Consider the following 222,345-nt stretch of genomic DNA (forward strand, 5'->3'; position numbering starts at 1 on the left):
ACCCGGCACCGGCTGGGCAACGCGACGCTGGCCGACCTCGTCGACGCGCTGGCCGAGGCGGCGCCCGCCGACCGCGACGTGCGGGCCTGGGCGCAGGCGTGGCTGCGCACCACCGGGGCCGACGAGATCGTCGTCCACCGGGGCGACGACGTGCCCGTGCTCCGCCGCCGCGGAACGCGACCCCACCGGCTGACCGTCGTCGGCTACGACGAGGGGCTGCGCGAGGTCGGCCGCCGGGTGGTCGACCTCGCCGACGACCCCGTGGCCCTGGTCGACCTGCGCGGACGCGTGGTGGTGGTCGACGCGCTCGGCGAGACCTACGCGCGGGTCGTGCCCGACGACGTCTCGGCCTCGCACCTGCGGGCCGGGCTGACCCGCCTCGAGGACCCGCTCGTCCGCGCTGTCCTGTGGCGTGAGGGCCTGCTCGGCGCGCCCGACGACGTGCTCACGCTGGTCCGCGACCACCTGCCGCACGAGACCGACCCCACCATCGCCGCGGCGGTCGTGGGCCGGGTGCTGCGGCGCACCCTCCCCGGCCTGCCGGCCGGTCGGGTCGAGGACGCGCTGACCGTCGTCGCCGCCGCCTGCGGCGACGTGCTGGCCGCCACCGAGGACGTCGCGCTCGCGGCGGCCGTGCTGCCCGGCTGGACCGCCGGCTCCCGGGCCGTCGGGGCGCTCGAGCGCGCGCTGGAGACCGGTCGCGTCGGCGTCGCCGACCTCGGGCCGACCGACCGCTGGGACGTGCTGGCCCGCCTCGCCGCGCTGGGCGAGCGGACGCCCGAGCACCTCGAGGCCGAGCGCCGCCGCTCCCCCGGCCTGGACGCCGACCTCGGCGCCCTGCGGGCCCGCGCCGCCGTGCCGACGGCGCAGGCGAAGGCCGAGGCCTGGGCCCTGGCGTCCGCCCCGGACGTCGACAACCGCCGCTTCGGCGCCCTGCTCGCGGGGCTGTGGTCGAGCGACCGCACCGGCTCGGCCGCGCCGTACGTGCGCCGCTACCTCGACGAGGCGCCCGGCTGGACCGAGCGCGGCGGCGCCTTCGCGCAGACGGTGGGCCGCAGCGGGCCGACCTTCCGGCCCGCGTCCGACGACGTCGAGCGGCTGCGCGCGCGACTGAACGCGGCGCAGCCGCCCCTGGCCACGGTGCTGCGTCGCGCCTGGTCGGACTGGCTGGACGACCTCGACCACCGCCACGCCTGACGGCCGGCGTCGGGCGTCAGGCGTCAGGCGTCCGGGACGACGCGAGCCGGGCCGCGTGCGCGGCCCGGCTCGTCGACGTCGGGTGTGGCGGCTCCGGTCAGGCGTGGCCGTCGAACATCGAGGTGACCGAGCCGTCCTCGAACACCTCGCGGATCGCGCGCGAGACCAGCGGGGCGATCGAGAGCACCGTGAGCTTGTCGAACTCGCGCTCCGGCGGGATCGGCAGGGTGTTGGTGACGATGACCTCGGTGGCCGGGGAGTTCTTCAGCCGGTCGACGGCGGGGTCGGAGAGGATCGCGTGGGTGGCGGCGATGATCACGCCGGCCGCCCCGTCGTTCATCAGCGCCTCGGCGGCCTTCACGATCGTGCCGCCGGTGTCGATCATGTCGTCGGTGAGGACGCAGATCTTGCCCTTCACCTCGCCGACCACGCGGTTGGCGACGACCTCGTTGGCGACGTCGGTGCGGCGGGTCTTGTGGATGAACGCCAGCGGCGCCCCGCCGAGCTTCGCCGACCAGCGCTCGGCGACCTTGATCCGGCCGGCGTCGGGCGAGACGACGCACAGCTGCTGGTGGCCGTAGCGCTCCATCACGTAGTCGGTGAGGATCGGCAGCGCCATCAGGTGGTCGACCGGCCCGTCGAAGTAGCCCTGGATCTGGTCGGCGTGCAGGTCGACGCAGATCAGCCGGTCGGCCCCGGCGGTCTTGAACAGGTCGGCCATCAGCCGGGCCGAGATCGGCTCGCGTCCGCGGTGCTTCTTGTCCTGGCGCGCGTAGCCGTAGAACGGCATGACGACGGTGATGCGCTTGGCCGAGGCCCGCTTCAGCGCGTCGACCATGATCAGGTGCTCCATGATCCACTCGTTGATCGGAGCGGTGTGGCTCTGGATGACGAACGCGTCGCAGCCGCGCACCGACTCCTCGTAGCGCACGTAGATCTCGGAGTTGGCGAACTCGTAGGCCGAGGTGGGCACCAGGTCGGTGCCGAGCAGATCGGCGACCTGGGCGGCCAGCTCGGGGTGGGCCCGACCGCTGAAGACCATCAGGTTCTTCTCGGTGGCCTTCTTCATTCCGGTCACGATGCGCTGCCTTCGGTCGCGGGGCGGGTCACGCCCGGCAGTCTCTCACGCGTCCGATCGCGCCCCGAGCCGGTGCTCGCGGGCGACGTGGGCGACGTCACGGCGCGGAGTCGCGGCGGAGTCGGGCCGGAGCGGGCCGAGGGGCCTCAGGCGCCCTCGCCGTCGACCGCCTCCAGGGCGGCCCGGGCGGCGTCGGCCTGGGCGGTGCCGTCGCGACGCTCGAGCGCCCAGCGATCGATCACCCGCATCGGGCCGGCGCTGACCGCCAGCGCACCGGGCGGCACCGTGCCCCGGACGACCGTGCCGCCACCGGTGGCGGCGCCGTCGCCGATCGTCACCGGGGCCACGAACGTGTTGTTGGAGCCCGTGCGGGCGTGGCGGCCGACGACGGTGCGGTGCTTGGCGACGCCGTCGTAGTTGGCCACGATCGTGCCGGCGCCGATGTTGGTGCCCTCGCCGATCTCGGCGTCGCCGACGTAGGAGAGGTGCGGCACCTTGGCGCCGTCGCCGATCTCGGCGTTCTTGGTCTCGACGAACGTGCCGATCTTGCCGTCGGCGCCCAGCCGGGTGCCCGGACGCAGGTAGGCGAACGGGCCGACCGTGGCGCCCGCGCCGATCACCGCCAGCTGGCCGTGGGCGCGCACGACCCGCGCGCCCGCTCCGATCTCGCAGTCGGCCAGCGTGGTGTCGGGGCCGACCACGGCGTCCTCGCCGACGGTGGTGGTGCCGAGCAGCTGGGTGCCGGGCAGCACCGTGACGTCGCGGGCCAGCTCGACGTCGGCGTCGATCCAGGTGGTGGCGGGGTCGACGACCGTGACGCCCTCGCGCATCCACCGCTCGAGGATGCGCCGGTTGAGCTCGGCGCCGAGCGCCGCGAGCTGGACGCGGTCGTTCGCGCCCTCGGTCTGGCGGACGTCGTCGAGCCGGAACGCGCCGACGTGCAGTCCGGCGTCGCGGGCCAGGCCGACCAGGTCGGTGAGGTAGTACTCGCCGCCGGCGTTGTCGTTGGAGAGCCGGTGGATGGCCTCGGAGAGGAAGGCGGCGTCGAGCGCCAGGATGCCGGAGTTGATCTCGCGGATCTCGCGCTGCTCGGGGCTGGCGTCCTTCTGCTCGACGATCGCGACGACCTCGCCCTCGGCGTCACGCACCACCCGGCCGTAGCCGGTGGGGTCGGGCACCAGGCCGGAGAGGATGCTGACGGCCCGCTGCGCGGCCTCGTGGTCGGCGGCGAAGGCCGCCAGCGACTCCCCGCGCAGCAGGGGGGTGTCGCCGTAGGCGACCAGCACGGTGCCCTCGACGCGGTCGACGGCCTCGAGCGCGATCCGCACGGCGTGGCCGGTGCCGTGCTGCTGCTGCTGCACCGCGAGCACGGCCTCGGGCATGAGCTCGGCGATGTGCGGGCCGACCTGCTCGCGCTGGTGACCGACGACCGCGATCACGCGCTGCGGCGAGGTCTCGCGCACGGCGGCCAGGACGTGCCCGATCATGCTGCGCCCGCCGATCGGGTGGAGCACCTTCATGGTCTTCGAGCGCATCCGGGTGCCTCCGCCTGCGGCGAGGACGACGACGGTCAGCGGGACGGCCACGGGCGAGCTCCTCGTCGGGCGACGGACAGGTCGGCCCACTGTAGTGACGGCGCGATCCGCGGGCGAGTCGCGGTCGGGTGGGGTGCCCGCGCACACCGGAGCGGATCGACCTCACCGGGCGAGCCGTGACGATCCGCGGCGACCCGCGGCGACCCGCGGCGACTGGGCCTCAGCGCAGGTAGACCCGACCCTTCGTGATCGTGAAGGCCACCTTCGCCAGCGGCGTCGACGCCGGTCCGGCCACCGGCGCGCCGGTGGCGATCGCGAAGGCGCTGCCGTGGCAGGGGCACTCGATCCGCCGGTCGACGACCTGGCCGACCTGGCAGCCGGCGTGGGTGCACCGCGCGGAGAAGACGCGGAAGGAGCCCTTGCGGGGCTGCGTCACCACGACCCCCCGGTCGCCGACGACCACGCCGCCGCCGACCGGCACCTTCGACGTCGCGATGACGGCCTTCCCCGCGGCCTTCCCCGCGGCCTTCCCCGCGGCCTGAACCGGCGCGCCGCCGAGCACCGCGCCCGCCAGCCCCGCGGTGGCGCCGGCGCCGGCCAGCAGGCAGCGGCGCGAGCAGCCCGGCGTCCCGTCGACGGCGCTCACGCCCGACCGCCCTGAGGACCACCGTGTGGACCGCCCTGGGGTCCGAGCAGTGAGATCTCCGCGAGCGCGGACAGCCACCGCGCCAGCCGACGTCCGACTCCCATAGGACTCCCCTCCCCGACGCGCTGGGGCGCGTCCCTCGCAGGATCCTGCGGCGCACGGCGGGGTGACAAGGGTCGGAGGTCGGTGGTCTGAACCGGTGACGAGCTCCCCGGGTAGGAGTCGAACCTACGTCGCTGATCCTGATTCAAAGTCAGGCGGGCCCTGCCGGCAGACCAACCGGGGAACGCCCCTGCGGGCAGGCACACCCTAGTCACCGCACCCGGCACGTGCGGCGTGCCGGGTGCGGTGACGGACAGGTGTGGGGGCGGTGGCTCAGTAGACCGCGTAGGCGAGCAGCGACGCCTTCTGCCGGTCGTCCTTGGCCTTGCCCTGGCAGGAGAACGGGCCGTTGACGAAGCAGGTGAAGCGTCCGCTGGCGTTGACCAGCGAGACCTCGACGTAGGCGAGGCCGCCCAGCTTGATCTCCTTCGCGTAGTCGCCGCGGCTGCTCAGCGTCGGCTGGCTGACCTTGGCGACGCCCTGGCGGTCGACGCTGGTGATCACCAGACGCGAGCCGCGGGCGACGTCGGCCATGTCGACCTCCAGGCCGAGGGTGGCGCGGGCGGGCAGGCCCTGGGGCGTGAACCGGTAGGTCTTGGCCGCCAGGTGGTCGATGGTCGTGGAGACGGCCTGGTCGCGGTCGTCGCGCACGGTGAACGACTTCGCGGGGGCCGCGACCGGGTACTTCAGCGCCGCTCCCTCCGCGTAGGTGCTGCGGGCGCGACGGTTCGCGGCGACGAAGGCGGCGAACTCCTTCGCGGCACTGCTGCCCCGGGCCCGGAGCACCGCGTCGACGCCCTTCCAGGAGTAGTCGTCCGGCCCGCCCTTGGCGGCGTCGACGCGGCGCCAGACGTCCCGCACGATGGTCGGCAGGCCGCCCTGCGCGGCGGGGTACTTCTCGCTGAGGAAGCGGAAGAAGATCCACACGCCGTAGTGCCAGTTGGCCTTGGAGCCCGCGTCGACGAACTGGTCCATCGAGAAGGACGGGGCCGTGAGCGGGCTGGCCGCGAGGTACTGCAGGTTGTCGTTGACGTCGGGGTAGACCTCGTCCTCGATCCACGCCGCGGTGGCCTCCATCAGCCAGGCGTCCTCGTAGTAGTCGTACGCGAACTGGACGGCGTGGAAGTACTCGTGGGCGGCGGTGACCCGCAGCGAGTTGATCGGGGTGTTGTCGAACTCGGCGAAGTCGTTGTCGAGCGCGCAGTACGACCACACGTCGTAGACCTCGGCGCTGCTGCCCGGGTCGGCGTTCGGGTCGTCGGAGGTGCAGTACCCGTAGACCCCCTTGCCGCCGAGGTCGGAGAGGTAGACGTCGAAGCGGGAGTCGCCGCCGCGGGTGCCGTCGGACTTGGGCGCGCGGTAGCCGGCGTCGAGATACTGCGAGCGGATCGCGGTCATCTCGCGCAGGGTGGCGTCGACGAAGTCCGGGATGCCGTTCTCGCCGGACCTGCCCTCGGCGTCCTCGACGTCGGTGAGCGACGGCGCGTCCCGCGTGCTGGTGACGTAGTGCACGCAGATGTCGTCGTTGCACGCCGGCCTCGCCTCGGGCACCGAGTACGAGAGGTCGCCGCGGCCGCCGACACGAGCGGCGGCCTCGGTCGGGCGGGCGAGGTAGGCGTCGGCCGTGGCGCGGTCGGCCGGCGACATCTCGCCCCGGCTCACGGCGAGCTCGCGCAGCGCCAGGGTGAGGTCGGTGCCGCGCGTCGTGCCGGCGGCGCTGCGCTCGACGACGTCGAGCGCGGCCGCGGCGCGCGCGGAGGTGTGCGGCGTCGGAAGCGCCGCGTCGGCCGTGACGGGCACGAGGGTCAGCGGGACGGCAAGCGCCGCGAGGGCGCCGACGATCCGCGGGAGGGTCTCGATCACCGGCCGAGCGTAGGGAGCCCTGCTCACCGTGCGCAGCGGTCCGGGCGCAGACCGCCCCGCCGGTCCAGACCAGCCGGGCGGTCCCGCGGGACGCGTCCGGCTGGCACGATCGGCCCGTGGACCTCCCCGTGATGCCCCCCGTGCAGCCGATGCTCGCGAAGTCGGTGGCCGGCGTGCCCGACCCCGCGAAGCACGGCGGGCTGTCCTTCGAGCCCAAGTGGGACGGCTTCCGCTGCCTGGTCTTCAAGGACGGCGACGAGGTCGAGCTGACCAGCCGCAACACCAAGCCGCTCACCCGCTACTTCCCCGAGCTGGTCGCGGCCGCCCGCGCACAGCTGCCCGACCGGTGCGTCCTGGACGGCGAGGTGTTCGTCGCCTCCGGCGGCCGGCTGCGGTTCGAGGTGCTCCAGGAGCGCATCCACCCCGCGGCCTCGCGGGTGACGCTGCTGAGCGAGACGACCCCCGCCTCGTACGTCGCCTTCGACCTGCTGGCCCTCGGCGACGACGCGGTCCTGGAGCGGCCGTTCGCCGAGCGGCGCGCGCTGCTCGTCGAGGCGCTGGCGACGCTGCCGGCCGGCGGGCCCTTCCACCTCACCCGCACGACCACCGACCCCGACGAGGCCCGGCGCTGGTTCGAGCGGTTCGAGGGCGCCGGCCTCGACGGCGTCGTCGCCAAGCCCCTCGGCGCCGCCTACACCCCGAACGGGCGGACGATGCTGAAGATCAAGCACGCGCGCACCGCCGACGTCGTCGTGGCCGGCTACCGCGAGCACAAGGACTCCACCCCCGAGCGTCCGCTGCTCGGCAGCCTGCTGCTCGGCCTGTGGGACGACGGCCGGCTGCAGCACCTCGGCGTCGCCGCCTCCTTCACCGCGGCCCGCCGTGCCGAGCTGATCGAGGAGCTCGCGCCGCTGGTCTGCCCGATCGACGAGCATCCGTGGGGCGCGTGGGCCGACTGGGCGATCGCGAACCCCGACCGCGTGCCCGGCACGCAGAGCCGCTGGAGCGCCGGCAAGGACCTGTCGTTCACGCCTCTGCGTCCCGAGCGGGTGCTCGAGGTCGGCTACGACCACCTCGAGGGCCGCCGGTTCCGGCACACGGCGCAGTTCAAGCGGTGGCGCCCCGACCGCGACCCCGACTCCTGCGGCTACGCCCAGCTGGAGGAGGTCGCCTCCTACGACCTCGCCGACGTGCTCGGCGAGTAGCGTCGCCCCCATGGCCTACGACGTCGTCCTGCTCGTGGAGCAGGCCCTGGACCCCGCCGACGCGGCGCGCATCCGCTCCCTCCACGAGGGCCTGGACGAGCCGGTCGCCTACCACGTGATCCTGCCGGTGGAGGACGCCGCCGCCCGCGTCGAGGCGTCCCTGACGACGCTCGCCGGCGGGGAGCTCGCCGCCCCGGCGCTCGCCCTGAGCGGCGAGGAGCTCGACGCGATCGACGACGCCGCCCGCAACCGCGCCCAGCAGGAGCTCGACGCCTCGGTGGCCGCGCTGACCGCCGCCGGCGCGCAGGCGGAGGGCGTGCTGGTGCGGGAGTCGCCGGTCGACGCGCTCGTGCGTGTGGTCGGCGAGGTCGACGGCCGGGAGGTCATCGTCCTGACCCGGCCCCACGTCGTCGCCGAGCTGTTCCGCCTCGACTGGACCTCCCAGGCCCAGCGGCGGCTGAAGGTGCCCACGCTCCACCTGATCGAGCACGAGTCCTTCGACGAGCAGGCCGGCGGCGGCGAGGGCGTCACCGGGCTCTGACGCCTCCCCGACGGACTGTTACCGAACTGTGGACGGCCAGTGGTCGCTGTTGTGTCCGTCACCTCTCTAGTGTTCTGGGTGTCGGAGGGAGTTCCGGGGGGGACGAAGACCGACAGGACCCGCTACGCGGAGCTGTGAATCTGGGGGGAGGAGCAGTTCACCGCAGGGTCTGACGAACCGGTGTCGTCGGGGGGCGACGCCGGATCGGATCACAGGAGCCCGCTCGCTGCAGAGGGCCTCGTCCCAGGGACTTGAGGCCGCAGCGGGCGGGCCCTGTCCGTTCTCCGGCCCTCTCCGCTCTCACTCGACGCGGTTGCCCTCGTCGTCCCAGTGCGCGGCGACCTTCTTGCTCGGCTGCACCCGGGGCGGCTCGCCGGGCATCTTGGGATAGTCGGGCGGGAAGCTCAGCTCGCCGCCGGGCAGGGTCTCCCACAGGTCGAGCAGCGGCTCCAGCGAGCCCGGCCGGTCGTCCATGCCGGCCCACGGGTCGCCCTCGGCCAGCCGATCCCGGACGGTGGCCAGGCTCAGCGACGACGGATCGTCGAGGCCGGCGAGGTCCTCCCAGGTCAGCGGCGTGCTCACCGGCGCCCCCGGACGCGGGCGCAGGCTCCACGCGCCGGCGATCGTCCGGTCGCGGTTGTTCTGGTTGTAGTCGAGGAAGATCCGGGCGCCGCGCTCCTCCTTCCACCACGCCGTCGTGACGCCGGCGTCGCGCCGCTCGAGCTCGCGGCCGAAGCCGATCGCCGCGTGGCGCAGCTCCTCGAAGGTCCAGCGCGGCTCGATCCGCACGTACACGTGGACGCCGCGGTTGCCGCTGGTCTTCGGCCAGCCGGTCAGCCCGAGCTCCTCGAGCACGTCGCGGGCCAGCAGCGCCACGCGCCGGGCGTCGGCGAAGGTCGTGCCCGGCTGCGGGTCGAGATCGAGGCGCAGCTCGTCGGGATGGTCGACGTCAGGGCGCCGCACCGGCCAGGGGTGGAAGGTCAGCGTGCCCATCTGGGCGGCCCAGACCAGCGCCGCCGGCTCGGTGGGGCACAGCTCGTCGGCGGTGCGGCCGCTCGGGAAGCGCACCTGCACGGTCTCGACGAAGTCGGGCGCGCCCCGCGGCAGCCGCTTCTGGTAGAAGCCGTCGCCGTCCTTGTCGGTGGGACCGGTGGCCAGGCGCATGCCCTCGCGCCAGCCGTCGGGCCAGCGCTCCATCGCGGTGGGCCGCTCCCCCAGCGCGCGCATCATCGCCTCGCCGACGTCGGCGACGTAGCGGCACACGTCGAGCTTGGTGAACGCGGGCGTGCGGTCGGTGGCCTCGTAGACCACGCGATCGGGGCTGGAGACCCGCACCTCGCGACCGGCCACGTCGAGCACCACGGGCTGCGCCTTCGCCATGCGCCGACCCTAGTGGTCGCCACCGGCGGCGACCGGCCGTCCGGGCCGTCCGGGCCGTCCGGGCCGTCCGGGCCGACCGTGCCGTCGCAAGGATGCTTCAAGGTGTGGCGCCCACACTGGGCGCATGCGCACCTCCCCCCTCCTCGCCCGACGACCCGCGCGCCGCACCTACCGGGTGTCCCGGGTGCCCGGCGCAGCCGCCCTGGTCGGCCTCGCCCTCCTGGGCGGACTGCTGGCGCCCCTCTCCCCCGCCGAGGCGGGGTCCCAGGGCACCTGGACGACGGTGCTCGGCCCGTCCGCCGCGGGCACGCTCGACGCCTCGGCACGACCCTCGATGGTGCGCACCGGCGACGACGTGCTGCACGTGGTGACCCGCGTCCGCACCCAGGACGGCCGCTACGCGCTCGTCCACGTCGCCCTCGCCGAGGACGGCACGCCGCAGTCGACCTCGACGATCACCTCCGGCTGGCGCTCCCTCGCGCCGGACCCGCGGCTCCTGCTGGACGGCACGCGGCTGGAGGTGGTCTTCAGCGGCGTGCGCGGCGACGGCGAGCCCGACGACGGGCGGGTGCGCCTCGCCTTCTCCGACGAGACCGGCGCCGCATGGACCACCAGCGGCACCCCGCTCACCCGGACGGCGCCCGGATCCGCCCGCGGCCTGTCCGCGGTGCCCGTGGGCGACGGCTCGCTGATCACCGCCTTCACGCGCGGGGACCGCAGCGTCGGGTACCGCGTGGGCGCGGCCGCCGACCTCGGCCGGGACGACAGACGCAGCGACCCGCTCGACCGGTGCTGCGCCGTGGCCCCGGCCGTCGGCCGGCTCTTCGGCACGAACCTCGCCTACCTCGCCTGGGCGGGCACCGGCACGACGGCCGCCAGCGCCGGCGTCTTCGTCCAGCAGATCAGTCCGCAGATCGACGACGTCCGCGTCGCCCCCCGCTCCTCGACGATCGTCGACGGCACGCCGCGGAGCCGACGCTTCGCCTCCGGCACCCCGATCGTCTCGACCGGCAGCGGCGTCTTCATCGCCTATCCGGTCGGCTATCCGAAGGTCACCGGCATCGCCGTGCTCGACGTCACCCGGTCGAGGGCGACCCCCGCGATCGTCCCGACCCCCGAGGGCGCGGACGACGCCGACCTGACGGTCGGGTTCGGGCCGCGGCTGTGGCTCGCCTGGCGCTCCGGCGGGACCGTGCGGGTGGCCCGCAGCGACACCTCGACGACCCGCTTCGGCCCGGCCGTGTCGCTCGGCGCGCCCACCGAGGGCGGACGGCCCCGCGCGCACGGCCTGCAGATCGACGCGCAGGGCACGCGCGGGCAGGGCACGGTCGTCGTCGCCACCGGGACCCGCCTGGTGCACACCTCGGTGCGTCCGGCGCTGAGCCTGGGCGCCTCGCCGACGAGCTGGTCCGGGGCGCGGCGTCAGCGCGTCGTCCTGCGGGTCACCGACGTCGGCGAGCCGGTGACGAACGCCCGGGTGCGCCTCGCCGGTCGCACGTGCACCACGGGAGCGGACGGCCGCTGCACGATCGTGGTCGAGCCGCGCCGCGCGGGCACGCTCACCGCCCGGGCCGACTCCCTCGCCTACTCGCCCGGCAGCCGCACCCTGCGCGTGCGCTGAGCGCGCGCCGGCTTGCGTGCCCGCCTAGGGTCGTAGACGTGGGTTACCAGGTCGAGAAGTCCGACGCCGAGTGGCGTGAGCAGCTCTCGAAGGCCGAGTACGACGTGCTGCGCAAGGCGGGCACCGAGCGGGCCTTCGTGGGGAAGCTGACCGACACCGAGACCGTCGGCGTGTACCGCTGCAAGGCATGCTCCACGGAGCTGTTCCGCTCGGAGACGAAGTTCCACTCCGGGTGCGGGTGGCCGTCGTTCTACCAGCCGATCACCGACACCATCGAGTACGTCGAGGACACCAGCTTCGGCATGAAGCGGGTCGAGGTCCGGTGCGCCGCCTGCGGCTCCCACTTGGGCCACGTCTTCCCCGACGGCTACGGCACCCCGACGGGCGACCGCTACTGCATCAACTCCCTCAGCCTTACCCTCGAGCCGGCCGACGGCTCGGGGCCGGTGGCCGGCTGAGCCGCACCGTCCCCGCGACATGACGAGGGGCCCCAGGCGAACGCCTGGGGCCCCTCGTCGTGTGCGTCAGGGAAGCCGGTCGACCAGGTCGCGGACGCCGGTGAGCGCACCGGTGTAGAAGGGGATCTCCTCGCGCACGTGCCGACGCGCGCCGGAGGCCCGCAGGTGCCGCATGAGGTCGACGATCCGGTCGAGCTCGTCGGCCTCGAAGGCGAGGATCCACTCGTAGTCGCCGAGGGCGAAGGACGCGACCGTGTTGGCGCGCACGTCCTTGTAGTCGCGGGCCATCTGACCGTGCTCGGCCAGCAGCGCGCGGCGCTCCTCGTCGGGCAGGAGGTACCACTCGTAGGAGCGGACGAACGGGTAGACGCACACGTGCGCCTTGGCCTCCTCGTCGTCGAGGAAGGCCGGCACGTGGCTGCGGTTGAACTCCGCGGGCCGGTGCAGCGCCATCTGCGACCACACCGGCGCGAAGCGGGCGCCGAAGGCGGTGCGGCGGAAGCGGTGGTAGGCCGACTGCAGCTCCTCGCTGGTGGCCGCGTGCGTCCAGAGCATGACGTCGGCGTCGGCGCGCAGGCCGGCGACGTCGTACAGCCCGCGGACGACGACGTCCTGCTCGGCCAGCTCGGCGAAGAGCTTCTCGACCTCGGCGCCCTCGGCGTCGCGGTCGGCGTCGCCCAGCACGTCGTCGAGTCGGAAGACCGACCACATCGTGTAGCGGATGGACTCGTTGATCTCGCGGAGGCGGGCGGCGTTCGTCTTGTGCTCGGCCATGGCTCCATTGTGCCTCGCCGGTGGAGCGGATCGGAGGGCCCCCGGACCCCGGACGCCGCGGCCGGAGGACCCGACGGCCCCGACGACCTCAGGCCGAGGCCGGCGAGGTCCGCAGATCGGAGGCGACCTCGGCGGCCGCGCGGTGGGCCGAGGCCACGACCGCCGGGATGCCGACGCCGTCGTAGGCCGCGCCGCAGACCGCCAGCCGGGCCACGCCGTGCAGGCCCTCGCGGATCCGCTCGACGCGCGCCAGGTGGCCCACGGCGTACTGGGGCAGGCCCCTGGGCCACCGCTGGACGTGGACGTCGACCGGCCGCGCCCGCACCCCGGTCGCCGCCTCGAGGTCGAGGAGCGAGACCGCTACCAGCTCGGCGTCGGAGGCCTGCTCGGCGACGTCCTCGCGGTGGCGGCCGAGCGAGGTGCGCAGCACCAGCAGGTCGCCGCCCGGGCCGTCGGCGTCGCGTCCGGCCTCGCGCACCCACGACCACTTGGCGAAGGAGAAGGTGCTCGCCTTGATCCGGCGGCCCTCGATCGGGGGCACGAGGAACCCCGAGGAGTCGGTGGTCGCCAGCGCCGGGGCGTCGGCGGCACGGAGCACGAGCGTCACGACGACGACGGACGCCGCCTCCAGCGCCGCGATCTCGCGCGCCGTGGCGGGGGCGACGTCGGCGAGCAGTCGCGCGGTCGGCGCGGACGGCGTCGCGAGGACGATCCCGGCGAACCGCTCGCGGCGTCGGTCGTGCGGCGGGCCGCTGACCAGGTCGTGCCCGTCGAGGGCCGGGTGCAGGGCGTGCACGGGCGTGCCGGTGCGCACCTCGACGCCGCGGGCGCGCAGGTCGGCGGTGAGCGCCTCGGCGAGCCGGCCCATCCCGCCCTCGATGCCCGCGAAGACCGGCGCCTGGTAGGTCGCTGCACTGGCCGCGGCGACCGGCGCCTGGGCGAGCACCGAGCCGGCGCCGGCCATCGCCACCAGCTGCGGGACGGCGGCGCGCGCCGAGATCTCGCGGGCGTGGCCCGCGTAGACCCCGCCGAGCAGGGGCTCGACGAGGAGGTCGGTGACCTCGCTGCCGAAGCGTCGGTCGACCAGCTCGCCCACCGAGACGTCCCGCTCGACGTCGCTGGCCGGCAGGTCGCGCTCGCGGCGGACGTGCGCCAACCCCTCTGCGCTGAGCACGTCGGCGTCGGCGAGGTCGTCGACGTCGAGCGGGACGCCCATCAGCGTGCGCGGCAGGCGACGCAGGCCGCGGTGGGTCCAGATGCGCGAGGACGCGATCGCGGGATGCACGACGTCGAGCCCCGCCCCGGCTGCGAGCTCGACCCCCTCGGGACGCCGGTTGAGCATCGCCTCCGCGCCGACGTCGACCAGCAGGCCGCCGACCTCGCGACGCCGGATCTTCCCGCCGGTGCGCGCGGACTCCTCCAGCAGCACGACCGCGTGCCCGGCGTCGACGAGGTCGCGAGCAGCGGTCAGGCCGGCGATGCCGCCGCCCACCACGGCGACCCTGTGCTGCGTCATGGCTCCAGCCTGTCACTCCCCCGGGCGTCCCGCCCGACGACGCCGCCCCGCGCCGACGTCCGACCCGGGTGATCGGGACCGACGTCCCGACGGCGGTCGGGGCGGCGTTCCCCTCAGCCCCGTGCGTCACTCAGGACGGGCGAGACTGATCGATGACAGGCGAAGCTTCGCCCGTCATCGATCGGTTTCCCCGGTCGACCGGGGAAACCGAAGCCGAGGGAGACCGACGCGGAGGCGCCTCAGCCCACCAGCCGCCCGAACCCGCTCCGGTGGAACACCAGCGGGCTGGCGTCGCCGTGGTCGACGCCGTGCAGGCGGAGCAGCACCAGCGTGTGGTCGCCGGCCTCGACCTCGCGGTAGAGCGTGCAGTCGAAGCGGGCGACGGCGTCGTCGAGGGTCACGGCGCCGTCGTCGGAGACGGTGACGGCGACGTCGTCGAAGCGGTGCTCGACCGGCCCGGCCAGGCGCCGGCAGACCGCTCCGTGGTGGTCGGCGAGCACGCTCAGGCCGAGGTGGCGCGCCCGGCGCAGGTCGGGCCAGGTCTTGGAGGTGTTGGCCACGGAGAACGACACCAGCGGCGGGTCGAGGCTGACCGAGGTGAACGACGAGGCGGCCAGGCCGGTCAGCGCGCCGTCGACCTCCGCGGCCACGGCGACGACGCCGCTCGGGAACGTCCCGAACGCCTGACGCAGCCGCGCGGGGTCGAGGTCCTGGTTGGTGACGAGGGGGCTGACGGTCATGAGCGGGCTCCTGCGGTGGCGGCGGTGAGGGCGGCGGTGATCCGCGGACGGGCGACGGCCAGCCAGTCGGCGTAGGCCATGGGGTCGTCGTGGCGGGTGTCGAGCACCGACAGCCCGCGCACCGGGACGCTGGCGCCGAACTCGGTGAGCACCGGGCGCAGCAGCAGCTCGGCGGCGTGCGCGTGGGCCGGCGAGGCGCACAGCATGAACGGCACGGCGACGCCGCGGATTCCCGTGCCGCCGGGCACGTGGTCGAGGAAGAGCTTGAGCAGCCCGGTGTAGGTGCCCTTGTAGGTGGGGGAGGCGACGACGACCAGATCGGCCTCCCCCACCGTGGCCACGGCCTGCGCCACCGCGGCGTCGTCCCACGCGAGGAGCGACGGCCCGAGCGGGGCGAGGTCGAGGATCAGGCGGTCGTCGGCGCCCGGCGCCAGCTGGTCGGCCAGCCACGTCGCGGCGGCGAGCGTGCGGGAGCCCGGGCTCGGGTTGCCCACGACGACGGCGACCGAGGTCACGACGCGGCGCCCCGGGCGGGGTCGCGGCCGGCGTCCGGGGCGGCGGACTCGCGGCCGGCGTACTGGAACGGCGTCGCGCTGCGCACGACCGGCGGCGCGGGGTGCTGCCACACGCCGCGCTGCGCGAGGATCGGCAGGACGCCCTCGCCGAACTGGTAGGCGCCCTCGAGGTGCGGGTAGGCCGAGAGCACGAACTCGTCGATGCCGAGGTCGGCGTACTCCTGGATCCGGTCGGCGACCTCCTCGTGGCTGCCCACGAACGCGGTGCCGGCCCCGCCGCGCACCAGGCCGACGCCGGCCCAGACGTTCGGGTGGATCACCAGATCGTCCTTCGAGCCCTTGTTCAGCGCCAGCATGCGCTGCTGGCCGACCGACTCCGAGCGCTTGAGGCCGTCCTGCACCTGCTTGATCGTCGCGGGGTCGATGTGGGCGAGCAGCCGGTCGGCCTCGGCCCACGCCTCGGCGCTGGAGTCGCGGTTGATCACGTGCATGCGGATGCCGAAGCGCACCGTTCGACCCTCCTCCTCCGCGAGGCGCCGGATCCAGGCGATCTTCTCCGCCACGGCCGCGGGCGGCTCGCCCCAGGTGAGGTACACGTCGGCATTCCGCGCGGCCACCCGCCCGGCCGCCGGGGAGGACCCGCCGAAGTACACGTCCGGCACCGGGTCGGGGATCTGCGCCAGCCGCGCCGCCTCGACCTGCAGGTGCTCGCCGACGAAGTCGACCGTCTCGCCGCCCCACAGGCCCCGGACGATGGAGAGGAACTCGTCGCAGCGGGCGTAGCGACCGTCCTTGTCGAGGAAGTCGCCGAACATCCGCTGCTCCGCGCTCTCGCCCCCGGTGACGACGTTGAGCAGCAGGCGTCCGCCCGAGAGGTTCTGGAACGTGCCGGCCATCTGCGCGGCCAGGTACGGCGAGACGACGCCGGGCCGGAAGGCGACCAGGAACTTCAGCCGCTCGGAGACCTGGCTGAGCATCGCGGTCGTCAGCCAGGCGTCCTCGCACCAGGCGCCGGTGGGCGTCAGCGCCCCGACGAAGCCCATCTGCTCGGCCGCCCGCGCGACCTGGCCCAGGTAGGGCACGTCCGCCGGACGCCCCGAGGGCCCGGCGCTGACGCCGTGGCCTCCGCCCACGATGTGCCGGCCGTCGCCGCCGTTGGTGGGCAGGAACCAGTGGAACGTCAGGCTGCTCATGTCTCTTCTCTCTCCGGTGGTGCGCTCAGAGCTGTCCGTGGCGCGGCGGCAGGGTGCCGTCGATCGCGTGCCGCCCCAGGTGGTGCACCTTCCAGGCGGCGGGGTCGTGCAGGGTGTGCGTGCGGGCGTTGCGCCAGTGCCGATCCAAGCCGAGGGACCCCAACGCCGAGCGCGTGCCGGCCACCTCGAAGAGCCGGGACGAGGCCTCCAGCGACGCGGCGGTCGTGGCGGCGCGGGCCGCGGCGACGGCCAGGCTGGCCGCACCGGCGCTCGCCTCGGTCAGGTGCTCCTCGGCCCGCTCCACGGCCCGGGCCGCCACCGCGACCAGGGCCTCCGCCGCGCGCACCTGCAGCTCGACCTCGCCGAAGGCCTGGACGACCAGCGGGTCGCCCGACGCGCCCGCCACGTCGTACAGCGCGAGGGCGTCGGGGTAGGGCCGGCTGCGGGTGGTGACGAACGCGGCGGCCTCGCGCACCGCGGCGCGGGCGATGCCCGCGTCGATCGCGGCATGCAGCAGCTGGGCGAAGGCGCCGTAGGTCTGCGGCCGCTCGAAGGTCAGGTGGTAGGGCATCACCCGCGCGTCGGGCACCCGGACGGCGCGCAGCCGCACCGTGCCGCTGGCGGTCGTGCGCTGACCCAGGCCGTCCCAGTCGTCGACGACCTCCACGCCGGCAGCGTGGCGCTCGACCCAGGCCACGTGCAGCGGCCCGTCGAGGTCGAGGTGCGCGAGCACGGGGATCCAGTCCGCGAACAGCGCGCCGGTGGCGTAGCCCTTCTCGCCGTCGAGGAGCCAGTCGCCGGGCCGGTCGGGGTCCGGATGGAGCGTCGTGGCGTGGTCGCGCACGTGCCGGCTGCGGATCTCGCTCTGCGCGTTGCCGAACCGCGCACCGCGCAGGACGTCGCCGAGCAGCTCGTGCTGCTGCGCGTCGGTGCCCTGCTCGAGCAGCGCGTTGACGTAGACGAAGTGGCTGTGCGGGATCTGCGCGACGTTGGGGTCGCCGATCGCGAGCCGGCGGACGACCTCGGCGACCACGACGGCTCCGTGCCCCGCTCCCCCGAGTCGGGCGGGGACCGTCACCGCCAGCAGGCCCGAGGCCGCGAGCGCGTCGAGCTCGGCGACGGGGAGGATCCGCTCCCGGTCGCGCTCCACGGCGCCGACGGCCAGCCGCTCGGCGAGGACGGTCGCGGTGGCGAGCGCGGCCTCGGCGTCGAGCACCGGCACGGGCGCGCGTCCGGGCGCGTCGTGCCGTCGGGCCTGCTGGTCGGTGGTCATCTCAGACGCGCTCCAGCTCGGCGGCCTCGAGCTCGCGCACCAGCGGCAGGATCTCGCGGCCGAAGTACTCGACGTCCTCGAGGTAGTGCAGGAAGCCGAGCAGCAGCAGGTTCACGCCCCGACGCTTGTACTCCAGGATCCGGTGGGCGATCTGCTCGGGCGTCCCGATCAGCCCGGTGCGGAAGCCGTCGTTGTACTGCACCAGGTCGGCGAACTCGGAGTCCTGCCACATGCCCTTCTTGTCGCCGGTGGCCTGGCCGGCCTGCTTGACCGCCGAGCCGAAGCCCTCGACGGCCTCGCGGTCGGCCTTGTCGACGATCTCGCGGAGCACGTCGCGGGCCTCGGCCTCGGTGTCGCGCCCGATCAGGAAGCCGTTGACGCCGAACCGCACCGCGCCGGCGCGGCCGTGCACGGCGGCCACGTCGTTGACGTCGCGGATCTGCTCGGCGATGCCCTCGGGCGTGTTGCCGTTGGCGAAGTACCAGTCGGAGACCCGGCCGGCCATGCCGCGGGCGTCGGTGGAGTTGCCGCCCTGGAAGATCTCGGGGTGGGGCCGCTCGTCGGTGACGACCGGCTTCGGCTTGAGGTCGAAGTCGTGCAGGCGGTAGAAGTCGCCGTTCAGCTCGGCGTGGTCGGAGGTCCAGATCTCGCGCAGGTAGCGGATGAACTCCTCCGAGCGACGGTAGCGCTCGCCGTGCTCGAGCCAGGGCTCGCCGAGCTTGGTGAACTCGTCCTTGAACCAGCCGCTGACGACGTTGACCGCCGCGCGGCCGCCGGTGATCTGGTCGGCGGTGGCGATCCACTTCGCCAGCACGCCGGGCTGCCAGAGCCCCGGGTGCACCGCGGCGATCACCTTGAGCCGCTCGGTGGCCAGCAGCAGCGCGAGGCTGAAGGACGTCGACTCGTGCTGGTAGGCCGCGCCGTAGGAGGCGATGTAGCGCACCTGCGAGAGGGCGTACTCGAAGCCGTTCTGCTCGGCCAGGCGGGCCAGGCGGACGTTGTAGTCGTAGCTCCAGTCGGTGCGCTGCTCGATCTTGCTGACGACCAGGCCGCCGCTGACGTTCGGCACCCAGTAGGCGAAGCGCAGCGGCTCGTGGAAGCGCGGCGGGAGTGGCGGGAGGGACGTGCTCATGGGATCCCCTTCGGATTTCTGCTCTTAGTCGATGACCTTGCTCCACAAATGGGAGCGGGACAAGCCGAGGAGCCGTCCGGACGGCGATCCGCCCGGACGGCTTCCTCGACGGGGCGAGAGGCGGCGCCTCTCACCGGTGGTGCTGTCGGCCGATCACCGGCCGATCACCGGCCGGACGGCCTCACTGGCCGCGGCGGGTGGCGCCGATCGCCCAGGCGTAGGGCGGCGGCGTCCCGTTGACCTCGTACCCGCCGACCACCCGGGCCTTGAGGATGCGCGGGTTGTGCGACGAGACCGTCCGGGCGTTGCGCCAGTGCCGGTCCAGCCCACGGGCGCGGGCGGTGCCCGAGGCGCCCAGGGTGTCGAAGAGGTCGCTGGTGGCCCGCAGGACCAGGTCGGTGACGACGACCTGCGCCTGGGACGACTCGATCTCGGCCGCCTCGTTCAGCCGGGCCACCGTGTCGGGGTCGGCGGTCGCCGCCTCGGCCACGGCCTGCACGGCCCGCGCCACCTCGAGGGCGATCGCCCGGGCCGCGTAGACGGCCGAGGAGATCTCGCCGACCCGGGCCAGCACCTGCGCGTCGTCGCGCACGCGCGCCGCGTTGGCGTGGGAGTAGTTGCGCTCGCGTCCGCGCACCGCCTCGACGGTGTCGCGCAGCGCGGCCTCGCCGATGCCGGCGAGGGTGGCCAGCAGGTTCAGCTGGTAGACCGCGGTCTGGTACGGGAACCGATCGGCGAACGGCAGCACGTGCGCGGCCGGCACCGGCACGTCGTCGAAGGCCGTGGTGCCGCTGCCGGTGCCGCGCTGGCCGAAGCCGTCCCAGTCGTCGACGACCGTGACGCCGGGCTCGCGGGCGTCGACGATCGCGATGACGAAGTCGTCCTCGGGGCGACCGTCGGCAGGGTCGGCCAGGCGGCGCGCGTACACGTCGGCCCACTCGGCGAAGAGCGTGCCGGTCGTGTAGAACTTCTCGCCGTCGAGCCGGTACGAGCCGTCCTCGACCCGCCGCAGCGTCGTGCGCTGGCTCTCGATCGGCGTCGCGCCGGCCTCCGACCACGCGTTGCCCGCGATCTCGCCGGCGACGAACCGCGCGAACCACGTCGCCTGGTCGGCGCCCCGGCGGTGCTGCCAGAGCCGGTCCTCGACCAGCGCCGCGTGGCCGCGCAGGGCCTGCGGCAGGTTCGCGTCGGCCGCGGCGAGGTCGATCCACAGGGCGACCAGGCCCGGCCAGTCGAGCCCGGCGCCGCCGTGCTCGACGGGCACCTGCAGGGCGCCGAGGCCGGCGTCCTTGAGCCAGCGCACCTGCTCGTCCGGCAGGACGCCGTCGAGCTCGCGCTGCAGTGCGCCCTCGGCGATGCGGGGCAGCAGCTGCTCGACCCGCTCGACCAGGTGGGGGGCGCCGGCCCCCGGACGCGGGACCGCGGCCGGCACGGCGTCCCGCTGCTCGGTGATGCTCATTCCCCGTCTCCTCACGTGTACCAGGTCGGCTCGGGGATCTCCCCGAGCAGGTAGAACCGCCCGACCTCGGCGCGCTTGTGGGCCACGGGGTCGTGCAGGGAGTGGGTGCGCAGGTTGCGCCAGTACAGGTCGAGTCCGACGGCGTTCGCGGTGGCGCGGGCGCCGGTGACCTCGAAGACCCTCGTGCCCACGTCGAGGCCGACGTCGATGGCGACCTGCTTGGCCGCGGCGATCAGCACGGCGGCCTCGCCGCGCTCCTCGGCCGTCACCTCGTCGGCCCGGGCGTTGATCGCCTCGATGGCCACCGCCGCCCGCTCGGCGAGCGCCTCGGCGGCCCACAGGCGCGAGCGCAGGTCGCCGTAGGTCTCGAGCACGTGGAACTCCTCGGCGCCGCGCTCCTTGACGTCCGGCGTGTAGGGCCACGGCCGGGTGCGGTCGCGGGTGTAGCCGGCGGCCGTCGCCAGCGCGCCGTCCGCGATGCCGACGTAGAGGTTGGCGAAGACGAGCTGGATCAGTGGCACGTTGAGGGTGTTGTAGACGCGCGGGACGAAGCGCCAGCCGAGCTCGGCGGACTCGTCGCGGACGTAGCCGGCCGCGGCCTCCCACGGCACGCGCACGCCGTCGACCTCGACGCTGCCGCTCTCGGTGAGCCGCTGGCCGAGGTTGTCCCAGTCGCCCGCGAACCGCAGGGCGGGCTGGTCGGTCGGGACGATCGCGAAGACGTGCTGGCCGGCGCCCTCGATGACGCCCTCGAGCACGGTGACGTCGGAGACCCTGCCCCCGGTGGAGAAGGACTTGCGGCCGGAGAAGACGAGCTCCTCCCCCTCGACCCGGACGACGAGGTCGGCGTCGCGCGGGTTGACTGCGCCGCCGAAGAGCCACGTGCCCTCGGCCGCGGCCCGCTCGACGGCCGCGATCTGCTCGGGGGTGCCGACCAGCCGCGCGGCCCAGGCCCAGACGTAGTGGTAGCCGAGCAGCTGGCCGATCGAGCCGTCGCCGGCGGAGACCGCCCGGACGACGCGCAGCGCGGTGGTCCAGTCCTGGCCGGCGCCGCCGTGCTCACGGGGGGCGAGCAGGGTGACGAGCCCCGCTGCCTTGAGCAGGGCGACCTCGGCGTGGGGCGTGGCGTTGGCGCGGTCGCGCTCGACCGCGTCGAGGGCGAGCTGGGTGGCGACCTGACGGGCGCGCTCGACCCAGCCGTCCGGGGTCGTGGGCGCGGGGCCGAAGGCGGTGGAGGCGGGCGTCGCGGGGGCGGCGCCGGCCTCGGGGGCGGGTGACGTCTGCTCGTGCTGCTGGGTCATGGCGGAACCTCGTGGAGTGGCGGAGTACTATTTGTCACGTAACTTAGTAGTCTTTGCGACGAGGGCCAGGGATCGCCCGCTCGGAACCGCCGAGCACCCCGGCAGGCGTCGCCGAGATCCGGGGACCGCCATGCGCATCGAGCAGCTCGAGTACCTCCTCGCCGTCACCGAGCACGGCTCGCTGCGCCGCGCGAGCGAGCGCCTCCACCTCTCCCAGCCGGCCCTGAGCGAGGCGCTGACCAAGCTCGAGCGCGAGCTCGGCGTCACCCTGCTCGACCGCCACCGCTCGGGCTCGCGGATCAGCCGCGAGGGCCGCGCCCTGCACCGCCACATGGTCGAGGTGCTCGACGCCGTCGGCCGGCTGCGCGCCGCCGCGGGCGACGACAGCCGGCACCGACCCGTGCGGCTCGGCACCGTCAACGCCGCCACCTCGACGCTGCTGGTGCCCGCCGTCGCCGCCTTCCAGCGCGAGCACCCCGAGCTGACCGTCGAGGTGCAGACGATCCAGCAGCGGGCGATCCACGAGGGGCTCGCCGACGGCACGCTCGACCTCGGGCTGGTCAACGAGCTGCTCGACGACGATCCCGACTCCGCACTCGGCCTCACCGGCACGGTGCTCCTGCGGGGGCGTCCGGTGGCGGTGCTGCCCGCCGGGCACCGCCTCGCCTCGCATCCGGAGGTGTCCGTCGACGACCTGCGCGAGGAGCGGTTCGTGGGCATGCGCGCCGGCTACCTGATGCACCGGGTGGCCGAGCACCTCTTCGAGGGGACGCCGCCGCGCACCGTCCACAGCACCGACGGCGCCGAGATGGGCAAGGTGATGGTGGCCGAGGGGCTCGGCGTCACGCTGCTGCCCGACTACAGCGTCGAGGGCGATCCCATGCACCGGGCCGGGCTGATCGTGCACCGGCCGATCGCGGGCGAGGCGCCCGGCGTCCGGCTGGTGCTGCGGCACCGGCGCCTCGACGGCGGGCAGCGGCCGCCGGCGCACGTCGTCGAGCTGGTCGGGCACCTGCGCCGGACGGCCGCGGCGCTCTGAGGAGCCCCCGGTGTCCCGGCCGCCCGGACGCGCAGGGGGGTCAGGCCAGCGGGTAGGACTGCACGAAGTCGGTGAGCCGGGCCAGCTGGTCAGGGTCGGTGGACGGGATGACGCCGTGGCCGAGGTTGAAGACGTGGCCCCGGGCGGCGCGGCCGGCCTCGATCACCTCGGCGGCCCGGGCCGTCATGACCTCGGTGGGCGCGAAGACCAGCGTCGGGTCGAGGTTGCCCTGCACGCCGCGGTCGCCGACCCGACCGATGGCGTCGGCCAGCGGGGTGCGCCAGTCGACGCCGACGACGTCCGCGCCGGCCTCGCCCATGAGCGGCAGCAGGTTGGAGGTGCCGACGCCGAAGTGGATGCGCGGCACGCCCAGCTCGCCGGCCGCCGCGAGCACCCGGGCGGAGTGCGGCATGACGTGCTGCGCGTAGTCCTGCGGCGTCAGCGCCCCGGCCCAGGAGTCGAAGAGCTGCACCGCGGACGCGCCGTGGCGCACCTGCACCTCGAGGTAGGCCGCCGCGATGCCGCCGATCTTGCGCATCAGCGCGTCCCACACCTCGGGCGCGCCGAACATCATCGCCTTGGTCTTCGCGTGCTCCTTCGAGGGCCCGCCCTCGACGAGGTAGGACGCGACGGTGAACGGGGCGCCCGCGAAGCCGATCAGCGGCGTGCCGGCGAGCTCGCCGACGAGGCCCTCGACGGCCTGCGCGATGAAGGGGACGTGCTCGGGCGTCAGGTCGGGGATCGCCTCGACGTCGGCCAGCGTGCGCACCGGCGAGGCGACGACCGGGCCGATGCCCGGCTTGATGTCGAGGTCGACGCCGACGGCCTTGAGCGGGAGGACGATGTCGGAGAAGAAGATCGCGGCGTCGACGCCGTAGCGGCGCACGGGCTGCAGGGTGATCTCGACGACGAGGTCGGGGTCCATGCACGACTCGAGCATCCCGACGCCCTCGCGGACCCGCAGGTACTCCGGCAGCGAGCGGCCGGCCTGGCGCATGAACCACACCGGCGTGTGCGGCACGGGCTCGCCCCGGGCGGCCTTGAGGAACGCGCTGTCGGCGAGGCCGGGGTGGGCGGCGGGAGAGGCGGCGGCGGCCGCGACGGCGTCGGTCACGCCGCAACTGTCTCACGGCGTGTTCGAACCTCGGTTCGACGGCGTCTCACCTACTGTGACCCCATGGTCGTGGGTCCACAGACGCGCCCCGAGGGCGCCGCCGAGCCGTCGGCGTTCCGCGAGGCGGTCGCCTCGCTGGCTGCGGCCCGCCTGCGGCCCGAGGTGCTCTGCGAGGAGATGCCCGCGCCCACCCGCATCGCGCCCCACGCCGCCGCCCTGTCGGCCGACGTGACGGTCGACGGCGTCGACGTCGGCACCGGGCGCCTGGTGGTGCTGCACGACCCCGCCGGCAACGACGCATGGGACGGCACCTTCCGCTGCGTCGCCTACGTGCGCGCCGACACCGAGCCCGAGACCGAGTCCGACGAGGCCCAGCTGTTCTGCGCCGCCGCGTGGTCGTGGCTCACCGACGCGCTCGAGGACGCCGGCGCGAGCCACGTGGCGATCTCGGGCACCGTCACCCGGGTCGTCACCGAGAGCTTCGGGGCGATGACCGGCGAGCCGCCGACGGCGCAGGTCGAGCTGCGGGCGTCGTGGACCCCCGCGGTCGACGACGACGCGCCGGTCGACCTGCGTGCGCACGTCGAGGCCTGGGGCGAGGTGCTGTGCGCCGCGGCCGGGCTGCCGCCGGTGCCCGAGGGCGTCGCCGTGCTCCCGAGCCGGCGCGGGCAGCGCGGCCTGTGACCTCCGACGCGGCACCGGGGCCGCAGCCCGACGACCTCGACGCCGCGGAGCCCGAGCAGGCCCCCGAGGCGCCGCCCGCTCCCCTGCTGACCCTGCGCGACGGCCTGCCGGGCGTCGTCGACACGCCCGACGCGCTGGCCGCGTGCTGCGCGGCGATCGCCGGGGGCACCGGGCCGGTCGCGATCGACGCCGAGCGCGCGTCGGGCTACCGGTACTCCAGCCGCGCGTACCTGATCCAGCTGCGGCGCGCCGGCACCACGACCTTCCTCGTCGACCCCATCGCCTTCGACGATCTCGCGCCGCTGCAGGAGGCGATCGGCGAGGCCGAGTGGATCCTCCACGCCGCCACCCAGGACCTGCCCTGCCTGGGCGAGGTCGGGCTGCACCCCCACGCGCTCTTCGACACCGAGCTCGCCGGACGCCTGCTCGGCTACCCCCGGGTCGGCCTGGCCACGCTCGTCGAGACGCTGCTCGGCTGGCGGATGAAGAAGGAGCACTCGGCGGTCGACTGGTCGACCCGCCCGCTCCCGGAGCCCTGGCTGGAGTACGCCGCGCTCGACGTCGAGGTGCTCGTCGAGCTGCGCGACCTGCTGGCCGCCGAGCTCGAGGCCGCCGGCAAGGCCGAGTGGGCCCGCCAGGAGTTCGACCACCTGCGCTCCTTCGAGCCGACCGTGCGCACCGAGGCGTGGCGGCGCACGTCCGGCCTGCACCGCGTGCGCGGGCGGCGCAACCTCGGCGCCGTCCGGGCCCTGTGGGGGCTGCGCGACGAGATCGCCCGGCAGCGCGACGTCACCCCGGGCCGGATCCTGCCCGACTCCGCGATCGTCGCGGCCGCCACCGCCCTGCCGCTCGAGCGCTCGCAGCTGCTCACCGTCCGCGGGTTCCACGGCCGCGGCGCCGAGCGCTACTCCACCCGGTGGGTCGCCGCCCTGCGCGAGGTCGCCGAGCTGCCGGAGTCCGAGCTGCCGCAGCGTGCGCCGCGCACGGACGGTCCGCCGCTGCCGCGCGCGTGGGCGGAGAAGGACCCCGTCGCCGCCCGTCGGCTGACGATCGCCCGCGACGCCGTGGTCGCGCTGGGCGAGCGGGTCTCGACGCCGGTCGAGAACCTCCTGACCCCCGACCTGCTGCGCCGTCTGCTGTGGACCCCCCCGGCCGTGCGCGAGCCGCAGGCCCTGGCCGCCGCGGTGGCCGCCCAGCTCGCCGACCTCGGCGCCCGGCCCTGGCAGGTCGAGCTGACGACGCCGCTGCTGGTCGAGGCGATCGTGCAGGGCGACGTCGAGCCGGAGCCGGCCGACGGGACCGACCCGGACGCCGGCGCCGCCGGCGCCCCCGGTAACCCCGACGCGGGAGCCGCGGACTAGCGGAAGCGCGCGGCGGCCGCGACCACCGCGTCGAACGTCGCACGGTCGAGCGCCGCCCCCTCGCGACGCACCGCGTCGGGGTCGAGGCGGAGCAGCCGGTCGAGGCGCACCTCGCTCGGCCGACGCTGCGCGTCCCAGCCGCCGGTGCCGACGTCCATCCAGTGCCGGCCGTGCCGCGCCTCCTGGGCGGCGTCGCGGTCGTGGTCCTTGCTGGTGAGCATCAGCCCGAGCAGATGCTCGCCCTCGACCCCGATGAGCAGCACGGGCCGGTCCTTGCCGCGGCTGGCGTCCTCCTCGTAGGGCACCCAGGCCCAGACGACCTCGCCGGGGTCGGGACGGCCGTCCGCGCGCGGTGCGTACCGGATCGTCGGCGCACCGCTCGGGGCCGGCCCCCGGGGCGCAGGACGCGTGCGCACCGTGCCGGAGGGACGGGACGGCTGGGCCGCGGCGCGGAGCACCGAGCGCAGGACGCGGGACCACCTCATGGCGCCGAGGCTAGCCCGCGACCAAGCCGGAGATGAGGTGCGCCGGACCGGGAGCGCCTCACGGCGCGTGGCCGCTCGTAGCGGCTGATGTTGGGACCCGGGGCTGCCACGGCCCGGCGCACACGGACGACACTACGCCTCCGGTCCAGACCACGCACGGAGAACGCGTGCGGCGATCCTCACGGCGTCCGGCGGGAATGCGGTCCGGGCTCAGGCCAGACGTCCGGCGAGCTCGGCGTGGCCGGCCGCCTCGAGCTGCTCGGCCAGGGTCAGCAGCCGGGCCACCGGGTCGAGGACGCCCGGCTCGGGGTCGTGCGGCTCGCCGGCGCGGCCGGCGGCCACCACCCGGGCGAACGCGCTGGCCCGGAACAGGACGTCGGCGAAGTCGCCGGTGGCGATGCCGGCGAGCACCTCGTCGACCATCGCCCGCAGTTGGTCGGGGCCGGGCGGGTCGGCGACGCCGGCGACGACCCGGGCCACCTGGGCGCGGGCGCGTCCGGCCTCGAACTCCCGGGCCACGCCGTGCGGGTCGGCGTGCACCCACTGCCGCAGCGCGTAGAGCCGCCACAGGCAGCCGGCCAGCGAGTCGGCCGGCGCGTGCGACCACACCTGCGCCACCGCCTCGAGGCCCTCGGTGTCGGCGAGGTGGATGATCCGCTGCGCCAGCCGCGGGTCGTCCGCGCCGCGCACCAGCACCTGGGCGGCGAGGTCGCCGGCCTCGGTCAGACCCGCGGGATCCTCGCCCCCGACGTAGGCGTCGAAGAACTCGGTGGTCTTCGGGGCGGGCCGGTGGTGGCGGTGGGGCTGGTCGGGCACCGGGCCAACCTACGCGGCAGGTCGGCCGCGACGGTCCTGGAGCGTCACACCGTCCATGTCGTGACGTCCTTCCGCGCGAACGGCGTCGGGTCGAGCGTGCCTGCCGGCGGTGGTGGCGGCGGGGCGACCGGACCGAGCCGGTCCAGCACCGCGGCACAGGCCTCGGCCTCGTCGACCAGGCCGTCCTGGACGGGATCGGGCCGCCCACGCTCGTAGTACGACAGCAGCCACCCCGACGCCGAGCGCGAGAGCAGGTACTGGTTGTCGGTCAACGGCACCTCGTGGACCCTCTCGATCCAGACCTTGGAGCCCATGCCGCGCGAGCGCAGGATCTCGATGAGGTCGTCGAAGCTCATGCGGGACGGGCCTCGTTCGCGACGGCCTGCAGGTCGACGAGGTCACCGTGGGAGACCACCGCCTCGAACGCCCCTGGCTCGACAGACCGGGCTCCGAGCCGGGCAGCCGCCTCGGGATCGTCGTCGAGGAGCAGCACCGCCGCCTGCCGACCGTCGGACTGCAGCAGCCGCACCGGGATGCCCTGGACCGTCGCGGTGACGACCAGCTCGAAGAGCTCGCACTCCGACCTCAGGACGCGTCGGATCCACACGCCCGGGCGGGCCTCGTCCCAGCCGGGCTCGTGCTGACCGCCACGCACCAGCTCGATCTCCTCGCCGAACGGGTCTGCGACCAGCTCCCGTCCCTGCCATCGCGCCTGCGGACCGACCAGCTGCGAGGGCGGTGACCAGCCCGTCGCGCCGCGCCAGCCCCGGGCCACCCCGTCGTAGACCGACACCAGCTGCTGGCGACCGTCGGCCTCGATCCGCCACATCTCGGCACCGATCGTGAACCGCGTGCGCGCCAACGACCAGGTCGGCACCAAGGAGGCCCCGTGCAGGAAGCCCGCCGGGTACGTCGGCCACGGCCGCTCGTGCTCGTCGCGATGCACCGACAGCACCGCCAGGGACGGAGCCTCGAAGCGGATGACGTCGACCGCGGACGGCCCGGCCTCGTAGCCGTAGGCAGCCAGGACCTCCGCGGCCGTCCGCAGCGATGCCGCATCACCGGCCGCCACCACCAGCCCTCCGACCTGGTGGACGTTCTGCGCGCCGATCGCGGATCCCCACGCCCCCGACACCAGCTTCTGCAGCACGGCCGGCGCCCCTGCCCGGTCACTCATGACCACTCTCCCGTCCTCGAGGTTCCTGGGGGGCACATGCTGGCCGGTCCTCCCCGACGTGCGGACGACCGGTCCGCCCTGCGCCCCTCACCACAGCCACGGGCTGCGTTCGATCTCGAGGTCCTCGATCTCGTCGGCTCTGACGCCCTTCGTCCAGCCCTGGAACTGGTCGCCGTCGAAGCGCAGGCGGGCAGCGACCTCCGGGGAGTCACGCAGCTCGACCAGGGCACGGCCCGCGGACACCGACGAGACGATCACCCGCGCGCCCCTCCACCGACCGACCAGCATCTGCACCCGACGATCGGTCGTCCGCTCGAGCGGCAGCCTCGCCACCCGACGACCCTGACCGTCGAGCCGATGCAGCAGCTCTCCGGGGATCGGCAGGTCCGCCTCGACCTCGACCCACGATCCGTCGCCACCCACGATGCGGCGATCGACGCCGTCGACGCAGCACCACGAGCCCTGCTGCTCCCAGGGACTCACGCCGCCACCCCGACCCACTGGCCGCCGTCGCCGAGCACGGCCACGAGCCGCTGGGTCCCGGTGGAGGTGACCTCCCACATCTCCGCGCCGTCCCGCATGCCGACCCCCCTCGCGTAGAGCTCGGGGATCACGTCGTCGGTGGCCTTGGTGAAGCCGTTGCCCGTGAACGGATCCGTCCAGCCGTCGAAGTCGGAGGAGCCGCCGAAGTGCGAGTTGCTGGGCACCACGACCTCGCCGGCCGATGCCGGATCGCGCTGGAAGCGGATCAGGTGCACCGAGTCGTCGCCACGGGTGAACGGCGTGCCGGAGTAGTCGAGCCTCAGCCCGTCGTGGATCGCGGCCGGGGTGCCCAGGTGCGCGGTGTCATCGGCCAGCGAGATGCTGCCCCGGATCTGCGTGACGTCGAAGTCGGGGGCGAGGCCGCCGCCGTAGCTCTCGGCACCACCCGGACGCAGCCGCCCGCTCGCATCGAACGACGGCTGGGACAGCACCTTCTGGAACACCGTGTCACCGTCGAACGCGGGCATCTCGGCGCGCACGGTGCTGATCAGCTCCCGCTGCGCCGCGGTGAGGTCCTTCGCCGGCGTGCCGACGAGGTCGGCGAAGCCCGCTCTGGTGAGGCCGCGGGACGCGAGCACTCCGTCGACGGCCTCGCGGGTGCTGGAGAGCTGCTCGACCGCGAACCGCGTCGTGTGCAGGTCGCTGCCGCCGATCGCCGAGAACAGGCGGTACTCACGCGCGCCGGAGAGCTCCCGCACGGTGGTCCGCAGGCCCGGCACCAGGGATCGGAGCCCCGCCGCCATGCCGCTCACCGCGGCGCGCGCTGAGCCGCCGAGATGAGCGAGGGCGCCGAGCGTGCCCCCGGCGCGGAAGGCGCCGCGCAGCGCGGCCAGGCTGGTCAGGCCGCGCGTGCCGGGGATGCAGCCGAGCACGGCCAGGCCGACGTCGAGCAGGCTGCCCTCGCCGTTCGCGTACTTCATCAGGGCGTCCGCGAGCAGCACCAGGCCGGCGGCGAACACCACCCACGCGAGCGGTCCGCCGATGATCAGCACGACGATGCCGAGCACCGCGACCACGACCGTGGCGACCTTCACCAGCACGTCCCAGGCCGCCTTCGCGCCGTCCTTGATCTTCTGCCAGCGCGAGCGCTCGGGGATGCCGGCGTCGGCGGCGTCGTCGATGCGGCGGGCCGTGGTGCGGGCGTCGCCCTCGCGCAGCTCGCGGGCGTCGTCGGCGAGCCGGCGGGCGAGGTCGAGACGGCGCCGGGCGTCCTCGACTAGGCCCTGCGCGGCCCGGTGGGCCTGCTGGGCCGCGCGCAGGCGGTCCTGCGCCGCCTGCACCTGCCCCGGCGTGGGGGCGAGCGTGTCGAGCGCGGCGCTCCGGTTCGCTGCGGCGAGGTCGCCGGACGCACCGGTGAGCCGCTGCTGGGCGTGGTCGAGGTCGGCCTTGGCCGCGCGTCCCTGCACCAGCGCGCGGTCGGCGTCGGTCTGGTGGCCGTCGAGCCGCTCGGACCACCACAGCAGCGCCTGGGAGGCCTGACGGTAGGAGTCGGCCACCTTGGCCAGCTGGCCGGGCAGCTCGCTGGAGCGGGTGCGGAACTGGTCGCCCGCCTCGCCGATCCAGGTGAGCGCGGCGTCGTCGCCCAGAAGCCCGCGCAGGCGCCGCTCGGAGGCCTCCGCCTCCCCGGCCAGCGTGCCCCAGCGGCGCGCGACCTCGCGGACGACGAACGGGTCGCCGGGGGTGGGGTCGCCGAAGCCGAAGACCTCCGGCCAGTCGGTGGGACGGCTCATGCGGGCACCTCCGAGGCGGACGGACCGGCGGCGTCGGCCGGCAGGTCGTCGAGGCGGACGACGCGGAAGGTCTCGGCGACGGCGGCGAAGAGGTCGTGCAGCTCGTCGACGAGCGGCAGCACCGGAGAGCTGAACGCCAGCAGGAAGAGCCGCCCGTCGGGACGCACGGGGACGGCGTCCAGCGCGAAGACGTGCCGCACCAGCCCGCCGCCGGGCAGGGGCGCGTCCTCGACGCCCTGGCTGCGGACCATGGTCAGGCCGTCGACCTCGATGACCGAGGTGTGGGCCCACGGCTCGGTGGGGTCGTCGCCGCGGGTGCGGGTGGCGAACCGGTCGTCGGGCGAGGCGGGCTCCGCGGCCGTGGCGAAGGGATCGTCGAGCAGCGAGATGGTCAGCGAGCCGGTGACCGGGCCGTCGTCGGTGGGCAGCGCGAAGCCGGCGGCGTAGCGGGCGCCGGAGGCCCAGGCGTCCTCGGCGTGCCGGGTGAGGAGCCGCTGGATCGCGCGCCGCTGCTCCCACAGCTCCGGGACGCCGTGGGCGCGCTGCTCGACCAGCCGGCGGATCGCGTCGTCGCGCAGCGCCGGGCGCAGCTCGAGCTCGTACCAGCTCTGCGGCAGGGTGATCGAGTAGCCGAGGCTGCGCTCGGGCGCCGCGCCGCGGCCGTCGGCGGAGGTCACGAGCCCTCCCGCAGGCCGGAGGCGAGGTCGTCGTCGGCCTTCCGGTAGGCCCGCGCGGCCTCCTGGAGGCCCCCGACGATGCCCTCGATGTTGGCGCTGACCCGGCCGCGACCGTCGTCCCAGTGGTCCTCGAACCGGTCGAGGGCGCGGGCGACGTCGGCCGAGCCCATGTCGGCGGCCGTGCCGTCGACGACACGGCGGGTGTGGTCGAGGCCGTCCTTGATGGCGGCCAAAGAGGACACGAGACGTTCGAGTCCCTCGACGTCCACCTCGAGATCGGGCATGGGGGTCCTTCGTGGGAGCGGGGGCCGACGCCCCGGTGCGTCGGTCCTACCCGCTCAGCACCTTCCCACACTCCCGACCCGCGTGCGACGTCGGCGCGACCGACCGCGACGCGGGGCGAGAACGAGCCGCAGTCCCAGGTCGGAGACCACCGTCCAGCGGCGGGGCCGCTCGGGCGCATCGGCCTCGGGCAGATCCCGGTGGAGGACGAGGCCGGGCGGCAGCGCGAGGTCGGCGGCGACTCGGGCCAGGGCGGTACCGGGATCCGCGCAGCGCAGCAGCACGTCGACCCGGTCGGGGCGCTCGACGCCGCCGCGTCGGGACCGGGCGCCGACGGCCCGGAGCGCGTCGAGCAGGGGGCCGCTCCAGGCGGTGAGGTCCACGGGCTCGGCGGGCAGCGCGACGGCGTCGGGACGCTCCGGGCGCGCCCCGGCCACCAGCCCGGCCCACACCTCGTCGGCGTCGCGCTCCTCGTCGTTCCGCCGCACGAGTCGCCCGTCGAGGACCTCGCGGCGCGGCGGGCTCCCGTGCACGACCGCACGCGTGGCACCGAGGAGCGGCGTCACCTCGGCGGTGCCGGTGAGCCGCCAGCCGACGTCCGGACCGGCCCAGGCCTGCCCGCCGTCGGCGACGAGGTCGCCGGCCATCAGCACGGCCCGCGCGGGCGGACGCGCGTCGAGCAGGTGCTGGCCGTCGTCGACCAGCGAGACCCGTGCCGGGCCGGTGACGCGCACCAGCCCGCCGGAGCCGACCACGATCCGTCCGCCCTGGACCTCGACGAGGCCGCCGTCGCCGACGTGCAGCGTCTCGCCGTCGCGCACCGGCGCGGCGCGCCACGTGGTCAGGACCGAGCCGCTCATCCGTCGGCCGCCAGGGCCTTGCGGATGCGCTGGTCGCTGACCGGGGCCGCGGTGCCGAGCTGCTGGGCCCACAGCGAGATGCGGTACTCCTCGAGCAGCCAGCGCACCGTGCGCAGGGCCGCGCCGGGCGGTCGGCCCTCGGGCAGCGCCTCGACCCGGTGGAGCCAGGTGTCCTGGAGGTCGGCGATCTGGTCGGCCAGCTGCCGGTCGCGGACGACGGCCGGCGAGCCGCCGTCCAGCCGCTCGCGACGCACCCGCGCGGCCGCGAGGTAGGTCGGCAGCCGGCGCAGCTGCTGGGCCCCGGCGTCGGCGACGAAGCCCGCCGCCATCAGCCGTCCGACCTGCGCCCGGAGGTCGGTGAGCGCCGGCAGCAGCGGCAGCTCGGCGCGTCCGGTGAGCAGGCGGTCGAGCTCGCGCCACTCCCCCAGCACGCGCTGCACGTCGCCCAGCGTCGCGCGCATCCGCGGCTCCAGGTCGCGGGCCACCTCGGCCCGCAGCGCCTCGTAGGCGGCGGCGTCGCGGACCGGCGGACGCGCGTCGACGGCGTCGCCGAGCACCGCCAGCCGGCAGTCCTCGAGCAGCTCGGCGACGCTCGGGTACGGCGAGCCGGCCAGTCCGAGCCGCTCGAGGTTGCTGAGCGAGCCGAGCACGGCCGCGGACGGGTCGGGCAGCTCCAGCGCCAGCAGCCGGCGGACGCCGAGCCGGTGCCGGGCGTCGCGCTCGTCGACGGTGCCGAAGACCTGCAGGCCCACCGCGTCGCCCTCGTCGACCAGGCCCGGGAAGACGGTGACCTCGTGGCCCGCACGGCGTTCGGTGTGGGTGGGCGGGATCTCCCCGAACGTCCAGGACGTCTGCCCGCTGGCCGCGAGGCCGGAGGTGTCGGCGACCTCGGCGATGGCCTGTTCGAACTCGCCGGCCAGGGGCGCCTTGAGCGCGTCGAGGTCCTTGCCGCGCGCCTGCTCCGAGCCGGCGTCGTCGACGACCCGGTACGTGGGCCGCAGGTGCTCGGGCACCTTGCTCCAGTCCCACGCCTCGCGCGGCACGACGACGCCGGTGGTGGCGCGGCACCAGCGCTCGAGCGCGTCGAGCAGCGGCTCCTCCCCGGCCGGCACTCCGGCCAGGAACTCCCGGGCCTTGTCGGGCGCGGGGACGAACGAGACCCGCAGGCTCTTGGGCAGGCTGCGGATCAGGGCCGTCACGAGCTCCTCGCGCAGGCCTGGCACCAGCCAGGAGAAGTCGTCGGCGTCGACCCGGTTCAGCGTGGCCACCGGCACCTCGATCGTCAGGCCGTCGTCGGCGGCGCCCGGCTCGAAGTGGTAGCTGATCGGGAACGTGAGCCCCTCGCCCTCCCACGCCTGCGGGTAGTCGGCCTCGGTGACCTCCTCCGCGGTGTCGCGGGTGAGCATCGCGGGGTCGAAGGTGAGCAGCTCGGGACGGCGTCGGCGCTCGCGCTTCCACCACTGGTCGAAGTGCGCCCCGCTGACGACCTCCGCGCCGACGCGGGCGTCGTAGAAGTCGAAGAGCGTCTCGTCGTCGACGACGATGTCGCGGCGCCGGGCGCGGTGCTCGAGCTCGGCCGCCTCCTCGAGCAGGCGCCGGTTCGTGGCCAGGAACGGGTGGCGGGTGCGCCACTCCCCCTGCACCAGCGCATGCCGGATGAACAGCTCGCGCGCGACCTCGGCGTCCACCCGGCCGTACGGGATCAGCCGGTCGGCCACCAGCGGGACGCCGTACAGCGTCGCCCGCTCGTAGGCCATGACGGCCGCCCGCTTCGTCGACCAGTGCGGCTCGGAGTAGGTGCGCTTCACCAGGTCGCCGCCGAGCCGCTCGGCCCACTCGGGCTTGATCGCGGCCACCTGCCGCGCCCAGAGCCGGCTGGTCTCGACCAGCTCGCCGGCCATGACGAAGGACGGCGGCCGCTTGGCCAGCGGGCTGCCGGGGAAGATCGCGAACCGGGCGCCGCGGGCGCCGAGGTACTCCCGCATCGGACGCCGCCCGCGGCCAGGGCCGCCGGCGCCGCGCTCGACCTTCTCCCGCTCGTCCAGCAGGCCGATCTGGGACAGCAGCCCCGAGAGCAGGGCCTGGTGGATGCCGTCGGCGTCGGGCACGTCGGCGGGATGGCCGACCTGCACGTCCATCTCCTTGCACACCTGGCGCAGCTGGGACTCGAAGTCCTGCCACTCCCGCACCCGCAGGTAGTTGAGCAGCTCGGCGCGGCACAGCCGGCGGAACGCGTTGCCGGAGAGCTCGCGCTGCTGCTCGCGCAGGTAGCGCCAGAGCTCCAGCCAGGCGAGGAAGTCGGAGCCCTCGACCCGGAAGCGGGCGTGCAGCTGGTCGGCCTGCGCCTGCTGCTCCGCGGGCCGCTCGCGCGGGTCCTGCAGGCTCAGCGCCGCGGCGATCACGAGCACCTCGCGCACGCAGCCCAGCCGCTCGGCCTCCAGCACCATCCGCCCCAGGCGCGGGTCGATCGGCAGCCGCGCGAGCCGGCGTCCGAGCGGGGTGAGGGCCGGCCCGCCCCGCCGGTCGCCGGTCGCCGGCCGCAGCGCCTGCAGCTCCTCGAGCAGCTGGACGCCGGAGGCGACGTTGCGCCGGTCCGGGGGCTCGACGAACGGGAAGGCGCCGAGGTCGCCGAGCCCGAGCGAGGCCATCTGGAGGATGACGCTGGCCAGGTTGGTGCGCAGGATCTCGGGATCGGTGAACTCCGGGCGGCCCTCGAAGTCCTCCTCGGAGTACAGCCGGATCGCGATGCCCGGCGCGACGCGTCCGCAGCGGCCCGAGCGCTGGTTCGCCGAGGCCTGGCTGATCGGCTCGATCGGCAGCCGCTGCACCTTGGTGCGCACCGAGTAGCGCGAGATGCGCGCCAGGCCGGTGTCGACGACGTACCGGATGCCCGGCACGGTCAGCGAGGTCTCCGCGACGTTGGTCGCGAGCACGATCCGGCGGCCCACCGAGGAGGCGTGCGGCGCGAAGACCCGCTGCTGCTCGGCCGCCGAGAGCCGCGAGTACAGCGGGACGACCTCGAGCGTGCCGCTGCGGGCCGACGCCGTCAGCTCGCCCAGCGCCTCGGCGGTGTCGCGGATCTCCCGCTCGCCGGGCAGGAAGACCAGGATGTCGCCGGGGCCCTCGGCCATCAGCTCGCGCACCGCCTCGAGGATCGCCTCGGTCTGGTCGCGCTGCACCGGCTCGCCGTCCTCGTCGTCCTCGGCGAGGTCGAGCAGCGGCCGGTAGCGCACCTCGACGGGGTACGTGCGGCCCGACACCTCGATGATCGGCGCGGGCGTGCCGTCGGCGGCGGCGAAGTGCGCGGCGAACCGGTCGGGGTCGATGGTGGCGGAGGTGACGATCAGCTTGAGGTCGGGCCGCTTCGGCAGCAGCTGCTTGAGGTAGCCGAGCAGGAAGTCGATGTTCAGCGAGCGCTCGTGGGCCTCGTCGATGATGATCGTGTCGTAGCGCCACAGCATGCGGTCGCGCTGCAGCTCGGCCAGCAGGATGCCGTCGGTCATCAGCTTGACCCGGGTGTCGCGGCTGGTGCGGTCGGTGAACCGCACCTGGTAGCCGACCGGGGAGTCCTCGCCCAGGCCGACGCCGAGCTCGTCGGCGATGCGCTGCGCCACCGAGCGGGCGGCGATCCGGCGCGGCTGGGTGTGGCCGATCAGCCCGCCGCGGCGTCGCGTGCGGCCGTCGCGGCCCCGGTGCTCGGTGGAGCGCCCGCGGCCGAGCTCCAGGCAGATCTTGGGCAGCTGGGTGGTCTTGCCCGACCCGGTCTCGCCGGCCACGATCACGACCTGGTGGTCGCGGATCGCCGCGGCGATGTCGTCACGCCGCTGGCTGACCGGCAGGTCGGCCGGATAGCGGATGCGCAGCGTCCCCGGCGGGTCCGGCGCCTCGACGGCGGGGTCGGGGGTGCGCTCGTCCATGTCCGCGCCATCGTGCCAGGCTCCCCGGCACCGGACCCAGCCCGGTGGGGCGGGTCAGCGCGTCCAGGGCACGACCAGCGTCGTCCGGCGTCCGGCGGCGGGCAGGGCCGCGGACGGCACCGTCGCCGCGTCGCCGGGCCGGTCGGCGGACGACTGCCGGCCGGGCTGCTGGCCCGGACCTCGCAGGCCGCCCGGTCCGCGCATCCCCCCGGGACCCGGGCCGCGGCCGGAGTCGTCCGGGCTCGCCGCGGCGAGCGCCGCGGCGCCGCCTCCGCCCAGCGCGACGCCGGCGACCGAGACCAGGGCTGCGCTGCGCCAGCCCCAGGGACGCGGCGTGGTCGATCGGGGACTGCGGGTCTCGGCGCTCGTCATGAGCCCAGCCTCGGCACGGCGGCTGTCACCGGCCTGTGGCCGGCCGTGGACCGGGCTGAGCGACGTCAGCGCGCGGCGAGGATCCTCCGGATCTCGGCGGCCTCGCGAGGCAGATCGCGCTCGAGGGCGTTCCAGAGGATCCCGTGATCGACCGCGCCGTACTCGTGGGCGACGAGGTTCCGCATCCCGCGCATCGGACGCCAGCGCACCCGCGGGTGTCGCTCGACGACCTCGTCCCCGAGCCTCGACACCGCCTCGCCGATGCGCACGACGATCGCCTCGGCGGCGAGACGCAGCATCTCGTCGCCGTCGTAGGCCTCCCGGCCACGGGCGACCAGCCGGTCGGCCATGGACGCGAACCCGAGGAAGTCCTCCAGCACGCGCCGGGCGCCCTCGTCGACGGCGGCGTCCTGCGGTCCGCTCACAGCGGACGCGCCTCCGCCCTGATCCGCTCGTGCCCCGGGCGCAGCCCGGCGACGCTCACCACGTCGACCCGGACGCCCAGGAGGTCCTCCAGCGACTCGACGAGGGCTGCCTGGTCGAACAGCGAGGCGTCGGGAGCGAACGTGACCAGCAGGTCCAGGTCGCTGCCCGGGCGATCCTCGCCTCGGGCCACCGAGCCGAAGACCTGCACGTCGAGTGCTCGGTGCAGGGCCGCGATCCTCCGGACGTCACCTCGATGCCGGTCGAGCACGCGCGAGGGTCGCGGCCGGGCGGCCTCGTCGAGCCGGGCGAGCATCCTCGGCGACGGCCGGCGTCTGCCGGTCTCGTACGCGGCGATGTTCGGCTGGGACACCCCGGACAGCTCGGCGAGCTGGCGCTGGGTCAGACCCGCGCGGCGTCGGAGCTGCTGCACCGTCAGACCGTCATCCATGGGTCCCCCTTCCGACGTCGATGATATCGGCGATCTCGCGGATGCCGGCGGCGCCGATGACGCGTCCCGGCGCCCGACATCGCCGACCCCACCGCACGCACCGAGCGCCGTCACAGCGGACTCACAGACTCCTGCGGGAGGGTGCGGCCATGGACCTCACCCGCCCCGACGGCTCCCCGCTGCGCGTCCTGGTCGTCGACGACGAGCTCAACATCGCCGAGCTGATCGGCATGGCGCTGCGCTACGAGGGCTGGCAGGTCGAGCTCGCGCACACCGGCTCGAAGGCGGTGCAGGCCGCGAAGGACTTCCGTCCCGACGCGGTGGTGCTCGACATGATGCTCCCCGACTTCGACGGGCTGGAGGTGCTGCGCCGCATGCGCGGCAGCGACCCCGACCTGCCGGTCGTCTTCCTCACCGCGAAGGACGCCGTGGAGGACCGCATCGCCGGCCTCACCGCGGGCGGCGACGACTACGTGACCAAGCCGTTCTCCCTGGAGGAGGTCGTCGCCCGTCTGCGGGGCCTCATGCGGCGCGCCGGCGCCCAGCAGCAGGCCGCCTCGAGCGTGCTCGCCGTCGGCGACCTGACCCTGGACGAGGACAGCCACGAGGTCTTCCGCGCAGGCGAGGAGATCAGCCTGACGGCCACCGAGTTCGAGCTGCTGCGCTACCTCATGCGCAACCCGCGACGCGTGCTGAGCAAGGCGCAGATCCTCGACCGCGTGTGGAACTACGACTTCGGCGGGCAGGCCAACGTCGTCGAGCTCTACATCTCCTACCTGCGCAAGAAGGTCGACGCCGGCCGCGAGCCGATGATCCACACCATGCGCGGCGCCGGGTACGTCCTGAAGCCGGCCGGCTGAGCCGCCCGATGCGTCCGGTGCGTCCCCCCACGACCCTCACGGCGCGCCTGGTGCTGACCACGGCGCTGCTGGCCGTCCTCGCGACCACGCTGGTGGGGGTGCTGACGACCCTCGCGGTGCGCCAGTACCTCACCGACCAGCTCGACCGCGACGTCGCGACGTCGCTGGAGCGGGTGCGCCGCATCCCGCCCGCGGCCGTGCTCGACCCCGGCGGCCCCGGCTCCCCGGCGTCGCCGTCGCCGCAGGACGCCGACGGCGACGGGCGGCGCGGCGACCGGATCGGCCCCGGCGACGCCGTCGGGAGCCTCACGGCGCTGCGCGTGCCGGGCGTCGGCTGGCAGGGCTTCGCCACCCTCCAGGGGTCGGACGGCACCGCGGTGCGCCGCAGCCTGGACGCCGCGGCGCTCGCGCTCCTGGCGGACGTGCCCGCCGACGGCCGCGCGCACCGGGTCCGGCTGCCCGGCCTGGGCGGCTACGTCGTGGCCGTCACCCGCGACGGCGCCGCGGCCGCCGGGCTGCCGACGGCCGACGTCGACGACGTCGTCGCCGGCGTCGTGCGTGCGGTGGTCGTCCTCGGCCTGGTGGCCGCGCTGGCCTCGGCGGCGGCCGCCGCGACGCTCGTGCGCCGGCAGCTGCGGCCCCTGCGCGAGGTCGCCCGCACCGCGCACGCGGTGGCGGCGCTGCCCCTGGCCGACGGCGAGATCGCGCTCGACGAGCGGGTGCCCGCGCGGCTGGCCGACGAGCGCTCCGAGGTGGGGCAGGTGGGCGCGGCCCTCAACACCCTGCTCGACCACGTCGCGGGCTCGCTCGAGGCCCGGCACCGCAGCGAGCAGCAGGTGCGGCAGTTCGTCGCCGACGCCTCCCACGAGCTGCGCACCCCGCTGGCGACCATCGCCGGGTACACCGAGCTCGCGCGACGGCGTCCCGACGACGCGGCGATGGCCGGCGTCGCGCTCGGCAAGGTCGAGGAGGAGGCGGGCCGGATGACCGCGCTCGTCGAGGACCTCCTGCTGCTGGCCCGGCTCGACGCGGGCCGGCCGCTCGAGCGCGAGGCCGTCGACCTGACCCGGCTGTGCGTGGAGGCGGTCGCCGACGCGCGGGTGCTGGCCCCCGGGCACCGGTGGCGGCTGGACCTGCCCGGCGCCGCGGACGGCTCCCCCGACGGCCACGAGCCGGTGACGGTCGTCGGCGACCCGCTGCGCCTGCACCAGGTGCTCACCAACCTGCTCACCAACGCGCGCAAGTACACGCCGGAGGGATCGACGATCACGGTGCGGGTGCGTCCGGGCGGCCTCACGGTGCACGACGACGGTCCGGGGTTCCCGCCGGACCTCGTCGAGCACGCCTTCGAGCGGTTCGCGCGCGGGGACGCCGCACGCACGCGCCAGGGCGGCGTGGGGCTCGGCCTGGCGCTGGTGCAGGCGATCGTCGCCTCCCACGGGGGCACCGTGTCCCTGCGCTCGGCGCCCGGCGACACCGCGATCGAGGTCCGCCTGCCGCAGGCCTGACGCGGCCGCCGGCCGCCTGTTACCGTGGCATCAGATTGTCCGACAATCTGGCAATCGGACGAACGGAGGCCGCCATGACCGTCATCGACGAGCGCACCCGCATCGACAGCTCCGGCCGCACCGCCGGCGAGCTCGCCCGGGCCGAGGCGCGCACCGCGCACAACTACCACCCGCTGCCGGTGGTGATCGAGCACGCGTCGGGCGCCTGGGTCACCGACGTCGACGGTCGACGTCACCTCGACCTGCTGGCCGGCTACAGCGCGCTGAACTTCGGCCACGCCCACCCCGGCCTGCTGCGCGTGGCCCACGAGCAGCTCGATCGCCTGACCCTGACCAGCCGCGCGTTCGTGCACGACCGCTTCGCCGACTTCACCACCGCGCTGGCCGACCTGTGCGGCAAGGACCTCGTGCTGCCGATGAACACCGGCGCGGAGGCCGTCGAGACGGCGATCAAGGTGGCCCGCAAGTGGGGCTACGAGGTCAAGGGCGCCGCCCCCGACCGGGCCCGCATCGTGGTGGCCGGCGGCAACTTCCACGGACGCACCACCACCATCGTCGGGTTCTCCGACGACCCCGACGCCCGCGACGGCTTCGGCCCCTTCGCCCCGGGCTTCGCGATGGTGCCCTACGGCGACCTCGACGCCGTGCGCGCCGCGATCGAGGCCGACCCGACGAACACCGTCGCCGTGCTCGTCGAGCCGATCCAGGGCGAGGGCGGCGTCGTCATCCCGCCGACCGGCTACCTGCGCGGTCTGCGGGAGCTCTGCACGGCGGCCGACGTGCTGCTGATCGCCGACGAGATCCAGGCCGGGCTCGGGCGCACCGGCCGCACCTTCGCCTGCGACCACGAGGACGTCGTGCCCGACGTCTACGTGCTCGGCAAGGCGCTCGGCGCCGGGGTGGTGCCGGTCTCGGCGGTCGTGGCCGATCGCGACGTCCTCGGGGTCCTGAGGCCCGGCCAGCACGGCTCGACGTTCGGCGGCAACCCGCTGGCCTGCGCCGTCGGCCTGGAGGTCGTCCGGATGCTCGCGACCGGCGAGCACCAGGCGCGGGCCGCCGAGCTGGGCGTGCTGCTGGCCGACCGGCTCGACGCGCTCGTCGGCCACGGCCTGGTCGGGTTCCGCAGCCGCGGCCTGTGGGCCGGGCTCGACGTCGACCCCGCCGTCGGCACCGGCCGCGAGGTGTGCGAGCGCCTGCTGGCCCGCGGCGTGCTGGCCAAGGACACCCACGGCTCGACGCTGCGCCTCGCCCCGCCGCTGGTGATCTCCGCCGACGACCTCGCCTGGGGCCTCGACCAGGTGGCCGCGGTGGTCGCGGGCTGAGGTCCGCCCTGCCGGCGTCGGCTGCGAGCGACCCGGGACGGCCGGGGACGGCTCACAGCCGCCCGACAGCCGACGTCGACCGGGGGCCCAGCGGGCCGGTCGAGGGTGCTCGTCATGACCACCGTCGAGTCCCCGCCCGCTCGCTCGGGCCCCGCTGACCGTCCCGGCTCCGCGCCGGGCCCCTCCCCTGACGCGCCTCGCCGTCGATCCCGCTCCCTCGGGGTCGACGGCGAGCACCTCGGCCTCGTCGCCCTGCTGCTGGCCACCGCCGCGCTCTACCTGGTCGGGCTCGGCGCGTCCGGGTGGGGCAACGCCTTCTACGCCGCGGCCGCGCAGGCCGGCTCAGAGTCGTGGAAGGCCTTCTTCTTCGGCGCCTCGGACGCCGCCGGCTCCATCACGGTCGACAAGACGCCGCTCGCGCTGTGGCCGATGGGCCTGTCCGTGCGGCTGTTCGGGCTCAGCTCGTGGAGCATCCTGGTGCCGCAGGCGCTCGAGGGCGTCGCCGCCGTGGCGACGCTCCACGCCTGCGTGCGTCGCGCCACCGGCGCCGCCTGGCCCGCGCTCCTCGCCGGCGCCGTGCTGGCGACGACGCCCGTCGCGGTGCTGATGTTCCGCTTCGACAACCCCGACGCGATGCTCGTGCTGCTGCTGATCGGCTCCGCGTACGCCGTGCAGCGCGCCGTCGAGGCCAGCCGATCCGAGCTCGACGCCGCCGGACGTCCGGCCCGGTGGATCGCGCTGGCCGGCGCCCTGGTCGGCCTGGCGTTCCTGGCCAAGATGCTCCAGGCCTTCCTGGTGCTGCCCGCGCTCGGCCTGGCCTACCTGCTGCTCGCCGGCGTGCCGGTGCTGCGCCGGATCGGCCACCTGCTGCTCGGCCTGGCCGCCATGGTGGCGGCGGGCGGCTGGTGGGTGGCGGTCGTCGAGCTCTGGCCGGCGGCGTCACGGCCGTACATCGGCGGGTCGCAGCACGACTCGATCCTCGAGCTCACGCTCGGCTACAACGGCCTCGGCCGGCTCAACGGCGAGGAGACCGGCTCTGTCGGCGGCGGGGGCGGCACGGGCGGGCGCTGGGGCCAGACCGGCCTCCTGCGGCTGGTGAACGACGAGATCGGCGGACAGGTGGCCTGGCTGCTGCCGGCCGCGCTCGTCCTCGGAGCGGCCGCGCTGCTCCTGACGCGACGGCACGCCGCCCGTCCGCGGGTGCAGGCGGCCCTGGTCGTCTGGCTGGGGTGGCTGCTGGTGACCGGGCTGACGTTCAGCCTGATGGCCGGCATCTTCCACGCGTACTACACGGTGGCGCTGGCCCCCGCGATCGGCGCTCTCGTCGGCGTCGGCGCCTGGGCGGCCTGGGAGCACCGTCGCTCGACCCTCGGCGCGCTGACCCTCGGCACCGCGGCCGCCTTCACGGCCGCGTGGGCGTTCGTGCTGCTCGGCCGCGTCGACGCCTACGGCTGGCTGCGCTGGCCCGTGCTCCTGCTCGGGCTCGCCCTAGCCGGCGCGATCGCCCTGGCCGGGCTGCTGCCGCGACGCGCCGCGCTCGCCGTCGGCGTCGCGACGATCCTGGTCGGCCTCGCCGCGCCCACCGCCTACGCGATCTCGACGGCCGCCACCCCGCACACCGGGTCGATCCCGACCGCCGGCCCCGTCTCCGCCGACCGCGCCGGCGGTCCGAGGGGCGGGCCCGGAGGAATGGGCGGACCCGGGATGGGTGGGCCCGGGGGGACGCCGCCCGGCGGCCCGCCTCCCGCCGGCCAGCTCCCGGGTCAGGCGCAGGGCCAGGCGCAGGGTCAGACGCAGGGTCAGACGCAGGGCGGCGGGATGGGCGGGCTGCTCGACGCCGCCACGCCCAGCGCGGAGCTCACCGACCTGCTCACCGAGGACGCCGACTCCTACACGTGGGTGGCCGCCGCCGTCGGCTCGCAGTCGGCCGCCGGCTACCAGTTGGCGACGGAGCGGTCGGTGATGCCGATCGGCGGCTTCAACGGCAGCGACCCGAGCCCGACGCTCGCGCAGTTCCAGGCGCTGGTGGCCGCGGGCCGGGCGCACTGGTTCATCGCCGGCGGCGGCCCCGGCGGCGGGCCCGGCGGCGGGCAGGACGGCGCGAGCACGTCATCCCAGATCACGTCGTGGGTGGAGTCGACGTTCGCCGCCACCACCGTCGACGGGGTGACGCTGTACGACCTGACGGCACCGACCACGACGTCCTGAGTCCGTTCCACGGCGACTCCGTGACGCGTACGGCACCTCGCGGCCCCGAGGGAGGTGCCGTGCGCGTCACGGAGTGCAGGTTTCCCCGGATATCCGGGGAAACCTGCGCTGAGCGACCCTCAGACCCCGCCCTCGACCAGCCCGGCCACCGAGCCGGCGGGGAACGGCAGCTCGACGACGGTGGCGATGAGCGCCGGCAGCGCGTCGGAGATCAGGACGACGACCTGGTCGCGGCTCAGCGCGCTCGCGGGATCGGCCTTCCACAGCAGCGCCACCTCCTCGGCGAGCGCGGCCCAGCCGTTGACCAGCACCCGGGTCGCCGGGGTGTCGGGCACGAGCACGCCCTCGGCGTCGGTGCGGAAGACCCGGTCGGTGAGGGCGGCGCGCACCTCGTCGTAGATCTCGCGCAGGTGCTCGTCGCCGCCGGCCGCGCCCTTGACCAGCGAGAGGTAGCCCTCGTAGTTGGCGTCGACGTAGTCGACGTACGCGGCGATCGAGACGGCCAGGCGACGCAGCGGGTCGCCGTCGACGGGCGGGCTGGTCTGGGCGATGAGGTCGTCGGCGGCATGCCGCACGACGGCTCGGTGGAAGTCGTGCTTGTTGCCGAAGTAGTGGTAGAGCAGCCCGCGGGAGATGCCGGCCTCCTCGGCGAGCACGTCGATGCTCAGCTCCTCGAGGGAGCGGGTGGCCAGCAGGCGCACGCCGAGGTCGAGCAGCTGCGCTCGGCGCTGCTCGGGGGTGAGGCGGGTGCGGGTCGGGAGCGTCACGCCCCGATCCTATTGACGGATTTTCAATAGCGCCACTACCGTCGAGTGCGGTCGCCCGTCCTCGGATCCGCCCGCCCCACCGCCTCGACTCTCCCAGGAGCCCCTCGCATGAAGAACCTCGCCGACAAGGTCGTCGTCATCACCGGCGCCGGCTCCGGCATCGGCCGCGCGCTCGCCCTCAACCTCGCGGCGAAGGGCTCGATCCTCGCGCTCTCGGACGTGAACGAGGCCGGCCTGGCCGAGACCGTCGACCTCGCCAAGGCCGCCGGCGCCAAGGAGGTGCGCTCGGACCGCCTCGACGTCGCCGACCGCGAGGCCATGACCGCCTACGCCGACGCCGTGGCCGAGCAGTTCGGCCGGGTCAACGTCGTGGTCAACAACGCCGGCGTCGCCCTGGCCGGCGACTTCACCGACCTGGCCTACGAGGACATCGACTGGATCATCGGCATCAACTTCTGGGGCGTCGTCCACGGCACCAAGGCGTTCCTGCCGCACCTGATCGCCTCCGGCGAGGGCCACCTGGTCAACCTCTCCTCCCTCTTCGGGCTGCTCTCCATCCCCGGCCAGTCGATGTACAACGCCTCGAAGTACGCCGTGCGCGGCATGACCGAGGCCATCCGCGAGGAGATGCTCATCGCCGGCCACCCCGTGGGCGTCACCTCGGTGCACCCGGGCGGCATCAAGACCGCGATCGCCCGCAACGCCCGCGTGTCGGCCAAGGAGAACAAGGAGGCCACCGCGCGCCTGTTCGACAAGAAGCTCGCCCGCATGACCCCCGAGCGGGCCGCCGAGATCATCGTGCGCGGCATCGAGAAGAACCAGCCGCGCGTGCTCGTCGGCCTCGACGCCCACGCCCTGCACACCTTCGCCAAGCTCACCGGCGCCCGCTACCAGGACGTCGTCGCCAAGGTCTCCAAGCGGACCCTCCCGGCCAAGATCGTCTGAGTCGCCGCGACGACGCAGCGCGTCCGGCACCTGCGCCGGCCTCCCCGCACCGCACCCTAGGGTCGTGGGCATGGGGAGGCCGGCGTTCGTGCGCATGACCAAGTGGGGCGACCTGCCGCACTGGAGCTTCGACGGGATCGTGCTCGGCGAGGACGCCCACGGCACCTGGCTGGGCTTCCCCGCGGGAGCCCACCACGAGCGGCCCGGGCTCGCCTACGACGCCGAGGTCGACGCGGTCACGCTGGTCCCACGCGACGGCTGGTGGCTGGCGACCTTCCACGCCCCGGGCCTCTGGGTCGACACCTACGTCGACGTCGCGACGCCGGCCGTCTGGGACCCCGACGGCTCGACGCTGCGGTCGGTCGACCTCGACCTCGACGTCATCAGGCGCAGCGACGGCACGGTGCTGCTCGACGACGAGGACGAGTTCGCCGAGCACCGCGTCGCGCTCGGCTATCCCGCGGAGGTGGTGGCGGCGGCCGAGGAGGCCGCGGCCTGGCTGCTCGGCGCCGTCCGCGCCGGCAGCGCGCCCTTCGACGGCACCGCCTCAGCCTGGCTCGGACGCCTCGCGGACCTCCCCCGCTGACGAGCCCGGGAGGTCGGGACGACCGGTGCGGCGCGGGCGGCGCCGCGGCCCGCGCAGCGGACCCACCAGCCGCGGGCCGGCCAGCCGCGACTCCAGACGTCGGGCCTCCCGCTTGAGCGGCTGCGCGATGTATTCGCCGAGGATCACGCCGGAGGCCAAGGCGATCGCGATGGACGCGGCGGTGACCATCTCGAGCAGGCCCTCGGAGGGGATCGCGGCGTCGTCGGAGAGCAGCGCGAGCCCGCGGTAGATCGACAGTCCGGGCAGCAGCGGGACGACGGCCGGGACGACGATCACCAGCGGCGGGACGCGCAGTCGTCCGGACACCGACCAGCTGACCATGCCGACGACGAGCGCGGCGAGCGCGACCGACCACGGTCCGCCGACGCGCTGGGCGGCGATCGACTGGGAGATGACCATCGCGGTGGCCGCCACGAGCCCGATCGGCGCCAGCGCGCGATGGGGCGCGTAGGTGGCGAACCCGAAGGCGGCCGCGCAGACCGCGCCGCCGAAGGCCATCAGGCCCAACGACTTCAGCCCGACCGCCGCCGGGTCGAACCGTCCGACGTCGACCCCCACCACCCGCGCCACCGACAGCCCGCCCGAGATGCCCGCGATGATGCCGGCGGTGGCGAGGAGCGCCTCGGTGATGCGGGCCCCCGCGGTGACGTAGAAGCCCGTCAGCGCGTCCTGGATGGCGCCCATGAACCCGACCCCGGCCAGCAGCATGACGATGTTGGCGGTGACGACCAGGGACGTGTCGACCGGCAGGTGCGCCGCGGCCGCCGCGACCGCGATGACGGTGGCGATCGCCCCACCGGCCACCTGCCGGTAGAACGCCGGCAGGCGACGTCGGGCCATGAGCTGCTGGAGCCGGTCGATCGCGATCGCCGCCACGAAGGCCAGCAGGACGACGAGGGGCGCCCCGCCCAGCTGCGTGGCGACGCCGGCGCTCATCACCCCCCAGGCGATCGTGACCTGCCAGCGCGGCGTCCGGTGCCCGGAGGAGACCAGGCGCGCCAGCCGGGCCCGGGCCTCCCGGAGGTCGACCCGGTCGGCGAGCAGGTCGCGCACCAGGTGGTCGACGGCGGTGAGGTCGGCGTAGTCGATCTCCCGGCGGGTGATCAGCCGGGAGTGGGTGACCGGCTGGTCCTCGGGGCTGGCCTGCCAGCTCATCGAGAGGTGGGTGAAGGTGACGTCGAGGTCGGGGTTGCGCAGGCCCAGATGCCGGGCGACGACCTGCATGCTCGCGGTGACGTCCGCCGCGCCGGCGCCCGAGGAGAGCAGCACCTCCCCGATGCGCAGGCACAGATCGATGGTGAGGTTGACCTCCTTCGGCTCCAGCACGGCGCCAGGGTGGCACGAAGACCACCCGACCCCCTCCCCCGATGTGGTTCTCTACCCGCGTGCGCATCGAGTTCCGGGGCTCCCCCCGCCCCACCCTGGGCGTCGAGTGGGAGCTCGCGCTCGTCGACCGCCGCACGCGCGACCTGCGCAACGAGGCGGCCCACCTGTTCATGCGCGCGAAGGCCCGCATGCCCGACCCCGGCCGGCTGCACAAGGAGCTGCTGCGCAACACCGTCGAGCTGGTCACCGGCGTGTGCGACGACGTGCCGAGCGCGATGGACGACCTGCGCGGCACCCTGGAGGCGGTGCTCCCGGCCGCCGACGAGCTCGGGCTGGACCTGTTCGGCGGCGGGACGCATCCCTTCGCGTCCTGGACGACCCAGCAGCTCAGCGACGGCGTCCGCTACGAGGAGCTGATCAACCGCACGCAGTGGTGGGGACGCCAGATGCTGATCTGGGGCGTCCACGTGCACGTCGGAGTGCCCGAGCGCGAGCGGGTGATGCCCCTGCTCTCGGCCCTGCTCACCTACCATCCGCACCTCCAGGCCCTCTCGGCCTCCTCCCCGATGTGGTCGGGGGTCGACACCGGCTACGCGTCCAACCGCGCGCTGATGTTCCAGCAGCTGCCGACCGCGGGTCTGCCCTTCCAGTTCGGGTCGTGGGCCGAGTACGAGCACTTCGCCGGCGACCAGCTCACCACCGGCGTGATCGACGAGCTCAACGAGATCCGGTGGGACATCCGGCCCGCCGCCCACCTCGGCACCCTCGAGAACCGTGTGTGCGACGGCGTCTCGCGGCTCGACGACCTCGCCGCCCTCGTCGCGCTCGTGCACTGCCTCGTGGTGCACCTCGACGAGGAGCTCGCCGCCGGACGCACCCCGACGGTGCTGCCGCCCTGGCACGTGCAGGAGAACAAGTGGCGCGCCGCGCGCTACGGCCTCGACGCGATCGTGGTGCAGGATGCCCACAACGCCGAGCGGCTGGTCACCGACGACCTCGCCGAGCTGCTCGTGCGCCTCGAGCCGGTCGCGGCACGGCTCGGCTGCGCCGCCGAGCTGGCCTCGGTGGAGCAGCTGGTCGCCCGCGGCGCCTCCTACCAGCGGCAGCGGGCGGTCGCGGCGGCCACCGATGGCGATCTCGTGGCGGTCGTGGACGCCGTCGTCCGCGAGCTGCGCGCCAGCCTCTGACCCGCCCCGTGGCGCTCAGCGCGGCGGGGGCGGCAGCGCGTCGGTGGACTCCAGCTGGCCCATGCCGGTGAGCACGAGTAGGTCGACGACCACCGAGCGCAGCTGGGCGAGCACCACCTCGGCGGTCATCTCCTCCGAGCGCTCCACCTGGCCGGTGGCCGCGCCCACCCGCAGCAGCGCCTCGCGGGCCGCCACAGGCATCCGGTCGGCCTCGAGCTCCTCCACCACGCCGTCGACCGCGTCGGCCAGCTCGCGCAGCAGGACGACGTAGGACGACGGCACGGGCCGCCGGTGGTAGGCCGCCACCGCCACCTGACGCACCAGCACCCGGGTGCTGCGCAGGGCGCGGTCGAGGGGCCCGACCAGGTCGGCCATGCGGCGGATCGTCGGGCGGTGGCGCACCCGGAACGGCGAGGACGACACCACGGCCATGCCCTCGTCGGCCGCGGCCTGCAGCCGCCGGATCAGCACGTCGGTGGAGCGGGCCCGGGCGAGCAGGTCCAGGCCCCGCTCGATGTCGCCGTCGTCGAGGACGTCCGCCGCTCCGCGCAGGAGCCGGGCCACGGTGCGCACGACGACCGCCGCCTGCTCACGGGGCCGGCGCAGCGGCGCCGCCGGGACGACGGTGGCGGCGACCAGGGCGATCGCACCGCCGACCAGGGCGTCGGTCCAGCGGGTGAACGCCCCGCTGGCCCCCGGCACGAGCGCGACCACGAAGATCGACTGCACCGCGGCCTGGTTGACGAACAGCGTGCCGGCGTCCATCAGCAGGGCCACCGCCATGGCGAGCCCGACGATCAGCCCGAGCTGCCACGCACCGGCCCCGAGCCAGGAGACCAGGAGGTCGCCGACCAGCACGCCGAGCGCCACCCCCGCGGTGACCTCCGCGACCCGACGCAGCCGCTGGCCGTAGGACGTGCCCAGGCTGACGACGGCCGCGATCGGCGCGAAGAACGGCAGCGGATGGCCCAGCAGGTGACGCGCCACGAACCAGGCCGTGCCGGCCGCGACCGCGCACTGCACTACCGCCCAGCGCAGCGAGACCAGCCGCGCGATCCGGGCACGCAGGGACGAGCGGGAGCGGGCCCAGGCGGCCTCGAGGCGCCGCTCGAGCTCGAGCGGACCAGGGACCTCGGGCACGCCTGGACCCTAGCCCGCCGCCACCGGCGCGGACGCGGATCGGCCGCCGAGGCGGGTCAGGAGCCCAGGCGACGGGCCCAGTAGAGCGCCTTCTTCATCTCGCCGAGGTCGCGATACCAGGTGAGCACCTGCGCCTTGCACTTCACCCGGCCGGGATACGTGTCGTACTCCAGGCACTCGGCGACCGCCTCGGAGGTGGTGGGCGGGTAGGTGACCGTGCCGTCGTAGTAGTGGATGTCGAAGCCGTTCTCGGCGTCGCCGCCGACGCGCTCGATCGTCGAGCCGGCGGGGCCGACGACCCGGGCGGTCGGCGCGATCGTCTGGACGGCCTGCCCGGTGCGGGCCGCGGCGTCGCCCGGCAGGCCCGCGACCAGGGCGCCGGTGAGGCAGGTGCCCGCGAGCAGGCCGCCCGCGGCGACCAGCCGCAGGCGCCGCCGCGGAGGGAGGGCGACCGGCCGGGCCGGCGCGGCGGGCTCGGCCGGGACGGCCGGGACGGGGGCGGAGGGGACGTGCTGCATGGGTGACTCCCGAGAGACGGGGACGCGAGGCGTCCGATCTGGTCCCGGCACCTCGCCGGGACGCCTCCGACGCTAGGGAGGCCCGACCGCGGACGGAGCCCGTCGATCCTCATCTGGGGAACGGGCCGTCCGCGGGGTCGCTGTGCACGATGATCGGCCCGCGCCGCCACCCGGACCGACGACGGCGACCGTTGCCGCGCGTGCTCCAATGTGTCGGCCGTCACTCCCTCACGAGAGGCTCCCCGTGCTCCCGACGATCGACCCCACCGCCTCGGCCTTCCTCCTGGCTGAGAACCGCAGCATGCCGATGCACGTGGGCGGTCTGCAGCTCTTCGAGCGGCCTGAGGGCGCGGGGCCCGACTACATCCGCGAGATGTACCTGGCGATGCTGGGCAACAGCGACGTCGCGCCGCTGTTCCTCAAGCACCCGCACCGCTCGGTGCGCACCGGCGGCCGCCTGATGTGGCAGCCGGACGAGCAGTTCGACGTCGAGCACCACGTACGCCACTCCGCGCTGCCCGCGCCGGGCCGCTACCGCGAGCTCTTCGACCTCTGCTCGCGGCTGCACTCCACCCGGATGGCGTGGGACCGGCCGCTGTGGGAGGCGCACGTGATCGAGGGTCTCGCCGACGGCAAGGTGGCCCTCTACACCAAGGTGCACCACTCGCTGGTCGACGGCGTCAGCGCGATGCGGCTGCTGCAGAGCGTGCTGTCCACCGACCCCGAGCGGCGCGGGATGCCGGCGCCGTGGGCCTACCGTCCGCCGCGGCGCTCGCCGCTGCCGGCCTCCGACGACGGCCGCAGCATCGCCGGCCTGCCCGTGGAGGCGTTCCGCACCGCACTGAGCCTGAGCGCCGACGCCGCCGGCCTGCCGTCCGCGCTCGTGCGCACCCTGCGGCGGGCGGCGCGCAACGAGACGTCCGCGGTCTCGCTGCGCGCACCCCGCACCCTGTTCAACCAGCGCATCACCGGCGCCCGCCGGTTCGCGGCCGACGACTGGCCGATCGAGCGCCTGCGCGCCATCGGCAAGGCCACCGGCACGACGATCAACGACGTCGTCCTGGCCATGTGCAGCGGCGCGGTGCGCGCCTACCTCGAGGAGCTCGACGCGCTGCCGCAGGAGTCGATGGTGGCGATGGTGCCGGTGGGCCTCAACGCCAAGCAGTCGCAGGTGGCCTCGGCCGAGGGCGGCAACGCGGTCGGCGCGGTGATGGTGCAGATGGCCACCGAGCGCCGCGACGCGGCCGAGCGGCTGAGCGCCATCCACACCTCGATGGCCGACGGCAAGGAGGCGCTCTCGACGATGACGCCGGTGCAGATCCTGGCGATGAGCGCGCTCGGTCAGGCGCCCGCGATCATCACCCCGGCGCTGCGGATGCAGGGCGTCGTCCGACCGCCCTACAACCTGATCATCAGCAACGTGCCGGGCCCGCGCACCACCCACTACTGGAACGGCGCACGGCTCGTGGGCACCTACCCGCTGTCGATCCCGATCCACGGCATGGCGCTGAACATCACCTGCACCAGCTACGACGGCCAGCTGAGCTTCGGGCTCACCGGGTGCCGGCGCACCGTCCCGCGGCTGCAGCGGCTGCTGGGCCACCTCGACGCCGAGGTCGTCGCCCTGGAGCGCGCCGCCGGCCTCGCCTGACGCGCGGCGTCAGGTGAACAGCCGCCCGATGACCGCGTCGAAGGCGCGGTCGGGCATCAGCCGGCGCGAGGCCGGCATGACCAGCCCGCCGCGTCCGGCCGCGTAGCGGGTGCGGGGACGACGCGCCGTGGCGGCCCTCTCGATGACCGACGCGACCGCCTCCGGCCCGCTGGAGAAGGCCGGCCGGTCAAAGAACGCCAACGTGCGGGCGGCCTTGCGGGCCGAGCGGTCGTAGGGGCCGCCGCTGCTGGTCTCTACCAGGCTCGTCCGGGCGATCTCGTTCCACTCGGTGCGGATCGTGCCCGGCCGCACCAGCACGACGTCGACGCCGAAGCGCCGCAGCTCGACGCGCAGGCTGTCGGAGAAGCCGTCGACGGCGAACTTCGTCGCGTGGTACCAGGCGCCGAACGGCTCGTAGATGACCGCGCCGATCGACGACACGTTGATCACCCGGCCGCTGCCCTGGGCGCGCATCGTCGGCAGCACGAGCTGGGTCAGCCGCGCGAGGCCGAAGAGGTTGACCTCGAACTGGCGCCGGGCCTCCTCGATCGGCACCTCCTCGACCGCGCCGTACGCGCCGTAGCCGGCGTTGTTCACCAGGACGTCCAGCCGTCCCTGCTCGCGCAGGATGCGCTCGACGCCGGCGCTCATCGACTCCTCGTCGGTGAGGTCCATGCCGAAGACGTGCACGCCGCGCTCGGCCAGCGGCGTCATCCGCTCGACCCGGCGGGCGACGCCGTAGACCTCGAAGCCGGCGGCCTTGAGCCGCAGGGCGGTGTGCTCGCCGATGCCGGACGAGGCGCCGGTGACCAGGGCGACAGGAGCAGTCATGGGGCCAGGATGGCAGGCTCGGGACGTGCCCGAGCAGCCGTCCCGCCGAACCCCCGAGCGAGCCCGTCCGCGATCCTCGGCCCGCACGTTCACCCGCGCCGAGCTCGAGGCGTACCGCGACGCCGTCGTGCCCGACCTGGTGCCCGGCCCGGACGACCCGCCGCTGCGCCTCCTGTTCGTCGGCATCAACCCGGGCCTGTGGACCGCCGCCACCGGCACCCACTTCGCCCACCCGGGCAACCGCTTCTACCCGGCGCTGCTGCGCGGCGGCGTGATCGAGCGCCCGATCTCCCCCACCGGCATGGACGACGACGACCGCGCCCATCTGCGCGGTCGGGGCATCGGCATCAGCAACCTGGTGCCGCGGGCCACCGCGAGGGCGTCGGAGCTGACGGTCGCCGAGCAGCGCGACGGCGGCCGCGCGCTCGAGGAGCGGGTGGCACGCCTGCGCCCGCGCGTGGTGGCGATGGCGGGCATCACCGCCTACCGCATCGCGTTCGAGCGTCCGAAGGCGGTGATGGGGCGGCAGGACGAGACCCTCGGCGGCGCCGAGCTCTGGGTCGTGCCGAACCCCAGCGGGCTCAACGCGCACGAGACCGTCGACACCCTCGCGGCCGCCTACGCCGAGGTCGCGCGGGCCGCCGGGGTCATCCCGGCACCGTGAGCACGGCGTCCACCCGGACCCGCTGGACGCCGCGCTGCCACAGATGCGCCGCGGATCGCCGGTAGCCGACGTCGACGCCCGTCACGTGCACCTGGCCCGGACGGCTCGCCGTCAGGGTCAGGACGAGGAGGTCGTCGGGGCCGCGGACGAAGCGCATGGGGAGGTGGACCGGCTCGAGATCGCGGCAGTGCTCGGCAGCATCACGTGCCGCGCCGGGCGGGTCCTCGTCCGGCAGCCGGTGGCAGATCGCGAAGGCGACGCCGACACCGGGCGCCTCGGGCTCGTCGAGCACGGGTCGCAGGCTCTCGAGGACCAGCGTCTCGCGGTCGCCGGTCGGGTACACCATCGTCGTCGCCAGTGAGCCGCCGGACGCCGTGGGCGCCGACAGCGCGACGGTCCCGGCCAGATCCGGCAGCAGGCGCGGGTGGCTCCAGACCCAGCCACCCCAGCCGGCGACCGCCAGCAGGACGGCCAGCGCCGCGCCGACCAGCCGACGACGCGCGCCCGGCGGCGTCGTGACGGTGGCCGGCACGGGCTCGCCCAGCGTCGTCGTCTGCACGGGCCCACCGTCGCCCCGGCGGGGGCCCGTGTCGAGGCCGGTCTGGACCTGCGGACGCGCGGACATGGTGGTCGAGCCTGCCGAGGCCCTGGTGCCGCCGCCCGACGTCAGGCCGGGAGGCGCTGGTCCTTGCCGAGCACCGTGAGGCCGTCCTGGACGACGAGGCCGCGCGCGAGGTCCTCCTCGACGTCGACGCCGATCCGCGCGCCGGGCGGCACGACGACGTTCTTGTCGAGGATCGCGTTGCGCACGATCGCGCCCTCGCCGACCCGCACGCCGTTGAGCAGGATCGAGTCGCTCACCTGCGCGCCGGTCTCGACCCACACCGCCGGGCTGAGCACCGAGCGGCTCACCGAGCCGCCGGTGATGACCGTGCCGGGCGAGAGCAGGGCGTCCTCGGTGCGCGCCGGGGAGCCGTCCGCGCCCTGCACGACCTTCGAGGGCGGCTGCGGGCCGTAGCTGGTGTAGATCGGCCAGTCGAAGTTGTAGAGGTTGAAGACCGGCAGCGGCGAGACGACGTCCATGTGCGCGTCGTAGTAGGAGCGCATGGTGCCGACGTCGCGCCAGTAGCCCTGGTCGCGCGCGGTCGCGCCGGGCACGACGTTGTCCTGGTAGTCGTAGACCGCGGCCTGCGAGCGGCGCACGAACGACGGGACGATGTCGCCGCCCATGTCGTGCGCGGAGCCGGTGGTGTCGGCGTCACGGGTGACCGCCTCGACCAGGGCGTCGGCGTCGAAGACGTAGTTGCCCATCGAGGCCAGCACCTCGCCGGGGCTGTGCGGCAGCCCGACGGGGTCGGTCGGCTTCTCCAGGAACTCGCGGATGCGCGAGGGCTCGTCGGGGACGACGTCGATGACGCCGAACTGGCTCGCCAGCGCGATCGGCTGCCGGATCGCGGCCACCGTGCACGCCGCGCCGCTCTCGACGTGCTGGGCGATCATCTGGGAGAAGTCCATGCGGTAGACGTGGTCGGCGCCGACCACGACGACGATGTCGGGCTGCTCGTCGCGGATCAGGTTGAGCGACTGGTAGATCGCGTCGGCGCTGCCGAGGTACCAGTGCTTGCCGACCCGCTGCTGCGCCGGCACCGGGGTCACGTAGTTGCCCAGCATCGAGGACATCCGCCACGTCTGGGTGACGTGCCGGTCGAGGCTGTGCGACTTGTACTGCGTCAGCACGACGACCTGCAGGCAGCCGGAGTTGACGACGTTGGAGAGCGCGAAGTCGATCAGGCGGTACGCCCCGGCGAACGGGACGGCGGGCTTGGCGCGGTCGGCGGTGAGCGGCATCAGCCGCTTGCCCTCGCCTCCGGCCAGCACGATGGCGAGGACCTTCTTGCGGGCGACCATGCTCGTCATGGCCTCAACGTAGTGCCCCAGGTCACGTCGGCGCCGCGAGCCGGTAGCGTCGCGGCGTGCGCGTCGACGTCCTCACCAAGGAGTACCCGCCCGAGATCTACGGCGGGGCGGGGGTGCACGTGGCCGAGCTGGTCCGGGCGTTGCGCCGCATCGGCTCGGACGGCTCGGGGGGCGACGCCGACCTCGAGACCCGCGTCCACGCCTTCGGCGCCCCGCGCGACGAGCCGGGCACCGCCTCCTACGCCGAGCCCGCAGGCGCCGACCCGCTGGCCGGCGCCAACCCCGCGCTGCGGACGATGGCCGTCGACCTCGCGATCGCCGAGGCCTGCGCCGGGGCCGACGTCGTGCACTCCCACACCTGGTACGCCAACCACGCGGGCCACCTCGCGGGGCTGCTGCACGACGCACCGCACGTGGTCACCGCCCACTCGCTCGAGCCGCTGCGGCCCTGGAAGGCCGAGCAGCTGGGCGGCGGCTACCGGCTCTCCTCCTGGGTCGAGCGCACGGCCTACGAGGGCGCCGCGGCGGTGATCGCGGTGTCGGCCGCCATGCGCGAGGACGTCCTGCGCAGCTACCCGGCCGTCGACCCCGAGCGCGTGCACACCGTGCACAACGGCATCGACACCGGCCTGTGGACGCCCACCGCCGCCCCCGACCGGGTGCGCGCCCTCGGCGTCGATCCCGACCGTCCCTCGGTGGTCTTCGTCGGCCGGATCACCCGGCAGAAGGGCCTGCCGCTGTTCCTGCGGGCCTGCGCGGCCCTGCCGCCCGACGTGCAGATCGTGCTGTGCGCCGGCGCCCCCGACACCGCCGAGATCGCCGCGGAGGTCGAGGGCCTGGTCGCCGACCTGCGCGCGACCCGTCCGGGCGGCGAGGGCGTCGTGTGGATCGGCGAGATGCTGCCGCGGGCCGACGTCGTCGCGCTGCTCACCCAGGCCACGGTCTTCGCCTGCCCCTCGATCTACGAGCCGCTGGGCATCGTGAACCTCGAGGCGATGGCCTGCGAGACCGCCGTCGTGGCCACCGCGACCGGCGGCATCCCCGAGGTCGTCGTGCCGGACGAGACCGGCCTGCTGGTGCCGATCGAGCAGGCCGACGACGGCACCGGCACCCCGCTGGACCCCGACCGCTACGTCGCCGACTTCGCCGCCGCGCTCACGGAGCTTCTCGCCGATCCCGAGCGGGCCGCCACGATGGGCCGGGCCGGACGCGCCCGCGCGGTCGAGGCGTTCGGCTGGGACGCCATCGCCGCCCGCACCGTCGAGGTCTACCGCTCGGTGCTCTGAGACCGCCCGCACGAGGCTCCGCCCACCTGACGAACGCCCCGCCCGGGACGTGACGCCGGTCACTACCGTCCGGCCATGACCACCTGGCTCCCCGCGGGCACGCCGAAGACCGTCCACCTGCTGCGCGGCGCGGACGCCGAGGCCCTGCTGGCCGACGACCTGCGGTCCGCGCTGGCCGCGCTCGGGGTGCGACGGCTGCAGCTGAACCTCGACGACGAGCCGGTCGCCGCGGGCCTGCGGCTGGCGGCCGGCGATCATCCGGCCGGGCCGATCACCGGCGTCGCGTCGCTGTGGGCAGCGACCGACCACGCGGCGGCCCACGCGCTGCTCGCCGAGCGCGTCCGGGCAGCGACCGGCTGGCACGTCGACGAGCGCCGGCGGCTCGACCCGCCCGAGACCTACGCCGGCGAGCGGGCCGACGCGCTGGCCAACGTCGCGGTGCTGCGGCGTCCGGCCGAGCTGGACGAGGCCACGTGGCGGCACCGCTGGCTCGTCGAGCACACGCCGATCGCGATCCGCACCCAGGCGACCTCGGGCTACGTGCAGAACATCGTGCTCGGCCCGGTGGCCGAGGCCGCCGCCGGAGGCGCCGACGAGCGGCCCGACGCGATCGTCGAGGAGCTCTTCCCGACCGCCGGGCTCACCGACCCGCACGCCTTCCACGGCAGCGGCGGCGACGACGCCGAGCTGACCCGGCGGATCACCGAGCTGATGACCAGCGTCGCGCGCATCGGCGCCGACCACGACCTCGACCTCGTCCCGTCCGGCCGGCGGCTCTGGGACCTCTGACCCGGGATCCTGGCGGCGAGACGCCGACGGCGCCCGGACCGTGGAGGTCCGGGCGCCGTCGCGCGCGAGGTGGAGCGGAGGGCTCAGCCCTGCACGCCCACCGAGCGCCAGTACTCGTTGAGCGCGCCGTTGGTCTTGACGAACCACACGATCGGGCCGATGAAGAACAGGAAGATGCCCGGGAAGTACCACAGGCCGGTGGCGCCGGAGACGCGCTTCTCGCGGCCGGCGCGCTCGTAGAGGCCGCCGACCTCGGAGGAGGTCAGGTAGGGCATCACGATGCCCACGAAGAACGCCAGGATCAGCGCGATGCCGCCGCCGACGCCCTGGCCGGTGTGGCGCTTCATCTCGTCGTGCACCTGGTAGTACCAGACGATCGGGTAGATGCCGAGGGTCACGACGGTCAGCAGGATGCAGATCCCGGTGGAGCGGATCTTGCCGGGCTGGCCGTGGCCCGGGACGGGCGCGGCGTAGGACGGGGCGTACTCGGTCACGGGGTCTCCTCGGGAGGGCGGAGCGCGTCCGGGGCGGACGGCCAGCGAGCACGGTAGTGACCGGAGCCACCCCGCGCACGCGGAACGCCGTCATCCGATCGGCGGACGGCGGCATGGCCCGAACGGGCCGGTCACGGGTCCGACCGGTCACCATCGCGGCCACGGCGGCACCGGCGTCCCCCGGCCGCTCAGGTACCCCCGTCGGCGTGCCGAGTGCTCCGTCGAGCCACCAACCCCAGGCCTCCCCCGGCCGGTGACTCGCCCCCCGACGTGCCCCCATCCCCCCGGACGGTGCCCTGTGTCCCGCTACGCCCCGGCTCGCTACCCCGCGACCCCGATCCTCTCGACGAGCGCCCGCGTGCTCGTCAGCCGCTTCTCCTTCGGCCTGACCCCCACGCTCGCCTCCGAGGTGTTGCGCGCCGGCGGCGCCCGCGCCTGGTGGGAGAAGCAGATCGCGACCGCCTACGACGACCCCGACGGCCTGGCCGCCGAGGCCGACTGGTGGCCCAACCAGCACTACGACGCCGCCACCATCTGGCAGCGGCAGCAGGCGGGCACCGAGGGCAGCTGGGCGGTCATGGCGAACTACGGCCGCCGCCTGCTGGCCCGCCGCATCGTCACCCGCCGGCAGGTGCTCGAGGTGATGACGGAGTTCTGGGAGAGCCACTTCCACGTGCCGCTCGGCGCCGACAACGTCGCCTTCTGGCGGGTGCCCTACGGCGAGGAGATCCGCCAGCGGGCCCTGGGGACGTTCGAGGACCTGCTCCAGGCCGCCGTCCTGCACCCGGCGATGCTGCTGTTCCTGGGCAACGCGATCTCCACCAAGGCGCACCCGAACGAGAACCTCGGCCGCGAGCTGCTCGAGCTGCACACCGTCGGCATCGGCACCTACGGCGAGGACGACGTCAAGGCCGCCGCCCGCATCCTCACCGGCTGGCGCGTCGACCAGTGGAAGACCTGGAACGCCTACTACTCCCCGCGCGACCACTGGACCGGCCCCGTGCAGGTGATGGGCTTCGCCGACGCGAACGCCGCCACCGACGGCCAGGACCTCACGCGTCGGCTGCTCTCCTACCTGGCCCACCACCCGGCGACCGCCGAGCGGATCGCCCGCAAGCTGGCCCAGCACTTCGTCAGCGACACCCCGTCCGAGGCGCTGGTGGCGCGGCTCGCGGCGGTCTACCTGGCCAACGACACCGCCATCGTCCCCGTGCTGCGGGCGCTGATCTCCTCGCCGGAGTTCCTCGGCTCGGCGGGCCGCAAGCTGCGCGAGCCCAGCGCGGACGTCGTGGCGACCTACCGCGCGCTCGGCGCGACCATCAAGCCCCCGCGGATCGACAGCAGCGCCGCCAACCAGATGCTGTGGCAGGCCAAGAACGTCGGCCTCGGCCCGATGGAGTGGCCGCGGCCCGACGGCCGCCCGACCGACGCGCAGTCGTGGGCGACGCCGCTGCGCGCGCTGGCGTCCATGGAGTTCCACTGGCAGGTCGCCGGCGGCTGGTGGCCCGGCGAGGACATCGTCTGGCGCACCCCGCAGCAGTGGCTGCCCCGGCCGCGGGTGAGCCTGCGGGTGCTGGTCGACCACCTCTCCCGGACGATCCACGGCCGCCCGTCGACCGAGGGCCTGCTGCGCAGCTGCTGCGTGGCCACGAACCTCGCCCCCGAGACCGTCATCACGAAGGACCACCCGCTGGTGCAGTGGGGCTTCCCCCGCCTGCTCGGCGCCCTCCTCGACCACCCGAACCACTACGAGCGGTGACCGCCATGACCTCCTCCACCCCCATCCCCGGCTCCCCCGTCGACCCCGTCGAGCTCGCCGCCTCCGCCGCCCCCGAGGCGGCCTGCGACTGCCCGACCGGCGGGCTCTCGCGCCGGCGCGTCCTGCAGGGCCTCGGCGCGGCCGGCGTCTCCTTCACCGTCGGCTCGGCGGTCGTCGGCATCGCCTCGCCCTCGGCGGCCGCGGTCGGCGGCGGCGACAACGTCGTCGTCGTGCTGTCGCTGCGCGGCGGGGCCGACGGCCTCGCCCTCGTCGTGCCGCACGGCGACGCGACGTACTACACCGCCCGGCCGACGCTGGCGATCCCCAAGGCCAGCCTCCTGGCGCCGGACGAGATGTTCGGCCTGCACCCGGCGCTCGCCCCGCTGCTGCCGATGTGGCAGGCCGGTCAGGTCGCCGCCGTCCACGCCACCGGCCTGCCGGTGGCCAACCGCAGCCACTTCGCCGCGATGGAGGAGATCGAGGACGCCTCCCCGGGCACCAGCAGCCGCACGGGCTGGCTCAACCGGGTGCTCGGCACCGACGTCGACCCGCTGCGGGCGATCGCGATCGGCGACCTGCCGAGCGCGCTCTACGGTCCCGCGCCGAGCATGTCGTTCAACCGGCTCGACGACGCCGTCATCGCCGGCGACGACAAGTGGGACCCCACCCACCAGCGACGTCGGGCGATGGCGATGCAGTGGCGCTCGAAGGGCGGCCCGATGGGCACGGCCGTGCGCTCGGCGATGACCGCGGTGTCCGAGCTGGGCCCCGCCCGCGCCGCGGCCGACCGGCGCGACGACTTCCCGGCCACCGACCTGGGCCGCGCGATGGCCGAGGTCTCGCGCACCATCCGCGGGAACGTCGGCGCGCAGGTGATCACGATCGACCAGGGCGACTGGGACATGCACGTCAGCGCCGGCGGCGTCGCCTCCGGCGCGATGGTCGACAACACCGCGGAGCTGGCCGGCGCCATCGCGGCCTTCTTCGCCGACCTCGGACCGGACGCCGCGCGCGTGACCCTGGTCACGATCAGCGAGTTCGGGCGTCGCGTCGTCGAGAACGGCTCTGGCGGCACCGACCACGGGTGGGGCAATGTGATGTTCCTCGCCGGCGCCGGAGTGAAGGGAGGGCGCTACTACGGGCGGTGGCCCGGCCTCGCCGGCAACCTCGACTCCGACCTGCCCGTCACCACCGACTACCGATCCGTCCTCGCCGAGGTCGTCGCCACCCGCACGACCGCCTCGACCGCCACCGTGTTCCCCGGCTTCGCTCCCCAGGCCGTGGGCGTCATGACCGGTCTGTGAGATCTGCCCCCCGGATCTCACAGACCTCCCTCCCCTCCTCGCCGCACCCGCGGCACCGCACCACCCCCCGTCCGACGTCGTCTGCGTGACGTCGGGCACCCCCATCCGAGGAGCACCATGAGCCCCCGAGCGACCGCTCAGCCGACCCTGCGTCGGATCCCCCGCCGCAGCACGGCAGCCCGTCTGACCGTCGACTACACGCCCGGCTCGTACCCGACGACCCCGATCGGCTCCGGGCCGGTCGTGCACCTGCTGAACCGCTTCGCGTACGGCGCGACCCCCGCCTCGGTGGCCGCCGTGGCCGCCGCCGGCGGCCCCGCGCCCTGGCTGGACGCCCAGCTCGCCGCGCCCTACGACGCCGCCGCGGCGGCCGTGGGCGACTGGTGGCCCGACCTGCGCCGCTCCCCCGCCGACGTCTGGAACCGCGCCCAGACCGGCACCCGCCGCGCGATCGACGTGATGGGCGACTACGTCAACCGCACCCTGGCCCGGCGCATCACCTCGCCGCGTCCCGTGCTCGAGGCCGTCACCGACGTGCTCGAGAACCACCTGCACGTGCCGGTGACCGCCGAGTTCTCCTTCCCCTTCCGCGCCGGCTACGGCGACCTGATCCGCTCGAAGGCGCTCGGCCGCTTCGACGACCTGCTCGTGGCCTCGACCGTCCACCCGGCGATGCTGATGTACCTCAACGCCAACGGGTCGCGGAAGGACCACCCCAACGAGAACCTCGCCCGCGAGCTGCTCGAGCTGCACACCGTCGGCGTCGGGGCCTTCGGCGAGGACGACGTCAAGGCCGTCGCGCGGCTCCTCACCGGCTTCCTCGTCGACCCGACGGGCCAGCTGCAGTACGTCACCGACGCCCACGACACCCAGCCGGTGACGGTGCTCGGCTTCTCCGACGCCAACGCCTCCGCCGACGGCCGCCCCGCGCTGACCCGGCTGCTGCGCTACCTCGCCTCGCACCCCGCGACCGCGCGGCGCATCGCCACCCGCCTCGCGGTGCGCTTCGTCGCCGACCAGCCGCCGGCGGCGCTCGTCGACCGGCTGGCCGCCGTGTACCTCGCCAGCGGCACCGACCTGCGTCCGGTGGTGAAGACGCTGGTCACGAGCGCCGAGTTCAGCGCCTCGGCCGGGCAGAAGGTGCGCGACCCGCACGAGGAGCTCGTGGCGCTGATGCGGATGCTGCGCGGACGCGTCACCGCCCCGCTCACCCCCTTCGACCTGTCCAACCTGCTGTGGCAGGGCGCGAAGATGATGGGCCACACGCCGTTCAGCTGGCCCTCGCCCGACGGCCAGCCGCAGGTGGCCGGCGCCTGGGCGACGGCCTCGCGCGCCACGGCGTCGCTGCAGATGCACGCCCGGTTGGCGACGCTCGGCTACCCGTCCGGCTTCTACCCGACGGTCTGGGAGTTCCTCCCGACCCGCAACGTCGCGTTCCGCGACCTCGTCGACCATCTGCACCGGCTGCTGCACCAGCGGCCCTCGACGTCGGTCGCGCTCCAGGCCTGCTGCCAGGCCACCGGCGTCGACCCGTCCGCCCTCATCACCGCCGCCCACCCGGTGATCGGCCCCGGATGGCCGCTGCTGCTCGGCGCCGTCCTCGACCTGCCCGTCACCTTCCAGCGCTGAGGAGCGTCCCGATGTCCCCCCTGCTCTCCCGCACCCGCACCCCCGCGCACGCCACGTCCGCCGTCACGTGCTGCCCCGAGGGCGCGGCCCTGGCCTCGAGCCGTCGCGGCTTCCTCCAGGGCGCCGCGCTGGTCGGCACGACGATCGCGGTCGGCTCGAGCGTCGTGACCTTCGCCGGCTCCGCGGCCGCGGCCACCGCCGGCTCCCCCGTCGTGGTCGTGCTCTCGCTGCGCGGCGCCGCCGACGGCCTCTCGCTCGTCGTGCCGCATGCCGACCCCGCCTACTACGCGGCGCGCCCGACCCTGGCCGTCCCGAAGGCGAGCCTGCTGGCGCAGGACGCGATGTTCGGCCTGCACCCCGCGCTGGCCCCGCTGCTGCCGCTGTGGAACGCCGGCCGCCTCGCCGCCGTGCACGCGACCGGGCTGCCGGTGGCCAACCGCAGCCACTTCGCCGCGATGGAGGCGCTCGAGGACGCCGACCCGGGCAGCTCCGAGCGCGTCGGCTGGCTCAACCGGATGATCGGCGTCGCCGGGGGCACCGACCCGATGCTCGGGCTCGCGATCGGCTCGCTGACGCCGACCTCGCTGGCCGGTCCGGCCGCCGGGCTGACGCTCACCTCCCTCGAGGAGTCGCTGGCCGCCGACCCCTCGTACCGCAGCGGCCCCCGCCGCACCTCGCTCGACACGATGTGGGCCGGCCAGTCCGGCCCGATGGCCCAGGGCATGCGCTCGGCCCTCGCGACGACCACCCCGCTGGCCACGGCCCTCGCCCAGCCCGACACCAGCGCGTCGTACGGCACCGGCCCGCAGGGGCTCGGCCGGGCGCTCGCCACGGTGGCCCGGACGATCAAGTCCGGCGTCGGGCTCTCGGCGGTGACCGTCGACCACGGGGACTGGGACATGCACGCCGACCTCGGCACGCCCGCCGCCGGACGGCTGCGCACCAATGCCACCGAGCTCGCCACCGCGCTCGCGGCGTTCTTCGCCGACCTCGGCCCGGCGGCCGACCGGGTGACCCTGGTGACGATCAGCGAGTTCGGCCGACGCGTGGCCGAGAACGCCAACGCCGGCGCCGACCACGGCTGGGGCAACGTCATGCTGCTGGCCGGCGCGGGCGTGAAGGGCGGCCGGTACTACGGCCGGTGGCCCGGCCTGACGAACAGCCTGGACGCCGACCTGCCGGTCACCACCGACTACCGGTCGGTGCTCGCGGAGGTCGTCGCGACCCGCACCACCGCATCGACCGCCACCGTGTTCCCCGGCTTCGCCCCCGAGACGATCGGCGTGATGAGCCGGGTCTGAGCGGACGCCGGGCCGGGGTCGAGCCAGCCCGCGTCACGTCGTCCGGCGTCACATCCGCCCCAGGCGTCACGACTGGTCAGGGGAAACTGGACGTTGTCAGGGGAAACTTCACCTGACAACGTCCGGATTCCCCGGATATCCGGGGAATCCTGCGCTCCGCGCGACGTCAGCCCTCTCCGGGCTCGGCAGGCCCAGCAGACCCAGCAGGCTCCCCGGGCTCCGCAGGCCGGGCGACCAGCTCGGAGGGGACGGCGCGGCCGGCGTCGGTGAGCGCCCAGACGCCGGGGCGCGGGGCGAGGAGCAGGCCGTCGTCGGCGAGGTCCTTGCGGGCCCAGCGCAGCGCGGTGCGCCACCGCGGCTCGCCCTGCGGCCCGAGCTCGCGGTCGCCGGGCAGCAGGACGGCGGCCATCCGCTCCTCGACGCGGTCGATCACCGCGGCGGCGTCGTCCTCGCCGTCGGCGTCCTGCAGCACGCCGAGGATCCACGGCTTGAAGTCGTCCTGATGGGTCCGCAGCCGGGGCCGGGCGGGCGCCGGCGGGGCGCCCGGGGTGCGGGCCGCGGCCCGGGTGGTGGTGCGCGAGCGCGTGACCGGGCTGGCCTTGGCCCGCGGGGTCCGGGCCCGGGCGGCCGCCGGGGCGACCTCCTCCGGCGGGGGCTTCGGCATGCCGTGCACGCAGGTGCTCAGGGGCAGGTCGCACAGGTCGCAGTAGTCGCCGCCGCTCACGGACCCGAGGCTAGCCCGGCCGCTGACCGGCGCCCACCGGCGGGGTCGGCTCCAGCAGGACGAGCACCTCCGCATGGGCGGTCTGGGGGAACAGGTCGACCACCTGCGCCCGCACCGGCCGGTACCCCCGAGGCCCCCCGGCCCCGGCGGAGGGTCCGCCCAGCGCGGTCAGGTCGCGGGCCAGCGAGGCCGGCGAGCAGCTGGAGTAGAGGATCGCGCCGGGCCGCTCGGCCCGCAGCCGCGCGCAGAGCCCCTCGCCGAGCCCGCGTCGCGGCGGGTTGACGACGACGAGGTCCCAGGGGCCGGGCCCGTCGGGACCCTGGCGCTCGTCACCCACACCGCCGCCCCAGGGCTCGGCCACGGCGTCGCCGACGGCGAAGGTGGCCGCCAGCCCCGCCTCGGCGGCGCTGCGCCGCGCCGCCCGCACGGCGTCGGCGGAGATCTCCAGGCCGTGCACGCGTCGGCCCGGTGCGGCCAGGTGCAGGGCGAACCCGCCGACCCCGCAGTAGAGGTCGAGGACGGAGCGGGGCGCGAGGTGGTCGGTCCAGGCGCGCGCCGTGGCGTAGAGCCGGGCGGCCATCGCCGTGTTCGTCTGGAAGAAGCCCTGCGGCCGCAGGTGCAGGGTGAGGGCGCCGAGTCGCATCGGCAGGGTCTCCTGGGCGGTCAGCACGATCTCCTCCGGCCCCTCGAGCACCGCCTTGTGCTCGGGCTGGAGGTTCACCGACAGCACCGCCACCGGCAGCCGCCCGGTGAGCCAGTCGAGCTGCTTGCGCACCCGCGGCAGCCCCTCGGTGGAGCGCAGCACGAGCCGCACCATCAGCGCGCCGTCGGGGCTGACGGTGACGATCAGGTGCTTGAGCTCGCCCCGGCGGGCGGCGACGTCGTAGGGCGTGAGCCGGGCGCGGGTGACGAGCTCGGCGAGGACCGGCAGCGCGGCCCGCAGCGCCGGCTCGTGCAGGCCGCAGTCGCGCAGGTCGACGCCGCGCAGCCCGGCGTCCAGGATGCCGAGCGTGGGCTGCTCGAGCGTGCCGCCCACGACCATCTTGGCCTTGTTGCGGAACCCCGACGAGGGCCCGCTCGCCGCCGGCTCCCAGCGCACGTCTCCGGCGCCCGGCACCCCGTCGAGCGTCGCGCGGACGGCGGCCTCGAGGTCGTCGAGCTGGCGCGGGTAGGGCGTGCCCAGCCAGGTGCACGAGCGGCAGCGGTCGGCGTCGAGATGCCGGCACCGCAGCGCGTCCGGCGTGCCGGGCAGCGGGGCGAGCGACGTGGCGGGCTCGGCCAGGGCTCAGCCCACCGGGGCGACGGCCAGCAGCTCGCGCACCCGCGGGGCGACCTCGCGTCCGTACAGCTCGATCGCGCGGCACAGCCGCTCGTGCGGCATCGGGCCGTTGGAGTACTTCAGGTCGAAGCGGGAGAGCCCGAGGGTGCGGACGGTCTCGGCGATGCGCCGCGCGACGGTCTCCGGGGAGCCGACGAACACCGCGCCGTGCTCGGCCTCGGCCTCGAACTGCTCGCGGGTCGTGGGGCCCCAGCCGCGCTCGCGGCCGATGCGGTCACGGTTGGCCTTGAAGTGCGGGAAGAGCAGCTCGCGGGCCTCCTCGTCGGTGTCGGCGACGAAGCCCGGCGCGTGCACGCCGACCGGCAGCGTCGGCGCGCCGAACTCGCGCAGCGCGCGGTGGTAGAGGTCGACGTACGGCACGAACCGCGCCGGGTCGCCGCCGATGACGGCCAGCTTGAGCGCGAACCGGTAGTGGGCCGCGCGCACCACCGACTCGGGGGACCCGCCGACGCCGACCCAGGCGGTGACGGTGCCGCGCTGGGTCTTCGGGTGCACCTCGGCGTCGACCAGCGGCCGCCGGACGCTGCCCTCCCAGCTGACCGGGCCCTCGCCGCGCAGGCGGGCGAAGAGGTCGAGCTTCTCGGAGAAGAGCACCTCGTAGTCGTCGAGGTCGAAGCCGAAGAGCGGGAAGGACTCGGTGAACGAGCCGCGGCCCAGCGTCACCTCGGCGCGGCCGCCGGAGACGGCGTCCAGCGTCGCCGCCTTCTCGTAGACCCGCACGGGGTCGTCGGAGCTGAGCACGGTGACGGCCGTGCCCAGCAGGATCCGCTCGGTGCGCGCCGCGATGGCCGCCAGGACGATCTCGGGCGAGGAGACCGCGTAGTCGTCGCGGTGGTGCTCGCCGACGTTGAAGGCGTCGACCCCGCAGGCGTCGGCCAGCACGCCCTGCTCGACCACCTCGCGGATGACCTCCGCGGGGTGACGGGGCGTGCCGGCGGCGTCGAGGGTGACGTCGCCGAAGGTGTCGAGCCCGAGCTCGGGACGATCGGGGGTGCCGCTCATGCCTCCAGGCTGCCAGAGGCGGCCGACGCACGCCCGTCCGCGGGGGCCCGAGGCCGTCCCGCGCATGAGAGGGTGGCGGCTCCAACCCCGTCTCGGAGGAGCTGATCCATGCGCACCCTGCGCCGTCCCGCCCGCCTCGCGACCGGTCTCGCCGCCGTCGCCGCCCTGGCCGTGCCCGCCGTCCTCGCCGGCTCGGCGCAGGCCGCCACCCGCACCGTCGTCACCGTCACCGACGCGAAGAGCGACGTCCAGAACGAGAAGCCGATGACGACCGCGCAGAAGCGCTCCATCGACCTCACCAGCCTCAAGGCCACCCAGCGAGGCGCCGGCACCCGTCTCGACGTCTCGGTGCGCACGGTCACGGGCGCCGCGTCGAGCAAGGCGTTCTACTCGATCGGCTTCACCCTCGACACCCCCGGCAGCCACACGGTGCAGCTCGTGCTGCCGTACAAGCGCGTCGTCGTGATCTCCGGCGGCAAGACCCGTTCGTGCTCCGGCGCGACCGCGACGCGCTCGGCCAACGTCTACTCCTTCTCCGTGCCGTCGTCCTGCCTGGTGGGCAGCACCGCGCGCGACGTGCGGGTCGCCGGCATCTCCGGCTACCTCAGCTCGGCGGGCGAGGTGCGCGGCGTCGACTTCACCTCGCCGACCACCGACGCGGTGCGGCTGCGCCGCTGACGGTCGGCCACGAACGACGACGGCCCGGTCCCCGCGAGGGGGCCGGGCCGTCGTGTTGTGCTGTGTCGAACGGGGTCGAGCGGGAGCGCGCAGGCTCAGGCGCCCGGCCCGGCGGGCGCGGACGGGCCGGACGGCGCGGCGGCCGGCCGGTAGAGCTCGATCTCGCGCACCGAGCCGTCACGGGCGATCTTCACCTCGGCCACGAGCGTGCCGGGCAGGAGGTCGGCGGTGGTGCCGTCGGACTCGTCGCGCCCGTCGTGGCCCTCCCCGGCGCCGTGGTCGTCGCCCTCGTCGCCGGCGTCGCCCCCGTCGTCGCCGCCGCGACCGGTCGGCGCGGACGCGACCCGCCGGTCGTCACGACCGCCGTGGCGACCGTGCTCGCGGGCCTCGTCGCCGGCGCCCTCGAAGCCGATCTCGGTGGCGGCGGTGACGACGTAGGTCAGCTGGCCGCCCTCGCCGTCGAGCACCAGCGTGCCGGTGGCGGCGTCGAACGAGGCGATCGTGCCGAGGTAGTCGCCGTGGTCCTCGTCGTCCTCGCCGTCGCCGTCGCGGTCGACGACGCAGCGGTCGCTCGGGCTGTCGTCGAGGTCCTCGTTGGCCACCCGGTGTCCACGGCTGATCTCCTCCCCGTCGGGCACGCCGTCGCGGTCGGAGTCGGCGTTGCCGGCCCGCGTGCCCAGGTCGTTCTCGTCCTCGTCGTCGACGTGGTCGCCGTCGCGGTCGTCGTCGTCGGCGACGCAGGTCTCGAGCGCGTCGTCCTCGTCCTCGTTGTCGACGCCGTCGCGGTCGGCGTCCTCGTCGCCGTCCTTGACGCCGTCGCGGTCGGTGTCGGCGCGCCGCGGGTCGGTGGTGCGGCTGCGGTCCTTGACCTCGTCGCCGTCGTCCATGCCGTCGTTATCGGTGTCCTCGTCGCGCGGGTCGAGCCGGTGGGCACGCTCGTAGCGGTCGGTGAGGCCGTCGTGGTCGGTGTCGCGGGCGGCGCGGTGCGCCACCCCGGTCCCGGTGCTGCTGCCCTGGGGCGACGCCTGCGCGGGCAGGCTCGTGGTGAGGGCGCCGACGACGGCGGCCGTGGCGAGCACGGCCAGCCGGCGGCGTCCGCGCGAGCGGCCGGCGCGCGTGGTCCGGTGGTTCATGGGGGTCTCCCTCGCTGGTGCTGCGCCGACCGGAGTGGCCGGCGTCACGAGCATCGGCGCCGTGCGGCCGCGCCGGAGCCTGGATGAAGGCACTCTCACGCTCGCCGCCGACTGGTCTGGACCACCGCCCGTGCCACACTCGCCCCGTGAGCCCGACCGCCCGCGACCGTCGGCGTCGCGCCCTGGAGCGCGTCGGGCCGATCGTCGTCACGCTCGTGGCGGTCCTCGGACTCGTCGCCTTCGCGCCGGGCGCGGAGTTCGACGCCGCCCGCCGGCTCGTCGGCCTCGGTCCCGGCCGGCTGGGCGCGGCGCCCGACGTGCCGGACGCCGGGCGCTACGCGTTCCTGACCGAGGTGAACGGCCAGCCCGTCGGCTACGACCCGTGCCGTCCGATCCGCTACGAGGTCAACCCCGCCGGCGCCCCCGACGGCTGGCCCGACCTCGTGGCCCGCAGCATCGCCACGATCGAGCAGGCCACGGGCCTGCGGTTCGAGGACGACGGCACCACCACCGACCGCGACTTCTTCCAGCGACGCACGGCCGCGCTGGGTCGGCCCCTGCCGGTGCTGATCGGCTGGGCCGACGCGAGCGAGAACCGCGATCTCGACGGCGACGTCGCCGGGCTCGGCGGCAGCTCCCCGGGCGAGCCCAGCCCGCTGGGGCGCGTCCATTACGTCACCGGCAGCGTCCTGCTCGACCAGGACGCCTACGCGCGCCTGGCCGCGCGCCCGGACGGCGCGGTCGAGATGCAGGGCATCCTCACCCACGAGCTCGGGCACCTGGTCGGCCTCGACCACGTCGAGGACCCCCGCGAGCTGATGAACCCCTCCTACGTCGGCCAGCGCGGTCTCGGCCCCGGCGACCGCGCCGGTCTGGCCCGCCTCGGCGCGCTGCCCTGCGGCTAGGCCGCCGACGGACTGCCCCGACCGCCACCCGCGCGGGTGGCACGCTCGCGGCGTCCGCGCGGTTGGCTGGCGACCATGAGCCAGTCCCCGTCCAGCACGCCCCGCGCCACCATCGGCCTCACCGGCCTCGCCGTCATGGGTCGCAACCTCGCCCGCAACATCGCCGGGCACGGCTTCCCGATCGCGGTGCACAACCGCACGACCGCCAAGACGACCTCGCTGGTCGAGGAGCACGGCGAGGACGCGAAGGCCGCCGGCGGCGAGCTGATCGCCTGCGAGACCCTCGAGGACCTCGTCGCCGCGATCGCGACGCCGCGCACGATCATCGTCATGGTCAAGGCAGGCGAGGGCACCGACGCCGTGATCGACCAGCTGGCGCCGCTGCTGGACGAGGGCGACGTCGTGGTCGACGCCGGCAACGCCCACATGGCCGACACCATCCGTCGCGAGCAGGCGCTCTCCGAGCGCGGCCTGCACTTCGTCGGCATGGGCGTCTCGGGCGGCGAGGAGGGCGCGCTCAAGGGCCCCTCGATCATGGTCGGCGGATCGGAGCACGCCTACGAGAACCTCGGGCCGATCGTCGAGGCGATCGCCGCGCAGGTCGACGGCACCCCGTGCGCCACGCACGTCGGTCCCGACGGCGCCGGCCACTTCGTGAAGATGGTCCACAACGGCATCGAGTACGCCGACATGCAGCTGATCGCGGAGTCCTACGACCTCCTGCGCACGGTCGGCGGGCTGGAGCCGGCGGCGATCGCCGAGGTGTTCCGGGGCTGGAACGACGGCGAGCTGGAGTCGTTCCTCATCGAGATGACGGCCGACGTGCTCAGCCACGTCGACGCCGCCACCGACCGGCCGTTCGTCGACGTCGTCGCCGACGCCGCCGAGCAGAAGGGCACCGGGCGCTGGACGGTGCAGATCGCCCTCGACCTCGGCGTCCCCGTCACCGGCATCGCCGAGGCCACGTTCGCGCGGTCGCTCTCGGGCCACACCGGCCAGCGCGCGAAGGCCCGCGAGGTCTTCGGCAGCGACCTCGCCCCGGTCGAGGCCCCGGCGTCGTTCGTCGAGGACGTCGCGGCCGCGCTGTTCGCCTCCAAGGTCGTCGCCTACGCCCAGGGGTTCGACCAGGTGCGGGCCGGCTCCGAGGAGCACGGCTGGGACATCGACCCGGGCTCCCTGGCCACCATCTGGCGCGGCGGGTGCATCATCCGCGCCCAGTTCCTCGACCGCATCAAGGAGGCCTACGAGGCCGACGCCGACCTCGCCTCGCTGCTGGTCGCGCCCTACTTCGCCGACGCCGTGCGCGACGGCCTGGACGCCTGGCGCCGGATCGTCGTCCTGGCCGCGCAGGCCGGCGTCCCGACGCCGGCGTTCTCCTCCTCGCTCGCCTACTTCGACGGGCTGCGCCGCGACCGGCTGCCGGCCGCGCTGATCCAGGCGCTGCGCGACGACTTCGGCGCGCACACCTACCAGCGCGTCGACCGCGAGGGCACCTTCCACACCGACTGGGCCGGCGACCGCGCCGAGCACGAGGCCTGAGACGCCCGGTCGGCCGGTGCGGTGGACGCCGCGCCGGCCGACCGTGGGAGGGTGGGGCCATGACGACGTGGCGCGACGCCGTGCCCCAGCCCGTGCAGGACGACCTCGACGAGCTGCTCGACGCCGTGCTCACCGCGGCCAAGGAGCAGCTGCGGGTCGAGGGCGCGCTCGGGCCGATCGCCCTGGTGCTCGACGACGACGACCGCACGACGCGGCGCACCGTGGAGATCGGCGACGCCGAGGACGGCGAGCAGGTGCTGGCCGCCTTCTGCGCCGAGGTGCGCGCGATCGCCGCGCTGCGGGCCGTCGCGATCGCCTTCGACGCCGATCTCGACGGCCGCGACGCCATCCAGGTGCTGCTCGAGCACCGCAATCCGAGCGCGCCGGCGCTCGTGCTCGCCCTGCCGTACCGCCCGCGCGGCGGCGGCCGCTCCTACGGCACGCTGCGCGCCGCGCCCGGGCCGCGGCGCATCTGGACCTGACGCCCGTGGGCGCCCCCACCCTGCGGCGCGACTGCCCGTGCGGCGCGGGGCGTCCCTACGACGCCTGCTGCGGGCGGCTGCACCGCGGCGCGGCGCAGGCCGTCACCGCCGAGGAGCTGATGCGCTCGCGGTACGCCGCGTTCGCGCTGGGCGACGTCGAGCACCTGCTGCGCACGTGGCATCCCCGCACCCGGCCCGACTCCCTCGAGCTCGACGCCGGCCTCGCCTGGACCGGCCTGAGCGTCGACGACGTCGTGGCCGGCGGCGCCGACGACGCGGAGGGCGAGGTCGCCTTCACCGCGTCGTGGCGCGACGCGGCCGGACGATCGGGCGCGCTGGTCGAGCGCAGCCGGTTCGCCCGGCGCGCCGGTCGCTGGCTGTACCTCGACGGCGTCCACGACTGAGCCGGGCCGGTCGGCGCGCTCAGCCGAGCGCGAGCCTCGCGGCGATGCCGACCATCGTCACCGCGATCAGCACCTCGAGCACCTGCCAGGAGCGCGGCCGCGCCAGCACCGGGCCGAGCAGGCGCGCGCCGTACCCCAGCCCGGTGAACCACAGGGCGCTGGCCAGCACCGCGCCGACCGCGAACCAGGCCTGGCCCGGCAGTCCGGGCGTGGCATCGCCGCGGTGGCTGGCGGCGATCGAGCCGAGCAGCAGCACGGTGTCGAGGTAGACGTGCGGGTTGAGCCAGGTGAGCGCCATGGCACGGCCGACGACCGACCGCGCCGTCCCCTCCCCCGCCTGCGCGGCCTCGAGCGCCTCCGGACGCAGCGCGCGGCGCAGCGACGAGGCCGCGTACCAGAGCAGGAAGGCGACGCCGAGCCACGTGACGACGTCGATCAGCCAGCCCGCCCGGCTCACGATCGCGCCGATGCCGGCGACGCCCGCGACGATCAGCACCGCGTCCGAGAGCAGGCAGACGGCCACGACCGCGCCCACGTGCTGGCGCAGCACGCCCTGTCGCAGCACGTAGGCGTTCTGGGCGCCGATGGCCACGATCAGGGAGCCACCGGTGAGCAGGCCGGCGAGCACGGTGGCGAGGACGGTGGGCACACGGAGCACGCTAGGGCGCTCGCCATGATGCAGGCCAGCGACACTTCCTGATGCTGCTGAAGCGTTGCTTCAGGCGGCGGTCGGTGCTGCACTGGCGCCGTGCGGTTCGACCCCGATCACCTCGAGACGCTGGTGGCGATCCTCGACGAGGGCTCCTTCGACGCCGCCGCGCGGCGTCTGCACCTGACGCCGAGCGCGGTCAGCCAGCGCATCCGCGCCCTCGAGGACGCCGCCGGACGCGTGCTCGTGCGCCGCGGCTCCCCCGCCACGGCCACCGAGGCCGGCACCGCGCTGGTGCGCCTGGGCCGCGAGCTGCGGCTGCTCGACGCCGAGGCCGCCGCGGTGCTCGCCGCCGACGCGCACCCGACCGCGCTCGACCTGCCCGTCGCCGTGAACGCCGACTCGCTGGCCACCTGGTTCCGTCCGGTGCTGGGCGCGATCGCGGCGCGGCCCGGCATCGCCCTGCGCCTGCAGGTGGCCGACGAGACCGCCTCCGCGCAGCTGCTGCGCCGCGGCGAGGTGCTGGCCGCGGTGACGACGCAGTCCCGGGCCGTGCAGGGGTGCGCGGTGCGTCCGCTCGGCGTGCAGCGGTACCGCGCGGTCGCCGCCCCAGACCTGCTCGCACGGCACCGCCGCGGCCGCGGGGTCGACTGGGCGCGGCTGCCCATGGTCGTCTTCGACGAGCTCGACGGCCTGCAGGACCGACTGCTGGCGCGACGCGGGCTCGCGCGTCCGCCCGTCGTGCACCGCATCCCGAGCACCGCCGACTTCCTCGAGGCGATCTGCGCGGGCCTGGGCTGGGGCATGGTGCCGCTGGCCCACGTCGAGTCCGCCGGTGCGCGGCTGCACGTCCTGCCCGGTGCCTCGACCCTGGACGTGGCGCTGCACTGGCAGCGGTGGCGGCTGCGCACGCCCGCTCTCGACGCCCTCGACGACGCCGTGCTCGCGGCCGCCACCACCGGGCTGCGGCGTCCGCGACGATCCCCGTCCGAGGAGGATCAGGAGCCGGCGAGAGCCTGACGCACCAGGCCGCCGAGCAGGAGGTCGAGGCCGGCGACGAACTGCTCGTTGTCGTCGTGGCCGGTGAAGACGTCGACGATCGTGCGGATCCACGGCAGGTCGTCCGCGCTGCCCGGCTCGGCGGCCAGCCAGCCCTCGACGACCTCGGCGAGCTGCTCCTCCTGGGGCCGCGTGGGGTCGGCGTGCGCGTCCTGGGCGAGCATCTCGGCGGCCACGCCGGTGACGTAGCCGATGATCGCGGTGCTGCCGTCGAACTGCTGGCGCGGCGTGAGGCCCATCGCGGCCAGCTGCGCGCCGAGCCGGTCCCAGAACCGCAGCGCCGACGGGCCGCCGGCGCCCATGACGTGCATCTCGTGGGCCAGCCACGGATGCGGGCGGGTCTGCTCGAACAGGGCGAGCGCCTGGCCCCGGATCCGCGCGAGCGGGACCAGCACCCGGGCGTCGTCGGTGCCCGCGAGCGCACGCACGACCGCCGACGGCGGCTCGTCGGCGCCCGCCTCGGCGCGGGCGAGCGCCTCGGCGATCATCGCGTCGCAGACCAGCGCGAGGAGCTCCTCCTTGCCCGCGACGTGCCAGTAGACGCTGCCGAGGCCGCCGCCGAGCTCGGCCGCGAGCCCGCGCAGCGTGAGCCCCCGGGATCCCTCGCGGTCGAGGATCGCGACCGCGGTGCGGACGATCTCGTCGCGGGAGAGCGAGGCGCGGGGCGGTCTGACCGTGCGGGCGGGGCGTGACACGCGCTCACCCTACTCGCGCACTTGACATCCTCGAACGCTGTTCTATTCTCGAACAGCGTTCGACTCGAACAGCGTTCGGGTCCTGATCCGAGGAGTCGCCATGTCCGTCCCCACCGCCGCCCCCGTCGCGGCGCCGCCCCGTCCTCACACCCTCTGGGCCGCCGCCCCGGCCCTGCTCGCCCTGAGCCTGACGATGCTCGTCGAGATGATCGACAACTCGGTGCTCAACGTCGCCCTGCCGACGATCGGGGCCGACCTCGGGCTCGGCGCCACCGGCCTCCAGTGGGTCGTCGGCGCCTACTCGCTGACCTTCGGCGGGCTGCTGCTGATCGGCGGCACCCTCGGCGACGTGCTCGGACGGCGCCGGGTGCTGCTGGCCGGGCTGGTCGGCTTCGGCGCGAGCTCGCTGCTGGTGCTGCTGGCGAGCGAGGCGTGGGAGCTGATCGCGGTCCGCGCGCTGTGCGGGGCCTTCGCGGCGCTGATCGCCCCGGGCACGATGTCACTGCTCTTCCGGCTCTTCGACGACGCCGCGCTGCGCGGACGCGCGATCGGCCTGATCGTCACCGTCTCGATGGCCGGGTTCGCGCTCGGCCCGGTGCTGGGCGGCCTGGCCGTCGAGCACCTGCCCTGGCAGGCGCTCCTGCTGGTCAACGCGCCCGTCGCGGCGATCGCCTGGTGGGGCGTGCGGCGCGGCATCGCCCCCGACGACGCCGCCGACCTGCGTCCCGGCTCCCCCGACCTGCCCGGCGCCGCCCTCTCCGTCGTCGCCCTCGCCTCGGGCCTGCTGACGCTCACCGTCGCGGTCGAGGCCGGCTGGACGTCGCCGTGGACCCCGCTCGTCGCCCTGCTCTCGATCGGCGCCGGCCTGGCGTTCGTCCGCCGCGAGCGCCGCGCCGGCGCGCCGCTGGTCGACCTCGACCTGCTCGCCCGACCGGCCGTCCGGGGCAGCGCGCTGCTCCAGGCCGCGGTGATGACGGCGATGGTGGGCGTGCTCTTCGCCAGCACCCAGCTCTTCCAGCTGGTGTGGCACTGGTCGCCGGTGCGCGCCGGACTCGGCGTGCTGCCGCTGGTGCTCGGCATGCTGCTCGCCGGCCCTCTCTCGGACGCCCTCACGGCGCGAGCCGGCCACCGGCGCACCGCGGCCGCGGGCGTCACCGCGACCCTGGTCTCCCTCGGCCTGCTCGCGGCGTCGATGCACGCCTTCGCCGGCTACGCGCCCGGCCTCGCGCTGCTGGCGGCCGGCATGCGGCTGGTCATGACGACCAGCGCCGTCGCCCTGATCGAGGCGCTCCCCGCGGACCACACGTCCTTCGGCTCCGCGCTCAACGACACCGCCCAGGAGCTCGGCAACGCGGTCGGCGTCGCCGTGCTCGGCACCGTGACGGCGGCGATCGTCGGCACCGGCCGGCTCGCGGACGGCTGGTCGGACGCGGTCGCCGACGAGCTCGTCCGCAGTCAGCGCGTCGGCTTCGCCGTGCTCGCCGGCCTGGTGGCGCTGATCGCCGCGATCGGCCTGCGGACCCTGACCGACTCCACCAGCACCGAGGAGGGCTGACCGTCGCGCTCGCGTCGGGTCGACGTCAGGCGGCGGTCTCGACCTCGGACCCGAGCTCGGCCAGCAGCCACCGGTTGAGGTCGAAGGCGACGCGCACCTCGGCCACCATCCGCTCCCGCTCGGCGAGCGTCACCGGCAGGGCGTCGAGCCGGGCGCGGTAGGCGTCCTTGTACGGCTTGACCCGCTCGATCTGCGGGAACGCGTAGAACGCGACGCCCCCGCCGCTGGCGCGGTCGAGCCCGTGGTGCCCCTGCATCAGCCGACCGATGCCCTGCCCGCCGGAGAGGTCTCCCAGGTAGCGGGTGTAGTGGTGGGCGACGTACAGCCCACCCCAGAGGCGGGTCTCCTCGAGCCGGGCCACGTAGGCGTCCGTCGCGGGCGACCCACCTGCCGGCGCCGCCCCGGCCCGCTGCGACCAGAAGGCCAGGTCGGCGTCGAGCCGCGCGAGTCGGGCCAGCGCGACGTCGTGCACCGCGGCGACGAACCGGTCGTCGGCCTGCTCCGCGCCGAGCCGCTCGAGCGTCGCGTAGACCGGGCGCAGCCGCGCCAGGTACGTGGCGTAGCCGGCGGCGCCGAGGCTGCCGTCGACGAGGGCGGCCATGAAGGCCGAGCCCTCGGCCGCCGCGTGGGCGTCGGCCGAGCCCTCCCGCAACGCGCGGGAGAGCGGGACGGACGACTCGCAGGGCGTCGGCGCAGGACGCGCGGTGGGCGCGGTGGTCATGGTGCTCCCGAGGTGGCGGGTGGAGCGGCTGGGACCCACGATGCTCGCACGCGCCGCCTCGCTCACTCCAGGCGGGTGTAGACCAGCCGCACGGTGAAGCGCTTCAGGTCGTAGGAACCGGTCTCGGCGACGACGCGCCACCGGACCCGACCCGTCCGGGTGACGTAGGTCGCGGCTCGCTCTGTAGACCCCGGGTGAGGGCCCAGCGCCGGTTCGAGCACGATGCCCGGGCCGAAGCCGCCGTACCGCCGGCCGTAGTTGAGGACGGCACTGCTGTTCAGGGCACCCCTGCCGGCGCCGCCGTCGAGCGAGATCATCAGCAGGTCGTACCGGACCGCCCGCGGGGCGGTGAGGGCGTGTTCGGTCGTCACCAGTCTCCGCTTGCGGTTGCCGGTGCACCGGCTGGCCGGTCGAAGCCCGACCCCGTTGCGCCAGACCCGCACCGCACCGACCACCACACTCGAGCAGGAGCCTGCACGTGCCCGGGTCATCGAGCCGAGGGCGCTGACCGTACGGGCGTAGGAGCGCTGTCGTAGACGCTGGTGCGACACGAAGATGGAACGAGGCCGGGGACGGGTCACGTTGCCGTGGTCGTCGTAGACCGCGGTGTGCAGCGAGTAGCGACCGGCCGGCAGCGCCTCGAAGTTCAGGCGGCGACCGTTCCACTCGGTGGGGCCGGGGGCACCGGGGTACAGCGTCACCAGGACGCCTCCCCGGCTCACGATCTGATGGACCACCGTCGCGCCGGCACGATCGGCGGGATCGACGTGAGTGGTGATCGTCATCGAGTCTCGGTAGCCGTCCTGATACGGGAACACGCTGGTGCTGCTGAGCACGACCTCGACGTCCTGCGGGGGAACCGCATCGACGTGGAAGGTCACCGGAGTCAGGGAGCCATGCAGCGTCCCGAGATCGGCGTCCTCGAAGGTCGTCCTGCCGCTGAGGACGTAGGTGCCGCTCTCGCTGATCCGGCTCAGGTCCACGCGTACCCGCGCGGGCCCGCGGATCGGGCGCTGGCGCAGACCCGTGAAGACTCCGCCGGCGCCCGGGACGACCGATCCCTCGGCGTCGCGCAGGACCAGCTCAGCGTCGAAGGTCCCTTCCAGAGGCGGCAGCTGGAGCGCGACGTCGATCGGCAGCGCCCCGACATCGCGCCTCGGCAGATCGATCGAGCCGTCGATCGTGCGGCGTACCAGCACGTCGTGCCTGTCATCGTCGAAGGCCCTGCAGAATCGACGCTCGGCGTCGCACCGCAGAAGACGCAGCGTAAGACGCCCTTCGGGCAGGACTATCGCGGAGGCGCCGTGGCGAGCGACGGGGATGGGGTGGAACGTCGCGGGGTCCTTCGGCAACCAGGCGTCGACGGCGAGCGTTCCCCCACCGCCGGGGTCGTCGACCGACACCTCGTACGGCCCATCGCCGTCGCGCACGATGCTCACGTCGGACCACCTGATCGTCGGCTGCACGTCCGACGGCGACACGGCTGCCCGCCGGATCGGGCCGTCGCAATCATCCACCGCTGCGCAGGCCTGCACGACGAGGTCGCCGTACGACGACGCGCCCCACGTCTCCAGATCGAGCGTGACGGCTCCGCCGCTGACCGGCACCGGCCCGAAGTCGAGCGGGAGAGGATTGACGGGGTCGCTGTAGATCCAGGCATGGACAGCGGGCGCATCGGTCGTCACCTGGGCGGTCAGGCGTCCCGGGCCCGGGACGGCGATCTCGCCGAGGGAGATCCGATACGACGTGTCCGCAGAGCCGGGAGGTGCCAACGGACCCACGAGCAGGAGGCACCCCAGCAGGAGGGCGAGTGGCCTGACGAGTGGCATCTGCATCGGGGGGCTCCGTGACGACGAGCGAGAGGACGGGCGGGGTCTGGCGACGTGCAGCCGACGCCGAGGGCGGCGGACCGGTCGCGCCGTCGGACGAGGCGCCGGTCCGGACCGGTCACTCCAGCCGGGTGTAGCCGATGCGGACCGTGAAGCCCTTGACGTCGTAGTGCGAGCCGGCGGCCGTGTAGACGCTCCAGCCGACGTAGCCGTCGTCGTAGACGTGGGTCGCCCCTCGCACGGAGTCACCGGGGTGGCTGCGGAGCTCGGGCGTGAGGAGGGTGTCGCCGTCGTAGCCACCGAGACGTCTGAGGTACGAGACGTAGGCCTGGCTGCGCGGCTCGTCGCTCGAGGCGCCGCCGACGACCGTGACGCTCACAGAGTCGTACCTGAAGGCGACCGGAGCGGTCAGGCCATGACCGGTGCTGACGAAGGTGTCGCTGATCGACCCCTGGCAGCGGGTGGCGGTGCGCAGGCTCATGCCGCCCCGCCAGCCGCGCACGAAGCCGACCTTCAGCGTCGAGCAGCGTCCGACGTTCCGGCCCGTCAGGGAGCCGGCGGCGGTGACGGTGCGGGTGTAGACGTGCTGCCGCAGCCGCTTGCCGGAGACGTTGATCGTGAGCGACCGGCCGCGCGTCGTGTTGCCGACCTCGTCGATCGCGGTCGTGCGGAGCGTGTAGCGACCCGAGCTCAGCGCGCGTCCGGTCGAGGAGCGACCCGAGAACCGGACGCCGGAGGGGGAGCCGTCGAAGGAGGCGACGACGTGTCCGCGCCGGTCGAGCACCTGGTGCCGGATGCCCACGCCGCTGACGCCGCCCGCGACCCGCGTGGTGACGATGAGGTCGTCGCGGTAGCCGTCGACGGCCGGGTAGACGCTGGCGCGGCTCAGCCGCACCGAGACCCGCCCCGGCGGAGTCGCGTCGACCAGGAGCCGGTAGGGCTCCAGGGGTCCGGTGAGGGTGCCGACGTCGGGGTCCTGGTAGGTCAGCGTGCCACCGAGGTCGTAGGCCCCGGTGCGCAGCGAGCGCACGTCGAGGGTGGCCCGGACGACGCCGTCGCTGGTGCGCAGGCCGGTGAGCGGGCCGCCGACGCCGGACACGAGGCGGCCCTGGGCGTCACGGACGGTGAGATCGGCGTCGAACGGCCCGGCCGCGTCGACGGCGAGGGTGATCGGCAGCCGCCGGGGAGCCGTCGTCCGGGTCTGGGCGTAGACGTACCCCCCGAAGGTGCGCCGCACGACCAGGTCGCGCGAGAGCCCGGCCAGCGGCGTGCACACCCAGCGGAGCGCGTCGCAGCGACGCACCTGCGCGGTGTGGCGGCCGTCGGGCAGGTCGAGCGTCGTCGCGCCGTCGCGGGCGATCTCCTGGCCGCCGACGAAGCCCCCGCCGGTGACGAACGCGACGTCGAGCCGGCCACCGCCGCCCGGGTCGGCGACCGTGACGTCGAACGGCGGGTCGTCCTGCCCGACCGCGGTGTCGGTGGGCCAGGTGACCGACGGCGTCACGTCGCTGACCGGCACGCTCGCGGTGGCGCGCTGGGCCGTGGCGCAGTCGACGTCGCTGTTGCTGGCGCACGGCGCGACCACCAGCGAGGCCGGGTTCGGCAGGCCCCAGGTGGCGAGGTCCAGCGTGACGACGCCACCTGACGGCACGGCGACCACCTGCGGTGCCAGCTGGGCCTCGCTGCCCTCGAACGGCGCGAGCGTCGCGCGGACGTACGGCGCATCGGTCGTGACCTGCACGCTCAGGCGCCCGGGCGCGGGATCGCTCGCGGCGCCGATGCTCACCGAGAAGCCGGTGGCGGCGGATCCGGGCGGCGCGAGCACACCGAGGGCCATCAGGCCGCCGATCGCGGCGGCGACGAGGCGTGGACGGGGTCGCGGGACGTGGGTGCGCAGGCGCATGGGGAGCTCCGAGAGTGGGGTCTGCGTGACGGGAGGGTCCGTCGCGCGTTTGCGACCCTAGGGCCGGGCACCGACATCCGTCACCGGAACCGGGCACCCGGTCTGGTCCGGGGGTCACTCCAGCCGCGTGTAGACCAGCCGCACGGTGAACCGGCGCAGGTCATACCGCGCGCCCGCCGCGGTGAAGACCTCCCAGCCGACCGTCCGGTCGCCGAACACCAGGGCCTCGGCCGCCACGCCGGGGCCCGCGTGCGGGCCGACGGTCGAGGCCAGACGGGTCGGGTCGGTGGTGGAGCCGTCGGTGCGGGCGTAGTCGAGGTAGGCGAGGCTGCGCGGCGCGCCACGGGCGGCGCCGCCCTCGACCGTCACCTTGAGCGAGTCGTAGCGGAGCGCGTCGGGCACGCGGACGGCGTGGACGGTGCTGACCAGCGTCTGCCGCACGGTGCCGCGGCAGCGGGTCGCGGTCTCGAGCCCGAGCGAGCCCGACCACCCGTGAGACGACGGCTGCCGCAGCCGCGAGCAGCGACCGACGTAGCGGTCGACCAGGGAGCCCGCGGCCGAGACCGTGCGGGTCAGGACGTGCTGGCGCAGCCGCTGCCCGGACGCGGTGATCGTCACGCTCGGCCCCCGGGTGGCGTTGCCGACGCCGTCGGTGGCCACGGTGACCACCGTGTACCGCCCGGCCGGCACCACGGCACCGGACGCGTCGCGTCCGTCCCAGGTGAGCGCGCCCGGGAAGTCGGACTCCAGCGTGCGCACCAGCCGTCCCACGCGATCGCGGATCTCGTGCCGCACGGCGACGTCGTAGGCGTCGTCGGGCGCGACGTCGGTGATCAGCCGCACGGAGTCGCGGTAGCCGTCGCGCGCGGGGTAGAAGGTCGACGGCGAGGCGCGCACGGTGACGTCGCGGGGCGCGTCGGCGTCCAGCACGACCGTCACTGCGCCCAGCTCCCCGGCGTAGGGGCCGACGGTGGCCACGTCGAAGGATCCGCCGACCTCGACCCGGTACGCCCCCGACGGCAGGCCGGCGAGGTCGAGCGGCAGCAGCGCGGTGCCCCCGGTGCCCCCGGAGCCGTCCGCGTCGACCGGGACGGCGGCGACCCGCCCGCCGCGTCCGGGCAGCACGGCTCCGGTGTCAGCATCGCGCACGACGACGTCGGCGTCGAGCGTGGCGGGCCGGGGCGTGACCGTGACCTGCAGCGTCGAGCGCGGCCCGACGACGGCGTCGGCGTGGTCCAGCACCTCTACCGTGCCACGCAGGTCGCGCTGCACCCGCACCCGGCGGCTCTTGCCGGCGAGGTCATGACAGACGGTGCCGGTGTGGTCGCAGCGCCGCACCTGGAGGGTCAGGTCGCCGTCGGGCAGCCGGAGCACGCTGCTCTCGCCGCTGGCGCTGCGCGCGAGCCCGGTGCCGCCGTCGACCCCGCGATCGCTGGTCCAGCGCACGCGCAGGGTGCCTCCACCATCGGGGTCGGAGGTCGTGACGACGTAGTCGGGGTCGCCAGGCTCCACCACGGTCGCGTCGGGCCAGGTGACCTCGGGGACGGCGTCGAGCGGGGCGACGGCCACGGAGGTGGCCGGCTGGCAGCTGCCGGCGTCCCCGTTGGCGCAGGCGTCGACGGTCAGCATCGCGCTCGCCGGCAGGCCCCAGGTGGCGAGATCGAGGTCGAGGCCGGCGTCGCCGACCCGCTGGAGCAGGCCCACCAGCTCGCCGCCGTCGGGCGCCGCGAGGCGCGCCCGCACGTAGGGCGCCGTCGTGGTGACGTGGGCGGTGAGCCGGCCGGCGGCGGGCGTCGCGACCTCGCTGACCTGGACGTCGGGGGGCGGCTGGTCGGCGGCGCTCGCGGCCGGTGCGGCGAGCACGCCGAGCGCGAGCAGGGCAACGACGGTCGGCACGGTGGGACGGACGGGGAGGGGCAGGCGCATGCGAGTGCTTCCGAGACGGGGCCGGGCGGGGGTGCCCGGCCGCGGAGGCAGCCTAGGGGCGGGCGCCGACAGTCGTCCCGCGATCGAGCACTACGGCTGGTGCTCGCCCTTGATCACGAAGAAGGTGCCGCGGATCTCGCCGGCCAGCTTCGAGCGCTGCCGCGCGAACCTGAACCGGTCAACCAGCTCCTCGGGCACCTCCATGCCCTGCGCGAGCTTGAACCCGACGGCCCGCTTGCCGCCCTCGGCGAGCGTGTAGAGCACGTTGACCGCCAGTCCGGACTCGTGGAACACGTGACTCCAGCGGATGCCGTCGACCTCGCACTCGGCCGCCTCGAGCACCGGCGAGGCGATCACGAGGTCGCGCTCCTCGCGCAGCACCCGCGCCACGTACGCGGCGATCTCCGCACCGCGCCCCTCCCCCGCCGGATGCGTGGTGAACACGTGGTCGTACTTGGTCGAGAAGTAGCGGGCCTCGTGGGCCCGCAGGCCGGCGAGCGCGTCGGCGACCGGCGAGCTCTCCAGGCCGACGGTGGAGACATCCTGGAAGTCGACGACGTAGGCCATGGCGGGCTCCTGCGGGGACTCGGATCGGGCGTGATCACGCTACTCGACCCAGATGCCCCTCGCGACGAGCGTCACGTCCGACCCCTCGGGCACCATCGAGCCGGGCGCCGGATCGGTCGTGTAGGCCGGGCTGGAGCAGTAGCAGACGACCATGCGGTCGGCGCTGAGGCCGGCCTCGCCGAGGACACGACGGTAGGCGGCCGCCTCCGCCTCCTCGGGCCGGCGGTCGAGCACCGCTCCGGGTCCCGGCACCCCGACCAGGCCCGGCAGGTAGGTGACGGTGTCGAGCAGGGCGTCGACGCGGGCGCAGGCGTCGGCCTCGTCGGAGACCACCGTGAAGTCGACGCCGCCCGTCCGCGTCGTGGCCTCGCATCGCGTCCGGCCGCGATCGTCGACCGACGCCACGGCGTCGAAGCGCTCGGCCTCGACGCCCGGGGCGAGGTCGGCGATGCGGCGTGCCGTGCCCGGGTCGACCACGTCTCCGAGGGGATGGCGATCTCTCGTGAAGACGTCGACCTGGGTAGTCGGGTCGACCGACTCGGCCTCGCACGCCCTGGCCACCGTGGGCGGATCGACGATCGCTGTGTCGACGGCAACGCCCGGACACGGGAGCGCGTTCACCGGGAAGTCCTCCGGCACCGCGATCGCGACGTGCCCCGATCCCACCCACCGCGTGCCCGGCGGCGGAGCCGGGGCGTCGCTCGCGGCAGGCGAGGGCGAGCCGCTCGCCGCCGGGTCGGTGGCGACCGGCGCGGGCGCCGGACGTCCGGTGGCGGTCAGCACGACGGCTCCGAGCACCGACGCGGCGGCGAGCCCGGCGACGGCGACCGTCCCGGTGCGCACGCGCCGACGCCGGGCGGCGCCGCGACGCACCGCGTCCAGCGGCGGCGGGCCGACGGCGATCCGCTCGGCCAGCACGTCGAGGGCTCCCGTCAGCCGGTCGCCGTCGAACGATCCGGTGGCCTCGGTGGGCTCGGTGGGCCCGGTGGATCCGGTGGGCTCGTGGGTCACAGCGTCTCCCGCAGCTCGATGAGGCCGGGATCCTGGGCCAGGACCCGGAGGGCGCGTGAGAGCCGGCTCTTCACCGTGCCGGGCGGCACGCCGAGCGCCTGCGCGGTCTGCTGCTCGCTCAGGTGCGCGTAGTACCGCAGGACGACGACCTGCCGCTGGTCCGCGCCGAGCCCGGCCAGGGCCCGACTGACCGCGTCGGCGTCGTCGAGGCGGTCGGCGCCGTCGTCGACCGCCGTCTCGGGCAGGTGCTCGGTGGGACGCTCGCCCCACCAGCGCCGCCGCCGCGAGCCGGCCAGCGTCGTCACCAGCACGCGGTGCACGTACGCGTCGCGGTCGTCGGCCTCGCAGATCCGCGACCACCGCGGCAGGCACCGCTCCAGCGCCGACTGGACGACGTCCTCGGCCTCCGCCCCGCGGCAGCCCATCAGCACGGCGGCCCGCACGAGGCGGGGCCAGCGCGCGGTGACGTACGCGGCGAAGTCGGCGTCGAGCGCCGCCCGGTCTGCTCTCACACCCACCTGACGCGCCAGGCCGCCGGATCGGTTCCGCCGGCCGCCGTCGGGCTCAGCGGCTCCGCTCCTCCGTGTGCTCGCGCAGCGCGAGCAGCGCGCCGACCCACACCGCCCAAATCGTGAGCGCGATCGAGCCGACGCCACCGACGAGCAGGCCCGCGAGCCCGACGACCGTCGCCAGCCCGCCCCCGGAGCCGTCCACGCCGTCCGAGCCGTCCGGGCCGGCCTGGGAGGCGCCCCAGATGAGCACCGCGGCGAGCAGGAGCAGCGCGACGGCGAAGACCAGCAGGCCGGTGCGGGTGACCTTCTCGCCGCCGCCGAGGGTGGTCTGGCTCATGACGTCTCCTTGTCCATAGGGGTCTCGCACTCTGCCAGACCGCAGCGCGGCTCGACGGCGGTTCGGCGGCGGTTCGAGGCGACGAGCACGGCGCCTGAGGGGGATCGACAGACCCTCCCACGCTCGCGACGCGGCGGCGAGGCTGGGAGCACCCCGGAGCCGAAGCACCGGGGACGCCGATCCCGAGGAGCCACCATGCGCCACACCATCGACCCCGACCTCTCCCGCCTCGCCGGACGGCGCGTCGTCCTCACCGGCGGCAGCGACGGCATCGGCCGACGCATCGCCGAGCGGCTCGTCGCGGCCGGAGCCGACGTCGTCCTCCCGGTGCGGGACGAGGCCAAGGGCGCCGGCGTCGTCACCGCGCTGCGCGGCCTGCGCCCCGACGCCCGGGTGGGGGCCGAGCGCCTCGACCTCGCCAGCCTCGCGTCGGTGACGGCGTTCGCCGCGCGGATGGTCGCGGACGGCCGGCCCGTGCACGCCCTGATCGACAACGCGGGGCTGATGACGCCGCCGCAGCGACGGGTCACCGCCGACGGCTTCGAGCTGCAGCTGGGCGTGAACCACCTCGGCCACGTCGCGCTGATCGCCGGGCTGATGCCGGTGCTGAGCGCCGGTCGGGCCCGGATCGTCTCCCAGATCAGCGTGGCCGCGGCGTCGGGCGGCGTCCACTGGGACGACCTGCAGTGGGCCGAGCGCTACGACGCCACCGCGGCCTACCGGCAGTCGAAGATCGCGCAGGGCCTCTTCGGCCTCGAGCTCGCCCGCCGCAGCGCCGCGGAGGGCTGGGGGGTCACCAGCGTCCTCGCCCATCCCGGGGTGGCGCCGACGAACCTCCTGGCGGCGCAGCCGGGCTACGGCCGCGACGAGGCCCTCGGAGCGCGGCGGGTCATCGGGGCGCTGTCGTCGCTCGGCCTGCTGCTGGGCACGGCCGAGTCGGCCGCGCTGCCGGCCCTGGCGGCCGCGACCGCGCCGGACACCTCCGACGTCCAGCTCTACGGCCCCCGCGGCCTCGGCCGGCTCGGCGGCGCCCCGGCGCCGCAGCGCCTCTACCGCCCGTTGCGCGACGTCGCGGAGGCTCGCCGAGTGTGGGAGTGGTCGATCGAGGTCGTCGCGGCGCGGTTCCCGCGTGCGACGATGCCCCGGGTCTGATCCGTCCGCGATCCGGAGGAGCCCAGCGTGACCGACCGAGCCGGCCTGGCGCAGTTCCTGCGACTGCGCCGCGAGGCCCTGCAGCCCGAGGACGTCGGCCTGCCCCGCGGGCAGCGGCGGCGCACGACGGGTCTGCGCCGCGAGGAGATCGCGGCGCTGTGCCACATGTCGACCGACTACTACACGCGCCTCGAGCAGGAGCGCGGCCCGCAGCCCTCCGAGCAGATGATCTCCGCGATCGCCCAGGGCCTGCACCTGTCGCTCGACGAGCGCGACCACCTCTTCCGGCTGGCCGGCCACCGCCCGCCGCCGCGGGGCGCCGAGAGCCGTCACGTCGGCCCGGGGCTCCAGCGCATCCTCGACCGCCTGGTCGACACCCCGGCCGAGATCACCACCGAGCTCGGCGTCACCCTGCGCCAGACGCCGCTGAGCGTCACGCTGGTGGGCGATCGCACGCGGCACGCCGGGCCCGAGCGCAGCCTCGGCTTCCGATGGTTCACCAACCCGGCGTCCCGCCTGCCGCACCACCCCGACGACCACGAGCACCTCTCGCGGCTCTACGCGTCGGGACTGCGGGAGGTGGCCGCGCGCCGCGGCCCGGGATCCGAGGCGGCCCGGCTGGCCGAGCTGCTGCTGACGCGCAGCGCCGAGTTCCGGTCGCTGTGGGAGCGTCACGAGGTCGGCGTCCGGCCGCACGACACCAAGCGCTTCGTGCATCCCGAGGTCGGGACGCTGGAGCTGCAGTGCCAGACCCTCCTCGATCCCGAGCAGTCCCAGCGGCTGCTGGTCTACACCGCCCCGCCGGGCTCGGAGGCCTACGAGCGGCTCGCGCTGCTGGCCGTCCTCGGACCGGTTCCGCCCGCCGCCTCCAGCAGCACCGCCTCCCAGCGCGGCAGCACCTCCGCGTAGGAGAAGTCGGTGGCCCGCTCGTGGGCCGCGGCCCCGAGCCGCGTCCGCAGGGCCGGGTCGTCGGCGAGCCGGACGATCGTCGCCGCGAGCATGCCGACGTCGCCGGGCGGGACGCGCAGCCCGTCGCGTCCGTCGGTGACGATCTCGGCGGCTCCCCCGGCGTCGGTGACGACGACCGGGCGTCCCTGCGCCATCGCCTCCACGATCACCTGCCCGAACGGCTCGGGCCGGACGCTGGTGTGCAGCACGGCGTCGTGCTGCGCGAGGCGGGCGACGACGTCGTCGACGTGCCCGTGCAGGTGCACCCGCTCGGCCAGGCCCTCGGCGGCGATCAGGCCGTGCAGGCGCTCGACGTGGTCGGCGTCGGACTCGAACAGGCTCGCGCCGTACAGGTGCAGGCTCAGACACAGGTCGGGCCGCGTGCGACGCAGCGCCGCGAGCGCCCGCAGCGCCACGTCCTGGCCCTTCCACGCCGTGAGCCGGCCGACGAGGGCCAGCGAGAGCTCGCCGGGCCGGGTCGCCGGGAGCGCGGGGGCGACGGGCGGCACGTCGGTCGGGCACGGCAGGGCGACGGCGCGTCCGCGGGCCCGAGACGGCAGGCCGTCGCGGGTCCAGGCGGAGTTGGCGATCAGCCGCGTGGCCGTCAGCGACGCCGTGCGCAGCAGCGTCCGGTTGGCGGCGGAGTAGGTGGCGGCGTCGAGCCGCTCGTGCACGTGCATGACGGCGGGCAGGCCGAGGCTGCGGGCCACCGGCAGCCCGAGCACGTGCGCCTTCGCGCTGTTGGTGTAGACGACGTCGGCCTGCGCGGCCTGCAGTCGCGCGCGCAGCCGGGCGACCGTCGGCGCGAGCCCGCCCACCGACCGCGCGAGCCGCGCGAGGGACGCGTGCCCGCCCACGCCGGCCGCGTCCTCGTCGAGGCGGACGACGTCGATCTCGACGCCCGTGGACTCCAGTCTGCGCACCAGCGGCCCGTCCTCGGTGAGCACGACCAGCGGGTCGATCGCCTCGGTGCGCGCGAGCATGCCGGCCAGGTAGAGCTCGGCGCCCGAGAGGGCGGCGCTGTGGCCGAGGAAGACCACGCGGGGCATGCGCGGAGGGGAGGTCATGGGGTTCCTCGTGGGAGCGGGAGGGGGCCGCGGGGAGGCTCGCGCCACTCTAGGCGGCCGCGCGGTCGGCGTGCGTGCATCCTCCGCGTCGTGGCGCCCACGACCTAGGTCGACGGCGGGTCGCCGGGCCGGCCGGACTAGACCGACGCCCAGCCCGCGAGCCGCTCGACGGCGACGTCGCGGTGACGCGCGATCCGTGTCAGAGCGTCCTCGAGCGCCGGGGTGCGGTCCGCTTCGGGCACGCGTCCGGGGTTGATCGCGACGCCCGACGCCCACGCGCGGATGTCCGTCTCGGCGCCCCAGGCCGCCGCCGAGCGCAGGCCGCGCGCGTTCATGTCGGCCCAGTCCTCGAGCCGGTCGCCGAACGGGACGGGGTGGCACAGCGCGTTCCTCGTCGCGTCGTCGTCGCGGGTGGCCTCGACGTAGCCGACCAGCGCCGCGCCGAAGCACGGGAACCCGGCGCGCACCGGCTGGAGGGTGATCCGCTCGGGTGACCACACCGGCAGCAGGGGCGGGTTGCGCAGCCCGTCGGCGGCGCAGTGGACGACCAGCGCGTCCGGACCGATCTCGACCGTGCCGTCGTCGCAGAGCAGCCGGCCGTCCTCGACCCGCCGCACGTGGCCGAGCCGGACGACGTCGGTGATGCTGCGCAGCAGCTCCAGCTCCCAGCGGCCGAGCGTCGGCGCCTTGGCCATGGTGGGCCGACGGGTCGGGTCGAGGCGCAGCATGACGCCGGCGTCCTCGAGGTGCCGCAGCAGGTCGTCGAGGGTCGCCGCCGACGCCGCGCCCTCGACGATCTCGGCGAACATGCCCTGGTAGACCTCCGGCACAGGCTGGATGCGGGCGCGGTCGAGCATCCACGGCTCGCGCGGCCGCACCCAGGTGATCGCGTCGGGGTCGACGCCGTGCCGCAGCAGCCACACGCAGGCGTCCGTGGCGGTCTTGCCGGATCCGACCACCACGTGACGCCGGGCCGGCCCGGCGTCGGGGAGGTCGTTGACGGCCACCAGGCGCGCGCCCGCCCCCACCTCAAACGGCGGCGGCACCTGGCTCGGGATCCGCGGCGCGACGTACCGCGCGTCGACGACCCGCGCGCCGGGCGCCACGCGCAGCTCGGCGTCGTCCTCGAGCCGCCGCACCCGGAGGTCGCCCCCCTCTCCCGCGGCGCCGCCGATCACCTCGTGCCCGCCGAGGAACCGCACCCGGCCGGTGCCCTCGAGCCGGCGCAGCACCCGGGCGTAGTAGTCGGTGATGTCGGCGGCGGTCGAGCGCACCTGCAGCCCCGCCTCCGGACCCTCGGTCTGGAGCTCCCCGCCGCCGAGCACCTCGGAGGCGACGCCGTAGAAGCACGCCGCCTGGTGCAGCTGGACGAACGGGTACGCCTGCAGCCAGTGCCCGCCCGGCGCGTCCTGTCGATCGACGAGCACCACGGTGGCCCCGCGGTGGTCGACCAGCGTGTCGACGAACGCCATCGCCGACGCGCCCGCGCCCACGACCAGGTAGTCGGCCTCGATCACGTCATGCGGGGTCATGCCCCGATCGAACCACCCGGGCGATGCACACGGTCAGGCGATCGCGCCCAGGTCGTCGGGAGCCGCGACCCACAGCGCGGTGTCGTGGGCCAGGTGCACCGGCCAGGCGGACGCGCGCGCGAGCGTGCGCGCCCAGGCCAGGTCGCCGTCCCGACGGCCTCCGCCGGGCCGGGCGTAGAGGAAGGCGACGTCGCGACCGTCGCCGAGATCGGCGAGATCGGCCAGGACGTCGGCCATGATCGCCAGGTCGGCCGGCGTCGGGTCGGCCGGGAGATCCTCGAGCTTGGTGGCGTGACGGCACTGACCCCTCTCGAGAACCAGCAGCCACACCTGCGGCGCGGCGAAGCCGAGCGGCTCCATCAGGCGGCGCCAGAGGCGCTCGAGGTCGGCGGCGGTGCGCACCACGGGAAGGTCATCGGGGGTCTGGGTCTCGTTCATGCGGTCCAGCCTGGGCCGGGCGGGCCCCTCCGCGCCGCGCTCCTCCACAGGCGGCTCGACGCACCGCGTCGGGGACCGGAACGGGACCGGGCCGGCCTCCCCGAGGGGAGACCGGCCCGGTCGTGGCTCAGCCGAGGATCAGCTGCAGCCGGAGGTGCTGCCGCAGCCCTCGCACACGTGGCACGAGCCGGCGGGACGCATCTTGGTGCCGCAGGTGAAGCACAGCGGGCTGTCGACCGCGGTGCCGGTGATCTGCTCGAGCAGCTCGGCGGAGGTGTGGGCCTCGCCGGCGTCGGCCTGCGGGACTTCGAGCACCTCGACCCGCGGAGCCGGGGCGGGCTCCGGCTGGACCGAGGCGGACTCGATCAGCTCGGCGGCCGAGCCGGTCTCTCCGGCCGGCTCGTAGGAGCCGGTGTCGAGGTAGCGCTGACGCTCGTCGGCCGAGAAGATGCCCAGGGCCTGACGCTCCGCGAAGGGCAGGTAGTCGAGCGCGAGGCGACGGAACACGTAGTCCATCAGCGACTGCGACATCCGGACGTCGGGGTCGTCGGTGAGACCGGCCGGCTCGAAGCGCAGGTTGGTGAACTTCGAGACGTAGGTCTCCAGCGGGACGCCGTACTGCAGGCCGATCGACACCGCGATCGAGAACGCGTCCATGACGCCGGCCAGGGTCGAGCCCTGCTTGCCGAGCTTCAGGAAGATCTCGCCGAGGGTGCCGTCGTCGTGGGCGCCTGAGGTCAGGTAGCCCTCGGCACCGCCGACGGTGAACGACGTCGTGCGCGAGGCGCGCGACTTCGGCAGGCGCTTGCGGGTGGGCGCGTAGACGACCTTCTCGACGACGGTCGGCTCCGCGGCCGCCTCGACGGCGACCTCGTCGTCCTTCTTCTCCGCCTTGCCGTCCGACAGCGGCTGGCCGACCTTGCAGTTGTCGCGGTAGATCGCGGTGGCCTTGAGGCCGAGCTTCCACGACTGGAGGTAGACCTCCTCGATCTCCTCGACCGTGGCCGTCTCCGGCAGGTTGACGGTCTTGGAGATCGCGCCGGAGAGGAACGGCTGGCAGGCCGCCATCATCCGCACGTGGCCCATCGGCTTGAGCGCGCGCTGGCCCATGGCGGTGTCGAAGACCTCGTAGTGCTCCCGGCGCAGGCCGGGGGCGTCGACGACGTGGCCGTTCTCGGCGATGTAGGACACGATCGCCTCGACCTGCTCCGGCTGGTAGCCGAGCTTCTTCAGCGCCCGCGGGATCGTCTGGTTGACGATCTGCATCGAGCCGCCGCCGACCAGCTTCTTGAACTTGACCAGCGAGAAGTCCGGCTCGATGCCGGTGGTGTCGCAGTCCATCATGAAGCCGATGGTGCCGGTGGGCGCGAGCACCGAGGCCTGCGCGTTGCGGAAGCCGTTGGCCTTGCCCAGCTCGACGACCTTGGCCCACTCGGCCGTGGCCAGCTTGTGGGTCTGGGCGTCGGCGATCGAGATGGGACGCACCGCGTCGTTGGCCACCTGGTGCTTGCGCATGACGCGCTGGTGGGCGTCGGCGTTGCGGGCGTAGCCGGCGTAGGGGCCGACGATCGCCGCGAGCTCGGCGGAGCGACGGTACGAGGTGCCGGTCATCAGCGAGGTGATGGTCGCGGCCATGGTGCGGCCGCCCTCGGAGTCGTAGCCCAGGCCCATCGCCATCAGCAGCGCGCCGAGGTTGGCGTAGCCGATGCCGAGCTGGCGGTAGTCGCGGGTGGTCTGGCCGATCGGCTCGGTCGGGAAGTCGGCGAAGCAGATCGAGATGTCCATCGCGGTGATGATGAACTCGACCGCCTTGCTGAACAGCTCGGCGTCGAACGTGTCGTCGTCCTTGAGGAACTTCAGCAGGTTCAGCGACGCCAGGTTGCACGAGGAGTTGTCGAGCGACATGTACTCCGAGCACGGGTTGGACGCGGTGATGCGCCCGGTCTCGGGGTTGGTGTGCCAGTCGTTGATCGTGTCGTCGTACTGCAGACCCGGGTCGGCGCACTCCCACGCAGCGGTGGCGATCTTGCGGAACAGGTCGCGGGCGTCGACGCGCTCGATGACCTCGCCGGTCTTGCGGGCGCGCAGGCCGAAGTCGGTGCCCTCCTCGACGGCGCGCATGAACTCGTCGCTGACGCGCACGGAGTTGTTGGCGTTCTGGTACTGCACCGAGGTGATGTCGGCGCCGCCGAGGTCCATGTCGAACCCGGCGTCGCGCAGCGCGCGGATCTTGTCCTCCTCGCGCGCCTTGGTCATCACGAACTCCTCGATGTCGGGGTGGTCGACGTCGAGGACGACCATCTTCGCCGCGCGACGCGTGGCGCCGCCCGACTTGATGGTGCCGGCGGAGGCGTCGGCGCCCCGCATGAACGAGACCGGGCCCGAGGCGGTGCCACCGGAGGAGAGGAGCTCCTTGGAGGAGCGGATGCGCGAGAGGTTCAGGCCGGCGCCGGAGCCGCCCTTGAAGATGAAGCCCTCCTCCTTGTACCAGTTCAGGATCGAGTCCATCGAGTCGTCGACGGAGAGGATGAAGCAGGCCGAGACCTGCTGCGGGCTGGGCGTGCCCACGTTGAACCAGACCGGGGAGTTGAACGAGAAGTACTGGTGCACCAGCAGCCAGGTGAGCTCGTGCTCGAAGATCTCGACGTCGGCCTCGGTGGCGAAGTAGCCGTGCTCGCGGCCGGCCTTCGTGTAGGTCTTCACGACCCGGTCGATGATCTGGCGCAGGCTCCACTCGCGGGCGTCGGTGCCGACCGCGCCGCGGAAGTACTTGGTGGTGACGATCGTGGAGGCGTTGACCGACCAGAAGTCGGGGTACTCCACGCCGCGCTGCTCGAAGACGGTCTCGCCGGTCTTCCAGTTGGTCTGGACGACGTCGCGCCGCTCCCAGGTGATCTCGTCGTAGGGGTGGACGCCCTCGGTGCTGAAGACCCGCTTCAGGGTCAGGCCGCCGGCGCGCTCGCTCGCGCTGGGCTGCCCGCCGTTCACCGTCTCGGTCATGCGCTGCTCTCCTTGGTCCCGGGTGGTCGGTGGTGCTCTGGGGTCGTGCGGGGGTCGTGCGGGGTGTCGTGCTCGGTGGTGCTGCGTGCTGCGGGGTGGGATCCGGATGCTGCCGGACGCCGCCGACATTCCTGATCGGGCGGCCCGCTCCGGTGTCCCGACGGGGCCGGGCGCACCGGCGCGCCCAGGGAAGCGGGAGTGGTGCGCCCGGCAGGCCGCTTCCCCACGGCCTGCCGGGCGGTCGGTGTCAGCCGGTGGCGGCTGAGGCGGGGACGGACGAGGCGTCGGAGACGCGCTCGGCGCGCATCGCGGCGATCTCGTCCTCGAAGTCGGCGGCGGACCCGAAGGCCCGGTAGACGCTGGCGAACCGGAGGTAGGCGACCTCGTCGAGCTCGCGCAGCGGCTTGAGGATGGCCAGCCCGACCTCGTGGGCCGCGACCTCCGCGGCGCCGCTGAGCCGGAGGGCGTCCTCGACCTCCTGGCCCAGGCGCGCGAGCTGGTCCTCGGTGACCGGTCGGCCCTTGCAGGCCTTGCGGACGCCGGCGACGGCCTTCTCGCGGACGAACGGCTCCGTGGCGCCCGAGCGCTTCACGATCGTGAGCTGCATCAGCTCGACGGTGGTGAACCGCTTCGCGCAGGACGAGCAGGTGCGACGACGCCGGATCGAGCCGCCGTCCTCGGCCACGCGCGAGTCGACGACGCGGGTGTCGGTGCCACGGCAGTACGGACAGTGCACGGGACCCCTCCTCCGGACCTCGCCTGTGGGCCATGGGCCCCTCGCCTGTGAATAACCAGCAGTCGTCTGTGGGTCATCCCGCATCCGGATGTGAACTAGATGTGGATAACTACATGCTTGTAACTACTAGATGTTGTGGCAACCGTAGCCGCGGGTCGCCCTCGGCGCAACACCGTCGGGCCATCGGATCGTGACCGGGCTCACGTCGCCGCGAACCCGCAGGTCAGGACCGTCGCCGCGGCGCGAGGACGACCTCGGGCGACCACCCGATCGGCGTGGCGCAGGCCCGCGCGTCCCGGTCACGGGACCTTCCGCGAGGGCCCACAATGGGCCCATGAGCGGTGGTGGACGACGGGCGGCGCCCCGCCGGTCGCGCCCTCGCGCGCCGCTCGCGGCACGCCTCCCCCAGCTCGGCCTCTCCGCCGGCGTCACGGTGCTGCTCGTCGCCTGGGGCTACCTGGTCTTCCTCGCCATCGACCTCGGCGACCGCGCCCGCCGCGGCACCGAGGACGCCGCGCTCGCCTGGCTCCTGCTCGCGCTGGCCACCGTCGGGGCGGTGGCCTGCCTCTTCCTCGTGCTGCTCCTCGGCACCCGGCTGTGGCGCTCGCTCACAGCCCCGCCGGGCCGTCCGGACGCCCCGCGCGACGACCGTCCGGACGAGCCACGGCCCCCGGGCGGCCGCCGCGCCGCGCGCTGACGCCGGCCCCGGCCCGACCATCTGACAGACGCTCCTGTCAGTCCTTGGTGCGCCGTGGTGAGATCAGAGGTGGGAGCCGTCACTCCGCGCTCCCGCCGAGCCCCGACCGACCCGGCCCACCCGACCGTCCCCCAGGAGGACGCATGCGCCTGCAGTTGTCCGACGAGGACCGCGAGCTCCGCGACGAGCTGCGCGACTTCTTCACCACCAAGGTCCCCCAGGAGATCCGCGACGACGTGCGCGCCGGCCGCGAGCTCACCCGCGACCAGATCGTCGAGAGCATGCGCGTGCTCAACTCCGCGGGCCTGGCGGTGCCCCACTGGCCGGTCGAGTGGGGCGGCAAGGACTGGACCGAGCTGCAGCGCCACATCTGGCACGAGGAGCTCCAGGCCGCGTGCGTCCCGGTGCCGCTGGCGTTCAACGCCACGATGATCGGCCCGGTGATCGCCCACTTCGGCTCCCAGGAGCTGAAGGAGCGCTTCCTCCCCGCTACCGCGAACCTCGACATCTGGTGGAGCCAGGGCTTCTCCGAGCCCGACGCCGGCTCCGACCTCGCCTCGCTGCGCACCACGGCGGTGCGCGACGGCGACCACTTCGTCGTCAACGGCCAGAAGACCTGGACGACGCTCGGCCAGTACGGCGACTGGCTGTTCACGCTCGTGCGCACCGACCCGGACGTGAAGAAGCAGGCCGGCATCTCGATGCTGCTCATCGACATGACCACCCCGGGCCTGGAGGTCCGCCCGATCCAGCTGATCGACGGCGGCCACGAGGTCAACGAGGTCTGGTTCACCGACGTGCGCGTGCCCGCGGAGAACCTCGTCGGCGAGCTCAACAGCGGCTGGACCCAGGCGAAGTTCCTGCTCGGCAACGAGCGCGTCGGCGTGGCCCCCGTCGGCGCGACCAAGCGCAACCTCGCGCGGGCCAAGGAGCTCGCCGGACGGCAGCTCGACGACCCGCTGGTCGCCGCGCGCTTCGCCGAGCTCGAGAACGAGCTGCTGGCCCTCGAGCTCACCGCGCTGCGCGTCGTGGCCGACTCCACCGACGGCGCCCCGCACCCGGCGTCCTCGGTGCTCAAGCTCAAGGGCACCGAGCTCCAGCAGGCGGTCTCCGAGCTGACGATGGACATGGCCGGCCCCGCGGGCCTGGCCTCGGGCGCCGGCGACGACAGCGCCCTGCCCGAGTGGACCCACCTGGCGACGCCCACCTACCTCAACCTGCGCAAGGCGTCGATCTACGGCGGCTCCAACGAGGTGCAGCGCCAGATCATCGCCAAGACCATCCTCGGGCTCTGACCCGCCGACGACGCAGAAGACCCAGGAGACGACCATGGACTTCACCTACGACGACGAGCAGGACGCGCTGCGCGAGGCCGTGCGCGGCCTGGTCGGCAAGGCCTACTCCGACTTCGAGCACCGCCGGCAGACCGTGCTGGCCGAGCCCGGCTACTCCGAGGACCTCTGGCGCCAGCTCGCCGAGATGGGCATCCTCGGCCTGCCCTTCGCCGAGGCCGACGGCGGCTCCGGCGCCGGACCGGTCGAGGTCGCGATCGTGGCCCAGGAGCTCGGCCGCGTGATCGCCCCCGAGCCGTTCCTGGCCAGCATCGTCCTGGCCGGCGGCCTGGTCTCGGCCGTCGGCACCGCCGAGCAGCGCGCGGACGTCCTCGGCGCGCTGTCCTCCGGCGAGCGCTTGGTCGTGCTCGCCCACGCCGAGCCCGGCTCCGGCCGCGCGAACGCCGCCTGCGAGGTCACCGCCACGCAGGACGGCGACTCCTGGACGCTCACCGGCATCAAGGAGCCCGTGCCGCACGGCGCCCGCGCCGACCAGCTGGTCGTCAGCGCGGCCCTGCCCGGCGGCGGCACCGGCCTGTTCCTCGTCGACCCGTCCGCGGACGGCGTGGAGCGCACCGGCTACGCCGCGTTCGACGGCACCCGCGCCGCCAAGGTCGCGCTCGCGTCGGCGCCCGCGACGCCGCTGGGGGAGCCCGGCGCCGACGTCGAGGGCAGCATCGCGACGGTGCACGACATCGCCCGGATCATCGCCGGCAACCAGGCCGTCGGCGCCCTCGAGACCGCCCTGCGCACCACCACGGGCTACCTCACCAGCCGCAAGCAGTTCGGCGTCACGCTCAACACCTTCCAGGCGCTGACCTTCCGCGCGTCCGACATGTACGTCTCCCTCGAGCTCACCACCTCGCTGGTGCTGTGGGCGACGATGGTGCTCGCCGAGGGCGACCCGCAGGCCGTGCACGCCGCGGCGGCCCGGGCGGGCCTCCAGGTGGCGCGCGCGAGCCGGCACATCGGTCAGGAGGCCATCCAGCTGCACGGCGGCATCGGCGTCACCGCGGAGTACTCGATCGGCTCCTACACCGCGCACCTGCAGGCTCTCGAGCAGCTGCTCGGCGACGCCACCTTCCACCTGCGCACGCTGGCGGGCACGGTGGCCGAGCACGGCACCCTCGAGCCGGTCTGAGCCGACTCCCCGCTCCGTCCGACGGGCCCGATCACCGCACGGTGGTCGGGCCCGTCCTCGTCGCGAGGTCGACGCGGTCAGCCCCTGCGCACCTCGAGCACGCGGAAGCCCTTGGCGCTGGCGATCCGCGCGGCCGGCAGGCCCTGCTCCCCCAGCCAGCGCTGCAGCGAGTCCGCGCCCAGGTTCTTGCCGACCACGAGCACCGCACGCCCCTCGGGCGTCAGCCGCGGCAGCCAGCGCAGCAGCAGCGCGTGCAGCGCCTCCTTGCCGATGCGGATCGGCGGGTTCGACCAGATCTCGTCGAACTCGCCGTCGGGCACCTCGTCGGGCAGCGCCGCGGTGACCCGCTCGGCCAGGCCGAGCCGCTCGGCGTTCTCGCGGGTCAGCGCGAGGGCGCGCTCGTTGACGTCGACGCAGGTGACGTGCGCGGCGGGGTCGCTGGCGGCGATCGCCAGGCCGATGACGCCGTAGCCGCACCCGAGGTCGAGCACGCGGTCGGCCCGCGGCGGCTCGGTCTCCCGGAAGAGCACCGCGGTGCCGACGTCGAGGCGGCCCTGCGCGAAGACGCCGGAGCCGCTCACCAGCGCGAGGTCGCGACCCCAGACCGAGGCGGTCAGCGGCGCGCGCTGGAACGGCACCGACGGGTCGGCGGTGAAGTAGTGCTCGTCGCTCATCGGACGACCTCCTCGGCGCTGCGGCGGGCCCGGGTGCGCGTCGCCCGGTCGGCCAGCTCCGCGTCGTCGGGGTAGGCGACCTCCTCCAGCGTCAGCCCGTGGGCGTGCACGACGCCGATGGACGACGACCGCTCGCCGACCGTGAGCATCTCCCCCGCCCAGGCGACCGGACGCCGACCCTCGCCGATCGCGAGCAGGCAGCCGACCAGCGAGCGCACCATCGAGTGGCAGAACGCGTCGGCCCGCACGTGCCCGACGAGCACCCCGGACGGCTCGCGCTCCCAGGTCAGCACCTCCAGGGTGCGGATCGTGGTGGCCCCCTCGCGACGCTTGCAGAACGCGGCGAAGTCGTGCCGGCCGACCAGCAGCGCGGAGGCCTCCTCCATCGCGGCGACGTCGAGCGGACGCGGCCAGGCGAGCACGTGCCCGCGCCGCAGCGGGTCGAGGGCCTCGGGCCGGTCGGCGACCCGGTACGCGTAGCGCCGCCAGAGCGCCCCGAACCTGGCGTCGAAGCCGTCCGGGGCGACGCGCAGCCCGCGCAGCACGACGTCGTCGGGGAGGATGCCGTTGAGCCGGCGCAGCAGCCGCTCGGCGCCGCCGTCGGCCTCGCAGTCGGCCCAGGTCGCGGCCTCGAGGTCGACGTGCACCACCTGGCCCCGGGCGTGCACCCCGGCGTCGGTGCGGCCCGCGCACACGGTGGCCGGCGCGGCGTCGAGCCGCAGCGCCGTGGCCAGCGCCGCCTCGAGGGTGCCCTGCACGGTGCGCAGGCCGGGCTGGGAGGCCCAGCCACGGAAGTCGGAGCCGTCGTAGGCGAGGTCGATCCGGAGCCGCACCGCACCATCCTCCCGTACGGTGGCGAGGTGACCGAGGCCCCCACCCCCGTCAGCGCGTCCCGACCGCCCGCGCTCGTCCTCGTCTCCGGCGATCACCTCGACGAGCTGGTGGCCGCGTTCGGACGCTACGCCGCGGAGTACGCGGTCCACACCGCGCGCGACTGCGTGGAGGCCTGCGAGGTCACCCGGGCGCTGCGGGCCGAGGGCGTCCACGTGGCGCTGTTCGTCACGACCTCGACGCTGCCCGACGCGCACGTGCTCGAGGCGATCGGACGCTGGCGGGCGCTGGTGCCCACGGCACGCCGCGTCATCGCCGCGCACTGGGACCGCTTCCTCGCCGACGCGTCCGCGCTGCGCCCCGGCATGGCGTCCGGCAAGTACGACGCCTACCTGCTGCTGCCCCGCGGCACCCGCGACGAGGAGTTCCACCACGCCGTCACCGACCTGCTGAGCGACTGGGGCTCCACGGTGCCCGACCCCGAGGTCGTGGCGGTCAAGATCGTCAGCCCGCACCGCGACGGCGCGGTGCTCGCGATCCGCGACTACCTCGACCGCATGGGCATGCCGCACCGCGTCTACGACCCCGACTCCGACGCCGGCGTCGCCGTGCGCGCGCACTTCCCCGACGACGCGCCCTACCCGCTGGTGTGGTCGGCGACCCGGGCGGCCATCGCCGGGGCGACCGTGCGCGCCGTCGCCACCTCCATCTACGGCGTGCCCGGCGAGATCCGCGTCGACGGCGTCGTCGACGTCTGCGTGGTCGGCGCCGGCCCCGCGGGGCTCGGCGCGGCCGTCTACGCGGCGTCCGAGGGGCTCGGCTGCGTGGTGCTGGAGTCGGAGGCGATCGGCGGCCAGGCGGGCACCAGCTCGATGATCCGCAACTACCTCGGCTTCCCCCGCGGCATCTCCGGCATGCGGCTGGCCATGCGGGCGCGCAACCAGGCGCTGCGCTTCGGCACCGAGTTCAACACCGGCTGGCCCGTGGCCGCGCTGCAGCGCGAGGCCGACGGCACGCTGCGGCTGCGCACCGACGGCGGCGACGTGCGCGCCCACACCGTGGTGATCGCCAGCGGGGCGGCGTACCGGGCGCTCGGCGTCCCGGCGATCGAGGACCTCGTCGGCGCCGGCGTCCACTACGGGGCCGCGCTCACCGCGGCCCGCGAGATGGAGGGCCGCGACGTCTACGTCGTGGGCGGCGGCAACTCCGCCGGCCAGGCGGCCGTGCACCTGGCGCGGTTCGCCCGCTCGGTGACGATCGTCGTCCGCCGCGCGGGCCTCGAGGCCACCATGTCGAGCTACCTGATCAACGAGATCGCCCAGAACCCGATCATCCACGTGCGGCCGCGCACCGTCGTCGCCGACGGCGGCAGCGAGGAGGGTCGCCTCGCCTGGCTCGACCTCGCCGACCACGAGGCCGGCACCACCGAGCGCGTCGCGGCCGACGGGCTCTTCCTGCTGCTGGGCGCCGACCCGTGCACCGACTGGCTCTCGGACGAGGTCGCGCGCGACGACCGCGGCTTCGTGCTCACCGGACGCGACGTGCCCCGCGACCTCTGGGTCGACGGCCTGCCGCCGGAGAGCCTCGCCACCAGCGTCCCGGGCGTCTTCGCGGTCGGCGACGTGCGGGCCGGGTCGATGAAGCGGGTCGCCGCCGCGGCCGGCGAGGGCGCGTCGGTGGTCTCGCTCATCCACGCCCACCTCGCCGGCGAGGACTGACGCTCGCGCCTCACAGCTCCCGGCGGTGGGGCGGGTCGGCTCCGGGACGCGAGACGGTCACGGCCGCGGCCCGTGCGGCGTGGGCCAGCAGCGCCTCGATCCGCGCGTCGTCCAGCTCCGGCGTCGTGGCCCAGGGCGCGCCGAGCAGCCCGGCGTCCCACAGCCCGTCGAGGAGGGCGGCGCCGAAGGTGTCGCCGGCCCCGATCGTGTCGGCCACCGTCACCGGACGCGAGCGCACGTCGACCCGGCCCTCGGCACGGAACCAGGTGGCGCCCTCGCCCCCGCGCGTGACCACGACCGCGTGCGGGCCCAGCGTCAGCAGCCGCTCCGCTGCGGCGTCGACCCCGAGAGCGGGCCAGAGCGCCTCGAGGTCCTCGTCGCTCGCCTTCACCACGTCGGCCAGCGCCACCACGCGCTCGACGGCCGCCACCGTGTCCGCGCCGGTGCCGGTGACGGCGGGCCGGGCGTTCACGTCGTAGGCGACCGGGCAGAGGCTCCGGGCCCGGGCGAGCACGTCGAGCACCTGGTCGCGGCCGGGGGCCACCACGGCGCCCAGGGAGCAGGCGTGGACGACGACCGGCGCCGGCGCCAGCGGCACCTCGCCGAGGCGCCAGTCGAGGTCGAAGGCGTAGCGGGCCGAGCCGTCGGCCTGGAGCGTCGCGGTCGCCGAGGAGGTGCGCGCGACGACGGCCGGGTCGCTGCCCGCGGCCACGCCGTCCGCGGCGAGGTGCGCGGCGATCAGCCGGCCGTACGCGTCGTCGGCGTAGGCCGTGGCGAGGCGCACCGGCCGCTCGAGCCGGGCCAGCGCCACGGCGACGTTCGCGGCGCTGCCGCCGGGGTGCTCGCGGACCGTGCCGTCGGAGGCGTGCACGACGTCGACGAGGGCCTCACCGACCACCAGGGCGTAGGACATGCGCAGGGTCTACCACAGCGCCCCGACCTCCGGAGGCCGGACGCAGACGACCGGCGCCGTCCGCAGGGGACGACGCCGGTCGGCGTGCTGGTGCTGCGCTGAGGATCAGGCCTCGGGCTTGGTCTCCTCGGCGGGGGCCTCGGCGTCCTCGGCCGGAGCCTCGGCGTCGGCTGCGGCCTCCACGACCGGCGCCTCGGTCTCGAGGGTCTCCTCCGGGTCGGCCTCGGTGACGACGTCGGCCTCGGCGGCCGGCTCCTCGACGGGCGCGGCCGGAGCGGCGGCCGGGGCCGCCTTGGCCCGCGACGGCTTCGGCTCGTAGGCCTCGGTGACCAGCTCGATCACGGCCATCGGCGCGTTGTCGCCCTTGCGGGGGCCGATCTTCGTGATGCGGGTGTAGCCGCCGGGACGGTCGGCGAAGGCCGGCGCGATCTCGGTGAAGAGGCGGTGCTGCGGGTAGCCGTTGACGACGATGACGCCGTGCTCAGCCAGCTGGGCCTGGTCGACGCTGCGGAAGAGCTCGCGCAGGACGAGGCGACGGTTGTGCAGGTCGCCCTTCTTGGCCTTGGTGATGAGCTTCTCGGCGTAGGGACGCAGCATGCGCGCCTTGGCCTCGGTGGTGGTGATGCGACCGTGCTCGAACAGGGCGGTGGCCAGGTTGCGCAGGATCAGCTTCTGGTGCGCGGGGCTGCCGCCGAGGCGGGCGCCCTTCTTGGGGGTGGGCATCTCGTGCTCTCCTCTCCGGCCGTGTCAGGTACCGGGGTAGGCGGCCCGATGCGGGCCGATGGGATGGGGACGGCCCCCGCGGACGCGGGGGCCGCCGTCAGACGTCAGTACTGCTCGTCCTCGACGAACGCGTCGTCGTCGTCGTCGCCGTAGGCGGCCAGGGCCGCGTGCGGGTCGAAGCCGGGGGCGGAGTCCTTGAGGGACAGGCCCATCTCGTGGAGCTTGGCCTTGACCTCGTCGATCGACTTCGCGCCGAAGTTGCGGATGTCGAGGAGGTCCTGCTCGGAGCGGCTGATCAGCTCGCCCACGGTGTGGATGCCCTCGCGCTTGAGGCAGTTGTAGGACCGGACGGTGAGCTGGAGGTCCTCGACCGGCAGGGCCAGGTCGGCGGCGAGCTGCTCGTCGACCGGCGAGGGGCCGATGTCGATGCCCTCGGCCTCGACGTTGAGCTCGCGGGCCAGGCCGAACAGCTCGACGAGGGTCTTGCCGGCCGACGCGAGCGCGTCACGCGGCTGGATCGACGGCTTGGTCTCGACGTCGATGATCAGCTTGTCGAAGTCGGTGCGCTGCTCGACGCGGGTGGCCTCGACCTTGTAGGTGACCTTGAGGACGGGGCTGTAGATCGAGTCGACCGGGATGCGGCCGATCTCGTTGTCGGCGCCCTTGTTCTGCACCGCGGAGACGTAGCCGCGGCCCCGCTCGACGACCAGCTCCATCTCCAGCGAGCCGTTCTCCGAGAGGGTCGCGATGACCAGCTCGGGGTTGTGCACCTCGACGCCGGCCGGGGGCGCGATGTCGGCGCCGGTGACCTCGCCGGCGCCGGACTTGCGCAGGTACATGGTGACCGGCTCGTCGTTCTCGGAGGAGACGACCAGGCCCTTCAGGTTCAGGATGATCTCGGTGACGTCCTCCTTGACGCCGTCGATCGTCGAGAACTCGTGCAGGACGGAGTCGATCTTGATGCTGGTGACCGAGGCGCCCGGGATGGAGCTGAGCAGGGTGCGACGCAGCGAGTTGCCCAGGGTGTAGCCGAAGCCGGGCTCGAGGGGCTCGATGACGAAGCGCGACCGGTAGGTGTCGACGGTCTCTTCGGTGAGAGTGGGGCGCTGTGCGATGAGCACTGGTGGTGTCCTTTCCGGGCCCGACCGCTATTTGAGGGACCCGAACTGCGAGGTGGTGGAAAGGGAGGTGACGCTGGCTGTGCAGATCGGCGTCGCCCCCGGCCACGAGGACCGGAGGCGACGCCGCAGGATCACTTCTTCGAGTAGTACTCGACGATGAGCTGCTCCTGGACCGGGATGTCGATCTGGGCCCGGACGGGGAGCTGGTGCACCAGGATGCGCATGCGGTTCGGCAGGACCTGCAGCCACGCCGGGACGATCCGCTCGCCGTGGGTCTCGCGAGCCACGATGAACGGGGTCATCTCCAGCGACTTCTCGCGCACGTCGACGATGTCGTGGGCCGCGACCTGGTACGAGGGGATGTCGACCTTGCGACCGTTGACCAGGAAGTGGCCGTGGACCACGAGCTGGCGGGCGTGACGACGCGTGCGGGCGAAGCCGGCGCGGTACACCACGTTGTCGAGGCGGGCCTCGAGCAGCTGCAGCAGGTTGTCACCGGTCTTGCCCGAGCGGCGCGCGGCCTCCTCGTAGTAGCGGTGGAACTGCTTCTCCATCACGCCGTAGGTGAAGCGGGCCTTCTGCTTCTCCTGCAGCTGGTTGCGGTACTCGCTCTCCTTGATCCGCGCGCGGCCGTGCTGGCCCGGCGGGTAGGGGCGCTTCTCGAAGGCGGCGTCGCCGCCCACCAGGTCGACGCCGAGGCGGCGCGACTTGCGGGTCATGGGGCCGGTGTAACGGGCCATCTCTCAAGTCTCCTGTTCTCGGTGTCGGGTCAGACGCGGCGGCGCTTGGGCGGGCGGCAGCCGTTGTGGGGCGTGGGCGTGACGTCCTGGATGGTGCCGACCTCGAGGCCGATGGCGCCCAGGGAGCGGATCGCGGTCTCGCGGCCCGAGCCCGGGCCCTTGACGAAGACGTCGATCTTCTTCATGCCGTGCTCCATCGCCCGACGACCCGCGGCCTCGGCGGCCATCTGCGCGGCGAACGGGGTGGACTTGCGCGAGCCCTTGAAGCCGACGGTGCCGGCGGAGGCCCACGAGATCACCGCGCCGGTGGGGTCGGTGATGGTGACGATGGTGTTGTTGAACGTGCTCTTGATGTGGGCCTCGCCCTGGGCGACGTTCTTCTTCTCCTTGCGGCGCACCTTCTTGGCGCCGGCCGCGGTGCGGCTCTTGGGAGGCATCAGTGAACTCCTGAATCAGCTGGTCTGTGAGTGAGATCGGGGACGGAGGGTCAGTGGCTCGCCGGGCGGCGAGACGTCACTTGGCCTTCTTCTTGCCGGCGACCGTGCGCTTGGGGCCCTTGCGGGTGCGCGCGTTGGTCTTGGTGCGCTGTCCGCGGACCGGGAGGCCCATGCGGTGACGGCGTCCCTGGTAGCTGCCGATCTCGATCTTGCGACGGATGTCAGCCTGGACCTCGCGACGGAGGTCACCCTCGATCTTGTAGGAGGCTTCGATGGCGTCGCGGAGCTTGACCAGCTCGTCGTCGCCCAGCTGGTGGACGCGGAGGTCCGGGCTGACGCCCGTCTCGGCGAGCAGCTTCTGGGCGGTGGTACGGCCGATGCCGTAGATGTAGGTGAGCGCGATCTCGATGCGCTTGTCGCGCGGGAGGTCGACACCGACGAGGCGTGCCATGGTGGGTGGCCTTTCCGGGAGGGACGGTGCCCTCCGAGTCGTTCACAGAGGTGTCGGTCGTGTCGCGTCCCGACGACGTCGGGCTCCGGCCTCTGCTCCGGAGGTGCTCACCGCCCGGGGGCGGCCAGCGATCACGATGAGGAGGTGTTCTGTTGTGGTGGGCCCGGAGGCCCGGCGATCAGCCCTGACGCTGCTTGTGGCGCGGGTTCTCGCAGATGACCATGACGCGGCCGTGGCGACGGATCACCTTGCACTTGTCACAGATCGGCTTGACGCTGGGGTTGACCTTCACGAAGGTCCCCTCTCTGCTGGTGTCGGCTACTTGTAGCGGTAGACGATCCGACCCCGGGTGAGGTCGTACGGCGAGAGCTCCACCACCACGCGGTCCTCGGGGAGGATCCGGATGTAGTGCTGGCGCATCTTGCCGCTGATGTGGGCGAGCACCTTGTGGCCGTTGCTCAGCTCGACGCGGAACATGGCATTCGGAAGGGCCTCCGTGATGGTGCCCTCGAGCTCGATCACGCCTTCTTTCTTCGGCATGTCCTCCACAATCTGTTCGTCTGCCGTGATGCGACCGGCGCACGGCGTGCGCCGGGTGGCCCGGGAACCTCCCGCCGGGGCGGGTGGACCTCGTGGGGTCCAGGCAGGCGTCCGACCCGGATCCGCGACGCGCTCCCGCGGACGGGAGCGAGCTGCGGCCGGGCAGCCGTGGGGCGCCCTGCGGTGGACCCACGTTGGGCCGACACGCCAGTCTAGGGCTGCGGCGGGGGGCTTGACGAATCGAGGGCGACCGCACTCAGGCGGCCAGCAGCTCCAGCGTGCGCTCGCGGGCCGGCGTCCGGTCCGCTGCGGTGTCGGCGTGGGCGCCCGCGACGGGGCTGATCATCACCTCGTCGACCTCGAACCGGGCGGCCAGGTCGGCGACCGCCGCCCGCGCCGTCTCCGGGCCGCCGACGATCCAGCGCGACGCCATCGCGTCGAGGAGCCCGCGCCGATGGTCGTCCAGGTTGTTCCGCACGACCACCTCGGCCTCCTCGACCGGCAGCGCGGCGCTGAGCGGGGCCCCGGTGCGCAGCGCCAGCATCGTCAACTGCTGCGGGAGGGCCAGACGGCGCGCCTCCTCGTCGGTGTCGGCCACGACGGCGTTGACGGTGACCAGGGTGCGCGGCTCGGCCAGCCGCGAGGAGGGCCGGAACGTCGAGCGGTACAGGTCAAGCGCCTCGGCGGTGCCCTGGCCGGAGAAGTGGTGGGCGAACACGTACGGGGTGCCCGTGGCGGCGGCGAGCCGGGCCGAGTAGTCCGACGAGCCGAGGAGCCAGACGGGCGGGACGCCGGTGGCGGCCGGCGTGGCCCGCAGCGCCTGCGGACGCGGCGATCCGGGGACCGTCACGCCGACGCCCTCGGGGGTCAGCAGCGCCTGCACCTCCTCGACGTACTGCGGGAAGCGCGCGACGGCGTCGTCGGCCACTCCCCCGGCGCCGTGGCGCAGGGCCATCGACGTCACCGGATCGGTGCCGGGGGCCCGGCCGATGCCGAGGTCGATGCGACCCGGGAAGGCCGCCTCGAGCAGCGCGAACTGCTCGGCCACGACCAGCGGGGCGTGGTTGGGGAGCATCACGCCGCCCGAGCCGACCCGGATGCGACGGGTGGCGGCGGCTAGCAGCCCGATCAGCACCGGCGGATGAGTCGACGCCACGGCCGGCATGTTGTGGTGCTCGGCCACCCAGTAGCGGGCGTAGCCGAGGTCGTCGGCGGTGCGGGCCAGCGCGGTCGAGGCGGCGAGGGCGTCCGAGGTGGTCTGGCCCGAGCGGACGGGCACCAGGTCGAGGACGGAGAGGGTCGGGGTGCGGCTGGAGTCGGTCATCGTCAGGCTCAACGCCGGGCCGTCGGCCCGGATTCCTCGTGCACGCGATGTCGTCCCGGCGTCAGTCGGCGAGCGGGCCGAACGGGACGCCGAGCGCGGTGAGCCGCTCCTCGCCCCCGTCGAGCGCGGTGAGCACCCAGGCGCCGTGCTCGGTCAGCACGAAGGTGTGCTCGCTGTGGGCCCCCCAGGAGCCGTCCTCGGTGACGACGGTCCAGTCGTCGTCGAGGGTGACCGAGCGGGCCGAGCCGAGGGTGACCATCGGCTCGACCGCCAACGCCAGGCCCGCGACCAGGCGCGGGCCGCGTCCGGGACGCCCCTCGTTGGGGACGTCGGGATCCAGGTGCATGGCCGTGCCGATGCCGTGCCCGGTGTAGTCCTCGAGGATGCCGTAGCGGCCCCGCGACCGGACGTGGGACTCCACCGCATGGGAGATGTCGCCCACCCGACCTCCGACGCGTGCGGCCGCGATCCCCGCCCACAGGGCGTCCTCGGTGACGTCGATCAGCGTGCGCACCTCGGGTCGCGCCGCGGCGGGATCGCCGACGACCACGCTGAACGCGGCGTCGCCGTGCCAGCCCTCCACGATCGCGCCGCAGTCGATCGACACGAGGTCGCCGTCCTCGAGCGCCCGGGCGCCCGGGATGCCGTGCACCACCTCGGCGTTGACCGAGGCGCAGATGGACGCCGGGAACCCGTGGTAGCCGAGGAACGAGGGCGTCGCGCCGGCGGACCGGATGGAGTCCTCCGCGATCGCGTCGAGCTCGCCGGTCGTGACGCCCGCCCGCACGTGCGAGCGGAGCGTCTCGAGCGTGCGACCGACGACCAGACCGGCGCGGCGCATCAGCAGCAGCTGCTCGGGGCTCTTGACCTCGAGCCCGCGGTCACGCCAGCCCATGTGCGGGAGGCGGGTCAGCGCGCGACGGCGTCGAGCGCCGCCAGGATGCGCGCCGTGACCTCGGCGACCTCGCCGAGACCGTCGACCTCGTGGATCAGGCCGCGCTCGCGGTAGACGTCGATCAGCGGCGCGGTCTGCTCGAGGTAGACCTCCTGCCGGCGGCGGATGACGTCCTCGGTGTCGTCCGCGCGACCCTCCGTGACGGCTCGCTGAAGCAGCCGCTGGACGATCTCGTCCTGGTCGACGGTGAGCACGACGACGGCGTCGAGCGAGGCGTCGCGCGCCTGCAGCATGCCGTCGAGCTGCGCGACCTGGTCGACCGTGCGCGGGTAGCCGTCGAGGAGGAAGCCCTTCTCGGCGTCGGGCTCGTCGAGCCGGTCGGCGACCATGCGGTTGGTGACCTCGTCGGGCACGTACTCGCCGGCGTCCATGTAGCGCTTGGCCTCGAGACCGAGCGGCGTGCCCTGCCCGACGTTCGCGCGGAAGATGTCGCCGGTGGAGATCGCGGGGATGCCGTGGCGCTCCGCGACGACCGCGGCCTGGGTGCCCTTGCCCGCTCCCGGCGGGCCCATGAAGATCAGTCTCATCGTCAGCGGAGGAATCCTTCGTAGTTGCGCTGCTGGAGCTGGCTCTCGACCTGCTTCACGGTGTCGAGCGCGACGCCGACCATGATCAGGATGGACGTGCCGCCGAACGGGAAGTTCTGGTTGGCGCCGACCAGCACGAGCGCGATGAGCGGGATCAGGGCGATGATGCCGAGGTAGAGCGATCCGGGCAGCGTGATGCGGGACAGGACGTAGGACAGGTAGTCCTCGGTCGGCTTGCCCGCCCGGATCCCGGGGATGAAGCCGCCGTACTTCTTCATGTTGTCGGCCACCTCTTGCGGGTTGAAGGTGATCGAGACGTAGAAGTAGGAGAAGAACACGATCAGCAGGAAGAACGCGATCATGTAGAGCGGGTGGTCTCCCCGCACGAAGTAGCGGCTGATCCAGTCGACCCAGCCGGGAGGGTTCGTCGAGCTCTGGTTGAACTGCACCGCCATGGCCGGCAGGTACAGCAGCGAGCTGGCGAAGATGACCGGGATGACGCCGGCCTGGTTGACCTTGAGCGGGATGTAGGTCGACGAGCCGCCGAACATGCGGCGCCCGACCATCCGGCGCGCGTACTGCACGGGGATGCGGCGCTGCGCCTGCTCGATGAAGATGACGGCGCCGATGATCACCAGGCCGATGGCCACGACGATCGCGAAGGTCCACCAGCCCTCCTGCTGCGCGACCTGCCACATGGCCGCCGGGAAGGTCGCGACGACCTGCGTGAAGATCAGCAGGGACATGCCGTTGCCGATGCCGCGCTCGGTGATGAGCTCGCCGAGCCACATGATCACCGCGGTGCCGGCCGTCATGGTGATGACCATGACGAGGAAGGTGCCCGTGCCCTCGTCGTGCAGCAGCGGCTTGTCGCAGCCCTGCAGCAGGCGTCCGGGGACGCGCGCGAGCGCCACGATGCCGGTGGCCTGCAGGAGCGCGAGGCCGAGGGTGAGGTAGCGGGTGTACTGGGTGATCTTGGTCTGACCCGCCTGGCCCTCCTCCTTCAGCGCCTCGAGTCGCGGGATCACCACGACGAGCAGCTGCAGGATGATGCTGGCGGTGATGTACGGCATGATGCCGAGCGCGAAGATCGTGAGCTGGAGCAGAGCTCCGCCGGAGAACAGGTTGACCAGGTTGTACAGCCCGGCGTTCTCCCCCGATCGCGTGATGTCGAGGCACGCCTGGACGTTGCCGACGTTGACGCCGGGCGCGGGGATCTGCGAGCCCGCCCGGAAGATCACGATGATCAGGAGGACGAACAACAGCTTCTTGCGCAGGTCCGGCGTCCGGAAAGCGTTGGCGAAGGCGCCTAGCACGAGCAGATCCTCTTCCTCACACGGTGAACGGCTCCCCGGTGGCGGGTCCGGTCGGGAGCCTCGGGAAGCCTAACAGCAGCGACGACGACGAAGGGCGCGGGAGTCCCGCCTCGGAGGCGGCGCTCCCGCGCCCTGCGCACGTGGTTCGGGTCTGACGTGTCAGACCAGGGTGACCGAGCCGCCGGCGGCCTCGATCTTGTCCTTGGCCGAGGCCGACACCGCGTTGGCGGAGACGTCGACCTTGACCGAGATCTCGCCCTGGGCGAGGACCTTGACGGGCTGGTTCTTGCGGACCGCGCCGCGGGCCACGAGCTCCTCGACGGTGACGGCGCCGCCCTCGGGGAACAGCTCGCCGATCTTGTCGAGGTTCACGACCTGGAACTCGACCTTGAACGGGTTCTTGAAGCCCTTGAGCTTCGGGAGCCGCATGTGGATCGGCATCTGGCCACCCTCGAAGGCGACCGGGACCTGGTAGCGGGCCTTGGTTCCCTTGGTACCGCGACCGGCGGTCTTTCCCTTGGAGCCCTCACCGCGACCCACGCGGGTCTTGGCGGTCTTGGCGCCCGGGGCCGGACGGAGGTTGTGGAGCTTGAGCGTCATGTCAGTCGACCTCCTCGACCGTCACGAGGTGACGGACGGTGTGGACCATGCCCCGGATCTCGGGCCGGTCCTCCTTGACCACGACGTCGCCGATGCGCTTGAGACCGAGGCTGCGCAGGGTCTCGCGCTGGTTGGCCTTGCGACCGATCGACGACTTCATCTGCTGGACCTTGAGCTGAGCCATCAGGAGGTCACCTCCGCAGCAGCCGCCGGGACCTCGGCACGGGCCTTGAGCAGCGCCGCCGGGGCGACGTCCTCGACCGGCAGGCCGCGGCGCGCGGCGACGGCCTCGGGCTGCTCGAGGAGCCGGAGCGCCTCGACCGTGGCGTGCACGATGTTGATCTGGTTCGACGAGCCGAGCGACTTGCTCAGGATGTCGTGGATGCCGGCGCACTCCAGGACGGCGCGCACCGGGCCACCCGCGATCACGCCGGTACCGGGAGACGCGGGGCGCAGGAAGACCACGCCGGCCGCCTTCTCACCCTGGACCGGGTGCGGGATGGTGCCCTGGATGCGGGGCACGCGGAAGAAGTGCTTCTTGGCCTCCTCGACGCCCTTGGCGATCGCCGCGGGCACCTCCTTGGCCTTGCCGTAGCCGACACCGACGAGTCCGTCGCCGTCACCGACGACCACGAGGGCGGTGAAGCTGAAGCGACGACCGCCCTTCACGACCTTGGCGACGCGGTTGATCGCAACGACCCGCTCGATGTAGGCGGTCTTGTCCGCACCCTGGTTGCGACCGTTGTCGCGACCACGGCGCTCGCCACCGCGCTGTCCGCGCTGGGCTCCGCTCATGAGACTGTTCCTCTTCTCTCTTCTGCAGCTCTTGCGATCAGAAGCTCAGGCCGCCCGCGCGGGCGCCGTCGGCCAGGGCCGCGACGCGACCGTGGTACTTGTTGCCGGCCCGGTCGAAGACGACCGACTCGACGCCCTGCTCCTTGGCCCGTGCGGCGACGAGCTCGCCGACGCGCTTGGCCTTGGCGGTCTTGTCGCCCTCGGTGCCGCGCAGGTCGGCCTCCATGGTGGAGGCGGAGACCAGCGTCTTGCCGACGAGGTCGTCGACGACCTGGGCGGTGATGTGCTTGGTGGACCGGGTGACGACCAGGCGCGGACGCTCGGCGGTGCCGGAGATCTTCTTGCGACCCCGGGCCTGACGACGCAGGCGCGAGCGGACGCGAGCCGCGGTGTGCTTGTTGTTCGACAGCGAGATGGCCATCACTTACCAGCCTTTCCGACCTTCTTGCGAACGACCTCGCCCGCGTAGCGGACGCCCTTGCCCTTGTAGGGCTCGGGCTTGCGCAGCTTGCGGATGTTCGCGGCGACCTCGCCGACGAGCTGCTTGTCGATGCCCTGGACCCCGAACTTGGTGGGGGTCTCGACCGCGAAGGTGATGCCCTCGGGGGCGTTGACGACGACGGGGTGCGAGAAGCCGAGCTGGAACTCCAGCTGGGTGGGGCTCTTGGACAGGACGCGGTAGCCGACGCCCACGATCTCGAGCTTCTTCTCGTAGCCGTCGGTGACGCCGACGACCATGTTGTTGACCAGGGTGCGGGTCAGGCCGTGGAGCGACTTGCTGATCCGCTCGTCGTCGGGGCGCTTGACCTCGAGCACGCCCTCGGCCTGCTCGACGGTGATCGGCGCGGCGACGGTGTGGCTCAGGGTGCCCTTCGGGCCCTTGACCGTGACGGTGGCGCCGACGATGTCGACGTTCACGCCGGACGGGACCGGGACGGGGAGCTTGCCAATGCGCGACATTACTCGTTCTCCTCTCGGTCTCTCGTCACCAGACGTAGGCGAGGACTTCCCCACCCACGCCCTTCTGGTTGGCCTGGCGGTCGGTGAGCAGGCCCTGGCTGGTCGAGATGATCGCGACGCCGAGGCCGCCGAGCACCTTCGGGAGGCCGGTGTGCTTGGCGTACACGCGCAGGCCGGGCTTGCTGATGCGGCGGACGCCGGCGATCGAGCGCTCACGGTTGCGGCCGTACTTGAGGGTGATGGTGAGCGTCTTGCCCACCTGGCCCTCGGCCGGCTCGGCGACCGCGAAGGAGGTGATGTAGCCCTCCTGCTGGAGGATCTCGGCGACGCCCTGCTTGAGCTTGCTGTAGGGCATCGACACCGAGTCGTGGTACGCCTGGTTGGCGTTGCGCAGACGCGTGAGCATGTCTGCGATCGGGTCAGTCATCGTCATGAGTGGGTGTTCTCTCTCTTCTGCGGTTTCACCTCGCGCGCGGCGAGGGACCTTCAGCGGTTGGAATCGGGGCGGGTCACCAGCTGGACTTGGTGACGCCGGGCAGCTCTCCGCGGTGCGCCATCTCGCGCAGGCAGATGCGGCACAGGCCGAACTTGCGGTAGACGGCCTTCGGCCGGCCGCAGCGCTGGCAGCGGGTGTAGGCACGCACCGCGTACTTCGGCTTGCGCGCGGCCTTCACCTTCAGAGCGGTCTTCGCCATGTCAGTTCTCCTTGAACGGGAAGCCGAGCTGCTTGAGCAGCGCGCGGCCCTGGGCGTCGGTGGTGGCCGTGGTGACGACCGTGATGTCCATGCCGCGCGAGCGGTCGATGCGGTCCTGGTCGATCTCGTGGAACATGACCTGCTCGGTCAGACCGAACGTGTAGTTGCCGCGCCCGTCGAACTGGTTCGGGTTGAGACCGCGGAAGTCGCGGATGCGGGGCAGCGCCAGCGAGAGCAGGCGGTCGAGGAACTCCCACATGCGGTCGCCGCGCAGCGTGACGTGCGCGCCGATCGGCATGCCCTCGCGGAGCTTGAACTGCGCGATCGACTTGCGGGCCTTGGTGACCATCGGCTTCTGGCCGGTGATCGCCGTGAGGTCCTTGATCGCGCCCTCGATCAGCTTGGAGTCGCGGGCCGCCTCGCCGACGCCCATGTTGACGACGATCTTCGTCAGGCCGGGGACCTGCATGACGTTGGCGATCTCGAACTCCGACTTCAGCGCGGGGAGGATCTCCTCGCGGTAGCGGGTCTTGAGCCGCGGCGTCGGGACGGAGGTCTGGGTCTCGGTCATCAGATGTCCTTACCGGTCTTGCGGGAGATGCGGACGCTGCGCTCCGCGGTGTACTCCGAGCCGTCGGGGCGACGCTTGGTGACCTGCTCGCGGCGGAAGCCGATGCGGGTCGTGCCGCCACCCTCGACGAGCATCACGTTCGAGACGTGGATCGGGGCCTCGGTGGTGATGATGCCGCCGGTGTTGCCCTGGCCCTGGTTGACGACCTTGGTGTGCTTCTTGACGCGGTTGACGCCCTCGACGATCACGCGCTGCTCGGCACGCAGGACCGAGATGACCTTGCCCTCGGCGCCCTTGTCCTTGCCGGCGATGACCTTGACGGTGTCACCCTTCTTGATGTTCACCGACGGGTTCCTCTTCGACATCACAGCACCTCCGGGGCGAGCGAGATGATCTTCATGAACTTCTTCTCGCGCAGCTCGCGACCCACGGGGCCGAAGATGCGGGTGCCGCGCGGCTCGCCGTCGTTCTTGAGGATCACCGCGGCGTTCTCGTCGAAGCGGATGTACGAGCCGTCCGGCCGACGGCGCTCCTTGACGGTGCGCACGACGACGGCCTTGACGACGTCACCCTTCTTGACGTTGCCGCCGGGGATCGCGTCCTTCACGGTGGCGACGATGACGTCGCCGATGCCGGCGTAGCGCCGACCCGAGCCACCGAGCACGCGGATGCAGAGGATCTCCTTCGCACCGGTGTTGTCGGCGACCTTGAGTCGCGACTCCTGCTGGATCATTGAGTTTCTCCTGGTTGTCGAGCTGGTTCTCGTCGCCCTCGCGGGCGGCGAGCCTGGCCGAACTGGTGATGGTCTCCCCCGCCGCCCCGGTGTGCCGGGGCAGCGGAGAGGGTGCTAGCGGCGCGGAACCCGCGCCAGGGTCACTTCGCCTTCTCGACGATGGAGACGACGCGCCAGCGCTTGGTGGCCGACAGCGGACGGGTCTCCATGATCAGGACCCGGTCGCCGATGCCGCACTCGTTCTGCTCGTCGTGCGCCTTGAGCCGGCTGGTGCGGCGCAGGACCTTGCCGTACAGCGGGTGCTTGACGCGGTCCTCGACCGTGACGACCACGGTCTTGTCCATCTTGTCGCTGACGACCAGACCCTCGCGGGTCTTGCGGGCGTTGCGCTCCTCGGTGGTGGCCTCGGCCTGCTCGCTCATGCGGCACCGTCCTCGTTGCTCTGGCCCGGCGCCACGCGGATGCCGAGCTCGCGCTCGCGCACCACGGTGTAGATCCGGGCGATGTCCTTCTTGACCGAGCCGAGTCGGCCGTGGCTCTCCAGCTGGCCGGTGGCGGCCTGGAAGCGGAGGTTGAACAGCTCCTCCTTGGCCTCGCGGAGCTTGGCCTCGAGGTCGACGTCGGTCAGATCGTCGAGCTCGTGGGCGGTCGTACCCTTCGCCATCAGAACTCGCCAGCCTCTCGGGAGATGAACCGGCACTTCATGGGGAGCTTGTGGATCGCGCGGCGCATGGCCTCGCGGGCGACGTCCTCGGGGACGCCGGAGAGCTCGAACATGACACGGCCGGGCTTGACGTTCGCGACCCACCACTCCGGCGAGCCCTTGCCGGAGCCCATGCGGGTCTCGGCGGGCTTCTTCGTGAGCGGACGGTCCGGGTAGATGTTGATCCAGACCTTGCCGCCACGCTTGATGTGACGGGTCATCGCGATACGAGCCGACTCGATCTGTCGGTTGGTCACGTAGTGACCCTCGATCGCCTGGATGCCGAAGTCGCCGAAGGCGAGCGTGGTGCCGCCCTTGGCCGCACCGGTGCGCTTCGGGTGGTGCTGCTTGCGGTGCTTGACGCGACGAGGCATCAGCATGGTCAGGCCTCCGATCCTGCGGTGTTCTCAGCGGGAGCCGCGGCGGTGGCCTCGGCCGGAGCCTCGGTGCCCTCGGGGCGCTCGCCGCGAGCCGGACGGTCGCCGCGCGAGGAGCGACCGGGACGCTCGCCGCCACGCGTCGGGCGACCGGAGCGTCCGGGAACGCCGGCGCGGGCCGCGGCCTGGGCCTGGCGCTCGGCACGGGTGCCGGCGACCTCGCCCTTGTAGATCCAGACCTTCACGCCGATGCGGCCGAAGGTGGTCTTGGCCTCGTAGAAGCCGTAGTCGATGTCGGCGCGGAGGGTGTGCAGGGGCACGCGGCCCTCGCGGTAGAACTCCGTGCGCGACATCTCGGCGCCGTTGAGGCGACCCGAGCACTGGATCCGGATGCCCTTGGCACCCGAGCGCATCGTGGTCTGCATCGCCTTGCGCATGGCGCGGCGGAACTGCACGCGACCCGCGAGCTGCTCGGCGACGCCCTGGGCGACGAGCTGCGCGTCGACCTCGGGGCTCTTGACCTCGAGGATGTTCAGCTGCACCTGCTTGCCGGTGAGCTTCTCGAGCTCGCCGCGGATGCGGTCGGCCTCGGCGCCGCGGCGACCAATGACGATGCCCGGGCGCGCCGTGTGGATGTCCACGCGGACGCGGTCACGGGTGCGCTCGATCTCGACCTTGGAGATGCCGGCCCGCTCCATGCCCTTGGAGAGCAGCTTGCGGATCGCGACGTCCTCGCCGACGTAGGACTTGTACAGCTTGTCGGCGTACCACCGCGACTTGTGGTCGGTGGAGATGCCCAGACGGAAGCCGTTCGGGTTGATCTTCTGGCCCATCAGGCGCCCTTCCCCTTCTTCGCGGCCACGACGGAGGCCGGCTGGACCGCCAGCGTGATGTGGCTGGTGCGCTTGTTGATCCGCGCGGCGCGGCCCTGGGCCCGCGGGCGGAACCGCTTCATCGTCGGACCCTCGTCGACCATCGCGACGCTGACGACGAGGTCGTCGCGGCTCAGGCCCTCGGTGGTCTCGGCGTTGGCGATCGCGCTCTCGAGGATCTTGTAGACCGTCTCGGACGCGGCCTGCGGCGCGAACTGGAGGATGGCGAGGGCGTCGGCCACCGGGAGGCCCCGGACCAGGTCGACGACACGGCGCGCCTTCATCGGCGTGATGCGGACGAAGCGCGCGGAGGCGAACGCACCCGGCTGGTCGCCGAGCAGCGACTCGCGGCGGGCGCTGACGCGCTGACGCTCGGTGGTGCTCATCGACGACGTCCCTTCCGGTCTTCCTTGACGTGACCGCGGTAGGTGCGGGTCGGGGCGAACTCGCCCAGCTTGTGGCCGACCATGGAGTCGGACACGAAGACCGGGACGTGCTTGCGACCGTCGTGCACGGCGATCGTGTGACCGATCATGTCCGGCACGATCATCGAGCGGCGCGACCAGGTCTTGATGACGTTGTGGGTGCCCTTCTCGTTCTCCGCGTCCACCTTCTTCTGCAGGTGGTCGTCGACGAAGGGGCCCTTCTTCAGGCTGCGAGGCATTACTTACGGCCCTTTCCGGACTTGCGGCGACGGATGATCTGGGCGTCCGAGGCCTTGCGCTTGCGCGTACGGCCCTCGGGCTTGCCCCACGGCGAGACCGGGTGGCGACCACCGGAGGTCTTGCCCTCTCCACCACCGTGCGGGTGGTCGACCGGGTTCATGACGACACCGCGGACGGTCGGGCGCTTGCCCTTCCAGCGCATTCGGCCGGCCTTGCCCCAGTTGATGTTCGACTGCTCGGCGTTGCCGACCTCGCCGATCGTGGCGCGGCAGCGCACGTCGACGAAGCGCATCTCGCCCGAGGGGAGACGCAGCGTGGCGCGCGCGCCCTCACGGGCGACGAGCTGGGCGCTGTTGCCGGCCGAGCGGGCCAGCTTGGCGCCGCCGCCCGGACGCAGCTCCACGCAGTGGATCGTGGTGCCGACCGGGATGTTGCGCAGCGGCAGGTTGTTGCCGACCTTGATGTCGGCGCCCACGCCGGACTCCACCGGGGTGCCCTGGGTGAGGCCCTTGGGCGCCACGATGTAGCGCTTCTCGCCGTCGGCGTAGTGCAGCAGCGCGATGCGGGCGGTGCGGTTGGGGTCGTACTCGATGTGAGCGACCTTGGCCGGCACGCCGTCCTTGTCGTAGCGACGGAAGTCGATGATGCGGTAGGCCCGCTTGTGGCCACCACCCTGGTGACGGGTGGTGATGCGGCCCTGGTTGTTGCGACCGCCCTTCTTGGGCAGCGGCACCGTCAGCGACTTCTCCGGCGTGGTGCGCGTGATCTCGACGAAGTCGGCGACCGACGCGCCACGACGACCGGGCGTCGTCGGCTTGTACTTGCGGATAGCCATCAGTTCAGTCCTCTACTCGCCCGGTCAGGAGACCGGACCTCCGAAGATGTCGATGCGGTCACCGTCGGCCAGGCTGACGATCGCGCGCTTGGTGTCCTTGCGCTTGCCGATGCCGTTGCGGGTGCGGCGGGCCTTGCCCTGACGGTTCAGCGTGTTCACCGAGGTGACCTTGACGCCGAAGATCTTCTCGACCGCGATCTTGATCTCGGTCTTGTTCGCGTCGGGGCGCACGATGAACGTGTACTTGTTGGCGTCGAGGAGGCCGTAGCTCTTCTCCGACACCACCGGCGCGAGCAGGACGTCGCGGTGGTCCTTGTGCAGGGTGCTCACTGGGCGGCCTCCTTGCTGCTCACGAACGCGTCGAACGCGCCCTTGCTGAAGACGACGTCGTCGGCGGCGAGCACGTCGTAGGTGTTGACCTGGTCGACGGCGACGAGGTGCACCTGCGGCGCGTTGCGCAGCGACAGCCAGGTGACGACGTCGGAGCGCTCGAGCACGACGAGGAAGTTCGCGCGGTCCGCGACGAGGGTCGCGAGCGACGCGAGCGCGGCCTTGGTCGACGGGGTCTCGCCCTCGACGAGGCCCTCGACGACGTGGATGCGGCCGTTGCGGGCCCGGTCGGAGAGGGCGCCACGGAGCGCGGCGGCCTTCATCTTCTTGGGGGTGCGCTGGCTGTAGTCGCGCGGCTGCGGGCCGTGGACGGTGCCACCGCCGGCGAACTGCGGGGCGCGGGTCGAGCCCTGACGAGCCCGGCCGGTGCCCTTCTGCTTGTAGGGCTTCTTGCCACCGCCGCGGACCTCGCCGCGGGTCTTGGTGGCGTGCGTGCCCTGGCGGGCCGCGGCCTGCTGGGCCACGACGACCTGGTGGATCAGCGGGACGTTGACCTTCGCGTCGAAGATCTCCGCGGGCAGGTCGACCTTGACGGTCTGGACAGCCATGGTCAGGCCTCCTTGCCGGTGAGCTTGGCCGCCGAGCGCAGGACCACGAGACCGCCCTTGGGGCCGGGGACGGCGCCCTTCAGCAGGATCAGGCCCTTCTCGGTGTCGACCGCGTGCACGGTGACGTTCTGGGTGGTGACGGTGTCCGTGCCCATGCGGCCGGCCATGCGCACGCCCTTGAACACGCGACCCGGGGTGGCGCAGGCGCCGATGGAGCCCGGCTTGCGGTGGTTGCGGTGGGCACCGTGGGAGGCCGAGACGCCGGCGAAGCCGTGACGCTTCATCGTGCCGGCGAAGCCCTTGCCCTTGCTGGTGCCGGTGACGTCGATCTGCTCGCCGGCGGCGAAGGTGTCGACGCCGATCTCCTGGCCGACCGCGTACTCGCCGGCGACGGCGGTGCGGATCTCGACCAGGTGGCGACGCGGCGTGACGCCGGCCTTGGTGAAGTGGCCGGCCTCCGGCTTGTTGACCTTGCGGGCCTCGATCTCGCCGAACCCGATCTGCACGGCGTTGTAGCCGTCGACCTCGGGGGTGCGGACCTGGGTGACCACGTTGGTCGCCGCGGCGATCACGGTGACGGGGACGACGCGGTTGTTCTCGTCCCAGAGCTGGGTCATGCCGAGCTTGGTGCCCAGCAGCCCCTTCGCGTTGCGTTCGAAAGTCATGTCTCCAGCCTCAGAGCTTGATCTCGATGTCCACGCCCGCGGGGAGGTCGAGGCGCATGAGCGAGTCGACGGTCTTCGGGGTGGGGTCGATGATGTCGATCAGGCGCTTGTGGGTGCGCATCTCGAAGTGCTCGCGGGAGTCCTTGTACTTGTGGGGCGAGCGGATGACGCAGTACACGTTCTTCTCGGTCGGCAGCGGCACGGGGCCGGCGACCTTCGCACCCGTGCGGGTGACGGTGTCCACGATCTTGCGCGCCGAGGTGTCGATCACCTCGTGGTCATAGGCCTTGAGCCTGATGCGGATCTTCTGTCCCGCCATAGGTCTCTCTCGTCCTCACTTGTCGTACCGCTGAGCGTGTTCGGGCGTCCTCGGGCTTGAGTCGGCGCCGTCCTGCTGCCCACCCCCGGAGCCAGCGACCCCCGCGGTCGGGCGTGTCGCCGTAGTGGGACAAGCCAGAGCAGGTTCGTGCCGGCTGCCTCGGTGGCGCCCGACGGTTCGTCGGGCTGATCGGGTCTCCCTCGGGCGCGGACCAGGCCGGCACGAGCTGGTGCGGCGCACGCCGACCACTGAGCTCACGGGAGACGCGATTCAGGTGTCAAGATGTGCCGCACTCCGACGGACCCGCCGGAGCAACCTGAGCATCCTGTCAGAACGGCGACGGACGCGCCAAATCGAGCGGGAGGACGCGTCGGGCTGCGGGCGGCGGACCGGATTGGGCAGGATGGGCCGCGGCCGGATCCGGGGCCTGCCACCCGGTCGACCCCGCCGGCCAGGTCGAACGGAGGACGTCCATGTCTGGATCCGATCAGCAGCCGCCCGCCGAGGGCCCGCCGCCCCCGGGCTGGCAGCCGCCGGGCTGGAGCGTGCCGCCGTCGTCACCGCCCTCGTCCGACCCGGGGCAGCCGTACCCCGGTCAGCCGTACCCGGGGCAGCCGTACCCCGGTCAGCCGTACCCGGCGCAGCCGCCGGCGTGGCAGCCCCCCGTGCTCCAGCCGGGGGCGATCCCGCTGCGTCCGCTGGGGCTGGGCGACCTCTTCAACGGCGCGTTCGCCGTGCTCCGGCGCAACGCCGGAGCCACGATCGGGGCCTCCGTGCTCGTCACCGCCGTCGCCGGCGTCCTGCCGCTCATCGCCGCCGTCGCCACCGACCCCGTGCTCTCCTCGGCGGGCCTGCTCGGCCCCGACCCCCGCGTCGACGACTCGATGATCGCGCCGCTGATCGCCCTGGGCGGCGCCGTCGTCGTCGGCCTGCTGCTGCAGGCCGTCGGGTCGACGCTGGTGGGCGGGATGATCGCCCAGGTCGCCGTCGGCGCCGCCCGAGGCCGCGTCGTCGGCCTCGGGGAGGCCTGGGCCCAGACCCGCGGTCGCCGGCTCCGGCTGCTCGGCCTGGTGCTGCTGACCCTCGCGGCCGCCGTCGTCGGCGTCGTCGTCGCGGGCGTGGTGATCGGCCTGGCGATCGCGCTGCTGCCCGTGGCCGCCGCCGTGCTGGTCGGGGTCGTCACGGTGGTGCTCGCCGTCGTGCTCGTCGCCTTCGTCTACGGTCGCGTGCTCCTGCTCGCCGTGCCGGTGCTCATGGTCGAGGGCCTGGGCGTCCTGGCCTCGCTGCGGCGCAGCATGGCGCTCTCGAAGGGCGGGTTCTGGCGGCTGCTCGGCATCGCGATCCTGACCTCGCTCGTCGCCGGGATCGCCGGCAGCGTGCTCGCCGTGCCGGTCTCGATCGTCGTGCAGGTGATCGCCGCCAGCAGCCCCGAGCACGCGGTCACCGCCCTGATCGTCGGCCAGGTGATCAGCCAGCTGGTGCAGTCCGCCCTGAGCAGCCCGTTCACCGGCACCGTGCACAGCCTGCTCTACGTCGACCAGCGGATCCGCCGCGAGGCCTACGACGTCGAGCTGCTCGCCGGGCCGTCGGACGCCGCCTGAGCGGTGCGCCCCGTCCCCCGGCTCGACGGCGACGGCCCGCCGCTGGTGCCCTCGCCCGACCAGGCTCGCGACCTGCTGCGCCGCGAGCTGCTCGATCCCGCCTACCAGACGCGCGACGTCCTGCGCCGCGTGCTCGACTGGCTGCAGCGGCTGCTCGACGGCGGCGACGGCGGCCCCGGCGGCCTGCCGGGGCTGGTCGCTCTCGTGGTGCTCGCCGCGATCGTGATGGCCCTGGTGCTCGCGCTGGCCTGGCTCGCGTCTCGGCTGCGCCGCGACCGCCGGGCGCCGGACTCCCCGGCGCTGCTCGGCGGGGACGGAGCGGAGGACCCGCGGACCGTGCGTGCCCGGGCCGAGGCCGCCCTGGCCGCAGGACGGCCGGAGGACGCCGTCGTCGACGGCCTGCGCGCGCTGGCGCTGCGGGAGGCCCGCGCCGGCCGGATCGACGACGTCGCCTCGGCCACCGCCTCCGAGGTCGCGGAGCGGCTGCGGCACGCCCATCCCGCCGAGGCCGAGGCCGTGCGCGCGGCGACGGAGGTGTTCGAGGCGGTGCTCTACGGTCACCGGTCCGCCACCGCGGAGCAGGCCCGGGCCGTGCTCGCGCTCGACGACCGGCTCGCCGCACGACCCGGGGCGAGGCGGTGAGGGCCGCGCGACGCTGGCGTCTGCCGGCGGCGATCCTGCTGGTCGTGCTCGCGACCACGGCGCTCACGGTGGCCCTGACCCCGTCGGCCACCCCCGACGGGCCGCTCGACCCGGCGAGCACGCGTCCCGACGGCGGCCGGGCCGTCGCCCGGGTGCTCGCGGCGCGGGGCGTGGAGGTCGACGTCGCCCGGGACACCGGTGGCCTGACCGCCGCGCTGCCCGCCGGGGAGGAGCGCGCGTCGACGATCGTGGTCGTGCAGCCCTCACGCCTGGGCCGCCGCACCGCCGGGCAGCTGCTCGCGGCGCGCGACGCCGGGGCGACGGTGATCGTGGTCGACGCCGGCCCCGGGCCTCTGCGCGCGCTCGGGCTGCCCGACACCGTCGACCCGGAGCGCCGCAGCGACGACGGCCCGGTGCCGGCCGCCTGCGACGACCCGCGACTGACCGGCCTGAGCCTGCGCGTCGACGGCCGGCTGGCCTACCCCGGCCCGGACGCCTGCTTCGACGGCTCGCTGCTGCGTCGCGACGGGCTGACCCTGCTCGGCGCGGGGCGGCTCCTCGCCAACGACCAGGTGCTCCGGGCGGACGACGCCGCCGTCGCGCTGCGCCTGCTCGGCGCCCGCCCCCGCCTGGTCTGGTACGTGCCCGACGTCGCCGAGCAGGGCCCGGGCGACGCGGTCGGCCTGCGATCCCTGCTCCCGGCCTGGCTGCTCCCCTCCCTCGTCCTCGGCCTCCTCGCGCTGGTCGCCCTCGTGCTCTGGCGGGCCCGCCGCCTCGGACCCCTCGTCCGGGAGCCCCTGCCGGTGGCGGTGCGCGCCGCGGAGGCCGTCGAGGGGCTCGGGCGGCTCTACCAGCGCTCGGGCGACCGCCAGCACGCCGCCGGGGTGCTGCGAGCCGCGGCGCGACGACGCTGGCGCGAGCGACTCGCGGTCTCCCCGGACGCCGACGACCTCGACCTCGCCGAGCGGGTCGCGACCGCCCGGGGCCGCGGCGTCGACGACGTCCGCGCCCTCCTCCTCGACGGGCCGGTCCCCGACGACCGCACGCTCGTCGCCCTCGCCTCCGCCCTGACCGATCTCGACGAAGCAGGTGACCCATGACCCCGCCCCCCGACCAGCCCGATCAGCCCGGCCGGCCCGACGAGCCCCGACCCGAGGTCGACCCGCAGGCGGGGGCGGACGCCCGGGCCCGCCTGCGGTTCGTGCGCGCCGAGGTCGCGAAGGCCGTCGTCGGCCAGGACGCCGCCGTCTCGGGCCTCCTCGTCGGCCTGCTGTGCGGGGGGCACGTGCTGCTCGAGGGCGTGCCGGGCACCGCGAAGACGCTGCTGGTGCGCTCGCTGGCCGCGGCGCTGGACGTCGACGCGCGCCGGGTGCAGTTCACGCCCGACCTGATGCCCGGAGACCTCACCGGCTCGCTGGTGCTCGACGCCGCCGCCGGCGACCTGACCTTCCGTCCCGGTCCGGTCTTCACCAACCTGCTGCTCGCCGACGAGATCAACCGGACCCCGCCGAAGACGCAGTCGGCGCTGCTGGAGGCGATGGAGGAGGCGCAGGTGTCGGTCGACGGCACCACGCACCCGCTCCCCCGCCCCTTCCTGGTGGCCGCGACGCAGAACCCGGTGGAGATGGAGGGCACCTATCCGCTGCCGGAGGCGCAGCTCGACCGCTTCCTGCTCAAGGTCGTGCTGCCGCTGCCCGAGCGCGCGGCCGAGGTCGAGGTGCTGCGCCGGCACGCGGCGGGCTTCGACCCGCGCGACGTGGCCGCCGCCGGGGTCCGGGCCGTGGCCGGGGCCGCCGACGTCGAGGCGGCGCGGCGAGCGATCGGCGAGGTCGAGGTCTCCGAGCAGGTCGCGGGGTACGTCGTCGACCTCGCCCGTGCGACCCGGAGCGCGCCATCCCTCGCGATGGGCGCGAGCACCCGGGCGGCGACGGCGCTGCTGCGCACCGCCCGGGCGTGGGCCTGGCTCTCGGGCCGCGACTTCGTGACCCCGGACGACGTCAAGGCGCTGGTCGCCGCCACCTTCGCGCACCGGCTGGTGCTGCGCCAGGAGGCGGAGCTCGAGGGCGTGAGGATCGAGACGGTGCTGGCCGCGGCGGTCGCGAGCGTGCCGGTGCCGCGATGACCGCCCCGCTCCCCACGACCGGGGCGACGCCGTGGCGCTGACCGGACGCGTCCCGCTGCTGCTGCTCGCCGGCGTGCCGCTGGTGCTCCTGGCGCCGCGCGCCGCGACCGTCGCGGTCTGGACGGCGCTCGTCGTGGCGGTCACGCTCCTCGACCTCGCGCTGGCGCCGCGGCCGCAGGACGTGGAGATCGAGCGGGAGCCCGCACGGCTGGCGCCGATGCGGCTCGGCGAGCCGACGACGACCACGCTGCGCCTGCGCTCCCGGCGCCGGGCCCGCTGCCTGGTGCGCGACGCCTGGCAGCCGACGGCCGGCGCCACGGGCGAGCGGCACCGCCGCGTCCTGACCGCCGACGTCGACGTGCGCGTGACGACCGACCTGCGCCCCTCCCGTCGGGGCGATCTGGAGGCGGCCGGGGTCACGCTGCGGATCAGCGGCCCGCTGGGCCTGGCCGCGCGTCAGCGGACGCGGGCGGTGCCCGGCGTCGTCCGCGTGCTGCCGGCCTTCCCGTCGCGCCGCGCCCTGCCCTCGCGGCTGGCGCGCCTGCACGAGCTCGACGGACGCACCGCCGTCCTCCAGCGCGGCGCCGGCACCGAGTTCGACTCGCTGCGCGACTACGCGCGCGGCGACGACGTGCGGGCCGTCGACTGGCGCGCCACCGCCCGCGCGCGGCGCCCCGTCGTGCGGACGTGGCGGCCGGAGCGGGATCGTCGCATCGTGCTCGTGGTCGACTCCGGGCGCACCAGCGCGGCGCGGGTGGGCGAGGCGCCGCGGCTGGACGCCGCCCTCGACGCCGCCCTGTTCCTCGCCGCTCTCGCGGCCCGGGCGGGCGACCGCGTCGACCTCGTCGTCGGGGACCGGACGGTGCGCGCCCGGGCCCGCAGCGGCCGCGAGCGGGACGGCGGCGTGCGGCGCTTCGACGACGCCCTCGCCGGCGTCGAGCCCGTGCTGGCGGAGGCAGATTGGAGCGTGCTGGCGGGCGCGGTCGGCGAGCTCGGACGTCACCGGGCCCTGGTGGTGCTGCTGACGGCGCTGGACGCCGCGCCGCTGGAGGAGGGGCTGCTGCCCCTGCTGCCGGCGCTCGTCGCGCGCCACCGCGTCGTCGTCGCGACCACCCGGGAGCCCGAGCTCCGCACGCTCGCGGCGATGCGGACGACGCTCGCCGCGGCCTACGCGGCCGCGGCGGCCGAGCAGGCGCTCGCCGAGCGACGTCGGACCGCCCGGCTGCTGGCCACGCTCGGGGTCGAGGTGGTCGACGCCGAGCCCGGCGATCTCGCCGTCGACCTCGGCGACCGCTACCTGGCGCTCAAGGCCGCCGGCCTGCTCTGATCAGGCGGCCGTCGCGACGCGGTCCTCGAGCAGCGCGGCGTCGACGTCGCCGGTGTGTCCGCGCTGCGCGGCGGCGCGACCGAGCACGAGGGCGTAGAGCAGGAACGCCGCCTCGGCGAGCACGCCGATCGAGATCCTGGCCCAGGTCGGCAGACCGGACGGCGTCACGAAGCCCTCGATCGCACCCGAGACGGCGAGCACCAGCACCAGGCCGAGCGCGACCGTGCCCGCGGTGCGTCCCTCGCGGGCCAGGGACTGCGAGCGGGTGGACGACCCCGGCTCGACCCACGCCCAGAAGAGCCGCAGCCCGACCCCGCCCGCCACGAAGACGGCCGTGAGCTCCAGCAGCCCGTGCGGGAGGATCAGCCCCCAGAACAGCCCGCCGCGGTCGTTGCGGATCATCAGCGAGCCGATGACCGCCAGGTTGGCGATGTTGGAGAAGAGCAGCAGGACGACCGGCAGGCCGAGGACGCCGAGCGCCAGGCAGAGCGCGGAGACCCAGGAGTTGTTGATCCAGACCTGGGTGGCGAAGCTGCCGGGGGCGGCCTGGTGGTAGTAGCCCTCCACGTCGGTCGTGACCAGCCGCTCGGCCTCCTGACGGCCGATCAGCGTCTGCTCGACCGCAGGGTGGCGCACCAGCCACGCCATCATCACGCCGGTGACGACGACGTTGGCCACCAGCGTCCCGAGCCACCACCGGCGCAGCCGGTAGAGCGCCGCCGGGAACCGCTCCAGGAGGAACCCGCGCACCCCCGACCAGGTCGAGGGCCGCGGCGCGCCCGCGCGGGTGCGGGCGCGACCCACGAGCCACGAGAGGTAGCGCACCAGCTCGGGATCGGGCGCGGCCGAGCGCACCTGGGACAGGTGGGTGGCGGTGCGACGGGCCCGCGTCACCAGCTCGTCGGCCTCCGCGCCGGAGAGGCCGCGGCGGGCCACGAGCTCCTCCAGCCGCTGCCAGTCGGCTCGGTGCAGGGCGGCGAAGGCGTCGACGTCCATGCCCACGACTCTAGGCCCGGGTCGGCCTAGGCTGGGCGCGATGAGCTCGCGTCCCTACCTCGACGGCGTCGGCGACGCCGGGCCCGACGTCGTCACCGGCGACGCGGTCGCGCTCGACCTGCCGGCGGCGTCGCTGCCGCTGCGGATGGTCTCCGCGCTCGTCGACGTCGCGGTGCTGCTGGCGCTGCTCGTCGTCATGGCGGTCGTGGCGGCGCTCGCGTCGGTGCGGCTCGACTCCGCGCTGGCGGCGGCGTCCTCGATCCTGCTCTCGGCGCTCGTGCTGGTCGGCGTGCCGACCACCGTCGAGACCCTGACCCGCGGGCGCAGCCTCGGCAAGCGGATCGTGGGCCTGCGGGTCGTGCGCGACGACGGCGGCACCGTCTCCTTCCAGCACGCCTTCGTCCGCGCGCTGCTCGGGGTGGTCGAGATCTTCGCGCTCAGCGGCACCCCGGCCGCGTTCGCGAGCCTGCTCGACCGGCGGGGCAAGCGACTGGGCGACCACGCGGCCGGGACCTACGTGGTGCGCGACCGCGTCACCTGGCAGCCGAGGTCACCCCTCCCGATGCCGCCCGAGCTCGAGCCCTGGGCGCGCGGCGTCGACCTGCGGCCGCTCCCGCCCGAGCTCGCCCGGGCCATGCGTCAGTACGTCGAGCGCGGCGCGTCCCTGCGCCCCGAGGCGGCGGACGCGCTGGGCCGGCGGCTGCTCGACGAGCTGCCGCGACACGTCGCTCCCCCGCCGCCGGTCGGCGCGCCGACCGACAGGATCCTGGCGGCCGTCCTCGCCGAGCGGCACCGGCGTGACGCCGCCCGCCTGGCCGGCCTCGAGGCCACGCGTCGTCGCCTCACCGCCCGGGGCGCCGGCTGATCGCCTCTCCGGGACGACCCGACGCTCAGGACCGGCGGTAGCGGAAGTCCTGGATCGTGCGGCCGGCGTCGACGCCCTTGCGCTCGAACTTGGTCACCGGCCGTTCGGCCCAACGCTCCACCGGCCCCCCGACGAGCAGCGGCTCGGCGTCGAGCACCTCCCGCATCTGTGCCGCGTAGTCGGCCCAGTCGGTGGCCAGCCGCCATGTGCCGCCGGGTGCCAGCCGCGACGCCGCGAGCGCCGCGAAGGGCGGGTCGACGAGCCGGCGCTTGTGGTGGCGCGCCTTGCGCCACGGGTCGGGGAAGAAGGTCCACAGCTCGACGATCGACGCCGGGCCGAGCAGGTGCTCCAGCGACCAGGCGGCGTCGACGCCGCACAGCCGGACGTTCGACGCTCCCGCCTCGGCCAGCCGCCAGAGCGTGTCGGCCACGCCGGGCCGCCAGACCTCCAGGGCCAGCACGTTCGCCTCGGGACGCGCCGCGGCCAGCGCGGCCGTCGCCTCGCCCACGCCGCTGCCGATCTCGACGATCAGCGGCGCCTCGCGTCCGAACCACGGCGTCCAGGCGAAGCCCGGGTCGTCGACGGCCTCCTCGGGGATCACCCACGTCTCGTGGTGGGCCTCCCACGCCTCCGCTTGGCGCGGGGTGAACCGGTTGCCCCGGCGCGAGTACGACAGCACCTCCCGCATCGTGCGGCCGTCCTCCGTCAGGCGGTGGTGCGGTCGGGCTGGGGTGACGGGCTGACGCGACGGCTGGGACACGGGGACATCCTCCCGGCGGGGCTCCCGGGGTCGAAATCTCCCGGCACGCGACGATCCCCGCCGTCCGAGGACGACGGGGATCGCGGTGGCAGGAGAAGGCTGGGCGATCAGCTGGTGGTGGTCCAGTAGAACCAGCCCTCGCCGGTGCTCGGGAAGCTGATCCTGCCCGTGGCCAGCGTGCGCGTGCCGGTGCAGGTGGAGTTGATCTGGTACTTCTTCCAGCTGACCCGCTTGCCCCAGCTGACGTACTGCAGGTTGCCGTACTTGCCGCGGGGGATGTTGCGCTTGTACGTGATCGTCGTGTCGGTGGTGTTCGACTTGGTCAGCGAGGCGGAGACGCTGACCTTCGCCTTGGCGAGCACCGCGCCCACCTCCGACTCCGCACCGGCGGTGACCGAGTAGGTCGCGGTGCCGGAGTAGCCGCGGGTCGCCTCCACGCTCCCGCCGGGACCGTTCTTGAACACGGGCACCCGCTTGAAGGGCACGCGGGTGTCGACCGCGGAGACCGAGTAGCCGATCTCGCCGGCGGCGGCGCAGTTCGCGTTCGCCGCACCCGGCGTTCCGAGCACGGCCGTGGTGCTGGCCGACGCCAGCAGGAGGGACAGCGCAGCCGCCCGAGTGGTCCGAGACATGAGGGGTTCCTGTTCATCCGAGACGCCGCCCCGCCGATCGGGAGCGGCTGAGGACCCACCTACCACCGGCGCATCGTGCTGAAACGCCGAGGGCCCCGCCCCCGACCGGAGTCGGGGACGAGGCCCTCGGGTGGTGCAGGTGCCGTCAGACGACGGCGACGATCACTTGGTGATCTTGGTGACCCGGCCGGCGCCGACGGTGCGGCCGCCCTCGCGGATCGCGAAGCGCAGACCCTCGTCCATGGCGATCGGCTGGATGAGCTCGACGCTCATCTCGGTGTTGTCGCCCGGCATGACCATGTCGGTGCCCTCGGGGAGGGTGACGACGCCGGTCACGTCCGTGGTGCGGAAGTAGAACTGCGGACGGTAGTTGTTGAAGAACGGCGTGTGACGGCCGCCCTCCTCCTTCGAGAGGATGTAGACCGAGGCCTCGAAGTTGGTGTGCGGGGTCGTGGTGCCCGGCTTGATGACGACCATGCCGCGCTCGACGTCCTCGCGCTTGGTGCCGCGGAGGAGCAGACCGACGTTCTCGCCCGCCTGGCCCTCGTCGAGCAGCTTGCGGAACATCTCGACGCCGGTGACGGTGGTCTTCTGCGAGCCCTCGCGGATGCCGACGATCTCGACCTCCTCGCCGACCTTGACGATGCCGCGCTCGATACGACCGGTGATGACGGTGCCACGACCGGTGATCGTGAAGACGTCCTCGACGGGCATGAGGAACGGCTTGTCGGTCTCACGCTCGGGGGTCGGGATGTAGTCGTCGACCGCCTGCATGAGCTCGGCGACCGAGTCGCCCCACTTCGCGTCGCCCTGGAGCGCCGGGAAGGCCGCCACGCGCACGACCGGGATGTCGTCGCCCGGGAACTCGTACTCGGAGAGGAGCTCGCGCACCTCCATCTCGACGAGCTCGATGAGCTCGTCGTCGTCGACCATGTCGCACTTGTTGAGCGCCACGACCAGGGCCGGCACGCCGACCTGGCGGGCGAGCAGCACGTGCTCGCGGGTCTGCGGCATCGGGCCGTCGGTGGCGGCCACGACCAGGATCGCGCCGTCCATCTGAGCCGCGCCGGTGATCATGTTCTTGATGTAGTCGGCGTGACCCGGGCAGTCGACGTGGGCGTAGTGACGACCCTCGGTCTGGTACTCGACGTGCGCGATCGAGATGGTGATGCCGCGCTGACGCTCCTCGGGAGCCTTGTCGATGTCCTCGAAGGCCGACGCCGCGTTGAGGTCGGGGTGCTTGTCGTGCAGGACCTTGGTGATCGCCGCGGTCAGCGTGGTCTTGCCGTGGTCGATGTGACCGATGGTGCCGATGTTGACGTGCGGCTTGGTCCGCTCGAACTTCGCCTTAGCCACTGGGGGCTCCTCCTGGTTGGTTGGTACGTGACTCGTACTGAAAGGGGTGGTGCCGAGGTCTGCGAGAGGTTACTCGCCGCGGACCTTCTTGATGATCTCGTCGGCGATGTTCGAAGGAACCTCGGCGTACGAGTCGAACTCCATCGAGTACGAGGCCTGGCCGGAGGTCTTGGACCTCAGGTCGCCCACGTACCCGAACATCTCGGACAGCGGCACGAGGCCCGACACGACGATGTCGCCGTGACGCTCCTCCTGCGCGCGGATCTGGCCCCGGCGGGAGTTGATGTCGCCGATGACCGTGCCGAGGAAGCTCTCGGGCGTGGTCACCTCCACGGCGAACATCGGCTCCAGCAGGACCGGCTTGGCCTGGCGTGCGGCCTCCTTGAAGGCCTGGTTGCCGGCGATCTTGAACGCCAGCTCCGAGGAGTCGACGTCGTGGTACGCGCCGTCCTCGAGGATGTAGCGGACGTCGACCATCGGGTAGCCGGCGAGGATGCCGAACTCCATGGCCTCCTGGCCGCCCTGGTCGACCGAGGGGATGTACTCCTTCGGCACGCGACCGCCGCTGACGTTGTTGACGAACTCGTAGCCCGCGCCGAGACCGGTCTCGGGGTCGATGTTCGGCTCCATGGAGACGAGCACCTTCGCGAACTGGCCCGAGCCACCCGTCTGCTTCTTGTGGGTGTAGCCGTGGTTCTTGACCGCCTGGCGGATGGTCTCGCGGTAGGCGACCTGCGGCTTGCCGACGGTGGCCTCGACCTTGAACTCGCGACGCATGCGGTCGACGAGGATCTCCAGGTGGAGCTCGCCCATGCCGGCGATGATGGTCTGGCCGGTCTCCTCGTCGGTCTTGACGACGAAGGTGGGGTCCTCCTCGGCGAGGCGCTGGATGGCGACGCCGAGCTTCTCCTGGTCGGACTTGGTCTTCGGCTCGATGGCGACCTCGATGACCGGGGCCGGGAAGGTCATCGACTCCAGGACGACGGGGTTCGCGTTGTCGGACAGCGTGTGACCGGTCTTGGTGTCCTTGAGGCCCATGACGGCCACGATCTGGCCGGCGCCGACCGACGCGATCTCCTCACGCTTGTTGGCGTGCATCTGGTAGACCTTGCCGATCCGCTCCTTGCGGCCGTTGGTCGAGTTCAGCACCGTGGCGCCGGCCTCGAGCTTGCCGGAGTAGACGCGGACGAAGGTCAGGCGGCCCAGGTGCGGGTCGGCGGCGATCTTGAACGCCAGCGCCGACAGCGGCTCGTCGGCCGACGGACGACGGGTGACCTCGTTCTCCGGGGTCTCCTCGGCGTTCGGCTTGTGGCCGACGATGGCGTCGACGTCGACCGGGCTCGGCAGGTAGTCGACGATCGCGTCGAGCAGGGGCTGGACGCCCTTGTTCTTGAACGCGGTGCCGGTGAGGATCGGGTTCAGCTTGTCGGCCAGCGTGGCGCGACGGATGGCGGCCTTGAGGGTCGCGACGTCGAACTCGTCGCCGTCCTCGAGGTAGACCTCCATGATGTCGTCGTCGGCCTCGGCGAGGGTCTCGACGAGCTTCTCGCGGTACTCGGCGGCCTTGTCGGCCAGGTCGGCGGGGATCTCCTCGACGACGTAGTCCTCGCCCTGCTTGGTCTCGCCGCGCCAGACCTTGGCGTTCATCTCGACCAGGTCGACGACGCCGATGAAGTCGCCCTCGGCGCCGATCGGGATCTGCAGGATCAGCGGCGTGGAGTTCAGCTTCTGGACGATCGAGTCGACGACGCGGTAGAAGTCCGCGCCGGTGCGGTCGAGCTTGTTGACGAAGCACATCCGCGGGACGGAGTACTTGTTGGCCTGACGCCACACGGTCTGCGACTGCGGCTCGACGCCGGCCACGCCGTCGAAGACGGCGACGGCGCCGTCGAGGACGCGCAGCGAGCGCTCGACCTCGACGGTGAAGTCGACGTGACCGGGGGTGTCGATGATGTTGATCTGGTGGCTGTTCCACCAGCAGGTGGTGGCGGCGGAGGTGATCGTGATGCCCCGCTCCTGCTCCTGCTCCATCCAGTCCATCGTGGCAGCGCCGTCGTGGACCTCACCGATCTTGTAGGAGATGCCGGTGTAGAAGAGGATGCGCTCGGTGGTGGTGGTCTTGCCAGCATCGATGTGCGCCATGATGCCGATGTTGCGGACCTTGTTGAGGTCCGTGGTGATGTCGACGGCCACTGTGGTTCAGCGTTCCCTTCAGAGGTGGAGCGTGGATGGTGCGGGTGGTGGGGACGAGGGGTGCCTCGCCCCCACCGGGGTCACCAGCGGTAGTGAGCGAAGGCCCGGTTGGACTCGGCCATCTTGTGCGTGTCCTCGCGCTTCTTCACCGCGGCACCGAGGCCGTTGGAGGCGTCGAGGATCTCGTTCATGAGCCGCTCGGACATGGTCTTCTCGCGACGGTCCTGGGCGTAGCCGACGAGCCAGCGCAGCGCGAGCGTGGTGCCGCGGTTGCCCTTGACCTCGATCGGGACCTGGTAGGTCGCGCCGCCGACGCGGCGGGACTTGACCTCGATGGCCGGCTTGACGTTGTCCATCGCGCGCTTCAGCGTGACGACGGGGTCGGTGCCGGTCTTCTCCCGGCAGCCCTCGAGCGCGGAGTACACGATGCGCTGAGCGACCTGCTTCTTGCCGTCCTTGAGGATCTTCGAGACCAGCTGCGAGACGAGCTGGGAGCCGTAGACCGGGTCGACGTCGACCGGGCGCTTCGGCGCGGGGCCCTTGCGCGGCATGTCAGCTCTTCTCCTTCTTCGCGCCGTAGCGGCTGCGAGCCTGCTTGCGGTTCTTCACGCCCTGGGTGTCGAGCGTGCCGCGGATGATCTTGTAGCGCACACCGGGCAGGTCCTTCACACGACCGCCGCGGACGAGCACGATCGAGTGCTCCTGGAGGTTGTGGCCCACGCCCGGGATGTACGCGGTGACCTCGACGCCGCTGCTCAGGCGCACACGGGCGACCTTGCGGAGGGCGGAGTTCGGCTTCTTCGGGGTGGTGGTGTAGACGCGCGTGCAGACGCCTCGGCGCTGCGGCGATCCCTTGAGGGCAGGCGTCTTGGTCTTCGACACCTTGTCCTCGCGGCCCTTGCGGACCAGCTGGTTGATGGTGGGCACCGGGTGGTTCCCCTTCTTGTTCGCTCTCAGTACGGGGCGACTTGCCCTGCACGATCAGGTCGGTGGCCGGGTGGTGCTCTCGCTCGGACGCCGCGTGGACGCTCGACCCCCGCACCCGGGCGTGTCGCCTAGGGTCAGGCCTCACCGGCGGGCGGTGGGGAGCATCTCCCGTGCTCTGCTCCGGCGGTCACGTCCCGCCGATCACTTCCGAGCACGCGCAAGCGCCTGGTCGTCCCAGACACGAGTGGAGAGGCTACCCGCGCCCGTGGGGCCGGTCAAAACAGCCCGACGCCGCCTGCCGCGCTGCAGCAGCGCGGCGGCCAGCGCGGTGCCGAGGATCGTCAGCAGGCCGCCGACGAGCAGCGTCCACCGGGCGCCGTAGCGCTCCCCCACCCAGCCGATGAACGGCGAGCCGAGCGGCGTGCCGCCGGTGAAGACCATCAGGTAGACCGCCATCACCCGCCCGCGCATCGCGGGCTCGGCGCGGGTCTGCATGAAGACGTTGGCGCTGGTGATCATCGTCAGGGCGCACAGGCCGAGCAGCGGGCAGATCAGCGCGTACGTCAGGTAGCTCGGCATGAGGCCGGCCGCCATCTCGACGGCGCCGAAGGCCAGGGCCGCGCCGACGATCAGCCGCAGCCCGGACTCGGCGCGCCGGGCCGCCAGGAGCGAGCCGGTCAGCGAGCCGACGGCCATGACCGTGCCGAGCAGGCCGTACTCGGTGGGCCCGCGACCGAAGACCTGGGTGGCCATGAGCGCGCTGGTGAGCTGGAAGTTCAGGCCGAAGGTGCCGGTGGCGAAGACGACCCCGAGCACCGCCAGCAGGTCGGGGCGGCGGCGGAGGTAGGCGAAGCCGGCCCGCACCTGGCCGCGCTCGCGGCCCAGCAGGCGGGCCGGGCGCAGCCGGGAGGCGTCCAGGCGCGAGAGGCCGACGATCGGCGCGGCGTAGCTGGCGGCGTTGAGCAGGATGACCCAGCCGGTGCCGGGGACGTCGTTGCCGAAGGCCGCGATGAGCACGCCGGCCAGGCCGGGCCCGACGATGCGCGCGGAGTTGAAGCTGACCGAGTTGAGCGCGATGGCGTTCGTGAGCTCGCGGCGCTCGACGAGCTCGGAGACGAACGACTGGCGCGCCGGGCCGTCGAAGGCCGACGCGGCGCCGAGGACCAGCGCCAGCACGTAGACGTGCCACAGCTGGACGGTGCCGGTGACCGCCAGGAGGCCGAGCACGAGGGCGGGGAGCGCCATGCCCAGGTTGGTGAGCTGCAGCAGGCGGCGCTTGGGCATCCGGTCGGCCACCACGCCCGCGATCGGCGCGAGCAGCAGGACGGGCAGGAACTGCAGCCCCGTCGTCACCCCGATCGCGGCTCCGCTGCCGCTGAGCAGCAGCACCAGCCAGTCCTGCGCCACCCGCTGCAGCCAGGTGCCGACGTTCGACACCAGGCCGCCGGTCGCGTAGCGGCGGTAGTTGGGATTGGCCAGGGAGCGGAAGGTGGGGCTCAAGCGGGGTCAGTCCTCCTGGGAGAGTCGGTCGAGCAGGGGCGCGGCGCGACGCAGCACCTCGCGCTCCTCCGGGTCGAGGGCGGCCAGCCGGCGGGCCAGCCAGGCGTCGCGCCGGCGGCGCTCGGCGACGACGCGGGCGCGCCCGGCGTCGGTGAGGGTGACGACGACCTGGCGGCCGTCGGTGGGGTGCGGGGCCCGGGCGACGAGGCCGGCGTCCTCGAGGCAGTGCAGGGTGCGGGTCATCGACGGGGGCCGCACGCGCTCGTGCGCGGCGAGCTCGCCGACGGTGAGCGGGCCGCGGCGGTGCAGCACGCCGAGGGTGGAGAGGGCGGGCACCGAGAGGGAGTCGTCGGCGTCGGCCTGGGCGACGAGGCGCCGCCGCAGGCGCATGACGGAGGAGCGCAGCTCGGAGGCCAGCCCGGCGTCGGTGCGGGCGACCTTCTCGACGGTGGGCATGTGCTTAGCCTAGGTCATTACCTCAGGCAACGAAAGCCGACGAGCGTCGCCCGGCTCGTCCGCCGCGGCTACGCTGCCGGACGTGGACCTGCGCGAGGACCGGCCCGGACGCCGCGAGATCGGCGGACGCGCGTTCGTCGTCGCCGAGGTCGAGCCCCTGGACGTCGACGGCGTGCGCACCGTGCAGGTCGGCACGGCCCTGTTCTTCGTCGCCTTCCTGGCGCTGCTGCCGTTCTACGGCCGCCTCCAGGACGCCGGCCGCGGCTGGTGGCTGTGGTCGTGCCTGGCCGGCGCGGGCCTCGGCCTGCTCGGCGTCGAGTACTGCCGACGGCGCGCTCGCGCCCGGCTCGCCCAGCAGGGCTGACGGCCGCCGGCTCGGGCTCGCGCGGCCGCGGGGCTCAGAGCCCGAGGACGACGTCGTCGGTGAGCGTGTCGAGCACGGGCGGGGGCGGCGGGACGGGCTCGTAGCGCTTGGCGAGCCGCACCTCGGAGTGGGCGCCGCAGCCGTGGTCGAGGGACACGACGCGGCCGTCGTCGTTGGCGTCGCCGTTGCCGCAGACGCCGAAGGTGCCGCTCAGGGGCCCGGCCAGCCGCACCAGGAAGCCGCACGACCAGCAGTGGTCGGGCGCCGCCTGCGCGACGGGCGCGGACGGGCCGGCGGCGCCGTCGTACCAGCGCTGCGCGGCGAGGGCGCGGCCGTCGGGGCCGAGGGTGCGGACGCGGCCGAGCCCGAGCTCGCGGGCGACCTCCCGCACCTGCGCCTGCGCGTCGGGGTCGAGGTCGTCGTCGCCGAAGGACCACGTGGGCACCAGGCGCGGGTCGTCGTCGTCGACCGGCAGCAGGTCGCCGGGCGAGAGGTCGCCCGGACGGATGCGCTCGCGGTAGGGCACCCACGGGGGCGCGACCACGGCGTCGTCGCCGGGCAGCAGGACGACCTCGTCGACGGTGACCTCGCGCTGTCCGGGGGCGGCCGCGACGGTGACCGACCAGCGCCAGCCGCGGTAGCCGGGACGGCGGCACGCGAACAGGTGGGTGGCCACGCCGTCGCCCTCGGGCAGGACCCCGAGGTGCTCGCCGACGTCGACGGGGTCGACGTCGGCCAGGAGCGAGGCGCGGGCGACCTCGACGGCCCCGGCCAGCAGGGCGTCGACCGTCTCGTCGGCGTCCTGCGCCCGGAGCTGTGCGGCGTGCGGGGCGGCGGTCGAGCGGGTCGTCACGCGCCCCATCCTGCCCGGTGAGGCCCGCGCGGGCGAGCCGGGGTCGGATCCTGGCCGTGCGCCGTGTCCCGCACCCCGACGGCTGGGGCGATCGGGGAGGATGTCGCCCATGAGCCACCCCCGCCCGGACGCCGAGGCCGATCCCTCGGCGCGCGCCGGGCTCGCCGACGGCGTGCGCGCGACCGGACGCGGGCTGGCCACCGCGGCCCGCGCGACCGGCCGGGGCTCGCGGGCCGTCGGCGCCCTGGCGCGACGGGCGGCGGCGGCCGAGGGCGCCGACCGCTCCGGGCTGAACCGGCTCTTCTACCTGCACTTCTTCAACACCGCGGGCGACGCCGCGGTGGCGATCTCGCTGGCCGGCAGCCTCTTCTTCCAGGTGCCCTCGGGCGAGGCGCGCGGGCAGGTGGCGCTGTTCCTCGGCCTGACCATGCTGCCGTTCGCGATCGTCGCCCCGCTGCTCGGCCCCTTCCTCGACAGGTTCAGCCACGGCCGTCGCTGGGCGATCGGCGCGACGATGGCGGCTCGGGCGTTCCTCGCCTGGGCGCTGGCCAGCCAGGTCGGCGGCGACTCCCCCTGGCTCTTCGCCGCGGCCCTGGGCGTGCTGGTGTCGTCCAAGGCCTACGGGGTGACCCGGGCGGCCGCGGTGCCCCGCCTGCTGCCGCCGGGCCTGACGCTGGTGCGCGCCAACGGCCGGGTCTCGCTGGCCGGCATCGTGGGCACCTCCGTCTCGGCCCCGCTGGCCGGCCTGGCGTCGCTGATCGGGCCGGAGTGGTCGCTGCGCTACGCGTTCGTGCTCTTCGTGATCGCCACCGTGTGCGCGATCCGACTGCCCGACCGGGTCGACGCCAGCCTCGGCGAGGAGCCGCTGGTGCTGCTGCCGGGCGCCTCCGCCGGGCCGGCGTCCCCGGACTCCCCGCTGCGCCCCGCGCGCACCCGCATCCCCCCGGCCGTCGCCTTCGCGCTGCGCGCCAACTGCGGGCCGCGCTGGCTCGGCGGCTTCCTGCTGATGTACCTGGCCTTCCTGCTGCGGGAGAGCCCGCCCGCCTCCAGCCTGTCGTCGGGCGTCATGGTCGGGCTCGTGATCGGCGCCGCGGGGCTGGGGAACGCCGCGGGCGTGGCGACGGCCTCGCTGCTGCGTCGCCTCGACCCCCGCGTGACGGTCGTCGGCGCGCTGCTGGTCGACGTCGCCCTGCTCCTGCTCGCGACCCTCGCGTACTCGGTGTGGACCCTCGCGCTGCTCGGCCTCGCGGCGGGCCTGGGCCAGTCGCTCGCCCGCTTCTGCCTCGACGCCACCATCCAGCGCGACGTGCCCGAGCGGGTGCAGGCCAGCGCGTTCGCACGCAGCGACACCCTGCTGCAGCTCGCCTGGGTGCTGGGCGGGTTCCTGGGCATCGTGCTGCCGCTCGACCCGGCACGGGTCGGCCTCGGCATCGCCACCGCCGTGCTGGTCGCGTGGACGGTGTACGTCCTCGGCCACGCCCGCGGCACCGGACCCGCGCGGGGGCGGCGCCCCAGCGCGAGCCGCAGGGTCGTCTAGCCCTAGAGCTCGAGCTCGTCGGCGAGCGCGCGCAGCAGCTTGGCGGTCGGACGCGCCGTGGTGCGCTCGGGGTACCGCCCGTGCCGGTAGGTCTCGCCGACGCCGTCGAGCAGACGGATGAGGTCTTCGACGATCGCGACCATCTCGTCCGGCTTCTTGCGCCGCGCCGCCGACTGCTGCCGCGACACCGAGGGCGGCTGGTCGAGCAGACGCACCTGGAGGGCCTGCTCGCCCCGGCGGCCCTGGGCGATGCCGAACTCGACGCGGGCGCCGTTCTTGAGCGAGGTGACGCCCTCGGGCAGGGCCTCGGCGCGGACGTAGACGTCGTCGCCGTCGTCGCGGGAGAGGAAGCCGAAGCCCTTCTCGGCGTCGTACCACTTCACCTTGCCAGTGGGCACTGAGGTCACCTGATTCGCGTCGTGGGCGGGCGGGGCCGGGTCAGGATAGAGGCTCACCCCATTCGGGCGAGCAGGGTCGGGGCGAGCGTGGCCACCCCCACGGCGAGCCCGGCGAGGCTGCCGAGGAGCAGCAGCGTGAGCCAGGCCCCGGCCGGGAGCGGGGTCAGGTCGGCGAGCTGCCGGACGTCGCTGCCCGCCCAGCGCCGGCGGCCGGCCCGGGCCAGCTCGACCAGGGGCCGCGGCGCGGCCAGCAGGAGCGTCCACGCCAGCAGGTACGCGGCCGCCACCCGCGCGTCCAGCGGCGCCGCCCACGCCACGGCGCCGAGCCCGACGACGAGGAGCGCCACCACGGCCAGCCCGTAGAGGTTGCGCACCCAGGGCAGCAGGAGGGCCGCCAGCAGGGTCAGGCCCCAGAGCAGCAGCAGCGGACGTCCGGCGGCCAGCGCGGTGGCCGCCGCGACCCCGAGCAGCGCCGGCGCGGCGTACCCGGCGGCGAGCATCGCGACCATGCCCGGGCCCCGCGGACGGCCGCGGGAGAGCGTCAGCCCGGAGGTGTCCTGGTGGACCCGCAACCCGGCCAGCCGGCGGCCGACGAGCACCGCGGCCACGGCGTGCCCGGCCTCGTGCACGACCGTGACGCCGAGCCGCACCCGCGGCCAGGTGGCCGGGGCCAGCACCAGCAGCACCGCGACCGCGCCGGTGCCGAGCACGGTGGCGGCGTCCGGGACCGGCACGGTGCGGCCGAGGTCGTCGACGACCCGTCCGAGCACCTCGGCGACGGTCACGGCCGCAGCCGGTCGGCCAGCCAGTCGGGGAACTCCCCGAGATCGGCCAGGACGACGTCGGTGCCGGCGTCGAGCAGCTCCTCGCGGGTGCACCCGCCGGTGAGCACCGACACGCTCTCGACCCCCGCGGCCAGCGCGCCCTCGACGTCGTGCACGTGATCGCCGACGTAGACGTCCGCCCGCTCCTGCCGGAGCACCGCCGCCTTGCCGACGCCCCAGACCTCACCCGCCAGGAGGTCGGTCTCCAGGCCGAGGTGGTCGAGGTGGAGGCGGGCGTTGGGAGCGAACTTGCCGGTGACCACCAGCGTCCGACCGCCGTGCGCGCGCACGGCCTCGAGCGCGGCGTGCGCTCCCGGCAGGGCGGGCACCGCCGCGATGCACCGCTCGGGGTAGAGCGCGCGGAAGAGGTCGACCGCGGCGGGGATCTCCGCAGCGGGCAGGAACGGCGCGAGCAGGTGGTCGAGCGGCGGCCCGAGCCGCTCGGTGAGCCGCTCGATCGGGAGCTCGAGGCCGAGCCGCTCGCCGAGCGCGGCGAGCACGGCCCGGAAGCCGGGGACGGTGTCGATGAGCGTCATGTCGAGGTCGAATCCGACGACGGGTGCGACGCCGACCGTCAGGGGGGCCATGCGCGCAGCCTACGGAGTCGGTCAGACTGGACGCCGGGAGCGGATCGAGGATCGGGAGGGACCCATGCGCAGGCGGCTCGCAGGCGTCGCGCTGGCCTGCGCGCTCGCGCCGCTGGCACCGGCCTCCCCCGCACCCGCGGCCCGCGCCGCCGTCGTCGTCGGAGTCGGGGTCGGGGTCGGGGTCGGGGTCGAGGCTCCCCGGCTCCACCTGGTCTCCCTCGACCGTCCCGGCACCGCGGGCCCGGCCGCGCTGCTGCCCGAGGCGTTCCGCAGCGTCGGCCTGGTGGCCGAGCAGGACGCCGTGCTGGCCGCCGTCGACGCCCCGCCCCCGGTCTACCGCTGGACGACCGCGCTCGACGGGGTCGCCGTGCGCCTGACCCCCGACCAGGCGGCGGCGCTGGCCGCCGACCCCCGCGTCGCCGCGGTCGAGCCCGACGTCCGACGGCGGCTGACCGCGGCGCCCGTGCCGTCGGCCGCCGCGGGCGGGGCGGAGCGCACGTCCGACGACGGCGGAGGCCGACCGGGCGCCGGCCGTGGGGTCGTGGTGGGCGTGGTCGACTCCGGGCTCGACGCCGACGACCCGCTCTTCGCCTCCGTGCCCGGGCTGGGGCCGCGCGCCGATCCGATCGGCGACTGCCGCGCCAGCGAGGACGGCGCCTGGGATCCCTCGGACTGCACCGGCAAGGTCGTCGGCGGACGCTTCTTCGTGGCCGGCTTCGGCGCCGCGCGCGTCCGGTCGGGCGCCTCGCTCTCGCCTGCCGACGACGCCGGTCACGGCACGGCGGTGGCCTCGCTGATCGCGGGGAACGCCGACACCCCGGTGCGCCTGCCCCACGCCCGCACCACCCGCTTCTCCGGACGCGCCCCCCTGGCCCGGCTGGCCGCCTACAAGGCCTGCTGGACCGCGCCCGATCCCGCCGACGACGGCTGCTCGACCGCCGATCTGGTGAGCGCGGTCGACGCCGCGGTCTCCGACGGCGTCGACGTGCTCGCCGTGCCGGTGGCCGGCCCGCCCGCCCGACCCGCGACGGCCGAGGGCCTCGACGCCCTCGACCGCGCCCTGCTCGGCGCGACGGAGGACGGCGTCGTCGTCGTGGCCTCGGCCGGCAACGGCGGCGCCGGACGCGACGCGGCGCACGCCGTCCCGTGGGTGCTCTCGGTCGGCGCGAGCACCGGGACGGTGCGCCGCGGACGCGTCGTCGCCTCGCTGGACGCCCGCGGGCCGCTGCGCCTGGCCGGCGTCATGACCGCCACCGACGGCGTCGGGCCGGCGCGCCTGGTCGCCGGACGACGCGCGGCGGCCGCGGGGGTGCGCCCGGGCGACGCCGCGGGGTGCCGGCCGGGCTCGCTGGACGCCAGGCGGGTGCGGGGCCGGATCGTCGTGTGCGAGCGCGGACGGGCCGGGCGCGTCGACCTCTCCGCCGAGGTGGCCGCGGCCGGCGGCGTCGGCATGGTGCTCGTGAACGAGACCGCCTCCCAGCCCCTGGAGTCCGACCTGCACGCGGTGCCCACGGTGCACGTCGGCGCTCGCGACGGCCGACGGCTGCTGCGTCGACTGGCCCGCGCCGGCGGCGAGGGCGAGGCACGACTGGAGTCCACCGGGGCGGAGACGACCCGACCCCGCGTGCTCCCCCTCTCGGCCTCGGGCGACCCCGGCTGGCCGCTGGTGAAGCCCGACCTCGTCGCTCCCGGAGCGGGCGTCCTGGCGGCCTCGGGACGCCGCGACCCGCGGTGGACGTACCTGGCCGGCACCTCGGCGGCGACGGCCGCCGTCGCCGGCGAGGCCGCGGTGCTGCTCAGCCGGCACCTGCCGGCGGCGGTCGTCCGCTCGTCCCTGGTCACCACGGCGAGGCCGGTGGCCGGCGCGCCGGTCACGCGCGCGGGCGCCGGCGTCCTCGATCCGGAGCGCGCCGCCCGGCCGGGGCTCGCGCTGCTGGTGCCGCGGGACGGCTACCGCAGGTGGCTCGAGGGCGGCGCCGACGTCAACGTGCCCTCGATCGGGCTGCAGGGGTCGCGCACGGCCCGTCGCACGGTCACCAACGTGACCCGGCGCTCGCTCTACTTCTCCTCCTCCGCCGGCGGGTTCGACCGCCACCGGGTGGTCGTCCGGCCGGCCGCCCTGCGGCTCGCGCCCGGGGAGTCCGCGACCTTCACGGTGCGCGTCGCCGCCGGCTCGGGCCGCGACGACGGCTACGTGCTGTGGCGGGGCGCCACGGGCACCCGCACCCGGCTGCCCGTCACGATCGGACGCTGACCCGGGCCGGGGCCGCGAGCTCCCGGATCCGCGCCAGCACCGCCGCCGTCGCAGGCACCAGCTCGGCGCCGTCGCGGTGCACCACGCCCCAGGTGCGGGTGCCCCACGAGCGCGCCTCGTGCACCACGACGTCGGGGTGGCGGTAGGCCTCCAGCGCGGAGCGGGGCAGCAGCGCCACGCCGAGGCCCTGCGCGAGCAGGTGCTGCACGACGACGTAGTCGTCGCTGACGTGGCGCACGCCGGGCACGAAGCCGGCCTCGGCGCAGCGCCGCACCACGTGGTCGCGGCAGCGCTCGCAGCCCATGACCCAGGCGTCCTCGGCCAGCTCGGCGAGCCGGATGCGCGCGCGCCCGGCGAGCCGGTGCCCGGGCGGCAGCACGAGGTCGACCGGCTCGTCGGCCAGCGGGGTCCAGCGCACCGCCGCCGGCGGCGAGCCGGTCGCGTCGGCGTACTCGAAGGCGACGGCCAGATCGACCTCGCCGTCCGCGACCAGCGCGATCGCCTCGGGCGGCTCGGCCTCGGTGAGCACGACGTCGAGTCCGGGGTGGTCGCGCTCGAGCGCCGCGAGGGCGCGCGGCAGGAGCGTCGCGGCGGCCGAGGGATGGGCGGCCACCCGGACGCGGCCGCGGCGCAGCCGGGTCAGGCCGACCAGCTCCTCCTCGGCCATGTGCAGCGCGGCGGCGATCGCGTCGGCCCGCACGAGCAGCGCCCGACCCGCCTCGGTCGGCGTCACCCCGCCGGGACCGCGCAGCAGCACCGGGCAGCCGACGGACCGCTCGAGCGCCTGGAGGTGCTGGCTGACCGCCGACTGGGTCCAGCCGAGCTCCCGCGCGGCGGCGCTCAGCGAGCCGGCGCGCGCGGCCGTGCGGAAGACGAGGACGCGACGCGGATCGAGGGCCATGCCCCCAGGCTGTCACCGATCGTTCCCGAAGGCCATCAGCAGCACTGATGGCCTCCGCCAGGAGAAGGGGGATTCCTGGGAGGCGACGGGCCGTCCACACTGGCCGCATGAGGATGATCGGCCTGGTCGGCGGCATGAGCTGGTACTCGACGATGGACTACTACCGCACCATCAACGCGGCCGTGCAGGAGCGGCTCGGCGGCCACGCGTCGGCGCCGCTGACGCTCCAGTCGCTCGACTTCGCGCAGGTGCGGGCCATGCAGCTGGCCGGGGACTGGGAGGCCGCCGGAGCACTGCTGGCCGACGCCGCGCGTCGCTGCCAGGACGCCGGCGCCGAGACCGTGCTGATCTGCACGAACCTGATGCACCGGGTCGCCGACGTCGTGGAGGCGGCGATCGACGTGCCCCTGCTGCGGGTCACCGACGCCGTGGCCGACGCCGCCCTCGCCCGGGGCGTCGAGCGGCTTGGCCTGCTCGGCACCCGCTGGACGATGGAGGAGGACTTCTACGTCGGCCGGCTGCGCGCGCGGGGGCTCGACGTGCTCGTCCCCGACGCCGCCGCGCGCGTCGAGCTCGACCGGATCGTCTTCGACGAGCTCACCCGCGGGGTCGTCGACGCCAGCAGCGCCGCGGCCTGCCGGCGGATGGTCGAGCGGCTGGAGGCGGCCGGCGCGGGCGCGGTGGTGCTCGGGTGCACCGAGATCCAGCTGCTGCTGGGCCCCGACGACGCCCGGACGCCGGTGCTGGACTCGATGGCCGTGCACGCCGCGGCCGCGGCGCGGTTCTGCCTGGACGGGGCCGCGCTGCCGGCCTGAGACGCGGACGCGTCCTCAGCCGGCGGCGACCGCCATCGCCGCGAGCGCCTCGAGGGCGCGCGGCGCGTCGGCGGTGACCATCGGCCCGACGTCGTCGGCGCCGGGGCCCTCGATGGTCGTGGCGACGGCGACCAGCGCGCCGTCGGGGTGCTCGACGACGCGGTGGTCGATGGTGATCACCAGCTCGCCCAGGCGCAGCTCGTCGACGTAGCGCGCACCGGGCTCGACGACGGTGAGCACCACAGGCGCCGCGATGCCGCCGGCCAGCGTCAGCGTGCCGGCGGCGCCCGCGGCGAACGGGCCGGGCAGCTCGACCGCCTCGACGGGCGGATCCCACTGCGGCCAGGAGGCGACGTCGCTCCAGAGCCGCCAGACGGCGGCGGGCGGGGCGGCGACGACGATCTCGCCGCGATGGGTGAAGGTCATGACCGCAATCTAGAACAGGTTCTCGTCCGGGCGCAGGATCCGCACACGACCGTCGGGAGCGACGAGGACGTCGCCCTCCCGCAGCGCGACGGCGCGGTCGAGCGGGAGCGGCCGACGGGCCCGGCCCCGCGCGAGCACGACGCCCGCCGAGCGCGCCCGCGCGAGCAGCTGGTCCGCCCGGGGCTGCAGCGCCACCGTCCGCCACTCCCCCGCAGCCGGACGCCGCCCCTGCTCGTCCTCGAGCAGCCAGGGCCGCCGGGCCGCCTGGTCGCGGGCGAGCAGCACCGGCGTCACGTCGACCGGAGGACGCGAGCGGTGCGGCGCCGCGGCGTCGACCGGCGGCCGGGCCGCGCACCGCCGGGGCCGGACGCCCGCCGCCCGCCCCCCCAGCCCCGGCCGGCGGGATCGGCGCCCCGCGCGAGCGCCGAGGCGGGGAGCAGCAGGCCGAGGGAGCAGACGAGCACGACGAGGTCGACGAGAGTGACGACGAGCACCGCCGGAGCCCGCGCGGGTGATCCCTGCCGATCGACCCACCGCCAGCGGGTCGCCGCCGCCCCCGGCGCCAGGCCGCGCGGGGCCAGGACCGCCCGGCCGAGCAGGAGGGCGAGCGCCGCGGCCGCGCAGGCGCCGGCCGCGCCGGCGTGGAGGAGGGCGGCGGTCGCGGCGCCGGCGCCCCCGAGCACGCCGGCGTCGATCGCGTCGGCCGTCAGCCGGACCGACGCCGGCACCCGCCCGCTCACGCGCGATCACCCGGCGCGAGCAGGCGCAGGCGCACGGCGTCGCCGAGGTCGAGCTCGACGCCGCGCGGCCACGCCTGCGCCCGGCCGGGCTCGAGCTCGCCCACGGGCCGCCCCTCGCGCACGAGCAGGGTGCCGTTGGTGGAGCCGAGATCGAGCGCCTCGACCCCGTCGGACGTCGGTCGCAGCTCGAGGTGCACCGCGGACACCTCCGCCCGCGGGCTGGGCACGGCGATGGCCCGCACGCCCGGCCGCCCGTCGGCCGCCCCGAACGGCGCGCGGCCGAGCACGATCGGGCCGTCGACCGTCACGACGACCCCGCCGGGGAGCGCCAGCAGGACGGGCGCCGGGCCGCTCACGCGGCGCCCGCTAGCGTGGGGACGATGGCCACCGGACACCGCTCGCTCGCCGACCAGCTGCGCTCCTGGTCGGACGAGCGGCTCGCCCGCCTCCTGCACGACCGTCCCGATCTGGCCACGCCCGCCCCCTCCGACTCCGCCCAGCTGGCCTCCCGCGCGGCCACGCGCTCGTCGGTGCTGCGCACCCTCGACCTGCTGACCCGCCTGGAGCTCTCCGTCCTCGATGCCCTGGTCGTGGTCGGCCCAACCAGCCGCGAGGCGCTCCTGGGGATCGTGCACGCCGATCCCGCCGAGGTCGGGGCCGCGCTCGACCGGCTGGTCGACCTCGCCCTGGCGTGGGAGGCCGAGACCGGCCTGCGACCGCTGACCGGCGTCGTCGAGGCGCTCGCCGGCAGCCCGGGCACCAGCGGCCTGCGGCCGTCGTCCGCCGAGCCGGCGCCGCCCGAGACGATCGCGGCGGCCGTCGAGGCGCTCTCCGAGCCCGCCCGCGCCCTGCTGCTGCACGTGCTCGACCAGGGGGGCGAGGCTCGCACCGAGGCCCGCACCCACGTGTCGGTGGCCGACGCGCGCACGCCCGCCGAGGAGCTGCTGGCCCGGCGGCTGCTGACCCCGCGCGGCGGCGGCACGGTCGTGCTGCCCGGGGAGGTCGGGCTGGTGCTGCGCGGGGGCCGTACGACGACGACGCCGATCGACCCCCGCCCGACCCTGCTCACCTCCGAGCGCGACCAGGCGCTGGTCGACCGCGGCGCGGCGGGGGCGGCCCACGAGGCGCTGCACCACGTCGAGGTGCTGCTCGAGGAGTGGGGCGTGCGTCCGCCCTCGGTGCTCCGCGGCGGCGGCCTCGCGGTGCGCGACCTCAAGGGCGCCGCGCAGCTGCTGCAGACCGATCCCGTGGCCGCCGCCTTCTGGGTCGAGCTGGCCTATGCGGCCGGCCTCCTGGGGCACGGCCTGGGGCCGGAGGGCGATCTGGCCTGGCTTCCGACCACGGCCGTCGACGCCTGGATCGAGGAGTCGCCCGCCCACCGGTGGCGGACGCTGGTGAGCGGCTGGCTGGTCTCGAACCGGGTGCCCGGCCAGGTCGGTCGTCGCGACGGCGCGGGCAAGGCCTGGAACGCCCTCACCTCCGAGCTCACCGCCCCGCACCAGGCGGAGACGCGTCGCATGGTGCTCGACGAGCTGGCCGCGCTGCCGGAGGGCACCACCCTCGCGGCCGCGACCGGGCCGGCGTCGCTGGTCGAGCGGCTCGCGTGGCTGCGGCCCCGGCGCCCGCGCGGGCGCACCGACCAGATCGGGTGGGCGCTGGCCGAGGGAGAGCGCCTGGGCGTGCTCGGCCTCGGTGGGGCGTCGACGCCGCTGCGGCTGCTGCTCGACGGCGAGACCGACGCGGCCGTCGAGGCGCTCGCGGCGGCGCTGCCCGAGCCGGTCGACCACGTCCTCCTCCAGGCCGACCTCACCGCGGTGGCGCCCGGCCCGCTCGAGCCGACCGTCGCGCGGCGGGTCCAGCTGCTGGCCGACGTCGAGTCGCGGGGCAGCGCCACGGTCTACCGGTTCGGCGCCTCCTCGGTGCGGCGCGGCCTGGACGCCGGCTGGACGCCCGCGGAGATCCACGCGTTCCTGGCCTCGGTGTCGCGCACGCCCGTGCCGCAGCCGCTGACCTACCTCGTCGACGACGCCGCCCGCACCTTCGGCACCGTGCGGGTCGGCCACGCGGAGTCGTTCCTGCGCGCCGACGACGAGACCGCGCTGACCGAGCTGCTGCACCACCCGCGCGCCGCGTCCCTCGGGCTGCGGCGGCTCGCCCCGACCGTCCTGATCTCGACGACGCCGGTCGACGTGCTGCTGCAGCGGCTGCGCGAGCTCGGCGCCGCGCCGGTGGTCGAGGCGCCCGACGGCACCGTGCACATCGCCCGGCCCGAGCCGCTGCGCTCCCGGACCCGGGAGACGACGCCGGTCGCCGCCGCCCGGGGCGCCGCCCGCGAGACCGCGCGGATCACCGCCGTCATCGCCGGCCTGCGGGCCGGTGATCGCGCGCTGCCGGTGCGGCCGCCCGCGACCGCCGTCGACCCCCGCGGACGCTCCACGCCGTCGGCGACCCTCACCGCGCTGCGCGAGGCGATCGAGTCGGGCACCAGCGTCGTCATCGGCGTCATCGGCGACGACGGGCTGCCCACCGACCGCACCGTCGAGCCGATGTCCGTCGAGGGCGGGCGCCTCACCGCGCTCGACCCGCGCACCGAGACCCTGCGCGCGTTCGCGGTGCACCGCATCGTCAGCGTCCGGCCCGCTGGGGACGCTCCGTAGGCTGGGCCGCTGTGAACGACGGCCCCCTCATCGTCCAGTCGGACAAGACCCTCCTGCTCGAGGTCGACCACGAGGACGCCGCCGCGTGCCGCAAGGCGATCGCGCCCTTCGCCGAGCTCGAGCGCAGCCCCGAGCACGTCCACACCTACCGGCTGACGCCGCTGGGCCTGTGGAACGCCCGCGCCGCCGGACACGACGCCGAGCAGGTCGTCGACACCCTGCTCACCTACAGCCGCTACGCGGTGCCGCACGCGCTGCTCGTCGACGTCGCCGAGACGATGGCGCGCTACGGGCGGCTGCGCCTGGAGAAGCACCCCGTGCACGGCCTGGTGCTGGCCTCGTCCGACCGTCCGGTGCTCGAGGAGGTGCTGCGCGCGAAGAAGGTCGCCGGCATGCTCGGCGAGCGGCTCGACCCCGACACCGTCGCCGTGCACCCCTCCGAGCGCGGCAACCTCAAGCAGGCGCTGCTCAAGCTGGGCTGGCCGGCCGAGGACTTCGCCGGGTACGTCGACGGCGAGGCCCACGCCATCGACCTCGACCCCGAGGGCTGGTCCCTGCGGCCCTACCAGGCCGAGGCGGTCGACTCGTTCTGGCACGGCGGCTCGGGCGTCGTCGTGCTGCCGTGCGGGGCCGGCAAGACCCTCGTCGGCGCGGCGGCGATGGCCCAGGCACGGGCCACGACGCTGATCCTGGTCACCAACACCGTCTCGGCGCGGCAGTGGAAGGACGAGCTGGTGCGGCGCACCTCGCTCACCGCCGACGAGATCGGCGAGTACTCGGGCACGTCGAAGGAGATCCGTCCCGTCACGATCGCCACCTACCAGGTGCTGACGACCCGCCGGAAGGGCGTCTACCCGCACCTGGAGCTGCTCGACGCGCGCGACTGGGGCCTGATCGTCTACGACGAGGTGCACCTGCTGCCCGCGCCGATCTTCCGGATGACCGCCGATCTGCAGGCCCGGCGCCGCCTCGGCCTGACCGCGACCCTGGTGCGCGAGGACGGCCGCGAGGGCGACGTGTTCTCGCTGATCGGCCCCAAGCGCTACGACGCGCCGTGGAAGGACATCGAGGCGCAGGGCTGGATCGCCCCGGCCGACTGCGTCGAGGTGCGGGTCTCGCTGCCGGAGTCCGAGCGGCTGGTCTACGCCACCGCCGAGCCGGACGAGCGCTACCGGCTCGCCGCCTGCACCCACCACAAGGTCGACGTCGTCCGCTCGCTGGTGGAGCAGCACGGCGACGCCCCGACGCTGGTGATCGGCCAGTACCTCGACCAGCTCGACGAGCTCGCGACGGCGCTCGACGCCCCCGTGATCAGCGGCGACACCAAGGTCGCCGAGCGGCAGCGGCTCTTCGACGCCTTCCGGTCCGGCGAGATCCGCCGGCTCGTGGTCTCGAAGGTCGCGAACTTCTCCATCGACCTGCCCTCAGCCGAGGTGGCGATCCAGGTGTCGGGCTCCTACGGCTCGCGCCAGGAGGAGGCCCAGCGTCTCGGCCGGCTGCTGCGTCCGGGCCGCGACGGCAAGGTGGCGCGGTTCTACACCGTCGTGGCCCGCGACACCGTCGACGCCGACTTCGCCGCGCACCGCCAGCGCTTCCTCGCCGAGCAGGGCTACGCCTACCGCATCGTCGACGCCGCCGACCTCGGCTGAGGGCGCTCAGCCGGCGTCGCGCACCAGCACCGTCCGGACGACGCTGCGGGTGCCGCGGGTGAACCGCACGGTCAGCCGCTCGACGCCCTCGCGCACCGCGTCCCGGCGGGTCGGGATCACCACCGTCGCCCGACGCTGGCCCGGCTGCAGCACCGCGTTCAGGTAGGGCTGCAGCGCGGAGAGCGGTCGCGCGATCCGTGGGCCGCGCCCCGCGTCCGGGCCGTCCGGCTCGGCGAAGCAGCAGGCGTGCTCCTGCAGCCAGCGCGGGTCGACGTCGCCGCCGTGCAGCTCGTGCGGCGCCGCGACGATCTGCGTCTCCCACACGTACACGCGGTCGCTGGGCCGGTCGGTGCGCAGCTCGAAGACGATCGGCCGGCCCTCGACGACGCTCGTGCGCCGCGCGCGCACCGAGAGGTGCGGCGGCGGGTCGTCGTCGGTGACGGTCGCGGTGGCCAGATAGGCGTCGGTCATCGCGCCGTCCGAGGGCCACAGCGCGACCTGGGTGGCCAGGCGCGACTCGTCGTCGCGGCGGTCCGAGCGGTAGGGCACGCTGATCGAGGCGGTGGTCTGGCCGGGCGCGAGGTCGATTGGGAAGCGCTCGCGCTGGCCGCGCTCGGCGCCGACGAGCTGCACCAGCACGCGGGCGGGGCGGGTCAGGCCGCGCACGTCGACCCGCAGCCGCAGGTGGCGCAGGCTCGGGCGGCCGTCGCCCTCGACGGTGGAGGCCGAGCGCACCGATACCAGGCCGACACGCCGCTCGGGCACGGGCGCGAGGTCGGCGGTCGGGGCCGCGGAGAGGTCGGCGACCCAGAGGCGGCCCCGGGGCGTCCGGGAGACGAGGTCGACGGCGACGATGCGCCGCAGGTCGAGGGCGGGATCGAGGCCGGGCGCCGTCGAGGGCTCGACGGCGAGCGTCTGGCCCCAGACGTGCGCCATGCCCTCGCGGAGCACCTGCAACGGCTGCTCCGGCGCGAGCACGGCCGTGGTGCCGTCCGCGTCGGTGAGCCGGACGTCCAGCGGCACGTCGCCGGACCCGTCGGCGACGCTGCCGGGGTCGAGGAGGGTGCGCAGCTCGAGTCGGCGCGTGCGCAGGTCGAGGGGGCGACGCAGCGCCAGGCCGCCGGACTGGCCGGCGCGGGTCCAGCGCAGGGCGAGGAAGGACCGGACGGTCTCGGCGCCGCCGTCGACGCGCCAGTGCGCCGTGGTCGGCCAGTCCGTCAGCCCCTGCCCGCAGGCCGTCCGCGAGCTGTCGGAGGCGACCTGGCCGAGGCACAGCGAGGTCTGCGCGCCCCGCGGGAGGCTGAGACCGGCGTCGACCCGCGGACGCCGCGTGTCGCGGCCGCCGCCGATCGCCGCGGAGAGCACCTGGGCCGGACCGGCCGACGGGAGGCTGACGGGCCGGCCGTCGAACATCGGCAGGAGGTCGTCCTCGCCCGTCAGCAGGCGGGTGGCGCCGGCGACGTAGGTGGCGCCGACCGCACGCTGCTGCGCGTCGTCGAGGCGTCCGGGCGACCCGGCGCCGCAGCCCGACTTCGGGTCGTCGCCCCAGTCGTCGGTGGCGGGGGCGTCGGTCTGGCCGGGGGTCCACTCGGTGTTGAAGAAGTTGTGGTTGGCGCCCCGGATCAGCACCGCCGAGCGGAGGGCGGTGTCGTCGCGCACGACGTCGCGCCCGGCGTCGACGAACCGCTGGCCCTCGAGGTCGGACACGTCGCCGTCGCAGCTCGGCAGCAGGACGACGGTCGGGACGTACGGCGCCGCCTGCACCGCGAAGTCGGTGGGCGCGATCAGGACCTGGCCCACGACGCGGTAGGGCGCCGACAGCGGGATCTGGAGCGCCGCACGATCGACGCCCTCGCCGCCGCGGCTGTGCCCGATCAGCACGACGCGGCGCAGGTCGACCCGGTGCGCCGCGGCGATGGTCGCCCAATGGTCGAGGTGGGCCCGGACGAGGCGGGCGCGGGCGTCCGCTCCGCCGTCCGCGAGGCGGTAGTCCTGGGCGTTGATGCCGTTGACCCGCACCGACACCGTGGTGAAGCCCTGGCTGGCCAGCAGCCGCTGCAGGTAGTCGTAGCCGAGCTGGCTCTCGATCTCGCGCGACGGCGCGACGCAGGGCCAGTCGGAGCCCTGGTCGTCGTCCTTCGGCGTGTAGCAGACCTGGTGCCGGCCGTGGAGGATCAGCACCAGCGGACGCTGCGCGGGTCCTGCGTCGAGGCTCGGCTCGACGACGTGCTCGACCATCTCGATCGGCTGCGGGACGCCGGGCACGCGCACCGACGGCAGGGTGTCGTCGCTCGAGACGACGGTGTAGGGGCCCGGCACGCCGGGATCGACCGGCACCCCGGCGAGGGTCGTGGGCGCGGCGTCCCGGGCCGCGCCGCGGGGCGAGGCGCCGCCGACGCTCGACCCGGCCGCGCGATCGTCGCCCGGCTCGTCGAGACGGTCCCCGGACAGCACGACGTCGAGGTCCCGCACTCGCGGAGCCTCGTCGGCGGTGACGAGGGCGCCGACGCGGGTGCGGGTCAGCGTCACCGGACCGACGCGGACGTCGCGACCGGCACCGTCGACGACGATCCGCGGGCGGTCGGATCCGATCGGCAGGGGCGTCGGCGACGTCCAGGCGACCTGCCAGCGACCCGGGCCGTCGGGGCGCACCGCCCAGAACCCCTCCCCCGCAGCCGGGATCGACCGCGTCGACGGCGGGCCCGGATCGGCGGACGCGACGGCGCCCAGCAGCGGGCCCGTGGCGAGGGCGGTGGCGAGGATCGCGGTGATCCGACGGCGGGTGGCGAGCGAGGGCATGGGCGGGTCCGTCCGTGTGGGTGGGCTGACCCTACTGACGGCCGGCGCACCGCGACGGTTGCCGCGGCGATCCGACGGCCACGACTGGTCTGGACCGCCCGCCGGTGGTCGAGCCGCGCCCGGTGGTCGAGCCGCGTCCGATGGTCGAGCCTGTCGAGACCCGGGCGCGCCCGTGGCCCGATCACCGGGCGGTGTCGGGCTGTGGGCCGTGCGTGCGGTGGGCGAGCTGGCTGTCGGTGGTCGAGCTTGTCGAGACCCGGGGGTTTCGACAAGCTCAACCACCGGGGCGCGGCTCAGAGATCGGGATGGGGCTCAGCCGCCGTCGTACTAGGGGGTCTCGACAGGCTCGACCACCGTGAGGGTGGTGCCGTGGCGGTCGCGTCGGAAGCGGACGCCGTTCGGTGAGCGCCAGAGGTAGACGCCGGGTTGGTCGGGTCCTGCTGGCTTGTATCTCCAGCCGTCGTGGGTCTTGTGGCGGTGGTGCTTCCTGCAGAGCGGCGCCAGGTTGGATGACGCTGTCGGGCCGCCGGATTCGTAGGACTGCACGTGGTCGGCGTCGCAGGACCTCGCGGGTCGGCGGCAGTAGGGGAACACGCAGGTGTGGTCTCTGAGGATGATCTGCTCGCGGATCAGGTCGGGGACCTCGTAGGCGTCGGAGTACCGCTCTGCTGCGAGGTCGAGGATCGGCCGGACGGTCACGGCGGTGCCGGCGGTCTGGCACCACGCCTTGATCACGTCGATGCCGAGGGGCGACCGGGACGCCTCGCTCCGGGCGACGTCGCCGAGGGCGCCGGTGACGGCGTCCACCGAGAGGTGGACGTAGAGCGTGAGGTGCCGCGACCGGCTCGGAGCGTTCCGGGTGGGGGTCTCGCCTGCCTCGAGCGGAAGCGCCTGCTCGCCGCGGGCGAGCATGCCGGCGGCCTTGGCTCGGCGGACGTTCAGCGTGTCCTCGGAGCCGGCCTTCTTGAGCTGCTCGGCGAGCGCTGCGATGGCGCGCTCCAGGTCGGCGGCGTCGGGCTGGTCGAGGCGGCCTGAGATGTCGATGGTGCCGTCGAATCCGGCCTGACCCATCCACACCTCGAAGCACCGGTGCTCGGCTTGGCGGGCCTTCCGCAGGATCGCGTCACCGGGGTCGGTGTGCTCCTGCGCGACCCGGCAGATGTTCGAGATCTGGGTGCGCGACACCTGGTGGGCGTACGCGGCGATCCGGGCGTCGACCAGGTCGGCGGCTTCGGCGGAGAGCAGGATGGTGTCCTCGGTGATCCGGCGGACCTGCCACACCGTCAGCTCGCCGCGCAGGAGCCGTGCCCAGACCCGAGGGAGGCGGACGCAGGCCTCGAGGGCGTGTCCGACGTAGAACGAGCCGGCTTGCTGGGTCATGCCCAGCGCGGTGATGAACTCGGTGACCGCATGCTCCTGCACCTCCGGCGCCCCAGGACCCGCCAGCGGCAGCATCATCCCCGTGTCGATCACATACCCCGCCACGTCGCCGGTGCCCGCGACGTGGGCGATGGCCCAGTCCGCAGCCGCGATGAAGACGTCCCGCTCGGACTGCTCGGCAGCCGCCCGGGCAGCCATGGCAGCGCGCAGGGCGTCGCTGTCACGCAGCAGCCGAGGGGTCCGAGAGGGCATGGCCCGATTCTATGCGAACACGCGTTCGAAGTGAAGTGGATATCCCCAGATCAGACCAGGTTTTCGAAACCCCAGCCAAAGACAACTGAGAGAGACCAACGGCGGAGCCGGCGACGGCGAACGGGGAACACCCGCTGTACCGAGACGGCGAGCGACCACCGAGTGCCATGACCGCAACGGCGACCAGAGGCGAGCGGTGAGCCGACCGTGAGCTCGGTGCTCGGGGTGCGGGGGTCTCGACAAGCTCGACCACCGGAGCCGCTCGACCACCGGCCCGATGCCCGCCACCGGACCCGCTCGCCCACCACCGACACGCAGCGATTCCCGCCCGTCCGCCGCCGATCCCTAGGCTGACCCCGTGAAGGTGCTGCTGCTCGAGAACATCCACCCGGTCGCCGTCGAGGTGCTGGAGGCCCGCGGCTTCGAGGTCGAGCTGCTGGCCGGCTCCCTCTCCGAGGACGAGCTGATCGCGCGGCTGCCGAGCGTGAGCATGCTGGGCATCCGCTCCAACACCACCGTCACCGAGAAGGTGCTGGCCTCGGCGCCCGACCTGCTCGCCGTCGGCTGCTTCTGCATCGGCACCAACCAGGTCGACCTGGCGGCGGCCGCGGCCCGCGGCGTGGCCGTCTTCAACGCGCCCTACTCGAACACGCGCAGCGTCGTCGAGCTGGTGATCGGCGAGATCATCGCGCTCGCGCGTCGCCTGCACGAGAAGTCCGAGAAGATGCACGCCGGCGTCTGGGACAAGTCCGCGAAGGGCAGCCACGAGGTCCGCGGCCGGACGCTCGGCATCGTCGGGTACGGCAACATCGGCACCCAGCTCTCCAACCTCGCCGAGGCGCTCGGCATGCGGGTCATCTTCTTCGACACCGCCGACCGGCTCGCGCACGGCAACGCCCAGCGCATGCGAACGCTCGACGAGCTGCTGGCTCAGGCCGACGTCGTCAGCCTCCACGTCGACGGACGACCGGGCAACGCCGGGCTGTTCGGCGCCGAGGAGTTCGCGAAGATGAAGCCGCGCGCGTTCTTCATCAACGCCGCGCGGGGCATGGTCGTCGACACCGAGGCGCTGCGCGAGCACGTCCTCTCCGGGCACATCGCCGGGGCGGCGCTCGACGTGTTCCCGATCGAGCCGAAGGCGCAGGGCGACGCGTTCGAGTCGCCGCTGCGCGGGCTCGACAACGTCATCCTCACCCCGCACGTCGGCGGCTCCACGCAGGAGGCGCAGGAGGAGATCGGCTACTTCGTGGCCGGCAAGCTCGCGGGCTTCGCGCTCGAGGGGCGCACCGAGCTCTCGGTGAACCTCCCGGCGGTGGCGGCGCCGGCGCTGGCCTCCGGCCACCGCATCGGCTTCCTGCACGTCAACGTGCCGGGCGTGCTGGCGCGGGTCAACCACCTCCTCGCCGCCGCGGGCGCGAACATCACCGGCCAGTACCTCGCGACGGCCGGCGAGCAGGGCTACGTGGTCACCGACGCCACCGAGGCCCTGCCCGAGGCGTCGCTGGCCGACCTCGCCGCCGACGAGCAGTGCCTCTGGGTGCGCACCTTCGACGCCTGAGCGCCCCCGGAGCGCCCCGGCACGACGTCCGCCGGGGTTGGGCGCCCGGGGATGATGGACCGGTGAGTCCGACCCCCCTCGCGCCGCTGGCCGCGGTGCCGAACGCCGTCCGCGACCGACTCGGCGCCGCCCTGTTCGAGCGGGTCGCGGGGCCGGACGGACCCCGCCAGCGCGACCGCATCCACGGCCGCCCCGGCCCTCGCTGGTTCGCCCCCGACAGCGCGATCGCCCAAGTGCACGCGGACGCGGCGATGTTCGTCGGCGGCATCCGCGCGCTGCTCCTGCAGTCGCTGCACCCGGCGGCGATGCGCGCCGTCTCCGAGCACTCGGGCTACCGCGGCGACATGTGGGGGCGGCTTGCGCGCACCAGCACCTACCTGGCCGTCACGACCTTCGGGCACGAGGACGACGCGCAGGCGGCCGTCGACGCCGTCCGCTCGATCCACTCCCGCGTCACCGGCACGATGCCCGACGGCACCCCGTACGCCGCGAACGACCCCCACCTGCTCACCTGGGTGCACTGCGCCGAGGTCGACAGCTTCCTGCTGGCCCACCAGACCTACGGCGCCCGACCGCTGGACGACGCCCGTCGCGACGAGTACCTCGCGCAGACCGCGCAGGTGGCACGGCGTCTCGGCGCCGACGACCCGCCCACGACCTACGCGGCGCTGCAGGAGCGGCTGCGGGCCTACCGTCCCGAGCTGCGCGCGACCCCCGAGGCCCGCGAGGCGATCGGCTACGTGCTGTGGCGGCCGCCGCTGCCGCTCGCCGCGCGTCCGGCCTACGGCGTGCTGGCCGCCGCCGCCGTCGGCCTGATGCCGTGGTGGACGCGCCCCGGGCTCCGGCTGCCCCTGCTGCCGGTCTCCGAGCGCACCGTCGTCCGCGTGGCCGGGTCGGCCGCGGTGGGCACCATCCGGTGGGCCATGACCCCGCCCGCGGTCGCCGACTGACCCTGCCGATCCCCTCCGTTCGGGCCATCCGGGGTGGCCCGGGCGCGTCGCGTCGAAGCGCCGCTTCGTCGGGCGCGGCCGTCCGGCGCGTCGCCTTAGGTTCCTCTCATGTCGGCCGTAGTCGGCAGGGACGGGACGACGTGGGGGCGTCCCGCCGGGGAAGGGGGCTCGCCATGGAGCTGGGCTGGGGCTCGACCGAGGTCGAGGTGCGGATCGGGATCGTGCGTCCGGGGCCGTCGCTGCTGCGGCTGCGCTGGTCCGCCGACGGACGGGTGCTGGGCGAGCGCAGGCTGCTCGGCGACCGCGCCGTGCTGCACGTGCCGGCCGGCCTGCTCGTCCTCGAGCTCGTCGACGACCGGGCCGCCCACGACCCGCGACGCCAGGCCCCGGCGCGCACCACGCTGCGCACGACGCCCGGCTCGCGCCACGACGTCCGGCTGGTGATGCGACACGGCGCCAGCGTGCACGCCACCCTGCGCCGCGCCGACGGCTCCCCCGACCGGTTCGGTCGCCTCGAGGTGCTGCTCGCCGACGGCTCGGTGCGGCACGGACGCGCCGACGGCGACGGCGAGGTGGTCGTCGCGGGCCTGCCCGCCGGCGCCGTGCGCGTCTCGGCGCGCTCGGGCAGCCGCGTCTCGACCCAGGTGCCGGTGTGCCTGCGGGCCGGCGAGGGCGTGGCCCTCGACCTGCGGGCCGACCTGGCGGCCCTGACGCCGCCGTCCCTCGTCCCGGCCGCCCTCGGCGGGGCCGTCGCCGGACGCGTGCTCGACGCCGCGACCCGGACGCCGGTGCGCGCCGCCCGGGTCGAGCTGCGCGACGCGCGGGGCACCCTGCTGGCCCGCGGACGCACCGACGCGGCCGGCCACTACCTGCTCGGCGGCGACCTCGGGTCGGTCGCGGGCGCCAGCGTCGTCGTGCGCTCCGGCCCCGACCGGGCGGCGGTCGACCGGGCCGTCGTGCGCGGGGTGGCGGTCGCGGGCTCGGGCGTCACCGCGGCGCCGGAGGCCCTGCTGCCGCGCACCCCCAGCCGGCTCCCCGCGCTGCACGAGCGCGGCACCGTCACGGCCCTGCGCCTGCCCAGCCTGCGCGTCTGAGCGCCTGAGCGCCTGCGCGACTGCGCGCCTGCGCGGCTCAGGTCGTGCGCAGGTCGCCGGGGCCCCAGAAGGCCCGCATCGAGGTGATCCGCGCGTCGTCGTCGAAGGTCATGACGTCGATCGGCGCGAGCACGAGCGTGGCGTCCGGGGTGTGGGTGGCGACCTCGAAGAGGAACGCCGCCTGGCCGGCGGTGATGCGCGACTCGATCAGTCGGGTGGTCTGCTCGAGGTCGTCCAGCGTCGCGTAGAACGCGCGGATCGCCTCGCGCCCGTGCAGCGCGTCGGAGCCGACCGGGTCCTCGAGGGTCGCGTCCTCCGCGTAGAGGGCGGCGATCTCCGACGACGGCCCGGTGGCCACGAGGGCCACGTAGCGCTCGACGACGGCGCGGATCTGCTCTTCGGACGCCGGCATGGCCCCTCCTGGAGATGAGAACGTGTTCTACCTCGACTCTAGCCCCCCGCTGGCACCGGCGTGCCCGGTGGTGTTCGATGACCGGCATGGCCGCGAACCCCACCGCCGACGAGCCCCCGCATCCCGGCCCGAGCGAGCCGTCCGCGCTGCGCTCCGCCCTCGCCGAGCGCTGGCCGCTCGACGACCTGCCGCAGCTGCGCGACGACCTGCTCGACGCCTACGCCGACCCCGCCCGTCGGCACCACGACCTGCTCCACCTCCGCGAGGTGCTCGACCACCTCGCCGAGCTCGCGGCGCACGGCGCCGCCCACGCCCTCACGCCGGCCGTCGTGCTGGCCGCGTGGTTCCACGACGCCGTGTGCGACGGCGAGCGCGACGCCGAGGAGCGCTCGGCCGCCTGGGCCGAGCACGCGCTGGCCCCGGCCCTCGACCCCGCGACGGTCGCCGAGGTGGCGCGCCTGGTGCGCGTGACGGAGGGCCACGACCCGGCCGACGACGACCCGTCCGGGTGCGCGCTCTCCGACGCCGACCTGGCGATCCTCGCCGCGTCGCCCGTCCGCTACGACCGGTACGCCGCGGCGATCCGCGCCGAGTTCGCCCACCTGGACGACGCCACCTTCGCCGCCGGGCGCGCCGCCGTGCTCGCCTTCCTCGAGGCCAAGCCGACGCTCTTCCACACCCCGTGGGCCCGCGAGCGCTGGGAGCTGGCGGCGCGGAGCAACCTGGCCCGCGAGCGCGCCGCCCTCGCCGCCGCCCGGGTGGCGTGACGCGCGGCACGCACCGGGGCCGCTGAAGCCGGGCGCCACCGTGGCCGCCGCTGCCATGCTCCGGCCATGACCACGCCCACCCCGCGCACGGTGCTGCGCGGCGCCCGCTGGCCCGGTGACGTCGCGCTGCGCGACGGGCTCATCGTCGCGGTCGGCGGCCCGGGCGAGCCCCTGCCCGCCGAGCCCGGCGACGTCGTCCTCGACTGCGCGGGCGACCTGCTCACCGCCGGCCTGGTGAACACCCACCACCACCTCTACCAGTGGCTCACCCGCGGCTGGGCCGTCGACGAGACGCTGTTCGGCTGGCTGCGCACGCTCTACCCCGTGTGGGCCCGCCTGACGCCGGAGGACGTCGAGGCGGCGGCCGCCGTCGGCCTCGCCGAGCTGGCGCTCTCGGGCTGCACGACCGCCGCCGACCACCACTACCTGGTGCCCGGCGGGGACGACTCGGTCTTCGACGCCCTGGCCGCGGCCGCGCGGCGGATCGGCGTCCGGCTGCACCTGGCCCGGGGCTCGATGGACCTCGGCGAGAGTCGCGGCGGCCTGCCGCCGGACGCCGTCGTCGAGGACCTCGACGACATCCTCGCCTCGACCGAGGCCGTGCACGCACGGCTGCACGACGGCGAGCGGATCGTGGTGACGGTCGCGCCGTGCAGCCCGTTCAGCGTGAGCCGCGAGCTGATGGTGGAGTCGGCGGCGCTCGCCCGTCGCCTCGGGCTGCGGCTGCACACGCACCTGGCCGAGACGCTGGACGAGGAGCGCGACTCCCTGGCCCGCTTCGGCCGCCGTCCGCTCGAGGTGCTCGACGAGCTCGGCTGGATCGCGCCGGACGTGTGGGTCGCCCACGGCATCCACTTCTCCGACGGCGAGGTGCTCCGGCTCGGCTCGACGCGCACCGGCGTGGCCCACTGCCCCTCGTCCAACGGTCGTCTCGGGGCCGGCATCGCCCGCGTGCGCGACCTCCGGGACGCGGGCGTCCCGGTCGGCCTCGGCGTCGACGGCGTGGCCTCGAACGAGAACGGCCGCCTGCTGCCGGAGCTGCGGCAGGCCCTGCTGCTGGCCCGGCTGCGGGCGACGGACCCGACCGCGCTCGGCGCGGCCGACGCCCTCGACCTCGCCACCCGGGGCGGCGCGGCGTGCCTGGGACGCGACGACCTCGGCGAGCTGCGCGTCGGCCTGCGGGCCGACGTCGTGGTCTGGCCCGGCGACGACCTGCACGACGTGCTCGACCCGCTGGCCGGCCTCGTCCTGGGGCCCGAGCGCACCGCCCGCCACGTGCTGGTGGGCGGCGAGCCGATCGTCCGGGACGGCGCGCTGGTCGGCGCCGACCTCGAGGCCCTGCGGGCCGATCTGACGCGCCGCGCCCGCCGACTGCAGCCTGCGTGAGCCTTGGACCGCGCGTGTTGGATGGCGGGGTGGACGCCACCCAGCTGATGGAGGCCCGAGCCCGGGTCCTCCGCGATCTCGAGTCGCGCGGCCTGGCCACGCCCGTCGCCGTCTCCGCCCTGGAGGAGGCTGTCTCGTCCCGCAGCTGGTGGGTCGAGCAGTGGCCGGCCGGCGCGGAGTACCTCGCCGGGCTCATCGCCCAGGACGTGCAGGACACCCTCGCCGAGACCGTCGGCCGCTGGCCGCTGTGCCGGCTGTGCGACGGGCCCGAGCACAGCCTCTACATCGCCCCCGACCTCGGCGGGCCGGACCCGACCTGGGTGTGCGAGGAGAGCGGACGCGAGGTCGCGCCGCTCGGCCACCTCGGCGGCGTGCGCTCGCTCGGCGACGACTGACGATCGACGCCCGACCCGAGACGCGGGCGCTCAGGCGTGGCCCAGCTGCACCCAGAGCGTGTAGCGGTCGGCCCGGTAGACCGAGCGGCTGACCTCGACGACCTTCTCCCCGGCCAGCGCGCGCCGCGAGTGCCGCAGCACCGGCCCGCCGCGCTCCATCTCCAGGTGGACGGCCTCGTCGGGCGAGGCGAGGTCGGCGGCGATGGAGTCCTCGGCCCACGTCGGACGCAGCCCGCGGGCCTCGAACGCGTCGTACAGGCTGGTGGGCAGCGCGGACTGCAGGAAGCCCGGGAGGAGCACCTCGTTGAGGTAGGCGTCCTCCAGGCACATCGCGGCGCCGTCGGCGCAGCGCAGCCGGCGCCAGTGGATGACGGCGTCGCCCTCGGTCAGGTTGAGCGCGCGGGCGACGCCCGGACCGGCCTGCTCGCGCCGGGCGAGGAGGGTCTGCGACTCCGACAGCAGACCGCGGCGGGCCATCTCCTCGGTGAAGCCCACGATGCGGCTGGCGGTGCGGCGGGGGCGGGCGACGAAGGTGCCGCGGCCGGGGATGCGCTCGAGCACGCCCTCGACGACGAGCGCGTCCATCGCCTGCCGGACGGTCATGCGCGCGACGCTGAACTGGTGGACCAGCTCGCGCTCGGACGGCGCCGGCGAGCCCGGGGCGCTCCCGGAGACCAACGACCGCACGTACTCGCGCACCTGCACGTGCTTGAGCGTGCGGCCATCCGGAGCCATGACCTTGTCCACGGGTTGAAGGTTAAGGATCCCCTCAGGTGCGCGTCAGGCGAACGGCCGGACCGGATGGCCCAAATGACCCATCCGGACCAGGGACGACGTTGTCCGGAGTGGCCCGGTCCCGCCATCCGGACCGTCCGGACGTCGGCGGGGACCGTCCAAGGGGATGAGCGGGCTCGCGTCCGGCCCGCCTAGGTTCGACGCATGCACGTCGAGCGCACCTTCACGGTCCCCCGTCCGCCCGAGGTCGTCTACGACTACCTCGTCGACTTCACCCGTACCGAGGAGTGGGACCCGGGCACCGTGCGCACGACCCTCGTCGAGGGCGCGCCCGACCTCGGCGTCGGCACCCGCTACGCGAACACCTCGCAGTTCATGGGCCGCGAGGTCGAGCTCACGTACACCACCGAGGTCGCCGAGCGGCCGCACCGCCTGGAGTTCCAGGGCGTCCAGAAGAGCTCGACCGCGCGCGACATCCTCTCCTTCACCCCGGCGACCGTCGACGGCCAGCCGGGCACGCGCCTCCACTACCGCGCCGAGTTCCGGTTCTCCGGGGTGCTGAAGGTGCTCGCCCCGCTGGTCGTGCCCTTCAAGCTCCGCTCGCTGGCCGACGAGACGGTCGAGCAGCTGCGCCGGACGCTCGTCGAGCGCGCCTGACTCCCTCCCCTGAGGCGGCGATCCGTCCAGACGGAGGTAGAACACGCGTTCGATCCGGGGGTAGGCTGCCGAGCATGGACTTCCAGGCCTCGCTGTTCGCGGACCTCGAGCACCCGACGCCCTCCGACGCCGCGACGCTGCGTCCCGAGCGCCATCATCTCGCGCGCGGGGCCTGGGTCGACGTGGTCCGCTCGTTCCTGCCCGAGCCCGACGCGGTCCTGGAGGCGCTGGTGCACCGGGTGCCGTGGCGCTCCGAGCAGCGGCGCATGTACGACCGCACGGTCGACGTGCCCCGGCTCGTCCACACCTACCTCGAGGACGACGCCCTCCCGCACGGCCGGCTCGTCGAGGCGCGCGAGCGGCTCAGCGCCCACTACGCGGCGGAGCTCGGCGAGCCGTTCCGCACCGCAGGGTGCTGCTTCTACCGCTCCGGAGCCGACTCCGTGGCCTGGCACGGCGACACGATCGGACGCGGCGCCACCCACGACACGATGGTCGCGATCGTGTCGGTCGGCGACCCGCGTCGCCTGCACCTGCGCCCGCGCGGCGGCGGGGCGTCGCTCTCCTTCGAGACCGGCCACGGCGATCTGCTCGTCATGGGCGGCAGCGCCCAGCGCACGTGGGAGCACGCGGTGCTGAAGGTCGCTCACGCGGGCCCGCGGATCTCGGTGCAGTTCCGTCCGCGCGGGGTGTTCTGAGCGAGGGTCAGAACGACACGGTCGGCGGGGCCTCCTGGCCCTGCGGCGCGTCGTAGAACGCTCGCTTCGAGACGCCGGCCGGCCCGGCGAGGAACATCCACGGGATGGTGACGACGAGCTTGTTCAGGGTCGCCGCGGCGTCGTTGTAGTACGTGCGGGCGAAGGAGATCTGGTTCTCGGTGTCGGCCAGCTGACGCTGCAGCTCGACGAAGCCCTGGTTGGCCTTGAGGTCGGGGTACGCCTCCGCCACCGCGTTGAGGCGCACCAGCGCCCCCTGGAGCGCGGCGTCGGCGGCCGCCTTGGCCTGCACGTCGTCGCCGGCGGTGGCCGCCTGGACGCCGGCCCGCGCGCGGGTGACCTCCTCGAGGACGCCCTTCTCGTGCGCCGCGTAGCCCTTGACCGTCTCGACGAGGTTCGGGATGAGGTCGGCCCGGCGGGTGAGCTGCACGTCGATGCCGCTGAGGGCCTCCTGCGCCCCGACGTCGGTGGTGCGCAGCCGGTTGAACCCGACGACGCCGAGCACGACCAGCACGACGACGACGGCCAGGGCGAGGAGCAGAGCGATCACGGCAGCATCATGCCGTCCGCAGCGCCCGCGCGGGCCGGTTCGCGACGCCTCACCAGGAGCCGCCACCGCCGCCACCGCCGCCTCCCCCGCCGAAGCCGCCGCCGGACGACGAGGACTGCGTCGCCTCGTAGGCGCCGACCGCCGAGGAGACGGCCGAGGAGAAGTCGGAGGCGAGGGTCGAGGAGAGCGACGAGGCCGCCCAGCCGCCGTACCAGCCGGTCGCGTAGGAGGGCGCCGGCGGCTCCGAGCCCACCGCGACCCGGTACTTCCGCGCCCATGCGTCGGCGCACCCGAAGGCGACGGCCCACGGGAGGTAGGCGGTCCAGAGGTCGCGCCGCGCGGCGAAGTCGAACCGGGCCTCCGCGGAGTCGGTGGCGAGGATCCGCTCAAAGCCGCCGACCTGCGACCACACCTGCCGCCCGGCCGGGGTGCGCCGGGTCGTCGCGCCCCGCACCAGGATAAGCGGAGCGCCGCCGACGGCGAAGGCGCCCGGCACCGCCGAGAGCAGGGTGAGCGAGAACGGGTTCAGCACGATGTTGGCCCCCGCCAGCAGGGCGGCCGCGAGGACCGCCAGCCCGCCGAGGATCGAGAGGCGCGAGTCGACCAGCAGCCCCTGCTCCTCCGACCAGCGCTCGACGTCGGACTCGAACGCCGTCAGGCCGGCCTTCAGCCGCTGCCCGCTCGCGACGTCGTCGCGCTCGATCCGCCAGGTGGTGCCCTCGCCGGGGAACAACGCCTGCAGGCCGCGGGTCACCTCGTCGAGGTCGGCCCAGCCCTCCGGCGCCGCGAGGTTCGTCGCCGTCCAGCCGGCCTCGTCGCGCCGCAGGTCGACGACGCCGTGCTCGGCCGCGTGCATCAGGGAGGCGAGCAGCTGCTCAGCCCCCACCTCCTCGCGCAGGACCATCGCGGCCTGGGCCGGGCCCAGGCCCGCGGGCGGGGCGTAGGCGAGGCCGAAGCCCGGCGCCACCTCGTCGTTGCGCCGCGCCTGGAGCCGGCCGACGACGAACGCGAGGGCCGCGAGCAGCAGCAGGACGGGCACGAGCCACGGTCGCGTGCCGAGCACCCGGTCGAACGGCGCGCTCCACGGGAGCCGCGCGGCGTCGGGCGTCGGCACGTCCAGGCCGACGGCGAGCGTCACCGGCGTGCGCGGGGCCAGCTCGGCGGTGCGCACCCGCACCGTCGTCCCGTCGGTCGTGGCGGTGCAGCCGTCGCTCGCCCCGGCGCCGACGGCGCACCCGACCCGTCCCGCGGGCGCCGCCGGGAGCCGGACGGTGATCTCGGCGGCCTCGATGCGCTGGGCGAAGCCGCCCGCGACCACGTCCCACACGAACCCGGTGCGCGCCGGGCCGGCGCCGTCCGGCAGGTCGGCGCCCGGGACGAGCGCGTCCGGCACGACGTAGGACAGCACGAACCGGTGCACGCCGGCGTCGAGGTAGCGGTCGGGGTCGCCGATGCGCACCAGCGTGCGGCGGCCGTGGCCGTCGTCGGAGACCTCGACGGGGGTGCGACCGCCGTCGAGGGTCACCCGGACGTCGCGGAGCCCGACCCGGCGGGCGGGGTCGCCGTCGAGGGCGCGGTCGAAGAACCGGAAGATCCCGTGCCGGTCGGCGTCGGGGAAGCGCACCGAGAGGTCCTCGGTGACCCGGAGGACGCCGTCCGCGCCCACGTCGTAGGTGGCCCGGTAGCCCTCGATCGTCGTCGGCTCGGACGCCTCCCCGCCGGCCCCGTCGGGCAGCAGGGCGGGTGCCACGACGGCGATGGCGAGGACGAGCAGACCCAGCAGCGTGCCGACGAGGCGCCTCATGCGCCGGAGCCTAGGGCCACCCCACCCGATCGGGTCAGCGATGCTCAGGAGCCCCACCTAGATTGAGATCTCCCCGCCACACCGAGCACGCCCACCGCCTACCGACGAGAGGCCGCGCATGGTGACCAGACCCTCCCACCTGCCCCCGACCGCAACCCTCGCCGATCTCGACGACCTGGTGGTGCTGCTCGACGACGACGCCCGTCCCGCCGGCACGGCGGCGCGTCGCCACGTGCACACCGAGGACACCCCGCTCCACCTCGCGTTCTCGCTCTACCTGCTCGACGAGGACGACCGGCTGCTGCTGACCCGCCGCGCCCTCGGCAAGACCGCCTGGCCCGGCGTGTGGACCAACACCTGCTGCGGCCACCCCCGCCCCGACGAGTCGATGACCGACGCCGTCACGCGGCGCGTCGAGGAGGAGCTCGGGCTGCACGTGCCCGCGCCGCAGGTCGTGCTGCCCGACTTCCGCTACCGCGCCGTCGACGCCAGCGGCGTCGTCGAGCACGAGGTGTGCCCGGTGCACCTGGCCCGGGTGCCGTCCGGCACGGTGCCGCGCCCCGACCCCGCCGAGGTCGCCGAGCACACGTGGGTGCCGTGGGCGCAGGTGCGCGTCCTGGCCGCCGCGGCCCCGGCGCTCCTCAGCCCCTGGATGGTGCTGCAGGTCGCCGCGCTCGGCGAGCAGCACGGGGACGACCTCGGCCGCGCCCTGCGCGAGTCCGTGGACGCCGCACGATGACCGCCGATCCCGTCGCCGCCCCTCCGATCGCCGGACTGCGGGTCGCGACCGAGCCGCGCGTCGGCGTCGACGCCGCGCTGTCGGCGGTCGAGACGGTGCTCGACCGCCGGCTCCACGACCTGGCGGCGCAGTGGCGCCGGCTGGCGGAGTCCGGCCTGGCCGCCGACCCGATCCTCGGCGTCCACGACCTGCCGGGGCTGCTGGCGGACCTGGTGAGGGCGGGCGGCAAGCGCTTCCGGCCCCTGCTGTGCCACTGGGGCTACCTGGCCGCCGGGGGCGAGGACCCCGAGGGCTCCGCCGAGCTCGGGGCCGCCCTCGAGCTGCTGCACGTCTTCGGGCTCGCGCAGGACGACGTCATGGACGCCTCCACGACCCGCCGGGGCCGTCCGGCCGTCCACGTGCGCGCCGCCGACGCCCACCGCGCCTCCGGCGGGCTCGACGACGCCGCCCGCTACGGCGAGAGCATCGCGACGCTGGTCGGCGATCTCGCCCACGCCGAGGCCGACGCGCTCGTCGCCGGGCTCGCCGCGCCGGTGCGCGCCGAGTGGTGGCTCACCTCCGTCGAGCTCGTCCGCGGCCAGGCCCGCGACCTCGCCGGCGCCGCCCGCGGCGCCGGGTCGGACGCGCTCGCGCGCGCCTGGGAGGTCGCCCGGGCGAAGTCCGGCGCCTACACCGTCGAGCGCCCGCTGCGGCTGGGCGCGCTGCTGGGCGGCGGCGAGCCCGCCACCCTCGCGGCCCTCTCCACCTACGGTCGCGCGCTCGGCGAGGCGTTCGCCCTGCGCGACGACCTGCTCGGCGTCTTCGGCGACCCCGAGCTGACCGGCAAGCCCGCCGGTGACGACCTGCGCGAGGGCAAGGCCACGGTGCTGCTGGCCCTGCTCGAGGAGCGGCTGCCCGCAGCCGACCTCGGCCCGCTGACGCGCGTCCGCAGCCATCACCACCAGGAGGACGACGTGCGCGTCGTGACCACACAGATCGAGGACACCGGCGTGCGCGCCGAGGTCGAGACCCTGATCGGACGGGCCCACGCCACGGCCGTCGCGGCCCTGGACGACCCCGCCGTCGCGGTGGCCGCCCGCGCGGGCCTGCGCGGCGTCGCCGACCAGGTCGCCTGGAGGGACCGATGAGCCGGGTCGTCGTCATCGGCGCCGGCCTCGCCGGCCTCGCCACCGCGTGCCACCTCAGCGGCTCCGGCCACGAGGTCGTGCTCGTCGAGCGCGAGTCCATCCCCGGCGGCCGCGGCGGCCGCATCCACGACCAGGGCTACACCTTCGACACCGGCCCCACCGTGCTGACCATGCGCGGGCTGATCGACGACGTCGTCCGCGCCGCCGGAGGCGACCTCGACGCGCTCCTGCCGATGCGTCTGCTCGACCCCGGCTACCGGGCGAAGTACGCCGACGGCTCGGAGATCCTGGTGCGTCACGGCCACGAGAACATGCGCGAGGAGATCCGCCAGAAGTGCGGCCCCCGCGACGCCGCGGCCTTCGACGACTTCAGCGTGTGGCTGCGCAAGCTCTACGACGTCGAGATGCCGCACTTCATCGACGCCAACTTCGACTCCCCGCTCGACCTCGTCGCCTCGCCGTCGGCGGGCGCCCGCCTGCTGGGCCTGGGCGGCTTCGGCCGGCTCGGCCCGGCGGTCGCGCGACGCTTCGAGGACGACCGCCTGCGTCGCCTCTTCACCTTCCAGGCCATGTACGCCGGTCTGCCGCCGAGCTCCGCGCTGGCGCTCTACGCCGTCATCACGTACATGGACTGCATCGAGGGCGTGTGGTTCCCCGAGGGCGGCATGGGCGCGGTGCCGGTGGCGCTGGCCAAGGCCGCCTCCGACGCCGGCGTCGAGATCCGCTACGACGCCACGGTCTCGCGGCTCCTGCGCCGTGCCGACGGCGCCGTGGCGGGCGTGGAGATCGACGGGGGCGAGAAGCTCGCCGCCGACGCGGTCGTGTGCACCCTCGACCTGCCCGTGGCCTACAAGCACCTGCTGCCCGAGCTCAAGGCCCCGCGCGTCGTCCGCAAGGGCCAGTACTCGCCGTCGGCCGTCGTGTGGCACGTGGGCGCGAAGGGCGGCCTGCCCGCCGGCGCGCACCACCACAACATCCACTTCGCGAACGCCTGGGACTCCTCCTTCGACGCCCTGATCAAGCAGGGCCGGATGATGCCCGACCCGTCGCGCCTGGTCACGGTGCCGACGGTCACCGACCCCTCGCTCGCGCCCGAGGGCGGCCACGTGCTCTACGTCCTCGAGCCGGCGCCGAACCTCGACGGCGTCGTCGACTGGACGCAGCAGCGCGGCCGCAGCCGCGAGGAGCTGCTGCGCTTCCTCGAGACCGAGGGCTACCCCACCGACATCGTCGCCGAGGAGCTCGTCGACCCGCTCGACTGGGAGCGTCAGGGCATGGAGCGCGGCACGCCGTTCGCCCTGGCCCACACGTTCCTGCAGACGGGCCCGTTCCGGCCCAAGAACGTCGAGAAGCGGGTGCCGGGGCTCTTCTTCGCCGGCTCGGGCACGACGCCGGGCGTCGGCGTCCCGATGGTGCTGGTGTCCGGACGGCTGGCCGCGCAGCGGGTGGTCGACCACCTCCCGGCGGTGGCTCCCCGACGGACGGCGGCGGTGGCCTGAGATGGCGACGCTGGCGCCCGAGATCGAGCTCGACCCGGTCCTGCAGGTCGGATACCGGCGCTGTGCGGAGCTGACCCGCCAGCACGGCACCACCTACTACTGGGGTGCGGCGATCCTGCCGCGCGAGCAGCGACGGCACGTGCACGCGGTGTACGCCCTGTGCCGCCTCGCCGACGACATCGTCGACGCCCCGGGCGCCAGCACGCCGGCCTCCGCGCCGGCCACCGAGGCCGCGCTGCGGGCCTTCCAGCAGCAGTTCGCCGACGCCATCGCCGCGGGCGGGTCCGACGACCCGGTGATGGCGGCGGTCGCCCACACCATCGGCGAGACCGACATCGACGGCGAGTGCTTCGAGCGGTTCTTCGACGCGATGGCGCAGGACCTCACCACCGACCGCTACCCCACGTACGACGACCTGCTCGGCTACATGGAGGGCTCCGCGGCGGTCATCGGCGAGATGATGCTGCCGGTGCTGCGGCCGCTCTCCCCCGCCGCCAAGGAGCCGGCCCGGCAGCTGGGCCTGGCCTTCCAGCTCACCAACTTCCTGCGCGACGTCGCCGAGGACCTCGATCGCGGCCGCGTGTACCTGCCGCAGGAGGACCTCGACCGGTTCGGCGTCGACCCCGCCGATCGCACGGTCGGGCCGGCCTGGCGCGAGCTGATGCGCTTCGAGCTCGCCCGCAACCGGGAGCACTACGCGGCCGCGGACGCCGGGCTGCCCCTGCTGCCCGACGCGTCGCGTCGCTGCGTGCACACCGCACGCCGGCTCTACGCCAACATCCTCGACCGGATCGAGGCCAACGACTACGACGTCTTCTCCACCCGCGTCACCGTGCCCACCTGGCGCAAGGCGGCGCTCGCGGCCGTCGCGCTCGGCGGCGCCGCGGCGACCCTCGCGCCCGCCCGTCCGGCAGCGCCCGCCGCCCCGCCGCGGACGGCCGTCCCGGCGGCCGTGCAGGAGCGCGTGCCGCTGAAGGTGCGGCCGATGCCGCGGCGCGACGAGCTGACCCCGTCGTGGCGTGACGCCAAGCCGGCGCGCATCCGCGCGGCGCTCGACGTCGCCCTCGCCCGCGATCCGGGCGGCTGGTACTGCGTGGGCGCGAGCACCGATCTCGGCGCCACCTCGATCGTGCGGCACGTCGGCGGCCAGGAGGTCGCGCTGTGGCGCACCTCCACCGGCGTCCACGCCGCTCCCGGCTCCTGCCCCCACCTCGGCGCGCTGCTCGTCGACTGCGAGGTGCTGGGCGACCGGCTGCACTGCCGCTGGCACGGCATGCCGCTCGACGAGACCGGGGTGCCCGGCTGGACGCCCTTCCGCGCCCACGACGACGGCGTCCTGCTGTGGGTGCAGATCGCGACCGCGGGCGAGGCCTCGCTCCCGGCGCCGATCATCACCCCGCGGCCCGCGCCCGATCGCGCGCTGAGCGCCGTCGTCGCCGTGCCCGGCACCTGCGAGCCCCGCGACGTCATCGCCAACCGGCTCGACCCGTGGCACGGCTCGTGGTTCCACCCGTACGCCTTCAGCCACCTCGAGGTCGACGACGCCGCGAGCACCGACGAGGTGCTCACCGTCAACGTCACCTTCCGGGTCAGCCGGCGGCTCGGCGTGCCTGTTCGCGCCGAGTTCACCTGCCCTGACGCGCGCACGATCGTCATGACGATCGTCGACGGCGAGGGCGCCGGCAGCGTGGTCGAGACCCACGCCACCCCGCTCGGCACCGACGCCGCCGGCCGGCCCCGGACGATGATGGTCGAGGCCACGATCGCGACGTCGGAGCGCGTCGGCTTCCAGGCCGCCCGGCACCTCGCCCCCCTGCTGCGGCCCGCGATGCGCAGCACGGCGCGGCGGCTGTGGGTCGACGACATGGTCTACGCCGAGCGCAGCTGGCTGCTGCGCGACCGCGGCGAGCACTACGGCGTCTGACGTCCCGCGTCTCCGTCGCGCGTCAGCGTGCGACGGCTCAGGCGGCGCCCGGCCGCGCGAGCGCTGGCCTTGCACTCCGCGACGGTGAGCACCTTGGTCGGGCTCATCCACCCCTGGGACGGCTTGTGCAGCGCCCAGCCCTCGCCGAGCGTCACGGCGGCGTGCTGCACCAGGCCGTCCGGCGAGCGCCAGACGAGCACCGTGCCGCTGTCGTCGTCGCCGCCCCCGGGCCTCGTCGACGTGGCGAGCCACTGCTCGAAGGGCTCGCGCTGCATCCACACCTGCTCCGCCCCGGGCGTCCCGGCCGCGGCCATCACCGCGCCGAAGCAGTTCGGACCGCTGGCGCCGGGGAAGGTGCCCGCCAGCCGGCGCGCTCCGGGCAGGAGGTCCTCGATCGCCGACCAGACTCGCTCGGGCACCTCCTCGTGCCGACTCGCCCACCGCCCGTCCTCGACGTGGTCGACGAGCACCTCCTCCTCGACCCCGGCCAGCAGCGAGGGCCACCACACGAAGCGGTGGCCGTCGACCTGCTCCCGGGCCCGTCCACCGAGCAGCGGCTCCCATCGACGCACGCTCGGCACGAGCTCGCGGCCGTAGGTCCGCTGGGCGCGCAGCAGGCTCGCGCGACGCCCGCGGGGCAGCTCCGCGAACGCCTGCTCGTCCAGCCAGACGCACCGCACGCCGTCCGGGGCGCCGTAGAGGCAGAAGGTGTCGCGGACCTCGTCGACGAGCGGATGATCCTCGACGCCGCCCACCGCGGCGGCGAGCTCGGCGTCGACCAGGAACGGCTGCAGCGTCGGCGCGAACCAGTCGGCCCACCGCCTCGCCAGGGCGTCCGACACCTCGATGCCCAGCGCTCGCATGCCCCCGACCGTACGCCCGCGCCGACGATGCCGCGGACGCACCACCAGCCCGATCACCGGGTGGTGTCGGGCTGTGAGCCGTGCGTGCAGTGGTCGAGCCGGCCTGTCGGTGGTCGAGCTGGGTCTCACGGTGGTCGAGCTGGGCCCGTCGGTGGTCGAGCTTGTCGAGACCCGGGGTTTCGACAGGCTCAACCACCGGGGTGCGGCTCAACCACCGGGGTGGGGCTCAGCCGCCGTCGGGCTCGGGTGGGGTCTCGACAGGCTCGACCACCACGAGGGTGGTGCCGTGGCGGTCGCGTCGGAATCTGACGCCGTTCGGTGACCGCCAGAGGTAGACGCCGGGTTGGTCGGGTCCTGACGGTCGGTATCTCCAGCCGTCGTGGGTCTTGTGGCGGTGGTGCTTCCTGCACAGCGGCGCCAGGTTGGATGACGCGGTCGGGCCGCCGGCCTCGTAGGGGTCGATGTGGTCGGCGTCGCAGGACCTGGCTGGTCGGCGGCAGTAGGGGAAGACGCAGGTGTGGTCGCGCAGGATGATCTGCTCGCGCATCAGGTCCGGCACCTCGTAGGCGTCGCTGTAGCGCTCGGCTGCGAGGTCGAGGATCGGGCGGACGGTGACGGTGGTGCCGGCGGTCTGGCACCAGGCCTTGATGACGTCGATGCCGAGGGGCGACCGCGACGCCTCGGAACGCGCGACGTCGCCGAGGGCGCCGGTGACGGCGTCGACGGAGAGGTGGACGTAGAGCGTGAGATGCCGTGAGCGCGTCCTCGTGGTCGACTCGACCGCGGCGGTGTCGAGCGGCAGGGCCTGCTCCCCACGCGCGAGCATCCCGGCGGCCTTCGCGCGCCGCACGCTCAGCGTGTCCTCGGAGCCGGCCTTCTTCAGCTGCTCCGCCAGCGCTGCGATCGCCCGCTCGAGGTCGGCCGCGTCCGGTTGGTCGAGGATCGCGCTGACGTCGACGGTGCCGTCGAAGCCGGTCTGCCCGAGCCACACGTCGAAGCGGCGGTGCTCCGCCTCACGCGCCTTCCGCAGGATCACGTCCCCGGGGTCGGCGTGCTCCTGGGCGACCCGGCAGATGTTGCTGATCTGGGTCCGCGACACCTGATGCGCATACGCAGCGATCCGCGCGTCGACCAGCGCCGCGGCCTCGGCCGACAGCGGGATGGTGTCCTCGGTGACCCGCCGGACCTGCCACACCGTCAGCTCGCCCTTCACCAGGCGAGACCACACCCGCGGCAGCCGCACACACGCCTCGAGCGCATGCCCCACATAGAAGGAGCCGGCCTGCTGGGTCATCCCCAGCGCGGTGACGAACTCGGTGACCGCATGCTCCTGCACCTCAGGAGCCCCAGGGCCCGCCAGCGGGAGCATCATCCCGGTGTCGATCACATAGCCCGCCATGTCACCGGTGCCCGCGACGTGTGCGATGGCCCAGTCCGCGGCCGCGATGAAGACCTGCCGGGCCGACTGCTCTTCAGCAGCCCGCGCGGCCATCGCCGCGCGCAACGCGTCGCTGTCGCGAAGCAGCCGTGGGGTCCGAGAGGGCATAGCGTGATTCTATGCGAACACGCGTTCGAAGAGAAGTGGATATCCCCAGATCAGATGAGGGTTTTGAGAACCTCAGCCAAAGACAACTGAGAGATGCAAAGGTGAAGCCGGCGACGGCGAACGGGGAACACCCGAGCTACCGAGACGGCGAGCGACCACCGAGTGCCATGACCGCCACAGCGACCAAGACGAACGGTGAGGAGACCGCGGCTGGTCTGCCGCAGGCCACCGTCAGCGTCCGAGTGCGGGGGTCTCGACAAGCTCGACCACCGGCGAGGGTGCGGGGGTCTCGACAAGCTCGACCACCGGCGAGGGTGCGGGGGTCTCGACAAGCTCGACCACCGACCTGCGCTCGACCACCGCGGGCGGTCGACCAGCGTCATCACCGAGGCCCTCAGCGTCCCCGCTGCACCAGCCTCCGCAGCGGCGGCACGACAGCGTGCCGGGGGGAGGTGGGAGCGCTCCAGACACCGTGGCCGGCGACGTCCCAGCCGGCGAGCAGCGCGTCGGCGGCGAGGGTGCCGGTGGTGGCGGCGCGCTCCATCAGGGCGACGGGCAGGTGGCAGCGGATGCCGTCGCCGGCGAGCACGACGCGCGGATCGGGGGTGACGACGCCGGGGCGGGTCGCCCACGGGTCGGTGCCGGCGAGCGGGCAGTCCCGCCGCACCAGCCACTCCTCGTGCAGCACTCGGGCGTCGACGAGCTCGGGGTGCAGGTGGAGGGTCTCGCGCCACAGCCGATCGCGCAGGACCGCGTCGGGGGTGCCGTCGGGCACCGCGTAGGCGTGCAGCTCGATCACCGAGCCGCCGGTGCGCCGCGCCCAGTCGGCCGCGCCGTCCTCGAGCTGCTCGAAGAACGACACGTTGTCGAGCGGGCCGTAGCCGCTCGTGCCGAGGAACGGGGCGGCGGTGCTCGAGGGCCGACGGTCGAGCCAGCGGCGCCACACCGCGAACGACGGCGCCACGGTCAGCCCGCCGAGCCGCTCGCGCCACGCGGCGTCGCCCAGCCACGGCGCCTCGCCGACGAGCCGCTGCAGCGGCGCGCGATCGGTGGCGAGGACGACGGCGTCGGCCTCGAGCGGGCCCTCGGCGGAGTCGACGACCACGCCGGCCCCGTGCTCGTGCAGGGCCAGCGCCGGCGTGCCGGTGCGCAGGTCGACGCCGAGGCCGCGCAGGTACGCGGCGAGCGGCTGCCACAGGGCGGTGTCGAAGTCGTCGACCGGCACGTCGAAGAGCAGTCCCTCGGCCGAGCCGAGGAAGTAGGTGTGGAACATCGCCACCAGCTCGCCGCCGGAGAAGTCGCGCGGGTCGGCGAAGAAGCTGCGGGCGAAGACCTCGAGCGCGAGGTGACGCGCCTGGTCGGGGAAGCCGAGCCGATCGAGGACGTCCGCGGCGGAGACGCCGTCGTGATCGACGAACGTGCGCGGGAACTCCACGTCGAGCAGTGCGAGCGCCCGCTCGACGTCGACGGCCGGCAGGTCGCGCCAGCGGAACGAGGGCGAGCGGGCCACGAAGCCGAGGATGCTCCAGGGCGGCGTGCGCGGGATGCGCGTGAAGGAGTCGACCGGGCCGCCCTTGAGCCGCAGCGGGTAGTCGTCGACCGAGCGCAGCCGGGCGAGGTCGGGATCGGTGCGCCGCAGCAGCGAGCGCAGGTTGTAGTACTGGCGGAAGAAGGCGTGGAAGCCGCGGCTCATCGCCTGCGTCTCCCCCGCCACCTGCACCGGCCAGGACGCGACCCGTCCCCCGAGCTGGTCGGTCGACTCCAGCACCGTCACGGCGACGCCGCGCTCGGCCAGCGACGTGGCCGCCGCGAGCCCGGCGATGCCGCCGCCCACCACGACCACCCGGTGACGACGCCTGTCGTCGCGTCGGGACGCGGCCGCGGACGGGTGCCACTCGGCCAGCCGGTCGCGACCGGGACGCCAGCCGCCCGTCGACGCAGCCGTCATCGGCGGGCCCGCCAGGTGTGCACCTGGCCGCGCTGCCAGCCCGAGGCAGATCGGCTCTCGACGTCGACGAACCCGGCCTTCACCATCCGGTCGGCGAGTCGCTGCACGCCGTCGAAGTCGAGCACGCTGCGCCACAGGTACCGGTAGATCGGGCTGCGCGGCGCGGTGACGAGCCCCAGCGGGATCACGACGCCCCAGCACACCGCGTGCCACGACAGCCGCGCGAGCAGGCTGTCGCGGACGCTGTAGTCGTGCACGACGAGCACGCCGCCGGGACGCAGCACGTCGTGCACCTGCGCGAGCAGCCGGTCGCGGGCCGCGACGTTGCGCAGCAGGTAGGCCGCGAAGACGCCGTCGGCCTCGGCGAGATCGTCGCGGCCGAGGGTCTCGGCGTCGGCCTGGCGGAACGTGACGCCGGCCGGCCAGCGCTTGCGCCGGGCCTGGATGAGCATGCCGGCCGAGCCGTCGACACCGACCACGTCGGCGTCGCGGCCGCCGGCCCGGAGGGCGTGGACGAGGGCGGCGGTCGAGGCGCCCGAGCCACAGCCGAGGTCGAAGACCACCGGACGGCGGCCGGCGGTCTCGGGCAGCGCCTCGACGAGCGCCGCGGCGGACGCGCGGAGCTGCTCGTGGTAGCCGGGGCTGAGCCGCACCATGAGGTCGTAGGTGCGCGCCACGTCGTCGAAGGCGGCCGGGACGACCTCGCCGCGGACGGTGGGCCTGGCCGGCGTGCCGGAGGCACCGGTGGTGACGGTCATGCGGACTCTCTCCTGCCGTTGCGCACCCACAGCGCCATCGCGAGGGTGACCATGCCGAAGCCGAACGCGAAGTCCTCGAGGGGGATGTCCCAGGGGGCGCGGACCCCCGTCATGTCGGACTCCGCGTACAGCACGATCGGGTCGGAGAGCTTGGTCAGCCATCCGTCCACGGGGATCTGGAAGCCGAGCACGATCGCCATCGCCAGCCAGTAGCGCAGCGAGGTGAACAGCCCGGTGCGCCACCACAGCAGCTCGGCCGCGACGACGAGGGCCACCGACAGCAGGGCGGTGGCGGTGTAGACGCCCATCAGCGCGCCCCCACCCGCGCGGACCTGTCGTCGGCGGTCGCCGGCGCCTCGGGCACGCCGCGGGGCAGCTCGCGCAGCACCCGGCCCAGCGGCTCGCCGGCGCGCAGCCGGCCGAGCGCGTGCAGGACCGAGCCCACCGCCTCGAGGGTCAGCAGCCCGCAGATCGGGATGACGACGAAGAAGACGATCTCCTCGAGCGGGATGCGCAGGGGCAGCAGCACGCCGGTGGTGTAGCGCTCGCTGTACGACCACGAGCCGCGGGCGATCATCGCGGCGTCCCAGAGGCCGTAGACCACCACGAGCGGGAGCACCGTGCGCAGCAGGCGTCGCGGTCGCCGCCAGACCCGGGCCCCGAGCACGAGCTCGAGGGGCAGGGTGATGGCCAGGCAGCCGGCCATCAGCCAGAGGTACTGGCCGTGCTCCACGCGTCTTCCTCCTGGGGGACGAGGGCGGGTCCGACGAGCGTAGGCAGGCCGGATGCCGTCGGGCTCACCCCTGCGGCTCGACCCCCGCCGGCCCCGCATCCCCGAACGGCGCGGGCGGCGCGGCGCCCACGAGCAGGGCGGCGGAGTCGAGCATCGGCCCGGCGAGTCGCGCGGCGCCGAGGTCGAGCACGTGCAGCCCGGTGGCGACCCGCTCCAGCAGCGCCCAGTCGGCGACCCTCGCGGGGTCGAGGTCGAGGCGCGCGGCGACCCGTGCGACCCGCGCGGCCTGCAGCGCGGCCGCGTCCGCGCCGGCGGCCAGCAGCGCCTCGCTGCCCCCGCGCAGCAGCACGCCGGCGTCCGACGCCGGCTCCGCCACCACGCCGTCCGGGTCGACGAAGACCCAGCCGCGACCGTCGAGGGCCCGCAGGAGGTTGCTCGGGTGCGGGTCGCCGTGCGCCCACACCACCGCGGGCGGGTGCTCGAGCCGCGCGGCTGCCGCGAGCGCCGCGTCGCGCACCGGTGCCGGCAGGACGCCGCCGAGCCGTTGGTCGAGCTCCCGCACCCGGCCGGCGCGCTCGGTCGCCCGCGAGCCGACCGGCCCGTGCGGCTCCGGCGTCGGCGCCGGGCGCCAGGCGAGGGGCAGGACGTCGACGAGCAGGCGGAGCCGGTCGGTCGGGTCGCCGGGCGTCCGCTCGAGCGCCTCGCCCGCCTCCTCGAGCACCAGGGATCCGGTCGGCGCGTCGCGGCCGAGCAGCCGCACGTAGCCCCGGCCGTCGGCGGCCTCGAGCAGCGCAGCCTCCGCGGTCAGGTCGACGTCCGGCAGCGGGATCTTCAGCACGCACGCGCCCCGCGCTCCCCGGGCGACGACCAGGTGGGCGGTGCTGCCGCCCGGCAGACCGCGCTCCACGGTGACGCCGAGGCGGTGCTCGAGCCCGGCCAGCGTCCGCGGCAGCGCGACGCGCCATGCCTCGCCCCGCTCCCCCAGGCGCGAGAGAGTCAGCCGGACGAGCGGCTGGAGCCGCAGGACGCTCACGCGTGCTCCGTCGGCGGCTCGTCGACGTCGACGCCCGAGGCGAGGTCGCCGCACTCGACCGCGACGACCTCGGCGGCGGCCAGCACGTCGCGGGCGCCGCGATCGCCCACCGCCCCGGCGTGCACCGCGGGCCAGTGAGCCCGGCCCAGGAGCACCGGGTGCCCGGGCCGGCCGCCGTACGCGGCGCGGGCCAGCCCGTGCGGGCCGACCGCGCACGACCGCACGCGGGCCACCACTCGCGCGTCGACGTCGGGGGTGTCGACGAGCGTCACCAGCACGGCGTCGGCGTCGGCCGGCAGCGCCGCGAGGCCCGCACGCAGCGACGCCCCCATGCCCTCGGCCCACCCCTCGGCGACCACGACGCGGACGCCGTCCGGCACCCGGGCACGGGCCTCGTCCGCGGCCGCACCCAGCACCACGACCACCGGGGCGCAGCCGCCGTCGCGGAGCGCCTCGACGGCGCGCGGCAGCCAGTCGTCGACCAGCGCCTTGGGCCGCCCGTAGCGACGCCCCGCCCCGGCCGCGAGCAGCAGACCCGCCACCTGAGGGGACGCGCCGGACCCGGGCTCGCTCACGAGTACGGGAACGCCTCGGCGTAGAGGCGCTGCAGCCCGGCGTCGTCGGCCGGCCCGCTGAAGCCGCACACCATCAGCCGACCGTCCTCGGTGCCGGCGACCAGGTAGGAGCGGCCGACCTCGAGGTCGAGGGCGCCCTCGATGCGCGGCGCCGAGGCTCGACCCGCGAGGTAGGTGACGGCGAGGGCGGCGCCCGGGTCGCCCTTCAGCACGCGGTCGACCCGCAGCGTGGCGCGGCCGTCGTCCGCCTCGGCGACGGTGCCCTCGACGGCCAGCGCCGCCCGCGCCAGCATCGCCGCGCTCGGCACGGCACACCGCGCGATGCCGGGCGTGGCCGCGGTGAGGGTGACGCTCGGCGACGGCAGCGCGCTCGGCGTCCCCGAGGCGGACGCGGACGGGTCGGTCGCGGCGACCGGGCCGGTCGGGTCGCCGCCTCGGGTCAGCGCGTAGCCGCCCCCGATGCCGGCGGCGAGCACGACCGCGGCCGCCCCCAGGAGCAGCGGCGTGCGCCGTCGGGGCGGGGCCGCCGCGGCGTCACGACGGGTGGGATCGGGTGCTGCGGCCATGGCGTCCTCCACGAGTCGGGCCGTCCGTGCGGGATCGGCCGGGGGCAGGGAGGCGGCGGGATCGAGTCGCGCGAGCGCGTCGCGCAGGGACGCCGGATCGTGCGGGCCGGGCCGATCGGTCATGACCGCCTCCTCTCACCCTGCTCGTGTCCGGCCGGACCCCGATCCTGTCGGGCGGCGCCGGCCGGATCCGCCAGGGTCCGCCCGAGCGCGTCCTGCGCCCGGCGCAGCCGGAGGCTGACGGCGTTGGCCGACGTGCCGAGCACGACCGCGATCTCGCGCCGCTCGAGCCGCTCCCAGGCCCACAGGCGCAGCAGCTCGGCCTGCTCGACGGGCAGCGCGGCCAGCGCCGCGGCGAGCCGGCCGTCCGGGTCGGCGTCGACCGGCCCGAGGGGCGGCGGCTCGGCGGCGAGCCGCGCGTCCAGCCGCTGCCGGCGGGCCTCGGCGCGGCGCGCGTTGGCCAGCAGGTTCCGCGCGACGCCGTACGCCCACGGCAGCGGCTCGGACGGCACCTCGTCGAGGCGCCGCCAGCAGACCACCAGGGTCTCGGCCAGCAGGTCGTCGACGAGGTCCGCGGACGCGCGGCGGGCCAGGTAGCGGCGCAGCGGGTCGACGACCTGGCCCGCGAGCGCCTCGAAGCGCTCCTCCCGAGGTCCGACCACAGGCCCAGCATGCCCCAGGGCGCGACCCCGGGAACGGCGCTCGGCCCCGACGCGTGCGCGTCGGGGCCGAGCGGGTGGTGCAGGTGGTGCTGCCGGAGCGGGCCGGCGGGCGGGACTCAGAAGTCCATGCCGCCCATGCCGCCGTCGCCACCGGGGGCCGCGGCGGCCTTCTCCGGCTTGTCGGCGACGACCGCCTCGGTGGTGAGGAACAGCGCCGCGATGGAGGCGGCGTTCTGCAGCGCGCTGCGGGTGACCTTGGCGGGGTCGATGATGCCGGCCGCGAGCAGGTCGACGTACTCGCCGGTGGCGGCGTTGAGGCCGTGACCCGACGGGAGCGAGCGCACCTTCTCCGCCACGACGCCGCCCTCGAGGCCGGCGTTGATCGCGATCTGCTTGAGCGGGGCCTCGATGGCGACCTTCACGATGTTCGCGCCGGTGGCCTCGTCGCCGGTGAGCTCGAGCTTGTCGAACGCGGTGGCGCCGGCCTGGACGAGCGCCACGCCGCCGCCGGCGACGATGCCCTCCTCGACGGCCGCCTTGGCGTTGCGGACGGCGTCCTCGATGCGGTGCTTGCGCTCCTTGAGCTCGACCTCGGTGGCCGCGCCGACCTTGATGACGGCCACGCCGCCGGCCAGCTTGGCGAGGCGCTCCTGCAGCTTCTCGCGGTCGTAGTCGGAGTCCGACTTCTCGATCTCGGCGCGGATCTGGTTGACCCGGCCCTCGATCTGGGCTTGGTCGCCCGCGCCCTCGACGATGGTGGTCTCGTCCTTGGTGATGACGACCTTGCGGGCCTGGCCGAGCAGCTCGAGGCCGGTGGTCTCGAGCTTGAGGCCGACCTCCTCGGAGATGACCTGGCCGCCGGTCAGGATCGCGATGTCCTGCAGCATGGCCTTGCGGCGGTCGCCGAAGCCCGGGGCCTTGACGGCGACGGACTTGAAGGTGCCGCGGATCTTGTTGACGACCAGGGTCGAGAGCGCCTCGCCGTCGGTGTCCTCGGCGAGGATCAGCAGGGGCTTGCCCGACTGCATGACCTTCTCGAGGATCGGGAGGAGGTCCTTGACGTTCGAGATCTTCTGGTTCGCGATGAGGATGTAGGGGTCCTCGAGGACCGCCTCCATGCGCTCGGGGTCGGTGACGAAGTAGGCCGAGATGTAGCCCTTGTCGAACCGCATGCCCTCGGTGAGCTCGAGGTCGAGGCCGAAGGTGTTCGACTCCTCGACCGTGATCACGCCCTCCTTGCCGACCTTGTCCATCGCCTCGGCGATGATCTCGCCGACGGTGGTGTCGGCGGCGGAGATCGAGGCGGTGGAGGCGATCTGCTCCTTGGTCTCGACGTCCTTGGCCTGGTTGAGCAGGTTCTCCGAGACGGCGGCCACGGCGGCCTCGATGCCCCGCTTGAGGCCCATCGGGTTGGCGCCGGCGGCGACGTTGCGCAGGCCCTCCCGGACCAGCGCCTGCGCGAGCACGGTGGCGGTGGTGGTGCCGTCGCCCGCGACGTCGTCGGTCTTCTTCGCGACCTCCTTGACGAGCTCGGCGCCGATCTTCTCGTAGGGGTCCTCGAGCTCGATCTCCTTGGCGATGCTCACACCATCGTTGGTGATGGTGGGCGCGCCCCACTTCTTCTCGAGGACGACGTTGCGGCCCTTGGGGCCGAGGGTGACCTTGACGGCGTCGGCGAGCGTGTTCATGCCACGCTCCAGGCCGCGCCGGGCCTCCTCGTTGAAAGCAATCAGCTTCGGCATGGCTCCTGCGGTTCCTCACGCTTGGAGTTCTAGGACCGGCTCGACGGGCTGCCCGCGACGGACGGCTCCCCGCGACCCGGCGAACCCTGTCTCGCCGACGCGGAGGGCCTCAGCTGGCGCCGCTCCGGAGTGGCACTCTCAGGAGGAGAGTGCCAGCGTCATGTTTAGCACTCGCCCCTGCCGAGTGCAAGCAGCCGGGATCGCGTCCGGGCGGTGCGCTCAGCGACCGGCGAGCGCCCGCACGACCAGGTCGGCGAAGGCGTCGGCGTTGCCGGGCAGCACGTCGAGGTAGAGGCCCGGCTCGATCAGCTCGAGCTCGGAGACGCACCACCGCTCGTCCCACCACAGGAGGTCGACGCGGGCGTAGTCGAGGCGTCGCTCGAGCAGCGCCTCCGCGGCGCGGACGGCCTCCAGCGCGCGGTCGGCCCGGACGGGGTCCAGAGCGGCCACCTGCGAGCGTCCGCCGTGCGTCTCGTGCACACGGACCTCGCCGTGCCCGGGGTGCTTGTCGACCTGGCTGACCGCCACGCCGTCGAGGACGAACACCGACGACTCCCCGCGGGTGCGCACGCTCTCGACGAGCGGCTGCACGACCCACGGGCCGCCGACCATCCCGGCGAGCCGGTCGTCGTCCCAGCGGTCGACGACGCAGACCCCGACGCCGCCCGCGCCCGTGGCCGGCTTGACCACCGCGGTGGCGTGCTCGGCGACGGCCCGGCGCAGGCCCTCGACGAGGCCGGCCTCGTCGAGGCGACGGGTCGGCACCGTGGGCACGGATCCGGCCAGCTCGACGAGGTAGGACTTGTCGGCGTTCCACGCGAACGTCTCCGCGCCGTTGAGCAGCGGCGCGGGGAGCCCCCGCACCCACGACCAGAACTCCTCGAGCCGACGGTGGTAGTCCCAGGTGGAGCGCACCGCGACGAGGTCGGCCCCGGCCCAGTCGACCGCGTCGTCGTCCCATACGGCCCAGCGCGCGGCGACGCCCCGCGCGGCGAGCGCGTCGACCAGCAGGTGGCCGTCGGGCTCCCCGGCGGGGCGCAGCGCGAGCGTGGCGAGCAGGACCTGCGGCGCCCTCACGCCGTCGCGGACGTGTCGTCGAACGCGGAGTCGACGCCCTCGCGGCCCAGCACCGAGTGCTTGCGGCCGTAGAGGACGTAGACGGCGAGGCCGATCGCCAGCCAGACGAGGAAGCGCAGCCAGGTCTCGACCGCCAGGAACGACATCAGCCCGACGCAGGACGCGCCGGCGAGGATCGGGACGAGCGGCACCAGCGGGGTGCGGAACGGCCGCTCCATGTCGGGCTTGGTGTGGCGCAGCACCGCCACGGCGATCGCCACGACGAGGAACGCGAAGAGCGTGCCGATGCTGACCATCTCGGCCAGGGTCGCGAGCGGGATGAACGCGGCGAACAGGGCGATCACGATCGAGATGCCGACGGTGAACCGGAACGGCGTCTTGTACCGCGGGTGGATGGCGCCGATGCTCGGCGGCAGCAGTCCGTCGCGGCACAGTGCGAAGCCGATGCGGCTCAGCGCGACGATCTCGACGAGGATCACCGAGGAGAGGCCGGCGACCGCCGCCAGGCCGATCAGGAAGCCGGCCCAGTCGAGGCCGACCTGGTGGAAGGCGTCCGAGATCGGCGCGCCCTCCGAGAGCTTCGAGTAGTCGACCATGCCGGTGAGCACGAAGCAGACCGCGAGGTAGAGCAGCGTGCACAGCCCGAGCGTGCCGATCAGGCCGCGCGGCATGTCGCGGGCCGGGTTCTCGGACTCCTCGCCGAGGTTCGCCACGGCCTCGAAGCCGGAGTAGGCGAAGAAGACGACGGCCGCGGCGATCATCACGCCGCCGATGCCGAAGGCGGTCGGCTGCACGCCGGAGACCCACTGCCACAGCGGCTCCTTGAGCCCGCTGGTCGTCTGCCCGCCCTCGGGCGTGCGGCTCTCGGGGACGAACGGCACGAGGTTGGCCGCCTTGACGAAGAAGGCGCCGGCGACGATCACGAAGATGCACACGGCGACCTTGACGACGACCAGCGCGTTGGTGACCCACGCCGACTCGCGCACGCCGACCGCGGCGATGGCGCCCAGCACGGCCACGATCAGCACCGCGCCGACGTTGACCGTGGAGTCCTCGCCGAAGACCGACGTCGGCAGGTTCAGGGCGTCCTGCAGGTAGCCCGACCAGCCGCGCGCGACCACGGCGGAGCCGAGCGCGAACTCGAGGATGAGGTCCCAGGCGATGATCCAGGCGAAGACCTCGCCGATGGTCGTGTACGCGTAGGTGTAGGAGCTGCCGGCCGTCGGGACGGCCGCGGCGAGCTCGGCGTAGCAGAGGGCGGCGAGCATGCTGACGACGCCGGCGATCGCGAACGAGACGACGATCGCGGGGCCGGCGTTCTCCTTCGCCTGCACGCCGGTGAGCGTGAAGATGCCGGTGCCGATCACGATGCCCACGCCGAAGCCGATGAGGTCGCGCACCTTGAGCCGCTTGCTCAGGGACGCGCCGTGGCCCTCGCCGTCGGCGTCGTTCTGGTGCAGGACGGTCTCGACGTCCTTGGTGCGCAGGAAGCTGCCGGTGTCGGGGCTCGCGCTGGAGTCGCCGGAGGGATCAGGTGTCTGGGAGGACATAGCGCTCGACCCTAGGCGGGGCTCTCAGGCGATCCCCCACCCGGAGGGGTTGACCGGACTGCCGACCCGGGTTTGGCCCGCGGCGGCACGGGGCAGCACGGGTCGGGGCGCCGTCCGGCGCCCGTCCACTCCATCTCGGGAGCATCATGAACCGCCTCACCCGCGTCACGCTCGCCGTGGGCGCGACGCTCGTCGCCCCACTGCTGGCCACCCCCACGACCGCCCACGCGGAGGTGCCGCCCAGCGTCTCCTACGACCTGATCCTGCACTCGAAGGTCAAGGACCTCACCGACTACAAGCACCGGCTCGGCATCTGCAAGGCGGAGTCGAACGGCATCCAGTGCACCATCTCCAAGGGACGCACTGCGACGCGCAGCATCGGCGTCGGGCTCAACGTCAGCAAGGGCTTCGTGGCCGGGGAGCTGAACATCAGCAAGTCCACCGACGTCACCGTCAGCGTCGGCTGCGACACCGTCACCCTCAGGAAGGGCCAGGCCCTGGTGGCCTACCCCGTCGGCTCGCGCCACAAGTACAAGATCCGCAAGACCACCCGGTGGGCCGGCGGCGGCATCGCCCGCGAGTACAGCAGGTGGCACTACACGTTCAACCCGTACCGCACCTCGATCGCCTGCAAGATCATCAACTTCTGAGCCTGGGCTCGGTCTCCGAACGCCCTGGCCCTACGCCTCGGGCCCCTCGGGCGCCTCGGGCGCCTCGACCGCCGGCCGGTGGTGCCCGAACGGCATCTCCTGCCGGTGGCCGAGCGCCGCGAGCACGGACGGCAGCATCGCCTCGGCCGTGCGGCGGTAGCCCAGGGCGCTGGGGTGGAACCGGTCGAGGCTGAACATCTCGTCGGGATTGGTCACGAAGAACGGCCCGACGACGTCGGCCAGCGACACCACGTAGGCGCCGGCCTCCCGGGCCGCGGCGGCCTGGGCGGCGGCGAGCTGCCGCGACGCTCGCGAGCCGAGGCTGCGCAGCGGCTGCGGCACCGGGCGCAGGGCGCCGAGGTCGGGACAGGTGCCGACGACGACCTCGGTGCCGTCGGCCCGCAGCCGCTCGATCGCGGCCACCAGGAACGCCACCGAGTCGGCCACCGGCACCCGGTGCGTCACGTCGTTGCCGCCGACGACGATGACGGCGACGTCGGCGCGGTACAGGCGCGGCAGCCCGTCGAGCTGGAGCGGCAGCGCCGAGCTCTCCGAGCCCACGACCGCGGCGACCCGCAGGTCGACGGCGCGGTGCAGCGTCCGGGCGACGCCCTTGGCCAGGCGGGCGCCGAGGGTGTCCTTGCGCCGCTCGGCGCCGAGCCCCGCGGCGATCGAGTCACCGAGCACGAGCAGCGCGACCGGGTCGCCGTAGGAGCGCTTCCAGATGCGGTCGGCCGCCGGCGCCTGCTCCCCCAGCGGCTTGCCGATCACGCGGCGCGCCGCCGCCGCCTGACGGCGCAGCAGCTCGCGGGCGCCCACGACGACGCTGGCCCCGAGGAACCCGGTGCCGGCGACGGCGAGGACGGCGAGGGTGCGCTGGCCACGTCGACTCACACCGTGGTTGAACCAGGGCGCGGCGAACGGTCGGTGACTGCCCGGGGCCGCCCCCGCGACCTCAGGACGACAGGCCGGTGGCGGCGAAGGCGTCGTAGGACGGCGGGATGGTGGCGGCGGGGCCGACCCGGTCGGCGACGGCGTCGAGGGTCTTCAGGCCCATGCCGGTGTTGATCACGACGGTCTCGGCCTCGACGTCGAGCTGGCCGGTCTCGACCAGCTTGCGCAGGCAGGCCACCGTGGTGCCGCCGGCGGTCTCGGTGAAGATGCCCTCGGTGCGGGCGAGCAGCAGGATGCCGTCGCGCACCTCGTCGTCGGTGACGTCCTCGACGGCGCCGCCGGTCTCGCGGCAGATGTCGAGCACGTAGATGCCGTCGGCCGGGTTGCCGATCGCGAGGCTCTTGGCGATCGTGTCGGGCTTGACCGGGCGGATCGCGTCGACGCCGGCCTTGTACGCCGTCGACACCGGCGAGCAGCCGGTGGCCTGCGCCCCGAAGATGCGGTACGGCTTCTCCTCGACCAGGCCGAGCTTGATCAGCTCCTGGAACGCCTTGTGCACCTTGGTGAGCTGGGAGCCGGACGCGACCGGGATGACGACCTGGTCGGGCAGCCGCCAGCCGAGCTGCTCGGCGATCTCGTAGCCCAGGGTCTTGGAGCCCTCGGCGTAGAAGGGGCGCACGTTGACGTTGACGAACGCCCAGCCCTCCTCCTCCGCGGCGATCTCCTGGGCGAGCTTGTTGACGTCGTCGTAGGTGCCGTCGACCGCGACGAGCGACTCGGTGTAGACCGCCGAGTTGACCTGCTTGGGCTTCTCCAGGTTGCTCGGGATGAAGACGACGGTCTTCATGCCCGCCCGGGCCCCGGCCGCGGCGACGGCGTTGGCGAGGTTGCCCGTCGAGGGGCAGGCGAAGACGGTGGCGTGCAGCTCGCGGGCGGCGCTGAGCGCACAGGCCACGACGCGGTCCTTGAAGGAGTTCGTCGGGTTGGTGCTGTCGTCCTTGACCCACACCGACGCCAGCCCCAGCTCACGGGCGAGGTTGTCGGCCTTGAGCAGGCGGGTGAAGCCGGGCTCGGTGTTGGGGCTCTGCTCGATGTCGGCGGGCACCGGCAGGAGCGCCTTGTACCGCCAGATGTTGGGGGGGCCGGCCTCGATCTCCTCGCGGGTGAGGGCCGGGAAGTCGTAGGCGACCTCGAGGGGCCCGAAGCACTCCGGACACGCGTACGACGGGCCGAGCTCGACCTCGGTGCCGCACTCGCGACAGGCCAGCGAGCGGGCGTGCCCGAACGCGCCCTCCCGGACCTCGTTCGTCGCGGTGCTCGCGGGACGCTCGGTGACGGATGCGCTCATGAGTTCCACCTCCTCATCTTCCCCGGGTCCGCGTGTCTCGCGTCCGGGCCGGACTTGGCACCACTTCCGCGACCGGCCCCTGCGGGGTCGGGTGGTTCGCGGCGGTTGCCGGGACGTCGTCGGGCCGTTCCCTCAGTCCCTCTCGATGAGCGCTGACCACTGTACGGAGGCGTCTCGCATCGTGCACACGGGTCTTGGCATGCGGACTCGCGGCGGGCGCCGACCAGTTTCATCGGTCAACCGACGAAACTGGCGCCTGCACGGTGAAGCTTCATCGTCCCAGTGACAGTTTCATCGGTCAGCCGATGAAGCTGGCGCGCCTCAGCGACGCGTCAGGCGGTCCATCTCGCGGGCGTCGCGCGCGAAGCGGGTGAGCAGGTCGAGGACGCCGTCGGGGCCGGGGACGACGACGTCGACCCGGTCCTCCAGGGTGCGGTTCTCGGCGGAGGAGGAGAGCACCCGCAGCGTCGGCAGGCCGCGGGAGCCGAGGTCGCGCAGGGCCGCGAAGGCCTCGAGGTCGCCGAGGTCGTCGCCGGCGAAGAGCAGGCCCTCGGCAGCGAGGTCGTCGGCCAGGCGTCGCACCACCAGGCCCTTGTGCATCTGGGCCGAGCGGATCTCGACGACCTGCTTGCCGGGCTCGACGCCGAGGCCGTGGCGCTGCGCGAGGGCCGTCAACGGCTCGCGCAGCCGGGCGAGCGCGCGGTCGGGGTCGGCCATCCGGCGGGTGTGGATCGCGACCGCCAGCCCCTTCTCCTCCACGAACGCGTCGGTGGCGTCGAGGTCGCGCAGCAGTCGCGGGAGCTCCCGCTCGAAGCTGGCCAGGCCGGCGGGCGGGCGGGGGCTGACGATCCGCCGGGCGCTGGAGCCCCAGCGCTCGTGGCCGTACTGGCCGAAGACGTGCAACTCGCAGCCGGCGTCGCCGACCGCCGTGCCGACCGCCTCCAGGCCGCCGAGCGCCAGCACCTGACGCGCCGGACGACCCGTGACGACGGCGATCGCCCGCACCTGGCCGGCCAGCTCGACCAGGACGTCGCGGGCGTCCGGGTGGATGTGGGCCTGCTCGGGGTCGTCGACGATCGGGGCGAGCGTGCCGTCGAAGTCGAGGCCCACGACGGTGCCGGCGGCGGCACGGGTGAGCGCGCGGTAGCGCTCCTCGGCCTCGGGCTGGACGTACCGGGGGGTCATGCCGTCAGCCTCGCAGAGGCGCGCGGCCCCGCGCCCTCACCGGAGGGAGGGGTCGGGCTCAGCGCTGCGGCAGGGCGGCGGTGAGGATCAGCGTCAGCCGGTCCATGCGCATGGGGTCGACGGCCGGCATGACGCGGCGCACGCCGAGGTCCTTCGCCAGCAGCCGGGCCGCCCGTTCGAGCCGGGCCGGGTAGTAGACGGTCGTGGCCGGGATGGTGCCGTACCAGTTGTCGGCCCCCACGGCCTTCCAGCCGGCGTCGGAGACCTTCGTCGCGGCGCCCGCGGCGAGCCCGCGGATCGCGGAGTTGTTGAAGACCTCGACGTTGACCTGCGAGCGCTCGACGGCCGGCTTGGGCCGGGGCTTGCGGGTCGGGGTGGCGGACGGCCGCGGCGAGGCGCTCGGGGATCCCGAGGTGGCGGGAGCCGACGGCGCGACGCGGGCCGCCGGGGTGATGTCGCGCTCGGCGGGGCCCTCTCCGCGGGTGGCGACGAAGGCGACGGCCGCCATGGCGACCGCGACGATGCTCAGGATGACCAGCGGCGAGGGCATCACGCCGCGCTGCTCGCGCGCCACGGCTCAGACCTCGAAGCCGAGACGACGCGCGGAGCGCTGCCGCTGGCGGGCCGCGCGCAGGCGGCGCAGGCGGCGGACGAGGAGGGGGTCCTCGGCGAGCGCCTCCGGCTTGTCGATGAGGGCGTTGAGCACCTGGTAGTACCGCGTCGAGCTCATGTCGAACTGCTCGCGCACGGCGCTCTCCTTGGCGCCCGCGTACTTCCACCACTGACGCTCGAACTCGAGGATCTCGCGGTCCCGCTCGCTCAGCGGGGAGGCGGCCTCCTGGCCTGCGGCGCGCGCGGCGTCCATGACTGCTCCCTCTCGGCGTGATCGGCTGATCGACGTCTGGGATCCTAGGCGAGGAATCACAGCCATGTCATTCGGCGCGCCCGGTGTCGGACGCCTAGGTTCGAGCCGTGACCGTCTCGCCCGCCTCCACCGCCGACAGCCCCGCCGACGCCGCCGACGCCGCCCCCGAGGCGACGCCGATCCGCTGGGGGGTGCTGGCCACCGGCCGGATCGCCCGCTCCGTGGCCCGCGACCTCGCCCTGGTGCCGGGCAGCGTCCTCACCGCCGTCGGGTCGCGGCGCGCGGAGCCGGCGGCGGAGTTCGCGGCCTGGTACGCGGAGGAGACCGGGGCCGCGGCACCCCGCGCCCACGGCTCCTACGAGGCGCTGGTCGCCGACCCGGAGGTCGACGTCGTCTACCTCGCCTCCCCGCACTCCCACCACCTCGCGCACGCCCGGCTGGCGTTCGAGGCCGGCAAGCACGTGCTGTGCGAGAAGCCCGTGACGCTCACCCGCGCCGACGCCGAGGAGATGGTGGCGCTCGCCCGACGTCACGACCGCTTCCTGATGGAGGCGATGTGGACCGCCTGCCACCCCGTCGTCCGGGCGGTGCTCGACCGGCTCGCCACCGGCGAGGTCGGGACGCCGAGGATGCTCCGCGCCGAGCTCGGCTTCGTCGTCGGCCCCGACCACCCCGCGCGGCTGCTGGACCCAGCGCTGGGCGCCTCGGCCCTGCTCGACATGGGCATCTACCCGCTCACCCTGGCGCACCTGGTGCTCGGCGCCCCGACCGAGCTGCGCGCCACGGCCGCGCTCGGCGAGGGCGGCATCGACCTCGACGTGGCGATCGCCGGCCGCTACCCCGGCGACGCGCTCGCCTCGCTCAGCGCCTCGATGACGTCGTGGTCCGATCGCTCCGCGATGATCGCCACCGACCGCGGCCGGATCGTCCTGCACGGCCAGTTCCACCACCCGACGCACGCCACCTTCCACCCCGGCGGACCGTCGTCGCCGGAGCCGCCGGTGACGATCGAGCCCGCCGAGCCGGTGATCGGCGTCGGATACGGCCACGAGATCGCCGAGGTGGCGCGCTGCCTGCGCGCCGGGCTGCGGGAGTCGCCGTGGGTGCCGCACGCGCAGACCCTGGCGATCATGGGCCAGCTGGACGACGTCCGCGCCCAGATCGGCGTCGAGCACCCGGCCTGAGCCGGGCCGCCCGGATCCACGCGGACCCCGCACGGACCCCATCCGACGGCGGCCACCCACCCGGAGGACCCCGGGCGCGAGCGCGTCTCGCCTAGGGTGGCGCCGTGCCCCACGACCTGGTCATCGTCGCCAACCGACTCCCGGTCGACCGCGTCGAGCAGCCCGACGGCACCACCGGCTGGCGCACCTCGCCCGGCGGCCTGGTGACGGCCATCGAGCCGGTCATGCGCGCCGGGGACGGCGTGTGGATCGGCTGGCCCGGCGGCGTCGACGTCGCGCTCGAGCCGTTCACCCACGACGGCATGGACCTCGTGCCGCTGACCATGAGCGCCGAGGACGTCGAGGGCTTCTACGAGGGCTTCTCCAACGGCACCCTCTGGCCGATCTACCACGACCTCGTCGCCAAGCCCGAGTTCCACCGGGAGTGGTGGGACTCCTACGTGGCGGTCAACCAGCGGTTCGCCGAGGCGGCCGCCGAGCACGCCAACCCGGGCGCGACCGTCTGGGTGCACGACTACCAGCTGCAGCTCGTGCCGCGGCTGCTGCGCACGCTGCGCCCCGACCTGCGCATCGGCTTCTACCTGCACATCCCCTTCCCGCCCGGCGAGCTGTTCCAGCAGCTGCCGTGGCGTCGGGAGATCCTCGAGGGCCTTCTCGGCGCCGACCTCGTGGGCTTCCAGCTGGCCGGCGGCGCCGCCAACTTCATCCGTCTGGTGCGTCAGCGGGTGGGGCACAAGACCCACCGCGACCTCGTCTACCTGCCCGACGGACGCACCGTCCGGGCGGCGCCGTTCCCGATCTCGATCGACGCCGCGGGCTTCGAGGAGCTCGCCCGCTCCCCCGCCGTCACCGCGCGTGCGGCCGAGATCCGCGAGGCGCTCGGCAGCCCGCGGCGGGTGTTCCTCGGCGTCGACCGGCTCGACTACACCAAGGGCATCCACGCCCGGCTGCGCGCCTTCTCCGAGCTCGTCGCCGAGGGCCGCTTCGACGTGGAGGACGCCGTCTTCGTGCAGGTCGCGGTGCCGAGCCGCGAGCAGGTGGAGCAGTACCGCCTGCTGCGCGACGAGATCGACCGGCTGGTCGGCCGGATCAACGGCGACCACGGCCGGATCGGGCGTCCGGCCATCTCCTACCTGCACTCCTCCTACCCGCGCGAGGAGATGGCGGCGCTGTACCGGGCGGCCGACATCATGGTGGTCACGCCCTACCGCGACGGGATGAACCTGGTGGCCAAGGAGTACGTCGCCACGCGGTTCGAGGACGACGGCGCGCTGGTGCTCTCGGAGTTCGCCGGCGCCGCCGAGGAGCTGCGTCAGGCGTGGCTGGTGAACCCCTACGACATCAACGGCATGAAGGCCGCGCTGCTCGAGGCCTACGCCGCCGACGAGCGCTCGCTGACCCGCCGGATGCGGGCGATGCGGCGCACCGTCACGCAGCACGACGTCAAGGCCTGGGCGGCGTCGTTCATGACCGAGCTCTCCGACGTGCACACCCACGAGAAGGCGGTGCGGCCGGCGCGCCGCTCCTGACGCCGACGTGACCCGGACGTGCCCCGGACGTGACGCAGATCCGTCCTGACGGGTGTGGCGCGACGGGGTAGTTTTCCTCCGTGGATCTGCTCCCCAAGCCCGACCAGGTCGTGGCCGCCGCCGGCAACGTCGCCCACAAGGTGCTGTACGGCAAGCTCGCCGACCTGCGTCCGATGCCGCGCACGCTGATCGACGAGGGCACGCTGCGCGAGATCTACCACTACCGGCCCACGGCCGGCGCGCGGCAGAGCGGCGACCCCGTCCTGATGGTCACCCCGCTCGCCGCGCCGTCGTCCTGCTACGACCTGCGCCGCGGCTGCTCGCTGGTCGAGCACTTCGTCACCGGCGGCCGGCCGACCTATCTCGTCGAGTACGGCGAGGTGTCGTTCAAGGACCGCAACCTGGGCATGGAGCACTGGATCGAGGAGGTCGTCCCGACCACGATCCGCACCGTCTCCGAGCACGCCGGCGGCCGTCCGGTGCACGTCATCGGCTGGAGCCTCGGCGGCATCTTCACGCTCCTGGCCGCCGCGGCCGACGCCGACCTCCCGATCGCGTCGCTGACGATCGTCGGCTCGCCCTTCGACGTCTCCCTGGTGCCGCTGGTCGCGCCGCTGCGACCGCTGCTCAACTTCTTCAACGGCCGCGGCCCGATCAGCCAGGGCTACCAGCTGATCGGCGGGGCGCCGAAGCCGCTGGTCAAGTGGGCCTTCCAGCTCTCCTCGGTGCAGAAGCTCGTCACCAAGCCGCTCGCCCTGGCCACCCACCTCGACGACGCCGACTTCCTCGCCCAGATCGAGGCGGTCGACCACTTCACCGCCAACATGATCGCCTACCCGGGCCGCACCTTCGGGCAGCTCTACCACCGCATGCTCAAGGCGAACGCGCTGGTGGGCGGCACGTTCGAGCTCGACGACCGGACGATCTCGCTGGCCGACATCACGGTGCCGACGCTGGTCTTCGCGGGCTCCACCGACGGCATCGCGCCGGTGGCGGCCGTCAAGGCGATGGTGCCGCTGCTGACGAACGCCGAGGAGGTGCGCTTCGAGATCGTGCCGGGCGGACACCTCGGCATGCTCACCGGCCGGGCCGCCCGGGGCACGACCTGGCAGGTCATGGACGAGTGGATCGACGCGCACCTCAGCGACCGCGACGCCGGCAGCGTCGAGCCGGACGGCGGCGCGTCCGCGGAGCCCGCCATCGGCGCCAACCCGCAGCGTCGCTACTCCTCGAAGGGCTCGCGCGCCCTCTCGCGCTGACGGCCGGGCGCCTCCGGGCTCAGGCCGGGACGACCTCGTCGCCGCCCAGCGTGGGGTCGACGAGGATCTTGGCATGCGTCTCGGGATCGCCGAGCGCGGCGAACGCGGCGTCGACGCCCGCCAGGCCGACGCCGCCCGTGATGAGCAGGCGGGGGTCGACGCGGCCGTCGGCGATCAGCCTGAGCGTCTCGGCGAACTCGCCGGGGTCGTAGCCGAAGGCGAAGCGCAGGTCGAGCTCCTTGTTGATCGCCATCGCCGGCTGGAAGGAGTCGGCCTCCATGCACACGCCGACGACCACCACGCGTGAGCGGGCGGGTGCGCTCATCACGATCTGGTCGATGATGCCGGGCACGCCGACGCACTCGAAGACCACCGGGCCGCCGGGCGTCGCGCCGAGCCGGTTGGCCACCTTGAAGACCTCCCACCACGGCAGGAGCGGCACGCGCCGCAGGCGGTCGGTGGTGGAGAGCCCGAGGGTGAGCAGGTCGGGCAGCGCGATGCTGCCGCGGGTGGCGGCCGGCTGCTCCCAGGGCGACTCGACACCGGGGTCGACGACGACGTCGGCGCCGCACGCCAGCGCCAGCTCGCGGCGTCGCGGGGAGAGGTCGCTGGCCACGACGGTGCGGCGTCCCGACGCCTTGAGCATCGCGATGACGGCCAGGCCGATCGGCCCGCAGCCGATGACGACGGCGGTGTCGGTGCGCCCGACGCCCCCGCGGCGCACCGCGTGCAGCGCCACGGCCATCGGCTCGGTGAGCGCGGCGACGTCGAGCGGCACGTCGTCGGGCACCGGCAGGGCGAAGGCCTCCTGCACCAGCACCCGCTCGGCGTAGCCGCCCGGTGCCGGCGCGGCGAGGCCGGTGAGCTGAGGGGCGCCGTCGACCTGCAGGATCGGCAGGGCGACGAGCGGCTGCCCCTCCTTCCACGTCCGGCGGGTGCGGGGGCCGTAGCCGAGCACGCGGCCGGAGAACTCGTGCCCGAGGACGACGTGCTGCTCGCTGCGCAGGAAGTCGTCGTAGCCGACGGCGCGGGCGAGCTCGGCGGTCGCGTCGCCGTGGTGGCGGGCGTGCAGGTCGGAGCCGCAGATGCCGCAGTGCGCGACCTCCACCAGCACCTGGCCCGGCCCGGGGACGGGGTCGGGCACCTCCTCGACGCGGAGCTGGCCTCGGTGCAGGACGGTCGCCTTCATGGGCGCACCCTAGCCAGGCGGCGGCCGCCGTCACCGGACCGTCACGAGCCCGTGACGTCGCGTGGCGTGACCCGCCGCCCCGGCGGGCGTTGAGCGGTCATCACCTCCACCCCCGAGGAGCCCCGCATGACCATGACGACGCCCCCGTCCGCCGCGCTCTCGCGGCGCACCCTGCTCGGCGGCCTCGCCGGACTGACCACCGGCGGCCTCGCCCTCGGCACCGGCGCACTGGCCGCGCCGGGCCACGCGGCCGGACTGCAGGGCCGGCTGCCCCGGCAGGTCGACGTGGTCGTCGTCGGCGCCGGCATCGCCGGGCTCGTCACCGCCCGCGACCTGGTGCGCGCGGGCCGGTCCGTGCTCGTCGTCGAGGCCCGCGACCGGGTCGGCGGGCGGGTGCTCAACCACCACCTCGGCGGTCGCCGCGACGCCGCCCACACGATCGAGGCCGGCGGCGCGTTCATCGGGCCCACGCAGGACCGGATCGCCGCCCTGGCCGCCGAGCTCGGCGTCCACACCTTCCGCGAGCACGCCACCGGGCAGAGCGTCTACCTGTCCTCGACGCTCGGCCGCTCCACCTACGACGGCACCGTGCCGCCCGACCCGACGATCCTCGCCGACGCCGCGCTGCTGCTGCAGCGACTGGACTCGATGGCCGCCGAGATCGACGTCGCCGCCCCCTGGTCGCACCCGCAGGCCGAGGCGTGGGACGCGATGTCGCTGGGCGAGTTCATCCGCCGCAACGCGGTCAACGCCGCCGGCATCGGCAGCCTGATCGAGTGCTGGACCCAGCCGGGCTTCGGCGCCGACCCCGACGAGATGTCGCTGCTCTTCGTGCTCTGGTACATCGCCGCCTCGGGCAACGAGCAGAACGTCGGCACCTTCTCGCGCAACTCCGACACCGTGAACGGCGCGCAGGAGCGCCGCTTCGTCGGCGGCTCCCAGCTCGTGCCCCTGCGCCTGGCCCAGCGACTCGGCGACGTCGTGGCCCTGGACGCCGCGGTCAGCCGGATCGAGCAGCGGGACGGCACCGCCGTCGTCCACACGGCCCGGGGCGCGGTGCGGGCGCGGCGCGTGGTCGTCGCGGCGCCGCCGCCGCTGGTGCTGGGCATCGAGTGGTTCCCCCGGCTGCCGGCGCGTCGCACCCAGCTGCTGCGGCACCTCGACATGGGCCAGCTGATGAAGTGCGACGCCGTCTACCGCACCCCGTTCTGGCGTGAGGCCGGGCTGAGCGGCTTCGGCATCAGCGACGCCGGCGCCACCCGCGCGGTCTTCGACAACACCCCGCCCGGCGCCGGCGCGCCCGGCGTCCTGCTGGCCTTCGTCGGCGGCGCCACCTGGCGGCAGTACGGGACGCTGGGCAAGGCCGCGCGTCGCCGCGCGGTGCTCGAGGGATTCGCGGCCATGTTCGGCGACGAGGCGCTGAGGCCGATCGACTACACCGAGCACGACTGGACCCGCGAGCGGTGGAGCGGCGGCGGCCCGACCGCGATCCACGCGCCGGGCACGATGGTGCCCTTCGGCTCCACGATCCGGCAGCCGTTCGGTCGCGTGCACTGGGCGGGCACCGAGACCGCCACCTACTGGAGCGGCTACATGGACGGCGCCGTCCGCTCCGGCGAGCGGGCCGCGCTCGAGGTGCTGGGCCGCCGATGAGGCGCGGCGTCGCCCTGGTGCCGGCTCTCGTGCTCGCTCTCGTCGGCACGGCCGCGCTCGGCGCGCCGGTCCCGGCCGTGGGCGCGGACCGCACCGCCGCGGAGCGACCGCGGTGGGACACGCGCGTCTTCGCCCGGATGCCCGGCGGGCACCCCGCGTACGTGCACGTGGCCCGCTCGGGCCGGGTGTACGCGGGCACCTACACGGTGCCGGACTCGACGGCGGCCTCCCGCGTGCACGAGTGGAGTCGCGACGGGGTGGCGCTGCGCACCTGGGAGGTGCCGGCCCGCTACCAGCGCCGCGACGTCGACCACGGCGTCCAGGTGGCCGCCGAGACCCGCGACGGCGCGCTGGTCGTGCTGGAGACCTCGACCGCGTCGATCCTGACCCTCGACCCCGGCAGCGGCCGCTGGCGACGCGTGGCGCGGCTGCCGGCCGGCTCGGTGCCGAACTACGCGACCTGGGCGCCCGGCGGGCTGTACGTGAGCGACTACGCACGCGGCGTGATCTGGCGGGTGCGCCCCGACGGCGTCGTGCGGGCGTGGCTGCGCGATCCCGCGCTGGACGGCGTCGCCGGGTTCGGCACCGCGGCCCTGCGGTACCTGCCGGCGCAGCGGGCGTTCCTGGTGACCCAGCAGACCCTGGCCCCCGGCACCGCGGGCGCGACCCCGCCGACGTCCGGCGGGCTCCTCCGCGTCGCGCTGTCGCGGACGGGGGCGCCGGGCCGGCCGCGCCTGCTGTGGACGTCCGCCCCGGGCGACCTGCCCGACGGGCTCGGCGTCGCCCGCTCGGGCCACGTCTACGTGGCGATGGCCGGACCGACGAACCGGCTCGTCGAGCTCGACGCCGACGGCCGCGAGCTCGACGCCTTCCCGGCGGTGCCGGCGACCGGCGACAACGGCTCGCCGGTGCCCTTCGACACCCCGTGCAGCGCGACGTTCCTGGGCACCCGGGTGCTGGTGGCCAACCAGTCCGCGGTCGCGGGCGACGCCTCGCACATGGGCGTCCTGGACGTCGAGGTCGGCGAGCCGGGCCTGCCGCCGTCCGTGCCGGCGTCGGCTCGCTTCGACTGAGCCGCGCCCCCGCTCCTACGATGCGCCGGTGAGCTCCGCGTCCCGCCCCGCCGAGCCCGGCCTCGACCCCGACGACCTCGCCGCCGCGCTGCGCGTGCTCGAGGCCGTGCGCCACCTGCCCGAGGACCACCCGGACGTCACGACGGTCAAGCGGGCAGCCTCGCACATGTACAAGGCCGTGAAGGCCGACCGCAAGCGGCGCAAGCGCGACGCCGAGCTGGCGCACGACCGCGCGGTGCTCGAGCTCACCGCCACCGGCTCGGCGCTGCGCATCGACGACGAGACCGCCGGCCTGCCGCTGGTCTCGTCCGCGCCGGGCGCCTTCGCCGGCGAGCTGCTGCAGCCGCGCGACTGCTACATCTGCAAGGCCGACTACACGCTGGTCGACGCCTTCTACCACTGGCTGTGCCCGTCGTGCGCCGCGTTGTCGCACGCCAAGCGCGACCAGCGCACCGACCTCACCGGACGCCGCGCGCTGCTGACCGGCGGCCGGGCCAAGATCGGCATGCACATCGCGCTGCGGCTGCTGCGCGACGGCGCCCGCACCACCATCACCACCCGCTTCCCCCACGACGCGATGCGGCGCTTCGCCGGGCTGCCGGACGCGGAGGACTGGATCGACCGGCTCACGATCGTCGGCATCGACCTGCGCGACCCGGCGCAGGTGATCTCGCTGGCCGACGAGGTCGCCGCCGACGGTCCGCTGGACATCCTGATCAACAACGCCTGCCAGACCGTGCGCCGCAGCCCCGGCGCCTACGCGCGGCTGGTGGAGGCGGAGTCCGCGCCGCTGCCGACCGGCGTCCGGCTGCCCGAGATGCTCACCTTCGACCGCGTCTCCGAGGCCCACCCCGCCGCGCTCGCCGGCGCGCTGTCCACCCAGGCCGTGCCCCACCACGACGGGGAGTCGGAGGCGTCGGCGCTGGCCCACCACACCGCGGCGTCGCTCACCGCCCTGGCGCTCCAGGCCGGCTCGGCCTCGCTCGCCGCGCACCGCGACGGCACCGCGGTCGACGCCGGCGGCCTGCTCCCCGACCTGCAGACCACGAACTCCTGGACGCACGTCGTCGACCAGGTCGACCCCCTGGAGCTGCTCGAGGTGCAGCTGTGCAACCAGACCGCCCCGTTCCTGCTGGTCTCGCGGCTGCGCGCGGCGATGCGGGCGGCGGTCGCCGGCGGCGCCCGGCGGGCGTACGTCGTCAACGTCTCGGCGATGGAGGGCCAGTTCGGCCGCCGCTACAAGGGCCCGGGGCACCCGCACACCAACATGAGCAAGGCCGCCCTCAACATGCTCACCCGCACCTCGGCGGGCGAGATGTTCGAGACCGACCGGATCCTGATGACCGCCGTAGACACCGGCTGGATCACCGACGAGCGGCCCCACCAGGACAAGCTGCGGCACGCCGAGGGCGGCTGGCACGCCCCGCTCGACCTGGTCGACGGCGCCGCCCGCGTGTACGACCCGATCGTGCGGGGCGAGGCCGGCGAGGACCTCTTCGGCTGCTTCCTGAAGGACTACGTCGTCTCGGCGTGGTGAGCGGGCCGGCGGGGCCGGCAGTTTCATCGGTCGACCGATGAAACTGGCACTGGGCCGATGAAGCTTCATCGTCCAGGTGCCAGTTTCGTGCGCGCCGGACCACGCCGGACGGGCCGCAGGCCGACGAGACCTGTCGGTCGGCGTGCGAAGGTTCGAACGCCCACCGACAGGTTCGGCGGCCGACCGCCGGAGCTTCGGCGGCCAGCCGCCGAGACCTCCGCCCATCACCGCGCCGCTAGCCTCGCCGCATGAGCGCGCTGGCCGGCCTGGTGGAGAAGGGCCTGATGAGCCCCGACTGGGCGCAGGCGCTGGCGCCGGTCGACGAGCGGATCGGCGCGATGGGGACGTTCCTGCGCGAGGAGCTGGCGGCCGGACGCTCGTATCTGCCGGCCGGCGAGCGGATCCTCCGGGCGTTCGAGCGTCCGCTGGCCGACGTCCGGGTGCTGATCGTGGGCCAGGACCCCTACCCCACGCCGGGACACCCGATCGGCCTGAGCTTCGCGGTGGAGCGGTCGGTGCGGCCGATCCCGCGGAGCCTGGCCAACATCTACGCCGAGCTGCGCGACGACCTCGGCGTCGAGCCGGCGCCGCACGGCGACCTGACGGCGTGGGCCGACGCCGGCGTCATGCTGCTCAACCGAGTGCTGACGGTGCGTCCGGGCGAGCCCGCGTCGCACCGCGGGAAGGGCTGGGAGGAGGTCACCGCGTGCGCGATCCGCGCGCTGGTCGAGCGCGGCGGGCCCCTGGCCGCGATCCTCTGGGGACGCGACGCGCAGTCGCTCGTCCCGATGCTCGGCGCGGTGCCGCACGTCGCCTCGGCGCACCCCTCCCCGCTGTCGGCGAGCCGCGGGTTCCTGGGGTCGCGGCCGTTCAGCCGCGTCAACGCGCTCCTGGTGGAGCAGGGGGCGGAACCGCTGACATGGCGGGTCGATCCGGAATAAGATTGAACCCTCAACCACTTGAGGTGACCATGACCCACGCCACGGGCCCGATGCCCGCCCTGTACATCGGCCACGGAGCCCCGCCGCTGCTCGACGACCCCGTGTGGTCGGGCGAGCTGGCCGCCTGGGCGCAGGACCTGCCGCGGCCGACCGCCATCCTGATCGTCAGCGCCCACTGGGAGTCCGCGCCGATCACCCTCAGCGCCGACCACGCGCCGCTCGTCTACGACTTCGGCGGCTTCGACCCCAAGTACTCCCGCATGACCTACCGGACGCCGGCCGCCGCGGACCTCGCGCGCCGGATCGCCGCGATGATGCCCCCGGGCGAGCCGGTGCACCAGCACACCTCGCGCGGCCTCGACCACGGCGCGTGGGTGCCGCTGCGGATCATGTACCCCGATGCCGACATCCCGGTGCTGCAGATGTCGCTGCCCACCCACGACCCCGGGCGGCTGCTGCAGCTCGGCGCGCGCCTGCGTCCGCTGCGGGACGAGGGCGTGCTCGTGATCGGCTCGGGCTTCCTCACCCACGGCCTGCCGTTCCTGCGCGAGTTCCGCATCGACGCCGAGGCGCCGGGCTGGTCGCGCGACTTCGACGCCTGGGCCGCCGAGGCGCTCGCGGCCGGCGACGTCGACGCCCTCGCCAACTTCCGCGAGCTGGCGCCCGGCCTGCCGTACGCGCACCCGACCGTCGAGCACTACAGCCCGCTGTTCGTCACCCTCGGCGCGGCCAGCGACCCGTCGGCTCCCGGCGAGCAGCGGATCGACGGGTTCTGGATGGGCCTGTCGAAGCGCTCGCTCCAGGTGGCCTGAAGCGGGCTGTGAGGGCCTGAGGAGGCTCAGCGGATGCCGAGCCGCCGCATCATCCGCAGGCCCGAGAGCATCTGCTTGACGTAGGCGTCGTAGTCCTGGCCCGGCCGGGCGCCCATGACCTGCTTCTTGAGCACCGCGAGGTTCTGCACGTCGGTGTACTTCAGCAGGCCCTGGTCGCCGTGCCGCGCGCCGACGCCGGAGGTCTTGACGCCGCCCGACGGCGTCCCCTTCGAGGCGAACGCGGTGGCCAGGGAGTCGTTGACGTTGACGTTGCCGGCCTCGATGCGGCGTCCGACGGCCTCGGCGCGGTCGAGGTCCTTGCCCCAGACCGACGCGTTGAGGCCGTACTCGGTGTCGTTGGCGAGCGCGACCGCCTCGTCGACCGTCCGGTAGCGGTGCAGGGCGACCACGGGGCCGAAGGTCTCGACGACGCCGCACTCCATCTCGGTGGTGACGCCCTCGAGGATCGTCGGCTCGAAGAACGCCGGGCCGAGGTCGGGACGCGCCTTGCCGCCGGTGACGATCGTGGCGCCCTTGGCGACGGCGTCCTCGACGTGCGCCTGCACCCGGGCCATGTGGTCGGGCGAGACGAGCGAGCCGAGGTCGGGCCCGAAGTCGTAGGCCGCGCCGATGCGCAGGGCCTCGGTGGCCTTCACGAACGCGGCCTTCAGCTCGTCGTAGCGGCTCTCGGGCAGGTAGATGCGCTCGATGTGCATGCAGATCTGCCCGGTGTTGCCGAAGACGCCGAACAGCGCGCCCTGCACCCACTCGTCGACCTCGACGTCGTCGAGCACGATCATCGGGTTCTTGCCGCCGAGCTCGAGGCAGCAGCCGATCAGGTTGCGCCCGGCGCGCTCGCCGATGACCCGCCCGGTGGCCGAGGAGCCGGTGAACATGACGTAGTCGGCGTGGTCGATCAGGGTCGGGCCGACGTCGGGTCCCTCGCCGCAGACGACCTGGAACAGCCCCTTCGGCAGGCCGGCCTGCTCGAGCAGCGAGATGCCGAACAGCGGCGAGAGCGCGGTCTTGTTGTCGGGCTTGACCACCACGGCGTTGCCGGCCATCAGCGCCGGGATCGCGTCGGAGAGGCCCGTGGCGAACGGGAAGTTCCAGGGCGCGATGATGCCGACGACGCCCTTGGGCACGCGGATCTCGGTGGAGGAGCTGACGAACGGCACCGGCCCGCCGCGCTTCGTCGGAGCCAGCAGCCGCTCCGCGCGCTTGAGGTAGTGGCTCATCACCATCGGCGGGTCGCAGGTCTCCTCGATCGCCATCCGCCGGTTCTTGCCGCTCTCGACCTGGATGAGGTCGGCGGTGCGGTGGGCGTTGTCGAGCAGCAGGGCGTGGGCCCGCTTGAAGACCTCGAGCCGCTGCTTGACCGGCGTCGCGGCCCACGCGCGCTGCGCCGCGCGCGCCTCGGCGAAGGCGCGCTCGATGTCGGTGGGCGTCGACTGCGGCAGCTCGACGAGCACCTCGCCGGTGTAGACCTCGGTGAGCGGCCACGGCGTTCGGCTGTGGTCGGAGGCGACGCGGGCGACCAGGCGCTGCAGCAGCTCGGGGGTGACGCTGGCCGGCCGGGTCAGGGCGGGACGCTGCGGGGTGAGGGTCATCGGGTGCTCCCCAGGACGAGGTCGGCTCCGCGCTCGCCGATCATGTAGGCGGGCGCGTTGGTGTTGCCGCCGGTGATCGACGGCATGATCGAGGCGTCGCAGACCCGCAGGCCCTCGATGCCGCGCACCCGCAGCTGCGGGTCGACGACGGCCAGCTCGTCCACGCCCATCCGGCAGGTGCCGACGCCGTGGTAGACCGAGGTGGCCCGGTGCTGGATGGTGTGGCGCAGCTCGTCGCCGGTGACCCGCGGGCCCGGGTGGGCCTCCTTGAGGATCGACCCCTTGAAGGCCTTGCTGGCGAAGATCTCGCGCACCAGGCCGGTGCCCTCCTCGAGCAGCTGGAGGTCCTCGGGCTCGGCGAGGTACTGCGGGTCGATGAGCGGCGCCTTCGTCGGGTCGGCCGACGCCAGCCGCAGCGTCCCGCGGCTCTTGGGGTAGATCAGCGTCGAGAGCACGGTCAGGGACGGCACGGTGTCGACCTCGTGACGGATCGGCTCGTCCTGGTTGCCGGCGGGGTAGGCCCACGGGAGCAGGTGCAGCTGCAGGTCGGGCACGCCGCCCTGCGCCTGCGAGGTCTGCAGGAACGCGAGCACCTCGAAGACCGAGTTGGCGAGGAACGTCGAGCCGGGCCGCAGCACCTCCTTGGCCACGCCCTTGGCGAAGTAGGCGGCCGTCCCCTTGTTCTTCGACGCGGTGGTGTGGAACGTCAGGGCGTGGAAGAGGTGGTCGTGCAGGTTGTCGCCCACGGGGAGGTCGGCGAGCACCGGGATGCCGTGGTCCTTGAGGTGCTGGGCGTGGCCGATGCCAGAGAGCATGAGCAGCTGGGCGGAGCCGACGAACCCGGCGGAGAGGATGACCTCCTTGCCGGCCCGGATCGTCCGGGTGCCGCCGCGCTTGTCGCGCACCTCGACGCCCACCGCACGGCCGTTCTCGATCACGACCCGGGTGGCCTGCACCTCGGTCTGCACCTCGAGGGTCGGCGGCGCGAGGTGGTGGATGTAGCCGCGGGACGCCGAGTAGCGCAGGCCGCCGGCGGCGTTCTGCTGCATCCGGCCCACGCCCTCCTGCGAGGCGCCGTTGTAGTCGTCGAGGATCCGACAGCCGGTGACCTCGGCGGTGGCCTCGAGGAACTGCAGCGAGCCCTCCTGCGGCGTCTGGTTGACCGTGATGCGGATCGGGCCGCCCTCGCCGCGGTACTCGTTCGCGCCGCCCTCGTAGTCCTCGAGCCGCTTGTAGGCGGCGTTGACCGAGTCGGCGTCCCAGCCCTCGTTGCCCTCCGCGGCCCAGGAGTCGAAGTTCGCCCGGTTGCCGCGCACGTAGACCATGCCGTTGATCGAGCTCGACCCGCCGAGCACCTTGCCGCGCGGCACGGGCATCTTGCGGTCGAGGATGTGCTTCTGCGGCACCGAGTAGAAGCCCCAGTCGACGGTGCGCTTGAGCTGCGGCACCGCGTGCATCGGGCCGATCATGCCGGGCTTCTTGACGAGGAACTGCTCGTCGCTCTTGCCGGCCTCGAGCACGATGACGCTCGCGCCCGACTCGGCCAGGCGGCCGGCGATCGTCGCACCGGAGCTGCCGGAGCCGACGACGACGTAGTCGGCCTCGTGGGACAGGGTCTTCTTGGCCATGGCGATCCTCGTTGCGTGCCCGGGGGGTGACTCGGGGGCGAGTCGGGGGATGTGTCGGGGGCCACACTAGGGCAGATCGGGCCAGTTGTGGAACAGGTTCTAGTTTTGGATCGGCGGGCCGTGGGAGTTTCATCGGCTGACCGATGAAACTGTCGCTGGGACGATGAAGTTTCAGCGTGCAACCGCCAGTTTCATCGGCCGACCGATGAAACTGGCGGGACCGCCGCCCCACCACCGCGCCCCGAGCAGCGACCAGCCCCGACAATGACCGGATGCGCATCCTGTCCATCCAGTCCTCGGTGGCCTACGGCCACGTCGGCAACTCGGCGGCGACCTTCCCGCTGCAGCGACTCGGCCACGAGGTCTGGCCGGTGCTGACCGTGCACTTCTCCAACCACACCGGCTACGGCGCGTGGCGGGGTCCGGTGCTCGACCCCGCCGACGTGCGCGAGGTGATCGCCGGCATCGCCGACCGGGGCGTGCTCGGCACCGCGGACGCCGTGCTGTCGGGCTACCAGGGCGACCCCGCGGTCGGGCAGGTCATCGTCGACGCCGTGGCGCAGGTGAAGTCGCTGAGCCCGGACGCGCTCTACTGCTGCGACCCCGTGATGGGCGACGTGGGGCGTGGCATGTTCGTCCGGCCCGGCATCCCGGAGTTCCTGCGCGACGTCGTGGTGCCGCAGGCCGACGTGATCACCCCCAACCACTTCGAGCTCGACTTCCTCGCGGGCGTCGAGCGCTCGCCCGAGGGCGCCGGCGGCAGCCGCACCCGCGCGGAGGTGCTCGCGGCGGTCGACGCCGTGCGGGCGCGGGGGCCGCGCGACGTCCTCGTCACCTCGGTGCTGCACGACGAGGTGCCCGACGGCCACCTGGAGGTGCTGGCGGTCTCCGACGCCGGGGCCTGGGCCGTCACCACGCCGCTGCTGCCGATCAGCCCCAACGGCTGCGGCGACGTGACGGCCGCGCTCTACCTGGCGCACCTGCACGACACCGGCTCACCGGAGCGGGCGCTGGCCCGCACGACCTCGTCGGTGTTCGCCGTGCTCGAGGCCACCATCGGCGCCGGCACGCGGGAGATCCGCCTCGTCGAGGCGCAGGACGCGATCGCCGCGCCGCCGACGACGTTCGAGCCGCGGCGGGTGCGCTGAGCTCCTGGTGATCGGAGCCGCGTGGGAGGATCGAACTCCCGACATTCCGCTTACAAGGCGGATGCTCTGCCAACTGAGCTAACGCGGCCGGACCGCGGCAGGAAGCGCCGCGGGCCGCGCCGATCGTAGTCGGCGCGGCCCGCGGTCCTGCGTCAGGGCGACGGCCGGCTCAGACGGTGGCGAGCTCGCGCTCGTCGGCCAGCAGACCCGGGTCGGCGACGGGGTCGCCGGCGGCCGGCCGGTCGTAGACCTCGCGGTCGAGGATGCCCTCGCGGGCGGCCACGATGGTCGGTACGAGCGCCTGACCGGCGACGTTCGTCATGGTGCGCATCATGTCCAGGATCGGGTCGACGGCCAGCAGCAGGCCGACGCCCTCCAACGGCAGGCCCAGCGTGGTGAGGGTCAGCGTCAGCATGACGACGGCACCGGTGAGGCCGGCGGTGGCGGCCGAGCCGACGACCGAGACGAACGCGATCAGCAGGTAGTCGGAGAAGCCGAGGTCGACGCCGAAGAACTGCGCCACGAAGATCGCCGCGAGCGCCGGGTAGATCGCGGCGCAGCCGTCCATCTTCGTCGTCGAGCCGAGCGGCACGGCGAAGGAGGCGTACTCGCGCGGGACCCCGAGGTTGCGGGTGGTCACGTACTGCGTGACCGGCATGGTGCCGACCGACGAGCGCGAGACGAACGCCAGCTGCAGGGCCGGCCAGGCGCCGGCGAAGAAGCGCAGCGGGTTGAGGCCGTGCGCGCGCAGCAGCACCGGGTAGACGACCAGCAGGACGATCGCGCAGCCGACGTACACGTCGACGGTGAAGACCGCCAGCGGGCCGATCGCGTCGAAGCCGTAGCTGGCCACGGCGGTGCCGATCAGGCCCAGGGTGCCGATCGGCGAGAGCCGGATGATCCACCACAGGACGGTCTGGACGACCGAGAGGAACGACTCCGAGATCGCCAGGAACGGCTCGGCCTTCTCGCCGGTCTTCAGGATGGCCGCGCCGACCAGCAGGCCGACGACGACGATCTGGAGCACGTTGAACTCCACCGAGACGCCGCCCGAGCCGTCCGGGCTGGCGGAGAGGCCGAGGAAGTTGTCCGGGACGAGGCCGGCGAGGAAGTCGGTCCAGGAGCCCGAGCCGCTCGGCGCGGCCGCGGCGTCACGGGACACGCTGGTGCGCAGGCCGGGGTCGGTGAGCAGGCCGATGGCCAGGCCGATCGTCACCGCGATCGCGGCCGTGATCGCGAACCACAGCAGCGTCTGCGCGGCCAGGCGCGCGGCGTTGGAGACCTCGCGCAGCCGCGCGATGCTCACCACGATCGCGAAGAAGACCAGCGGCACGACCACGGTGCGCAGCAGCGAGACGAACGTGCTGCCCAGGGTGTCGAGGGTCTGTCCGAGCCACCCGACGTCGTAGACCCGGACGACGGCGCCGAGCGCGGCGCCGAGGACGAGGCCGGCGAGGATCTGGGCCCAGAACGGGACGTGCGGCAGACGTCGCCGGGAGCCGGAGGGGGACGACGGGCCGCTCTGGTCCGTCGTGTCACGCGGGTCGAGCGGGGCGTCGGAGGCGGGGTGTGCGCTCACGAGGGGTCCTTCCGATCAGGGGCCGGACTGGTCTAGTCCAGGCCACCTGGCGACAACGCGCCCCGCCGCGTCAGGATTCCGTCCACCCGCGCGGCGGTCCCGTGAGCCGAGCCACGGCCTGGGCGGGCGTCACATGCCGCCGTCGAAGGCGAGCACGGTGCCGGTGACCATGCGGGCGGCGTCGGAGGCCAGGTAGACGATCGAGGAGGCCAGCTCGGCAGGGGTGATCGCCGGGCCGGGCAGCATCATCAGGAGTCGATCGGCCACCCGGGCGTCGAGGTCGGGCGGGAAGATCGAGGCCACGTGGCTGACGATCGGGGTGTCGACGGTGCCCGGGCACACGGCGTTGACCCGGACGCCGTGCGGGGAGAGCTCGAGGGCCAGCGAGCGGGTGAGCATGGTCAGCCCGCCCTTGGCCGCGGCGTAGGCGGCGGCGTACGGCTGCGGCTTGTTGCCGGCGACGCTCGAGACGTTGACCACGCACCCGCGACTGGCGAGCAGGTGCGGCAGCGCGGCCTGGATCGTGAGGAAGGGGCCCTTGAGGTCGATGGCGTGGACGCGGTCCCACTCGGCCTCGGTGATGTCGGCGACGTGGCCGAACTGCACGACGCCGGCGACGTTGGCGAGCACGTCGATGCGTCCGGTCTCCGCGCAGCGGGCGAGGGCGGCGTCGACGGCGGCCTTCGACGAGACGTCGCACTCGACGTAGGTGACGCCGTCGGGCACGGTCGGGGCGACGTCGAGGCCGAAGACGGCGTCGCCGAGGTCGCGGAAGGCGGCTGCGGTGGCGTGGCCGATGCCGGAGGCGGCGCCGGTGATGACGACGGTGCGGGTCATGCCCGGAACCTAGAACACGTTCTAACTCCGCCACAACCGCCGCGCCCGCGCCGGACGATCGGGCACAGTGACGCCCATGCCGCCCGAGCCGCCCGAGCCGCCCCACCTGCTGGACGAGCCGCACCACGACGGCTCGCCGCTGCACCTCTCCGACGACGCGCCGGCGCTCGAGGACGTCGTCACCGTGCGGGTGCGCACGTCCGCGGCGCCCGGCCGCGCCCCCGAGGCGATCTGGCTGCGCACGACCTACGACGCCGAGCCGGTCTTCCACGGCTGCGCGGAGACTGCCCGCGACGAGCACGTCGTGTGGTGGGAGGGACGCCTGCCGGTGCACAACCCGGTGACGCACTACCGGTTCCTGCTGTCCTTCGACGGCGGAGCACGGCAGGAGTGGCTGACGGCGGCGGGCGTCGTCCCGCACGACCCGCCCGACGCGCACGACTTCGTCGTCACGACCCACGAGCCGGCGCCGGCCTGGGGTCGCGAGGCGATCGTCTACCAGGTCTTCCCCGACCGGTTCGCCCGCTCCGCCGCGGCCGACGAGCGGCCCGTCCCGCCGTGGGCCGTCCCGGCCGCGTGGGACGACACGGTCGTCTTCGAGGGCTCCGACCCGCGCACGCCGCTGCAGTACTTCGGCGGCGACCTCGACGGCCTCGTCGAGCACCTCGACCACCTCGACCGCGTCGGCGCCACCGTGCTCTACACGACGCCGGTCTTCCCCGGGGAGTCCAACCACCGCTACAACGCCTCGACCTTCGACGGCGTCGACCCGCTGCTCGGCGGCGACGAGGCCTACGCCCGGCTCGCGCAGGCCGTCCACGCCCGCGGCTGGCGGCTGCTCGGCGACCTGACGACCAACCACACCGGCGACACCCACGAGTGGTTCCGCACCGCGCGCGAGGGCGGGCCGACGCGCACCTGGTACCACCTGCGCGACGACGGCGGCTACGAGACCTGGATGGGCCACCACACCCTGCCGAAGCTCAACCTGGCCGACCCCGGTCTGCGGGCCGCGATGGTCGAGGGGCACGAGTCGGTGGTCGCGCGCTGGCTGCGTCCGCCCTTCGAGGTCGACGGCTGGCGCATCGACGTGGCCAACATGACCGGACGGCTCGGGGCGCTCGACGTCAACCACGACGTCGCCCGCGCGGTGCGCGCGACCGCCACCGCCGAGCGTCCCGACGCCTGGGTGATCGGCGAGCACAACCACGACGCCTCGGGCGACGTCGACGGCGACGGCTGGCACGGGACGATGAACTACTCCGGGTTCTCCTGGCCGGTGTGGTCGTGGCTGCGCGACCCCGACTCCCCCGCCCGCGCCTTCGGCCGTCCGCTGCCGGTGGCCGTGCGTCCCGGCGGCCTGGTGGTGCGGACGCTGCGCGAGTGGGCCGCCCGGTACGGCTTCCGGGCCACCGCGCAGTCGTGGAGCATCCTCGGCTCGCACGACTCCGCCCGCATCCGCACCCTGACCGGCTCCGGGCCGCGGCAGCGGGTCGCGGCCGGGCTGCAGTTCACGCTGCCGGGCGTCCCGATGGTCTTCGCCGGCGACGAGCTCGGCCTCGAGGGCGTGCTCGGGGAGGACTCCCGGCGGCCCATGCCGTGGCACCGTCCCGAGACGTGGGACCTCGCCACGCTCGACGCCTACGCCGCGCTCGCCACCGCCCGGCGCGAGCACCCGGCCCTGGTGTGGGGCGGGCTGCGGTGGGCGCTGGCCGAGGACGACGCGATCGCGTTCCTGCGCGAGCACCCGTCCGGCACCCTGCTCGTGCTGGCCCGCCGTGCTCCCGGCGAGGCCGTCGACCTGCCGGCAGGGCCGCTCGGCGCGTCCGCGTGGGAGCCCGTGCTCGGCACCGAGGCCACTCCGGCCCCGCTCGACGCGGTCGACGGCGTCGTCACGCTGCCGGCCGGGGGCGTGGGGGTGTCGGTGTGGCGGGCGTCGGAGAGCGAGGCCTGGGAAGTTTCGTCGGCTGACCGATGAAACTGGCGCCGCCGCCGCCCCCACCCCCGCGCCACACTGACCCCATGCCCACCCACCCGATCGTCGCGGCCCTGCGCGGCCGGCTGGGGACCGACGTGCCCCTGGCCACCGACGCCGACGTGCTTGCCGCCTACAGCCACGACCGCGCGCCGTGGCTGGCCCACGGCGCGCCGCTGGCGATGGTGGCGCCGGGCGACGTCGACGGCGTGCGGCACGTGCTCGAGCTGGCGGCCGAGCACCGGGTGCCGGTGGTGCCGCGCGGCGCGGGATCCGGGTTGACGGGCGCGGCGAACGCGGTCGACGGCTGCCTGGTGCTCTCGACCCACCGCCTGCGGCCCGAGCCCCGGCTCGACGTCGACGACCGGCTGGTCCGCGTCGGCGCCGGCACGCTCAACGGCGAGGTCAAGCAGGCGGCGGCGGGCGTCGGGCTCCTGTACCCGCCCGACCCCGCGAGCTCGGCGTTCTGCAGCATCGGCGGCAACGTCGCCACCAACGCGGGCGGGCTGTGCTGCGTGCGGTACGGCGTGACGCGCGACTGGGTGCGCGAGCTCGACGTCGTCCTGCCCGGGGGCGAGGCGCTGCGCGTGGGCCACACCGCGCCGAAGAGCGTCGCGGGGCTCGACCTGGTGAGCCTGCTCGTCGGCTCCGAGGGCACGCTCGGCGTCGTCACGGGCGCGACCCTGGCCCTGACCCGCGGCCCCGACCGGCTGGTCACCGTCGTCGCGAGCCTGCCGAGCCTGGCCGCGGCCGGCGACGTCGTGCTGGCGCTGCGCGACCGCCCCGAGCCGCCGGTGCTGCTGGAGATCATGGACGCCACCACGATCCGCGCGGTCGAGGAGCTCGCGCACCTCGGCCTCGACGTCGAGGCCGCGGCGCTGGTGCTCGTCCAGCTGCCCGAGGAGGCCGACGGCGCCGGCGCTGCGGGCCCGGCGGGCGTCGAGGACGTGTGCCGCGCCGCCGGCGCCACCGAGGTGTACGCGACGACCGAGCCCGACGAGGCCCGGGCGCTCCTGCAGGCACGGCGCCTGGCCTACGAGGCGTTCGAGCGACGCGGCCTGCCGCTGCTGGAGGACGTCGCGGTCGACGTCTCGCGCCTGCCCGCGCTGATCGCCGCGATCGCCGGGGTCGCCGAGCGGCGCGGCGTCACGATCGGCACCTTCGGACACGCCGCCGACGGCAACCTGCACCCGGTGATCCTGGTCGAGCACGACACCCCCGCGGCGCGCGTCCTCGCCCAGTCCGCCTTCGACGACGTCGTCGAGGAGACCCTCGCGCTGGGCGGCACGCTCTCGGGCGAGCACGGCATCGGCCGGCTCAAGCTCCCCTACCTGGCCCGCCAGCTCGACCCCGTCGCCCTGCGGCTGATGCAGCAGGTGCGGGCCGCCTTCGACCCGCTCGGCCTGATGAACCCCGGATCGTCCCTGCCGGCCTGACAGCCGCCGCCGCGCGCCCTACGCTCCGGCCATGGCGCACGAGGACGACGCGGCCGCGCCGGCCGGCACGGAGCCCGCCGGCCTGCGGATCCTCGCCCACCGTCCCGACCCGCGCCTGTGGGGCCTGCCCTGGCACGTGCCGCTGGAGGAGTGGGACGAGCGGGTCGTCGTGCCGCTCCCCCGCGGCCTGTCGCGCCACGTGGTGCGGATCGTGCGCGTCGGCGAGCAGGTGCTGGCGGTCAAGGAGACCACCGAGCCCAACGCCCTGCGCGAGCACCGCACCCTGCGCGACCTGCACCGCCTCGGGCTGCCGGCCGTCGTCCCGCAGGCCGTCGTCACCGGACGGCTCGACGCGGCCGGCGCGCCGCTGCCGGCCGCGCTGGTCACCGAGCACCTGCGCCACTCGCTGCCCTACCGCACCGTGTTCAGCAACGGCGGCACCGCCGAGCAGCTGACCCTGCTGGTCGACGCGCTGGTGGTGCTGCTCGTGCGGCTGCACCTGGCCGACCTCTTCTGGGGCGACGTCTCGCTCTCCAACGTCCTCTTCCGCCGTGACGCCGGCGCGTTCGCCGCCTACCTCGTCGACGCCGAGACCAGCGAGCTCAAGCAGGCGCTGTCGGATCCCCTGCGGGCCTACGACCTCGACCTCGGCTGCGAGAACGTGTTCGCCGAGCTCATGGACCTCCAGGCCAGCGGCGCGGTGGACGCCGACGTCGACGGCGCCGAGCTGGTCGAGCTGCTGCAGCGTCGCTACGCCGAGCTGTGGTCGGAGCTGACCGACGTCGAGGAGTTCTCCTCCACCGAGATGTGGCGCATCGAGCAGCGGCTGGAGCGCCTCGGCGATCTCGGCTTCGACGTCGAGGAGCTCGACGTCGTCACCGACATCGGGGGCGACACCGTCCGCATCCGGCCCCGGGTCGTCGAGCTGGGGCACCACGCCCGCGAGCTGCAGGAGCTCACCGGCCTGGTCGTCGAGGACGGGCAGGCGCGGCGGCTGCTGCACGACCTGGCCGCCTTCACCGCCACCTTCGACCTCGCCGGCCTCGACCGGCGCGTGGTGGCCGAGCGCTGGCGACGCGAGGTGTGGGAGCCCTTCGTCGCGCTGGTGCCGCCGCAGGCCGACGGCCGCCGGGAGCCGGCGGAGCTGTTCCACGAGGTGCTGGTGCACCGGTGGTTCCTCTCCGAGCGCGCGGGACGCGAGGTCGACCTCTTCGAGACCGCCCGCGACTACGTCGACCGCTACCTGGTGCAGCGTCCGGTCGAGTCGATCGCCGCCGAGCCGCCGGGCTGACGCGCGATCCGCGCCGCCGGTCGGAGCGTGCCGTGCGACGTCAGGGGCGGCAGACCCGGCACTCGACCAGGCCGAGGCCCTCGCCCGCCGGGTGGAGGTCCTGCCGGTGGGCGATCAGCGCGCAGTCGCGCCGGTGGACGGTCTGGTTATCGCCGGCGACCACGCGCAGGGCGCCGGCGTCGACGCCCTGCTCCCCGAGCGCCGCGGAGCGGGAGGTGATGTCGGCCAGCACCAGCAGGGTGTCGGCGAGCCGCTTGGACGACTCCCGGCCGTCCTCGGCGATCCGGGCGAGCCACGCGCCGAAGTACAGGAACCCGCCGGCGAACGTCAGGCCCAGACCGAGCAGGCCGCCGGAGACCAGGTAGGAGAGCTGGTCGTACTGGTAGGCGGTGTTCGCGGCGCCGTACCAGCCCAGCACGATCACCACGAGACCGAGCGGCAGGAGGATCGCGCCGGCCCAGAAGAGCACCACCTGGAGCAGCGCGCTCTGGGCGCCCTTCAGCGGGGCGACGCCGTTGCTGGAGCGCTCGCCCGCACGGGGCAGCGGGGCGCCGGCGCCCAGGCGGGAGCCGCTGGCGCGCTCGGGGGTGGGGATCGCGGTCATGTCGGGCCCTTCGGGATTCGCGGAGTGCTGGGGTCGGGGACGGGTCAGCGCGGGGTCGGGGACGGGTCAGGCGCGGCGGAGGTCGGGGACGCCGCTCTCCAGGCCATGGCTGCAGGCGGCGCCGCCGCCGAGGGCGGCCAGGCCGATCCGGCGCACGTAGCTGCCGACGACGACCGCGCCGACCAGCGCCGCGGCGAGGAGTCCGCCGGGGATGCTGAACAGCGCCGGGAGCCCCGCGGCCGGGGCCGCGTCGGCCAGCGTGTCGACGGGCGTGCCCGCATCTCCGCCCGGCGCGGCGCCGGCTCCGGTGGTGGGCGGCGCGTCGGTGACGCCGGTGCCGCCGGTGGTCGGGCCGCCGGCGGTGCCGGTGCCGCCGGTCGGTGCCGCACCGCCGCCGGAGGTGCCCGCGCCGGAGCCGGCGGCGCCGCCGGCGTTGGGGTCGACGCTCGGCAGGTCGAGGCCCTGGACGGTCTCCAGGGTCGAGGTCGCGTAGCCGAGGTGGACGACGATCTTGGGCGCGAGCTCGGGGATCGAGAGCAGCAGCGACTTCAGCGGGCCGGCCTGCTGGGGGAGGTTGTTCGCGATCGGGCCGAGGATCGCCGCCAGCGGCAGCGCCTTGAGCACCGGCTGCAGGACGCCGGTGTCGATGGTGATGCGCAGGGCCTCGGTCGTCGAGGTGAGCCGGTCGCCCTTGCGCTCGTCGACCCGGCCGGGCGTCTCGATGGTGATGCCCAGGGTCTTGAGGATCGCGGCGGGGGCGTCCGGCAGGCCCGGGATGGCCTGCTGCTGGCCCGCGGCCTCGGCGCCGTCGGGGCCGAGGCGGAAGCGCTGACCGGCCACCGTCAGCACGCCGTACGACGCGTGGCCGGCGGCCTGGGGCTTGGCGCCGTCGCCGGTGGCGACCGCGGTGGAGGTGAGACCGGACATCGTCAGCAGGCCGCCGAGCAGGCTGACGTCGCCGAGGGAGGCCCGCGAGGTGACCGACACCTGCGCGCCCACGCCGGTGGCGCTCGTGACGTCCGAGCTGGCGACGTAGCCGCCGAGGTCGACCAGCGCCGCGAGCTGCGCGGGCAGCTGGCAGGCGGTGTCGTCGCGGCCCGCGTCGTCCGCCGTGCCCGAGGCACCGCCGGAGCCACCCGAGCCGCCCGAGCCCTTCGAGGGGTTCGACGACGTGGGGCCGAGCAGCCCGCCGAGGGCGTCGGTGAGGCCGCTGAGCGGGTTGTCGCCGCCCGAGCCGCCCGAGCCGCCCGAGCCGCCCGAGCCGCCCGAGTCGCCCGAGTCCGAGCCGCCCGAGCCGCTGCCCTTCGCGGGCGCCTTCTCGGGAGCGGGGTCCTGGACGTCGCAGTCGGTGGAGAAGCCGGTCTTGGCGAAGGTGCGGTACTGCGTGGCCTTGGTGCGCATCACCGAGCCGGGCAGCCGCTCGTTGGTCTGCAGCTCGGGGCCCGAGGGGTAGGCGGAGTTCACCTGCACCGGGTAGCCCTGGGCCGCGATCGGCGCGATCAGCTGCTCGGGCAGGCCGAGCTGCTCGAGGATCGTCTTGGCGCCCTCGCCGACCGCGTCGCCGGGCCAGGCGTAGCTGGCGCGGCCGGTGGAGCTGGAGGAGTCGGCCTCGACCTTGGAGTAGCCGAGGTCCAGCTCGCCCTGCGGCGAGGACGGGATCGGGATCGTCGGCTCGAAGAGCTCGATCTTCACCGGGGTCGCGACCGCCGAGGAGCTGAAGCCGGCGAACCCGGCCCCGGGCGGCGTCCCGTCGGCGGCGCCGGCCGGGCCGGCACCGAGCGGCAGGCCCGCGGCGACGAGGGCCGCGGCGCCGAGGAGCGCGGCCGGACGGATGCGAGCGCGCGTCATGCGGCTCCTCCCAGGATGACGTCGGACATGGTCTCGAGGATCTCGCCGGGCTCGCCGGTGGCCACGACGCGACCGTGGGACATGACGGCCGCGTAGTCGGCCACCTTGAGCGCGGTGCGGGCGAACTGCTCGATGCACAGGATCGTGACGCCGGAGGCGGCGATGCGTCCGACGGTGTCGTAGAGCTCCTCCACGATCAGCGGCGCCAGGCCCATCGAGAGCTCGTCGAGGAGCAGCAGGGCGGGGTCGGAGGCCAGCGCCCGCGACATCGCGAGCATCTGCTGCTCGCCGCCGGACATCGTGCCGGCCAGCTGCGAGCGACGCTCGAGCAGCCGCGGGAAGTAGGCGAACGCCGTCTCGAGCACGGCCTCGGCCGACACGCCGGCGTACGACATCAGCGTGAGGTTCTCCTGGACGGTCAGGTTCGGGAACACCGAGCGGCCCTCCGGCACCGTGCACAGGCCGAGCCGCGCGAGCTCCTCGGTCTGGGCGCCGCGCACGTGCACCCCGCCGAGGTGGACGTCGCCCGAGGTCGCCTTCTTCTGCCCCGAGATCACCTTCACCAGGGTCGACTTGCCCGCGCCGTTGGGGCCGAGCAGCGCCATCACGGCGCCCCGCGGCACGGCGAGGTCGACGCCGCGCAGCACCTCGATGCGGCCGTACGCGGCGTGGAGGTCGACGACCTCCAGGATCGGGACGCTCATCGCGCGCTCCGTCCGTCGGCGATCGGCAGCACGGTCGTCAGGTCGTCCTCGTGACCGCGGTCCAGGTGGGCGACGGGCGGCAGGTCGGCGAGCGTGGCGTCCCAGGAGTCGCCCTCGCCGCCCTCGTCGGAGTACCCGAGGTAGGCCTTCTGGACGAGCGGGTCGGTGCGGATGTCGGCGGGCTCGCCGGAGGCGATGACGGTGCCGAAGTCGAGCACGTGGATGGTGTCGCAGACGCCCATCACGAGGTCCATGTCGTGCTCGACCATGAGCACCGCGACGCCATCGGAGGCGAGGTCGCGCAGGAGCTCGCCGAAGGCGTCGGTCTCGGTCTCGTCGAGGCCGGAGGACGGCTCGTCGAGCAGCAGCAGGCGCGGCGAGCCGGCCAGGCAGCGGGCCAGCTCGAGCAGCCGGGCGGTGCCGGTGGGGATGGAGTCGGCCCGCTCGTCAGCGTAGGCGGCAATGCCGACCCGCTCGAGCAGGGCGTCGACGTCGGCGCCCGAGCGGCGCACGAGGCCGCGCGCGCCGCCGGCGATGTCGCGGGCCACGCGCACGTTCTCGCGCACGGTGAGGGAGCCGAACGCCTCGAGCCGCTGGAAGGTGCGGCCCACGCCGCGCTTGGAGCGGCGGTGCACCGGCATGCGCGTCACCGCGCGGCCGTCCAGGCGCACCTGGCCCCGGGTGGGCCGCTGCAGGCCGGAGATGACGTTGAAGCAGGTGGTCTTGCCGGCCCCGTTGGGGCCGATCAGCCCGGTGATGGTGCCGGCCTCGGCGCCGAAGGTCGCCTCGTTGACGGCCGTGACGCCGCCGAACTGGACGACGACGTGGTCAACCTCGAGCAGCGACATGGGCGCCCCTCCCCTCTGGCCCCTCGGGCCGTCCGTCGACGCGGCTCGCGGGCGAGCCGTCCGTCCCCTCCAACGAGCGAGTGTGACCGGGGTCACCGATCAGCGCCAGGTTGTCGGCGTCCTCGTCCCAGACGTCCTCGTCCTGCGCGGACGTCGCGGCGGAGCGGTCGCGCCGCCCGGGCAGGCCGAGGCCGGCCAGGTCGGGGACGCGGGCGCGCACCTGGGTGCCGTAGCGCTCCTCGAGCAGACGCCCGAGGCGGAACACGTACGACGCGATGCCGTTCGGGTTGCGCGCCAGCAGGATCGCGGCCACCGAGATCACGACGAAGAGCAGACCGGCCACGCCGGGGTTCTCCGACTGCTGCACGGGCAGCTGCATCAGGCCGTAGCCGCCCAGCAGGGCGCCCGTGACCGAGGTGACGCCGAAGACGACCGCGAAGAGCAGCAGCGTCAGGCTGGAGAAGAACTGGAAGTCGGCGGCGCCGATGGTGCCGCGCAGGCCGGCGAAGAGGCCGCCGGCGAGGCCGGCGATCGCCGCGGACAGCCCGAACAGGCCGACGCGGAACCAGCGCGCGTCCAGGCCGAGGGTGCCGCAGGCGGCGGGGCTGTCGCGCAGGGCGATGAGCAGCCGGCCGAGGACGCCGCGGCGCAGGGTCAGCAGCGCGATCGCGGTGAGCACGAAGAAGACCACCATCACCAGCACGTAGCCCTGCGTGGACTCGATCCGCGTGCCGAGGATCGAGAGCCGCTCCGCGGTGAGCGCCCCGCCGAAGCCGAAGGCGAAGTCGGCCTGGAAGACCAGCTTGTCCATCAGCACCGCGAAGGCGAGCGTCGCCAGCGCCAGGTAGAGGCCGGTGAGCCGGATGACCGGCAGCGCCACCAGCGCGCCGACCGCGCCCGCGACCAGCGCGGAGACCAGCAGGCCGACGAGGTTCGGCTCGTCGAGCTTGGCGTAGGTGAGCGCCCCGACGCCGGCGAAGGTGAACTGGCCCAGCGAGACGTGGCCGCCGTAGCCGGTGAGCAGCACCAGCGAGAGCATGACGATGGCGTAGGTGGCCGCGGTGCCGAGCAGGAGCAGGTCGGCCTCGCCCATGCCGGCGGTGTAGACCGCCATGCCGAGCACGAGGGCGGCGCCCCATCCGGCGCTGGCCCGCAGGCTCGGCACCGGCGCGGTGACGATGCCCTTGACCTGGCCGATGCGCAGCTGGGTCTGCGGCATGCCGATCACGACGGCGAAGAGGAACAGCGGGGCGATGACGTTGCCGACCTTGCTCAGCAGCCCGTCGGTCGGCAGGTAGCCCTTGGCGTAGGCCTCGGCGAGCCCGAGCGCCATGCCGCCGGCGAAGGTCAGCGGCAGCGACTTCAGCCGGCCGAACACGGCGGCGGCGAAGGCGCTGATCACCAGCAGCGTGAGGGCGTAGTAGTCGAGGCCGACCTGGGAGACCAGGAGGATGCCGCCGAGCGCGGCGAGCGAGGTGCCGATCGCCCAGGAGAGCGCGGCGACGGTGTCGGGACGTCCGCCGAAGAGCCGCAGCAGCTCGGGGTTGTCGACCGACGCGCGCATCGCGGTGCCGACCCGCGTGCGGGTGAGCAGGCCGTAGAGGCCGGCCGCGACGACGCCGGAGAGCACGATGGTCAGCGCCTGGTGCGCCGTCACGTTGGTGCCGGCGATCGTGAAGGAGCTGTTCGGGAAGAACGGCTTGACGGTGCGGGCCGCCGGCGGCCAGATCTGCTGGGCGGTGCCGATGCAGGCCACGAGCAGCGCGACGGTGACGACCAGCGACACCGACACCGGCGCGTCGCCGAGCCCGCGGGCCACGAACCGCTGGATGAACCAGCCGGTGGCCGGGGCGATGACGCCGACGACGAGCAGCAGCGCCGGCAGCGGCGGCAGGCCCTGCCGCACGCTGACGTCCCAGAACACGAACGACATGACCATGCCGAGCGCGCCATGGGCGATGTTGAAGACCCGCGTCGTGGTGTAGGTGAGCGTCAGGCCGGAGGCGACGATCGCGTACGCGGCCCCGCTGAACAGGCCGAAGATCGTGAACGCGATGAAGGTCGACACCGCTCAGCCCACCCGCGTGATGCCGTTGTAGCGGTAGGCGGTGCCGCCGACGGGCACCCAGCGGCCGTTCTTCACCTGGATGAAGCGCCAGCCGTCGCCGGTGCGACGCGGGCCGACGTACTGCTTGGAGTGCAGGCCGTTGGCGGTCCAGTTCGTCACCTTCGACATGGCCTGCAGGAGCGAGGCGCGGTTGAGCCGGCCGCCGAGCTGGATCGACTGCTCGACGAAGAGCCGCGCGGCGGACCAGGCGAAGACGCCGAAGAACGTGGGCTCCGCGCCGGGCTTCACCTGGTTGAGCCACTTCAGGTAGGTGGCGAGCTCGGGGTTCTTGTTCGCCTCCTCGAACGGGGCGAAGTTGGTGAACACCGTGGCGCCCTCGACGTCGCCCTGGCCGCTGGAGAGGAACTCGCGGGTGTAGGCGGTGGGGTCGAACATCAGCACCTGCGGCTTGTAGTTCTGCTGCTTCATCGCCTGCGCCAACCGGACGAACTGCGGGGTCGCGGCGATCATCTGCACGTACTGGACGCCCTTGTCCTTCAGCTGCTGCACGAAGGGCGAGTAGTTGAACTCCGAGACCTCGATGCCCTGCACGTAGACGAAGTTCATGCCGCGCTTGGTCATCGCCTCGGCCTGCAGCTTGCCGTTCTCCGACGCGGCGCCGGCGTTGACGAAGAGCATCGCGGCCTTCTTCGCCGCGTCCGGGAAGTTCTGCTTCACGTAGTCGGGCACGGCGTTCTCGAACTCGTTGGCCACGGTCGACTGCGCGCCGTACGCGGTGCGGCTGGTGACGCGGGCCCGGGTGACGCTCGCGGTGCGGATGTCGGGCAGCCCGCACTTGTCGGAGGTCGCCGCGCCGCCGGAGTCGAAGGCCGACTGCGAGCCGACCATCGCGAAGACGTTGGCGCAGCCGTCGGCGTAGTTGGCCTGGTCGCCGCCGGCGTCGGTGCGGGTGTCGTAGGGCTTGAGCGCGAGCTTGCGGCCGCAGATGCCCTTGGGGTTCGTGGCGTTGAAGTAGGCGACGTAGGCCTTGACGGCGTCCTGCGAGGCCTCGAAGAGGCCGGGCACCGGGCCGGAGATGTCGCTGGAGTTGCCGATGGTGATGGTGTCGTCGGTGATGCCGGGGCCGTTCTTGAAGCCCGTGCAGTCGCCCGCCTTCGCGCCGCCGGCCGCGGCGTTCTGGCCGCCGCCGCCCGCGGCCGCGCCACCGCCGCCACCGCTCGCCCCGGACGTGCCGCCACCCGCCGCGCTCGTCCCGCCGCCGGCCGCCGCGCCGCCGCCGCCGCTCGCCCCGGACGTGCCGCCACCCGCCGCGCTCGTCCCGCCGCCGGCGGCCCCCGCCGTCGCGTCCGTGCCCGGAACCGCCCCGCCGCCGGCGACCGCGCCGCCGGCTGCCGGGGCACCGGGCACGCCGGCCTGGGTGCCGTTGAGCGCGGCCACCTGGTCGGGCTGGAGGCGGGATCCGCAGGCGGCGAGGGCGAGCGTCAGGCCGACGACGGCGACGGCGCCGGCACGGCGGGGGCGGGCTGAGCGCACCACGGGGTCCTCCAAAACTAGAACAGGTATCAGTTCTAACGTCTATCACGCCCGAAGGTGACGCGGGACACACGGGGAAGGTACTGGCCGGGGACTGAGATGGTTACCGAGCGGTAGCGGCCGTGGACGGTGGTCTGGACCAGTTCGGGGCGCGCGGGGACGCCGCGGGCGCGCTGGCGTCGGTTTCCCCGGGCGCCCGGGGAAACCGACGCTCCGAGACGCGTACGGCACCTCCCGGGCGAGCCGGAGGTGCCGTACGCGTCAGGGACGGGCGAGGCTCAGAGCAGGCCGCGCGCCTGGGCGATCGCGTAGAGCGCGACGCTGGCGGCGACGCCGGCGTTGAGGGACTCCACCTGGTTGGCCATCGGGATCGACACCAGCTGGTCGCAGGTCTCGGCGACGAGCCGCGAGAGGCCGTTGCCCTCCGAGCCGACGACGAGCACGAGCGGGCCGTCGGCCAGGTCGAGCGCGGGCAGCGAGACGTCGCCGTCGGCGGCCAGGCCGACGACCATGCAGCCGGCGTCCTGGTAGGCCTTCAGCTGCCGGGTGAGGTTGCCGGCCTGGGCGACGGGGATGCGGGCGGCGGCGCCCGCGCTGGTCTTCCACGCGCTGGCGGTCATGCCGGCGGCCCGGCGCTCGGGGACGACGACGCCGTGGGCGCCGAAGGCGGCGGCCGAGCGGACGACGGCACCGAGGTTGCGGGGGTCGGTGACCGAGTCGAGCGCGACGATCAGCGGCCGCTCCCCCATCTCGGTGGCGCGGTCGACCAGGTCGTCGGGGTGGGCGTACTCGTATGCCGGGATGCGCGCGGCCAGGCCCTGGTGCACGGCGCCGCCGGTGAGCCGGTCGAGCTCGCCGCGCCCCACCTCGAGCAGGGAGATGCCGCGATCGGCGGCGAGGCCGAACGCCTCGCGGAGCCGGCCGTCACGCTCGGCGCCGTCGGCGACGTAGACCGCGTTGACCGGCACGCCCTCGCGCAGCGCCTCGACGACGGGATTGCGGCCGGCGATCCACTCGGCGTCGCCGGACGCCCGGCGTCGCTGCGGCCGCTTGCGCTCGGCCGCCTGCGCCGCCTGGACGGCCTTGTAGGCCTTGTGGTTGGGCCGGTCCTTGGCCTTCGGCGTGGGGCCCTTGCCCTCCAGCCCGCGACGGACCCGGCCGCCGGAGCCGGCCGTCGGGGCCTTGCTGGTCTTGCGGATCGCGCCCTTGCGCTGCGAGTTGCCGGCCATCAGGCGATGCTCCACTTCGGTCCGTCGGGGGTGTCGGTGACCTCGATGCCGGCCGCCGTGATGCGATCGCGGATCGCGTCGGCGGCGGCGAAGTCCTTGGCCGCGCGGGCGGCGGCGCGCTGCTCGAGCAGCCCGGCGAGCAGGACGTCGACGGCCGCGCGCAGCCGCTCGTCGTCGGCGCCGGACGCGCCGCCCCAGGCGGGATCTGCGGGGTCGAGGCCCAGCACATCGAGCATGGTCCGCACCTGGCACGCAGCACGTGAGGCTGCCTCTCCATCGCGAGCGCTGACGGCGACGTTGCCCTGGCGGACGTGCTCGTGGATCACGGCCATCGCAGCCGGCGTCGCGAGGTCGTTGTCGAGCGCAGCCACGAAGGCATCTGGCAGGTCGTCTGCGTAGTCGGGCTCAGCGCCCTGGACCTGCTCGAGGAACCACTCGATGCGCGCGAACGCGGAGGCGGCCTCCTCGAGGGACTCGAAGGAGAACTCCACGTGGCTGCGGTAGTGCGCGGCGACGACGTAGTAGCGCAGCTCGATGCCGCGGAAGCGCTCGAGCACGGCGGGGATCGTCAGGCTGTTGCCGAGCGACTTGCTCATCTTCTCGCCGGCGGTCGTGATCCAGGCGTTGTGCAGCCAGAACCGCGCGAAGCCGTGGCCCGCGGCGCGGGACTGCGCCTGCTCGTTCTCGTGGTGCGGGAAGCGCAGGTCGACGCCGCCGCCGTGCACGTCGAAGGTCTCGCCGAGGTACTTGCCGGCCATCGCCGAGCACTCGATGTGCCAGCCCGGCCGGCCCGGGCCCCAGGGGCTGGGCCACGAGGCGGTCTCGGGCTCGGTGGGCTTGCGGCCCTTCCAGAGCGCGAAGTCGCGGGGGTCGCGCTTGCCGCGCGGGTCGGCGTCCTCGGCGGCCTCCATGTCGTCGACCCGCTGACGGGTCAGCTCTCCGTAGGCCGGCCAGGAGCGCACGTCGAAGTAGACGTCGCCGGAGCCGTCGGCGGCCGGGTAGGCGTGACCGCGCTCGATCAGCCGCTCGATCAGCGCCAGCATCTCCGGCACGTGGCCGGTGGCCAGCGGCTCGTAGGTGGGCGGCAGCACGTTGAGCGCGGCGTAGGCGGCGGTGAGCTCGCGGTGCATCAGCGCGGCGTGCTCGTACCAGTGCCGGCCGGCGTCGGCGGCCTTGGCCAGGATCTTGTCGTCGATGTCGGTGACGTTGCGGATGAAGTCGACCTCGAGGCCGCCGTGCTGCAGCCAGCGACGCAGGACGTCGAAGCTCACCGCGGAGCGGACGTGGCCGACGTGCGGCTCGGACTGCACCGTCAGACCGCAGACGTAGACGCTCGCCCGGCCGGGCCGGACGGGTTCGAAGGGACGGACCTCCCGGGTGGCGGTGTCGTAGAGCCTGAGCGTCACCCGTCGATCCTAGGGGCGCGGACGCCCGCGACCGGCATCGTGCGCCGGCGCACGGGAGGAGCGGGCCCGCGGAGCGGCCCGGCTCAGGTGGCGGTGAAGTCGCGCTCGTCCAGGCCGGTGGCGCCGTCGGGCAGCACGTCGCGGACGACGGCGGTCTGCACCCGTCCGTCCGCGTCGATCGCGCGAGCGCGGACGGTGTGGTCGCCGGGAGCGGCCTGCACCCGCGCCGACCACTGCACCCAGGAGTCGACGCCGGGCACGCTGCCGAGCTCCGCGGGCTGCCAGGTGCCGCCGTCGAGCGACACCTCGACGCCGCGGATGCCGGTGTGCTGCATCCAGGCCGCGCCCGCGACGACGACCTCGCCGGCCGGGACGCTGTCGCCGGAGGCGGGCACGTCGATCCGGGAGGCGATCTTCACCGGGCCGAGCTCGCCCCAGCCGCGCCGCGTCCAGTACGCCTCGATCCGGTCGAAGCGGGTGACCTCGAGGTCGACGACCCACTTGGTGCCCGAGACGTAGCCGTAGAGCCCCGGGACGAGCGTGCGCACCGGGAAGCCGTGGTCGATGGTGAGCGGCTCGCCGTTCATCGCCAGCGCGAGCATCGCGTTGCGGTCGTCGGTGAGCGCGGCCAGCGGGGTGCCGCACGTCCAGCCGTCGGACGAGGTCTGCAGGACGGCGTCGGCGTCGGGGCTGATGCCCAGCTCCGCGAGGATCGGCGCGAGCCGCACCCCGCTCCACCAGGCGTTGCCGACGAGGTCGCCGCCGACGGGGTTGGAGACGCAGTTGAGGGTGATCCAGTCCTGGGTGATCTCGCGGGCGAGGAGGTCGTCGTAGGTGAGCGTCAGCTCGCGCTCGACCAGCCCGTGGATGCGCAGGCTCCAGTCCTGCGGGGCGATCGCGGGCGGCACGAAGACGGTGTGGATCTGGTAGAAGTCCGCCGCCGAGGTCTGCCAGGACGGCAGCCCCGGGACGTCCGGGTGGGCGCCCGCAGGCACCGGCGGCGAGGTGACGCCCGGGATGCGGATGCCGGCGCGGGCCTCCTCGACGGCCGCCCGGCCGCGTCCGGCCAAGCGTCCGACGGCGCCTCCGACGACCGCGGCGGCGCCGAGCACGGCGGCCCGGAACAGCACGCCGCGCCGGGTCATCCCGGCCTCGCCGCGAGCCACCGCGGGGTCGTGCAGACCGGCGAGCTCGCCGCGGCGCAGCGGCTCGACGGCCCAGCCGAGGCCGACGCTCCACACGAGGAAGCCGACGACCACGGGGAGCTGGTCGAGCGCGCCGGCGCCAGTGCGCCCGAGGATCGCCAGCCCGCCGACCGCGGCGAGCACGATGTAGCCGGCCAGCGGGAGGGCGACGGCCCGGCGGGCCAGCACGCCGAGGCCGGCGAAGACCGCGCCGACGACGATGAGGATGCCGAGGAGCAGCACCAGCTTGTCGCGGTGGCCGAACGCCTGGATGGCCCACTCGACGACCCCGCCGGGCGTCAGCCGGATGACGCCGTCGGCGACCGCGGTGATCGGGTCGGCGTCGACGGCGAGCAGGCGGGCGGCGAGGTAGGACGCGCCGAGACCGGCGAGCCCGACGGCGAGGCCGGCCAGCGCCCACCAGCGGCGCTGGTCGTGCGGGAGCAGCGGGGCGGATCCGTCCGGTCCAGCCGGGCCGGACGGGCGGTCGAGGGAGGGCGCGGTGCTCACCTCCCCATTCTGACGCGGGCATCATGAGCGCGTGACCTCCTCCGCCGGCGCCCCCGTCCCCGTCCCCCTGCCGCGCGTGGGCGTCGGCACCGACGTGCACCGCCTCGTCGAGGGCGTCCCCATGCACCTGGCCGGGCTGGCCTGGCCCGAGGAGACCTCCGGCCTGGAGGGGCACAGCGACGCCGACGTCGCCGCGCACGCCGCCTGCGACGCGCTGCTCTCCGCGGCCGGCCTGGGCGACCTGGGCTCCCACTTCGGCACCGCCGAGCCGCAGTGGGCCGGCGCCTCAGGTGCCGCCCTGCTCGCGGAGACCGCGCGCCGGGTGCGGGCGGCCGGCTTCGAGATCGGCAACGTCGCGGTCCAGGTGATCGGCAACCGCCCGCGCCTGGGGCCGCGGCGTGCCGAGGCGGAGGCCGCGCTCTCGGCCGCCGCCGGGGCCGCCGTCTCCGTCGCGGCGACCACCACGGACGGGCTGGGGCTCACCGGCCGCGGCGAGGGGGTCGCGGCGATCGCCACCGCGCTGGTCGTCGCGGTCGACTGACGGCCGACGCACGGTCCGCATCGCGAACATCCGCGACACGGTGTCGCAGGAACCCTTCCGGAACGGGGCCTCGCGGGGTTAGCGTGTCGGCGCTCACAGCCCCGCCGCACCAGGAGCCCGCCGATGGCCCGCGCCACGTACCGCCTCACCACGCACGACGGCCTGTCGCTGCACGCCACGACCTACGGCCCGGAGGACGCCGACGTCGTCGTCGCGCTGGCCCACTGCTGGACCGCCGACGAGGAGGACTGGCACTACCAGGTGCGCGACCTCCTCGCCGAGCACGGCCCGCGCCTGCGCATCGTCACGTGGGATCACCGCGGTCACGGCCGCTCGTACGCCGCGCCCGAGCGCGCGTGCACCATCGACGACCTCGCCCTCGACCTGGGCCTCGTCCTCGACACGCTGGCACCCACCGGACGCCTCGTGCTGGCCGGCCACTCGATCGGCGGCATGACGCTCACCGCCCTGCCGCAGCACCGACCGGACCTGATCGACCGGATCGCCGGGCTGCTGTTCGTCTCGACCTCGGCCGGCGGGCTGGAGTCGATCACCCTCGGCCTGCCCGACGTCGGCCCGCTGCTC

221 protein-coding genes, 2 tRNA genes and 1 riboswitch (2 of these 224 running past the window's edge) are annotated in these 222,345 nt (G+C 74.4%); of the genes, 75 read left to right on the top strand and 148 right to left on the bottom strand.

From position 1 onward, the window contains the following. Nucleotides 1–1,197, top strand: partial view of an aminopeptidase N gene (gene pepN, locus K8Z61_RS07820; RefSeq protein ID WP_224128179.1) — the final stretch only. Its footprint begins 1,230 nt before the window's first position; only the last 1,197 of its 2,427 coding nucleotides appear in the window; the start codon falls outside the window, past its left edge; its stop codon occupies nucleotides 1,195–1,197. A gap of 97 nt (nucleotides 1,198–1,294) precedes the next feature. On the opposite strand, the gene K8Z61_RS07825 is transcribed toward pepN, so the two are convergent. From K8Z61_RS07825 to K8Z61_RS07845, 5 genes are all read right to left on the bottom strand, one after another. Further along, a complete protein-coding gene (locus K8Z61_RS07825; protein ID WP_224128181.1) occupies nucleotides 1,295–2,266 on the bottom strand; it encodes a ribose-phosphate diphosphokinase in 972 nt (323 codons plus the stop codon). Between the two features lie 155 nt (nucleotides 2,267–2,421). Then, on the bottom strand, nucleotides 2,422–3,861 hold the full coding sequence (glmU, locus tag K8Z61_RS07830) for a bifunctional UDP-N-acetylglucosamine diphosphorylase/glucosamine-1-phosphate N-acetyltransferase GlmU (RefSeq protein ID WP_224128183.1): 1,440 nt from the start codon (nucleotides 3,859–3,861) through the stop codon (nucleotides 2,422–2,424). 169 nt (nucleotides 3,862–4,030) lie between these two features. After that, nucleotides 4,031–4,456 (bottom strand): Rieske (2Fe-2S) protein, encoded by a 426-nt coding sequence (locus tag K8Z61_RS07835; protein ID WP_224128185.1) that lies wholly within the window; start codon nucleotides 4,454–4,456, stop codon nucleotides 4,031–4,033. A 207-nt stretch (nucleotides 4,457–4,663) separates the two neighbouring features. Further along, nucleotides 4,664–4,742 (bottom strand) — tRNA-Gln (locus K8Z61_RS07840). A gap of 89 nt (nucleotides 4,743–4,831) precedes the next feature. Further along, on the bottom strand, nucleotides 4,832–6,421 hold the full coding sequence (locus tag K8Z61_RS07845; protein ID WP_224128187.1) for an MXAN_6640 family putative metalloprotease: 1,590 nt from the start codon (nucleotides 6,419–6,421) through the stop codon (nucleotides 4,832–4,834). Between the two features lie 116 nt (nucleotides 6,422–6,537). Here K8Z61_RS07845 and K8Z61_RS07850 point away from each other — a divergent pair, with 116 nt between their 5' ends. Together K8Z61_RS07850 and K8Z61_RS07855 are read left to right on the top strand one after the other, a co-directional pair. Next, on the top strand, nucleotides 6,538–7,626 hold the full coding sequence (locus K8Z61_RS07850; protein ID WP_224128189.1) for an ATP-dependent DNA ligase: 1,089 nt from the start codon (nucleotides 6,538–6,540) through the stop codon (nucleotides 7,624–7,626). A gap of 10 nt (nucleotides 7,627–7,636) precedes the next feature. Then, entirely contained in the window at nucleotides 7,637–8,167 is a 531-nt protein-coding gene (locus K8Z61_RS07855) for a hypothetical protein (protein WP_224128191.1), read from the top strand. A gap of 300 nt (nucleotides 8,168–8,467) precedes the next feature. Here the strand turns inward: K8Z61_RS07855 and K8Z61_RS07860 are convergent, their stop codons facing one another. Continuing rightward, on the bottom strand, nucleotides 8,468–9,547 hold the full coding sequence (locus K8Z61_RS07860) for a DNA polymerase domain-containing protein (protein ID WP_224128193.1): 1,080 nt from the start codon (nucleotides 9,545–9,547) through the stop codon (nucleotides 8,468–8,470). A 124-nt stretch (nucleotides 9,548–9,671) separates the two neighbouring features. Here K8Z61_RS07860 and K8Z61_RS07865 point away from each other — a divergent pair, with 124 nt between their 5' ends. Both K8Z61_RS07865 and msrB read left to right on the top strand, forming a co-directional pair. Further along, nucleotides 9,672–11,168 (top strand): hypothetical protein, encoded by a 1,497-nt coding sequence (locus K8Z61_RS07865; RefSeq protein WP_224128195.1) that lies wholly within the window; start codon nucleotides 9,672–9,674, stop codon nucleotides 11,166–11,168. 38 nt (nucleotides 11,169–11,206) lie between these two features. Then, nucleotides 11,207–11,626: a peptide-methionine (R)-S-oxide reductase MsrB gene (gene msrB / locus K8Z61_RS07870; protein WP_224128197.1), complete on the top strand. Its 420-nt coding sequence runs from the start codon at nucleotides 11,207–11,209 to the stop codon at nucleotides 11,624–11,626. A 66-nt stretch (nucleotides 11,627–11,692) separates the two neighbouring features. Here msrB and hemQ read toward each other — a convergent pair whose 3' ends face one another. The 9 genes from hemQ to K8Z61_RS07915 all read right to left on the bottom strand — a co-directional run bounded on the left by hemQ (nucleotide 11,693) and on the right by K8Z61_RS07915 (nucleotide 21,529). Then, nucleotides 11,693–12,400 carry a hydrogen peroxide-dependent heme synthase gene (gene hemQ, locus K8Z61_RS07875; RefSeq protein WP_224128199.1) on the bottom strand — a complete coding sequence of 236 codons (708 nt, stop codon included), beginning with the start codon at nucleotides 12,398–12,400 and terminating at the stop codon, nucleotides 11,693–11,695. An 88-nt stretch (nucleotides 12,401–12,488) separates the two neighbouring features. Further along, the gene (gene hemG / locus K8Z61_RS07880; RefSeq protein ID WP_224128201.1) at nucleotides 12,489–13,916 is read right to left on the bottom strand and encodes a protoporphyrinogen oxidase; all 1,428 of its coding nucleotides are present in this window, start codon (nucleotides 13,914–13,916) and stop codon (nucleotides 12,489–12,491) included. Between the two features lie 239 nt (nucleotides 13,917–14,155). Then, entirely contained in the window at nucleotides 14,156–14,656 is a 501-nt protein-coding gene (locus K8Z61_RS07885) for a flavin reductase family protein (RefSeq protein ID WP_224128203.1), read from the bottom strand. Beyond that, nucleotides 14,653–15,171, bottom strand: coding sequence for an NADPH-dependent FMN reductase (locus tag K8Z61_RS07890; RefSeq protein ID WP_224128205.1), 519 nt, complete (start codon nucleotides 15,169–15,171; stop codon nucleotides 14,653–14,655). The genes K8Z61_RS07885 and K8Z61_RS07890 overlap by 4 nt, the downstream gene beginning before the upstream one ends. Further along, nucleotides 15,168–16,364: an LLM class flavin-dependent oxidoreductase gene (locus K8Z61_RS07895; protein WP_224128207.1), complete on the bottom strand. Its 1,197-nt coding sequence runs from the start codon at nucleotides 16,362–16,364 to the stop codon at nucleotides 15,168–15,170. Before K8Z61_RS07895 ends, K8Z61_RS07890 begins: the two co-directional genes overlap by 4 nt. Nucleotides 16,365–16,389: 25 nt before the next feature. Further along, complete coding sequence (locus K8Z61_RS07900; RefSeq protein ID WP_224128209.1) at nucleotides 16,390–17,637, bottom strand: SfnB family sulfur acquisition oxidoreductase; 1,248 nt, start codon at nucleotides 17,635–17,637, stop codon at nucleotides 16,390–16,392. A gap of 1 nt (nucleotide 17,638) precedes the next feature. Further along, nucleotides 17,639–18,769, bottom strand: coding sequence for a dimethylsulfone monooxygenase SfnG (gene sfnG / locus K8Z61_RS07905; protein WP_224128211.1), 1,131 nt, complete (start codon nucleotides 18,767–18,769; stop codon nucleotides 17,639–17,641). 181 nt (nucleotides 18,770–18,950) lie between these two features. Next, complete coding sequence (locus K8Z61_RS07910) at nucleotides 18,951–20,228, bottom strand: acyl-CoA dehydrogenase family protein (protein ID WP_224128213.1); 1,278 nt, start codon at nucleotides 20,226–20,228, stop codon at nucleotides 18,951–18,953. 11 nt (nucleotides 20,229–20,239) lie between these two features. Further along, nucleotides 20,240–21,529 (bottom strand): acyl-CoA dehydrogenase family protein, encoded by a 1,290-nt coding sequence (locus tag K8Z61_RS07915; RefSeq protein WP_224128214.1) that lies wholly within the window; start codon nucleotides 21,527–21,529, stop codon nucleotides 20,240–20,242. 130 nt (nucleotides 21,530–21,659) lie between these two features. Between K8Z61_RS07915 and K8Z61_RS07920 the strand changes: the two genes are divergently transcribed. Then, a complete protein-coding gene (locus K8Z61_RS07920; RefSeq protein ID WP_224128216.1) occupies nucleotides 21,660–22,568 on the top strand; it encodes a LysR family transcriptional regulator in 909 nt (302 codons plus the stop codon). A gap of 40 nt (nucleotides 22,569–22,608) precedes the next feature. Here the strand turns inward: K8Z61_RS07920 and hemE are convergent, their stop codons facing one another. Further along, entirely contained in the window at nucleotides 22,609–23,682 is a 1,074-nt protein-coding gene (hemE, locus tag K8Z61_RS07925) for a uroporphyrinogen decarboxylase (RefSeq protein ID WP_224128218.1), read from the bottom strand. 63 nt (nucleotides 23,683–23,745) lie between these two features. Here hemE and K8Z61_RS07930 point away from each other — a divergent pair, with 63 nt between their 5' ends. Then, nucleotides 23,746–24,366, top strand: coding sequence for a DUF3000 domain-containing protein (locus K8Z61_RS07930; RefSeq protein WP_224128220.1), 621 nt, complete (start codon nucleotides 23,746–23,748; stop codon nucleotides 24,364–24,366). Continuing rightward, a complete protein-coding gene (locus K8Z61_RS07935; RefSeq protein ID WP_224128222.1) occupies nucleotides 24,363–25,727 on the top strand; it encodes an HRDC domain-containing protein in 1,365 nt (454 codons plus the stop codon). The genes K8Z61_RS07930 and K8Z61_RS07935 overlap by 4 nt, the downstream gene beginning before the upstream one ends. Here the strand turns inward: K8Z61_RS07935 and K8Z61_RS07940 are convergent. The 13 genes from K8Z61_RS07940 to K8Z61_RS08000 form a co-directional block, all read right to left on the bottom strand. Further along, the gene (locus K8Z61_RS07940; protein WP_224128225.1) at nucleotides 25,724–26,212 is read right to left on the bottom strand and encodes a type II toxin-antitoxin system PemK/MazF family toxin; all 489 of its coding nucleotides are present in this window, start codon (nucleotides 26,210–26,212) and stop codon (nucleotides 25,724–25,726) included. The genes K8Z61_RS07935 and K8Z61_RS07940 overlap by 4 nt on opposite strands. Before the next feature lie 210 nt (nucleotides 26,213–26,422). Continuing rightward, a complete protein-coding gene (locus tag K8Z61_RS07945; protein ID WP_224128226.1) occupies nucleotides 26,423–27,028 on the bottom strand; it encodes a hypothetical protein in 606 nt (201 codons plus the stop codon). A gap of 44 nt (nucleotides 27,029–27,072) precedes the next feature. Beyond that, complete coding sequence (locus K8Z61_RS07950; protein WP_224128228.1) at nucleotides 27,073–27,384, bottom strand: hypothetical protein; 312 nt, start codon at nucleotides 27,382–27,384, stop codon at nucleotides 27,073–27,075. Beyond that, a complete protein-coding gene (locus K8Z61_RS07955) occupies nucleotides 27,381–28,205 on the bottom strand; it encodes a hypothetical protein (protein WP_224128229.1) in 825 nt (274 codons plus the stop codon). Before K8Z61_RS07955 ends, K8Z61_RS07950 begins: the two co-directional genes overlap by 4 nt. An 87-nt stretch (nucleotides 28,206–28,292) precedes the next feature. Then, on the bottom strand, nucleotides 28,293–28,688 hold the full coding sequence (locus tag K8Z61_RS07960; protein ID WP_224128231.1) for a hypothetical protein: 396 nt from the start codon (nucleotides 28,686–28,688) through the stop codon (nucleotides 28,293–28,295). Further along, nucleotides 28,685–30,478 carry a WXG100 family type VII secretion target gene (locus tag K8Z61_RS07965; RefSeq protein WP_224128233.1) on the bottom strand — a complete coding sequence of 598 codons (1,794 nt, stop codon included), beginning with the start codon at nucleotides 30,476–30,478 and terminating at the stop codon, nucleotides 28,685–28,687. Before K8Z61_RS07965 ends, K8Z61_RS07960 begins: the two co-directional genes overlap by 4 nt. Further along, complete coding sequence (locus K8Z61_RS07970) at nucleotides 30,475–31,155, bottom strand: hypothetical protein (RefSeq protein WP_224128235.1); 681 nt, start codon at nucleotides 31,153–31,155, stop codon at nucleotides 30,475–30,477. Before K8Z61_RS07970 ends, K8Z61_RS07965 begins: the two co-directional genes overlap by 4 nt. Continuing rightward, nucleotides 31,152–31,439 (bottom strand): hypothetical protein, encoded by a 288-nt coding sequence (locus K8Z61_RS07975; protein ID WP_224128237.1) that lies wholly within the window; start codon nucleotides 31,437–31,439, stop codon nucleotides 31,152–31,154. The genes K8Z61_RS07970 and K8Z61_RS07975 overlap by 4 nt, the downstream gene beginning before the upstream one ends. A gap of 54 nt (nucleotides 31,440–31,493) precedes the next feature. Continuing rightward, nucleotides 31,494–32,297 (bottom strand): hypothetical protein, encoded by an 804-nt coding sequence (locus K8Z61_RS07980; RefSeq protein WP_224128238.1) that lies wholly within the window; start codon nucleotides 32,295–32,297, stop codon nucleotides 31,494–31,496. Beyond that, nucleotides 32,294–36,214, bottom strand: a complete 3,921-nt coding sequence (gene hrpA, locus K8Z61_RS07985) for an ATP-dependent RNA helicase HrpA (protein WP_224128240.1) — start codon at nucleotides 36,212–36,214, stop codon at nucleotides 32,294–32,296. The genes K8Z61_RS07980 and hrpA overlap by 4 nt, the downstream gene beginning before the upstream one ends. Before the next feature lie 54 nt (nucleotides 36,215–36,268). Beyond that, on the bottom strand, nucleotides 36,269–36,586 hold the full coding sequence (locus K8Z61_RS07990) for a hypothetical protein (protein ID WP_224128242.1): 318 nt from the start codon (nucleotides 36,584–36,586) through the stop codon (nucleotides 36,269–36,271). A gap of 65 nt (nucleotides 36,587–36,651) precedes the next feature. Beyond that, nucleotides 36,652–37,011 carry a HepT-like ribonuclease domain-containing protein gene (locus K8Z61_RS07995; RefSeq protein ID WP_224128244.1) on the bottom strand — a complete coding sequence of 120 codons (360 nt, stop codon included), beginning with the start codon at nucleotides 37,009–37,011 and terminating at the stop codon, nucleotides 36,652–36,654. Continuing rightward, nucleotides 37,008–37,460 carry a helix-turn-helix domain-containing protein gene (locus tag K8Z61_RS08000; protein ID WP_224128246.1) on the bottom strand — a complete coding sequence of 151 codons (453 nt, stop codon included), beginning with the start codon at nucleotides 37,458–37,460 and terminating at the stop codon, nucleotides 37,008–37,010. The genes K8Z61_RS07995 and K8Z61_RS08000 overlap by 4 nt, the downstream gene beginning before the upstream one ends. Nucleotides 37,461–37,609: 149 nt before the next feature. Between K8Z61_RS08000 and K8Z61_RS08005 the strand changes: the two genes are divergently transcribed. The 4 genes from K8Z61_RS08005 to K8Z61_RS08020 all read left to right on the top strand — a co-directional run bounded on the left by K8Z61_RS08005 (nucleotide 37,610) and on the right by K8Z61_RS08020 (nucleotide 43,358). Continuing rightward, nucleotides 37,610–38,320: a response regulator transcription factor gene (locus K8Z61_RS08005; protein WP_224128247.1), complete on the top strand. Its 711-nt coding sequence runs from the start codon at nucleotides 37,610–37,612 to the stop codon at nucleotides 38,318–38,320. An 8-nt stretch (nucleotides 38,321–38,328) separates the two neighbouring features. Continuing rightward, entirely contained in the window at nucleotides 38,329–39,828 is a 1,500-nt protein-coding gene (locus K8Z61_RS08010; protein WP_407074475.1) for a sensor histidine kinase, read from the top strand. 74 nt (nucleotides 39,829–39,902) lie between these two features. Next, nucleotides 39,903–41,150, top strand: a complete 1,248-nt coding sequence (gene rocD / locus K8Z61_RS08015; protein WP_224128249.1) for an ornithine--oxo-acid transaminase — start codon at nucleotides 39,903–39,905, stop codon at nucleotides 41,148–41,150. Between the two features lie 114 nt (nucleotides 41,151–41,264). Then, nucleotides 41,265–43,358, top strand: a complete 2,094-nt coding sequence (locus tag K8Z61_RS08020) for a glycosyltransferase family 39 protein (protein ID WP_224128250.1) — start codon at nucleotides 41,265–41,267, stop codon at nucleotides 43,356–43,358. Nucleotides 43,359–43,477: 119 nt separating this feature from the next. On the opposite strand, the gene K8Z61_RS08025 is transcribed toward K8Z61_RS08020, so the two are convergent. Beyond that, entirely contained in the window at nucleotides 43,478–44,125 is a 648-nt protein-coding gene (locus tag K8Z61_RS08025; RefSeq protein WP_224128251.1) for a TetR/AcrR family transcriptional regulator, read from the bottom strand. Nucleotides 44,126–44,233: 108 nt separating this feature from the next. Between K8Z61_RS08025 and K8Z61_RS08030 the strand changes: the two genes are divergently transcribed. Next, on the top strand, nucleotides 44,234–45,070 hold the full coding sequence (locus tag K8Z61_RS08030; protein ID WP_224128252.1) for an SDR family oxidoreductase: 837 nt from the start codon (nucleotides 44,234–44,236) through the stop codon (nucleotides 45,068–45,070). A gap of 70 nt (nucleotides 45,071–45,140) precedes the next feature. Further along, nucleotides 45,141–45,656, top strand: a complete 516-nt coding sequence (locus K8Z61_RS08035) for a DUF402 domain-containing protein (RefSeq protein WP_224128254.1) — start codon at nucleotides 45,141–45,143, stop codon at nucleotides 45,654–45,656. Here K8Z61_RS08035 and K8Z61_RS08040 read toward each other — a convergent pair. Continuing rightward, on the bottom strand, nucleotides 45,618–47,003 hold the full coding sequence (locus tag K8Z61_RS08040; RefSeq protein WP_224128256.1) for a threonine/serine exporter ThrE family protein: 1,386 nt from the start codon (nucleotides 47,001–47,003) through the stop codon (nucleotides 45,618–45,620). The genes K8Z61_RS08035 and K8Z61_RS08040 overlap by 39 nt on opposite strands. Nucleotides 47,004–47,062: 59 nt before the next feature. Between K8Z61_RS08040 and K8Z61_RS08045 the strand changes: the two genes are divergently transcribed. Then, nucleotides 47,063–48,190, top strand: a complete 1,128-nt coding sequence (locus K8Z61_RS08045; protein ID WP_308116758.1) for a glutamate--cysteine ligase — start codon at nucleotides 47,063–47,065, stop codon at nucleotides 48,188–48,190. 15 nt (nucleotides 48,191–48,205) lie between these two features. On the opposite strand, the gene K8Z61_RS08050 is transcribed toward K8Z61_RS08045, so the two are convergent. Both K8Z61_RS08050 and K8Z61_RS08055 read right to left on the bottom strand, forming a co-directional pair. Next, nucleotides 48,206–49,330: an aromatic acid exporter family protein gene (locus tag K8Z61_RS08050; protein WP_224128259.1), complete on the bottom strand. Its 1,125-nt coding sequence runs from the start codon at nucleotides 49,328–49,330 to the stop codon at nucleotides 48,206–48,208. A 56-nt stretch (nucleotides 49,331–49,386) separates the two neighbouring features. Then, on the bottom strand, nucleotides 49,387–49,848 hold the full coding sequence (locus K8Z61_RS08055; protein ID WP_224128261.1) for a hypothetical protein: 462 nt from the start codon (nucleotides 49,846–49,848) through the stop codon (nucleotides 49,387–49,389). 244 nt (nucleotides 49,849–50,092) lie between these two features. Between K8Z61_RS08055 and K8Z61_RS08060 the strand changes: the two genes are divergently transcribed. After that, nucleotides 50,093–51,499 (top strand): wax ester/triacylglycerol synthase family O-acyltransferase, encoded by a 1,407-nt coding sequence (locus tag K8Z61_RS08060; RefSeq protein ID WP_224128262.1) that lies wholly within the window; start codon nucleotides 50,093–50,095, stop codon nucleotides 51,497–51,499. Between the two features lie 9 nt (nucleotides 51,500–51,508). Here K8Z61_RS08060 and K8Z61_RS08065 read toward each other — a convergent pair whose 3' ends face one another. Further along, nucleotides 51,509–52,330 (bottom strand): oxidoreductase, encoded by an 822-nt coding sequence (locus K8Z61_RS08065; RefSeq protein WP_224128264.1) that lies wholly within the window; start codon nucleotides 52,328–52,330, stop codon nucleotides 51,509–51,511. Nucleotides 52,331–52,355: 25 nt separating this feature from the next. Here K8Z61_RS08065 and K8Z61_RS08070 point away from each other — a divergent pair, with 25 nt between their 5' ends. Further along, nucleotides 52,356–52,994, top strand: a complete 639-nt coding sequence (locus K8Z61_RS08070; protein WP_308116759.1) for a mismatch-specific DNA-glycosylase — start codon at nucleotides 52,356–52,358, stop codon at nucleotides 52,992–52,994. Here K8Z61_RS08070 and K8Z61_RS08075 read toward each other — a convergent pair. Further along, nucleotides 52,978–53,553, bottom strand: coding sequence for a hypothetical protein (locus K8Z61_RS08075; RefSeq protein ID WP_224128266.1), 576 nt, complete (start codon nucleotides 53,551–53,553; stop codon nucleotides 52,978–52,980). The two genes, K8Z61_RS08070 and K8Z61_RS08075, sit on opposite strands and share 17 nt — an antisense overlap. Before the next feature lie 107 nt (nucleotides 53,554–53,660). Beyond that, nucleotides 53,661–54,902: a glucose-1-phosphate adenylyltransferase gene (glgC, locus tag K8Z61_RS08080; RefSeq protein ID WP_224128772.1), complete on the bottom strand. Its 1,242-nt coding sequence runs from the start codon at nucleotides 54,900–54,902 to the stop codon at nucleotides 53,661–53,663. 65 nt (nucleotides 54,903–54,967) lie between these two features. Between glgC and glgA the strand changes: the two genes are divergently transcribed. Together glgA and K8Z61_RS08090 are read left to right on the top strand one after the other, a co-directional pair. After that, nucleotides 54,968–56,197 (top strand): glycogen synthase, encoded by a 1,230-nt coding sequence (gene glgA, locus K8Z61_RS08085; protein WP_224128268.1) that lies wholly within the window; start codon nucleotides 54,968–54,970, stop codon nucleotides 56,195–56,197. 75 nt (nucleotides 56,198–56,272) lie between these two features. Continuing rightward, nucleotides 56,273–56,986: an EthD domain-containing protein gene (locus tag K8Z61_RS08090; protein ID WP_224128270.1), complete on the top strand. Its 714-nt coding sequence runs from the start codon at nucleotides 56,273–56,275 to the stop codon at nucleotides 56,984–56,986. Nucleotides 56,987–57,069: 83 nt separating this feature from the next. Here the strand turns inward: K8Z61_RS08090 and K8Z61_RS08095 are convergent, their stop codons facing one another. Beyond that, the gene (locus K8Z61_RS08095) at nucleotides 57,070–57,480 is read right to left on the bottom strand and encodes a DUF4234 domain-containing protein (RefSeq protein ID WP_224128271.1); all 411 of its coding nucleotides are present in this window, start codon (nucleotides 57,478–57,480) and stop codon (nucleotides 57,070–57,072) included. A gap of 298 nt (nucleotides 57,481–57,778) precedes the next feature. On the opposite strand from K8Z61_RS08095, the gene K8Z61_RS08100 reads away from it, so the two are divergent. The 4 genes from K8Z61_RS08100 to K8Z61_RS08115 all read left to right on the top strand — a co-directional run bounded on the left by K8Z61_RS08100 (nucleotide 57,779) and on the right by K8Z61_RS08115 (nucleotide 63,473). Further along, nucleotides 57,779–59,239, top strand: coding sequence for a DUF1800 domain-containing protein (locus tag K8Z61_RS08100; RefSeq protein ID WP_224128273.1), 1,461 nt, complete (start codon nucleotides 57,779–57,781; stop codon nucleotides 59,237–59,239). A gap of 5 nt (nucleotides 59,240–59,244) precedes the next feature. Next, nucleotides 59,245–60,543: a DUF1501 domain-containing protein gene (locus tag K8Z61_RS08105; protein WP_224128275.1), complete on the top strand. Its 1,299-nt coding sequence runs from the start codon at nucleotides 59,245–59,247 to the stop codon at nucleotides 60,541–60,543. A 117-nt stretch (nucleotides 60,544–60,660) separates the two neighbouring features. Further along, nucleotides 60,661–62,172: a DUF1800 domain-containing protein gene (locus tag K8Z61_RS08110; RefSeq protein WP_224128277.1), complete on the top strand. Its 1,512-nt coding sequence runs from the start codon at nucleotides 60,661–60,663 to the stop codon at nucleotides 62,170–62,172. A gap of 11 nt (nucleotides 62,173–62,183) precedes the next feature. Then, nucleotides 62,184–63,473 (top strand): DUF1501 domain-containing protein, encoded by a 1,290-nt coding sequence (locus tag K8Z61_RS08115; protein WP_224128278.1) that lies wholly within the window; start codon nucleotides 62,184–62,186, stop codon nucleotides 63,471–63,473. Nucleotides 63,474–63,639: 166 nt separating this feature from the next. On the opposite strand, the gene K8Z61_RS08120 is transcribed toward K8Z61_RS08115, so the two are convergent. The 3 genes from K8Z61_RS08120 to K8Z61_RS08130 all read right to left on the bottom strand — a co-directional run bounded on the left by K8Z61_RS08120 (nucleotide 63,640) and on the right by K8Z61_RS08130 (nucleotide 66,538). After that, nucleotides 63,640–64,197: a winged helix-turn-helix domain-containing protein gene (locus tag K8Z61_RS08120; RefSeq protein ID WP_224128280.1), complete on the bottom strand. Its 558-nt coding sequence runs from the start codon at nucleotides 64,195–64,197 to the stop codon at nucleotides 63,640–63,642. 10 nt (nucleotides 64,198–64,207) lie between these two features. Continuing rightward, entirely contained in the window at nucleotides 64,208–65,314 is a 1,107-nt protein-coding gene (locus K8Z61_RS08125) for a methyltransferase domain-containing protein (RefSeq protein WP_224128282.1), read from the bottom strand. Nucleotides 65,315–65,482: 168 nt separating this feature from the next. Beyond that, nucleotides 65,483–66,538, bottom strand: coding sequence for an LLM class flavin-dependent oxidoreductase (locus K8Z61_RS08130; RefSeq protein WP_224128284.1), 1,056 nt, complete (start codon nucleotides 66,536–66,538; stop codon nucleotides 65,483–65,485). Between the two features lie 108 nt (nucleotides 66,539–66,646). Between K8Z61_RS08130 and K8Z61_RS08135 the strand changes: the two genes are divergently transcribed. Then, nucleotides 66,647–67,216, top strand: coding sequence for a hypothetical protein (locus K8Z61_RS08135; RefSeq protein WP_224128285.1), 570 nt, complete (start codon nucleotides 66,647–66,649; stop codon nucleotides 67,214–67,216). Between the two features lie 95 nt (nucleotides 67,217–67,311). Here the strand turns inward: K8Z61_RS08135 and K8Z61_RS08140 are convergent, their stop codons facing one another. After that, nucleotides 67,312–68,349, bottom strand: a complete 1,038-nt coding sequence (locus tag K8Z61_RS08140; RefSeq protein ID WP_224128286.1) for a hypothetical protein — start codon at nucleotides 68,347–68,349, stop codon at nucleotides 67,312–67,314. Between the two features lie 146 nt (nucleotides 68,350–68,495). On the opposite strand from K8Z61_RS08140, the gene K8Z61_RS08145 reads away from it, so the two are divergent. The 4 genes from K8Z61_RS08145 (at nucleotide 68,496) to K8Z61_RS08160 (ending at nucleotide 71,679) form a co-directional block, all read left to right on the top strand. Beyond that, entirely contained in the window at nucleotides 68,496–69,254 is a 759-nt protein-coding gene (locus K8Z61_RS08145; RefSeq protein ID WP_224128287.1) for a matrixin family metalloprotease, read from the top strand. A gap of 75 nt (nucleotides 69,255–69,329) precedes the next feature. Further along, complete coding sequence (gene gndA / locus K8Z61_RS08150; RefSeq protein ID WP_224128288.1) at nucleotides 69,330–70,793, top strand: NADP-dependent phosphogluconate dehydrogenase; 1,464 nt, start codon at nucleotides 69,330–69,332, stop codon at nucleotides 70,791–70,793. Nucleotides 70,794–70,852: 59 nt separating this feature from the next. Then, nucleotides 70,853–71,275, top strand: a complete 423-nt coding sequence (locus tag K8Z61_RS08155) for a hypothetical protein (RefSeq protein ID WP_224128290.1) — start codon at nucleotides 70,853–70,855, stop codon at nucleotides 71,273–71,275. Nucleotides 71,276–71,280: 5 nt separating this feature from the next. Next, nucleotides 71,281–71,679 (top strand): YchJ family metal-binding protein, encoded by a 399-nt coding sequence (locus tag K8Z61_RS08160; RefSeq protein WP_308116760.1) that lies wholly within the window; start codon nucleotides 71,281–71,283, stop codon nucleotides 71,677–71,679. 19 nt (nucleotides 71,680–71,698) lie between these two features. Here K8Z61_RS08160 and K8Z61_RS08165 read toward each other — a convergent pair whose 3' ends face one another. Next, the gene (locus K8Z61_RS08165; RefSeq protein ID WP_224128292.1) at nucleotides 71,699–72,328 is read right to left on the bottom strand and encodes a LysE/ArgO family amino acid transporter; all 630 of its coding nucleotides are present in this window, start codon (nucleotides 72,326–72,328) and stop codon (nucleotides 71,699–71,701) included. Nucleotides 72,329–72,427: 99 nt separating this feature from the next. Here K8Z61_RS08165 and K8Z61_RS08170 point away from each other — a divergent pair, with 99 nt between their 5' ends. After that, nucleotides 72,428–73,348 (top strand): ArgP/LysG family DNA-binding transcriptional regulator, encoded by a 921-nt coding sequence (locus tag K8Z61_RS08170; RefSeq protein ID WP_224128294.1) that lies wholly within the window; start codon nucleotides 72,428–72,430, stop codon nucleotides 73,346–73,348. Here K8Z61_RS08170 and K8Z61_RS08175 read toward each other — a convergent pair. Then, on the bottom strand, nucleotides 73,327–74,082 hold the full coding sequence (locus tag K8Z61_RS08175; RefSeq protein ID WP_224128296.1) for a TetR/AcrR family transcriptional regulator: 756 nt from the start codon (nucleotides 74,080–74,082) through the stop codon (nucleotides 73,327–73,329). The genes K8Z61_RS08170 and K8Z61_RS08175 overlap by 22 nt on opposite strands. Nucleotides 74,083–74,182: 100 nt before the next feature. Between K8Z61_RS08175 and K8Z61_RS08180 the strand changes: the two genes are divergently transcribed. Continuing rightward, a complete protein-coding gene (locus K8Z61_RS08180) occupies nucleotides 74,183–75,637 on the top strand; it encodes an MFS transporter (RefSeq protein WP_224128299.1) in 1,455 nt (484 codons plus the stop codon). A 25-nt stretch (nucleotides 75,638–75,662) separates the two neighbouring features. Here the strand turns inward: K8Z61_RS08180 and K8Z61_RS08185 are convergent, their stop codons facing one another. The 8 genes from K8Z61_RS08185 to K8Z61_RS08220 all read right to left on the bottom strand — a co-directional run bounded on the left by K8Z61_RS08185 (nucleotide 75,663) and on the right by K8Z61_RS08220 (nucleotide 84,443). After that, nucleotides 75,663–76,358: a heme oxygenase (biliverdin-producing) gene (locus K8Z61_RS08185; protein WP_224128301.1), complete on the bottom strand. Its 696-nt coding sequence runs from the start codon at nucleotides 76,356–76,358 to the stop codon at nucleotides 75,663–75,665. Nucleotides 76,359–76,420: 62 nt separating this feature from the next. Next, nucleotides 76,421–78,193: a hypothetical protein gene (locus tag K8Z61_RS08190; protein ID WP_224128303.1), complete on the bottom strand. Its 1,773-nt coding sequence runs from the start codon at nucleotides 78,191–78,193 to the stop codon at nucleotides 76,421–76,423. Nucleotides 78,194–78,305: 112 nt separating this feature from the next. Further along, the gene (locus tag K8Z61_RS08195; RefSeq protein ID WP_224128305.1) at nucleotides 78,306–80,090 is read right to left on the bottom strand and encodes a hypothetical protein; all 1,785 of its coding nucleotides are present in this window, start codon (nucleotides 80,088–80,090) and stop codon (nucleotides 78,306–78,308) included. A 114-nt stretch (nucleotides 80,091–80,204) separates the two neighbouring features. Beyond that, nucleotides 80,205–82,016: a FlgD immunoglobulin-like domain containing protein gene (locus tag K8Z61_RS08200; RefSeq protein WP_224128306.1), complete on the bottom strand. Its 1,812-nt coding sequence runs from the start codon at nucleotides 82,014–82,016 to the stop codon at nucleotides 80,205–80,207. Nucleotides 82,017–82,106: 90 nt separating this feature from the next. Next, nucleotides 82,107–82,583 (bottom strand): phage tail protein, encoded by a 477-nt coding sequence (locus tag K8Z61_RS08205; RefSeq protein ID WP_224128307.1) that lies wholly within the window; start codon nucleotides 82,581–82,583, stop codon nucleotides 82,107–82,109. 39 nt (nucleotides 82,584–82,622) lie between these two features. Beyond that, nucleotides 82,623–83,594, bottom strand: a complete 972-nt coding sequence (locus K8Z61_RS08210) for a hypothetical protein (RefSeq protein WP_224128309.1) — start codon at nucleotides 83,592–83,594, stop codon at nucleotides 82,623–82,625. Continuing rightward, nucleotides 83,591–84,112 (bottom strand): SigE family RNA polymerase sigma factor, encoded by a 522-nt coding sequence (locus tag K8Z61_RS08215; protein ID WP_224128311.1) that lies wholly within the window; start codon nucleotides 84,110–84,112, stop codon nucleotides 83,591–83,593. The genes K8Z61_RS08210 and K8Z61_RS08215 overlap by 4 nt, the downstream gene beginning before the upstream one ends. Nucleotides 84,113–84,158: 46 nt before the next feature. Beyond that, nucleotides 84,159–84,443 (bottom strand): hypothetical protein, encoded by a 285-nt coding sequence (locus K8Z61_RS08220; RefSeq protein ID WP_224128313.1) that lies wholly within the window; start codon nucleotides 84,441–84,443, stop codon nucleotides 84,159–84,161. A 195-nt stretch (nucleotides 84,444–84,638) separates the two neighbouring features. On the opposite strand from K8Z61_RS08220, the gene K8Z61_RS08225 reads away from it, so the two are divergent. Next, on the top strand, nucleotides 84,639–85,595 hold the full coding sequence (locus K8Z61_RS08225; protein ID WP_224128315.1) for an SDR family oxidoreductase: 957 nt from the start codon (nucleotides 84,639–84,641) through the stop codon (nucleotides 85,593–85,595). A 27-nt stretch (nucleotides 85,596–85,622) separates the two neighbouring features. Next, a complete protein-coding gene (locus K8Z61_RS08230) occupies nucleotides 85,623–86,504 on the top strand; it encodes a helix-turn-helix transcriptional regulator (RefSeq protein ID WP_224128317.1) in 882 nt (293 codons plus the stop codon). On the opposite strand, the gene K8Z61_RS08235 is transcribed toward K8Z61_RS08230, so the two are convergent. The 5 genes from K8Z61_RS08235 to nrdR all read right to left on the bottom strand — a co-directional run bounded on the left by K8Z61_RS08235 (nucleotide 86,411) and on the right by nrdR (nucleotide 93,316). Next, nucleotides 86,411–87,610 carry a glycosyltransferase family 4 protein gene (locus K8Z61_RS08235; protein ID WP_224128319.1) on the bottom strand — a complete coding sequence of 400 codons (1,200 nt, stop codon included), beginning with the start codon at nucleotides 87,608–87,610 and terminating at the stop codon, nucleotides 86,411–86,413. The two genes, K8Z61_RS08230 and K8Z61_RS08235, sit on opposite strands and share 94 nt — an antisense overlap. A gap of 137 nt (nucleotides 87,611–87,747) precedes the next feature. Beyond that, entirely contained in the window at nucleotides 87,748–89,142 is a 1,395-nt protein-coding gene (locus tag K8Z61_RS08240) for an NAD(P)-binding protein (protein ID WP_224128321.1), read from the bottom strand. A 33-nt stretch (nucleotides 89,143–89,175) separates the two neighbouring features. Beyond that, on the bottom strand, nucleotides 89,176–89,580 hold the full coding sequence (locus K8Z61_RS08245) for a hypothetical protein (protein WP_224128323.1): 405 nt from the start codon (nucleotides 89,578–89,580) through the stop codon (nucleotides 89,176–89,178). Between the two features lie 138 nt (nucleotides 89,581–89,718). After that, nucleotides 89,719–92,580 (bottom strand): vitamin B12-dependent ribonucleotide reductase, encoded by a 2,862-nt coding sequence (locus tag K8Z61_RS08250; RefSeq protein WP_224128325.1) that lies wholly within the window; start codon nucleotides 92,578–92,580, stop codon nucleotides 89,719–89,721. 247 nt (nucleotides 92,581–92,827) lie between these two features. Beyond that, complete coding sequence (gene nrdR / locus K8Z61_RS08255) at nucleotides 92,828–93,316, bottom strand: transcriptional regulator NrdR (protein ID WP_224128327.1); 489 nt, start codon at nucleotides 93,314–93,316, stop codon at nucleotides 92,828–92,830. Between the two features lie 334 nt (nucleotides 93,317–93,650). Between nrdR and K8Z61_RS08260 the strand changes: the two genes are divergently transcribed. The 3 genes from K8Z61_RS08260 (at nucleotide 93,651) to K8Z61_RS08270 (ending at nucleotide 96,485) form a co-directional block, all read left to right on the top strand. Continuing rightward, nucleotides 93,651–94,013, top strand: coding sequence for a hypothetical protein (locus K8Z61_RS08260; protein WP_224128329.1), 363 nt, complete (start codon nucleotides 93,651–93,653; stop codon nucleotides 94,011–94,013). A gap of 143 nt (nucleotides 94,014–94,156) precedes the next feature. Beyond that, nucleotides 94,157–95,308, top strand: coding sequence for an acyl-CoA dehydrogenase family protein (locus tag K8Z61_RS08265; protein ID WP_224128331.1), 1,152 nt, complete (start codon nucleotides 94,157–94,159; stop codon nucleotides 95,306–95,308). Between the two features lie 34 nt (nucleotides 95,309–95,342). Next, nucleotides 95,343–96,485, top strand: a complete 1,143-nt coding sequence (locus tag K8Z61_RS08270) for an acyl-CoA dehydrogenase family protein (RefSeq protein ID WP_224128332.1) — start codon at nucleotides 95,343–95,345, stop codon at nucleotides 96,483–96,485. Between the two features lie 77 nt (nucleotides 96,486–96,562). Here K8Z61_RS08270 and K8Z61_RS08275 read toward each other — a convergent pair whose 3' ends face one another. Continuing rightward, a complete protein-coding gene (locus tag K8Z61_RS08275; RefSeq protein WP_224128334.1) occupies nucleotides 96,563–97,159 on the bottom strand; it encodes a class I SAM-dependent methyltransferase in 597 nt (198 codons plus the stop codon). Continuing rightward, a complete protein-coding gene (gene truA / locus K8Z61_RS08280) occupies nucleotides 97,156–97,992 on the bottom strand; it encodes a tRNA pseudouridine(38-40) synthase TruA (protein WP_224128336.1) in 837 nt (278 codons plus the stop codon). Before truA ends, K8Z61_RS08275 begins: the two co-directional genes overlap by 4 nt. Nucleotides 97,993–98,019: 27 nt before the next feature. Here truA and K8Z61_RS08285 point away from each other — a divergent pair, with 27 nt between their 5' ends. After that, nucleotides 98,020–99,708, top strand: a complete 1,689-nt coding sequence (locus K8Z61_RS08285) for an FAD-dependent oxidoreductase (RefSeq protein ID WP_224128338.1) — start codon at nucleotides 98,020–98,022, stop codon at nucleotides 99,706–99,708. 10 nt (nucleotides 99,709–99,718) lie between these two features. Here the strand turns inward: K8Z61_RS08285 and K8Z61_RS08290 are convergent, their stop codons facing one another. From K8Z61_RS08290 to rpsJ, 33 genes are all read right to left on the bottom strand, one after another. Beyond that, on the bottom strand, nucleotides 99,719–100,621 hold the full coding sequence (locus K8Z61_RS08290) for a PfkB family carbohydrate kinase (protein ID WP_224128340.1): 903 nt from the start codon (nucleotides 100,619–100,621) through the stop codon (nucleotides 99,719–99,721). A 105-nt stretch (nucleotides 100,622–100,726) separates the two neighbouring features. Then, a complete protein-coding gene (gene rplQ / locus K8Z61_RS08295; protein ID WP_224128342.1) occupies nucleotides 100,727–101,344 on the bottom strand; it encodes a 50S ribosomal protein L17 in 618 nt (205 codons plus the stop codon). A 104-nt stretch (nucleotides 101,345–101,448) separates the two neighbouring features. Further along, nucleotides 101,449–102,465 carry a DNA-directed RNA polymerase subunit alpha gene (locus tag K8Z61_RS08300; protein ID WP_224128344.1) on the bottom strand — a complete coding sequence of 339 codons (1,017 nt, stop codon included), beginning with the start codon at nucleotides 102,463–102,465 and terminating at the stop codon, nucleotides 101,449–101,451. 131 nt (nucleotides 102,466–102,596) lie between these two features. Next, nucleotides 102,597–103,205 carry a 30S ribosomal protein S4 gene (gene rpsD, locus K8Z61_RS08305; protein WP_224128346.1) on the bottom strand — a complete coding sequence of 203 codons (609 nt, stop codon included), beginning with the start codon at nucleotides 103,203–103,205 and terminating at the stop codon, nucleotides 102,597–102,599. A 29-nt stretch (nucleotides 103,206–103,234) separates the two neighbouring features. Beyond that, entirely contained in the window at nucleotides 103,235–103,642 is a 408-nt protein-coding gene (rpsK, locus tag K8Z61_RS08310; RefSeq protein WP_090849777.1) for a 30S ribosomal protein S11, read from the bottom strand. Nucleotides 103,643–103,718: 76 nt separating this feature from the next. Further along, nucleotides 103,719–104,093 (bottom strand): 30S ribosomal protein S13, encoded by a 375-nt coding sequence (gene rpsM / locus K8Z61_RS08315; RefSeq protein ID WP_224128348.1) that lies wholly within the window; start codon nucleotides 104,091–104,093, stop codon nucleotides 103,719–103,721. A gap of 178 nt (nucleotides 104,094–104,271) precedes the next feature. Further along, entirely contained in the window at nucleotides 104,272–104,385 is a 114-nt protein-coding gene (gene rpmJ / locus K8Z61_RS08320; RefSeq protein WP_004008316.1) for a 50S ribosomal protein L36, read from the bottom strand. Between the two features lie 26 nt (nucleotides 104,386–104,411). Continuing rightward, nucleotides 104,412–104,633 (bottom strand): translation initiation factor IF-1, encoded by a 222-nt coding sequence (infA, locus tag K8Z61_RS08325; protein ID WP_026145687.1) that lies wholly within the window; start codon nucleotides 104,631–104,633, stop codon nucleotides 104,412–104,414. Between the two features lie 256 nt (nucleotides 104,634–104,889). After that, nucleotides 104,890–105,957: an LLM class flavin-dependent oxidoreductase gene (locus K8Z61_RS08330; protein ID WP_224128350.1), complete on the bottom strand. Its 1,068-nt coding sequence runs from the start codon at nucleotides 105,955–105,957 to the stop codon at nucleotides 104,890–104,892. Nucleotides 105,958–106,018: 61 nt separating this feature from the next. Then, on the bottom strand, nucleotides 106,019–106,852 hold the full coding sequence (gene map / locus K8Z61_RS08335; protein WP_224128352.1) for a type I methionyl aminopeptidase: 834 nt from the start codon (nucleotides 106,850–106,852) through the stop codon (nucleotides 106,019–106,021). A gap of 14 nt (nucleotides 106,853–106,866) precedes the next feature. Continuing rightward, on the bottom strand, nucleotides 106,867–107,439 hold the full coding sequence (locus K8Z61_RS08340; protein WP_224128354.1) for an adenylate kinase: 573 nt from the start codon (nucleotides 107,437–107,439) through the stop codon (nucleotides 106,867–106,869). 2 nt (nucleotides 107,440–107,441) lie between these two features. Then, the gene (gene secY / locus K8Z61_RS08345; RefSeq protein WP_224128356.1) at nucleotides 107,442–108,755 is read right to left on the bottom strand and encodes a preprotein translocase subunit SecY; all 1,314 of its coding nucleotides are present in this window, start codon (nucleotides 108,753–108,755) and stop codon (nucleotides 107,442–107,444) included. Between the two features lie 159 nt (nucleotides 108,756–108,914). After that, the gene (gene rplO, locus K8Z61_RS08350; protein WP_224128358.1) at nucleotides 108,915–109,355 is read right to left on the bottom strand and encodes a 50S ribosomal protein L15; all 441 of its coding nucleotides are present in this window, start codon (nucleotides 109,353–109,355) and stop codon (nucleotides 108,915–108,917) included. Between the two features lies 1 nt (nucleotide 109,356). After that, a complete protein-coding gene (rpmD, locus tag K8Z61_RS08355) occupies nucleotides 109,357–109,539 on the bottom strand; it encodes a 50S ribosomal protein L30 (RefSeq protein WP_224128360.1) in 183 nt (60 codons plus the stop codon). Then, complete coding sequence (gene rpsE / locus K8Z61_RS08360) at nucleotides 109,539–110,150, bottom strand: 30S ribosomal protein S5 (RefSeq protein ID WP_224128362.1); 612 nt, start codon at nucleotides 110,148–110,150, stop codon at nucleotides 109,539–109,541. The genes rpmD and rpsE overlap by 1 nt, the downstream gene beginning before the upstream one ends. A 37-nt stretch (nucleotides 110,151–110,187) precedes the next feature. After that, a complete protein-coding gene (gene rplR, locus K8Z61_RS08365) occupies nucleotides 110,188–110,571 on the bottom strand; it encodes a 50S ribosomal protein L18 (RefSeq protein ID WP_224128364.1) in 384 nt (127 codons plus the stop codon). Next, nucleotides 110,571–111,110 carry a 50S ribosomal protein L6 gene (rplF, locus tag K8Z61_RS08370; protein ID WP_224128366.1) on the bottom strand — a complete coding sequence of 180 codons (540 nt, stop codon included), beginning with the start codon at nucleotides 111,108–111,110 and terminating at the stop codon, nucleotides 110,571–110,573. Before rplF ends, rplR begins: the two co-directional genes overlap by 1 nt. Before the next feature lie 25 nt (nucleotides 111,111–111,135). Then, on the bottom strand, nucleotides 111,136–111,543 hold the full coding sequence (gene rpsH, locus K8Z61_RS08375; protein WP_224128368.1) for a 30S ribosomal protein S8: 408 nt from the start codon (nucleotides 111,541–111,543) through the stop codon (nucleotides 111,136–111,138). Nucleotides 111,544–111,619: 76 nt separating this feature from the next. Then, a complete protein-coding gene (locus K8Z61_RS08380) occupies nucleotides 111,620–111,805 on the bottom strand; it encodes a type Z 30S ribosomal protein S14 (protein WP_224128370.1) in 186 nt (61 codons plus the stop codon). Nucleotide 111,806: 1 nt separating this feature from the next. Next, complete coding sequence (rplE, locus tag K8Z61_RS08385) at nucleotides 111,807–112,376, bottom strand: 50S ribosomal protein L5 (protein ID WP_224128372.1); 570 nt, start codon at nucleotides 112,374–112,376, stop codon at nucleotides 111,807–111,809. Further along, complete coding sequence (gene rplX, locus K8Z61_RS08390; RefSeq protein WP_224128374.1) at nucleotides 112,376–112,741, bottom strand: 50S ribosomal protein L24; 366 nt, start codon at nucleotides 112,739–112,741, stop codon at nucleotides 112,376–112,378. Before rplX ends, rplE begins: the two co-directional genes overlap by 1 nt. Further along, entirely contained in the window at nucleotides 112,741–113,109 is a 369-nt protein-coding gene (gene rplN, locus K8Z61_RS08395; RefSeq protein ID WP_011757324.1) for a 50S ribosomal protein L14, read from the bottom strand. The genes rplX and rplN overlap by 1 nt, the downstream gene beginning before the upstream one ends. 140 nt (nucleotides 113,110–113,249) lie before the next feature. Next, complete coding sequence (gene rpsQ, locus K8Z61_RS08400) at nucleotides 113,250–113,531, bottom strand: 30S ribosomal protein S17 (protein WP_224128375.1); 282 nt, start codon at nucleotides 113,529–113,531, stop codon at nucleotides 113,250–113,252. Beyond that, nucleotides 113,528–113,773 (bottom strand): 50S ribosomal protein L29, encoded by a 246-nt coding sequence (rpmC, locus tag K8Z61_RS08405; protein ID WP_224128377.1) that lies wholly within the window; start codon nucleotides 113,771–113,773, stop codon nucleotides 113,528–113,530. The genes rpsQ and rpmC overlap by 4 nt, the downstream gene beginning before the upstream one ends. Continuing rightward, nucleotides 113,773–114,192: a 50S ribosomal protein L16 gene (gene rplP, locus K8Z61_RS08410; protein ID WP_224128379.1), complete on the bottom strand. Its 420-nt coding sequence runs from the start codon at nucleotides 114,190–114,192 to the stop codon at nucleotides 113,773–113,775. Before rplP ends, rpmC begins: the two co-directional genes overlap by 1 nt. Nucleotides 114,193–114,194: 2 nt before the next feature. Continuing rightward, entirely contained in the window at nucleotides 114,195–115,022 is an 828-nt protein-coding gene (gene rpsC, locus K8Z61_RS08415; protein WP_224128381.1) for a 30S ribosomal protein S3, read from the bottom strand. Beyond that, nucleotides 115,022–115,447, bottom strand: coding sequence for a 50S ribosomal protein L22 (rplV, locus tag K8Z61_RS08420; RefSeq protein ID WP_224128383.1), 426 nt, complete (start codon nucleotides 115,445–115,447; stop codon nucleotides 115,022–115,024). Before rplV ends, rpsC begins: the two co-directional genes overlap by 1 nt. Further along, nucleotides 115,444–115,725, bottom strand: coding sequence for a 30S ribosomal protein S19 (gene rpsS, locus K8Z61_RS08425; RefSeq protein WP_224128385.1), 282 nt, complete (start codon nucleotides 115,723–115,725; stop codon nucleotides 115,444–115,446). The genes rplV and rpsS overlap by 4 nt, the downstream gene beginning before the upstream one ends. Continuing rightward, the gene (rplB, locus tag K8Z61_RS08430) at nucleotides 115,725–116,561 is read right to left on the bottom strand and encodes a 50S ribosomal protein L2 (RefSeq protein WP_224128387.1); all 837 of its coding nucleotides are present in this window, start codon (nucleotides 116,559–116,561) and stop codon (nucleotides 115,725–115,727) included. The genes rpsS and rplB overlap by 1 nt, the downstream gene beginning before the upstream one ends. 24 nt (nucleotides 116,562–116,585) lie before the next feature. After that, the gene (gene rplW, locus K8Z61_RS08435) at nucleotides 116,586–116,891 is read right to left on the bottom strand and encodes a 50S ribosomal protein L23 (RefSeq protein ID WP_224128389.1); all 306 of its coding nucleotides are present in this window, start codon (nucleotides 116,889–116,891) and stop codon (nucleotides 116,586–116,588) included. Continuing rightward, nucleotides 116,888–117,499 (bottom strand): 50S ribosomal protein L4, encoded by a 612-nt coding sequence (rplD, locus tag K8Z61_RS08440; protein WP_224128391.1) that lies wholly within the window; start codon nucleotides 117,497–117,499, stop codon nucleotides 116,888–116,890. Before rplD ends, rplW begins: the two co-directional genes overlap by 4 nt. Before the next feature lie 2 nt (nucleotides 117,500–117,501). Further along, nucleotides 117,502–118,164: a 50S ribosomal protein L3 gene (gene rplC, locus K8Z61_RS08445; RefSeq protein WP_224128393.1), complete on the bottom strand. Its 663-nt coding sequence runs from the start codon at nucleotides 118,162–118,164 to the stop codon at nucleotides 117,502–117,504. A gap of 10 nt (nucleotides 118,165–118,174) precedes the next feature. Beyond that, on the bottom strand, nucleotides 118,175–118,483 hold the full coding sequence (rpsJ, locus tag K8Z61_RS08450) for a 30S ribosomal protein S10 (RefSeq protein ID WP_008360994.1): 309 nt from the start codon (nucleotides 118,481–118,483) through the stop codon (nucleotides 118,175–118,177). A 473-nt stretch (nucleotides 118,484–118,956) separates the two neighbouring features. On the opposite strand from rpsJ, the gene K8Z61_RS08455 reads away from it, so the two are divergent. The 5 genes from K8Z61_RS08455 to K8Z61_RS08475 are packed head-to-tail and all read left to right on the top strand — an operon-like array spanning nucleotide 118,957 to nucleotide 124,175. Then, complete coding sequence (locus tag K8Z61_RS08455) at nucleotides 118,957–120,084, top strand: hypothetical protein (protein ID WP_224128395.1); 1,128 nt, start codon at nucleotides 118,957–118,959, stop codon at nucleotides 120,082–120,084. A gap of 3 nt (nucleotides 120,085–120,087) precedes the next feature. Beyond that, the gene (locus K8Z61_RS08460) at nucleotides 120,088–120,726 is read left to right on the top strand and encodes a DUF4129 domain-containing protein (RefSeq protein ID WP_224128397.1); all 639 of its coding nucleotides are present in this window, start codon (nucleotides 120,088–120,090) and stop codon (nucleotides 120,724–120,726) included. Continuing rightward, complete coding sequence (locus K8Z61_RS08465) at nucleotides 120,723–121,826, top strand: DUF4350 domain-containing protein (RefSeq protein WP_224128398.1); 1,104 nt, start codon at nucleotides 120,723–120,725, stop codon at nucleotides 121,824–121,826. Before K8Z61_RS08460 ends, K8Z61_RS08465 begins: the two co-directional genes overlap by 4 nt. Next, a complete protein-coding gene (locus K8Z61_RS08470; protein ID WP_224128400.1) occupies nucleotides 121,823–122,848 on the top strand; it encodes a MoxR family ATPase in 1,026 nt (341 codons plus the stop codon). The genes K8Z61_RS08465 and K8Z61_RS08470 overlap by 4 nt, the downstream gene beginning before the upstream one ends. Before the next feature lie 31 nt (nucleotides 122,849–122,879). Beyond that, a complete protein-coding gene (locus K8Z61_RS08475) occupies nucleotides 122,880–124,175 on the top strand; it encodes a DUF58 domain-containing protein (RefSeq protein ID WP_224128402.1) in 1,296 nt (431 codons plus the stop codon). Here the strand turns inward: K8Z61_RS08475 and K8Z61_RS08480 are convergent, their stop codons facing one another. Next, nucleotides 124,176–125,171 carry a stage II sporulation protein M gene (locus K8Z61_RS08480; protein ID WP_224128404.1) on the bottom strand — a complete coding sequence of 332 codons (996 nt, stop codon included), beginning with the start codon at nucleotides 125,169–125,171 and terminating at the stop codon, nucleotides 124,176–124,178. Nucleotides 125,172–125,211: 40 nt separating this feature from the next. On the opposite strand from K8Z61_RS08480, the gene K8Z61_RS08485 reads away from it, so the two are divergent. Beyond that, nucleotides 125,212–126,036, top strand: a complete 825-nt coding sequence (locus K8Z61_RS08485; RefSeq protein WP_224128414.1) for an RDD family protein — start codon at nucleotides 125,212–125,214, stop codon at nucleotides 126,034–126,036. A gap of 25 nt (nucleotides 126,037–126,061) precedes the next feature. Here the strand turns inward: K8Z61_RS08485 and K8Z61_RS08490 are convergent, their stop codons facing one another. The 8 genes from K8Z61_RS08490 to K8Z61_RS08525 form a co-directional block, all read right to left on the bottom strand. After that, complete coding sequence (locus tag K8Z61_RS08490) at nucleotides 126,062–126,796, bottom strand: tRNA (guanosine(46)-N(7))-methyltransferase TrmB (protein ID WP_224128416.1); 735 nt, start codon at nucleotides 126,794–126,796, stop codon at nucleotides 126,062–126,064. Between the two features lie 107 nt (nucleotides 126,797–126,903). After that, nucleotides 126,904–127,428, bottom strand: a complete 525-nt coding sequence (locus K8Z61_RS08495; protein WP_224128418.1) for a hypothetical protein — start codon at nucleotides 127,426–127,428, stop codon at nucleotides 126,904–126,906. Nucleotides 127,429–127,590: 162 nt separating this feature from the next. After that, the gene (gene tuf, locus K8Z61_RS08500; RefSeq protein ID WP_224128420.1) at nucleotides 127,591–128,784 is read right to left on the bottom strand and encodes an elongation factor Tu; all 1,194 of its coding nucleotides are present in this window, start codon (nucleotides 128,782–128,784) and stop codon (nucleotides 127,591–127,593) included. A 69-nt stretch (nucleotides 128,785–128,853) separates the two neighbouring features. Next, the gene (fusA, locus tag K8Z61_RS08505; RefSeq protein ID WP_374227929.1) at nucleotides 128,854–130,926 is read right to left on the bottom strand and encodes an elongation factor G; all 2,073 of its coding nucleotides are present in this window, start codon (nucleotides 130,924–130,926) and stop codon (nucleotides 128,854–128,856) included. Nucleotides 130,927–131,057: 131 nt separating this feature from the next. Next, the gene (gene rpsG / locus K8Z61_RS08510; RefSeq protein ID WP_224128422.1) at nucleotides 131,058–131,528 is read right to left on the bottom strand and encodes a 30S ribosomal protein S7; all 471 of its coding nucleotides are present in this window, start codon (nucleotides 131,526–131,528) and stop codon (nucleotides 131,058–131,060) included. A gap of 1 nt (nucleotide 131,529) precedes the next feature. Beyond that, on the bottom strand, nucleotides 131,530–131,904 hold the full coding sequence (rpsL, locus tag K8Z61_RS08515; RefSeq protein ID WP_224128424.1) for a 30S ribosomal protein S12: 375 nt from the start codon (nucleotides 131,902–131,904) through the stop codon (nucleotides 131,530–131,532). Nucleotides 131,905–132,105: 201 nt separating this feature from the next. Continuing rightward, complete coding sequence (locus K8Z61_RS08520; RefSeq protein ID WP_224128426.1) at nucleotides 132,106–133,404, bottom strand: MFS transporter; 1,299 nt, start codon at nucleotides 133,402–133,404, stop codon at nucleotides 132,106–132,108. A 6-nt stretch (nucleotides 133,405–133,410) separates the two neighbouring features. Next, nucleotides 133,411–133,860 (bottom strand): MarR family winged helix-turn-helix transcriptional regulator, encoded by a 450-nt coding sequence (locus K8Z61_RS08525; protein ID WP_224128428.1) that lies wholly within the window; start codon nucleotides 133,858–133,860, stop codon nucleotides 133,411–133,413. 82 nt (nucleotides 133,861–133,942) lie between these two features. Between K8Z61_RS08525 and K8Z61_RS08530 the strand changes: the two genes are divergently transcribed. Next, nucleotides 133,943–134,224, top strand: a complete 282-nt coding sequence (locus tag K8Z61_RS08530; protein WP_224128430.1) for a DUF2530 domain-containing protein — start codon at nucleotides 133,943–133,945, stop codon at nucleotides 134,222–134,224. A 34-nt stretch (nucleotides 134,225–134,258) separates the two neighbouring features. Here K8Z61_RS08530 and K8Z61_RS08535 read toward each other — a convergent pair whose 3' ends face one another. Then, nucleotides 134,259–135,077, bottom strand: coding sequence for a DUF3027 domain-containing protein (locus K8Z61_RS08535; protein ID WP_224128432.1), 819 nt, complete (start codon nucleotides 135,075–135,077; stop codon nucleotides 134,259–134,261). A gap of 109 nt (nucleotides 135,078–135,186) precedes the next feature. On the opposite strand from K8Z61_RS08535, the gene K8Z61_RS08540 reads away from it, so the two are divergent. Continuing rightward, a complete protein-coding gene (locus K8Z61_RS08540) occupies nucleotides 135,187–136,614 on the top strand; it encodes an MFS transporter (RefSeq protein ID WP_224128434.1) in 1,428 nt (475 codons plus the stop codon). A gap of 2 nt (nucleotides 136,615–136,616) precedes the next feature. On the opposite strand, the gene K8Z61_RS08545 is transcribed toward K8Z61_RS08540, so the two are convergent. From K8Z61_RS08545 to K8Z61_RS08555, 3 genes are read right to left on the bottom strand one after another with little or no spacing between them, the layout of a single operon-like run. Continuing rightward, nucleotides 136,617–137,012, bottom strand: a complete 396-nt coding sequence (locus tag K8Z61_RS08545; RefSeq protein ID WP_224128436.1) for a cold-shock protein — start codon at nucleotides 137,010–137,012, stop codon at nucleotides 136,617–136,619. A gap of 53 nt (nucleotides 137,013–137,065) precedes the next feature. Then, nucleotides 137,066–137,797, bottom strand: a complete 732-nt coding sequence (locus K8Z61_RS08550; protein ID WP_224128438.1) for a M50 family metallopeptidase — start codon at nucleotides 137,795–137,797, stop codon at nucleotides 137,066–137,068. Further along, a complete protein-coding gene (locus tag K8Z61_RS08555; protein ID WP_224128440.1) occupies nucleotides 137,794–138,423 on the bottom strand; it encodes an HAD family hydrolase in 630 nt (209 codons plus the stop codon). The genes K8Z61_RS08550 and K8Z61_RS08555 overlap by 4 nt, the downstream gene beginning before the upstream one ends. A 64-nt stretch (nucleotides 138,424–138,487) precedes the next feature. Here K8Z61_RS08555 and K8Z61_RS08560 point away from each other — a divergent pair, with 64 nt between their 5' ends. Beyond that, nucleotides 138,488–140,677 carry a S8 family serine peptidase gene (locus K8Z61_RS08560; protein ID WP_224128442.1) on the top strand — a complete coding sequence of 730 codons (2,190 nt, stop codon included), beginning with the start codon at nucleotides 138,488–138,490 and terminating at the stop codon, nucleotides 140,675–140,677. On the opposite strand, the gene K8Z61_RS08565 is transcribed toward K8Z61_RS08560, so the two are convergent. Further along, nucleotides 140,661–141,578 carry a LysR family transcriptional regulator gene (locus tag K8Z61_RS08565; protein WP_224128444.1) on the bottom strand — a complete coding sequence of 306 codons (918 nt, stop codon included), beginning with the start codon at nucleotides 141,576–141,578 and terminating at the stop codon, nucleotides 140,661–140,663. The two genes, K8Z61_RS08560 and K8Z61_RS08565, sit on opposite strands and share 17 nt — an antisense overlap. Nucleotides 141,579–141,685: 107 nt before the next feature. Between K8Z61_RS08565 and K8Z61_RS08570 the strand changes: the two genes are divergently transcribed. After that, nucleotides 141,686–142,393 carry an aspartate/glutamate racemase family protein gene (locus K8Z61_RS08570; protein ID WP_224128446.1) on the top strand — a complete coding sequence of 236 codons (708 nt, stop codon included), beginning with the start codon at nucleotides 141,686–141,688 and terminating at the stop codon, nucleotides 142,391–142,393. Between the two features lie 15 nt (nucleotides 142,394–142,408). On the opposite strand, the gene K8Z61_RS08575 is transcribed toward K8Z61_RS08570, so the two are convergent. The 4 genes from K8Z61_RS08575 to K8Z61_RS08590 are packed head-to-tail and all read right to left on the bottom strand — an operon-like array spanning nucleotide 142,409 to nucleotide 143,915. Beyond that, nucleotides 142,409–142,819, bottom strand: a complete 411-nt coding sequence (locus K8Z61_RS08575; RefSeq protein ID WP_224128449.1) for an SRPBCC family protein — start codon at nucleotides 142,817–142,819, stop codon at nucleotides 142,409–142,411. Between the two features lie 9 nt (nucleotides 142,820–142,828). Continuing rightward, nucleotides 142,829–143,104: a hypothetical protein gene (locus K8Z61_RS08580; RefSeq protein WP_224128451.1), complete on the bottom strand. Its 276-nt coding sequence runs from the start codon at nucleotides 143,102–143,104 to the stop codon at nucleotides 142,829–142,831. Between the two features lie 5 nt (nucleotides 143,105–143,109). Beyond that, nucleotides 143,110–143,559: a hypothetical protein gene (locus tag K8Z61_RS08585; protein ID WP_224128453.1), complete on the bottom strand. Its 450-nt coding sequence runs from the start codon at nucleotides 143,557–143,559 to the stop codon at nucleotides 143,110–143,112. After that, nucleotides 143,556–143,915: an FHA domain-containing protein gene (locus tag K8Z61_RS08590; RefSeq protein ID WP_224128455.1), complete on the bottom strand. Its 360-nt coding sequence runs from the start codon at nucleotides 143,913–143,915 to the stop codon at nucleotides 143,556–143,558. The genes K8Z61_RS08585 and K8Z61_RS08590 overlap by 4 nt, the downstream gene beginning before the upstream one ends. Before the next feature lie 24 nt (nucleotides 143,916–143,939). On the opposite strand from K8Z61_RS08590, the gene K8Z61_RS08595 reads away from it, so the two are divergent. Together K8Z61_RS08595 and K8Z61_RS08600 are read left to right on the top strand one after the other, a co-directional pair. Beyond that, on the top strand, nucleotides 143,940–146,216 hold the full coding sequence (locus K8Z61_RS08595) for a helicase-associated domain-containing protein (RefSeq protein ID WP_224128457.1): 2,277 nt from the start codon (nucleotides 143,940–143,942) through the stop codon (nucleotides 146,214–146,216). An 11-nt stretch (nucleotides 146,217–146,227) separates the two neighbouring features. Further along, a complete protein-coding gene (locus tag K8Z61_RS08600) occupies nucleotides 146,228–147,865 on the top strand; it encodes a DNA repair helicase XPB (RefSeq protein ID WP_224128459.1) in 1,638 nt (545 codons plus the stop codon). 6 nt (nucleotides 147,866–147,871) lie between these two features. Here the strand turns inward: K8Z61_RS08600 and K8Z61_RS08605 are convergent, their stop codons facing one another. Continuing rightward, nucleotides 147,872–150,664 carry a hypothetical protein gene (locus K8Z61_RS08605; RefSeq protein WP_224128461.1) on the bottom strand — a complete coding sequence of 931 codons (2,793 nt, stop codon included), beginning with the start codon at nucleotides 150,662–150,664 and terminating at the stop codon, nucleotides 147,872–147,874. 327 nt (nucleotides 150,665–150,991) lie between these two features. Then, on the bottom strand, nucleotides 150,992–152,296 hold the full coding sequence (locus K8Z61_RS08610) for an HNH endonuclease signature motif containing protein (protein ID WP_224128463.1): 1,305 nt from the start codon (nucleotides 152,294–152,296) through the stop codon (nucleotides 150,992–150,994). Nucleotides 152,297–152,654: 358 nt separating this feature from the next. Between K8Z61_RS08610 and serA the strand changes: the two genes are divergently transcribed. From serA to K8Z61_RS08625, 3 genes are all read left to right on the top strand, one after another. Beyond that, the gene (gene serA / locus K8Z61_RS08615) at nucleotides 152,655–153,854 is read left to right on the top strand and encodes a phosphoglycerate dehydrogenase (protein WP_224128464.1); all 1,200 of its coding nucleotides are present in this window, start codon (nucleotides 152,655–152,657) and stop codon (nucleotides 153,852–153,854) included. A gap of 62 nt (nucleotides 153,855–153,916) precedes the next feature. Further along, complete coding sequence (locus tag K8Z61_RS08620) at nucleotides 153,917–154,804, top strand: oxygenase MpaB family protein (RefSeq protein ID WP_224128465.1); 888 nt, start codon at nucleotides 153,917–153,919, stop codon at nucleotides 154,802–154,804. Nucleotides 154,805–154,977: 173 nt separating this feature from the next. Beyond that, complete coding sequence (locus tag K8Z61_RS08625; RefSeq protein WP_224128467.1) at nucleotides 154,978–155,898, top strand: hypothetical protein; 921 nt, start codon at nucleotides 154,978–154,980, stop codon at nucleotides 155,896–155,898. Between the two features lie 37 nt (nucleotides 155,899–155,935). Here the strand turns inward: K8Z61_RS08625 and K8Z61_RS08630 are convergent, their stop codons facing one another. Next, nucleotides 155,936–156,310 (bottom strand): nuclear transport factor 2 family protein, encoded by a 375-nt coding sequence (locus K8Z61_RS08630; protein ID WP_224128469.1) that lies wholly within the window; start codon nucleotides 156,308–156,310, stop codon nucleotides 155,936–155,938. Nucleotides 156,311–156,396: 86 nt separating this feature from the next. Between K8Z61_RS08630 and K8Z61_RS08635 the strand changes: the two genes are divergently transcribed. From K8Z61_RS08635 to K8Z61_RS08645, 3 genes are all read left to right on the top strand, one after another. Beyond that, complete coding sequence (locus K8Z61_RS08635; protein ID WP_224128471.1) at nucleotides 156,397–157,077, top strand: hypothetical protein; 681 nt, start codon at nucleotides 156,397–156,399, stop codon at nucleotides 157,075–157,077. Between the two features lie 66 nt (nucleotides 157,078–157,143). Then, nucleotides 157,144–158,463 (top strand): 8-oxoguanine deaminase, encoded by a 1,320-nt coding sequence (locus tag K8Z61_RS08640; protein WP_224128473.1) that lies wholly within the window; start codon nucleotides 157,144–157,146, stop codon nucleotides 158,461–158,463. A gap of 29 nt (nucleotides 158,464–158,492) precedes the next feature. Then, a complete protein-coding gene (locus tag K8Z61_RS08645; RefSeq protein WP_224128475.1) occupies nucleotides 158,493–158,858 on the top strand; it encodes a hypothetical protein in 366 nt (121 codons plus the stop codon). 30 nt (nucleotides 158,859–158,888) lie between these two features. Here the strand turns inward: K8Z61_RS08645 and K8Z61_RS08650 are convergent, their stop codons facing one another. Then, the gene (locus K8Z61_RS08650; protein ID WP_224128477.1) at nucleotides 158,889–159,605 is read right to left on the bottom strand and encodes a GntR family transcriptional regulator; all 717 of its coding nucleotides are present in this window, start codon (nucleotides 159,603–159,605) and stop codon (nucleotides 158,889–158,891) included. A 192-nt stretch (nucleotides 159,606–159,797) separates the two neighbouring features. On the opposite strand from K8Z61_RS08650, the gene K8Z61_RS08655 reads away from it, so the two are divergent. Both K8Z61_RS08655 and K8Z61_RS08660 read left to right on the top strand, forming a co-directional pair. Continuing rightward, nucleotides 159,798–160,250: an SRPBCC family protein gene (locus tag K8Z61_RS08655; protein ID WP_224128478.1), complete on the top strand. Its 453-nt coding sequence runs from the start codon at nucleotides 159,798–159,800 to the stop codon at nucleotides 160,248–160,250. 74 nt (nucleotides 160,251–160,324) lie between these two features. Continuing rightward, nucleotides 160,325–160,948 (top strand): alpha-ketoglutarate-dependent dioxygenase AlkB, encoded by a 624-nt coding sequence (locus K8Z61_RS08660; protein WP_224128480.1) that lies wholly within the window; start codon nucleotides 160,325–160,327, stop codon nucleotides 160,946–160,948. A gap of 7 nt (nucleotides 160,949–160,955) precedes the next feature. On the opposite strand, the gene K8Z61_RS08665 is transcribed toward K8Z61_RS08660, so the two are convergent. Next, nucleotides 160,956–161,516, bottom strand: coding sequence for a LemA family protein (locus K8Z61_RS08665; protein WP_224128482.1), 561 nt, complete (start codon nucleotides 161,514–161,516; stop codon nucleotides 160,956–160,958). Nucleotides 161,517–161,565: 49 nt separating this feature from the next. Continuing rightward, nucleotides 161,566–163,320 (bottom strand): DUF2207 domain-containing protein, encoded by a 1,755-nt coding sequence (locus K8Z61_RS08670; RefSeq protein ID WP_224128484.1) that lies wholly within the window; start codon nucleotides 163,318–163,320, stop codon nucleotides 161,566–161,568. A 118-nt stretch (nucleotides 163,321–163,438) separates the two neighbouring features. Between K8Z61_RS08670 and idi the strand changes: the two genes are divergently transcribed. From idi to K8Z61_RS08690, 4 genes are read left to right on the top strand one after another with little or no spacing between them, the layout of a single operon-like run. Next, entirely contained in the window at nucleotides 163,439–164,059 is a 621-nt protein-coding gene (idi, locus tag K8Z61_RS08675) for an isopentenyl-diphosphate Delta-isomerase (RefSeq protein WP_224128486.1), read from the top strand. Then, nucleotides 164,056–165,186: a polyprenyl synthetase family protein gene (locus K8Z61_RS08680; protein WP_224128488.1), complete on the top strand. Its 1,131-nt coding sequence runs from the start codon at nucleotides 164,056–164,058 to the stop codon at nucleotides 165,184–165,186. Before idi ends, K8Z61_RS08680 begins: the two co-directional genes overlap by 4 nt. Beyond that, nucleotides 165,183–166,685: an NAD(P)/FAD-dependent oxidoreductase gene (locus K8Z61_RS08685; protein ID WP_224128490.1), complete on the top strand. Its 1,503-nt coding sequence runs from the start codon at nucleotides 165,183–165,185 to the stop codon at nucleotides 166,683–166,685. The genes K8Z61_RS08680 and K8Z61_RS08685 overlap by 4 nt, the downstream gene beginning before the upstream one ends. A gap of 1 nt (nucleotide 166,686) precedes the next feature. After that, nucleotides 166,687–168,609: a DUF5914 domain-containing protein gene (locus tag K8Z61_RS08690; RefSeq protein ID WP_224128493.1), complete on the top strand. Its 1,923-nt coding sequence runs from the start codon at nucleotides 166,687–166,689 to the stop codon at nucleotides 168,607–168,609. Here the strand turns inward: K8Z61_RS08690 and K8Z61_RS08695 are convergent. The 13 genes from K8Z61_RS08695 to K8Z61_RS08755 all read right to left on the bottom strand — a co-directional run bounded on the left by K8Z61_RS08695 (nucleotide 168,597) and on the right by K8Z61_RS08755 (nucleotide 181,662). Continuing rightward, a complete protein-coding gene (locus K8Z61_RS08695) occupies nucleotides 168,597–169,472 on the bottom strand; it encodes a hypothetical protein (protein ID WP_224128495.1) in 876 nt (291 codons plus the stop codon). The two genes, K8Z61_RS08690 and K8Z61_RS08695, sit on opposite strands and share 13 nt — an antisense overlap. A 226-nt stretch (nucleotides 169,473–169,698) precedes the next feature. After that, nucleotides 169,699–171,018, bottom strand: a complete 1,320-nt coding sequence (locus K8Z61_RS08700) for an HNH endonuclease signature motif containing protein (protein ID WP_224128497.1) — start codon at nucleotides 171,016–171,018, stop codon at nucleotides 169,699–169,701. Nucleotides 171,019–171,412: 394 nt separating this feature from the next. After that, nucleotides 171,413–172,966, bottom strand: a complete 1,554-nt coding sequence (locus K8Z61_RS08705) for an FAD-dependent oxidoreductase (RefSeq protein WP_308116763.1) — start codon at nucleotides 172,964–172,966, stop codon at nucleotides 171,413–171,415. Further along, nucleotides 172,963–173,724, bottom strand: a complete 762-nt coding sequence (locus tag K8Z61_RS08710; protein ID WP_224128499.1) for a class I SAM-dependent methyltransferase — start codon at nucleotides 173,722–173,724, stop codon at nucleotides 172,963–172,965. Before K8Z61_RS08710 ends, K8Z61_RS08705 begins: the two co-directional genes overlap by 4 nt. After that, complete coding sequence (locus K8Z61_RS08715; RefSeq protein ID WP_224128501.1) at nucleotides 173,721–174,032, bottom strand: lycopene cyclase domain-containing protein; 312 nt, start codon at nucleotides 174,030–174,032, stop codon at nucleotides 173,721–173,723. The genes K8Z61_RS08710 and K8Z61_RS08715 overlap by 4 nt, the downstream gene beginning before the upstream one ends. After that, the gene (locus K8Z61_RS08720) at nucleotides 174,032–174,457 is read right to left on the bottom strand and encodes a lycopene cyclase domain-containing protein (protein WP_224128503.1); all 426 of its coding nucleotides are present in this window, start codon (nucleotides 174,455–174,457) and stop codon (nucleotides 174,032–174,034) included. Before K8Z61_RS08720 ends, K8Z61_RS08715 begins: the two co-directional genes overlap by 1 nt. A 64-nt stretch (nucleotides 174,458–174,521) precedes the next feature. Next, the gene (locus tag K8Z61_RS08725; protein ID WP_224128506.1) at nucleotides 174,522–175,490 is read right to left on the bottom strand and encodes an aminoglycoside phosphotransferase family protein; all 969 of its coding nucleotides are present in this window, start codon (nucleotides 175,488–175,490) and stop codon (nucleotides 174,522–174,524) included. After that, entirely contained in the window at nucleotides 175,487–176,065 is a 579-nt protein-coding gene (locus tag K8Z61_RS08730; RefSeq protein WP_224128508.1) for an NTP transferase domain-containing protein, read from the bottom strand. Before K8Z61_RS08730 ends, K8Z61_RS08725 begins: the two co-directional genes overlap by 4 nt. Beyond that, nucleotides 176,062–176,754: a hypothetical protein gene (locus K8Z61_RS08735; RefSeq protein WP_224128509.1), complete on the bottom strand. Its 693-nt coding sequence runs from the start codon at nucleotides 176,752–176,754 to the stop codon at nucleotides 176,062–176,064. The genes K8Z61_RS08730 and K8Z61_RS08735 overlap by 4 nt, the downstream gene beginning before the upstream one ends. Beyond that, a complete protein-coding gene (locus tag K8Z61_RS08740) occupies nucleotides 176,751–177,293 on the bottom strand; it encodes an RNA polymerase sigma factor (protein ID WP_224128511.1) in 543 nt (180 codons plus the stop codon). Before K8Z61_RS08740 ends, K8Z61_RS08735 begins: the two co-directional genes overlap by 4 nt. Nucleotides 177,294–177,409: 116 nt before the next feature. Then, nucleotides 177,410–179,035, bottom strand: a complete 1,626-nt coding sequence (groL, locus tag K8Z61_RS08745) for a chaperonin GroEL (RefSeq protein WP_224128513.1) — start codon at nucleotides 179,033–179,035, stop codon at nucleotides 177,410–177,412. 219 nt (nucleotides 179,036–179,254) lie between these two features. Then, a complete protein-coding gene (locus K8Z61_RS08750) occupies nucleotides 179,255–180,112 on the bottom strand; it encodes a RimK family alpha-L-glutamate ligase (RefSeq protein ID WP_224128514.1) in 858 nt (285 codons plus the stop codon). Further along, nucleotides 180,109–181,662, bottom strand: a complete 1,554-nt coding sequence (locus K8Z61_RS08755) for an APC family permease (protein ID WP_224128517.1) — start codon at nucleotides 181,660–181,662, stop codon at nucleotides 180,109–180,111. The genes K8Z61_RS08750 and K8Z61_RS08755 overlap by 4 nt, the downstream gene beginning before the upstream one ends. 146 nt (nucleotides 181,663–181,808) lie before the next feature. Here K8Z61_RS08755 and K8Z61_RS08760 point away from each other — a divergent pair, with 146 nt between their 5' ends. Then, the gene (locus K8Z61_RS08760) at nucleotides 181,809–182,312 is read left to right on the top strand and encodes a hypothetical protein (protein WP_224128519.1); all 504 of its coding nucleotides are present in this window, start codon (nucleotides 181,809–181,811) and stop codon (nucleotides 182,310–182,312) included. 30 nt (nucleotides 182,313–182,342) lie between these two features. Here the strand turns inward: K8Z61_RS08760 and K8Z61_RS08765 are convergent, their stop codons facing one another. From K8Z61_RS08765 to K8Z61_RS08785, 5 genes are all read right to left on the bottom strand, one after another. Further along, on the bottom strand, nucleotides 182,343–183,206 hold the full coding sequence (locus tag K8Z61_RS08765; RefSeq protein WP_224128521.1) for an SGNH/GDSL hydrolase family protein: 864 nt from the start codon (nucleotides 183,204–183,206) through the stop codon (nucleotides 182,343–182,345). A 61-nt stretch (nucleotides 183,207–183,267) separates the two neighbouring features. Then, a complete protein-coding gene (thrC, locus tag K8Z61_RS08770) occupies nucleotides 183,268–184,554 on the bottom strand; it encodes a threonine synthase (protein ID WP_224128523.1) in 1,287 nt (428 codons plus the stop codon). Between the two features lie 10 nt (nucleotides 184,555–184,564). Next, nucleotides 184,565–184,706: riboswitch (SAM riboswitch) on the bottom strand. A 169-nt stretch (nucleotides 184,707–184,875) separates the two neighbouring features. Continuing rightward, complete coding sequence (gene otsB / locus K8Z61_RS08775) at nucleotides 184,876–185,739, bottom strand: trehalose-phosphatase (RefSeq protein ID WP_224128525.1); 864 nt, start codon at nucleotides 185,737–185,739, stop codon at nucleotides 184,876–184,878. 58 nt (nucleotides 185,740–185,797) lie between these two features. Continuing rightward, entirely contained in the window at nucleotides 185,798–186,313 is a 516-nt protein-coding gene (locus K8Z61_RS08780) for a LytR C-terminal domain-containing protein (RefSeq protein ID WP_224128527.1), read from the bottom strand. 3 nt (nucleotides 186,314–186,316) lie between these two features. Next, nucleotides 186,317–186,604: a DUF3263 domain-containing protein gene (locus K8Z61_RS08785; RefSeq protein ID WP_224128556.1), complete on the bottom strand. Its 288-nt coding sequence runs from the start codon at nucleotides 186,602–186,604 to the stop codon at nucleotides 186,317–186,319. A 107-nt stretch (nucleotides 186,605–186,711) separates the two neighbouring features. On the opposite strand from K8Z61_RS08785, the gene K8Z61_RS08790 reads away from it, so the two are divergent. From K8Z61_RS08790 to K8Z61_RS08800, 3 genes are all read left to right on the top strand, one after another. Next, nucleotides 186,712–187,788, top strand: coding sequence for a Gfo/Idh/MocA family protein (locus K8Z61_RS08790; protein WP_224128558.1), 1,077 nt, complete (start codon nucleotides 186,712–186,714; stop codon nucleotides 187,786–187,788). 104 nt (nucleotides 187,789–187,892) lie between these two features. Beyond that, the gene (locus tag K8Z61_RS08795; RefSeq protein ID WP_224128561.1) at nucleotides 187,893–189,317 is read left to right on the top strand and encodes a trehalose-6-phosphate synthase; all 1,425 of its coding nucleotides are present in this window, start codon (nucleotides 187,893–187,895) and stop codon (nucleotides 189,315–189,317) included. Nucleotides 189,318–189,397: 80 nt separating this feature from the next. Next, entirely contained in the window at nucleotides 189,398–190,576 is a 1,179-nt protein-coding gene (locus tag K8Z61_RS08800; protein WP_224128563.1) for an alpha/beta fold hydrolase, read from the top strand. A 19-nt stretch (nucleotides 190,577–190,595) separates the two neighbouring features. Here K8Z61_RS08800 and K8Z61_RS08805 read toward each other — a convergent pair whose 3' ends face one another. Then, nucleotides 190,596–191,765 carry a zinc-binding dehydrogenase gene (locus K8Z61_RS08805; RefSeq protein WP_224128565.1) on the bottom strand — a complete coding sequence of 390 codons (1,170 nt, stop codon included), beginning with the start codon at nucleotides 191,763–191,765 and terminating at the stop codon, nucleotides 190,596–190,598. A gap of 126 nt (nucleotides 191,766–191,891) precedes the next feature. On the opposite strand from K8Z61_RS08805, the gene K8Z61_RS08810 reads away from it, so the two are divergent. The 5 genes from K8Z61_RS08810 to K8Z61_RS08830 all read left to right on the top strand — a co-directional run bounded on the left by K8Z61_RS08810 (nucleotide 191,892) and on the right by K8Z61_RS08830 (nucleotide 197,781). Next, nucleotides 191,892–193,418 carry an FAD-dependent oxidoreductase gene (locus K8Z61_RS08810; RefSeq protein ID WP_224128567.1) on the top strand — a complete coding sequence of 509 codons (1,527 nt, stop codon included), beginning with the start codon at nucleotides 191,892–191,894 and terminating at the stop codon, nucleotides 193,416–193,418. Further along, nucleotides 193,415–194,491: an SMP-30/gluconolactonase/LRE family protein gene (locus tag K8Z61_RS08815; RefSeq protein WP_224128569.1), complete on the top strand. Its 1,077-nt coding sequence runs from the start codon at nucleotides 193,415–193,417 to the stop codon at nucleotides 194,489–194,491. The genes K8Z61_RS08810 and K8Z61_RS08815 overlap by 4 nt, the downstream gene beginning before the upstream one ends. A gap of 28 nt (nucleotides 194,492–194,519) precedes the next feature. After that, entirely contained in the window at nucleotides 194,520–196,028 is a 1,509-nt protein-coding gene (locus K8Z61_RS08820; RefSeq protein WP_224128571.1) for an SDR family NAD(P)-dependent oxidoreductase, read from the top strand. Between the two features lie 248 nt (nucleotides 196,029–196,276). Continuing rightward, a complete protein-coding gene (locus K8Z61_RS08825) occupies nucleotides 196,277–196,969 on the top strand; it encodes a uracil-DNA glycosylase (RefSeq protein ID WP_224128574.1) in 693 nt (230 codons plus the stop codon). A 29-nt stretch (nucleotides 196,970–196,998) separates the two neighbouring features. Then, complete coding sequence (locus tag K8Z61_RS08830; RefSeq protein WP_224128576.1) at nucleotides 196,999–197,781, top strand: dioxygenase; 783 nt, start codon at nucleotides 196,999–197,001, stop codon at nucleotides 197,779–197,781. Between the two features lie 26 nt (nucleotides 197,782–197,807). On the opposite strand, the gene K8Z61_RS08835 is transcribed toward K8Z61_RS08830, so the two are convergent. Beyond that, complete coding sequence (locus tag K8Z61_RS08835; RefSeq protein WP_224128578.1) at nucleotides 197,808–199,391, bottom strand: succinic semialdehyde dehydrogenase; 1,584 nt, start codon at nucleotides 199,389–199,391, stop codon at nucleotides 197,808–197,810. Next, nucleotides 199,388–201,019 carry a GMC family oxidoreductase gene (locus K8Z61_RS08840; RefSeq protein ID WP_224128581.1) on the bottom strand — a complete coding sequence of 544 codons (1,632 nt, stop codon included), beginning with the start codon at nucleotides 201,017–201,019 and terminating at the stop codon, nucleotides 199,388–199,390. The genes K8Z61_RS08835 and K8Z61_RS08840 overlap by 4 nt, the downstream gene beginning before the upstream one ends. Before the next feature lie 272 nt (nucleotides 201,020–201,291). On the opposite strand from K8Z61_RS08840, the gene pdxY reads away from it, so the two are divergent. Further along, entirely contained in the window at nucleotides 201,292–202,167 is an 876-nt protein-coding gene (gene pdxY, locus K8Z61_RS08845; protein WP_224128583.1) for a pyridoxal kinase PdxY, read from the top strand. Nucleotides 202,168–202,182: 15 nt separating this feature from the next. Here pdxY and K8Z61_RS08850 read toward each other — a convergent pair. The 3 genes from K8Z61_RS08850 to K8Z61_RS08860 all read right to left on the bottom strand — a co-directional run bounded on the left by K8Z61_RS08850 (nucleotide 202,183) and on the right by K8Z61_RS08860 (nucleotide 204,583). Continuing rightward, nucleotides 202,183–202,255, bottom strand: a tRNA-Thr gene (locus K8Z61_RS08850). A gap of 81 nt (nucleotides 202,256–202,336) precedes the next feature. Further along, nucleotides 202,337–203,746, bottom strand: a complete 1,410-nt coding sequence (locus K8Z61_RS08855) for a dicarboxylate/amino acid:cation symporter (RefSeq protein ID WP_224128585.1) — start codon at nucleotides 203,744–203,746, stop codon at nucleotides 202,337–202,339. 129 nt (nucleotides 203,747–203,875) lie between these two features. Beyond that, a complete protein-coding gene (locus K8Z61_RS08860) occupies nucleotides 203,876–204,583 on the bottom strand; it encodes an SDR family NAD(P)-dependent oxidoreductase (RefSeq protein ID WP_224128587.1) in 708 nt (235 codons plus the stop codon). Between the two features lie 76 nt (nucleotides 204,584–204,659). Here K8Z61_RS08860 and K8Z61_RS08865 point away from each other — a divergent pair, with 76 nt between their 5' ends. From K8Z61_RS08865 to K8Z61_RS08875, 3 genes are read left to right on the top strand one after another with little or no spacing between them, the layout of a single operon-like run. Continuing rightward, nucleotides 204,660–206,561 carry a glycoside hydrolase family 13 protein gene (locus tag K8Z61_RS08865; RefSeq protein ID WP_224128589.1) on the top strand — a complete coding sequence of 634 codons (1,902 nt, stop codon included), beginning with the start codon at nucleotides 204,660–204,662 and terminating at the stop codon, nucleotides 206,559–206,561. A gap of 44 nt (nucleotides 206,562–206,605) precedes the next feature. Then, the gene (locus K8Z61_RS08870; protein WP_224128590.1) at nucleotides 206,606–207,994 is read left to right on the top strand and encodes an FAD-binding oxidoreductase; all 1,389 of its coding nucleotides are present in this window, start codon (nucleotides 206,606–206,608) and stop codon (nucleotides 207,992–207,994) included. Nucleotides 207,995–208,025: 31 nt separating this feature from the next. Next, nucleotides 208,026–209,285 carry a DUF4032 domain-containing protein gene (locus K8Z61_RS08875; protein WP_224128591.1) on the top strand — a complete coding sequence of 420 codons (1,260 nt, stop codon included), beginning with the start codon at nucleotides 208,026–208,028 and terminating at the stop codon, nucleotides 209,283–209,285. Nucleotides 209,286–209,325: 40 nt separating this feature from the next. On the opposite strand, the gene K8Z61_RS08880 is transcribed toward K8Z61_RS08875, so the two are convergent. From K8Z61_RS08880 to K8Z61_RS08920, 9 genes are all read right to left on the bottom strand, one after another. Next, nucleotides 209,326–209,889 carry a hypothetical protein gene (locus tag K8Z61_RS08880; RefSeq protein WP_224128592.1) on the bottom strand — a complete coding sequence of 188 codons (564 nt, stop codon included), beginning with the start codon at nucleotides 209,887–209,889 and terminating at the stop codon, nucleotides 209,326–209,328. A gap of 66 nt (nucleotides 209,890–209,955) precedes the next feature. Next, complete coding sequence (locus K8Z61_RS08885; RefSeq protein WP_224128593.1) at nucleotides 209,956–211,737, bottom strand: choice-of-anchor P family protein; 1,782 nt, start codon at nucleotides 211,735–211,737, stop codon at nucleotides 209,956–209,958. After that, a complete protein-coding gene (locus K8Z61_RS08890) occupies nucleotides 211,734–212,441 on the bottom strand; it encodes an ABC transporter ATP-binding protein (RefSeq protein WP_224128595.1) in 708 nt (235 codons plus the stop codon). The genes K8Z61_RS08885 and K8Z61_RS08890 overlap by 4 nt, the downstream gene beginning before the upstream one ends. Continuing rightward, nucleotides 212,438–213,289, bottom strand: coding sequence for an ABC transporter ATP-binding protein (locus K8Z61_RS08895; protein WP_224128597.1), 852 nt, complete (start codon nucleotides 213,287–213,289; stop codon nucleotides 212,438–212,440). Before K8Z61_RS08895 ends, K8Z61_RS08890 begins: the two co-directional genes overlap by 4 nt. Continuing rightward, on the bottom strand, nucleotides 213,270–215,357 hold the full coding sequence (locus K8Z61_RS08900; protein ID WP_224128599.1) for an ABC transporter permease: 2,088 nt from the start codon (nucleotides 215,355–215,357) through the stop codon (nucleotides 213,270–213,272). The genes K8Z61_RS08895 and K8Z61_RS08900 overlap by 20 nt, the downstream gene beginning before the upstream one ends. A gap of 3 nt (nucleotides 215,358–215,360) precedes the next feature. Beyond that, the gene (locus K8Z61_RS08905; RefSeq protein ID WP_224128601.1) at nucleotides 215,361–216,890 is read right to left on the bottom strand and encodes an ABC transporter substrate-binding protein; all 1,530 of its coding nucleotides are present in this window, start codon (nucleotides 216,888–216,890) and stop codon (nucleotides 215,361–215,363) included. Nucleotides 216,891–217,168: 278 nt separating this feature from the next. After that, complete coding sequence (rlmB, locus tag K8Z61_RS08910) at nucleotides 217,169–218,119, bottom strand: 23S rRNA (guanosine(2251)-2'-O)-methyltransferase RlmB (RefSeq protein ID WP_224128603.1); 951 nt, start codon at nucleotides 218,117–218,119, stop codon at nucleotides 217,169–217,171. Next, entirely contained in the window at nucleotides 218,119–219,525 is a 1,407-nt protein-coding gene (cysS, locus tag K8Z61_RS08915) for a cysteine--tRNA ligase (protein ID WP_224128605.1), read from the bottom strand. Before cysS ends, rlmB begins: the two co-directional genes overlap by 1 nt. A gap of 83 nt (nucleotides 219,526–219,608) precedes the next feature. Then, nucleotides 219,609–221,219: a molybdopterin-dependent oxidoreductase gene (locus tag K8Z61_RS08920; RefSeq protein ID WP_224128607.1), complete on the bottom strand. Its 1,611-nt coding sequence runs from the start codon at nucleotides 221,217–221,219 to the stop codon at nucleotides 219,609–219,611. A 31-nt stretch (nucleotides 221,220–221,250) separates the two neighbouring features. On the opposite strand from K8Z61_RS08920, the gene ispF reads away from it, so the two are divergent. Beyond that, complete coding sequence (gene ispF / locus K8Z61_RS08925) at nucleotides 221,251–221,760, top strand: 2-C-methyl-D-erythritol 2,4-cyclodiphosphate synthase (RefSeq protein ID WP_224128608.1); 510 nt, start codon at nucleotides 221,251–221,253, stop codon at nucleotides 221,758–221,760. A gap of 123 nt (nucleotides 221,761–221,883) precedes the next feature. Continuing rightward, on the top strand, nucleotides 221,884–222,345 hold the start of the coding sequence (locus tag K8Z61_RS08930) for an alpha/beta fold hydrolase (RefSeq protein WP_224128609.1). Its footprint extends 483 nt past the window's final position; the window shows 462 of its 945 coding nt (coding positions 1–462); the start codon lies at nucleotides 221,884–221,886; the stop codon falls past the right edge of the window.

Source organism: Nocardioides sp. TRM66260-LWL, assembly GCF_020075545.1.
In the GTDB taxonomy this organism is placed as follows: domain Bacteria; phylum Actinomycetota; class Actinomycetes; order Propionibacteriales; family Nocardioidaceae; genus Nocardioides.

Coding starts and splice junctions, on each gene's coding strand:
- K8Z61_RS08340 (WP_224128354.1), bottom strand. CDS start 107,439: ATGAGACTGATCTTCATGGGCCCGCCGGGAGCGGGCAAGGGCACCCAG.
- K8Z61_RS08735 (WP_224128509.1), bottom strand. CDS start 176,754: ATGACCGATCGGCCCGGCCCGCACGATCCGGCGTCCCTGCGCGACGCG.
- K8Z61_RS08455 (WP_224128395.1), top strand. CDS start 118,957: ATGTCTGGATCCGATCAGCAGCCGCCCGCCGAGGGCCCGCCGCCCCCG.
- K8Z61_RS08235 (WP_224128319.1), bottom strand. CDS start 87,610: ATGACCTCCCCTCCGCGCATGCCCCGCGTGGTCTTCCTCGGCCACAGC.
- K8Z61_RS08260 (WP_224128329.1), top strand. CDS start 93,651: ATGAGCGGTGGTGGACGACGGGCGGCGCCCCGCCGGTCGCGCCCTCGC.
- K8Z61_RS08660 (WP_224128480.1), top strand. CDS start 160,325: ATGGACTTCCAGGCCTCGCTGTTCGCGGACCTCGAGCACCCGACGCCC.
- rpmC (WP_224128377.1), bottom strand. CDS start 113,773: ATGGCGAAGGGTACGACCGCCCACGAGCTCGACGATCTGACCGACGTC.
- K8Z61_RS08810 (WP_224128567.1), top strand. CDS start 191,892: ATGACCATGACGACGCCCCCGTCCGCCGCGCTCTCGCGGCGCACCCTG.
- K8Z61_RS08330 (WP_224128350.1), bottom strand. CDS start 105,957: ATGACCGACTCCAGCCGCACCCCGACCCTCTCCGTCCTCGACCTGGTG.
- K8Z61_RS07865 (WP_224128195.1), top strand. CDS start 9,672: ATGCGCACCTCCCCCCTCCTCGCCCGACGACCCGCGCGCCGCACCTAC.
- K8Z61_RS07885 (WP_224128203.1), bottom strand. CDS start 14,656: ATGACCGTCAGCCCCCTCGTCACCAACCAGGACCTCGACCCCGCGCGG.
- K8Z61_RS08870 (WP_224128590.1), top strand. CDS start 206,606: ATGCCCACCCACCCGATCGTCGCGGCCCTGCGCGGCCGGCTGGGGACC.
- rpsD (WP_224128346.1), bottom strand. CDS start 103,205: ATGGCCCGTTACACCGGCCCCATGACCCGCAAGTCGCGCCGCCTCGGC.
- K8Z61_RS07855 (WP_224128191.1), top strand. CDS start 7,637: ATGGCCTACGACGTCGTCCTGCTCGTGGAGCAGGCCCTGGACCCCGCC.
- K8Z61_RS08185 (WP_224128301.1), bottom strand. CDS start 76,358: ATGACCACCGCGCCCACCGCGCGTCCTGCGCCGACGCCCTGCGAGTCG.
- K8Z61_RS08565 (WP_224128444.1), bottom strand. CDS start 141,578: ATGGCCCTCGATCCGCGTCGCGTCCTCGTCTTCCGCACGGCCGCGCGC.
- K8Z61_RS08865 (WP_224128589.1), top strand. CDS start 204,660: ATGCCGCCCGAGCCGCCCGAGCCGCCCCACCTGCTGGACGAGCCGCAC.
- gndA (WP_224128288.1), top strand. CDS start 69,330: ATGAGCCAGTCCCCGTCCAGCACGCCCCGCGCCACCATCGGCCTCACC.
- rpsM (WP_224128348.1), bottom strand. CDS start 104,093: ATGGCACGCCTCGTCGGTGTCGACCTCCCGCGCGACAAGCGCATCGAG.
- K8Z61_RS08860 (WP_224128587.1), bottom strand. CDS start 204,583: ATGACCCGCACCGTCGTCATCACCGGCGCCGCCTCCGGCATCGGCCAC.
- K8Z61_RS08110 (WP_224128277.1), top strand. CDS start 60,661: ATGAGCCCCCGAGCGACCGCTCAGCCGACCCTGCGTCGGATCCCCCGC.
- K8Z61_RS08555 (WP_224128440.1), bottom strand. CDS start 138,423: ATGGCCCCCCTGACGGTCGGCGTCGCACCCGTCGTCGGATTCGACCTC.
- rplV (WP_224128383.1), bottom strand. CDS start 115,447: ATGAGCACCACCGAGCGTCAGCGCGTCAGCGCCCGCCGCGAGTCGCTG.
- K8Z61_RS07860 (WP_224128193.1), bottom strand. CDS start 9,547: ATGGCGAAGGCGCAGCCCGTGGTGCTCGACGTGGCCGGTCGCGAGGTG.
- K8Z61_RS08250 (WP_224128325.1), bottom strand. CDS start 92,580: ATGACCGAGACGGTGAACGGCGGGCAGCCCAGCGCGAGCGAGCGCGCC.
- K8Z61_RS08705 (WP_308116763.1), bottom strand. CDS start 172,966: ATGACGGCTGCGTCGACGGGCGGCTGGCGTCCCGGTCGCGACCGGCTG.
- K8Z61_RS07955 (WP_224128229.1), bottom strand. CDS start 28,205: ATGAGTGACCGGGCAGGGGCGCCGGCCGTGCTGCAGAAGCTGGTGTCG.
- sfnG (WP_224128211.1), bottom strand. CDS start 18,769: ATGAGCACGTCCCTCCCGCCACTCCCGCCGCGCTTCCACGAGCCGCTG.
- K8Z61_RS08245 (WP_224128323.1), bottom strand. CDS start 89,580: ATGAACGAGACCCAGACCCCCGATGACCTTCCCGTGGTGCGCACCGCC.
- K8Z61_RS08205 (WP_224128307.1), bottom strand. CDS start 82,583: ATGGCCTACGTCGTCGACTTCCAGGATGTCTCCACCGTCGGCCTGGAG.
- hemQ (WP_224128199.1), bottom strand. CDS start 12,400: ATGGCCGAGCACAAGACGAACGCCGCCCGCCTCCGCGAGATCAACGAG.
- rpmD (WP_224128360.1), bottom strand. CDS start 109,539: ATGGCTCAGCTCAAGGTCCAGCAGATGAAGTCGTCGATCGGTCGCAAG.
- K8Z61_RS08240 (WP_224128321.1), bottom strand. CDS start 89,142: ATGACCCCGCATGACGTGATCGAGGCCGACTACCTGGTCGTGGGCGCG.
- K8Z61_RS08710 (WP_224128499.1), bottom strand. CDS start 173,724: ATGACCGTCACCACCGGTGCCTCCGGCACGCCGGCCAGGCCCACCGTC.
- K8Z61_RS07825 (WP_224128181.1), bottom strand. CDS start 2,266: ATGAAGAAGGCCACCGAGAAGAACCTGATGGTCTTCAGCGGTCGGGCC.
- rplN (WP_011757324.1), bottom strand. CDS start 113,109: ATGATCCAGCAGGAGTCGCGACTCAAGGTCGCCGACAACACCGGTGCG.
- K8Z61_RS07980 (WP_224128238.1), bottom strand. CDS start 32,297: ATGAGCGGCTCGGTCCTGACCACGTGGCGCGCCGCGCCGGTGCGCGAC.
- K8Z61_RS08030 (WP_224128252.1), top strand. CDS start 44,234: ATGAAGAACCTCGCCGACAAGGTCGTCGTCATCACCGGCGCCGGCTCC.
- rplX (WP_224128374.1), bottom strand. CDS start 112,741: ATGTCGAAGAGGAACCCGTCGGTGAACATCAAGAAGGGTGACACCGTC.
- K8Z61_RS08105 (WP_224128275.1), top strand. CDS start 59,245: ATGACCTCCTCCACCCCCATCCCCGGCTCCCCCGTCGACCCCGTCGAG.
- K8Z61_RS08835 (WP_224128578.1), bottom strand. CDS start 199,391: ATGACCCTCACCCCGCAGCGTCCCGCCCTGACCCGGCCGGCCAGCGTC.
- otsB (WP_224128525.1), bottom strand. CDS start 185,739: ATGACCCCCCGGTACGTCCAGCCCGAGGCCGAGGAGCGCTACCGCGCG.
- K8Z61_RS08805 (WP_224128565.1), bottom strand. CDS start 191,765: ATGAAGGCGACCGTCCTGCACCGAGGCCAGCTCCGCGTCGAGGAGGTG.
- K8Z61_RS08785 (WP_224128556.1), bottom strand. CDS start 186,604: ATGGACGCCGCGCGCGCCGCAGGCCAGGAGGCCGCCTCCCCGCTGAGC.
- rocD (WP_224128249.1), top strand. CDS start 39,903: ATGACCGTCATCGACGAGCGCACCCGCATCGACAGCTCCGGCCGCACC.
- K8Z61_RS08840 (WP_224128581.1), bottom strand. CDS start 201,019: ATGGCCAAGAAGACCCTGTCCCACGAGGCCGACTACGTCGTCGTCGGC.
- infA (WP_026145687.1), bottom strand. CDS start 104,633: ATGCCGAAGAAAGAAGGCGTGATCGAGCTCGAGGGCACCATCACGGAG.
- rpsC (WP_224128381.1), bottom strand. CDS start 115,022: ATGGGCCAGAAGATCAACCCGAACGGCTTCCGTCTGGGCATCTCCACC.
- K8Z61_RS08010 (WP_407074475.1), top strand. CDS start 38,329: ATGCGTCCGGTGCGTCCCCCCACGACCCTCACGGCGCGCCTGGTGCTG.
- K8Z61_RS08570 (WP_224128446.1), top strand. CDS start 141,686: ATGAGGATGATCGGCCTGGTCGGCGGCATGAGCTGGTACTCGACGATG.
- K8Z61_RS08225 (WP_224128315.1), top strand. CDS start 84,639: ATGCGCCACACCATCGACCCCGACCTCTCCCGCCTCGCCGGACGGCGC.
- K8Z61_RS08695 (WP_224128495.1), bottom strand. CDS start 169,472: ATGCGAGCGCTGGGCATCGAGGTGTCGGACGCCCTGGCGAGGCGGTGG.
- K8Z61_RS08670 (WP_224128484.1), bottom strand. CDS start 163,320: ATGAGGCGCCTCGTCGGCACGCTGCTGGGTCTGCTCGTCCTCGCCATC.
- rplF (WP_224128366.1), bottom strand. CDS start 111,110: ATGTCGCGCATTGGCAAGCTCCCCGTCCCGGTCCCGTCCGGCGTGAAC.
- rpsE (WP_224128362.1), bottom strand. CDS start 110,150: ATGAGCGGAGCCCAGCGCGGACAGCGCGGTGGCGAGCGCCGTGGTCGC.
- hemG (WP_224128201.1), bottom strand. CDS start 13,916: ATGACGCAGCACAGGGTCGCCGTGGTGGGCGGCGGCATCGCCGGCCTG.
- K8Z61_RS08380 (WP_224128370.1), bottom strand. CDS start 111,805: ATGGCGAAGACCGCTCTGAAGGTGAAGGCCGCGCGCAAGCCGAAGTAC.
- K8Z61_RS08000 (WP_224128246.1), bottom strand. CDS start 37,460: ATGGATGACGGTCTGACGGTGCAGCAGCTCCGACGCCGCGCGGGTCTG.
- K8Z61_RS08525 (WP_224128428.1), bottom strand. CDS start 133,860: ATGCCCACCGTCGAGAAGGTCGCCCGCACCGACGCCGGGCTGGCCTCC.
- K8Z61_RS08480 (WP_224128404.1), bottom strand. CDS start 125,171: ATGGACGTCGACGCCTTCGCCGCCCTGCACCGAGCCGACTGGCAGCGG.
- K8Z61_RS08880 (WP_224128592.1), bottom strand. CDS start 209,889: ATGACCGCGATCCCCACCCCCGAGCGCGCCAGCGGCTCCCGCCTGGGC.
- K8Z61_RS08485 (WP_224128414.1), top strand. CDS start 125,212: ATGAGCTCGCGTCCCTACCTCGACGGCGTCGGCGACGCCGGGCCCGAC.
- K8Z61_RS08035 (WP_224128254.1), top strand. CDS start 45,141: ATGGGGAGGCCGGCGTTCGTGCGCATGACCAAGTGGGGCGACCTGCCG.
- K8Z61_RS08760 (WP_224128519.1), top strand. CDS start 181,809: ATGAACCGCCTCACCCGCGTCACGCTCGCCGTGGGCGCGACGCTCGTC.
- K8Z61_RS08630 (WP_224128469.1), bottom strand. CDS start 156,310: ATGCCGGCGTCCGAAGAGCAGATCCGCGCCGTCGTCGAGCGCTACGTG.
- K8Z61_RS08005 (WP_224128247.1), top strand. CDS start 37,610: ATGGACCTCACCCGCCCCGACGGCTCCCCGCTGCGCGTCCTGGTCGTC.
- K8Z61_RS07975 (WP_224128237.1), bottom strand. CDS start 31,439: ATGCCCGATCTCGAGGTGGACGTCGAGGGACTCGAACGTCTCGTGTCC.
- K8Z61_RS07895 (WP_224128207.1), bottom strand. CDS start 16,364: ATGAGCAGCCTGACGTTCCACTGGTTCCTGCCCACCAACGGCGGCGAC.
- K8Z61_RS08495 (WP_224128418.1), bottom strand. CDS start 127,428: ATGTCTCGGACCACTCGGGCGGCTGCGCTGTCCCTCCTGCTGGCGTCG.
- fusA (WP_374227929.1), bottom strand. CDS start 130,926: ATGGCGCACATCGATGCTGGCAAGACCACCACCACCGAGCGCATCCTC.
- K8Z61_RS08640 (WP_224128473.1), top strand. CDS start 157,144: ATGACCACGCCCACCCCGCGCACGGTGCTGCGCGGCGCCCGCTGGCCC.
- K8Z61_RS07990 (WP_224128242.1), bottom strand. CDS start 36,586: ATGACGAGCGCCGAGACCCGCAGTCCCCGATCGACCACGCCGCGTCCC.
- K8Z61_RS08700 (WP_224128497.1), bottom strand. CDS start 171,018: ATGCCCTCTCGGACCCCACGGCTGCTTCGCGACAGCGACGCGTTGCGC.
- idi (WP_224128486.1), top strand. CDS start 163,439: ATGGTGACCAGACCCTCCCACCTGCCCCCGACCGCAACCCTCGCCGAT.
- rpsS (WP_224128385.1), bottom strand. CDS start 115,725: ATGCCTCGCAGCCTGAAGAAGGGCCCCTTCGTCGACGACCACCTGCAG.
- rplQ (WP_224128342.1), bottom strand. CDS start 101,344: ATGCCCACCCCCAAGAAGGGCGCCCGCCTCGGCGGCAGCCCCGCGCAC.
- K8Z61_RS08090 (WP_224128270.1), top strand. CDS start 56,273: ATGACCACCTGGCTCCCCGCGGGCACGCCGAAGACCGTCCACCTGCTG.
- K8Z61_RS08200 (WP_224128306.1), bottom strand. CDS start 82,016: ATGCGCCTGCCCCTCCCCGTCCGTCCCACCGTGCCGACCGTCGTTGCC.
- K8Z61_RS08875 (WP_224128591.1), top strand. CDS start 208,026: ATGGCGCACGAGGACGACGCGGCCGCGCCGGCCGGCACGGAGCCCGCC.
- rplP (WP_224128379.1), bottom strand. CDS start 114,192: ATGCTGATGCCTCGTCGCGTCAAGCACCGCAAGCAGCACCACCCGAAG.
- K8Z61_RS08195 (WP_224128305.1), bottom strand. CDS start 80,090: ATGCGCCTGCGCACCCACGTCCCGCGACCCCGTCCACGCCTCGTCGCC.
- groL (WP_224128513.1), bottom strand. CDS start 179,035: ATGCCGAAGCTGATTGCTTTCAACGAGGAGGCCCGGCGCGGCCTGGAG.
- K8Z61_RS08270 (WP_224128332.1), top strand. CDS start 95,343: ATGGACTTCACCTACGACGACGAGCAGGACGCGCTGCGCGAGGCCGTG.
- K8Z61_RS08115 (WP_224128278.1), top strand. CDS start 62,184: ATGTCCCCCCTGCTCTCCCGCACCCGCACCCCCGCGCACGCCACGTCC.
- K8Z61_RS08595 (WP_224128457.1), top strand. CDS start 143,940: ATGGCCACCGGACACCGCTCGCTCGCCGACCAGCTGCGCTCCTGGTCG.
- K8Z61_RS08575 (WP_224128449.1), bottom strand. CDS start 142,819: ATGACCTTCACCCATCGCGGCGAGATCGTCGTCGCCGCCCCGCCCGCC.
- K8Z61_RS08560 (WP_224128442.1), top strand. CDS start 138,488: ATGCGCAGGCGGCTCGCAGGCGTCGCGCTGGCCTGCGCGCTCGCGCCG.
- K8Z61_RS07965 (WP_224128233.1), bottom strand. CDS start 30,478: ATGAGCCGTCCCACCGACTGGCCGGAGGTCTTCGGCTTCGGCGACCCC.
- K8Z61_RS07910 (WP_224128213.1), bottom strand. CDS start 20,228: ATGAGCATCACCGAGCAGCGGGACGCCGTGCCGGCCGCGGTCCCGCGT.
- K8Z61_RS08655 (WP_224128478.1), top strand. CDS start 159,798: ATGCACGTCGAGCGCACCTTCACGGTCCCCCGTCCGCCCGAGGTCGTC.
- K8Z61_RS08135 (WP_224128285.1), top strand. CDS start 66,647: ATGCGCACCCTGCGCCGTCCCGCCCGCCTCGCGACCGGTCTCGCCGCC.
- K8Z61_RS08680 (WP_224128488.1), top strand. CDS start 164,056: ATGACCGCCGATCCCGTCGCCGCCCCTCCGATCGCCGGACTGCGGGTC.
- hrpA (WP_224128240.1), bottom strand. CDS start 36,214: ATGGACGAGCGCACCCCCGACCCCGCCGTCGAGGCGCCGGACCCGCCG.
- K8Z61_RS08020 (WP_224128250.1), top strand. CDS start 41,265: ATGACCACCGTCGAGTCCCCGCCCGCTCGCTCGGGCCCCGCTGACCGT.
- rplR (WP_224128364.1), bottom strand. CDS start 110,571: ATGGCCATCTCGCTGTCGAACAACAAGCACACCGCGGCTCGCGTCCGC.
- rpsJ (WP_008360994.1), bottom strand. CDS start 118,483: ATGGCGGGACAGAAGATCCGCATCAGGCTCAAGGCCTATGACCACGAG.
- rplD (WP_224128391.1), bottom strand. CDS start 117,499: ATGGCTGTCCAGACCGTCAAGGTCGACCTGCCCGCGGAGATCTTCGAC.
- K8Z61_RS08890 (WP_224128595.1), bottom strand. CDS start 212,441: ATGAGCGTCCCGATCCTGGAGGTCGTCGACCTCCACGCCGCGTACGGC.
- K8Z61_RS08180 (WP_224128299.1), top strand. CDS start 74,183: ATGTCCGTCCCCACCGCCGCCCCCGTCGCGGCGCCGCCCCGTCCTCAC.
- thrC (WP_224128523.1), bottom strand. CDS start 184,554: ATGAGCGCATCCGTCACCGAGCGTCCCGCGAGCACCGCGACGAACGAG.
- K8Z61_RS08885 (WP_224128593.1), bottom strand. CDS start 211,737: ATGACGCGCGCTCGCATCCGTCCGGCCGCGCTCCTCGGCGCCGCGGCC.
- map (WP_224128352.1), bottom strand. CDS start 106,852: ATGGGCTGGCGTGACCGCGGGCTCGAGGTCAAGAGCCCCGAGCAGCTG.
- rplC (WP_224128393.1), bottom strand. CDS start 118,164: ATGACTTTCGAACGCAACGCGAAGGGGCTGCTGGGCACCAAGCTCGGC.
- K8Z61_RS08610 (WP_224128463.1), bottom strand. CDS start 152,296: ATGCCCTCTCGGACCCCTCGGCTGCTGCGTGACAGCGACGCCCTGCGC.
- rplO (WP_224128358.1), bottom strand. CDS start 109,355: ATGACGCTCAAGCTCCACAACCTCCGTCCGGCCCCGGGCGCCAAGACC.
- K8Z61_RS08690 (WP_224128493.1), top strand. CDS start 166,687: ATGGCGACGCTGGCGCCCGAGATCGAGCTCGACCCGGTCCTGCAGGTC.
- K8Z61_RS08290 (WP_224128340.1), bottom strand. CDS start 100,621: ATGTCCTACGCCCTGGTGGTCGGTGAGGCCCTCGTCGACGTCGTGCAC.
- K8Z61_RS08685 (WP_224128490.1), top strand. CDS start 165,183: ATGAGCCGGGTCGTCGTCATCGGCGCCGGCCTCGCCGGCCTCGCCACC.
- rpsG (WP_224128422.1), bottom strand. CDS start 131,528: ATGCCGCGCAAGGGCCCCGCGCCGAAGCGCCCGGTCGACGTCGACCCG.
- rpsQ (WP_224128375.1), bottom strand. CDS start 113,531: ATGAGCGAGCAGGCCGAGGCCACCACCGAGGAGCGCAACGCCCGCAAG.
- K8Z61_RS08825 (WP_224128574.1), top strand. CDS start 196,277: ATGAGCGCGCTGGCCGGCCTGGTGGAGAAGGGCCTGATGAGCCCCGAC.
- K8Z61_RS08220 (WP_224128313.1), bottom strand. CDS start 84,443: ATGAGCCAGACCACCCTCGGCGGCGGCGAGAAGGTCACCCGCACCGGC.
- K8Z61_RS08605 (WP_224128461.1), bottom strand. CDS start 150,664: ATGCCCTCGCTCGCCACCCGCCGTCGGATCACCGCGATCCTCGCCACC.
- K8Z61_RS08540 (WP_224128434.1), top strand. CDS start 135,187: ATGAGCCACCCCCGCCCGGACGCCGAGGCCGATCCCTCGGCGCGCGCC.
- K8Z61_RS08140 (WP_224128286.1), bottom strand. CDS start 68,349: ATGAACCACCGGACCACGCGCGCCGGCCGCTCGCGCGGACGCCGCCGG.
- K8Z61_RS08155 (WP_224128290.1), top strand. CDS start 70,853: ATGACGACGTGGCGCGACGCCGTGCCCCAGCCCGTGCAGGACGACCTC.
- K8Z61_RS08635 (WP_224128471.1), top strand. CDS start 156,397: ATGGCCGCGAACCCCACCGCCGACGAGCCCCCGCATCCCGGCCCGAGC.
- K8Z61_RS08625 (WP_224128467.1), top strand. CDS start 154,978: ATGGAGCTGGGCTGGGGCTCGACCGAGGTCGAGGTGCGGATCGGGATC.
- glgC (WP_224128772.1), bottom strand. CDS start 54,902: ATGGTCGCCCGCAAGAAGGTCCTCGCCATCGTGCTGGCCGGAGGCGAG.
- K8Z61_RS08265 (WP_224128331.1), top strand. CDS start 94,157: ATGCGCCTGCAGTTGTCCGACGAGGACCGCGAGCTCCGCGACGAGCTG.
- K8Z61_RS08815 (WP_224128569.1), top strand. CDS start 193,415: ATGAGGCGCGGCGTCGCCCTGGTGCCGGCTCTCGTGCTCGCTCTCGTC.
- rlmB (WP_224128603.1), bottom strand. CDS start 218,119: ATGGCCGGCAACTCGCAGCGCAAGGGCGCGATCCGCAAGACCAGCAAG.
- K8Z61_RS08895 (WP_224128597.1), bottom strand. CDS start 213,289: ATGTCGCTGCTCGAGGTTGACCACGTCGTCGTCCAGTTCGGCGGCGTC.
- K8Z61_RS08055 (WP_224128261.1), bottom strand. CDS start 49,848: ATGCAGCACGTCCCCTCCGCCCCCGTCCCGGCCGTCCCGGCCGAGCCC.
- K8Z61_RS07940 (WP_224128225.1), bottom strand. CDS start 26,212: ATGAGGTGGTCCCGCGTCCTGCGCTCGGTGCTCCGCGCCGCGGCCCAG.
- K8Z61_RS07900 (WP_224128209.1), bottom strand. CDS start 17,637: ATGACCACCGACCAGCAGGCCCGACGGCACGACGCGCCCGGACGCGCG.
- rplE (WP_224128372.1), bottom strand. CDS start 112,376: ATGACCGAGACCCAGACCTCCGTCCCGACGCCGCGGCTCAAGACCCGC.
- K8Z61_RS07915 (WP_224128214.1), bottom strand. CDS start 21,529: ATGACCCAGCAGCACGAGCAGACGTCACCCGCCCCCGAGGCCGGCGCC.
- K8Z61_RS08830 (WP_224128576.1), top strand. CDS start 196,999: ATGACCCACGCCACGGGCCCGATGCCCGCCCTGTACATCGGCCACGGA.
- rpsK (WP_090849777.1), bottom strand. CDS start 103,642: ATGCCTCCCAAGAGCCGCACCGCGGCCGGCGCCAAGAAGGTGCGCCGC.
- K8Z61_RS08755 (WP_224128517.1), bottom strand. CDS start 181,662: ATGTCCTCCCAGACACCTGATCCCTCCGGCGACTCCAGCGCGAGCCCC.
- rpsH (WP_224128368.1), bottom strand. CDS start 111,543: ATGACGATGACTGACCCGATCGCAGACATGCTCACGCGTCTGCGCAAC.
- K8Z61_RS08190 (WP_224128303.1), bottom strand. CDS start 78,193: ATGCAGATGCCACTCGTCAGGCCACTCGCCCTCCTGCTGGGGTGCCTC.
- K8Z61_RS08470 (WP_224128400.1), top strand. CDS start 121,823: ATGACCCCGCCCCCCGACCAGCCCGATCAGCCCGGCCGGCCCGACGAG.
- K8Z61_RS08715 (WP_224128501.1), bottom strand. CDS start 174,032: ATGGGCGTCTACACCGCCACCGCCCTGCTGTCGGTGGCCCTCGTCGTC.
- K8Z61_RS08275 (WP_224128334.1), bottom strand. CDS start 97,159: ATGAGCGACGAGCACTACTTCACCGCCGACCCGTCGGTGCCGTTCCAG.
- K8Z61_RS08130 (WP_224128284.1), bottom strand. CDS start 66,538: ATGAGCGGCACCCCCGATCGTCCCGAGCTCGGGCTCGACACCTTCGGC.
- K8Z61_RS07920 (WP_224128216.1), top strand. CDS start 21,660: ATGCGCATCGAGCAGCTCGAGTACCTCCTCGCCGTCACCGAGCACGGC.
- K8Z61_RS08065 (WP_224128264.1), bottom strand. CDS start 52,330: ATGACTGCTCCTGTCGCCCTGGTCACCGGCGCCTCGTCCGGCATCGGC.
- rplB (WP_224128387.1), bottom strand. CDS start 116,561: ATGGCTATCCGCAAGTACAAGCCGACGACGCCCGGTCGTCGTGGCGCG.
- pdxY (WP_224128583.1), top strand. CDS start 201,292: ATGCGCATCCTGTCCATCCAGTCCTCGGTGGCCTACGGCCACGTCGGC.
- K8Z61_RS07930 (WP_224128220.1), top strand. CDS start 23,746: ATGGTCGTGGGTCCACAGACGCGCCCCGAGGGCGCCGCCGAGCCGTCG.
- K8Z61_RS07950 (WP_224128228.1), bottom strand. CDS start 27,384: ATGAGCTTCGACGACCTCATCGAGATCCTGCGCTCGCGCGGCATGGGC.